At 60.1% G+C, this 227064-nt stretch carries 210 protein-coding genes, 1 other RNA gene and 1 other annotated feature (1 of these 212 cut by a window edge); of the genes, 116 read left to right on the top strand and 95 right to left on the bottom strand.

Annotation, left to right across the window (positions count from 1 at the left end; translation table 11 throughout):
* Positions 1 to 1386 precede the first annotated feature (1386 nt).
* Positions 1387 to 2166, top strand: coding sequence for an alpha/beta hydrolase (locus AC2CGQ_RS20645; RefSeq protein WP_072010129.1), 780 nt, complete (start codon positions 1387 to 1389; stop codon positions 2164 to 2166).
* 456 nt (positions 2167 to 2622) lie between these two features.
* On the top strand, positions 2623 to 2841 hold the full coding sequence (locus tag AC2CGQ_RS20640; RefSeq protein ID WP_004930265.1) for a TM2 domain-containing protein: 219 nt from the start codon (positions 2623 to 2625) through the stop codon (positions 2839 to 2841).
* Between the two features lie 93 nt (positions 2842 to 2934).
* Here the strand turns inward: AC2CGQ_RS20640 and AC2CGQ_RS20635 are convergent, their stop codons facing one another.
* Positions 2935 to 3132: a hypothetical protein gene (locus AC2CGQ_RS20635; RefSeq protein ID WP_243750852.1), complete on the bottom strand. Its 198-nt coding sequence runs from the start codon at positions 3130 to 3132 to the stop codon at positions 2935 to 2937.
* Positions 3133 to 3696: 564 nt separating this feature from the next.
* Between AC2CGQ_RS20635 and AC2CGQ_RS20630 the strand changes: the two genes are divergently transcribed.
* On the top strand, positions 3697 to 4794 hold the full coding sequence (locus AC2CGQ_RS20630; protein WP_166444885.1) for a hypothetical protein: 1098 nt from the start codon (positions 3697 to 3699) through the stop codon (positions 4792 to 4794).
* 60 nt (positions 4795 to 4854) lie between these two features.
* On the opposite strand, the gene AC2CGQ_RS20625 is transcribed toward AC2CGQ_RS20630, so the two are convergent.
* A complete protein-coding gene (locus tag AC2CGQ_RS20625) occupies positions 4855 to 5823 on the bottom strand; it encodes a helix-turn-helix domain-containing protein (protein ID WP_004930273.1) in 969 nt (322 codons plus the stop codon).
* Between the two features lie 445 nt (positions 5824 to 6268).
* Between AC2CGQ_RS20625 and AC2CGQ_RS20620 the strand changes: the two genes are divergently transcribed.
* The 8 genes from AC2CGQ_RS20620 (at position 6269) to pqqE (ending at position 12740) form a co-directional block, all read left to right on the top strand.
* Positions 6269 to 6727, top strand: coding sequence for a helix-turn-helix domain-containing protein (locus AC2CGQ_RS20620; RefSeq protein WP_088382037.1), 459 nt, complete (start codon positions 6269 to 6271; stop codon positions 6725 to 6727).
* Positions 6728 to 7202: 475 nt separating this feature from the next.
* Positions 7203 to 7826 carry an isochorismate family cysteine hydrolase YcaC gene (ycaC, locus tag AC2CGQ_RS20615; RefSeq protein WP_015376766.1) on the top strand — a complete coding sequence of 208 codons (624 nt, stop codon included), beginning with the start codon at positions 7203 to 7205 and terminating at the stop codon, positions 7824 to 7826.
* A 165-nt stretch (positions 7827 to 7991) separates the two neighbouring features.
* Positions 7992 to 9416: a glucose/sorbosone family PQQ-dependent dehydrogenase gene (locus AC2CGQ_RS20610; protein WP_004930281.1), complete on the top strand. Its 1425-nt coding sequence runs from the start codon at positions 7992 to 7994 to the stop codon at positions 9414 to 9416.
* 104 nt (positions 9417 to 9520) lie between these two features.
* Entirely contained in the window at positions 9521 to 9598 is a 78-nt protein-coding gene (gene pqqA / locus AC2CGQ_RS20605) for a pyrroloquinoline quinone precursor peptide PqqA (RefSeq protein ID WP_004930284.1), read from the top strand.
* 58 nt (positions 9599 to 9656) lie between these two features.
* Positions 9657 to 10568: a pyrroloquinoline quinone biosynthesis protein PqqB gene (gene pqqB, locus AC2CGQ_RS20600; RefSeq protein WP_484593843.1), complete on the top strand. Its 912-nt coding sequence runs from the start codon at positions 9657 to 9659 to the stop codon at positions 10566 to 10568.
* 9 nt (positions 10569 to 10577) lie between these two features.
* Positions 10578 to 11333: a pyrroloquinoline-quinone synthase PqqC gene (gene pqqC, locus AC2CGQ_RS20595; RefSeq protein ID WP_085058685.1), complete on the top strand. Its 756-nt coding sequence runs from the start codon at positions 10578 to 10580 to the stop codon at positions 11331 to 11333.
* Positions 11333 to 11611: a pyrroloquinoline quinone biosynthesis peptide chaperone PqqD gene (pqqD, locus tag AC2CGQ_RS20590; protein WP_484593842.1), complete on the top strand. Its 279-nt coding sequence runs from the start codon at positions 11333 to 11335 to the stop codon at positions 11609 to 11611. Before pqqC ends, pqqD begins: the two co-directional genes overlap by 1 nt.
* The gene (pqqE, locus tag AC2CGQ_RS20585) at positions 11604 to 12740 is read left to right on the top strand and encodes a pyrroloquinoline quinone biosynthesis protein PqqE (RefSeq protein WP_033634064.1); all 1137 of its coding nucleotides are present in this window, start codon (positions 11604 to 11606) and stop codon (positions 12738 to 12740) included. Before pqqD ends, pqqE begins: the two co-directional genes overlap by 8 nt.
* 66 nt (positions 12741 to 12806) lie before the next feature.
* Here the strand turns inward: pqqE and AC2CGQ_RS20580 are convergent, their stop codons facing one another.
* From AC2CGQ_RS20580 to AC2CGQ_RS20560, 5 genes are all read right to left on the bottom strand, one after another.
* Positions 12807 to 13511, bottom strand: coding sequence for a hypothetical protein (locus AC2CGQ_RS20580; RefSeq protein ID WP_004940661.1), 705 nt, complete (start codon positions 13509 to 13511; stop codon positions 12807 to 12809).
* A gap of 16 nt (positions 13512 to 13527) precedes the next feature.
* The gene (locus AC2CGQ_RS20575; protein ID WP_484593841.1) at positions 13528 to 14703 is read right to left on the bottom strand and encodes a hypothetical protein; all 1176 of its coding nucleotides are present in this window, start codon (positions 14701 to 14703) and stop codon (positions 13528 to 13530) included.
* The gene (locus AC2CGQ_RS20570; protein ID WP_015376773.1) at positions 14700 to 15986 is read right to left on the bottom strand and encodes a hypothetical protein; all 1287 of its coding nucleotides are present in this window, start codon (positions 15984 to 15986) and stop codon (positions 14700 to 14702) included. The genes AC2CGQ_RS20575 and AC2CGQ_RS20570 overlap by 4 nt, the downstream gene beginning before the upstream one ends.
* 53 nt (positions 15987 to 16039) lie before the next feature.
* Entirely contained in the window at positions 16040 to 16564 is a 525-nt protein-coding gene (cybB, locus tag AC2CGQ_RS20565; RefSeq protein ID WP_484593863.1) for a cytochrome b561, read from the bottom strand.
* A 278-nt stretch (positions 16565 to 16842) separates the two neighbouring features.
* The gene (locus AC2CGQ_RS20560) at positions 16843 to 18444 is read right to left on the bottom strand and encodes an ABC transporter substrate-binding protein (protein ID WP_015376775.1); all 1602 of its coding nucleotides are present in this window, start codon (positions 18442 to 18444) and stop codon (positions 16843 to 16845) included.
* Between the two features lie 174 nt (positions 18445 to 18618).
* On the opposite strand from AC2CGQ_RS20560, the gene AC2CGQ_RS20555 reads away from it, so the two are divergent.
* Positions 18619 to 19200: a flavin reductase family protein gene (locus AC2CGQ_RS20555; protein ID WP_118892413.1), complete on the top strand. Its 582-nt coding sequence runs from the start codon at positions 18619 to 18621 to the stop codon at positions 19198 to 19200.
* On the opposite strand, the gene AC2CGQ_RS20550 is transcribed toward AC2CGQ_RS20555, so the two are convergent.
* Positions 19197 to 19577, bottom strand: coding sequence for a winged helix-turn-helix transcriptional regulator (locus tag AC2CGQ_RS20550; RefSeq protein WP_004940645.1), 381 nt, complete (start codon positions 19575 to 19577; stop codon positions 19197 to 19199). The genes AC2CGQ_RS20555 and AC2CGQ_RS20550 overlap by 4 nt on opposite strands.
* Before the next feature lie 84 nt (positions 19578 to 19661).
* Between AC2CGQ_RS20550 and AC2CGQ_RS20545 the strand changes: the two genes are divergently transcribed.
* Positions 19662 to 20429: an NAD(P)H-dependent oxidoreductase gene (locus AC2CGQ_RS20545; RefSeq protein ID WP_076740528.1), complete on the top strand. Its 768-nt coding sequence runs from the start codon at positions 19662 to 19664 to the stop codon at positions 20427 to 20429.
* Here the strand turns inward: AC2CGQ_RS20545 and AC2CGQ_RS20540 are convergent.
* The gene (locus AC2CGQ_RS20540) at positions 20426 to 20674 is read right to left on the bottom strand and encodes a hypothetical protein (protein ID WP_004940639.1); all 249 of its coding nucleotides are present in this window, start codon (positions 20672 to 20674) and stop codon (positions 20426 to 20428) included. The two genes, AC2CGQ_RS20545 and AC2CGQ_RS20540, sit on opposite strands and share 4 nt — an antisense overlap.
* 193 nt (positions 20675 to 20867) lie before the next feature.
* Here AC2CGQ_RS20540 and AC2CGQ_RS20535 point away from each other — a divergent pair, with 193 nt between their 5' ends.
* The 3 genes from AC2CGQ_RS20535 (at position 20868) to feaR (ending at position 23059) form a co-directional block, all read left to right on the top strand.
* Positions 20868 to 21272, top strand: a complete 405-nt coding sequence (locus AC2CGQ_RS20535; RefSeq protein WP_484593840.1) for an Exc2 family lipoprotein — start codon at positions 20868 to 20870, stop codon at positions 21270 to 21272.
* A gap of 107 nt (positions 21273 to 21379) precedes the next feature.
* Positions 21380 to 22021: a DsbA family protein gene (locus AC2CGQ_RS20530; protein WP_484593839.1), complete on the top strand. Its 642-nt coding sequence runs from the start codon at positions 21380 to 21382 to the stop codon at positions 22019 to 22021.
* Positions 22022 to 22159: 138 nt separating this feature from the next.
* Positions 22160 to 23059 carry a transcriptional regulator FeaR gene (feaR, locus tag AC2CGQ_RS20525; RefSeq protein WP_021504724.1) on the top strand — a complete coding sequence of 300 codons (900 nt, stop codon included), beginning with the start codon at positions 22160 to 22162 and terminating at the stop codon, positions 23057 to 23059.
* A 33-nt stretch (positions 23060 to 23092) separates the two neighbouring features.
* On the opposite strand, the gene AC2CGQ_RS20520 is transcribed toward feaR, so the two are convergent.
* Positions 23093 to 24592 (bottom strand): aldehyde dehydrogenase family protein, encoded by a 1500-nt coding sequence (locus tag AC2CGQ_RS20520; protein ID WP_164095448.1) that lies wholly within the window; start codon positions 24590 to 24592, stop codon positions 23093 to 23095.
* A 159-nt stretch (positions 24593 to 24751) separates the two neighbouring features.
* Complete coding sequence (leuE, locus tag AC2CGQ_RS20515; RefSeq protein ID WP_004940625.1) at positions 24752 to 25390, bottom strand: leucine efflux protein LeuE; 639 nt, start codon at positions 25388 to 25390, stop codon at positions 24752 to 24754.
* A gap of 237 nt (positions 25391 to 25627) precedes the next feature.
* Here leuE and ada point away from each other — a divergent pair, with 237 nt between their 5' ends.
* The gene (gene ada, locus AC2CGQ_RS20510; RefSeq protein WP_160125132.1) at positions 25628 to 26683 is read left to right on the top strand and encodes a bifunctional DNA-binding transcriptional regulator/O6-methylguanine-DNA methyltransferase Ada; all 1056 of its coding nucleotides are present in this window, start codon (positions 25628 to 25630) and stop codon (positions 26681 to 26683) included.
* Positions 26680 to 27393 (top strand): 2OG-Fe(II) oxygenase, encoded by a 714-nt coding sequence (locus AC2CGQ_RS20505; RefSeq protein ID WP_015376783.1) that lies wholly within the window; start codon positions 26680 to 26682, stop codon positions 27391 to 27393. Before ada ends, AC2CGQ_RS20505 begins: the two co-directional genes overlap by 4 nt.
* On the opposite strand, the gene tehB is transcribed toward AC2CGQ_RS20505, so the two are convergent.
* Entirely contained in the window at positions 27388 to 28251 is an 864-nt protein-coding gene (gene tehB, locus AC2CGQ_RS20500; RefSeq protein WP_004940615.1) for an SAM-dependent methyltransferase TehB, read from the bottom strand. The genes AC2CGQ_RS20505 and tehB overlap by 6 nt on opposite strands.
* A gap of 179 nt (positions 28252 to 28430) precedes the next feature.
* Here tehB and AC2CGQ_RS20495 point away from each other — a divergent pair, with 179 nt between their 5' ends.
* Positions 28431 to 29534 (top strand): DUF1615 domain-containing protein, encoded by a 1104-nt coding sequence (locus AC2CGQ_RS20495; protein ID WP_015376785.1) that lies wholly within the window; start codon positions 28431 to 28433, stop codon positions 29532 to 29534.
* A 55-nt stretch (positions 29535 to 29589) separates the two neighbouring features.
* On the opposite strand, the gene AC2CGQ_RS20490 is transcribed toward AC2CGQ_RS20495, so the two are convergent.
* The gene (locus AC2CGQ_RS20490; RefSeq protein WP_015376786.1) at positions 29590 to 31269 is read right to left on the bottom strand and encodes an alpha-keto acid decarboxylase family protein; all 1680 of its coding nucleotides are present in this window, start codon (positions 31267 to 31269) and stop codon (positions 29590 to 29592) included.
* Between the two features lie 675 nt (positions 31270 to 31944).
* Between AC2CGQ_RS20490 and AC2CGQ_RS20485 the strand changes: the two genes are divergently transcribed.
* The 4 genes from AC2CGQ_RS20485 to AC2CGQ_RS20470 all read left to right on the top strand — a co-directional run bounded on the left by AC2CGQ_RS20485 (position 31945) and on the right by AC2CGQ_RS20470 (position 34100).
* Positions 31945 to 32424 (top strand): adenine nucleotide alpha hydrolase family protein, encoded by a 480-nt coding sequence (locus tag AC2CGQ_RS20485; RefSeq protein WP_044031865.1) that lies wholly within the window; start codon positions 31945 to 31947, stop codon positions 32422 to 32424.
* 156 nt (positions 32425 to 32580) lie between these two features.
* Positions 32581 to 33171 (top strand): lipid IV(A) palmitoyltransferase PagP, encoded by a 591-nt coding sequence (gene pagP / locus AC2CGQ_RS20480; protein WP_015376788.1) that lies wholly within the window; start codon positions 32581 to 32583, stop codon positions 33169 to 33171.
* Between the two features lie 126 nt (positions 33172 to 33297).
* On the top strand, positions 33298 to 33786 hold the full coding sequence (locus AC2CGQ_RS20475; protein WP_015376789.1) for a YjjA family protein: 489 nt from the start codon (positions 33298 to 33300) through the stop codon (positions 33784 to 33786).
* A gap of 50 nt (positions 33787 to 33836) precedes the next feature.
* Positions 33837 to 34100 carry a putative hemolysin gene (locus AC2CGQ_RS20470; RefSeq protein ID WP_004940597.1) on the top strand — a complete coding sequence of 88 codons (264 nt, stop codon included), beginning with the start codon at positions 33837 to 33839 and terminating at the stop codon, positions 34098 to 34100.
* 36 nt (positions 34101 to 34136) lie between these two features.
* On the opposite strand, the gene AC2CGQ_RS20465 is transcribed toward AC2CGQ_RS20470, so the two are convergent.
* On the bottom strand, positions 34137 to 34754 hold the full coding sequence (locus AC2CGQ_RS20465; protein WP_015376791.1) for a hypothetical protein: 618 nt from the start codon (positions 34752 to 34754) through the stop codon (positions 34137 to 34139).
* Between the two features lie 171 nt (positions 34755 to 34925).
* On the opposite strand from AC2CGQ_RS20465, the gene AC2CGQ_RS20460 reads away from it, so the two are divergent.
* Both AC2CGQ_RS20460 and AC2CGQ_RS20455 read left to right on the top strand, forming a co-directional pair.
* A complete protein-coding gene (locus AC2CGQ_RS20460) occupies positions 34926 to 35708 on the top strand; it encodes a DeoR/GlpR family DNA-binding transcription regulator (protein WP_041922312.1) in 783 nt (260 codons plus the stop codon).
* Between the two features lie 2 nt (positions 35709 to 35710).
* Entirely contained in the window at positions 35711 to 36094 is a 384-nt protein-coding gene (locus AC2CGQ_RS20455) for a VOC family protein (RefSeq protein WP_121976153.1), read from the top strand.
* Here AC2CGQ_RS20455 and AC2CGQ_RS20450 read toward each other — a convergent pair whose 3' ends face one another.
* Entirely contained in the window at positions 36095 to 37003 is a 909-nt protein-coding gene (locus tag AC2CGQ_RS20450; RefSeq protein ID WP_033634044.1) for a LysR family transcriptional regulator, read from the bottom strand.
* Positions 37004 to 37128: 125 nt separating this feature from the next.
* Between AC2CGQ_RS20450 and AC2CGQ_RS20445 the strand changes: the two genes are divergently transcribed.
* The 5 genes from AC2CGQ_RS20445 to AC2CGQ_RS20425 all read left to right on the top strand — a co-directional run bounded on the left by AC2CGQ_RS20445 (position 37129) and on the right by AC2CGQ_RS20425 (position 40105).
* Positions 37129 to 38010, top strand: coding sequence for a pirin family protein (locus tag AC2CGQ_RS20445; protein ID WP_015376795.1), 882 nt, complete (start codon positions 37129 to 37131; stop codon positions 38008 to 38010).
* A gap of 118 nt (positions 38011 to 38128) precedes the next feature.
* On the top strand, positions 38129 to 38755 hold the full coding sequence (ycaC, locus tag AC2CGQ_RS20440) for an isochorismate family cysteine hydrolase YcaC (RefSeq protein ID WP_033653308.1): 627 nt from the start codon (positions 38129 to 38131) through the stop codon (positions 38753 to 38755).
* A 154-nt stretch (positions 38756 to 38909) separates the two neighbouring features.
* Positions 38910 to 39239, top strand: coding sequence for a hypothetical protein (locus AC2CGQ_RS20435; RefSeq protein ID WP_015376796.1), 330 nt, complete (start codon positions 38910 to 38912; stop codon positions 39237 to 39239).
* 75 nt (positions 39240 to 39314) lie between these two features.
* Entirely contained in the window at positions 39315 to 39767 is a 453-nt protein-coding gene (locus tag AC2CGQ_RS20430; RefSeq protein WP_135637843.1) for a thiol-disulfide oxidoreductase DCC family protein, read from the top strand.
* Positions 39768 to 39853: 86 nt separating this feature from the next.
* Positions 39854 to 40105, top strand: a complete 252-nt coding sequence (locus tag AC2CGQ_RS20425) for a hypothetical protein (protein ID WP_004928468.1) — start codon at positions 39854 to 39856, stop codon at positions 40103 to 40105.
* Here AC2CGQ_RS20425 and AC2CGQ_RS20420 read toward each other — a convergent pair.
* From AC2CGQ_RS20420 to AC2CGQ_RS20410, 3 genes are all read right to left on the bottom strand, one after another.
* Positions 40096 to 40644 carry a GNAT family N-acetyltransferase gene (locus AC2CGQ_RS20420; RefSeq protein WP_015376798.1) on the bottom strand — a complete coding sequence of 183 codons (549 nt, stop codon included), beginning with the start codon at positions 40642 to 40644 and terminating at the stop codon, positions 40096 to 40098. The two genes, AC2CGQ_RS20425 and AC2CGQ_RS20420, sit on opposite strands and share 10 nt — an antisense overlap.
* A 95-nt stretch (positions 40645 to 40739) precedes the next feature.
* A complete protein-coding gene (locus tag AC2CGQ_RS20415) occupies positions 40740 to 41480 on the bottom strand; it encodes a DUF2076 domain-containing protein (RefSeq protein WP_004928461.1) in 741 nt (246 codons plus the stop codon).
* A gap of 107 nt (positions 41481 to 41587) precedes the next feature.
* Positions 41588 to 42391, bottom strand: a complete 804-nt coding sequence (locus AC2CGQ_RS20410; RefSeq protein WP_075684456.1) for a helix-turn-helix transcriptional regulator — start codon at positions 42389 to 42391, stop codon at positions 41588 to 41590.
* 117 nt (positions 42392 to 42508) lie between these two features.
* Between AC2CGQ_RS20410 and AC2CGQ_RS20405 the strand changes: the two genes are divergently transcribed.
* The gene (locus AC2CGQ_RS20405; protein ID WP_156865236.1) at positions 42509 to 43279 is read left to right on the top strand and encodes a class I SAM-dependent methyltransferase; all 771 of its coding nucleotides are present in this window, start codon (positions 42509 to 42511) and stop codon (positions 43277 to 43279) included.
* A 57-nt stretch (positions 43280 to 43336) separates the two neighbouring features.
* Here the strand turns inward: AC2CGQ_RS20405 and aqpZ are convergent, their stop codons facing one another.
* Positions 43337 to 44032, bottom strand: coding sequence for an aquaporin Z (aqpZ, locus tag AC2CGQ_RS20400; RefSeq protein ID WP_004940529.1), 696 nt, complete (start codon positions 44030 to 44032; stop codon positions 43337 to 43339).
* Between the two features lie 426 nt (positions 44033 to 44458).
* On the opposite strand from aqpZ, the gene AC2CGQ_RS20395 reads away from it, so the two are divergent.
* Entirely contained in the window at positions 44459 to 45820 is a 1362-nt protein-coding gene (locus tag AC2CGQ_RS20395; RefSeq protein WP_484593838.1) for an esterase-like activity of phytase family protein, read from the top strand.
* A 198-nt stretch (positions 45821 to 46018) separates the two neighbouring features.
* Here AC2CGQ_RS20395 and AC2CGQ_RS20390 read toward each other — a convergent pair whose 3' ends face one another.
* The gene (locus tag AC2CGQ_RS20390) at positions 46019 to 47194 is read right to left on the bottom strand and encodes a low temperature requirement protein A (protein WP_033634036.1); all 1176 of its coding nucleotides are present in this window, start codon (positions 47192 to 47194) and stop codon (positions 46019 to 46021) included.
* A gap of 309 nt (positions 47195 to 47503) precedes the next feature.
* Between AC2CGQ_RS20390 and AC2CGQ_RS20385 the strand changes: the two genes are divergently transcribed.
* Positions 47504 to 47788, top strand: a complete 285-nt coding sequence (locus tag AC2CGQ_RS20385) for a YdgH/BhsA/McbA-like domain containing protein (protein ID WP_004940519.1) — start codon at positions 47504 to 47506, stop codon at positions 47786 to 47788.
* Positions 47789 to 48029: 241 nt separating this feature from the next.
* Entirely contained in the window at positions 48030 to 48587 is a 558-nt protein-coding gene (locus AC2CGQ_RS20380) for a class I SAM-dependent methyltransferase (protein WP_033642027.1), read from the top strand.
* On the opposite strand, the gene AC2CGQ_RS20375 is transcribed toward AC2CGQ_RS20380, so the two are convergent.
* Entirely contained in the window at positions 48588 to 49049 is a 462-nt protein-coding gene (locus tag AC2CGQ_RS20375; RefSeq protein ID WP_033634034.1) for a GNAT family N-acetyltransferase, read from the bottom strand.
* 219 nt (positions 49050 to 49268) lie between these two features.
* On the opposite strand from AC2CGQ_RS20375, the gene AC2CGQ_RS20370 reads away from it, so the two are divergent.
* From AC2CGQ_RS20370 to aroL, 4 genes are all read left to right on the top strand, one after another.
* Positions 49269 to 50384, top strand: a complete 1116-nt coding sequence (locus AC2CGQ_RS20370) for an ABC transporter substrate-binding protein (protein ID WP_049278680.1) — start codon at positions 49269 to 49271, stop codon at positions 50382 to 50384.
* Positions 50377 to 52500: a TonB-dependent siderophore receptor gene (locus tag AC2CGQ_RS20365; protein ID WP_049242836.1), complete on the top strand. Its 2124-nt coding sequence runs from the start codon at positions 50377 to 50379 to the stop codon at positions 52498 to 52500. Before AC2CGQ_RS20370 ends, AC2CGQ_RS20365 begins: the two co-directional genes overlap by 8 nt.
* Positions 52501 to 52553: 53 nt before the next feature.
* Positions 52554 to 53072: a GNAT family N-acetyltransferase gene (locus AC2CGQ_RS20360; protein ID WP_004940503.1), complete on the top strand. Its 519-nt coding sequence runs from the start codon at positions 52554 to 52556 to the stop codon at positions 53070 to 53072.
* A 109-nt stretch (positions 53073 to 53181) separates the two neighbouring features.
* Positions 53182 to 53706, top strand: coding sequence for a shikimate kinase AroL (aroL, locus tag AC2CGQ_RS20355; RefSeq protein ID WP_033634031.1), 525 nt, complete (start codon positions 53182 to 53184; stop codon positions 53704 to 53706).
* A gap of 36 nt (positions 53707 to 53742) precedes the next feature.
* Here the strand turns inward: aroL and AC2CGQ_RS20350 are convergent, their stop codons facing one another.
* Positions 53743 to 54486 (bottom strand): helix-turn-helix domain-containing protein, encoded by a 744-nt coding sequence (locus AC2CGQ_RS20350; protein ID WP_306403476.1) that lies wholly within the window; start codon positions 54484 to 54486, stop codon positions 53743 to 53745.
* A gap of 96 nt (positions 54487 to 54582) precedes the next feature.
* Between AC2CGQ_RS20350 and AC2CGQ_RS20345 the strand changes: the two genes are divergently transcribed.
* From AC2CGQ_RS20345 to ppnP, 14 genes are all read left to right on the top strand, one after another.
* On the top strand, positions 54583 to 54987 hold the full coding sequence (locus AC2CGQ_RS20345) for a nuclear transport factor 2 family protein (RefSeq protein ID WP_484593837.1): 405 nt from the start codon (positions 54583 to 54585) through the stop codon (positions 54985 to 54987).
* A 47-nt stretch (positions 54988 to 55034) separates the two neighbouring features.
* Positions 55035 to 55235, top strand: coding sequence for a YaiA family protein (locus tag AC2CGQ_RS20340; RefSeq protein WP_015376810.1), 201 nt, complete (start codon positions 55035 to 55037; stop codon positions 55233 to 55235).
* Between the two features lie 146 nt (positions 55236 to 55381).
* Positions 55382 to 55882: an RNA polymerase sigma factor gene (locus AC2CGQ_RS20335; RefSeq protein WP_033637263.1), complete on the top strand. Its 501-nt coding sequence runs from the start codon at positions 55382 to 55384 to the stop codon at positions 55880 to 55882.
* A 76-nt stretch (positions 55883 to 55958) separates the two neighbouring features.
* Positions 55959 to 56912 carry a FecR family protein gene (locus AC2CGQ_RS20330; RefSeq protein WP_242141905.1) on the top strand — a complete coding sequence of 318 codons (954 nt, stop codon included), beginning with the start codon at positions 55959 to 55961 and terminating at the stop codon, positions 56910 to 56912.
* A 156-nt stretch (positions 56913 to 57068) separates the two neighbouring features.
* Positions 57069 to 59756 (top strand): TonB-dependent receptor, encoded by a 2688-nt coding sequence (locus tag AC2CGQ_RS20325; RefSeq protein ID WP_088381280.1) that lies wholly within the window; start codon positions 57069 to 57071, stop codon positions 59754 to 59756.
* Between the two features lie 78 nt (positions 59757 to 59834).
* The gene (locus AC2CGQ_RS20320; protein ID WP_004940479.1) at positions 59835 to 60401 is read left to right on the top strand and encodes a heme acquisition protein HasA; all 567 of its coding nucleotides are present in this window, start codon (positions 59835 to 59837) and stop codon (positions 60399 to 60401) included.
* Positions 60402 to 60473: 72 nt separating this feature from the next.
* Positions 60474 to 62258: a type I secretion system permease/ATPase gene (locus tag AC2CGQ_RS20315; protein ID WP_160125141.1), complete on the top strand. Its 1785-nt coding sequence runs from the start codon at positions 60474 to 60476 to the stop codon at positions 62256 to 62258.
* Positions 62255 to 63586 carry an HlyD family type I secretion periplasmic adaptor subunit gene (locus AC2CGQ_RS20310; RefSeq protein ID WP_004940475.1) on the top strand — a complete coding sequence of 444 codons (1332 nt, stop codon included), beginning with the start codon at positions 62255 to 62257 and terminating at the stop codon, positions 63584 to 63586. Before AC2CGQ_RS20315 ends, AC2CGQ_RS20310 begins: the two co-directional genes overlap by 4 nt.
* A gap of 2 nt (positions 63587 to 63588) precedes the next feature.
* Entirely contained in the window at positions 63589 to 64380 is a 792-nt protein-coding gene (locus tag AC2CGQ_RS20305) for an energy transducer TonB (protein WP_484593836.1), read from the top strand.
* Positions 64381 to 64633: 253 nt separating this feature from the next.
* Positions 64634 to 65407, top strand: coding sequence for an IclR family transcriptional regulator (locus tag AC2CGQ_RS20300; RefSeq protein ID WP_484593835.1), 774 nt, complete (start codon positions 64634 to 64636; stop codon positions 65405 to 65407).
* Between the two features lie 218 nt (positions 65408 to 65625).
* Positions 65626 to 67182 carry an OPT/YSL family transporter gene (locus AC2CGQ_RS20295; RefSeq protein WP_015376817.1) on the top strand — a complete coding sequence of 519 codons (1557 nt, stop codon included), beginning with the start codon at positions 65626 to 65628 and terminating at the stop codon, positions 67180 to 67182.
* Between the two features lie 34 nt (positions 67183 to 67216).
* A complete protein-coding gene (locus tag AC2CGQ_RS20290; RefSeq protein ID WP_004940468.1) occupies positions 67217 to 68146 on the top strand; it encodes a DUF1177 domain-containing protein in 930 nt (309 codons plus the stop codon).
* Positions 68147 to 68150: 4 nt separating this feature from the next.
* Positions 68151 to 68828, top strand: a complete 678-nt coding sequence (locus AC2CGQ_RS20285; protein ID WP_082997070.1) for an AroM family protein — start codon at positions 68151 to 68153, stop codon at positions 68826 to 68828.
* A gap of 211 nt (positions 68829 to 69039) precedes the next feature.
* Positions 69040 to 69330, top strand: coding sequence for a pyrimidine/purine nucleoside phosphorylase (ppnP, locus tag AC2CGQ_RS20280; RefSeq protein WP_004940463.1), 291 nt, complete (start codon positions 69040 to 69042; stop codon positions 69328 to 69330).
* A 65-nt stretch (positions 69331 to 69395) separates the two neighbouring features.
* On the opposite strand, the gene rdgC is transcribed toward ppnP, so the two are convergent.
* The gene (gene rdgC / locus AC2CGQ_RS20275; RefSeq protein WP_004940461.1) at positions 69396 to 70307 is read right to left on the bottom strand and encodes a recombination-associated protein RdgC; all 912 of its coding nucleotides are present in this window, start codon (positions 70305 to 70307) and stop codon (positions 69396 to 69398) included.
* 217 nt (positions 70308 to 70524) lie between these two features.
* Between rdgC and mak the strand changes: the two genes are divergently transcribed.
* The 3 genes from mak (at position 70525) to AC2CGQ_RS20260 (ending at position 72158) form a co-directional block, all read left to right on the top strand.
* Positions 70525 to 71439 (top strand): fructokinase, encoded by a 915-nt coding sequence (gene mak, locus AC2CGQ_RS20270; RefSeq protein ID WP_031300025.1) that lies wholly within the window; start codon positions 70525 to 70527, stop codon positions 71437 to 71439.
* A gap of 102 nt (positions 71440 to 71541) precedes the next feature.
* Positions 71542 to 71775: a type II toxin-antitoxin system Phd/YefM family antitoxin gene (locus AC2CGQ_RS20265; protein ID WP_004940455.1), complete on the top strand. Its 234-nt coding sequence runs from the start codon at positions 71542 to 71544 to the stop codon at positions 71773 to 71775.
* Entirely contained in the window at positions 71772 to 72158 is a 387-nt protein-coding gene (locus tag AC2CGQ_RS20260) for a type II toxin-antitoxin system VapC family toxin (protein ID WP_015376820.1), read from the top strand. Before AC2CGQ_RS20265 ends, AC2CGQ_RS20260 begins: the two co-directional genes overlap by 4 nt.
* On the opposite strand, the gene licT is transcribed toward AC2CGQ_RS20260, so the two are convergent.
* From licT to sbcD, 3 genes are all read right to left on the bottom strand, one after another.
* Positions 72155 to 73003 carry a BglG family transcription antiterminator LicT gene (licT, locus tag AC2CGQ_RS20255; protein WP_015376821.1) on the bottom strand — a complete coding sequence of 283 codons (849 nt, stop codon included), beginning with the start codon at positions 73001 to 73003 and terminating at the stop codon, positions 72155 to 72157. The genes AC2CGQ_RS20260 and licT overlap by 4 nt on opposite strands.
* Positions 73004 to 73234: 231 nt before the next feature.
* Positions 73235 to 76486: an exonuclease subunit SbcC gene (gene sbcC, locus AC2CGQ_RS20250; protein WP_172574513.1), complete on the bottom strand. Its 3252-nt coding sequence runs from the start codon at positions 76484 to 76486 to the stop codon at positions 73235 to 73237.
* On the bottom strand, positions 76483 to 77715 hold the full coding sequence (gene sbcD, locus AC2CGQ_RS20245; protein ID WP_172574514.1) for an exonuclease subunit SbcD: 1233 nt from the start codon (positions 77713 to 77715) through the stop codon (positions 76483 to 76485). The genes sbcC and sbcD overlap by 4 nt, the downstream gene beginning before the upstream one ends.
* A gap of 215 nt (positions 77716 to 77930) precedes the next feature.
* Between sbcD and phoB the strand changes: the two genes are divergently transcribed.
* The 5 genes from phoB (at position 77931) to proY (ending at position 84220) form a co-directional block, all read left to right on the top strand.
* Positions 77931 to 78620, top strand: coding sequence for a phosphate response regulator transcription factor PhoB (gene phoB / locus AC2CGQ_RS20240; protein WP_004940438.1), 690 nt, complete (start codon positions 77931 to 77933; stop codon positions 78618 to 78620).
* Positions 78621 to 78644: 24 nt separating this feature from the next.
* A complete protein-coding gene (gene phoR, locus AC2CGQ_RS20235) occupies positions 78645 to 79961 on the top strand; it encodes a phosphate regulon sensor histidine kinase PhoR (protein ID WP_004940434.1) in 1317 nt (438 codons plus the stop codon).
* Between the two features lie 14 nt (positions 79962 to 79975).
* Positions 79976 to 80938, top strand: coding sequence for a PstS family phosphate ABC transporter substrate-binding protein (locus AC2CGQ_RS20230; protein ID WP_172574515.1), 963 nt, complete (start codon positions 79976 to 79978; stop codon positions 80936 to 80938).
* Between the two features lie 485 nt (positions 80939 to 81423).
* Positions 81424 to 82740, top strand: coding sequence for a branched-chain amino acid transport system II carrier protein (brnQ, locus tag AC2CGQ_RS20225; protein WP_015376824.1), 1317 nt, complete (start codon positions 81424 to 81426; stop codon positions 82738 to 82740).
* A gap of 73 nt (positions 82741 to 82813) precedes the next feature.
* The gene (gene proY, locus AC2CGQ_RS20220; RefSeq protein WP_004940425.1) at positions 82814 to 84220 is read left to right on the top strand and encodes a proline-specific permease ProY; all 1407 of its coding nucleotides are present in this window, start codon (positions 82814 to 82816) and stop codon (positions 84218 to 84220) included.
* Between the two features lie 32 nt (positions 84221 to 84252).
* Here the strand turns inward: proY and AC2CGQ_RS20215 are convergent, their stop codons facing one another.
* Positions 84253 to 84516: a hypothetical protein gene (locus tag AC2CGQ_RS20215; protein WP_172574516.1), complete on the bottom strand. Its 264-nt coding sequence runs from the start codon at positions 84514 to 84516 to the stop codon at positions 84253 to 84255.
* Between the two features lie 132 nt (positions 84517 to 84648).
* Positions 84649 to 85905, bottom strand: a complete 1257-nt coding sequence (locus AC2CGQ_RS20210; protein WP_172574517.1) for a mechanosensitive ion channel family protein — start codon at positions 85903 to 85905, stop codon at positions 84649 to 84651.
* A 246-nt stretch (positions 85906 to 86151) separates the two neighbouring features.
* Here AC2CGQ_RS20210 and malZ point away from each other — a divergent pair, with 246 nt between their 5' ends.
* Entirely contained in the window at positions 86152 to 87975 is a 1824-nt protein-coding gene (gene malZ / locus AC2CGQ_RS20205) for a maltodextrin glucosidase (RefSeq protein WP_166444903.1), read from the top strand.
* Between the two features lie 53 nt (positions 87976 to 88028).
* Here malZ and ggt read toward each other — a convergent pair whose 3' ends face one another.
* The 3 genes from ggt to AC2CGQ_RS20190 form a co-directional block, all read right to left on the bottom strand.
* Positions 88029 to 89792, bottom strand: a complete 1764-nt coding sequence (gene ggt / locus AC2CGQ_RS20200) for a gamma-glutamyltransferase (protein WP_172574518.1) — start codon at positions 89790 to 89792, stop codon at positions 88029 to 88031.
* Between the two features lie 233 nt (positions 89793 to 90025).
* Positions 90026 to 90628, bottom strand: a complete 603-nt coding sequence (locus tag AC2CGQ_RS20195) for a peroxiredoxin C (protein ID WP_004940403.1) — start codon at positions 90626 to 90628, stop codon at positions 90026 to 90028.
* Between the two features lie 230 nt (positions 90629 to 90858).
* Positions 90859 to 91440, bottom strand: coding sequence for an ACP phosphodiesterase (locus AC2CGQ_RS20190; protein WP_015376830.1), 582 nt, complete (start codon positions 91438 to 91440; stop codon positions 90859 to 90861).
* 120 nt (positions 91441 to 91560) lie between these two features.
* On the opposite strand from AC2CGQ_RS20190, the gene queA reads away from it, so the two are divergent.
* The 5 genes from queA to secF all read left to right on the top strand — a co-directional run bounded on the left by queA (position 91561) and on the right by secF (position 97045).
* Positions 91561 to 92631, top strand: coding sequence for a tRNA preQ1(34) S-adenosylmethionine ribosyltransferase-isomerase QueA (gene queA / locus AC2CGQ_RS20185; RefSeq protein WP_004940394.1), 1071 nt, complete (start codon positions 91561 to 91563; stop codon positions 92629 to 92631).
* A 72-nt stretch (positions 92632 to 92703) separates the two neighbouring features.
* Complete coding sequence (tgt, locus tag AC2CGQ_RS20180) at positions 92704 to 93828, top strand: tRNA guanosine(34) transglycosylase Tgt (protein ID WP_021504684.1); 1125 nt, start codon at positions 92704 to 92706, stop codon at positions 93826 to 93828.
* Between the two features lie 33 nt (positions 93829 to 93861).
* On the top strand, positions 93862 to 94194 hold the full coding sequence (yajC, locus tag AC2CGQ_RS20175; protein WP_004940391.1) for a preprotein translocase subunit YajC: 333 nt from the start codon (positions 93862 to 93864) through the stop codon (positions 94192 to 94194).
* Positions 94195 to 94218: 24 nt separating this feature from the next.
* Positions 94219 to 96066, top strand: coding sequence for a protein translocase subunit SecD (gene secD, locus AC2CGQ_RS20170; protein WP_004940390.1), 1848 nt, complete (start codon positions 94219 to 94221; stop codon positions 96064 to 96066).
* Positions 96067 to 96076: 10 nt separating this feature from the next.
* A complete protein-coding gene (secF, locus tag AC2CGQ_RS20165) occupies positions 96077 to 97045 on the top strand; it encodes a protein translocase subunit SecF (RefSeq protein WP_172574519.1) in 969 nt (322 codons plus the stop codon).
* Positions 97046 to 97110: 65 nt separating this feature from the next.
* Here the strand turns inward: secF and AC2CGQ_RS20160 are convergent, their stop codons facing one another.
* A complete protein-coding gene (locus tag AC2CGQ_RS20160; RefSeq protein WP_015376832.1) occupies positions 97111 to 97671 on the bottom strand; it encodes a SadB/YajI family lipoprotein in 561 nt (186 codons plus the stop codon).
* Between the two features lie 174 nt (positions 97672 to 97845).
* Here AC2CGQ_RS20160 and nrdR point away from each other — a divergent pair, with 174 nt between their 5' ends.
* The 6 genes from nrdR (at position 97846) to pgpA (ending at position 101961) form a co-directional block, all read left to right on the top strand.
* Positions 97846 to 98295 carry a transcriptional regulator NrdR gene (nrdR, locus tag AC2CGQ_RS20155; RefSeq protein WP_004940387.1) on the top strand — a complete coding sequence of 150 codons (450 nt, stop codon included), beginning with the start codon at positions 97846 to 97848 and terminating at the stop codon, positions 98293 to 98295.
* A gap of 10 nt (positions 98296 to 98305) precedes the next feature.
* The gene (gene ribD, locus AC2CGQ_RS20150; protein WP_015376833.1) at positions 98306 to 99415 is read left to right on the top strand and encodes a bifunctional diaminohydroxyphosphoribosylaminopyrimidine deaminase/5-amino-6-(5-phosphoribosylamino)uracil reductase RibD; all 1110 of its coding nucleotides are present in this window, start codon (positions 98306 to 98308) and stop codon (positions 99413 to 99415) included.
* A 107-nt stretch (positions 99416 to 99522) separates the two neighbouring features.
* Positions 99523 to 99993 carry a 6,7-dimethyl-8-ribityllumazine synthase gene (gene ribH / locus AC2CGQ_RS20145; protein WP_004940385.1) on the top strand — a complete coding sequence of 157 codons (471 nt, stop codon included), beginning with the start codon at positions 99523 to 99525 and terminating at the stop codon, positions 99991 to 99993.
* Between the two features lie 20 nt (positions 99994 to 100013).
* Positions 100014 to 100430: a transcription antitermination factor NusB gene (nusB, locus tag AC2CGQ_RS20140; protein WP_004940384.1), complete on the top strand. Its 417-nt coding sequence runs from the start codon at positions 100014 to 100016 to the stop codon at positions 100428 to 100430.
* Positions 100431 to 100481: 51 nt separating this feature from the next.
* Complete coding sequence (gene thiL, locus AC2CGQ_RS20135; RefSeq protein WP_015376834.1) at positions 100482 to 101474, top strand: thiamine-phosphate kinase; 993 nt, start codon at positions 100482 to 100484, stop codon at positions 101472 to 101474.
* On the top strand, positions 101467 to 101961 hold the full coding sequence (gene pgpA / locus AC2CGQ_RS20130) for a phosphatidylglycerophosphatase A (RefSeq protein WP_075684441.1): 495 nt from the start codon (positions 101467 to 101469) through the stop codon (positions 101959 to 101961). The genes thiL and pgpA overlap by 8 nt, the downstream gene beginning before the upstream one ends.
* A 33-nt stretch (positions 101962 to 101994) precedes the next feature.
* On the opposite strand, the gene AC2CGQ_RS20125 is transcribed toward pgpA, so the two are convergent.
* From AC2CGQ_RS20125 to xseB, 4 genes are all read right to left on the bottom strand, one after another.
* Positions 101995 to 102969: an aldo/keto reductase gene (locus AC2CGQ_RS20125; RefSeq protein ID WP_049242813.1), complete on the bottom strand. Its 975-nt coding sequence runs from the start codon at positions 102967 to 102969 to the stop codon at positions 101995 to 101997.
* Positions 102970 to 103077: 108 nt separating this feature from the next.
* Positions 103078 to 104943: a 1-deoxy-D-xylulose-5-phosphate synthase gene (gene dxs / locus AC2CGQ_RS20120; protein ID WP_484593834.1), complete on the bottom strand. Its 1866-nt coding sequence runs from the start codon at positions 104941 to 104943 to the stop codon at positions 103078 to 103080.
* A gap of 34 nt (positions 104944 to 104977) precedes the next feature.
* Complete coding sequence (gene ispA, locus AC2CGQ_RS20115) at positions 104978 to 105898, bottom strand: (2E,6E)-farnesyl diphosphate synthase (RefSeq protein ID WP_033634008.1); 921 nt, start codon at positions 105896 to 105898, stop codon at positions 104978 to 104980.
* 5 nt (positions 105899 to 105903) lie between these two features.
* The gene (gene xseB, locus AC2CGQ_RS20110) at positions 105904 to 106167 is read right to left on the bottom strand and encodes an exodeoxyribonuclease VII small subunit (RefSeq protein WP_015376838.1); all 264 of its coding nucleotides are present in this window, start codon (positions 106165 to 106167) and stop codon (positions 105904 to 105906) included.
* 160 nt (positions 106168 to 106327) lie between these two features.
* Between xseB and thiI the strand changes: the two genes are divergently transcribed.
* A complete protein-coding gene (thiI, locus tag AC2CGQ_RS20105) occupies positions 106328 to 107776 on the top strand; it encodes a tRNA uracil 4-sulfurtransferase ThiI (protein WP_004940377.1) in 1449 nt (482 codons plus the stop codon).
* Positions 107777 to 107842: 66 nt separating this feature from the next.
* On the opposite strand, the gene yajL is transcribed toward thiI, so the two are convergent.
* Positions 107843 to 108433: a protein deglycase YajL gene (gene yajL, locus AC2CGQ_RS20100; RefSeq protein ID WP_019454200.1), complete on the bottom strand. Its 591-nt coding sequence runs from the start codon at positions 108431 to 108433 to the stop codon at positions 107843 to 107845.
* A complete protein-coding gene (gene panE / locus AC2CGQ_RS20095) occupies positions 108396 to 109307 on the bottom strand; it encodes a 2-dehydropantoate 2-reductase (protein WP_033634005.1) in 912 nt (303 codons plus the stop codon). Before panE ends, yajL begins: the two co-directional genes overlap by 38 nt.
* Before the next feature lie 182 nt (positions 109308 to 109489).
* Between panE and AC2CGQ_RS20090 the strand changes: the two genes are divergently transcribed.
* Positions 109490 to 109981, top strand: a complete 492-nt coding sequence (locus AC2CGQ_RS20090) for a YajQ family cyclic di-GMP-binding protein (protein WP_004940373.1) — start codon at positions 109490 to 109492, stop codon at positions 109979 to 109981.
* A 34-nt stretch (positions 109982 to 110015) separates the two neighbouring features.
* Here AC2CGQ_RS20090 and AC2CGQ_RS20085 read toward each other — a convergent pair whose 3' ends face one another.
* The 8 genes from AC2CGQ_RS20085 to AC2CGQ_RS20050 all read right to left on the bottom strand — a co-directional run bounded on the left by AC2CGQ_RS20085 (position 110016) and on the right by AC2CGQ_RS20050 (position 118923).
* Entirely contained in the window at positions 110016 to 111380 is a 1365-nt protein-coding gene (locus AC2CGQ_RS20085) for an MFS transporter (protein WP_015376841.1), read from the bottom strand.
* Between the two features lie 198 nt (positions 111381 to 111578).
* On the bottom strand, positions 111579 to 112469 hold the full coding sequence (cyoE, locus tag AC2CGQ_RS20080) for a heme o synthase (RefSeq protein ID WP_015376842.1): 891 nt from the start codon (positions 112467 to 112469) through the stop codon (positions 111579 to 111581).
* 17 nt (positions 112470 to 112486) lie between these two features.
* Positions 112487 to 112825: a cytochrome o ubiquinol oxidase subunit IV gene (locus AC2CGQ_RS20075; RefSeq protein WP_004940369.1), complete on the bottom strand. Its 339-nt coding sequence runs from the start codon at positions 112823 to 112825 to the stop codon at positions 112487 to 112489.
* Positions 112825 to 113439, bottom strand: coding sequence for a cytochrome o ubiquinol oxidase subunit III (locus AC2CGQ_RS20070; RefSeq protein WP_004940367.1), 615 nt, complete (start codon positions 113437 to 113439; stop codon positions 112825 to 112827). The genes AC2CGQ_RS20075 and AC2CGQ_RS20070 overlap by 1 nt, the downstream gene beginning before the upstream one ends.
* Complete coding sequence (gene cyoB / locus AC2CGQ_RS20065) at positions 113429 to 115420, bottom strand: cytochrome o ubiquinol oxidase subunit I (protein ID WP_004940366.1); 1992 nt, start codon at positions 115418 to 115420, stop codon at positions 113429 to 113431. The genes AC2CGQ_RS20070 and cyoB overlap by 11 nt, the downstream gene beginning before the upstream one ends.
* A 3-nt stretch (positions 115421 to 115423) precedes the next feature.
* Positions 115424 to 116374, bottom strand: coding sequence for a cytochrome o ubiquinol oxidase subunit II (gene cyoA, locus AC2CGQ_RS20060; protein ID WP_004940365.1), 951 nt, complete (start codon positions 116372 to 116374; stop codon positions 115424 to 115426).
* Between the two features lie 440 nt (positions 116375 to 116814).
* Positions 116815 to 118293, bottom strand: a complete 1479-nt coding sequence (gene ampG / locus AC2CGQ_RS20055; protein WP_004940364.1) for a muropeptide MFS transporter AmpG — start codon at positions 118291 to 118293, stop codon at positions 116815 to 116817.
* Between the two features lie 51 nt (positions 118294 to 118344).
* Entirely contained in the window at positions 118345 to 118923 is a 579-nt protein-coding gene (locus AC2CGQ_RS20050; protein WP_004940363.1) for a lipoprotein, read from the bottom strand.
* A gap of 314 nt (positions 118924 to 119237) precedes the next feature.
* Between AC2CGQ_RS20050 and bolA the strand changes: the two genes are divergently transcribed.
* The 9 genes from bolA to AC2CGQ_RS20005 all read left to right on the top strand — a co-directional run bounded on the left by bolA (position 119238) and on the right by AC2CGQ_RS20005 (position 129882).
* A complete protein-coding gene (gene bolA, locus AC2CGQ_RS20045) occupies positions 119238 to 119552 on the top strand; it encodes a transcriptional regulator BolA (protein ID WP_004940361.1) in 315 nt (104 codons plus the stop codon).
* Positions 119553 to 119919: 367 nt separating this feature from the next.
* Positions 119920 to 121224, top strand: a complete 1305-nt coding sequence (tig, locus tag AC2CGQ_RS20040; protein ID WP_031300019.1) for a trigger factor — start codon at positions 119920 to 119922, stop codon at positions 121222 to 121224.
* Between the two features lie 438 nt (positions 121225 to 121662).
* A complete protein-coding gene (gene clpP / locus AC2CGQ_RS20035; RefSeq protein WP_015376845.1) occupies positions 121663 to 122286 on the top strand; it encodes an ATP-dependent Clp endopeptidase proteolytic subunit ClpP in 624 nt (207 codons plus the stop codon).
* Between the two features lie 143 nt (positions 122287 to 122429).
* Positions 122430 to 123701 (top strand): ATP-dependent protease ATP-binding subunit ClpX, encoded by a 1272-nt coding sequence (clpX, locus tag AC2CGQ_RS20030; protein WP_004940354.1) that lies wholly within the window; start codon positions 122430 to 122432, stop codon positions 123699 to 123701.
* A gap of 194 nt (positions 123702 to 123895) precedes the next feature.
* A complete protein-coding gene (gene lon, locus AC2CGQ_RS20025) occupies positions 123896 to 126250 on the top strand; it encodes an endopeptidase La (protein ID WP_004940352.1) in 2355 nt (784 codons plus the stop codon).
* Positions 126251 to 126466: 216 nt separating this feature from the next.
* Positions 126467 to 126739: a nucleoid-associated protein HU-beta gene (hupB, locus tag AC2CGQ_RS20020; protein WP_004940351.1), complete on the top strand. Its 273-nt coding sequence runs from the start codon at positions 126467 to 126469 to the stop codon at positions 126737 to 126739.
* Positions 126740 to 126917: 178 nt separating this feature from the next.
* Complete coding sequence (gene ppiD / locus AC2CGQ_RS20015) at positions 126918 to 128801, top strand: peptidylprolyl isomerase (RefSeq protein WP_004940347.1); 1884 nt, start codon at positions 126918 to 126920, stop codon at positions 128799 to 128801.
* Positions 128802 to 128939: 138 nt separating this feature from the next.
* Positions 128940 to 129314 carry a ComEA family DNA-binding protein gene (locus tag AC2CGQ_RS20010; RefSeq protein ID WP_004940345.1) on the top strand — a complete coding sequence of 125 codons (375 nt, stop codon included), beginning with the start codon at positions 128940 to 128942 and terminating at the stop codon, positions 129312 to 129314.
* Between the two features lie 154 nt (positions 129315 to 129468).
* The gene (locus AC2CGQ_RS20005) at positions 129469 to 129882 is read left to right on the top strand and encodes an acyl-CoA thioesterase (protein WP_099982376.1); all 414 of its coding nucleotides are present in this window, start codon (positions 129469 to 129471) and stop codon (positions 129880 to 129882) included.
* Positions 129883 to 129918: 36 nt separating this feature from the next.
* Here AC2CGQ_RS20005 and queC read toward each other — a convergent pair whose 3' ends face one another.
* Together queC and AC2CGQ_RS19995 are read right to left on the bottom strand one after the other, a co-directional pair.
* A complete protein-coding gene (gene queC, locus AC2CGQ_RS20000) occupies positions 129919 to 130617 on the bottom strand; it encodes a 7-cyano-7-deazaguanine synthase QueC (RefSeq protein ID WP_015376848.1) in 699 nt (232 codons plus the stop codon).
* Positions 130618 to 130732: 115 nt separating this feature from the next.
* Positions 130733 to 132448 carry an SgrR family transcriptional regulator gene (locus AC2CGQ_RS19995; RefSeq protein ID WP_484593833.1) on the bottom strand — a complete coding sequence of 572 codons (1716 nt, stop codon included), beginning with the start codon at positions 132446 to 132448 and terminating at the stop codon, positions 130733 to 130735.
* A gap of 104 nt (positions 132449 to 132552) precedes the next feature.
* On the opposite strand from AC2CGQ_RS19995, the gene cof reads away from it, so the two are divergent.
* Complete coding sequence (gene cof / locus AC2CGQ_RS19990) at positions 132553 to 133377, top strand: HMP-PP phosphatase (RefSeq protein WP_021504670.1); 825 nt, start codon at positions 132553 to 132555, stop codon at positions 133375 to 133377.
* 61 nt (positions 133378 to 133438) lie between these two features.
* On the opposite strand, the gene AC2CGQ_RS19985 is transcribed toward cof, so the two are convergent.
* Positions 133439 to 134479 (bottom strand): PLP-dependent cysteine synthase family protein, encoded by a 1041-nt coding sequence (locus AC2CGQ_RS19985; RefSeq protein ID WP_015376851.1) that lies wholly within the window; start codon positions 134477 to 134479, stop codon positions 133439 to 133441.
* A 122-nt stretch (positions 134480 to 134601) separates the two neighbouring features.
* Between AC2CGQ_RS19985 and AC2CGQ_RS19980 the strand changes: the two genes are divergently transcribed.
* The 5 genes from AC2CGQ_RS19980 to amtB all read left to right on the top strand — a co-directional run bounded on the left by AC2CGQ_RS19980 (position 134602) and on the right by amtB (position 140643).
* Positions 134602 to 135063 (top strand): Lrp/AsnC family transcriptional regulator, encoded by a 462-nt coding sequence (locus AC2CGQ_RS19980; RefSeq protein ID WP_004940330.1) that lies wholly within the window; start codon positions 134602 to 134604, stop codon positions 135061 to 135063.
* A 92-nt stretch (positions 135064 to 135155) separates the two neighbouring features.
* Positions 135156 to 136931, top strand: coding sequence for a multidrug efflux ABC transporter permease/ATP-binding subunit SmdA (gene smdA / locus AC2CGQ_RS19975; protein WP_015376852.1), 1776 nt, complete (start codon positions 135156 to 135158; stop codon positions 136929 to 136931).
* Positions 136924 to 138702 carry a multidrug efflux ABC transporter permease/ATP-binding subunit SmdB gene (gene smdB, locus AC2CGQ_RS19970; RefSeq protein WP_015376853.1) on the top strand — a complete coding sequence of 593 codons (1779 nt, stop codon included), beginning with the start codon at positions 136924 to 136926 and terminating at the stop codon, positions 138700 to 138702. The genes smdA and smdB overlap by 8 nt, the downstream gene beginning before the upstream one ends.
* A gap of 279 nt (positions 138703 to 138981) precedes the next feature.
* Positions 138982 to 139320, top strand: coding sequence for a P-II family nitrogen regulator (gene glnK / locus AC2CGQ_RS19965; protein WP_004940327.1), 339 nt, complete (start codon positions 138982 to 138984; stop codon positions 139318 to 139320).
* Positions 139321 to 139356: 36 nt separating this feature from the next.
* Positions 139357 to 140643 carry an ammonium transporter AmtB gene (gene amtB, locus AC2CGQ_RS19960; protein ID WP_004940322.1) on the top strand — a complete coding sequence of 429 codons (1287 nt, stop codon included), beginning with the start codon at positions 139357 to 139359 and terminating at the stop codon, positions 140641 to 140643.
* 90 nt (positions 140644 to 140733) lie between these two features.
* On the opposite strand, the gene tesB is transcribed toward amtB, so the two are convergent.
* Positions 140734 to 141597, bottom strand: coding sequence for an acyl-CoA thioesterase II (gene tesB, locus AC2CGQ_RS19955; RefSeq protein WP_015376854.1), 864 nt, complete (start codon positions 141595 to 141597; stop codon positions 140734 to 140736).
* 231 nt (positions 141598 to 141828) lie between these two features.
* On the opposite strand from tesB, the gene AC2CGQ_RS19950 reads away from it, so the two are divergent.
* Positions 141829 to 142320 (top strand): YbaY family lipoprotein, encoded by a 492-nt coding sequence (locus AC2CGQ_RS19950; RefSeq protein WP_015376855.1) that lies wholly within the window; start codon positions 141829 to 141831, stop codon positions 142318 to 142320.
* Between the two features lie 64 nt (positions 142321 to 142384).
* Here AC2CGQ_RS19950 and AC2CGQ_RS19945 read toward each other — a convergent pair whose 3' ends face one another.
* Positions 142385 to 142699, bottom strand: coding sequence for an MGMT family protein (locus tag AC2CGQ_RS19945; RefSeq protein WP_015376856.1), 315 nt, complete (start codon positions 142697 to 142699; stop codon positions 142385 to 142387).
* A gap of 156 nt (positions 142700 to 142855) precedes the next feature.
* On the opposite strand from AC2CGQ_RS19945, the gene ffs reads away from it, so the two are divergent.
* An RNA gene (ffs, locus tag AC2CGQ_RS19940) (signal recognition particle sRNA small type) lies at positions 142856 to 142952 on the top strand.
* 330 nt (positions 142953 to 143282) lie between these two features.
* Here the strand turns inward: ffs and AC2CGQ_RS19935 are convergent.
* The 3 genes from AC2CGQ_RS19935 to AC2CGQ_RS19925 form a co-directional block, all read right to left on the bottom strand.
* Entirely contained in the window at positions 143283 to 143486 is a 204-nt protein-coding gene (locus tag AC2CGQ_RS19935) for an HHA domain-containing protein (RefSeq protein WP_004940313.1), read from the bottom strand.
* 49 nt (positions 143487 to 143535) lie between these two features.
* Positions 143536 to 143904, bottom strand: a complete 369-nt coding sequence (tomB, locus tag AC2CGQ_RS19930; RefSeq protein WP_004940312.1) for an Hha toxicity modulator TomB — start codon at positions 143902 to 143904, stop codon at positions 143536 to 143538.
* Positions 143905 to 144062: 158 nt separating this feature from the next.
* The gene (locus AC2CGQ_RS19925) at positions 144063 to 144416 is read right to left on the bottom strand and encodes a hypothetical protein (RefSeq protein WP_004940311.1); all 354 of its coding nucleotides are present in this window, start codon (positions 144414 to 144416) and stop codon (positions 144063 to 144065) included.
* A 402-nt stretch (positions 144417 to 144818) separates the two neighbouring features.
* Here AC2CGQ_RS19925 and AC2CGQ_RS19920 point away from each other — a divergent pair, with 402 nt between their 5' ends.
* From AC2CGQ_RS19920 to AC2CGQ_RS19910, 3 genes are read left to right on the top strand one after another with little or no spacing between them, the layout of a single operon-like run.
* Positions 144819 to 145532, top strand: coding sequence for a metal ABC transporter ATP-binding protein (locus tag AC2CGQ_RS19920; protein WP_044031828.1), 714 nt, complete (start codon positions 144819 to 144821; stop codon positions 145530 to 145532).
* Positions 145529 to 146386 (top strand): metal ABC transporter permease, encoded by an 858-nt coding sequence (locus AC2CGQ_RS19915; RefSeq protein WP_044031827.1) that lies wholly within the window; start codon positions 145529 to 145531, stop codon positions 146384 to 146386. The genes AC2CGQ_RS19920 and AC2CGQ_RS19915 overlap by 4 nt, the downstream gene beginning before the upstream one ends.
* A 25-nt stretch (positions 146387 to 146411) precedes the next feature.
* Complete coding sequence (locus AC2CGQ_RS19910; protein WP_049278666.1) at positions 146412 to 147290, top strand: metal ABC transporter substrate-binding protein; 879 nt, start codon at positions 146412 to 146414, stop codon at positions 147288 to 147290.
* 107 nt (positions 147291 to 147397) lie between these two features.
* Here AC2CGQ_RS19910 and ykgO read toward each other — a convergent pair whose 3' ends face one another.
* From ykgO to sdeX, 4 genes are all read right to left on the bottom strand, one after another.
* Positions 147398 to 147538 carry a type B 50S ribosomal protein L36 gene (ykgO, locus tag AC2CGQ_RS19905; RefSeq protein ID WP_110612354.1) on the bottom strand — a complete coding sequence of 47 codons (141 nt, stop codon included), beginning with the start codon at positions 147536 to 147538 and terminating at the stop codon, positions 147398 to 147400.
* 12 nt (positions 147539 to 147550) lie between these two features.
* Positions 147551 to 147805, bottom strand: coding sequence for a type B 50S ribosomal protein L31 (locus tag AC2CGQ_RS19900; RefSeq protein ID WP_004940303.1), 255 nt, complete (start codon positions 147803 to 147805; stop codon positions 147551 to 147553).
* 185 nt (positions 147806 to 147990) lie between these two features.
* On the bottom strand, positions 147991 to 151137 hold the full coding sequence (gene sdeY, locus AC2CGQ_RS19895; RefSeq protein WP_015376860.1) for a multidrug efflux RND transporter permease subunit SdeY: 3147 nt from the start codon (positions 151135 to 151137) through the stop codon (positions 147991 to 147993).
* Between the two features lie 17 nt (positions 151138 to 151154).
* Positions 151155 to 152342, bottom strand: a complete 1188-nt coding sequence (gene sdeX, locus AC2CGQ_RS19890; protein ID WP_015376861.1) for a multidrug efflux RND transporter periplasmic adaptor subunit SdeX — start codon at positions 152340 to 152342, stop codon at positions 151155 to 151157.
* A gap of 142 nt (positions 152343 to 152484) precedes the next feature.
* Here sdeX and acrR point away from each other — a divergent pair, with 142 nt between their 5' ends.
* The 3 genes from acrR (at position 152485) to mscK (ending at position 157026) form a co-directional block, all read left to right on the top strand.
* A complete protein-coding gene (gene acrR / locus AC2CGQ_RS19885) occupies positions 152485 to 153168 on the top strand; it encodes a multidrug efflux transporter transcriptional repressor AcrR (RefSeq protein ID WP_049810854.1) in 684 nt (227 codons plus the stop codon).
* 11 nt (positions 153169 to 153179) lie between these two features.
* On the top strand, positions 153180 to 153533 hold the full coding sequence (locus AC2CGQ_RS19880) for a DsrE/DsrF/TusD sulfur relay family protein (protein WP_004940282.1): 354 nt from the start codon (positions 153180 to 153182) through the stop codon (positions 153531 to 153533).
* Between the two features lie 100 nt (positions 153534 to 153633).
* Positions 153634 to 157026 (top strand): mechanosensitive channel MscK, encoded by a 3393-nt coding sequence (gene mscK, locus AC2CGQ_RS19875; RefSeq protein WP_103085998.1) that lies wholly within the window; start codon positions 153634 to 153636, stop codon positions 157024 to 157026.
* A 31-nt stretch (positions 157027 to 157057) separates the two neighbouring features.
* Here the strand turns inward: mscK and rsmS are convergent, their stop codons facing one another.
* Together rsmS and priC are read right to left on the bottom strand one after the other, a co-directional pair.
* Positions 157058 to 157237, bottom strand: coding sequence for a pleiotropic regulatory protein RsmS (rsmS, locus tag AC2CGQ_RS19870; protein WP_004940278.1), 180 nt, complete (start codon positions 157235 to 157237; stop codon positions 157058 to 157060).
* Positions 157238 to 157343: 106 nt separating this feature from the next.
* A complete protein-coding gene (gene priC, locus AC2CGQ_RS19865; RefSeq protein ID WP_004940276.1) occupies positions 157344 to 157880 on the bottom strand; it encodes a primosomal replication protein PriC in 537 nt (178 codons plus the stop codon).
* 134 nt (positions 157881 to 158014) lie between these two features.
* Here priC and AC2CGQ_RS19860 point away from each other — a divergent pair, with 134 nt between their 5' ends.
* The 12 genes from AC2CGQ_RS19860 to AC2CGQ_RS19805 all read left to right on the top strand — a co-directional run bounded on the left by AC2CGQ_RS19860 (position 158015) and on the right by AC2CGQ_RS19805 (position 171319).
* Positions 158015 to 158395, top strand: a complete 381-nt coding sequence (locus tag AC2CGQ_RS19860) for a DUF454 family protein (RefSeq protein WP_016928835.1) — start codon at positions 158015 to 158017, stop codon at positions 158393 to 158395.
* Positions 158396 to 158548: 153 nt separating this feature from the next.
* Positions 158549 to 159100 (top strand): adenine phosphoribosyltransferase, encoded by a 552-nt coding sequence (gene apt / locus AC2CGQ_RS19855; protein WP_015376864.1) that lies wholly within the window; start codon positions 158549 to 158551, stop codon positions 159098 to 159100.
* A gap of 92 nt (positions 159101 to 159192) precedes the next feature.
* Positions 159193 to 161151, top strand: a complete 1959-nt coding sequence (gene dnaX / locus AC2CGQ_RS19850; RefSeq protein WP_156865259.1) for a DNA polymerase III subunit gamma/tau — start codon at positions 159193 to 159195, stop codon at positions 161149 to 161151.
* Positions 160484 to 160548 (top strand) — a sequence feature (DnaX frameshifting element). Its footprint overlaps the gene before it by 65 nt.
* 41 nt (positions 161152 to 161192) lie before the next feature.
* Entirely contained in the window at positions 161193 to 161522 is a 330-nt protein-coding gene (locus AC2CGQ_RS19845) for a YbaB/EbfC family nucleoid-associated protein (RefSeq protein WP_004940264.1), read from the top strand.
* Complete coding sequence (recR, locus tag AC2CGQ_RS19840) at positions 161522 to 162127, top strand: recombination mediator RecR (RefSeq protein ID WP_004940263.1); 606 nt, start codon at positions 161522 to 161524, stop codon at positions 162125 to 162127. The genes AC2CGQ_RS19845 and recR overlap by 1 nt, the downstream gene beginning before the upstream one ends.
* 143 nt (positions 162128 to 162270) lie before the next feature.
* Complete coding sequence (gene htpG / locus AC2CGQ_RS19835; protein WP_166444915.1) at positions 162271 to 164136, top strand: molecular chaperone HtpG; 1866 nt, start codon at positions 162271 to 162273, stop codon at positions 164134 to 164136.
* 202 nt (positions 164137 to 164338) lie between these two features.
* Entirely contained in the window at positions 164339 to 164983 is a 645-nt protein-coding gene (gene adk / locus AC2CGQ_RS19830; protein WP_004940261.1) for an adenylate kinase, read from the top strand.
* Between the two features lie 166 nt (positions 164984 to 165149).
* Complete coding sequence (locus tag AC2CGQ_RS19825) at positions 165150 to 166283, top strand: sugar diacid recognition domain-containing protein (protein WP_021504663.1); 1134 nt, start codon at positions 165150 to 165152, stop codon at positions 166281 to 166283.
* A 119-nt stretch (positions 166284 to 166402) separates the two neighbouring features.
* Positions 166403 to 167668: a GntP family permease gene (locus AC2CGQ_RS19820; RefSeq protein WP_015376868.1), complete on the top strand. Its 1266-nt coding sequence runs from the start codon at positions 166403 to 166405 to the stop codon at positions 167666 to 167668.
* 9 nt (positions 167669 to 167677) lie between these two features.
* Complete coding sequence (locus AC2CGQ_RS19815; protein ID WP_166444916.1) at positions 167678 to 168841, top strand: glycerate kinase; 1164 nt, start codon at positions 167678 to 167680, stop codon at positions 168839 to 168841.
* A gap of 119 nt (positions 168842 to 168960) precedes the next feature.
* A complete protein-coding gene (gene hemH / locus AC2CGQ_RS19810) occupies positions 168961 to 169923 on the top strand; it encodes a ferrochelatase (RefSeq protein WP_060558732.1) in 963 nt (320 codons plus the stop codon).
* Between the two features lie 91 nt (positions 169924 to 170014).
* The gene (locus tag AC2CGQ_RS19805) at positions 170015 to 171319 is read left to right on the top strand and encodes an inosine/guanosine kinase (protein ID WP_004940249.1); all 1305 of its coding nucleotides are present in this window, start codon (positions 170015 to 170017) and stop codon (positions 171317 to 171319) included.
* A 54-nt stretch (positions 171320 to 171373) separates the two neighbouring features.
* Here AC2CGQ_RS19805 and ybaL read toward each other — a convergent pair whose 3' ends face one another.
* A complete protein-coding gene (gene ybaL, locus AC2CGQ_RS19800) occupies positions 171374 to 173065 on the bottom strand; it encodes a YbaL family putative K(+) efflux transporter (protein WP_033633981.1) in 1692 nt (563 codons plus the stop codon).
* 245 nt (positions 173066 to 173310) lie between these two features.
* Positions 173311 to 174531 (bottom strand): MFS transporter, encoded by a 1221-nt coding sequence (locus tag AC2CGQ_RS19795; protein ID WP_049278714.1) that lies wholly within the window; start codon positions 174529 to 174531, stop codon positions 173311 to 173313.
* 178 nt (positions 174532 to 174709) lie between these two features.
* Between AC2CGQ_RS19795 and ushA the strand changes: the two genes are divergently transcribed.
* The gene (gene ushA, locus AC2CGQ_RS19790; protein WP_103086002.1) at positions 174710 to 176362 is read left to right on the top strand and encodes a bifunctional UDP-sugar hydrolase/5'-nucleotidase UshA; all 1653 of its coding nucleotides are present in this window, start codon (positions 174710 to 174712) and stop codon (positions 176360 to 176362) included.
* A gap of 107 nt (positions 176363 to 176469) precedes the next feature.
* Here ushA and AC2CGQ_RS19785 read toward each other — a convergent pair whose 3' ends face one another.
* A complete protein-coding gene (locus tag AC2CGQ_RS19785) occupies positions 176470 to 177237 on the bottom strand; it encodes an AraC family transcriptional regulator (protein WP_047025742.1) in 768 nt (255 codons plus the stop codon).
* 99 nt (positions 177238 to 177336) lie between these two features.
* Between AC2CGQ_RS19785 and AC2CGQ_RS19780 the strand changes: the two genes are divergently transcribed.
* A complete protein-coding gene (locus AC2CGQ_RS19780; RefSeq protein WP_033633977.1) occupies positions 177337 to 178500 on the top strand; it encodes a multidrug effflux MFS transporter in 1164 nt (387 codons plus the stop codon).
* Between the two features lie 3 nt (positions 178501 to 178503).
* On the opposite strand, the gene AC2CGQ_RS19775 is transcribed toward AC2CGQ_RS19780, so the two are convergent.
* The 6 genes from AC2CGQ_RS19775 to AC2CGQ_RS19750 form a co-directional block, all read right to left on the bottom strand.
* The gene (locus AC2CGQ_RS19775; RefSeq protein WP_161800771.1) at positions 178504 to 179235 is read right to left on the bottom strand and encodes a thioesterase II family protein; all 732 of its coding nucleotides are present in this window, start codon (positions 179233 to 179235) and stop codon (positions 178504 to 178506) included.
* Between the two features lie 99 nt (positions 179236 to 179334).
* Positions 179335 to 180072 carry a tryptophan 2,3-dioxygenase family protein gene (locus AC2CGQ_RS19770; protein ID WP_033633975.1) on the bottom strand — a complete coding sequence of 246 codons (738 nt, stop codon included), beginning with the start codon at positions 180070 to 180072 and terminating at the stop codon, positions 179335 to 179337.
* Positions 180069 to 180881: a cyclase family protein gene (locus tag AC2CGQ_RS19765; RefSeq protein ID WP_048322355.1), complete on the bottom strand. Its 813-nt coding sequence runs from the start codon at positions 180879 to 180881 to the stop codon at positions 180069 to 180071. The genes AC2CGQ_RS19770 and AC2CGQ_RS19765 overlap by 4 nt, the downstream gene beginning before the upstream one ends.
* A complete protein-coding gene (locus tag AC2CGQ_RS19760) occupies positions 180868 to 186576 on the bottom strand; it encodes an amino acid adenylation domain-containing protein (protein WP_484593832.1) in 5709 nt (1902 codons plus the stop codon). The genes AC2CGQ_RS19765 and AC2CGQ_RS19760 overlap by 14 nt, the downstream gene beginning before the upstream one ends.
* Before the next feature lie 68 nt (positions 186577 to 186644).
* Entirely contained in the window at positions 186645 to 187580 is a 936-nt protein-coding gene (locus tag AC2CGQ_RS19755) for a diiron oxygenase (protein ID WP_085058553.1), read from the bottom strand.
* A 13-nt stretch (positions 187581 to 187593) separates the two neighbouring features.
* Complete coding sequence (locus AC2CGQ_RS19750) at positions 187594 to 187878, bottom strand: 2Fe-2S iron-sulfur cluster-binding protein (protein ID WP_072010128.1); 285 nt, start codon at positions 187876 to 187878, stop codon at positions 187594 to 187596.
* A 354-nt stretch (positions 187879 to 188232) separates the two neighbouring features.
* On the opposite strand from AC2CGQ_RS19750, the gene dacB reads away from it, so the two are divergent.
* Positions 188233 to 189699, top strand: a complete 1467-nt coding sequence (gene dacB / locus AC2CGQ_RS19745; RefSeq protein ID WP_484593831.1) for a D-alanyl-D-alanine carboxypeptidase/D-alanyl-D-alanine endopeptidase — start codon at positions 188233 to 188235, stop codon at positions 189697 to 189699.
* 10 nt (positions 189700 to 189709) lie between these two features.
* Here dacB and ybaK read toward each other — a convergent pair whose 3' ends face one another.
* From ybaK to pigA, 17 genes are all read right to left on the bottom strand, one after another.
* Positions 189710 to 190189: a Cys-tRNA(Pro)/Cys-tRNA(Cys) deacylase YbaK gene (ybaK, locus tag AC2CGQ_RS19740; RefSeq protein WP_004940240.1), complete on the bottom strand. Its 480-nt coding sequence runs from the start codon at positions 190187 to 190189 to the stop codon at positions 189710 to 189712.
* A 228-nt stretch (positions 190190 to 190417) separates the two neighbouring features.
* Positions 190418 to 191224: a TraB/GumN family protein gene (locus tag AC2CGQ_RS19735; RefSeq protein ID WP_015376874.1), complete on the bottom strand. Its 807-nt coding sequence runs from the start codon at positions 191222 to 191224 to the stop codon at positions 190418 to 190420.
* A gap of 133 nt (positions 191225 to 191357) precedes the next feature.
* Positions 191358 to 194069 (bottom strand): copper-exporting P-type ATPase CopA, encoded by a 2712-nt coding sequence (gene copA, locus AC2CGQ_RS19730; protein WP_414945741.1) that lies wholly within the window; start codon positions 194067 to 194069, stop codon positions 191358 to 191360.
* 205 nt (positions 194070 to 194274) lie between these two features.
* Positions 194275 to 195003: a DUF1295 domain-containing protein gene (locus AC2CGQ_RS19725; protein ID WP_021504656.1), complete on the bottom strand. Its 729-nt coding sequence runs from the start codon at positions 195001 to 195003 to the stop codon at positions 194275 to 194277.
* Between the two features lie 18 nt (positions 195004 to 195021).
* Positions 195022 to 196080, bottom strand: coding sequence for a nitroreductase family protein (locus AC2CGQ_RS19720; RefSeq protein WP_250602511.1), 1059 nt, complete (start codon positions 196078 to 196080; stop codon positions 195022 to 195024).
* Complete coding sequence (locus AC2CGQ_RS19715; RefSeq protein ID WP_044031813.1) at positions 196077 to 196724, bottom strand: 4'-phosphopantetheinyl transferase family protein; 648 nt, start codon at positions 196722 to 196724, stop codon at positions 196077 to 196079. The genes AC2CGQ_RS19720 and AC2CGQ_RS19715 overlap by 4 nt, the downstream gene beginning before the upstream one ends.
* Positions 196708 to 197022, bottom strand: coding sequence for a RedY-like protein (locus AC2CGQ_RS19710; protein WP_004940233.1), 315 nt, complete (start codon positions 197020 to 197022; stop codon positions 196708 to 196710). The genes AC2CGQ_RS19715 and AC2CGQ_RS19710 overlap by 17 nt, the downstream gene beginning before the upstream one ends.
* Before the next feature lie 13 nt (positions 197023 to 197035).
* Positions 197036 to 199324 carry a prodigiosin MBC biosynthesis protein PigJ gene (gene pigJ, locus AC2CGQ_RS19705; protein WP_484593830.1) on the bottom strand — a complete coding sequence of 763 codons (2289 nt, stop codon included), beginning with the start codon at positions 199322 to 199324 and terminating at the stop codon, positions 197036 to 197038.
* Entirely contained in the window at positions 199321 to 200796 is a 1476-nt protein-coding gene (gene pigI / locus AC2CGQ_RS19700) for an L-proline--[L-prolyl-carrier protein] ligase PigI (protein ID WP_484593829.1), read from the bottom strand. The genes pigJ and pigI overlap by 4 nt, the downstream gene beginning before the upstream one ends.
* A gap of 4 nt (positions 200797 to 200800) precedes the next feature.
* Positions 200801 to 202747, bottom strand: coding sequence for an aminotransferase class I/II-fold pyridoxal phosphate-dependent enzyme (locus AC2CGQ_RS19695; protein WP_075685313.1), 1947 nt, complete (start codon positions 202745 to 202747; stop codon positions 200801 to 200803).
* Positions 202744 to 203007 (bottom strand): acyl carrier protein, encoded by a 264-nt coding sequence (locus AC2CGQ_RS19690; protein WP_004940224.1) that lies wholly within the window; start codon positions 203005 to 203007, stop codon positions 202744 to 202746. Before AC2CGQ_RS19690 ends, AC2CGQ_RS19695 begins: the two co-directional genes overlap by 4 nt.
* Before the next feature lie 23 nt (positions 203008 to 203030).
* Complete coding sequence (locus AC2CGQ_RS19685) at positions 203031 to 204047, bottom strand: methyltransferase (RefSeq protein ID WP_004940222.1); 1017 nt, start codon at positions 204045 to 204047, stop codon at positions 203031 to 203033.
* A gap of 10 nt (positions 204048 to 204057) precedes the next feature.
* Positions 204058 to 206619, bottom strand: coding sequence for a prodigiosin MAP biosynthesis aminotransferase PigE (gene pigE, locus AC2CGQ_RS19680; protein ID WP_172574529.1), 2562 nt, complete (start codon positions 206617 to 206619; stop codon positions 204058 to 204060).
* Entirely contained in the window at positions 206616 to 209219 is a 2604-nt protein-coding gene (gene pigD / locus AC2CGQ_RS19675; RefSeq protein ID WP_021504653.1) for a prodigiosin MAP biosynthesis protein PigD, read from the bottom strand. The genes pigE and pigD overlap by 4 nt, the downstream gene beginning before the upstream one ends.
* 170 nt (positions 209220 to 209389) lie before the next feature.
* Entirely contained in the window at positions 209390 to 212056 is a 2667-nt protein-coding gene (gene pigC / locus AC2CGQ_RS19670) for a prodigiosin ligase PigC (RefSeq protein WP_484593828.1), read from the bottom strand.
* The gene (pigB, locus tag AC2CGQ_RS19665; protein ID WP_230857975.1) at positions 212053 to 214068 is read right to left on the bottom strand and encodes a prodigiosin MAP biosynthesis oxidoreductase PigB; all 2016 of its coding nucleotides are present in this window, start codon (positions 214066 to 214068) and stop codon (positions 212053 to 212055) included. The genes pigC and pigB overlap by 4 nt, the downstream gene beginning before the upstream one ends.
* Entirely contained in the window at positions 214065 to 215222 is a 1158-nt protein-coding gene (gene pigA / locus AC2CGQ_RS19660; protein ID WP_015376887.1) for a prodigiosin MBC biosynthesis dehydrogenase PigA, read from the bottom strand. Before pigA ends, pigB begins: the two co-directional genes overlap by 4 nt.
* A 406-nt stretch (positions 215223 to 215628) precedes the next feature.
* On the opposite strand from pigA, the gene cueR reads away from it, so the two are divergent.
* Positions 215629 to 216030: a Cu(I)-responsive transcriptional regulator gene (gene cueR / locus AC2CGQ_RS19655; RefSeq protein WP_015376888.1), complete on the top strand. Its 402-nt coding sequence runs from the start codon at positions 215629 to 215631 to the stop codon at positions 216028 to 216030.
* Here cueR and AC2CGQ_RS19650 read toward each other — a convergent pair.
* Together AC2CGQ_RS19650 and AC2CGQ_RS19645 are read right to left on the bottom strand one after the other, a co-directional pair.
* Positions 216027 to 216488, bottom strand: coding sequence for an NfeD family protein (locus tag AC2CGQ_RS19650; protein WP_015376889.1), 462 nt, complete (start codon positions 216486 to 216488; stop codon positions 216027 to 216029). The genes cueR and AC2CGQ_RS19650 overlap by 4 nt on opposite strands.
* 2 nt (positions 216489 to 216490) lie before the next feature.
* Positions 216491 to 217396 (bottom strand): SPFH domain-containing protein, encoded by a 906-nt coding sequence (locus AC2CGQ_RS19645; RefSeq protein ID WP_004940203.1) that lies wholly within the window; start codon positions 217394 to 217396, stop codon positions 216491 to 216493.
* A gap of 325 nt (positions 217397 to 217721) precedes the next feature.
* Here AC2CGQ_RS19645 and cfa point away from each other — a divergent pair, with 325 nt between their 5' ends.
* A complete protein-coding gene (cfa, locus tag AC2CGQ_RS19640; RefSeq protein ID WP_015376906.1) occupies positions 217722 to 218873 on the top strand; it encodes a cyclopropane fatty acyl phospholipid synthase in 1152 nt (383 codons plus the stop codon).
* Positions 218874 to 218998: 125 nt separating this feature from the next.
* Here cfa and AC2CGQ_RS19635 read toward each other — a convergent pair whose 3' ends face one another.
* The 3 genes from AC2CGQ_RS19635 to tesA form a co-directional block, all read right to left on the bottom strand.
* Positions 218999 to 219853 (bottom strand): co-chaperone YbbN, encoded by an 855-nt coding sequence (locus AC2CGQ_RS19635; protein WP_076740492.1) that lies wholly within the window; start codon positions 219851 to 219853, stop codon positions 218999 to 219001.
* Positions 219854 to 219930: 77 nt separating this feature from the next.
* On the bottom strand, positions 219931 to 220707 hold the full coding sequence (locus tag AC2CGQ_RS19630) for an SDR family oxidoreductase (RefSeq protein ID WP_004940195.1): 777 nt from the start codon (positions 220705 to 220707) through the stop codon (positions 219931 to 219933).
* 26 nt (positions 220708 to 220733) lie between these two features.
* On the bottom strand, positions 220734 to 221372 hold the full coding sequence (gene tesA / locus AC2CGQ_RS19625) for a multifunctional acyl-CoA thioesterase I/protease I/lysophospholipase L1 (RefSeq protein ID WP_172575143.1): 639 nt from the start codon (positions 221370 to 221372) through the stop codon (positions 220734 to 220736).
* Between tesA and ybbA the strand changes: the two genes are divergently transcribed.
* Entirely contained in the window at positions 221343 to 222029 is a 687-nt protein-coding gene (gene ybbA, locus AC2CGQ_RS19620) for a putative ABC transporter ATP-binding protein YbbA (RefSeq protein ID WP_004940192.1), read from the top strand. The two genes, tesA and ybbA, sit on opposite strands and share 30 nt — an antisense overlap.
* Entirely contained in the window at positions 222026 to 224458 is a 2433-nt protein-coding gene (gene ybbP / locus AC2CGQ_RS19615; RefSeq protein WP_172574531.1) for a putative ABC transporter permease subunit YbbP, read from the top strand. The genes ybbA and ybbP overlap by 4 nt, the downstream gene beginning before the upstream one ends.
* 70 nt (positions 224459 to 224528) lie before the next feature.
* On the opposite strand, the gene purK is transcribed toward ybbP, so the two are convergent.
* The 4 genes from purK to ppiB form a co-directional block, all read right to left on the bottom strand.
* On the bottom strand, positions 224529 to 225596 hold the full coding sequence (gene purK / locus AC2CGQ_RS19610) for a 5-(carboxyamino)imidazole ribonucleotide synthase (RefSeq protein WP_060440542.1): 1068 nt from the start codon (positions 225594 to 225596) through the stop codon (positions 224529 to 224531).
* Positions 225593 to 226117 carry a 5-(carboxyamino)imidazole ribonucleotide mutase gene (gene purE / locus AC2CGQ_RS19605; RefSeq protein WP_004940188.1) on the bottom strand — a complete coding sequence of 175 codons (525 nt, stop codon included), beginning with the start codon at positions 226115 to 226117 and terminating at the stop codon, positions 225593 to 225595. The genes purK and purE overlap by 4 nt, the downstream gene beginning before the upstream one ends.
* A 149-nt stretch (positions 226118 to 226266) precedes the next feature.
* Complete coding sequence (locus AC2CGQ_RS19600; RefSeq protein ID WP_172574532.1) at positions 226267 to 226989, bottom strand: UDP-2,3-diacylglucosamine diphosphatase; 723 nt, start codon at positions 226987 to 226989, stop codon at positions 226267 to 226269.
* Between the two features lie 10 nt (positions 226990 to 226999).
* Positions 227000 to 227064, bottom strand: partial view of a peptidylprolyl isomerase B gene (gene ppiB, locus AC2CGQ_RS19595; protein ID WP_004940183.1) — the 3' end only. The gene runs 430 nt beyond the window's last position; 65 of the gene's 495 nt are visible here — the last part of the coding sequence; its start codon lies off the right edge, out of view — the gene reads right to left on this strand; its stop codon occupies positions 227000 to 227002.

Genomic DNA, 227064 nt, shown 5'->3' with positions numbered 1-227064 from the left:
ACGCCGGATCCTTCGTTTTGGTTGCTGAATGGGACTGACAATCCGGGATAGAACAAGGATGTGCTAACGGCCTCATACATGAAACGAGGTGGGTACCCCCTTATTTGTCTGAAATCGCAAGTACGAGCTCGGATCACGTCTCCTAGATAGCCATGGATTTGGACTATCCGGAGTAAGCAGAATGGCGTGGAGGTGGATTGAGAAATGGTGGCGTACGGGCCGAAGGGTTAACTGGTGTTCTACCCATAATCTCTTCGCAATGCTCCACTCGGCTGATAGGAGATGTAGTATAGGAAATGTTCGGTATCCGATGAGATACCCATACATTCAAAAGAGAATGTATGGGTCAATTGTCATGGTGATAATACTAGAGTCTTGCCCTATAACCTATAAAGGACTGCTGTTAGTTCTATGGATTCTGAACAATCACATAACATGCACAGTGATGCATGGTCGAGTGATGAGTGCTTTTTGATTAAACGTTTGTTTTAAAAATATATTTTTCATGAGTGAACAGTGCGCATGGTTTCCCTGTAAATCTTTCTTGCAGAAGTAAATTCGAGAGTGTGGTGTAAATTTGTTAAAAGAAGTGTTCGGAAGGGGTATACATTTAAATTTCAGTTCTGCTCCGGATAGGACTGAGATTGTAAATAAGTTCCAAATTGCGGGTTGGAACTTTGCCTGTGCTTGGAGCAAAACTTTCAATGGGGGCATAAAAAGGGGCATATGTATTATTTTTTATAAATTAATCTTTATTTTTCAATTTGTTGGTGTTTTGTGTGAGTCCGGCTGCGGGCCATGTGACATGCCGGTACGTCCGGCTTCACAGACTCGGAATGGCGATGAGCTGGTACTTGGTGAATATAATTTTACGAGAGATCAGCTCAGGAATATATGCTGGAAGCTCTCTATATAGTATGAACTAACCATTTTCTATATAACAATATAATTTAAAATTACATTATTTAATGGTGACAACTGTGACATGTTTTCGATAAATCTTTTTCATGTCAGTGCCGATTTGTAGAGGCTGAGTAAGAATTGTTCGTGGAGTTGTTTGTGTATAGCATGGTGTATAGTATCAAAATTTTTAATTAAAAATATCTTATATATCAATTGAATGTCGTATCTTCACCACTCCTATTATCGGCACCACCTCATTTTTTAACTTTTCCTTTCGTACGCTCCGTCACCGACTCTGCCGCAACGCTAAAGCCCATTAATCCGGTGCATGATGCAATGCCTGGGCTTGTGTGCCATAAACCGCACAACACACAAACGTCGTAAACGGGAATATGCGTTGCTACGTTGGGACCTCACCGCCTTTTTCTTATCTGAGAAGAAAGGCATTGACGCGATTAATTCATTTAAACAAGTGAGGTTGTTATGTGTGAAGATTTAATTTCAAGAACGAAGTGCTTTGTCTTTAATGGTCAAAGATACAGAGTCTTTATCTCTCACCGCAGGGGGACTGGCGGTAATTTGAACCCGCTGTATCTTTTGGATGCTAACTCCCAGTTTTCGGTCGTGACGGAACGTAACAACAGAAAACGCGATGGGGATATTCTTTATATCGGCATTGGCTATCAAGACGGGGTGGATATCTTGAAGGCAAGAACCCGTGATTATACGGTTCCCTCAGGAGAGAAAGAGTTTGCGGAGGGGGGCGGAGCGGCAGCGTTTTATCAATTTATTGCCGCATGCGTTAAACCATGGATCGAAGCGCATTATCCTGTCAACGTAGACCAGCAAACGCTGGCAGGCCACTCGCATGGTGGTCATTTTGTGTTGTATACCCTGTTTAATCATCCTGATGCATTTCAAAATTATTTAGCGGCCAGCCCATCCATTTGGTGGGGCAATGGGGCGTTGATTCCTGACGGCAAGTTAACCATTGATGAGCATGTCAATCAGGTCACGCTGATGGTGGGAGAGTATGAAGAAAAACTTCATCCCCAAAGTAATGAAACAGAGAAAATGCAGATCCTTAGAATGAACGCCACGCCTAATCTGCGAGCCAGAAATCTGGCGGAGAAGTTGATCGGTAATGAACAGCGCTGTAGCTTTGTTTTTTGCACCGGGCGGCGCCATCCCGGCGTTATTAAGGATTATGCACAGGTGGCAAACCTGATCGCTGGGCATCGTCCCCAGAATGACGGGCTTTAGAATAGACATCGCGTTATTCAAGATCGATTTTATTGCTGTTAGTCCGGGCTGACGCTGCGAATCCTATCAATGCGAGTCACCTAGATTGCCAGTGGGAAGTCACCAGGGAAAATAAAATAGTCGACAGGGATCTGGCCCCCGAAGAGGCAACACGCTTAGCGCGGCGTCAACGGCTGGCGTGATAGTCATGAATGTATGCGAATTATTTAATTTAAAAACAAAAAGATATTAAAGCATTGAGCCTTCGCCGCAGGAATATTCCTCCTCTTGCCGTACGTCATTTGCCTGCCTTTCCCCGGTTAAACAACCGTTTAATTAATCACTGTTATAATTACTCCTGTTGAGCCTTGATGGGTGAATGTTTTCCTCCTCAAGCATTGCGATGCGGCGCTCTGTGGCGCGGCATCCGTTTTTGGACATGCCGGTGGTTCGGTGAGAAGTAAGGAGAAGTGCACTATGAGCAGAAAAGACAAGCTCGCGGCGGCCCTGCTGGCCATCTTCCTGGGTGGGCTGGGCATTCACAAGTTTTACCTGGGCATGAAGTGGTGGGGGTTGTTCTACCTGCTGTTCTGCTGGACGGGGATCCCGGCGATTGTCGGCTTTATCGAAGGCATTATTTATCTGTTCCAATCGGAAGATAAATTCAACCAGAAATACAATTCTGGCCTGATTTAATGCTTTTATGACGGTGCTTCCTGTTAAGGGACGCGCCGTCTTTCATTCCATTACTGTTTTTTATCATTATCTTACCGTGGGTCTCTTTGCTCATCATTTTATTCGAACTGGAGAGCACGCGGGTTGACCATCATAATCCGCCAGGCCCAGCGCGGTGAGATCGGTCGCCAGTTCCATCGGCTGTTTGTTGTTTGGCGCTGGGAACATCGATTTGGCCGACATCATCATGGTGCAGCTGTTGATGGTGTAATCGGTTTTGACCTTCATGCCGATATATTTCGACTCCGGCATTTGCCGGCGACGTCGTGCTGCGGCGCCGGGCTGCCATTTTCCATCACGGCGTGCGCGTGTTCCGGCATTACTTCCGCGCTGCCGGTAGTGGGTTCTGCATCGGCCACGTAGGACGCGCCGCTAAAGGCGGCCACAGAGATAAGGATAATGCCTGTAACGATTTTAATCGTCGCTCCCCAGAATATTGTTGATGAAATATTTTATCGCCCGATAAAAACGGAATTTTTAAATTTCTGCAAGTGTGCTTGCGTGTGTTTGGATACATGTAAATAGTATATCTAAACATAGTCAATGATTGGAGTGTGTACAAATTATTGCGGTTTTTTTTCGCTTTCATTTTCCAGTTTTTTACAAGGAGTAAATGTTATATTGAAATGCGGGGAGTTATCTTTTTACGTTAAAAGCACTCTGTGAAGCGTTATTTATGTGATCTTCATAGTCACAGAAATAATGCTGAAATTACTACCTTTCTATCTAACGGCTAATTATTCATGGCATAGGCTTCAACCCCTTGCGTTTCCTGCGCTAGAATCAGGCGGTTTTCTCTTGGAAAAGGATATCGCCATGGCCGCCTGGGCCCTTTTGATCGTCGGTTGGGTGTTGATTTGGCAGGATCACCCGATTGTCGGCGTGCTGTGCATCGCGCTGTTTGCCGTGCTGCAATGGGCGAAGTACGCCGCTAAAGGCGCGCAAGACCCCGAAGAGGTGGCAGAGTGGCGCAAGACCGACTGGCGTTCGCAGCCGATTGAAATGGCGCACGCCGGTGACTGTGACCGGCAGATAGGCGGCGTGGGGGAGTTGGGCATGGGCGGCCCCAGTTTTTGGACGCTGCTGCTGCGCGACGGGGCGATGGTGCATGGCGCCTGTGCCGAGCCGCAGGACGTGGACGGCGGCAGGTTGCGCCTGATCCCGACCCGCAGCCGCGAGGGAGAGGGGCTGACGGTGTACGAGCCTGCCGCCCGGGTGATGTACGCGCTGCCCGCGCTGACCGATCGTGAGCAGGGAGCCTTAGCCGCCGGTTCCGCCGAGGCGCTGGCGCGGCTGCGGGCGAAGTGTCGGCAGGTGGAGGCCACGCCGTTGCGGCAGGTGCGCGGTCTGTGGGTGCCGCAGTGGATAGAGGAACCGGCGGATCGTCTGGAGATCACCTTGCCCAGCGGCCGCGCGCTGGCGGCGCGTTTGATGTTGCCGCCCGATCTGCGCTATGCAGACGATCCCGCCGCGCTGCTGCACGCACCGCCTTATGCGTTGTGGCTGGATAACCGGCCGACCGATCGCTTCGTGTGCGATCTCGAACGCGTGGCGGAATCCCCGGCGGGTGATGCCTTCAGCGTCGGCGGTTGCCAGTTCCGCGGCGAGCATATCGTGGATGGCCTGTACCACCTCTATTTCGCCGGCGAGTGGTTCTGCCTGCTCTCTTATGCGCACAAACCTGCAGGTGGGCGTGGTTCAGACACCACCTTTTTCGTTGAACGAGTTGAACCGCAAGACGGCGGCGTGTTCGTGATTGAATGGGATGCCTACAGCGTGGGGCCCGACGGGCGTGAGCCGCGCGTGCCGGCCCCGCCGGTCTTGGTTATCGCGGTGAGCTGGCAGGAAGCGCCGCTGCAGCTGCCCACGGCCAATAACCGCGTGACCGTGCGCCTGCCCAACGCTACGGCGTAATGCAAGATGGTGAGCTCGCCGGCCTGCAAGGCGCGCGTTAATGCTCACATTTTGATTCGCTTAAGGGCGTTTCTTCCTGATCTTGCCGGGAGACTCGCCAAAATAGGTTTTACACACGCGATTGAAGTGTGAAACATCGACAAAGCCTGCCCGTTTGGCGATATCTGCGATGGAGAGTTCGTCAAATTCTTCGGTATTGAGCATACGTAATGCGGAGTTGGCGCGGTAGTTGATTAACGCCTGGCCGAAACTGGTGCCTTGATTGGCCATCACGCGGTGTAATGTTCTGGTTGAAATGCCGACCTCTCGCGCGATATCCGTTGCGGTCAGAACTAAATTCATGTGTCTTTGATGCAGACTTTCCACGATTTTCTGATAATTTCTATCGCGGCTAAATTTGCGGGACAAGGCATCTTCGCTAACCAAATCGTGATAGAGCAGCGAGAGCAGCATGCCGATTTGATCCAATATCATTGGCGGTTGAAAGTCGATTGTGCTCAGATAAGGCGGAGAAATCTGTTCCAGATAGGCGGCTAATACTTTCCCCCAGCCTGAAAGCTCGCTCAGGTTTTGTTCGATCATTTTTTCGGGATTGGCGACCCAGGTGTTGAGCCACTCAGCAGGCAACGCCAGCGTGCGGTTAAGGAAACCCTCCGGCAAAAGTGAAATATATTCCTTGCGCGTATCGAGCAAGATTGCGCTGCCCGCAGGCACGGTGATCTCTTGGCCGTATCGATTGATAAATCGCCATGTGGCGCCGGCATACACGAGGTGGTATTCGTCGCTGGCGCTACGTAGAATATTCTTTCTATCGCGCTGTGAGCGTTTGGCTGAACCATTAATGTCAGTAATGGAGAATTGCCCGGCCTTGAGCGTTGACAGATGGCACCAGAAGCGGGAGTGATCGTCGATGGTGGTTGTAACGCTGATCAGGCTTTGTTTCAGCAGGCGATCAAATTCACTCAGCCGCTCTTCTGCAAGCATGCCGGCAGTTGACCAGTTAAATAAGGAGGACTTGTCCTTTCGCATTGCACCGCTCTCCATTTTACGTTGTCCGTTAACGTTTATTTTTCTCACATTGCCTAAAAAATGACTGTCTGACTGGGAATGTTCCTATTGTCTTTTATTAAAGTTACAGCCCTTTTCCTCTGTGCCGTAAGTCATCATCCTATAATGATAAGAGATAGGTTCCTTCTTAAGATGTAAATATCATAAATTATAGTTGATTGCATCGCTTGAACGGGGATTTATCAGATGATGTTTCTGATGTCATTAAATTCTCTTATGTAATACAAAGGGGATTGTTTTAAGGGGCTTAAGTAAACCGCCGTGATGATAATTATTTCAACCGGAATTTGCTTTGGATGCCACTCAATTGGCTGTGAGTGACAGGTTGCGGGGTAATTTGACAGCACATTCTTTTTCTGCCATTGGTTATTTGTGCAATGAAGTTAATTAAATGAGGAGGGAGAAAATGTCTGACGAATTTAACGGAAAGATCAGCGAGCGCGTCGTTCGAGAAATTATTATTTGGATTGATAATAACTTAGGTGGGGATTTGAGTATTGATGCCATATCCAGAAAGTCAGGTTATTCTAAATGGCATCTGCAGCGAGTGTTTAAAATGCGAGCCGGTATCAATCTGGGCGGTTATGTCAGGGAGAGAAGGGCGCTCTTTGCGTACTATGCTTTGACGGAAACAGATATACCAATAATTGATATTGCTTTTATGTTAGGCTTCAATAGTCAACAGGCATTTAGCCGAGTGATTGATAAAACATTCACGCTTTCACCCGGTGTTATTCGTCGGCTAAGCAGAAACGGCACGGTTTCTTTTCCGGCATTGATTAATAACAGCTACTGTTCAACGATCGCCATGAATCCCGCCATGCGGGTCTCTGTCATGGAGGGAATGCGTAAATTATTAATATAGTTAAATTCTAATTTTAATTGGCGTCTGGTGATTGCCCCTTTTGCTTTTGATGCCTTGTCACTTTGAGCAAAAAAAATGGCACGTTTAACCCTATTAAAAAGGACGCTCTCCATTAGACTGAAAACAGTGGAATGCACATGGCGATCATGGAAAGGTAAAAATTTGATTTTTTTAAATATTTTTCCAATTTTTACCGGGTTTTAAGAGCTGTGAGTCCCCCCTGGTTATATAAGAAAACGTTGATTTATTTTAAGATTTTTTTCACAAGACAAGCCAGCTTTGTTTCAGGTGGGAGGTAAATGATTGATGGAGTGGCTTATTTAATCAGCTTTTTGTTAATATTCCGATTTTGTGCCTTCAATTTGCTTCTCTGCTGAAAGAGACTAAAATTTATTCTATGCTTTGTCATCTTTAAGCTGGTCTTGGCGCTGTAGTTCTATACCCGGTCCGTTCGGTCCATTTAAAGGAGTGAGATATGTCAAAGAAATATGTTCGCCTTGATAAAAATGATGCCGCTGTGCTATTGGTCGACCATCAAACGGGGTTGCTTTCTCTCGTTCGTGATATCGATCCCGATAAATTTAAAAATAATGTCCTGGCTGTGGCTAATTTAGCAAAGTATTTCAAGCTGCCTACGGTGTTAACAACCAGTTTTGAAGTTGGCCCGAACGGCCCGTTAGTGCCGGAGCTAAAAGAGATCCATCCTGATGCTCCGTTTATTCCTCGCCCTGGGAATATCAACGCTTGGGATAATGAAGATTTTGTTAAAGCCGTCAAAGCTACCGGTAAAAAGCAATTGATTATCGCCGGGGTCGTTACGGAGGTTTGCGTCGCATTCCCTGCGCTGTCGGCGCTGGAAGAAGGCTTTGATGTATTCGTCGTGACTGATGCATCAGGCACCTTCAATGAACTTACGCGTGACTCCGCATGGGACAGAATGTCTCAGGCTGGCGCGCAGTTAATGACCTGGTTTGGCGTTGCCTGTGAATTGCACCGTGATTGGCGTAATGATATTGAAGGATTGGGCGCGCTGTTCTCAGCACATATCCCAGATTACAGAAATCTGATTACCAGCTTTAATAAAATGAGCGAGAAGTAATCTTCTAACGCTCTTTTTTGCATATATTTGGCATGATGCATGTGTTGCGTTGCATCATGCTAGTGTTTTTTCCCTTATCGCAGAGCTCTGTGATTGAGCTTAAATCGACAGGCCTTTTTTCTTTATATTCATCCATAAAAGTTTCTGGGCATAGGATGGGAAATTATGAATAACAAATTCAGTGTGATGTTCAACGCGATTGCCATATCTCTGATGACCTGCGGTATGGCCTATGCGGCGGATGCTTCTCACTCGCCGAAAGGGGAACAAGCGGTTGTTCAAACGGCAGAACCTTTCAAGGCCCATGTTTTGATTAATGGGCTTGATGCGCCCTGGGACATGATTTGGGGGCCAGATGGCGACCTCTGGGTAACGGAGCGCAAGGCTGCGTCAATCGTTCGTATCAACCCGCAAACGGGTGAAAAGCAGGTGGCGATCAAGATTGACGGCGTGCATGTCGGGCCGCAGCATGAAGGGGTATTGGGGCTGGCGCTGTCCCCGAACTTCATGAAGCCGGGAGGGGATAACTATGTCTACGCCTCCTATACCTATATGAATGGCAATGACGAGCACGCAAAAATCGTCCGTTTCGAGTACGACGAGAAAACCAAAAAACTGGGGAATGAGAAAGAAATTCTGGCGGGTTTCCCGGCAGGCAACGATCATAACGGCGGGCGCCTGCGTTTTGGGCCTGATGGCAAGTTGTATTACACGATCGGCGAGCAGGGCCACAACCAGGGTGCCAATTTCTGCAAGAAAATTGACGCTCAGCGAATCCCGACCGAAGCCGAGCTGGCTAAAAAAGATTATTCCTCTTACGCCGGTAAAGTCATTCGCTTAAATGTCGACGGCACTGTTCCAAGTGATAATCCGGTGATTCACGGGATAAAAAGCCATCTTTTCACCTACGGTCACCGTAATCCGCAAGGTCTCGTTTTCGTCGGCAATACGCTGTACGCCACAGAACAAGGGCCTTCATCCGACGATGAGTTGAATATCCTCGAAGCCGGCGGCAACTATGGCTGGCCTCATGTCGCAGGCTATCGCGACGATCAAGCATATGTTTACGCGAACTACTCCGAGGCTAAAAATTGCCCGTCTCTGCAATGGGATCCGAACCATATCCCGGCGGGCGTACCGATCCAGAAAGAGACCGAATGGAGCGCACCTGATTTCAAAGCGCCGTTGAAAACCTTCTTTACCGTAAGAGAAGGGTTTACTTATAACAACGCCAGTTGTCAGGGCGATTCATCCTATATGTGTTGGCCGACAATCGCGCCTTCCAGCATTGCGTATTATCCTGAGAATGGCGTGATAAAAGCTTGGCGCAACTCGGTTATTATCACTTCCATGAAAATGGGGGCATTGTACCGAGTGCCGTTAAATGCGGATAAGAAGGATGTGCAGGGGGATGTGATTAAATATTTCCACACCGCGAATCGTTACCGTACGGTGTTGGTGAGCCCTGATACGCGGAAAATCTATGTAGCGACAGATAATTTTGGCAACGTTATGGATGAAACCAACCATCCTACGCACGATCACAGCAACCCCGGTTCGATTCTGGTCTTTGAATATACCGGGCAGTAGTCGTGAATAAGGGAGATATCTGATGATATCTCCCTGAATTGAGCCGGAATAGAACGGATTTTTTGGCTTAGCTGCCGTTACTTTACATAAAGAGGGTAAACATCATGCTGTTATGGCAAAAACCTGAGTTTGTTGACCTGCGTCTGGGGCTGGAAGTGACGCTGTACATTTCCAACCGTTAATCGCCCGTCTGCCCGCCTTTCGCGCGGGCATTTCTTTCCCTCTTTTTCTGGTTCAGACATGCAGATAAAAGTTCTCGGCTCGGCAGCGGGCGGCGGCTTTCCCCAGTGGAATTGCAACTGCGACAACTGCCGCGGCGTTCGCGACCACAGCATCACCGCCACGCGCCGCACGCAGTCCTCCATCGCCGTCAGCGATGACGGTAAAAACTGGGTGCTGTGCAACGTTTCCCCGGACATTTGCCATCAGCTGCTGGCCTCGCCCGAATTGAACAATCCCGACGTGCTGCGCGGCACCGGCATCGGCGCGATCGTGCTGACCGACAGCCAGATCGATCACTGCGCGGGCTTGCTCAATTTGCGTGAGGGCTGCCCGCACCACGTCTGGTGCACCCCTGAAGTGCATGACGATCTCAGCACCGGTTTCCCGGTGTTTCCCATGCTCTCTCACTGGAACGGCGGGTTGATTCATCACCCGGTAACGCCCGGCGAACCGTTCCGCACGGCGGTCTGTCCAAGCGTGCGCTTCACCGCCATTCCGCTGCTCAGCAACGCGCCGCCCTATTCGCCGTACCGCGATCGCCCGCTGCCGGGCCACAACGTGGCGCTGTTTATCGAAGATACCGCGCGCGGGGCCGGTCTGCTGTACGCACCGGGCCTGGGTGAGCCGGACGAGGCCTTGATGCCCTGGCTGCGCCGGGCGGATTGCCTGCTGATCGACGGCACGTTGTGGCGCGACAACGAGCTGGCCAACGCCGGCGTGGGGCGCAATACCGGCAAGGACATGGGGCACCTGGCGCTGGCGGAAGAGCACGGGCTGGCGGCCCTGCTCAGCGCCTTGCCCGCCAAACGCAAGATCCTGATCCACATTAACAATACCAACCCGATCCTCAATGAAGACTCCGTGGAACGGCAGAGCCTGACCGCCGCCGGCATCGAAGTGAGCTGGGACGGCATGAACATCGAACTGTAGGGAATCGCCATGACGCAACCACGCCCCCTGACGCCGCAGGCATTTGAAGCGGCGCTGCGCGCCAAAGGCGCTTATTACCACATCCACCACCCGTATCACATCGCGATGCACAACGGCGAAGCGACGCGTGAGCAGATCCAGGGCTGGGTGGCCAACCGTTTCTACTATCAGACCAGCATTCCGATCAAGGATGCGGCGATCATGGCCAACTGCCCGCAGCCGGAAACCCGTCGCAAATGGGTGCAGCGCATCCTGGATCACGACGGCTACGGCGGCAGCGAAGGCGGCATCGAGGCCTGGCTGCGCCTCGGCGAGGCGGTTGGGCTGCAGCGCGACGCCCTGCTATCCGAGCAGCGGGTGCTGCCCGGCGTGCGTTTCGCGGTGGATGCCTACGTCAACTTCGCGCGCCGCGCCTGCTGGCAGGAAGCCGCCTGCAGCTCGCTGACCGAACTGTTCGCGCCGCAGATCCATCAGTCGCGCCTCGACAGCTGGCCGCAGCACTACCCGTGGATCGACGCCGCCGGTTACGACTATTTTCGCAGCCGCCTCGGCCAGGCCAACCGCGACGTGGAACACGGCCTGGCGCTGGCGCTGGACTATTGCGATACCGTTGAAAAACAGCAGCGCATGCTGGAGATCCTGCAGTTCAAGCTGGACATTCTGTGGAGCATGCTGGACGCCATGAGCATGGCCTATACCCTGAACCGCCCGCCTTACCACAGCGTGACCGCCGCGCGGGTCTGGCACAACCAGAGGCTGGTGTAATGACGCTGAATCCTGAACACACCCCCGCCTTCCGCCGCGGCTACCGCCTGCAATGGGAGCCGGTGCAAAACAGCCACGTGATCCTCTACCCGGAAGGCATGGCCAAGCTGAACGACAGCGCCGCCGCCATCTTGCAGCTGGTCGACGGCCACACCACGCTGAACGGCATCATCGCGCAGCTGAACGCCCGCTTCCCCGGCGCCGAAGGCTTGGCGGACGACGTGCTGGAGTTTTTCCAGCGCGCCTACGAACAAAAATGGGTGACCTTCCGTGACTGAACCACGTGCGCCGGCGGTGAATCCGCCGCTCTGGCTGCTGGCGGAGCTGACCTACCGCTGCCCGCTGCAGTGTCCGTACTGCTCCAACCCGCTCGATTTTGCCGCGCAGGAAAAAGAGCTGACCACCGCGCAGTGGATCGAGGTGTTTCGCCAGGCGCGGGCGATGGGCAGCGTGCAGCTCGGCTTCTCCGGCGGCGAGCCGCTGGTGCGTAAAGACCTGCCCGAACTGATCGCCGCCGCGCGCGATCTCGGGTTTTACACCAACCTGATCACCTCCGGCATCGGCCTGACCGAGAAGAAACTGCAAACCTTCGCCGACGCCGGGCTGGATCATATTCAGATCAGTTTTCAGGCCAGCGACGAAACGCTGAACGCCGCGCTGGCGGGCTCCGCCAGGGCGTTTCAGCAGAAGCTGGCGATGGCCAGGGCGGTCAAGGCGCTCGGCTACCCGATGGTGCTCAACTTCGTGTTGCATCGCCATAATATCGGCCAGATCGACCGCATCATCGAACTGGCGATCCAGCTGGATGCCGACGACGTCGAGCTGGCGACCTGCCAGTTTTACGGCTGGGCGCACCTGAACCGCGAAGGGCTGCTGCCGACCCGCGAACAGATCGCCGAGGCAGAAGCGGTGGTGAAACGCTATCGCGAGCGCATGGCCGCCGACGGCAAACTGGCCAACCTGCTGTTCGTCACGCCGGATTACTACGAGGAGCGGCCTAAAGGCTGCATGGGCGGTTGGGGTGCCATCTTCATGAGCGTGACGCCGGAAGGCATGGCGTTACCCTGCCACAGCGCCCGTCAGTTGCCGATTACGTTTCCGTCGGTGCTGGAGCACGATCTGCAGCATATCTGGTACCACTCCTTCGGCTTTAACCGCTATCGCGGCTATGACTGGATGCCGGAGCCCTGCCGGTCCTGTTCGGAGAAAGAGCAAGACTACGGCGGCTGCCGCTGCCAGGCGTTCATGCTGACCGGCAACGCCGACAACGCCGACCCGGTGTGCGGCAAATCGCCGCACCACGGCACCATTCTGGCGGCGCGTGAAGCGGCGAATCGCTCGCAGATCGGTATCGATCAGCTGCGCTTTCGCAATCAGACCAACTCCCGACTGATCTTCAAGGGATAGCGTTGGTGCTGTCTTCACTGAGATCTGCCGGAACGGCCTTTTGAAAATTACGCCACGGTCTAACGCTTAAGGCAGCACCCTGACTTCGCCGTGCTGCAAGGTCAGTACTGCGATAGGGCTGCCGGAGAAGCACTCCTTAAAGAGCCAGCCGCTGGGCCGAAACGCCGCTGCGGGCAGCCCGGCCTGCCACTCCTCCCACTGCGGGGTCGGCTGATCCGACGGCAAAGAGAAAGAGACCAGCCAACCGGCTTCGCAGTGCGCCCTTTGGCCGGTTGGACGGGTGAAGGTATGCGCATCTGCCAGCTCCATCACCGGCGGTAAAACCTCAAAAGCGATGATCGGCACGCCGGCCACGCTTTGCGGCTGAGGGAAGCGCACGGCGGTTACACCGTCCATCGTGATGGGGCTGTCTTCGGTGCCGGGCTGGCGCGGCTCCTGCCGGTTTACCCAGCTTCCCTTTGGCAGGGTGATTTCGCCGAACGGCCTGGCCGCCTCGAGCGTCAGGTAGCTGCGCCGATTCCAGCGTTCTTCCGCCCGCTGGCTCTTGAGATCCTGGATGGCAATGTCGATCAGCATCAGCGCGAACGCTACCGGGTAGATCGCCAGCGCCGAGGCCAACAGATAGCCGCCCCAGGAAAGCGGCGGGCGCGGGCGGCCGCAGCGGGCGGCGGCATATCTCCAGCCCCACCAGGCGAGCAGGATGCCGGCGAGCAGCAGGGCCAATAACAGCGCCAGCAGGCCGGCGACGCCGGCGCCATAACCTAACAGCATGGCAAGTTCCTTATGTTCACGGCGTGGTGGAGCGATAGCGAATGAAGTAGGGCAGCGCCGGGGTCTCCCCGTCATCGCCATAGTGGCTTTCCGGTTCGATCACGGTTTGGCGTGCGTCGTCGCGCCCGTTGTAGCGGTACTCCAACGGCTGTCGGTAGCGCACTTCGGATGAGCGCAGATCGAAAATCAGCGAAAGACGGGCATCGCCGTTATCCGTTTGGGCGACCAGCTTATCGTTGCCCGCCCAGAGCTGATACAGCGATTTATCGCCGGTCTCCAGCAGCACCTTCAACTGCCCGTCGGATTGATAACGCAGAAGCTGATACACTCCTCTGTCCAGCGTTTGGGCGATCAGGTAGATGCCGCCATCCGGAGCCTGCGCGCTTTCCTCCACGCGCACCAGCAGCCAATGCGGTTCAATCACCTCGCCGGTTTTACCGTTAACGGCGATGTGTAACGCGCCGGATCCGAGCACCGGGTTCATCCAGAAATGCACGCGATCGCCATCAACGGCGGTGAAGATCTCGGGTACGGATTTGCGCTTACCGGAGGCGTAAGCCGTCGGTGAGTCCTCCTCGCCGCGCTCAAAGCCCAGCAGTTGCCGCGCGTCCAGCAGCGCCGGCAGATCCAGCGTCTGCCGCCAATGGGCGCCGAAGTCCGGGCTGTAGAATACGCCTTCGGTGCTGATGAGATACAGCGCGCGTTTTCCCGGTTGCGCCACCAGTTTGCCGCCGACAAAGGAAGGCCGGTTGTCGTCGCCCTCCGGCCAGGGGATCAGCGCCCCGATGGTGCCCCGTTGCACATCAACCAGTCTGCGGCCCTTAGAGAGAAAAAGCACGCACTCCTGCTCGCCGCAAACCGCATCATGGATCAAGTCGTCGAGTTCCCCCAGCATCTGTAACCCTTTTGGGCCGGCAAACAGCACCTGGCTGAGGTAGTTGGCCGCCCAGCCGTAAAAGCTATTGTACGCGCGGTCTTCACTTCTTTTGCTGGTGAGCAGCAGGGCGCCGTCCTGCACCGGGTAGCTGTGGATGAGATCGTAACGGGCTATCGTCGGCAACGCCTGGTCGCCCTGAGTCCATTGCCACTGCGCATAGCGTTGCTCAGGGGCGAGCAAATAGACGCCCAGCGCGCTGGCCAAAAACAGCGTCAGGATAATAAGGGGTCTTTTATAAAGCGCTAACGTCATCATTTCAGCTCCGTCACCTGAGCCTGCCGCCATAAACTGCGGCGCAGATTTCTCAGGTATTTAAACGTTTTAAACGTGCGGTGCTGGTCAAAAGAGTACAGGCGGCAGATCTGGGCGAACCCCTCGATCAACAGCGCCAGGCCGCTGACCATCAGCATCAGCAGCAGAATAATCGGCGGCAATTCGCTGCCGAGACGCTTCAGGGTCCAGGCATCCAGGTGAAAGCCGGCCGGGGTATCGGCGTTATCCACCACCATCATGCCGAGTACAAAACACGCCACGATTGCCCCAAAAATGAAGACAACGCGCGCGCACAGGTTAAGACCGGCTTCGGTGAAGTAGCGGCTGCCGCCGATGAGATAGGTTTGGCGATCGCGATGATTGATGATCCCACGCACTTTGGGCAACTCGGGAATGACGTCGTTCTCGCAATACAGCACCTGCAGCGGATCGCCTTTGGCGATGAAAAGCGGATGTTGCCGACGAAATACCGGATGCAGTTTGGTATTGGGGACATTGAGCGCGCGGGTCGTCAACGCGAAGTGCGTCTCCTTCTGACGCCACGCATACGTATCCAAATACTGCACCTGCCGCGGGATCTCATAGTGGCAGAGTTCGTAGTTCAGGGCGTTGACCGTCTCGATGCCGGAGGTCTCGACGCCGTCCGGGAGAGGGGGCGCGGTCTGCAGCGGTGCGGTCGCCGGCACAGCGTCTGCGCGGACGGCCCGGTATTTGATGCCGGGGATTTTCAGGCTGAGCGAGCCGGGCGGCGTGACGTCTTGCCCCAGCAGCACGCGATCCAGCGCCCGGAGCAGGCGCCTGCGGCCGCGGTGTCCGATCAGCAGGAGCTCCGAACCGACGAACAGCGCCATGCCGATGCCGATAAGGCCGGCGATGATGGCGATAAAGAACAGGACGATGGTCAGCCAGGAATCTTCCCCGTCCATGATGAAAAAGGCCGCCGGGAAACCGCCGGCCAGCACCGCGCCCAGCAGCAGCAGGGCGAAGTATTTCAGCTTGTATTTCAGCGTTCTGTCAGGCTCCAGCCGGCCTTTCGTGCCGTGCAGCAGCCAGTGCAGCCAGTAGCTGCCGTCTTGCAGGCGGTGGGCACCGATCTTCACCCGATCGCCGGCGGCGAGCCTGGCCAGCAGATTTTCGCTGTCGCTGAAGTCGTCGCGGTAAAAAAAGAACGTCTGGCCGGAGGCGATGATCCTCACCAGATTGTCGGGCGCCGTCTGCTGGCAGGCGCATTGTTCGACGGTCACATTAAAAAATTGGGTTTGCATGTCATTCCCTGTCAGTGGGCGTGGCCCGAAAATTCATCCCTGGCGCCGGGTATTCAGCGTTTTTTCATCAGCGGCAGCATGCGTACCAGCGCATTGTCCTTGACGATATAGTGGTGGAACAGCGCGGCGGCGGTATGCAGGCCGATCAGCCAGTAGCCGAATGACGCCAGCGTTTTGTGCCAGCCGATAATCATTCGTGCCTGCGGCCGATCGGCCACGTCGGCGAACGGCATCGACAGGCCGAACAGATACCACTCCTTGCCGCCCAGATAGCGCGAATACACCCCCAGCACTGGCAGCGTCAGCAGCAGCAGGTAAATCAGGGCGTGCGTCAGGTGCGCCAGGCCGGTTTGCCACTTCGGCGGTTTGGGCGCGATGGCGGGCGAGGGGTAGCGCCAGCGCAGGAACAGACGGGCGATCATCAGCGCAAACACCGTTACGCCGCAGCTGAAGTGGGTGACGACCAGCGTGTACCACGGTGCGCTGCCCGGTTCGGCAAAGCCCCGCAGCTCGATGGTGACGCAGGTGATGACCAGCAGGATCGCCACCAGCCAGTGCAGGCGAATTTGCCACGGCATATAGGTGTTCTGCACCGGGTTACCTTTTGATGTTAAAGGGTCTGTGCGCCGATGGTAACTAAATGTTACAGGCGAGGAAAGCGCCTGCATGCAGTTTAAGCAAAATGCCAGGGATTACGCCGTTTATTAAGCTATGAATTTAGTGGGTTAAGTGCCTGGAGACAGGGGAGGCAGTTAGCATCGTAAGTTGTGAAGTTAATGCGCGGTAGGTTCAGAGGCTGGCAGCTTATTAAGCGATGAGGCGGGTAGCGCCGCAGCTCTCGCCGCGGCGCCTGGGATCAGTTCAATTTGGCCTTGGCGAAATCGCTGCCGTTCACGTCCACCACATAGCCGCTCAGGTTGCTGCGGGTGGCGTAGAACACTTTGCCGGTGGCCAGCGGCAGCCACGGCGCCTGTTTGGCGAAGATCACCTGCGCCTGTTGATACAGCCTGGCGCGCGCCTGCGGCTGGTTCTCCTGGATCGCCTGCTGGATCAGGCTGTCATAATCCTTATCGCACCAGCGCGCCACGTTGGCGCCGCTCTGCACGCCGGCGCAGCCGAGCAGGGTGGCGAAGTTATCCGGATCGCCATTGTCGGACACCCAGCCGTACAGCGCGCTCTGTTGCTCGCCTTTGCGCAGCCCGGCCAGATACTGGCCCCACTCCCAGGTGACGATCTTGGCCTTCACGCCCACCTTCGCCCAGTCGCTCTGAATCATCTCGGCGATGCGCTTCGAGTTCGGGTTGTAAGGGCGCTGTACCGGCATCGACCAGATGTCGGTCTCAAAGCCCTGCTCCAGCCCGGCTTGCTTCAGCAGTTCGCGCGCCTTCTGCGGATCGTAGGCGTACTCCGGCAGTTTATCGTTGTAGCCCAGCATGCCCGGCGGCAGCAGCGAGTTGGCCGGGGTGCCGCTGTCTTTGAACACGGCGGCGACGATCGCTTTCTTGTCTACCGCGTAGCTCAGCGCCTGGCGCACCAGCAGGTTGTCGAACGGTTTTTTCTGGGTGTTGAACGCCAGATAGCCGACGTTCAGCCCGGTAATGTCGTGCAGTTGCAGATTGCCGTCGGCCTTGATGGCGGCGAATTGCTCCGGCAGCGGTGCCGGGATGATCTGGCATTCGTTGGTTTTCAGCTTGGCCAGCCGGGTTTGCGGATCCGGCGTAATCGAGAAGATCAGGTGCTTGCTGGCCACGTCGCCCTGCCAGTAGTGCGGGTTGGCGATGTAGCGGATCAGCGAATCCTGCTTGTACTGCTGCAGCGCGAACGGCCCGGTGCCGATCGGCCAGTTGTCGACGTATTCCGGTGTGCCCTTTTTCAGCATCGCGTCGGCGTACTCGGCGGACAGGATCGAGGCGAAATCCATCGCCCAGTCGGCGACGAAGGCGGCGTTGGGCTGACTCAGCGTGAAGCGCACGTGGTGCTCGTCTACCGCTTCCACCTTGGTGATCAGCTTATCCAGACCCATGTCGGTGAAGTATTCATAGTTGCCGCCGGAGACCTTGTGATACGGGTTGGCGGGATCCTTCTGCCGCATCACGGTGAACACCACGTCTTCGGCGTTGAAGTCGCGCGTTGGGGTGAAGTATTTGTTGCTGTTGAATTTCACGCCCTGGCGCAGGGTGAAGGTGTAGGTCTTGCCGTCCGGGCTAACGCTCCACTCGGTGGCCAGCGAAGGGGCGGGCGTTTTATCGCTTTCGCGCAGCGTCACCAGGCGGTTGTACAGCACCTGCGAGGTGGCGATAAAGGTCGGCCCGGAGCTGGAGAGCTGCGGGTTGAACGATTCCGGCGAGGCGACGGTGCAGTACACCAGCGCATCGGAAGCGGCCAGCGCGCCGCCCGCCGACAACAGGCCGCAGCCGGCCAGCACCAATCCGGCGATAGGGTGTTTTAAAAACGTCAAGGCAAGATCCTCAGGTGGAATGAGCCGTTACCGGCGAATTGATCTAACTATAGATAACGGATGGCGAGATGGGGAACAAGCGCCTCATCGGTGCATTCTGTGCGCCCCGCGTTGCCTGCCATTGCGGCGCAGATCTACACTGCTGGGCAAACAGTCACTCGCAAGGATTTCCCGATGAGCCACTTTCGCCCTGTCGCCCTTGAACACGCCAGCCGCCTGCTGAACCATGGCCCGACGGTATTGATCACCAGCCGCAGCCGCGACGGCGCCAAACGCAACGTGATGGCCGCCGCCTGGTCGATGCCGGTGGAGTTCAGCCCGCCGCGCATCGCCATCGTGGTCGATAAAGGCGCACACAGCCGGCAAATGATCGAGGAGAGCGGCGCATTCGGCATTTGCGTGCCGGCGGCCATGTTCATTGACGCCACCTACGCGGTCGGCAGCGTGTCCGGGCTGGATGAAGACAAATTTTCCCGTTTCCATATCGCCGCGACGCCGAGCGCCACGCTGCAGGTGCCGCTGATCGAAGAGGGTTGCGTGGCGTGGCTGGAGTGTCGGCTGCTGCCGGAAAGCGGCGCGCAGGAAAAATACGACACCTGCTTCGGCGAGGTGCTGAGCGCGGCGGCGGACGAGCGGGTGTTCCAACAGGGGCACTGGCACTTCACCGCCGCCAATGCGGATCTGCACACCATTCATCATCTGGGGGCGGGCAACTTCGTGCGCAGCGGCGAGACGCTGCGGGCCAAACCGCTTTAATCGGCCTCGCGTTTGCGGTCTGCATCATAGCGCTCGCGGGCGGCGTCCAGCTCGGGGAAGTGGTATTCCGCCCACTTATCCAGCGCCGTCAGTGTCTCGACCAGCGAGCAGGCGACGGCGCTGAGGCGGTATTCCACATGGGCCTGATTCTTTTCACTTAAATCCAGCCGCTCGAGCAGCCCGTTGCGTTCCAGCTGGCGCAGCGTTTGCGTCAGCACCTTCTGCGAAATGCCGTCGATGCGGCGCAGCAGCTCGCCGTTGCGCATCGGCCGCTGCGCCAGCGCGGGCAGGATCAGCATCACCCACTTGCCGGAAATCAGCGCCAGCGCATCGCGCGCGGAGCACTTGCTCGAATAGACGTCGCCGGGATAAGCCATTGGGGGTTACCTTCAGGTGCGTAATTGCCAAGGGGGCGATAAAGCCACAGCATAACAGCACCACCTTACAACGGGAGAAACAGGATGAACGTGCTGATTGTGCTGGCTCACCCCGAGCCGCATTCTTTCAATGCCCATTTGGCCGAACAGGCGCGGCAGGCCTGGCTGGCGCAGGGGCATCAGGTGAAAACGGTCGATCTGTATCAGGAGGGGTTTGATCCGCGCGAGGGCGCCGGCCACTACCCCAGCAGAAAGCAGGCGGACCGGTTCGATGCGATGCAGGAGCAGCGCCATCACTGGACGATCCAGGCGCTGCCGGCGGAGATCCGGCGGCATATCGAGCTGCTGCGCTGGGCGGATACGCTGGTGCTGCAGTTTCCTTTCTGGTGGTTCGGCGCGCCGGCCATCATCAAGGGCTGGATGGATCGGGTGTTCGTTTACGGCGGGCTCTACGACAGCCGCCACCGCCATGAGAACGGCGTGATGCGCGGCAAGCGGGCGCTGCTGACCGTCACCGCCGGCGCTTCCGCACAGGCCTGCGCGTCGGACGGGCGCGACGGCGACATGCGGCTGATGCTGTGGCCGATCATGCATGCGCTGCACTATATCGGCTTTAGCGTGCTGGAGCCGTTCCTGGTCTATGGCGTGCGCGGCGGGCTGGCGGGCGAGGAGCGGCAGGCGCAAAACGCCGCGTTGGCGCAGGTGACGCAGGCGTATCGGGCTGGCATAAGCGACCTTGCCGCCTGGCCGGCGGTGCCGTTCAACCGTAATGAAGATTTTGACGCCGATCTGGCGCTGAAGCCCGGCGCGCCGGTCTACAGTCCGTTCGTGCGGCACCGAGATCCGGCTTAGAACCCGGCCTTCAGCAGTTCCTCGCGCAAATCGTCGATAATCGCCGGTTCGATGTCGGGGAACTGCTGCTGAATATCGGCGATGGCTTCGGCCACGCTCGGGCCGGCGAAGGTGCCGGAGAAGGGCAGCAGCGGCAGATTGGCGTCGCTGTCCGGCAGTTCACCGCGGATGGTGCCGGTGATCATGCCCGCTTTTTTTTCCGCCGTGAGGTCGTACTCCCCCACGCTTTTGTCGATCGGTTTCATTGGCCGCCTCGCTGTCGGTGAGTGTTTACCCTGTTCTGTTAAAGCATAGTGTTTCAGGCAATGAATACCAATCAATGTATATAATATTAATATAAAACAAAGTGATGCGTATTTTGTCGTTTGACGTTCACCGGGGGCCGGCGCTATGCTCTTGGCGCTAAAGGAACCTTCCTCACTGACAGGGACAGACGACATGAAAAGACTGAAAAGCGCGGCGCTGCTGTTGCCGCTGTTGGCGCTCAGCGCCTGCACCCCCCCCCTCAGCAGCGCCGAGCAACATGCCAAACACTACGTTTATCAAACCCGCGACGACTTCGATCCACAATTCCGCACCGATGTGAACGGCAGCATTAAAAAAGCCGTGCCGATGTTCGAACAGTTCTATCAGCAGGGGAAAAAGGATCGCGCGGCGGGCGTGGTGCGCAGCGAAGCGCAGAAAAAGGCCGACTACCTGGCCAGCCCGGAATTCCAGCAGAATATGGAACACAAAACCATTTTCATCAATCGCGCCTACAGCAGCACCGACAATCCTAAACGCCGCCAGGTGCTGTCGCAGGAAGCGGTAGGCGCCTATTGGGACGGCTACGAAGGGCGCTGACTTAATCCCACATAAACAGAAGGTAATAAAAACTGGCCTTCTGGCGGTTATTTGATTATAAAAACCGCCGCTAAGGACGATGTTCATAGAAGAAACCAGGAGTGTTTATGTTGGCAAAAGTTAAGCGTTCGTTCGCCGCCGCCGTCGTATTGATGTTGGCGCTGCCCGCGGTGCAGGCCGCGGATTACCGTGCGGGCGAGCAATATACCCGGCTGGATAAGCCGGTGGCCGCCGCACCGGCGGTGGTGGAGTTTTTCTCCTTCTACTGCGGGCCTTGCTATCAGTTCGCCGAAACCTACCGCGTAGGCAGCACCGTGGCGCAGGCGCTGCCCGCCGGTGAGAAAGTCACCAAATATCACGTCAGCCTGATGGGCAAACTGGGCAATGAGCTGACCGAAGCCTGGGCGGTGGCGACGGTGCTGGGCGTGGAAGACAAGATTGAAGGCGCGATGTTTGACGCGGTGCAGAAACAGCGCGCCGTCAACGGCGCCGACGATATTCAGCGGGTGTTCACGGCGGCCGGCATCGATGCCGCCACCTATGAAAACGCGCGCCACAGCCTGCTGGTCAAAGGGTTGATCGCCAAGCAGAATGAAGCGGTGAAAGCGTTCGAGGTTCGCGGCACCCCGTCGTTCTACGTGGCAGGCAAATACAAGATAGATAATGCCGGCATGGCCAGCACCAGCGTCGAAGGTTACGTCAAAGAGTACGCGGCGGTGGTGCGCCATCTGTTGGACACGCAGCCTTAAGGCGATGCTTCCCCGGCGCCCGGTGATCTGTGATCGCGGCGCCAAATCCCCCGTTCGCCATTGATTGTGTGTTAACGGATTGTTATGGTGTTTTTCTGTTCAACGGCGCAGCACCGCTGTTGTTTGAAGGGAGAGATCATGACGGCATTGGCAACGCTCCGGGACGTCGGCTTCGAAGAGTGGCTGGGGAAAATCAACACCGCCTGCGGCCGATTCTGCGCGAAAACGTTGGGGCCCGGCTTTCGCGGGGCGATGCAGGAGTTTCGCGCCCATGCCCTGCGCCTGAGCGTGGTCGACGTGTCTCAGGCCCGGTTGTACCGCACGCCGCGTGAGATCGCCCGCAGCGACGGCGCGCACTTTTTCACCGTCATCCAGTTGCGCGGCAGTGCGTTGATGGAGCAGGGCGATCGCCAAACGCTGCTCTCCCCCGGCGACATGACGCTGATCGATGCCTCACGGCCCAGCAGCTTCACCTTCCAGCGCGATTCGCGCCAAATATCCCTGTTGTTGCCGCGCGGCTGCCTGCCGCTGCCGCCGCCTGGTGCGCAACGTCTCGGGGCCGAGCTCAGCGCGGTGCGCCTCAGCCGCCAGCTGGTGCTGAGCAGCATGCAGGATCCTCAGCTCGCCGCGGCGGAAAGCGAGGCGGTGCTGAATGCGCTGGCGGCGCTGCTGCGCCCGGCGTTGGCGCTCGAACAGGCGCGTCCGGAGGGGCAGCAACCGGTCTTCGACAAGGCGCTGGCGTTGATCGACAGGCATATTCAGTCGGCGCAGCTGCGCCCTGAGTGGGTGGCGGCCGAGTTGGGGGTGTCGCTGCGCAGTCTGTATCGGTTGTTCGCCCGCCAGGGGCTGGTGGTGGCCCAGTACATCAGGAACCGCAGGCTGGATCTGTGCGCGCAGGCGCTGCGCAGCGCCGCCGGGCAAGAAAAGCTGGCCGGAGTCAGCCTCGACTGGGGCTTCGCCGATCACAGCCATTTCTCGACCGCTTTCAAGCAGCGTTTCGGCATGTCGCCGAGCGAGTACCGTCGGCAGTATCAGTAAGTCAGGGCGCGGGCCAGGCCCGCGCCGCTTCACTCAATATCGGATGCAGACCGATTTGGTTTCGGTGTAGGCATCCAGCCAATCCGGGCCGAAATCACGGCCGCTGCCCGACTGTTTGAACCCGCCGAACGGCATGTTCGGGTCGATCAGCGTATGGGTGTTGACCCACACGGTGCCGGCCTGAATGCGCGGCGTCAGCGCCATCGCCTGCTGCAGGCTGGTGGTCCACAGGCTGGCGGTCAGCCCGAAGTCGGTGTCGTTGGCCTTGCTCAGCGCTTCTTCGGCGCTCGCCACCCGGATCAGGTTGACCACCGGGCCGAACACTTCTTCGCGCGTCAGGTTCAGCCGATCGTCCGGGTTGATCACCAGGGTCGGCGGAATGTAGAAGCCGTTGGCGTCCGGCCCGGCCGCGCCGCCGATAAGCTCGGCGTTTTTCGCCCGGGCGTCGTCCAGGTAGGCCGCCACCTTGTTGCGGTGCGCGAGCGATACCAACGGGTTGATTTGCGCGCCGGTATCCATCCCCGGCCCGACCGACAGCGATTTCACCGCCTGTTCGAATCCGGCCACCAACCGATCATAAATCGGCGCTTCGATATAGATTCGCGAGCTGGCGGCACACACCTGCCCCTGGTTGAGGAAGCTGCCGAGCATCAGGCCTTCGATCACCTGCTGCGGATCGGCATCTTTCAGCACGATGGCCGGGTTTTTGCCGCCCAGCTCCAGCGTCACGCGGGTCAGGCGATCCGCCGCCGCGCGCGCGATGCTTTTGCCCACCGGCGTGGAGCCGGTAAAGCTGACTTTGGCGATCAGCGGATGTTCGGTCAGCACCTTGCCGCACACGGTGCCGCGGCCGGTGACCACGTTGAACGCGCCCGGCGGCACGCCGGCTTCGCTCGCCAGTTCGGCCATGCGCAGCAGGGTGAGCGGGGTGGTTTCCGACGGCTTGATGACGATGGAGCAACCCGCGGCCAGCGCCGGCATCACTTTCCACATGCCGATCATCAGCGGGAAGTTCCAGGGCACGATGCCGGCGACCACGCCGATCGGCTCTTTGCGGGTATAAACCTGATATTTGGCGCCCGGTGGCATCGGAATGGAGACATCCAGCGTCTGGCCGGTGATTTTGGTCGCCAGCCCGGCGGTGTAGCGCATCCAGTTCAGGGTGCTGCCGACTTCGAAGGCGCGGGCGATGTTGATGGATTTGCCCTGTTCAAGGGTTTCGAGCTGCGCCAATTCTTCGGCGTGCTGCTCCACCAGATCGGCGAAGCGCAGCAGGATGCGTTCACGCTCTACCGGCAGACGCTGCGCCCAGACGCCTTCGCTGAAGGCTTTGTGGGCGGACTGCACCGCCAGCGCGACGTCGTGTTCATTGGCGTCGGCGGTGGTGGCGATCTGCTGCCCATTGGCGGGGTTGTACACCGCCAGGCGGCCTTCCGCGGCGGACGCGCGCCACTGGCCGTCGATATACAGCCCATGCTGACGATCGAGAAAACGCGACACGCTATCCAGCACGGCTACGGTATTGTCAGACATATATCCTCCGATCAGGCTCATCAGGTTATCGTTAACCCTGCAAGTCTAGATCAGTGGGAAAGCGGCGGCTTTGCTCTGCCTGACATTCGGTTTGTCCTGCGTGTCATTTTGCCGTGACGGGAGAGTAAACCGCGGCCGGCGGGCGCCGGCCGGGAGGGATCACGAGCTCAGGGTCGCCAGACGGGTGGCGAAACCGAGGAACAGCAGGCCGATCAGGCCGTTGCCGAGCTTCGCCAGGCCTTTCTTGTGGTTGAAGAAATGCGCCAGCATCGCGCCGGAGAAGATCAGCGTGCTCATGTAGATAAAGCTGACGGCTTCGAGGATCAGCGCCAGAATGGTGAACGACAGCCCGGTGTGCGCGTAGTTGAAGTCGATGAACTGCACGAAGAACGACACGTAAAACAGAATGGCTTTCGGGTTGGTCAGGCTCAGCGTCAGCGACTTGCGCAGAATGCTGTGGCCGCCTTCAATTTGCTGCTGTTGCGCCTGTGCCTTCTGCACGAAGGTGGCGTAGAGGATTTTTGCGCCGAGGAACAGCAGGTAAATCGCGCCGAGAAAACGCACCAGGGTAAACAGGAACGGCGTGGTGCGGATCAGCGACGCCACGCCGATATAGGCGCAGAAGATCAGGATCGCATCGCCGATAAACACGCCCAGCGCCGCGGTGTAGCCGGCGCGCACGCCGCGCGATATGCCGGTTTTCAGCACGTACAGCGTATTCGGCCCCGGCAGAATGATGATGAAGACCACCCCGGCCAAATAGGTCCATAAATTCAGGACGCCAAAACTCTCTAACACAATAACCTCTCCATGCGCGCAACTAACAGGCAAAAACACTGGCCACGCCCGTGGCCGGCCGCGATCCTAACGCCGTGCAAGCGGGTTGGCAACGTAATAAACTTCATGTTGTTGGTTAAAAATTGTCGAAACATTGTTGAAAACGTCGGCGTCGAATTAAAAAGCAAGAGTCGGCGTGTTTCGCCAACGGCCCGTCACTATGCTGGTTAACATCGAAACCGCAGTGAGGAACGGATGATGAAAAACGTAATCGACAGCGCCGATCCGCGCTGGCTGGCGATCGTCAGCCGCGACAAGCACGCCGACGGCCGCTTTATCTACGCGGTGAAAACCACCGGCGTGTATTGCTCGCCTTCCTGCCCGTCACGCCAGCCGAATCGGCAAAACGTGGAGCTGTTCGACGATGCGGAACAGGCGGAGGCGGCGGGTTATCGGCCCTGCAAACGCTGCCGCCAGGGGCTGACGCCGTTGACAGAGCAGCATGCGCGGCAGATAGCCGAGGCCTGCCGCTATATCGAACGGGCGGAGAAAGCGCCGTCGCTGCAGATGCTGGCGCGCCACGTCGGGTTGAGCCAATACCATTTCCACCGGCTGTTCAAAGCGATCACCGGCCTGACGCCGAAAGGCTACGCCGACGCGCAGCGTAGCCAGCGCTTGCGCACCGGTCTTTCGCAGCAGGAGACGGTGACCGACGCGATCTTCGACGCCGGCTATGGCGCCAACGGCCGCTTCTACCAGCAAGCCAACGCCGCGCTGGGCATGACGCCGAAGGCCTACCGGGCGGGTGGCAAAGGCATGCGCATCCATTTCGCCGTCGGGCGCTGTTCGCTGGGCGATATCCTGGCGGCGCAGAGCGAGGTGGGCATTTGCGCCATTCTGCTGGGGGACGATGCGCAGCAGCTGGTGCAGGATCTGCAGGATAAATTCCCCAACGCCGAGCTGATCGGCGGTGATGCGCAGTATGAAGCGCTGATGGCGCAGGTGGTGGGCCTGATCGAAGCGCCGGAGAGCGGGCTGGCGCTGCCGCTGGATATTCGCGGCACTGCGTTTCAACAGCGGGTCTGGCGGGCGCTGCAGGCGATACCGGTCGGCGAAACCGTCAGCTATGCCGATATCGCCCGGCGCATCGGCGCGCCGAAAGCGGTGCGCGCGGTGGCCGGCGCCTGCGCCGCCAACGTGCTGGCGGTGGCAATCCCCTGTCACCGGGTGGTGCGCAACGACGGCGCCTTGTCCGGTTATCGCTGGGGCGTCGAGCGCAAGAAAGCCTTGCTGGAAAAGGAGGCGCAGCGATGAGCGGCGCGCTGGCGGCGCGGTTGGCCGAATTGGACTGGGCGGCGATCGAACGCGAACTTGATGCGCAGGGGGGCGCGCGCCTGCCGGGCGTGCTCAGCGCCGAGCTGTGCCGGCAATTGGCGGCGCTTTATCCGCATGGCGAGCACTTCCGCAGCCGCATTGTCATGGCGCGGCACGGTTTTGGTCGCGGCGAGTACCAGTATTTTGCGTATCCGTTACCGCCCCCGGTGGCCGAAGTGCGCGGCCTGCTGTACGCGCGGTTGGCGCCGTTGGCCAATCGCTGGAACGCCATGCTGGGTCTGGCGGCGCGTTATCCCGCCGAACACGAGGCCTACCTGACTGAATGCCATCAGGCCGGCCAGCGGCGGCCAACGCCGCTGCTGTTGCGTTACACGGAGGGGGATTACAACTGCCTGCATCAGGATCTGTACGGCGAACGGGTGTTTCCGCTGCAGGTAGCGTTTTTGCTCTCCGCCCCTGAACGGGATTTCACCGGCGGCGAGTTTGTGCTGACCGAGCAGCGGCCGCGGATGCAGAGCCGGCCGGAGGTGGTGCCCTTGCAGCAGGGCGACGCGGTGGTGTTCGCGGTGCATCATCGGCCGGTGGCGGGGGCGAGAGGCTACTATCGGGTCAATCTGCGCCACGGCGTCAGCCGGATACGCACCGGCCAACGCCACACGCTAGGGGTGATCTTTCACGACGCGTTATAGCTTGCGCGCCAGCAGGGTGGCGAAGCGCAGCGAGATGCGGTTGCCGGCGGCGTCGGTCTTGTGCAGTTGCCCGACGTCCTCGTTGTATTTGAGGATCTGCCAGTCGCGGTAATAGTGCTTCAGCTCGCCCGGCTTGAAGGTGAACGGGAACGGCAGCGGGCAGGGATAATCTTCGGTATCCATCGCCGCCACGATCAGATTATGGCCGCCGGGCACGGTGCTGTCCTGCATGTTTTGCACGATATGCGGGATCTGCTGGCGCTCGAGGAACATCAACACCACGGTGGACAGGATGAAGTCGTACTCGCCGCTGAAGCGGTGAGTATTGAGATCCTGCACCCCGGCGCTCAGGCGGGTCAGCTGCTCGGCGTCGATGATCTGATTGAGGCGAGCTATCGACGGCGCGTGCTTGTCCCAGGCGGTGACGTCGAAACCTTTCAGATTGAGATAGAGCGAATTGCGGCCGCCGCCGCAGCCCAGATCCAGCGCCTTGCCCGGTGCGATGCGCGCCGCCGCCTCGATCACTTCGGAGTGGGTGCGCGTCAGTTCGTATTTCTTGTGGTAGTAATCTTCCGGCGTGCAGTAGAACGCCAGCCGGCAGGTCATGTCGTCCGAGAAGGAAACGATGCGATGCCACTGCTGCGGTTCGATAAACGGCGGCTGGCTTTCGGGGCTAAACTGCCAGGTCTCGGTGGTAGCGCCGTCTTCGGTCATCATGGCGAACGTCAGGTTGCCGCTCAGCACGGTGAGCTTCGCCCAGGTGCCGCTCTGGGTGTTGTGGCGCTGGCGAAAGGCTTCCGGCAGTGTGTCGCTGTTCCATTCCGGCAGGGTTTTATAGCAAAGCAGCTGCTGCTCCATAGGGGGGCTCCTCTGGCTGGGCAAACAAAGTGATTTATATGATGCATATAAAATACATCTTTATCGATCGTTTGAACATAGCGGCCTGACGGAAAGGCGCGGCGATATCTTTATACTGGATTGTGCGCGGCGGCTGGGCTAATTTCAGTGCTGTTCATGTCATCACGTTCAGGGAAAAGATGCCGATATCTCGTTTATTCCACCCGATGCCCTTCCGTTTGCTGAGCCTGGCCGCGCTGCTGGCGCTGGCGGGCTGTACCAGCAAAACCACCACCACGGTGCCGGCGGCGCGCCCCGCCGACGTCAAAGCCCGACTGATGACGCTGATCCCGGCCAACGCCGGCGATCGTCAGGGCTGGGCCACCGATATTACCGCCGCCTTCGCCGCGCAGGGCATTGAACCGAGCGATGAGAACCTGTGTTCGGTGCTGGCGGTGACCGAACAAGAGTCGACGTTCCAGGCTAACCCGCAGGTGCCGGGGCTGCCGAAGATCGCCTGGAAAGAGATCGACCGCCGTGCCGATCAGATGCACATCCCGAACTTTTTGGTGCATACCGCGTTGAAGATCTCGTCGTCGAACGGCCAGAGCTACAGCGAGCGTCTGGATAAGGTGCGCACGGAGAAGGATCTGAGCGATATCTTCGATGACATGATCGACCGCGTGCCGATGGGACAGAAGCTGTTCGGCCATTTGAACCCGGTACATACCGGCGGCCCGATGCAGGTGAGCATCGCCTTCGCCGAGGCGCACGCCAAAGGGTATCCTTATCCGGTCGACGGCTCGATTCGCCGCGAAGTTTTCAGCCGGCGCGGCGGCATGTACTTCGGCATTATGCATTTGCTGGGGTACCCGGCCGATTACAGCCGGCCGATTTACCGCTTTGCCGACTTCAACGCCGGCTGGTACGCCAGCCGCAACGCGGCGTTCCAAAACGCGGTCAGCCGGGCGAGCGCCATTCCGCTGGCGCTGGACGGCGATCTGATCGATTTCAGCAGCGACAAGCCCGGCTCGACCGAGCTGGCGGTGCGTACGCTCGGCAAGCGCCTGAACATGAGCGACAGCGCCATTCGCCGGGCGCTTGAGAAAGGCGATACGGCTGACTTTGCCGATACCGATCTGTATAAGAAGGTCTTTGCGTTGGCGGGCGGCAAGCTGCCGCGTGAGATGCTGCCAGGTATTCAGCTGGAAAGCCCGAAAATCACCCGCAAGCTGACCACCGCCTGGTTCGCCAAGCGGGTGGATGAACGCCGCCAGCGCTGCATGGCGCGCGCCGGCGGGTAACGGCATGAAAAACGCCGCCGGTGGCCTGAACCACCGGCGGCGCGATCATCGCGCCTCAGGCGCTGCGGCGCGGGTTGGTCAGGCCGAAGTTAAAGCTGTTGCAGCGGTTACAGAACTCTTTCATCACCGGCGGCGTGTCCATCATCGGCACTTTCACCTCGATAAACGCCAGCCGATCCTGCCGCGAGGCATGTTCCAGGGCCATTTCCAGCTGTTGTGTGGTTTCCACCGCCACGCTGAACGGCTGCGCCTGGGTATTCAATACCGCCGGCAGTTTGGCGTAGTCCCACGGGCTGATGTCGTTGTAGGACGAGTTTTCGCCGAGGATATAGCGTTCGATAGTGTAACCGTCGTTGTTGATCAGGAAGATGATCGGCTTTTGTTCGCAGCGCAGCAGGGTGGACACTTCCTGCGCGGTAAGCTGGAAGGAGCCGTCGCCGATGAACAGCAGGTGACGGCGCTCAGGGGCCGCCATCAGGGTGCCGAGCAGCGCCGGCAGGGTATAACCGATCGAGCCCCAAATCGGTTGGTTGACCACCTTGACGCCGTCCGGCATGCGCATGCCGCCGATGGCCGCGCCGGAGGTGCCGTTTTCCACCACCACCACGTCATCCGCCCGGATGAAGCGTTGGATCCGCCGCCACAGATAGGCCTGGTCGATAGGCGCGTCGCTCGGCGTCGCCAGCTTGTCACGCGGATCGGCCAGCGGTGATAAAAACTGCGCCGGCGCGTCTTCGCTCAGATCCAGCAGCGCCTGCAGCAGATCCGCCGTCGCTACCGCCGGGTAGGAGGTGTTGTCCAACGTCATCGAGAACGGCTGAATATCCACCTGAGCGGCGGCGGGAATTTGCTGCGAGAAATAGCCGGTGGTGGAGTCCACCAGACGCACGCCGAAACTCAGCACGCAGTCTGAGTGGGCCATGCGTTCATACAATTCGGGGCGCGACAGGTTGCCGCTGTAGCCGCCCATCCAGCCGGCGGTGTTTTCCGGGATAATGCATTTGGCGGTTGGCATGTTGGTCAGCGGTATGGCGAAGCGGTGAGCGACATCGATAACCTGCTGCTGCAACTGGTAGCGATCCACCATTTGGTCGACCAATATGATCGGGCGCTGCGCGCGCTTTATTTTGGTTAACAGCGCCATTGCCGCCAATTGCACATTGTATTTATCGCTCGCCGGCAATTGCGGCGCTGCTGCGGCTGCGGTGATTTCAATTTCGACGTCGCAAATATCAGACGGCAGCTGTAAATACACCGGTTTCTTCTCTATCCAGGCGCGAGAAATAACGCGTGGAATTTCCTGCGCGGCATTTTCCGGCGTGATAAGAGCCTGAGCGACGGTGAATTGTTTAAAGCAGTTCATGACGTTGTCGAAATTGCCGTCGCCCAGGGTATGGTGCAATAGCTGATGATTCTTCATCGCGTGCAGCGGCGGCGTGCCGGCGATGCAGACCACCGGCGAAGATTCGGCATAGGCGCCGGCGATGCCGGACAGCGCGGCCAGATCGCCAACGCCGTAGGTGACGATCAGCGCGCCGGCGCCTTTCATCCGTGCGTAGCCGTCGGCGGCGTAGGAGGCGTTCAATTCATTGCAGTTGCCGACAAACGCCAGCCGCTCGTCGTTTTCCAGCAGCTCCAGCAGGCTGAGGTTATAGTCGCCGGGCACGCCATAAATACGATCGACGTTCAGGGCGTGAAGCTGTTGCAGAATGAATGACCCGATAGTTATTTTCATTGATTGCTCCGGATTATTTATCTTTATTTTGTCAGGCGAAAATCAGCAAAAATAAATTGCTGGCGATGTTGTGTCGTTAGCATTAACAGTTATTTAAAGTGTCGGCTTGTTCAAGATAGGGTTGGCAGCCGGAAAATGGGCGGTTTGTATTCGGCGCTTTACGCGATTGAGTAATACATAAAAAGTAGGGGTATTGCGTATTGGCGTGCGGCGGTATTTTTCCTTGATGGAATATCAGCAGAGAAACGGCGCCGCGTTGGCATTTATCATGACGCAGGGGGAGTTACCCGGTACTTTTGATGCCGCGTTAAATCCTGCCTGGCGGCACCCGGCTGTGAGTCTGAGAAAGAAAAACCGACGCTGACGTAAAGGGGGATTTTGGTGATCCGCCGCACGCTTATTTCAAGAAACTATCCTGCAACCAATTAAAAACAAAAAATTAACAATGAGGTTTTTTTATTCGGTCATGGTTGTCAGTTTTGCTTTACAGATGCCGCAATGCGCGCCACGTCGGGCCGGCGTTAAAATACGCCGTCACGGGCGCTAATATAACGTGGCGGTCGTCACATTCTGTGGGAAGTGATACGTAAACTTTTCTCTACGTGCGCACGGATGGCGTATACCTACCAGAGGGGCTCATGTCCCAGCGGTGCTGGCCTGAGAGGGGGGCGTGTGATGAAAAGCTATCGACACATTCTGGTACTGATTCACGATGAGCGCGATGGGCTGCCGTTGCTGCGTAAAACGGTGGCGATGGTGGGTGGGCTGCCGATCGCCATCACCGTCGGCCACCTTAACGCCGACTATGCGGAGCTGGAGTACGGCAGCGATGCGCTGGTCAAAGATCGCCAGGCGCAGGAGGTGATCGCCGCCAAGGCGATGCTGAGCCGGCTGGTGAGCGCCGTCGAGGCGCCGGTTGCAGTCAAGGAAATCGTCACTATCCGGCGCTTTAAGGACGTCAGCGATTTCATTCATCAGGCCGGTATCGATCTGGTGGTGGTCGGGCACCAAAATCGCCTGTTCGGTCTCTATTCCTCTTATTCCCTGGAGTTTGTGAATCGTCTCGATGTCGATGTGTTGGTCAAGCACCTTGCCCGCGAGTCGTGTGCGACAAAGCGGACTTTTCCCACGGCTTTGCCGCCCGAAAGGCGATAGCATACGCAGGCCGGTGCAGCCTGTTAAAAGTTATCGGGAATTTTCCGGTGCTAAACTTAACCAAAGCACAATGGGCGTTGGATAAATTAGATACAGCTTGATCTTGCCTGGGCTATCGGTAAAAATCTGCGGCCGTATTTTTACAGGAGCTTTACGATGTTTCTCAAACGGACTCTTTTGGCATGTTCTCTGGCGTTGATATTTCCTGCACTGCCTTCTTACGCTGAGGTTGGTACAGAAAGTGGCAATACCGCGCAGGCTGAAAAACCGGGTCTATGGCAGCGTTTTACCCATAACGTGGCGGAGACCTGGAACAACTCGCCTAACCACGATCTCTATATCCCGGCCATCACCTGGCACAACCGTTGGACTTATGATGATGAGCATATCGATAAGTACAACGAACGCCCGTGGGGCGCCGGTTACGGCATCTCCCGCTACGACAGCGACGGTGACTGGCACGGCATCTACATCATGGCGTTCAAGGATTCCTTCAACAAATGGGAGCCGATCGGCGGCTACGCCTACGAGAAGATCTGGCGCCCGCTGGATGACAAGGATTTCCGCCTGGGGCTGGGCTTCACCGCCAGCGTCACCGCGCGCGATAACTGGAATTACATCCCTATCCCGGCGCCGCTGCCGCTGGCCTCTATCGGCTATCAGCGGCTGACGTTCCAGGCGACCTACATTCCCGGCACCTATAACAACGGCAACGTGTTCTTCGCCTGGCTGCGCTGGCAGTTCTAAACTTCCTGAATTCCGAAAAACGGCGCGGCGGCGAGATAAAAGGAACTTGTCGCCGCAGGCGGCGTCGGAGAGGTATCCCGGCGCGCTGCGCCGATTGCATGCCGTTATGACAGGAGTTTCACCACTATGATCACCAAACATCGTTTATTGCTGGCTTTGGCGTTGTCCGCGACCCTGGCCAGCGGCGCCACCCAGGCCGCCGGGCTGATGGATTCCCTCAGCAGCGCGGCGGGCGAACTGAGCAAGTCGGGCGGCGACAGCAGCGGCGGCATGTCGCTCTCCTCGTTGACCGGCCTGCTGAACGGCGGCGACAAGGCGTTGAGCTCCAGCAGCATGACCAATGCCGCCGGTATCCTGCAGTACTGCGTGAAAAACAACGTGCTGTCGGCTAACGGTGCCGAAGGGGTGAAAGATCAGCTGCTCAGCAAGCTGGGCATCACCAGCACCGAAAACGCCAAGAGCCAGGATTATCAGCAGGGCCTGGGCGGCTTGCTGCAGACCGGCGAAGGCAAGAGCCTGGATCTGAACAGCCTGGGCACCTCGCAGATCACCGAGAAGGTGAAGCAAAAAGCCTGCGATCTGGTGCTGAAACAGGGCAAATCCTTTATTTCATGATCAAAGAACGGCGGAGCGCTCCGCCGTTCGTTTTTGTATAAGCTGGAAAAATGAAAAAAACGTTGATGCTTTCCCTGCTGGCAGGGATGACGATGTTGCAGGGGTGTTCCGTGAAATCCAACGATGCGCCGCCACCGCCGCAGGTGAAACCGATCGGCATGGCGAACCCGGCCGACGTGTACTGCACCCAAATCGGCGGCAAGCTGAACGCCAAAGAGAATGCGGCAGGCCAGTATTCTACCTGTACCTTGCCGAGTGGGCAGGAAATTGAAAGCTGGGAACTGTTCCGCCGCGATCATCCGGTGAAAAAGTAACCCTATGCGGCGCCGGCTCTGCTGCCCGGCGCCCGATCAGAATTGGCGATCGCCTATCGGCTGCAGCTGCAGGCTGCCGTCCTTCTGCAGCGTCAGCGGCATGCGCCAATCACGCTGTTTATCCAGGTTGAACGGCCGGGAGCGGAACATGCAGCCGGTCTTGATATTCTTGATTTTCATCACGTGTTCCGCGTTCGCATTGATTTTCACCTCGAAGCTGCCGGCGGGCGGAATAAAGACTTCCGCCAGCTGTTGCGGCGCCGCTGGCGTTTCCAGCTTGACCAGCACCGCGAAATCGTTGCCCTGATTATCCAACGTCAGCCGATGCAGGCCGGATGCGGGCAGCCGCGTTGGCTGATGCAGATAACCCGCTGAAGCGGGCCACGGCTGCCCGGCATTGTCATGCAGCGGCCCGCCGCACTGTTCGCGCGCTTCCCGCAGCGGCATTTCGCGCTTGATGGCGCGATTGTAATCGGCGGGGGCGGCGAGACTGAACTCGTCGTCATATTGGTGGGCGCGCAGATAGCGCTTGGCGCCGAGCACCCCAACGGCGACCAGCATGAAGAACAAAAATATCCTCAGGCGATTTTTGAAAATCAGCCCGAACAGCTTCCCGGGGAGTTGAAACAGCCACCTTGCGATCGTCAATAACATCGTTTCCCTTAGCGTCCAAGCCGTTACGTCTGCGGTAACTTCGCTTGCCTCAGTATAGCCAACATCCCGCAGGCGAAAATCCTGCCCGGCGATTTTTCTTCCGCTCTGCATTGTACGTTTGTGTTTGTTTGTGTACATTTGTGATCACTTTAGCGTCACCGGATTGAAATGATGTCCAAACTGTTACCGAATGAGCGTCACCAGGCCATTCTTGACACGCTCCGCCAACAGGGGCGGGTGCTGGCCCTGGAGATGGCGCAGCGGCTGAACACCACCGAAGCGACCATTCGCCGCGATCTGCGCCAGCTGGCGGCGCAGAACCTGTGTAAACGCATCTATGGCGGCGCGTTAGCGCCGACGCCGGCCGAGGGGCCCGTTGCGGCGCGCATTGCGCTCAGCGGTGACGAGAAGCTGACGCTGGCGCAGACCGCGCTGGGGGTGATCGGTGAAGAACAGCTGATCTTCCTCGACGCCGGCAGCACCCACCTGTATCTGGCGGATCTGTTGCCGCGCGACCGGCGTTTGACGGTGGTGACCAATGCATTGAGCATCGCCGGCAAAATGCTGGAGCGGCCGGGGATCCGCACCATCCTGATCGGCGGCGAGTTGGATGCGCAGGTCGGCGGCTGCGTGGACGCCAAGGCCGCGGAAGAGATCGACGGTTTCCATTTCGATTTGGTGTTTACCGGCATCTGCGCCTACGACCCGGCCGGCGGCTTTTCCGCGCTGAGCTACCAGGACGCCACCTTCAAAAAGCGGCTGTTGACGCGCGCCGGCAGCGTGGCGGTGCTGTGCACCCGCGACAAGCTCAATACCTACGCCCCTTACCCCTTCCTGCCCGCCGGGCGGGTGGATCATCTGGTGACGGCGCGCGGCGCGCACCCGCAGCTTGAGCTGCAGGTGGCGCAGGGCGGCGGCCAGGTTTGGCACAGCGATTTACCGACCGGAGAATGATGATGAAAATAGCCCATGTTGCTCTGTGGACCCGTGACATCGACGCGCAGCTGGCATTTTGGCAGCGTTATTTCAATGGTGCCGCGGGGGAGGAGTATGTCAGCCGCAACCGGCCGGGGTTCGTTTCCCGCTTCGTCAGCCTGGCGGCCGGGCCGTCGCTGGAGATCATGCACGTGCCGACGTTGCTGCCGGCGCAGGAGCAGGAGGAGCGGGTCGGTTGGGCGCACATCGCGCTGTCGCTGGGGGATGAGCGGCAGGTCGAGCGGTTGGCGCAGCGCGCGCAGCAGGAGGGCATTTTGCTGTCCGCGCCGCGCTGGACCGGCGACGGCTTCTACGAGGCCGTCATTCGCGATCCAGACGGCAACGCGATCGAAATCACCGCCTGATCACTCTTCTTCAATGCTGGCGAATTGCTCGCCCAGATAGTCGAGCAGCAGCCGCACCGCCGGCAGCAGGCCGCGGCGCGACGGGTAAACCGCATGCACCACGCCGCCCTGCGGCTGCCAGCCCGGCAACAGTTGCACCAGCTCGCCGCGCAGCATGTCGTCGCGCATCATCATCGCCGGCAGTTGTACGATGCCGGCGCCGGCGATGGCGGCGGTGCGCAGCATCAGCATGTCGTCGGTGACCAGCCGCGGCGTGTGTTCCCACTCCACCCGTTCACCCTGTGGGCCGGTCAGCCGCCATTGGTGCTGACCGCGCGCCGGGCCGAGATCGAGCGTCGGGTATTTACGCAGGTCTTCCGGCGTGTGCGCCGGCCCGAGGGTGCGCACCAGCGCCGGGCTGGCGGCGACGCACCAGGTGCGCTGCGCCAGGATTTTCAGCACCAGATCGCTGTCCTCCAGCGGCGGCGGCCGCACGCGGATCGCCAGATCCAACCCTTCCCCCACCACGTCCACCCGGCGGTTGGTGGCCTCCAGATGCACCGTCACCTTGGGATAATCGGCCATAAAGGCCGCCACCATGCTGCCGACGCGGGTGTGCAGGATCGCCACCGGGCAGGACATGCGCACCGTGCCGCAGGGCTCGGCGCGCGTCTGCTCGATCGCCTGCTGCGCCGCTTCCGCTTCCACCAGCATTGCCTTGCAGTGCGCGTAATAAGTTTGGCCGACCTCGGTCACCGAGAAGCGCCGCGTCGAGCGCTGGATCAGGCGCACGCCCAGCCGCTCCTCCAGCAGCGCCACGCGGCGGCTGAGCTTGGATTTGGGAATGCCCAGCGCCCGGCCGGCGGGGGCGAATCCCTGGTGATCGACCACGCTGGCGAAGAAAAACAGATCGTTCAGATCGGTCAGCATCGCATTCCTTATCGTTCTATCAGTAGAACGCTGAGTGTACATCTTGCCCACTACTGCAGCAAACCCCGGCGGATTAAACTTCTGGCATCAACTTAAGGCCGTGAGGTCTGAAACGGGAGTTCAAGATGAAAAAAATCCTCGGTATTCACAACAGCCCGGAAGCACACTGGGTCGGTAACGGTTTCCTGGTGAATTCGCTGTTCTCTTATAACGATTTGGGGGCGGAAATGAGCCCGTTCCTGCTGCTGGATCACGCGGCGCCGACCAAATTCCGTTCCGCCTCCGGCACCCGTGGCGTGGGGCAGCACCCGCATCGCGGGTTTGAAACGGTGACCATCGTCTATCAGGGCGAAGTGGAACACCGCGACTCGACCGGCAGCGGCGGGGTGATTGGCCCCGGCGACGTCCAGTGGATGACCGCCGCCTCCGGCATCCTGCACGAAGAGTTCCATTCGCGGGACTTCTCGCGCAACGGCGGCACCATGGAAATGGTGCAGCTGTGGGTCAACCTGCCGGCCAAGGACAAAATGGCCGAGCCGGGTTACCAGACGCTGCTGAACGCCGATATTCCGGTGGTTCCGCTGGCGGACGGCGCAGGGCAGGTGCGGGTGATCGCCGGTGACTTCGGCGGCCATGCCGGCCCGGCGCGCACCTTCAGCCCGCTCAACGTGTGGGACATGAAGTTGAATGCCGGCCATACCACCACGCTGACGGTGAAAGAAGGCCATACGCTGGCGCTGGTGATGCTGCACGGCGCGATCCTGGTTAACGGCGAAGATGTGGTGCGTGAAACCCAAATGGTGCGTTTCGACCGGGCGGGGGATTCGATCACTATCGAAGCCAACAACGACGTCGCTCTGTTGGTGCTGAGCGGCGAACCGATCGATGAGCCTATCGTCGGCTACGGCCCGTTCGTCATGAACAGCGAAGCGGAAATCCAGCAGGCGTTCCGCGATTTCAACAGCGGCAAGTTCGGCAGCATGAACGCCGAAGCGAGCGCCGGTTGAACCTTGGCATCTGGGGCGGGAAGTGTTCTCGGTTCCAGACGCCACACTTAAACCTCAACGCCCCGCCACACCGGCGGGGCATTTCATCCGCAACATCAAACCCCACAGGAGTAAAACCATGACTGCAAATTACAAACGCCTCGACAAAGATCAGGCCGCCGTATTGCTGGTGGATCATCAGGCAGGGCTGCTTTCGCTGGTGCGCGACATCGATCCCGATCGGTTTAAAAACAACGTGCTGGCGCTGGGTGATTTAGCGAAGTATTTCAACCTGCCGACCATTCTGACCACCAGTTTTGAAAACGGCCCCAACGGCCCGCTGGTGCCGGAACTGAAAGCCCAATTCCCCGATGCTCCCTTCATTCCGCGCCCTGGCCAGATCAACGCCTGGGACAACGACGACTTCGTCAACGCGGTAAAAGCCACCGGCCGCAAGCAGCTGATCATCGCCGGCGTGGTGACCGAAGTGTGCGTGGCATTCCCGGCACTGTCTGCGCTCAATGAAGGTTTCGAAGTGTTTGTGGTGACCGACGCCTCCGGCACCTTCAATGAACTGACCCGTCAGTCGGCCTGGAGCCGCATGGAAGCCGCCGGCGCGCAGTTGATGACCTGGTTCGGCGTCGCCTGCGAGCTGCACCGCGACTGGCGCAACGATATCGAAGGCCTGGGCACGCTGTTCTCCAACCATATCCCGGACTACCGCAATCTGATGACCAGCTACAACACGCTGACCAACGGTAAGTAACGCGACGGCCCTTTACCCAACCTTTCGCCTTTCATCACGTTAGACGCGGGATGTAAGCAAAGCGCAGCGGGGCGAAAAGGTAGCGAAAAGCGGCTTTCTCATTGGCCGGGGGCGGGGTAGCGTAATCCCGAACCCGGCAAATGAGGCTAATTCAATGAAACAAGCAATCAAGATCCTGGCGCTGCCCTGCATGGGCATGGCGCTATTGTTCAGCGCGAGCGCGATGTCGGCGCCTGAGAAGCCTGCGGCCAACGCGTTGCCGCCTTTGATGGATGCGCCGATGCGCATGCCACCTTTCCCGGGCGGGCACCCGCCCAAGCCGGGGTTCTGCCACGGCGGCGAGCTGTTCTGCGCCACCTCGGCCAGCGACAATCCGGTGGAAACCATCAACAAACTGACGGCGGTGATCCCGGCGGGCAGCGCCAAACATTACGAAGTGCGCGTCGCGGTGGTGGCCGTGCCTGACGCACCGCCTGCGCCTTAACGGACTCTGTCATCCCGCTCTGGCCTGAGCGCGCCAGGCGCGTTAGGCTAAGGAGAGCGTTTTACGGGAGGCGGGATGACCCCTTTATCACAGCTGCCTTATCTCCAGCCCGGCGAGCGCGCGCTGTTGTTCGACGGCGAATGCAATCTGTGTCACGGGCTGGTGAGATACCTTATTCGCGCCGATCGGCAGCGGCGTATTCTGTTGGCAACGGTGCAATCCGTCGAAGGGCAGGCGATCCTGCTGGCGTTGGGGTTGCCGACCGATCGTTTCGATTCCGTGGTCTATGTTGAGCAGGGGCGCTATTGGCTGCGTTCGGCGGCGCTGTTTCGGTCGCTGCGTCAATTAGGTTGGCCGCACCGCGCGCTGGCGCTGGCGCGTTTTCTGCCACCGCGGCTGGCGGACAAGGTCTATGATGCGGTTGCCGGCAATCGCTACCGACTGTTTGGCCGTAATGACGGCGCCGGTCTGCCGGGTGCCGATCAGCCCGGGCGCTATCTGCCGCGGCGACGGGAACCGCCGGCCTGAGCTTTACGCTTCTTTACCATCCAACCGCTTGAAATATCAGCACTCCAGCTCCATATAATGGAACATTCAACCAACAAGGAGCGCGTATGGGAATCAGTGAAGAAGAGCGCATTCGCCGTTTGACCCAGGAGAAAAACGACATGGGCAATACGGCGAAATGGGTGGCGATCGTTTCCGCCGTGTACTTTGCCTTGATGGTGTTTTACGGCCACCCGACCGGCGTGTTGGCGATGTCGGGCGCGGTGTTCATCGTGTCGACCACCACCTGGCTGAAAAAGCGTAAGAAGGTCAAATCTTATCGCATGGCATTGGCCAGAATCAGCGACGATCAGCCCTGATAGTCGCCGCGCTTTAGTGTATACACCAGGCTCGGCGCCGCGCCGGGCACGTCATCCAGCGTATCCACCCGCCGCATGCCGATCTTTTCCAGCACTCGCCACGACGCCTGATTCTCCGCGCGCACAATGGCGGAAATTTCCTCCATCGCCAATCCGACAAAACCATATTGCAGCGAAGCCCGCGCCATCTCGGTGGCCAACCCCATGCCCCAGACGCGAGTATCGAATCGATAGCCGAGGTTCACGGTGCGCTGCGCGCCGAGCGGTTTCCAGGACAATCCGCCAAAGCCGATGATCCAATCCGGCCGTTCGCGCAGGGCGATCGCCCAGGAACCGTAACCGTGTTGTTGCCACCCGGAAATTCTCTCTTGCAGCGCCGAGATAGCCTGCGCTTCGCTGGTGAGCGGGCCGGCGGGATTGAAACGCTGGGTTTGCGGATCGCCGAAGATGGCGTAGAAGCGTTCGAGATCCGCCATCACCGGCGGGCGCATCTGCAGGCGTTCGCTGAAAAAAGGGTCTGAAGGAGTAAGGCTCATCATCGTTTCTCCCGGCTGGATAAATGAACAGTGTTCACTGTAGACCAGATTGGTGAAACGGGAAATCCCCCTCTGCGGGTGAGAGGGGGCGAAGTGAATTACAGGAAGGAGTCGTCGTCGTCGCTGTAATCGTCGTCGGCGTAATCCGTGTCGTCCTGATAGCTGGCGTTCTGGAAGCCGTTGTCCTGGTTCAGGAAGCTGCCACCATCGCCGTTGTTGAAGGTATCAAGGTTGTTGGAGGCGTCGAAATTGCGCATTGCGCTGTCGTCCAGCGGCGCCGGGGTTTCCTCGATAATATTTACGATTTCCTGTGGTTGCGAATGGCGGAACATGCCGGTCAGCATGTCGGCCAACACCACGCCGCCGGCGACGCCCGCCGCCGTTTGCAAGGCGCCTCCCAGGAAGCCGCCGGCGCGTGAGGGCGCCGCCTGCTGCGGTTGGGCATAGGCAGGCTGCTGCTGCGCGTAGCCCCCCTGCTGCGCGTTGTTCCAGGCCGCCGTATTTTGCTGCTGCGCCTGATACTGTTCACGCGGGCTTGGCGTGCGGCTGCCGCCGCCGAACAGACCGGCCAGGAAGCCGCCGCTGCTCTGCTGGCCGTTGGCGGTTTGCTGCAGCTGCGCCACCTGGGCCTCCAGCTCTTTGACCCGCTGATCCATCTGCTTGAGCGCCGCTTCCTGAATGATCATCGCCTGCGCCATGTAATAAGGGGCGGAAGGCTGCTCGCGAATATGCTGGTTGATTTGCTGCTCTGCCTGGAGATCCCGTGGGCCCGTCTTGGTCTCGGCTTCTTTCAGGCGGCCAAACAGACCATCGATAAGGCGTTGTTCTTCGGATTGCATAGGAGTACCTCAGGAGATAAATAACGGTGCTGGATGATCATTATCATCGATATTAATCACCCTAGCGCGTTTACATGAACCAATAAATAAATGGCGGGTAAACTTGCCTATGAATTTGTTACCAATTGCGGCAGCGGGATCAGCATCACCAGCTTCAGACCGGCGTGCTCTGCCGGGTGGAAGGTCAGTTGGCGATAGCGCAGTGTGCCTAGCTGAGGATGCTCGAACGCGCGTTCGCCGCCTTCGCGCGCCATGACGTCATGTTGCTTCCACCAGTGATTAAAGTCTGCGCTGTTGTGCGTCATGTTGCGCACGAAGGCGCGCATCTCTTCGGTATTTTGATGATGGCTGGTCTCGGCGCGAAACTCGGCCACCACGCGGCGCGCGCGCTCTTCCCAATCGCTGACCAGCGTTTTCGCCAATGGGTGGAAGAACATGAAGTGCAGCAGGTTGGGGCTGTTGGCCACATCCAGCCAGCCGCTGAACAGCGCCGCCGCCTGCGGGTTCCAGGCGACGACGTTCCAGGTCACGTCCAGCAGGTAGCAGGGCACCGTCATCTGGTGCACGCTTTGCAGCACCGCGTCGTTGGCGGTTTCGCGGTGTGTTTCCTGCTCGGGGTCGGCGATGCGCGCCAGGGTAAACAGGTAATGGCGTTCGGCCGGGCCGAGCCGCAGCGCCTTGGCGATGCGTGCCAGCGTATAGGGGGAAATGGATACCTCGCGGCCCTGTTCGATCCAGGTATACCAGGTGGCGCTGATGCCGCTGATTTGCGCCAGCTCTTCGCGCCGCAGGCCGCTGGTGCGACGGCGCGAGGAGCTGGGCAGGCCGAGCATTTCCGGCGTGATGCGTTCGCGGTGCGCCCGCAGGAACGCGCCGAGGGCCTTTGGCCCGGATAAGGCTTCTGATGACATAGCGTGGTACCTATTTATACCAGGATAACTGCTTATATTGTACCCGTATAGTAGCCTGATTATAGTAGCCGAAAGCCTTCAGGCACAGGCGCAAGCCGGATAATAACGGGAGCAAACATGAGCATCAGCAACAGCCATAAAAACGCGGTAGACCGGCAGTTCGGCGAGCAGGCCAACGCCTACTTAACCAGCGCGGTACACGCGCAGGGCAAGGATTTGCAACGCCTTGCACAGTTACTGGAGCCGCACGCCGGCGCGCGCCTGCTCGATCTGGGCTGCGGCGCCGGGCATGCCAGCTTCACGGCGGCGGCCAGGGTGGCGCAGGTGGTGGCCTACGATCTGTCGGCGCAAATGTTGGCGGTGGTGAAGCAGGCGGCGGCGGAAAAAGGCCTGAATAACATTCAGCTGCAGCAGGGCGTGGCGGAGTCTTTACCGTTTGAAGACGCCAGCTTCGATCTGGTCATCAGCCGCTATTCGGCGCACCACTGGCACGACGTCGGCCAGGCGCTGCGCGAGGTCAGGCGGGTACTCAAACCGGGCGGCAGAGCGATCTTTATGGACGTGGTCTCGCCGGGGCATCCGCTGCTGGATATCTACCTGCAAACCGTGGAAGTGCTGCGCGACACCTCGCACGTGCGCAACTATGCGCCGGGCGAGTGGCTGACGTTACTGACCGAGGCCGGGCTGATGGTACGCGAAGTGACGGCGGATCGATTGATGCTGGAGTTCGGCAGTTGGGTGGCGCGTATGCGCACGCCGGCGCATTTCGTCACCGCGATCCGCGCGCTGCAGCAAAGCGTGTCGGAAGAGGTGGCGGCGCATTTCGCCATTCAGCCGGACGGCTCCTTTACCAGCGATATCATGATGTTTGAAGTGACGAAGGGCTGAAAGCAACGGGGCAGCCGATGAAGGCTGCCCCGTGAAACGCAATCGACTGCGATACGCTTATTTTTTGTCTTCCAGCAGGCAGCGGTAGATCAGGCCGCCGATAATGCCGCCGACCAGCGGCACCAGCCAGAAGACCCACAGCTGCTGCAGCGCCCAGGTGCCCTGGAAGATCGCTACGCCGGTGCTGCGCGCCGGGTTGACGGAGGTGTTGGTCACCGGGATGCTGATCAGGTGGATCAGCGTCAGCGTCAGGCCGATCGCCAGCGGGGCAAAGCCTGCCGGCGCGCGCTTGTCGGTCACGCCGTGAATAACGATCAGGAAGAAGGCGGTCAGTACCAGCTCAATCACGATCGCGGCTTGCAGAGAATAACCGCCCGGTGAGTGTTCGCCGTAACCGTTGGAGGCGAAGCCGCCTGCGGTGGCGTCGAAACCGGCTTTGCCGCTGGCGATCAAATACAGCACCGCCGCTGCGGCGATACCGCCGATGACCTGAGCGATAACGTAAGGAATAACGTCTTTCGCCGCGAAACGGCCGCCGGCGAATAAGCCGACGGTGACGGCCGGGTTAAAATGCCCGCCGGAAATATGGCCGACGGCATAGGCCATCGTCACCACGGTCAGACCGAAAGCGAGCGCGACGCCGAGGAAACCAATACCCAGCTGTGGGAATGCCGCTGCCAATACTGCGCTACCACAACCACCAAACACCAACCAAAATGTGCCAAAAAATTCAGCAAAAAGTCGCTTTGACATAGATTCCATCCTGCGGAATAGACTAACGGGCGTTAGCACTAAAAACTATAGAACAGCTTTTTGAGTTCATGCAGATATTCTATAGAATTTTCTTAATGCACCTTGAATAACGGCGGTATTAAATCCCCGGTATTTTATTTTGTCTATGAGAAAAACACCGTTTTTCCACGTGCCGACGCGCGTTTGCCGATTTTTTTATCTTTGCTATAAGAATTTACCCTAAGCAAAATGGCGGGCTATTTTCGGGTGGTTTTTTCCAGCGGTTTTATCCATTCAATACGCTCAGGTTAATTGCTAATTTCTATTTGCCAGCCAACCTTATTGCTTGTTTTACATTTGACGAAGCGCCTGTTGTCATCTAAGTGTCATGCTAAATTAATATCTTCTTCTGCCTGATAACGCTTCATTCAACCTCGGGTAAAAAACATGAGAATAAAATCGCTCTCCCTGCTGTTGGCTTCGCTGTTTCCGGTATTCACCTACGCTGCAGATATTGAGGTGGCGCGTTATGTGGTCGGCTTCCCCGGCGGGGAACGCGTCGCCTATCAGGGGGCGTTTGCCAAGCATTTCCCGCAGGGGTTGCCGGTGGGGATCGGCTCAGGGCTGTCGTTCAATCGCAAGCAGGGCGACGATCTGGTGCTGACGACGCTGACCGATCGCGGCCCGAATGCTGATGCCCCTGCGGTGGGCAAGCAAGAAGCCAAGATTTTCGCCAATCCGCAATTCACGCCTCTGTTGATGGACATTCGTATCGGCGGCGGCAAGGCCGTGGCCGAGAATGCGCGGCCCTTGCATGACGAAAAAGGGCCGATTAGCGGGCTGCCGCTGCCGAGCGAGCTGATTGGTTCCACGAACGAAGTGGCGTTGAACGACGCGCTGCAACCGCTGTCCGGCGATCGCCGTGGGTTGGATACCGAAGGTATCATCGGTGACGGCAACGGCGGCTATTGGCTGTGTGACGAGTATGGCCCGTTTCTGATCCATGTCGACGACAAAGGCAAAATTCTCGCCAAATATGGCCCAACGCCGCAGGCCGGCGAGCAGGCGGTGGCGAGCGGTTTGCCGAACATCCTGAAGTGGCGCCAGCCTAACCGCGGTTTTGAGGGGCTGACCCGGATGCCGGATGGGCGCATTCTGGCGGCGGTGCAGAGCACGCTGGATGTCGATGGTAAAAGCAAAAACAAGGCGCAGTTTACCCGGCTGGTGAGCTTCGATCCGCGCAGTGGCAAAACTGCGATGTATGGCTATCCCATCGATATCGACCGCTATAAAAAAGCCAAAGACGCCAAGATTGGCGATGTGGTGGCGTTGGACAATCAGCGCATCCTGTTGATTGAACAGGGAACCGATAAAGATAAGGCGATGATCAACAAGATCTATCTGGTGGATCTCGCGCAGGCCAGCGATCTGAGTACGTTTGACGGCCAGGGTAAAGCGCTGGAGTTCGACGACGCGCAAGAGCTGGCTAAACGCGGCGTGAAGCTGGCGCAGAAACGGGAAGTGGCGGATCTGCGCCAGTTGGGCTGGCGCCAGGAGAAAGCGGAAGGGTTGGCGCTGATCGACGATCGCACGCTGGCGGTGATCAATGACAACGATTTCGGCTTGCAGGCGAAGCTGGTGGATGCGTCGCCAAAGAGCAAAAAAATCGGTGACTATCAGCTGGAGAAAGAAGGGCGGTTGAGCCTCGACGGCGACAAGACCGATGCCCGTATCGAATTGCGCCCTCTGGAGCAGCCGGAGTCGCTGAGTGAGCTCTGGGTGCTCACCTTGCCGCAACCTTTGAAGTGATCGAGAGGGGGCGACAGCGCCCCCGTCAGACCGTTGAAAAAGGAGGAAAAAACGTGGTTTTTCCTCCTTTGTGGCCATCAGCCGAAAATCAATAAATTGATTTTCCTTGTTTTTTTATCCGCTGCTCTCTGCAAACCCGGCAATGGCATGAGGTTTGTCATCAATCTCACAGCGGGGGCGGTGACGCCCCCGTTGGCTTCAGGTCTCCGCGTGCCGCTGCGGCGCTCTGCCGCGCGAGATGCTCTCCCACACCGCCACCACCACCATGATCAGCGTCGTCAGGCCATTGACCATCAGCAGATCGGTTAAATAGGCGGCGGGGGCCAATACCGCCAGCGCCAGCAGCCCAACCAGGTGCGACAGCGGGAAGCGGCGATACACCAACCGTTTATACAGCGCGTTGGCGAACAGGTAAATCGCCGGGCCGAGCAGCAGCACCGCCGCTGTGGCGTGTTGGATGCGGCCGTCAGGATGGGCGATCACCAGTTCGTTGGCCACGGCGCAGACGATGATGGCCCCCACCAGCGCGACGTGCACGTAGTGGAAATAAGCGCCCAGCTGGCCGGGGTTTTCCGCCTGGCTGATGGCGTGGCTGCCGGCTTTGCTGCTGGTGTCGAAGTAAACCCACCACATCGCCAGGCTGCCGAGAAAGGCCACCAGCGAAGCGATGAGCACCGGCAGGCTCCAGCTTTCCATTTCGCTCAGGGTGGCGCCGGTGATCAGAATGGTTTCCCCCAGCGCCACGATCACGAACAGCTGGCAGCGCTCCGCCAGATGGTGGCCTTCGATGGTCCATTCGCTGCTGCTGTCCGAGCGCCCCAGCACCGGCAGACGGAAGCCGAACATCGGCGAGACGTATTCGCACAAGACGGCGATCGCCCACAGCGCCAGGCGAGTATGGCCTTCCGCCAGCCCGCCGGCGATCCAGAAAACGGCGGAGATGCACAGCCAGCCGAGGATGCGGCGAAAGTTTTGTTTCAACGGGTGGCCAGGCGCCAGCAGGCGCAATACCGTGGCGGAGCGGCCGACCTGAATAGCGACATAAAACAGCGCGAAGATCAGGCCGCGCTCGCCAAACGCCTGCGGCAGCGCGGCGGCGGCGAACAGCCCCAGCAGCATGATCGCGAACAGCAGCAGGCGGATCTGGCGGGTATCCGGATTGAACCAGTTGGTGACCCAGGCGGTGTATTGCCAGGCCAGCCAGACGGCAAACCACAGCAGCAGGGTTTCCAGCGCGCCGGTCAGCGTCAGGTGATGCAACAGATAGTGGGAAAGTTGGGTCACGGCGAAAACGTAGATCAGATCGAACAGCAGCTCGGAAAATGAGACCGAAGCGCCCTGACCGTCACGCACGCGCAGCAGGTTTTGCGACATAAGCGTTCTTCCTTAAAAGGGTAAGCCACAAAATCAGCGTAGCTCAGCGCGCTCCGGCGGGTAAAAAATCTTAAATAGACGCGGCGCGCATGCTTTATCTCGCACCGTCTTTAATTGTTCATCAAATAGGGGTAAGGTGAGGTCTATAAAGTCATTCCCGCCTGAAAATACACACCCGCTCTTACTTCCTCCTTATTCTCCTCACAATGATTGATGTTCTTTACGTTGCATGACGTCCGTTTTCATTGGCTAGCGGATAATTAACATCACTGACCACGAGCTAATAAACAAGAACACCTGGAGTCAATCATGAAACTCATCCCAAGCATCGCAGCCGTATTGATCGCCGCCGCTTCTTTCTCCACTTTCGCCGCGCCGCTGTCGTCGGTGAAACAGGTCAACAGCGAGCAGGCCGCCAATCTGCAAAGCATCGGCGTCGTGTCGGTTTCCGGCATTAGCGGCTCACCGCATGATGCCATCACCGCCCTTAAAGAAAAAGCCGCGGCGGACGGCGCCAGCCATTATCGCATTATCGGTCTGGACACCCCCGGGGATTCCAGCAACTGGCGCGGCAATGCGGAAATTTATCGCTAAGCATTGGTTTTTTTACGCTCTGGCCGCGGCAACGCGGCCAATAAAATAAACGGTCGCAATAATTATCTGAATAGTCGGTGTATAAACGACTTATTCTCAGGTCATTATTACGGTCGTTTTTCTTTGCGTGCCGTTGATGAGGTTGCATTTTATTACAACTGTGTCTGCCGCTTTCGGAATCATGTTAATGATTACTTAAGAAATTCGGCTCACATTGAGGGCTTAACCCAAGGAGGCCTCAATGTTAAATGCGACCCGGCTGCAACTGATGAATCACTTCGCTTACCTGCAGCAATTTATGGCTTCACCGCGCACCGTCGGTACGCTGGCGCCTTCTTCCCCGTGGCTGTGTCAGGCGATGCTGAATCAGGTTGAATGGACCCGGGCGCTGTCGATCGCGGAACTGGGCGCGGCCGACGGGGTGTTGACCAAACGCATTCTGGGGCGGATGCGCGCCGATGCGGCGCTGGAGGCCTTCGAAATCCAACCCCATTTCGTGCATCGGCTGCGCGGGATTGACGATCGGCGGCTGCAGGTGATGGGCCATTCGGCGACCCGGATGGCCACCGATTACGACGTGGTGTTTTCCTGCCTGCCGCTGTTGTCGATCCCGGTCAGGATCAGCGTGCGCATTCTTCAGCAGGCCCGGCAGCGGCTGCTGGCGCGCAACGGCACGCTGGTGTTGTTCCAATACAGCCACCTGTCGGAAAAATTGCTGTCGCGCTATTTTCACTGGAAGCGCCTGCGGGTAGTGCGCAACTTCCCGCCGGCGCTGGTGTATGTCTGTACGCCGCGTTAGCTACAGCGTTTTCGCCATCACCACCACCTCTTCGTCATGCTGCCGCCGGCGTTCCACGGGATGCCAACCCCAGCCGGCGTACAGCGCTTCCGACTTGTCGGTGATGAGATGCAGAACCGAGTGATGGCGTTGCCGCGCCGCCTCGACGATGGCCATTTCAAGACGGTGGGCGATGCCCTTGCGGCGGTGATCGGGATGCACGAAGACGCCGGCCAGCCACGGAGTGAGATCCTGACGCTGGCGATCGTCGCTGGGCCACAGGCTGGCCATGCCGACCGGACGATCGCCGTCGATCATCATCAGCGTCAGGTGATCGTCGCTTGGCCGGCTGCATTGGGCGAAACGCAGCTGGGTGCGCGCCAGCGAACCGCCGCGCTGTGAACCCCATTGTCCGAAAGCCCAGGCGGCGCACACATCGGCAAACTGCGGGCACTCCGACAGCGGAATGATGCGTTGAGTCATGGAGGTCTCCCGGTTTTTTTGCTGTTTCCCCCTCCTATTTAACCGATTTTTCCGCCATTTTTTTAACTTTTTAAAGCCGCTATTTTAGCGGTTTTACGGTGTTTTACCGCGTGCCCGGCACCGTTTCCCGGATTTCTTTTGGCAATCGCGGCGTGGGATTGCAAGTGCTAATGAGAGTGATTATCATGCGCACACTATTTCCCCCGTTTCGGCTCAATCATGCGCAATTCCCTCATTTTACTGCTGCTTTCCCTGTGGTTCGGCATGTTCTCCGCCCAGGCGAAGACGGTGACCGATATCACCGGCCGCCAGGTCGCGGTGCCGGACAACCCGCAGCGCATCGTGGTGGGGGAGAGCCGCATGTTGTATACGCTGGCGCTGCTGGAGCCGGGCAACCCGGCGCAGCGCATCGTCGGCTGGCCGGCGGATCTGGCGCGCTTTGATGCGCAAAGCTGGCAGCTGTATACGCAGAAGTTTCCACAGATAGCCCAGATCCCCGTCATCAGCGGTAATAACTTTCGCCAGGTCAACATCGAAAGCCTGCTGCAGCTGAAGCCGGATCTGGTGATTCTGGCGCGCTACGCGCGTGAAGACGGCGACAACGATCTGCTGGTTTCCGCACTGAGCAAGGCCGGCGTGGCGGTGATCTACGTCGATCTGCGCATCGATCTGCTGAACAACACCGTGCCGAGCGTGCGGCTGCTGGGCGAAGTGCTCAATCGCCAGCAACGCGCCGAGCAGTTCATCGCGTTTTATCAGCAGCATATGACGGTGATCCGGCAACGGCTGGCGGGCTATCAGGGGCCGAAGCCCAAGGTGATGCTGCACCTGCATCTGGGGCGGCGCGACACCTGTTGCACCACCGCCGCGCACGGCAACCTCGGCGATCTGCTGACCTTCGCCGGCGGCGACAACATCGCCAACGCCAGCGTCAAAGGGGTGTATGGCGAGCTGAACCCGGAAACCATTCTGAGCGCCAATCCCGACGTGTACCTCGCCACCGGCATGGCTGGGCCGCAGGGCAAACGGCTGTCCGATCTGCGTCTCGGGCCGCAGGTCAGCCCACAGGAGGCCGCCGACAGCTTCCGCCAACTGATCGCCAAACAGCCGATGCTGGCCAGCCTGCAGGCGGTGAAAAACCACCGCGCCTGGAGCGTCTGGCACAACTTTTACCTCAGCCCGTACCATGTCGTGCTGGTCGAGATGTTCGCCAAAGCGTTTTACCCGGATCTGTTCGCCGACATCAACCCGCAGCAGACCTTCCAACAGCTGTATCAGCAGTTTTTGCCGTTACCTTTTTCAGGGACCTATTGGAGTCAGTTAGATAATGAATAACAACAAGCGCGGCTGGTGGTGCGCATTGCCTTTGGCAGCCTGCGCGACATCGCCGGCGTGGGCGGCGGAAAAAGCCGCGCCGCAGGAAGAGAGCCTGGTGGTGGTCGGCCGCAAAGACGCCGACGGCGTGCAGAGCTATCAGCCGTTGACCAGCGTCACCGGCACCCGCAGCGAAACCAACCTGCTGAACGTGCCGCAGGCGATCGACGTGGTGCCGCAACAGGTGATTACCGATCAGGCGGTCAGCAGCCTGGACGAAGCGCTGTACAACGTCAGCGGCATAACCCAGGCCAACACGCTGGGGGGCACCCAGGACGCGGTAATGAAACGCGGCTTCGGCGACAACCGCGACGGCTCCATTCTGCGCGACGGCGTGCGCTCGGTGCAGGCGCGCAACTTTACGCCGACCACCGAGCGGGTGGAGGTGCTCAAGGGGCCGGCCTCGATGCTGTACGGCATGGGCGAGCCGGGCGGGATGATCAACATGATCACCAAAAAACCCCAGCTGCAGCAGCATACCCACGTGGAAGGCTGGGGCAGCAGCTTCAACGGCGGCGGCGGCCAGCTCGACGTCACCGGGCCGCTCGGCACGTCGGGATTCGCCTATCGGATGATCGTCGATCACGATGAAACCGACTACTGGCGCAACTTTGGCCGCAATCGTCAGACGGTGATCGCGCCCTCGCTGATGTGGTACGGCGAGAACACCACCGTGCGGCTGGCCTACGAGCATATGGAATATCTGGTGCCGTTCGATCGCGGCACCATTATCGATTCGCGCACCGGCAAACCGGTGAATACGCCGCGCGATCGCCGTTTCGACGAGGCTTATAACGCCACCCGCGGCGATCAGGACAGCGTCACTCTGCAGATCGATCAAACGCTCAATGAGCGCTGGAAAAGCTCGCTGACCTACGCCTACAGCCGCAACAGCTACAGCGACAACCAGGCGCGCGCCACGGCGCTGGACCCGGAGAGCGGCGCATTGAGCCGCCAGGCCGACTCGACCGCCCATGCCGTCAGCCACGCCAACGCGGTGCAGCTGACGTTCAATGGTGACGTGGACTGGGGCAGCATCAACCACCAGATGCTGTTCGGCTTTGATTTTGAAGATAACCGTACCTACCGCGGCGACATGATCCGCGGTAAAAAGAACAGCGATTTCAATATTTATCATCCGGTATACGGCCTGATGCCACCGTCGACCGCGGTCAGCGCCAAAGACAGCGACCAGCGGGAAAATCTCACCAGCTACGGCTGGTTTATGCAGGATTCCATCCAACTGACCGATAAATGGCTGGTGATGGGCGGGCTGCGCTACGACGCTTTCGACGTCTATGCCGGCAAGGGGCGGCCGTTCCAGACCAATACCGACAGCTCGGACGGCAAGCTGGTGCCGCGCGCCGGGGTGGTCTACAAGCTGACGCCTTACGTGTCGCTGTACAGCAGCTATACCGAGTCGTTCAAGCCGAACTCTTCCATCGCCACCCAGATTGATTCGCTGCCGCCGGAGCAGGGCAAGTCGTGGGAAGTCGGCGGCAAGCTGGCGCTGCCGAACGGTGTTACCGGCACGTTGGCGCTGTTCGACATCACCAAGCGCAACGTGATGGTCAGTGAGCTGGTGGCGGGCGAAACCGTGACGCGCACCGCCGGACGCGTGCGTTCGCAGGGCGTGGAGCTGGACGTGGCCGGTAATCTCACCGACTCGCTGAGCCTGATCGGTTCCTATGCGTATACCGACGCACGGGTGGTGGACGATCCGGACAACAAGGGCAAAGAGATGACCAACGTGGCGCGCCACACCGCCTCGCTGTTCCTGACCCAGAACCTGGGCAGCCCGGGTCTCTACAGCGGCGATGAGGTGCGCATTGGCGCCGGTGCGCGCTACGTAGGGCGCCGCCCGGGTGACGCTGCCAACAGTTTCTACCTGGATAACTACACCGTTGCCGATGCGTTCGCCGCTTACACCATGCCGATCAACGGCTATCGGGTGAAATGGCAACTGAACGTGAAGAACCTGTTCGATAAAACCTACTACCCGTCCAGCGGCGGCAATTTGCGCGTGGCGGTGGGGGAACCGCGTGAGGTGGTGCTGCGCGGTAGTGTCGATTTCTAAGCCACGGGCGGTGAAATTTGCTTAAATAACCGCCCCAACGTTAAGGAGAACCCATGAGCCTGCAGATTCGTTTGGCGCAGCAGCGGGATATCGCGCATCTGATGGCGGTTGAACGCTCGGCGGCGCAGTTGTTTCGCCAACAGCCGGAATGGCGCTTTATTGCCGAAGGCGAGGTGATGGCCCCGCAGCAGCATGCCGCGTTTATCGCCGAGCGCCGTGAATGGCTGGCGGAAAGCGACAACGGCGAGTGCGCCGGTTTCATCGCCGTGCTGGCTCAGGGGGAAGATTGGCACATCGCCGAATTGTCGGTCGCCGGCACCTGGCAGCGGCAGGGCGTCGGCCGCCGCTTGATCGGCGCGGTGGCGGAAGAGGCCAAACGGCAGGGTGCCGGCCGCCTGACGCTCACCACCTTCATTGAGGTGCCGTGGAATGCGCCTTACTACCGGCGGCTGGGATTCCGGCCGCTTGAGGGCGCGCAGCTCACGGCCGCCTTGCGGCGGCATCTGGATGAGGATCTGGCGCACGGCTTTGCCGTCGGCAGTCGCTGTGCCATGGAATTTACACTATCGTAAATATTGAAATACAGAGCGGGCAGGGTATGATGCTGCCACCACGCCATCGCACCCGCTCGGCATTTTGGTATGCAATGCACTCAAGTCACCGCATAAGGGACAACCCGTAATGACACAAACCCTGTTCATGATAGGCGCTCGCGGAGCCGGCAAGACCACGGTAGGCCACGCATTGGCGCTGGCGTTGGGCTATCAATTCGTCGATACCGATCTGTTTATGCAGCAGGCGGCGCAGATGAGCGTGGCGGAAATGGTCGAGCGCGAGGGTTGGCTGGGGTTCCGCCGCCGTGAGACCGTCGCGCTGCAAACCGTGACTAAGCCGTCAACTATAGTTGCCACTGGCGGCGGGGCGATCCTGGCGGAAGAGAATCGTCAGTTTATGCGCCAGCATGGCACCGTTATCTACCTGCGCGCGCCGGCCAGCGTGTTGGCGCAGCGGTTGGAAGAGTACCCGGAAGATGCGCAGCGCCCGACGCTCACCGGCAGGCCGATCGCCGAAGAGATGCGCGAGGTGCTGGCCGCGCGGGAAGCGCTGTATCAGGATGCCGCACATTACGTGATGGACGGCGCCGCCGATCCGCAGCGGGTGGTGGAACAAATCCTCGCGGTGCTGCCGCGTGAGACGGTGAAATAACCTTTTCTTCTCTTCGGGCGCTGTGCGCCCGTTTTTCTATTCCGTTTGCCGAGCGGCCGCAAAGTAGGCCCCGGGCGTGACACCGAAGCGGCGGCGAAAGGCGGCGATATAGGCGCTGACGTTGTCATAGCCACAGGCGTCGGCCACCTCGCCAACCGCTTTGCCGCGTGATAACCCCTCCAGTGAACGCAATACCCGCGCCTGCTGGCGCCACAGCGCGAAGCTGATGCCGGTTTCCTGCAGAAAACGGCGGCTCAGGGTGCGCGGGCTGAGCCCGGCCCAGATGGCCCAGTCGCGCTGGCTGCGCGGGCTGGCGGGATCGTTCAGCAGCGCCCGGGCGATGTTCAGCAACCGGGCGTCCTGCGGCAGCGGCAATTGCAACGGCGCGCGGCTTGCCGCGTGCATTTCGTCCAGCAGCACCTGCAGCAGCCGCCGTTGCGGCGCACTCAGCGGGCCGGCGGGGAACTGCGCGATGCGCTCCACCAGGGCTTGCAATAACGCAGAGGCCGTGAACAGCTGCGGCAGCGGCGGCATCTCCGGCACGCTTTCCACCGGCAGATACAGGCTCCAGCCCGCCACGTCGCCACAGGCCAGCGCCTGATGGGCGCATCCCGGCGGCAGCCAGCCCAGCGTGCCGCCGGTGATCGCCCATTGCCGGCCCGGGAGTTCCATTGCCAGCATGCCGCGCGTCAAGAGATAGATCTGGCCGCCTTCGTGCCGGTGCCAGGGCGTCAGGTGCTTTTTTTCATGCTGAAGGCGTTGGCTGCGGATCTGCGTCATGTTGGCCGTTTAACGTTATTGAAAGTCTTTATGTGGTTATTATGCCATCGCCTGGCCGGGATAGGATCGCCGTTCACCCTATTTCGGAGAAATGTGATGACTCAACTTACCCCATTGAACCTGGTGCTCGATACGCTGCAGCAGGTGGTCGCCAGCCCGGAGCATCGGCCGACGCAGCTCGCCGCCCGTTTCAGCGCAGGCTACCGCCAGCAGGTGGATGGCAAGGTGCTGAACTTCGAGCAGTTTGAGCAGCATATGGCGCTGCTGAAGCGGCAAACTCGCCGCATGACGCTGAGCGTGATCGCGGCGGCGGAGCAGGGCGAGGCGGTACTGACTCACCATCTGGTCGAGGTGGAAAAGCGTGACGGTTCCCGCTGCCGCGTGCGGGTGCTGGCGCACTTCACCGTGCGCGAAGGCCGCATTTGCGCCTGCGACGAATTGATCGAGCTATTGGCGGGCCCCCCTGGCGATCGCGATCTCGGCTCGCGCGTGTCGGAATGAGGACGGCTGCTATACTTGCTACTGTGTGAAACACACGGGAGAACGGCATGCGCGAAAATGATCAACCTGCTTATCCACGGAGCGCCCGCGTCGTAGAGGTGTTTCGGGGGGACCCGAACCTGCATCTGCGCCGTTTTGAGGTGCGCACCGACGACATTGAGCCAAATACGCTGCTCAGTGAACATGAAACCGAGCAGGAAGCGCTCGACGCCAAGCACCGCTATGAAGACGAGGCGCTAGAGCACTGACCTGCAGCCCAGCGGAAACCGGCGCCAGGCCGGTTTCCTGTTTATCCCCCCGCGTTAGCACATATTTCCCAGAACAATATTGATAATGATAATCATTTATGTGATTTTTATCGCCCCTATTGGGTGTTTCACTTCTGGGAAAAGAGATGTCCAATTCCGAGTTGCAGGCGCTGTTTCTGCGCCATATGCGACCGCTGCAAGCCTATTTGAACGCCAAACTGCGCGACCCTCAGCTGGCCGCGGACTTGGCGCAGGAAAGTTTTACCCGCCTTACCGAGCAATATCCGCAGGGTAACATTCTCGATATCGAAGCCTACCTGTATAAAACCGCCAAAAACCTGATGCTCGACCATCTGCGCCAGCAGCAGCGGCGGCAGACCGAAGCGGTCGAAGACGACATTCTGGCGCAGTATCCCTCCGGTGAACCGGCGCTTGAACAACTGGCGATCGATAGCCAATTGCTGCAGCTGTTGCAGCAGGCGCTGGCGGGCATGCCGCCGCGCACGCAGCAGATTTTCCGCCTTAACCGGCTCGATGGCCTGACCCAGGCGCAGGTGGCGGCGCAGCTGGGCGTGTCGCTCAGCACAGTGGAAAAACACCTGGCCAGCGCGCTCGAGCGGCTGATGGCGCGGATGGAAGAACAATAATGGCAATTTTTTTACGGGTTTATCCGCGCTCAGACGTCTTAACCTATAACCAGAAAAAACAGAGGTCTATGCCATTATGAAACCGCTAACCGCACAGGTGCGACAGCAGGCGGCCGCCTGGGCCGTGAGCCTGGCCGAAGGGGCGCTGCCGGCCGATCGGCGGCGAGCGTTGGACGCCTGGCTGGCCGCCGATCCGCAGCATCCGGCGGCGCTGCGTCAGGCTCGCCTGCTGTGGACGACGCTGGGACAGCTGCCGCCTGAGCAGCGGCAGGCGTTACAACCGCAGGTGGCGACGCTGAAAACGTCATCCCATCGCAGGTGGCCCCGCTGGGCGGTGGCGGCGGCGGTGGCGATCGCCGTTTCCTTCGGCGTTTATCACGGGCCGGATCTATGGATTGGCATGCAGGCGGATTATCAAACCGTTCGCGGCGAGGTGCGCGAAGTTGCGTTGCCGGACGGCAGCCGGGTGGCGCTGGACAGCGGCAGCGCGATCGCACTGGCGTATTCCGCAGGCGAACGCAAGGTGCGGCTGCTTAGCGGCGCCGCCTATTTTGTCGTCGCGCCGTTGGGCGGGCCGGAAAGTCGCCCGTTCAGGGTGGAGGCGGAAAACGGCGTCACCCAGGCACTGGGCACCGAGTTCAGCGTGGCGCGCACCGAGCAGGGCGTCGACGTCAGCGTGCATCAGCACAGCGTGCGGGTAACGCTTGAGCGCGGTGAGCGTTCGCTGGTGGTCGCGCAACGCCAGGCGGCGCATTACCGCAACGGGCAGCTGCAGCTGACGCGGCAAACGGCCGGTGATGACGCCTGGCGGCGCGGCTGGCTGGTGATCGACCGCCAACCGCTGACGCAGGCGCTCGCGCAGCTCAACCGCTATCGCGAGACCCGCATCGTAGCGATCAATCCCGAACTCAGATCGCGTACGGTCAGCGGCGTGTTCGCGCTCAATAAACTCGACGACGGCGTCGGCGCCATTCGTCAGGAACTCTCCGCCCGCCAGCTGAATCTCCCCGGCATCACGCTGCTTTACTGAGCGGTGCAGGCGGGCCGGGATGCCTGTTTCGCCGCTATTTTCACTTTCTGTAAAAAATCTTTACGGGTTTTTGCCTCCCGGAACGTCCTTATGTTTAAACGAGATTGATTTCCATTATCACTTGGTTTGACATTCTTTCGGGTGGAACACACACGCATGCTTATTCACAAGGGAACCACGCCGGCCGGCCGCTTGGCCACGGCGGTACGCGCCGCGCTGGCGGCGATGATGTTGACTCAGCCGGCTGTGGCGCTCGCCGTCCAGGCTGAGGCGAACGGTGCGCAGGCCGCACAGCAAAAGCATTTCAACATTGCGGCGCAGCCGCTGCAGAGCGCCATGTTGCGCTTCGCCGAGCAGGCCGGCATGCAGGTGTTTTTCGACGAGGTGAAGCTCGACGGCATGCAGGCGGCGGTGCTGAACGGCAGCATGAGCGTTGAACAGGGCCTGAGGCGCTTGATCGGCGGCAATCCGGTGGCTTTCCGCCTGCAGCCGCAGGGGCAGATCGTATTGAGCCGGCTGCCGACGGCTAACGTAGAGGGCGGCGCGCTGGCGCTGGACAGCCTGACGGTGCTGGGCGCCGGCGGCATCAACGCCAACGATTGGGTTTACGACGAACCGCGCTCGGTCAGCGTCATTAGCCGCGAACAGATGGACAACCGCCCGGCGCGGCACGCGGCCGATATTCTGGAACAGACCACGGGGGCCTATTCCAGCGTCAGCCAGCAAGATCCGGCGCTGTCGGTCAACATCCGCGGCATACAAGACTATGGCCGGGTGAACATGAATATCGACGGCATGCGGCAGAATTTTCAAAAGAGCGGCCATGGCCAGCGTAACGGCACCATGTATATCGATTCCGAGCTGCTGTCCGGCGTAACCATCGACAAGGGTACCAGCGGCGGTATGGGCAGCGCCGGCACGCTCGGCGGCATCGCCACCTTCAATACCGTCAGCGCGAGCGATTTCCTGGCGCCGGGCAAAGAGCTGGGCGGCAAGCTGCACGCCAGCACCGGCGATAACGGCACCCACTTCATCGGCAGCGGCATACTGGCATTGGGCAACGAAACCGGCGATATCCTGCTGGCCGCCAGCGAACGCCACCTCGGCGACTATTGGCCCGGCAATAAGGGCGACATCGGCAACATTCGCATCAATAACGACACCGGCAATTACGATCGCTACGCCGAGAGCATCAAGAACAACAAAATCCCCGACACCCATTACCGCATGCACTCGCGGCTGGCCAAGGTGGGCTGGAACCTGCCCGCCAACCAGCGCCTGCAGCTGAGTTATCTGCAGACCCAGACCGCATCGCCGATCGCCGGCACCTTGACTAACCTGGGCACTCGCCCGCCCTACGAACTGGGCTGGAAGCGCACCGGCTACACCGACGTGATGGCGCGCAACGCGGCGTTCGACTACAGCCTGGCGCCGGAAGACGTCGACTGGCTCGATTTTCAGGCCAAGCTGTATTACGTCGATACTCAGGATGACAGCGACACCTACAGCACCAGTTCGCTGCTGGACAACGGCTACGCGACGCGCACCCGTCTGCGTACCTATGGCGCACAGGCGCAAAACACCTCGCGCTTCAGCCTGGCGCCGGGGCATGACTTCCGCGCCAATTACGGGCTGGAGTTCTATTACGACAAAGCCACCAGCGACTCTTCCCGCCAAGGCATGGATGGGGTGACGCCGGCCGGCAACCGTTCGGTAGCCAGCCTGTTCGCCAATCTGACCTATGACTACGACGGCTGGCTGACGTTGGAAGGCGGGCTGCGTTACGACCGCTATCGCCTGCGCGGCCAGACCGGTCTGAGCTACGCCGACTTCCCGTATACGGCGGAGAATCCCTGCAAACAGCTGCGGCTGCGCAACTGCCTGGCGACGACCACGCAGCAGGAGTGGAACGTCGATCGCGATCAGGGCAAGCTGTCGCCGACGCTGGCGCTGGCGGTGCGCCCCGGCGTGGAGTGGCTGGAGCTGTATACCACCTACGGCAAATCCTGGCGGCCGCCGGCGATCACTGAAACGCTGACCAACGGCAGCGCGCACAGCACCTCTACGCAATATCCCAACCCGTTCCTGCAGGCCGAGCGCTCGCGCGCCTGGGAAGTGGGGTTCAACGTACAGCAGCCTGACCTGTGGTTTGAGGGCGATCGGTTGGTGGCCAAGGTGGCCTATTTCGACACCAAAGTGGATAACTACATCAACCTGGCGATTAACCGGGACAAGCCGGGGCTGGTGCAGCCGAGCATCGGCAACGCCGCCTACGTCAACAATCTGTCGAAAACCCGTTTCCGCGGGCTGGAGTACCAGCTCAACTATGACGCCGGGGTGTTCTACGCCGACCTGACCTACACCCACATGATCGGTAAAAACGAGTTTTGCTCCAGGAACGCCTGGCTGGGCAATCGCCTGCGTTACGGCGCCAACTCCCGGCCGGGCAATTTCTACGCGGAGCAGGATCCGACGGCGAATGACGCCGTGTCCTGCGACGGCGGCTCGCAGTTCGGCACCGCCGCTTACCTGCCGGGCGATCGCGGTTCGGTGACGCTGGGCGGCCGCGCTTTCGATCGCAAGCTGGACGCCGGGGTGACCGTGCGCTTCGCGCCGGGCTATCAGGACAGCTCGGTGCCGTCCAACTACCCGTATCTGGCCGACTGGCCGAAATACACCCTGTTCGATCTGTACGCCAGCTACAAACTGACCGACAGCCTGACGCTGCGCGGCTCGGTGGAGAACCTGACCAACCGCGCCTACGTCGTCAGCTACGGCGAGACGCTGGCCAATACCCTGGGGCGCGGCCGCAGCGTGCAGGGCGGGGTGGAGTACCGTTTTTAAGCAGTAAAAGGGCGTTGCTCATCGTTGAGCACAGAGGTCGCCTCGCAAGGGGCGCCGTTCATCAATGGAGATAGAGAAATGGCATTTTCAGTCAATTATGACAGCAGTTTCGGCAGCTACAGCATCCATAACTATCTGAACGAGTGGGCGTCGTCGTTTGGCGATATCAACCACACCAACGGTAATGTCACCGACTCCAACAGCGGCGGTTTCTACGGCGGCAGCCTGTCCGGCAGCCAATATGCCGTGACCAGCACCGCCAACAACATCACCTCGTTCGTGGCGGGCGGCAACCTGACCTACACCCTGTTCAACGCACCGGCGCACACCCTGTACGGTCAACTGGACTCCCTGTCGTTCGGCGACGGCCTGAACGGCGGCGGCTCTACACCGTACAACATCCAGGTTCCTGACGTCAGCTTCGGCGGCCTGAATCTCAGCAGCCTGCAGGCGCAGGGCCACGATGGCGTGGTACACCAGGTGGTGTACGGCCTGATGTCCGGCGATACCGGCGCGCTGGAAACCGCGCTGAACGGCATCCTCGACGACTACGGTCTGAGCGTCAACTCCACCTTCGATCAGGTGGCGGCGGCGACGGCGGTGGGCGTGCAGCACGCCGACAGCCCGGAATTGCTGGCGGCCTGATCGCGGCCGTTTGCCCGCCGGCGCCGCGTGCCCCGGCGGGCGTTTTCTCGTTTTTAGCCGATGGAAAACGCCATGAAAAACGCCGTCAGGCGCGGAGAAGTGATGAGCGTGCTGGCCGCATACCGGCGCGGATTTTGGGGCATTGCGCTGTTTACCGCAGTGATCAACCTGCTGATGCTGGCCCCGGCGCTGTATATGCTGCAGGTCTACGATCGCGTGTTGCCGTCGGGCAACCGCATGACGCTGGCGATGCTGACCCTGATGGTGGTCGGCCTTTACCTGTTTATGGGCCTGCTGGAGTGGGTGCGCAGCCAGGTGGTGATCCGCCTTGGCGCCCAGATGGATATGCGCCTCAATCAGCGAGTCTATGACGCCGCCTTCGAAACCAATTTGAAAACCGGCAACCCGCTGGCGGGGCAGGCATTGAACGATCTGACCAACCTGCGCCAGTTCGCCACCGGCAATGCGCTGTTCGCCTTTTTCGATGCCCCCTGGTTCCCGGTTTATCTGCTGGTGGTTTTTCTGCTCCACCCCTGGCTTGGCGCGTTGGCCAGCGCCGGGGTGATCCTGCTGGTGCTGCTGGCCTGGCTCAACCAGCGGGTGTCGCAGGCGCCGCTGGCGGAGGCCGGCCGCGTCGCGCTGAGCGCCACGCAGCAGGCCAACGGCAACCTGCGCAATGCCGAAGCCATCGCCGCCATGGGCATGTTGACCGACTTGCGCCTGCGCTGGCTGCGGCAGCATCAGCAGTTCCTGCTGCTGCAGAACCGCGCCAGCGAGAAAATCGCCGCGGTCACCGCTTGGTCGAAAACCGTGCGGCTGGCGCTGCAGTCGCTGATGTTGGGCTGCGGCGCGCTGCTGGCGGTCAACGGCGACATTACGCCGGGCATGATGATCGCCGGATCGATCCTGATCGGCAGGGTGCTGGGGCCGATCGATCAGCTGATCGGCGCCTGGAAGCAGTGGTCATCGGCGCGCCAGTCCTTGCAGCGGCTGGAGGTGATGCTGGCCGCTAACCCGCCACGAATACCGAGTCTGCCGCTGCCGGCACCCGGCGGTACATTGGTCGTGAATCAGTTGACCGCTAGTGCGCCAGGCGGCACGGCACCGGTGTTGCACGGCGTCAGTTTTCGCCTGGAGGCCGGCGAGGTGCTGGGCGTGATTGGCGCGTCCGGCTCCGGCAAAACCCTGCTGATGCGCCAACTGGTTGGCGCGCTGACGCCGCTCAGCGGCGACGTGCGGCTGGACGGTGCAGACATTCAGCAGTGGGACAAGCAACAACTCGGGCCGCATATCGGCTACTTGCCGCAGGATATCCAGCTGTTCGCCGGTACCCTGACGGATAACATCGCCCGCTTTGGGCAGGTCGACGCCGAGAAGGTGGTGGCGGCGGCGGCGCTGGCCGGCGTGCATCAGCTGATCCTGCATTTACCGAAAGGCTATGAGACCGAGCTGGGTGAAGGCGGCAGCGGCCTGTCCGGCGGCCAACGTCAGCGGGTGGCGCTGGCGCGCGCGCTGTATGGATCTCCGGCGCTGGTGGTGCTGGACGAACCGAACGCCAACCTCGATCGCGAAGGGGAAGGGGCGCTGCAGCGGGCGATCGAAGCGCTGAAGGCGCGCGGCACCACCATCGTGTTGGTGACCCACAAACCGGCGATCCTGGCGACCACCGACAAATTGCTGGTGCTGAGCGCCGGCCAGATACAGCACTTCGGCCCCAGCGACGCCATCCTGAAAAAACTGCCTGGTTTTGCGCCCGCCGCTGCCGCCGCACCGGCCAATGCCGGGCGCAGCAACGGCGGCTTCAACGTCAATTACGCCAACTTCGCCAAAACGGCCAGCGGTGAACGAAAAGTATGAGCAATCAGAGTGTGATCCCCGGCGATATCGACGCCCTTTCCCGGCAGTTCGACGAAGGCCGTTATCTGCGGCTGGGAGGCTGGCTGGTGCTGTTGGGGTTTGGCGGTTTCCTGCTGTGGGGGCTGTTGGCGCCGCTGGACAAAGGCGTGCCGGTTTCCGGCAGCGTGGTGGTGGCCGGCAACCGCAAGGCGGTGCAGCACCCGAGCGGCGGGGTGGTGTCGCAGATTCAGGTGCATGAGGGCGACCGGGTCCGCGCCGGGCAGGTGCTGTTGTTGATGGATACCGTCGACAGCCGCACCCAGCGCGATGCGCTGCGCAGCCAGCAGTTGAGCAACGCCGCGCAGCAGGCGCGGCTGCAAGCCGAGCGCGACGGTCTGCAAGCGATCGCTTTCCCGCCATCGCTGCAAACGCGGCGAGAAGAGCCGGAGGTGATGTCGCTGATGCTGCTGCAGCAACAGCTGTTCACCAGCCGCCGTGCGGCGCTGCAGAGCGAGCTGGCGGCGATCGCGGAAAGCATCGCCGGATCGCAGGCGATGTTGGAAGGGGTTCGGCAGTCTTACGCCAGCAAGCAACGGCAAAAGGCCATGCTGCAGGAGCAACTGGGCGGCATGCGCAAGCTGGCGGCGCAAGGGTATGTGGCGCGCAATCGGCTGCTGGATCTGGAGGGGCAGCATGCGCAGATCGACGGCCAGGCATCCGAGGACAGCGGCAATATCGGCCGTCTGGGGCGCCAGATCCTGGAGCTGAAACTGCGGGCGATCCAGCGGCGGGAGGAGTATCAAAAAGAGGTCAGCAGCCAATTGGCCGAGGTACGGATGAAGCTGGACGAGCTGGATAACCGCCTGGCCAAGGCGGAGGCCGATCTGGGGCATACGCAGGTGAAAGCGCCGGTGGCGGGCACCGTGGTGGGGTTGAGCGTGTTCACCGAAGGCGGCGTGATTGGCGCCGGTCAGCAACTGATGGAGATCGTGCCCAGCGATCGCGGGCTGCAGGTAGAAGCGCGCATCCCGGTCGAGTTGATCGATAAAGTGCAGGTGGGGTTGCCGGTCGAATTGTTGTTCTCGGCGTTCAACCAAAGCACCACGCCGCGCGTCGAGGGCGAAGTGACGCTGGTCGGGGCCGATCGCCTGACCGACGAGAAAAGCGGCGCGCCTTATTACAGCGTGCGCGCCAAGGTCAGCGAAGAAGGATTGCAACGCTTGAGCGGGTTGGAGATCCGCCCAGGGATGCCGGTCGAAGGCTTCATCCGCACCGGTGAGCGTTCGATGATGAACTATCTGTTCAAACCGCTGACCGATCGCCTCCATTTGGCGCTGACGGAAGAGTGAGCATGTCGGTTTCGCCGCTGCCTTTCGCCGCACCCGGCACCGCCATGCCCTGGCGCCGTTGTCTGGTGTTGGTGCTGGCGCTGCATCTGCTGGTTGCCGCGCTGTTTTGGTCCTGGAGATACAAGGCCGAGCCGCCGTGGGTGCCGCCGCCGGCGGTGATGGTGCTGATGGCCGCCGCGCCGCAGGCCCCGGCCGAGGCGAAACACCCGCCGGGACAAAGGACGCCGCCGCCTCAGGTTGAACCGCCGGCGCCGCCGAAGCCGTTGCCGCTAGTGAAAGCGCCTGACGCCGCGCAGCCGAACATCGCCGTGCCGCTGAAACAGAAAAAACCACCTAAGCCGGTGAAGAAAAACAACCTGCCCCGCACGCCGCCGCACGAGAGAATCATCGCGCCGCCGAAGGTTCAGGAACAAAGCGTCGGCGCGCCGCCGCCGGGCCGCGCGGATAAAACGGCCGCGCCGCAAACCCGCCTGACGCCCTATGCTCAGGCGGGGGAGGACAACTGGCGCAGCCGCATCAGCGGCCGCCTGAATCGCTTTAAGCGTTACCCCAAAGACGCACTGCGGCTGAAGCGCCAGGGCGTCGGGCAGGTGCGTTTCACGTTGGACAGACAGGGCCACGTGCTGGCGGTGACGCTGGTCAGCAGCGCCGGGCTGCCGTCGCTGGATCGTGAAATCCAGGCGCTGGTCAAACGCGCTTCGCCGCTGCCCACGCCGCCGTCGGACGCCTACGTCAACGGCACGGTGGAATTGACGCTGCCGATCGATTTCAGTTTGCGCGGCGCGGGTTTTTGAGTCGCGACGAGATATCCCCCGAACAAAACCATTTTTCAGCAGCTTGTCCTGCTATTCATTATTTTCAAAGCGTATCGTTATTTTAATCAACGTGACGAAGTTGGCGTTCTGCGCGATATTTTAATTTAAAAAGCACGAATGCCTTTTATTTTTCTGCTGATAAAAAATAAACAGCTTGACGCTGTGGAGTTCGGGTTTTAGTTTTTAATTATAAAACAGGAACTGAGTTCCATATAGTGGAACAAGGCGGATCATGACAACGCTGGAAAATGCCGCTGCGGTATTAAAACTCTTTTCTCAACAACGCGTGATGCATGGCCAGCCGGGTATAGCATTCAGCGACGTGGTGGATCAATTGGCGCTGCCAAAAAGCACGGTGTCGCGCCTGCTGCAGACCATGGAAAATCAGGGCATGCTGGAGCGCGATCCCGATAGCCGGCGTTACCGCATCGGTGCGCTGTTGCTGGCGGTATCCAGCCACTATCTGTCGATGCCGCTGGTGGACAGCCTGGCGACCAGTATGGCGCAGCTGTGTCGCCAGACGGCGTGTACCGGCTACCTTTCGGTATTGGAGGGGCAGGAGATCATGGTGATGCGCATGTTTCCCGGCCGCCACTTTTTGCAGGTGGTCACTCCGGCGGGTTACCGTTCACCGGCGGCGGAAACCTCGGTCGGCCGGGCGATACTGGCGCGTGAAAGCGACGAGCAGGTTCGAGCGCGTTATGCCGGCGGTTATCGGGCGGCTTCGCCCAATGCGCCGCAAACGCTGGATGCGCTGTTGCAGAAGTTGCAGCAGGTGAGGCACCAGGGATGGTCGTTGGCACGCAATGAAACCCTGAACAGCATCAGTTCGCTGGCGACCGCGCTGGTGAACAAGCACGGCAGCGAGACGGTGGGGCTGTGTCTGTCCTTCCCTTCGCAGGGTGAGGAACAGCCGTTCGTACCGGAAGTTCTGGCCGAATTAACCGCAGTCACCTGCCAACTGGCGGAAAAATATGGCGATGATTATTGGCAGCAGATCAAATAACGCGTCAGAGCTGTAGCATTCCATCATAATTAACGAGTGCCGACACCAGGGAACTCATTAGTTATATTCCACCGTATTTTATTGGTGGGAGTAGATAGGCTGAGTAAGAGAATAATAATGTTATGACGCCAGCAGTTCCAAATAATGGAACTGCTGCGGCGAGCTATCGCCTGGCGTTATTTCCGTCATGCGGCAGGGAATATTCAGGGAAACCAAGCATGAAATCAAATAATCCGCTAAAAGCGGCCGGCACGCTGTTGGTCATGGCGCTACTTTCGGTGATGGGGGCGATCATCGGCGTTCAACTGATCACCACGCTGGGCGTGACGCCCAACACTTCGATCATCGGCGCGCTGATCGCCATGCTGTTGGCGCGCATCCCGCTACAGATGTTCCAACGCTATCGTTCGGTGCATACCCAGAACCTGGCGCAAACGGTGATCTCCTCCGCCACTTTCGGTGCAGCCAACTGTCTGCTGATGCCGATTGCGGTGCCTTACGTGATGGGGCAACCGCAGCTTATTTTACCGATGTTCTGCGGCGTGGCGGCGGCGATGCTGCTCGACGCCTATCTGCTTTATCGTCTGTTCGATACCAAAGTGTTCCCCGCCGCCAATGCCTGGCCGCCGGGCGTCGCCGCCGCAGAGGCGATTAAAGCCGGCGATCGCGGCGGCAAGCAGGCCTGGCTCCTGGTGGTGGGCGTAGTGGTGGGCATCGCTGGATCAATGCTCAAGATCCCCATGGCGGCTTTCGGCACCGCCTTTATCGGCAATATCTGGGCGCTGAGCATGTTCGGCGTCGGGCTATTGCTGCGGGCCTACGCCGAGCCGGTGGCCGGATTCGATATTAACGCCCATTTTATTCCGCACGGCGTGATGGTTGGCGCTGGCCTGGTGGCGCTGATCCAGGTCGCGCAGGTGATCCGCAGCCGCCGCGCTGATAGCGCCGGTTATACCCAACCCGACAGCGCCGTAAGCAAAGCGCTCGGTCTGGGCGCGGTCGGCTATATCGTCATCGCCGCTTTTTTGGCCCTGATCGGCGGGCTGTTTAGCGAGATGTCGCTGCCGATGTTGGCGCTGTTCGTGATTTACGCGGCGTTTGCCGCTTTCGTTCATGAGTTGATCGTCGGTATCGCTGCCATGCACTCCGGCTGGTTTCCCGCGTTCGCGGTGGCGTTGATCACCCTGATAGTCGGTATCCTGATCGGTTTCCCACCGCTGGCGCTATGCATCCTGACCGGTTTTACCGCCGCCACCGGGCCGGCCTTCGCCGACATGGGCTTCGATTTGAAAGCCGGCTTCATCCTGCGCGGCTACGGTGAGGATCTGCAGCAAGAGCTGCTGGGGCGTCGCATTCAGCTGTTTGCGGCGTTGATCGCTTTCATCATCGCCATTCCGGTGGTTTACCTCTCTTACCACAGCTATTTCCTGCAGGATCTGATCCCGCCGGTCGCGCGCGTTTACGCCAAAACCATCGAGGCCGGCGCGCAGCCGGGCATCGCCTGGAGTCTGTTGATCTGGGCGATCCCCGGCGCCGTGGTGCAGCTGGTCGGCGGCCCTAAACGCCAGCTCGGCGTGCTTCTGGCAACCGGCCTACTGATCAACAACGCCTTGGCCGGGTGGGCGGTGCTGGTCGGCATCGCGCTGCGCGTGGCGATCCTGCGACGTTGGGGGGATCGTGGCCGCACGCCGATGGAGATTATGGCGGCCGGATTTATCGCCGGCGATGCGCTCTACAACTTCTTCAGCTCGATTTTTTCCAGCAAGGGCAAATAGCTCCTGCCGATGACATTGGTGAGGTAAAACGACCATGAGTTTGCAACAAACGCTGCAGGTTTTTGAATTGATTGATAGCGCATTCGTCAGCGGCCAAGACGTCGTCGACCTGTTTGCGTCTTACCCGGCGATCCGGGCCAGCACCTTGCGCGCCGAGGGGCCGAAGGGCGGCACCGATTTCGTGCGTATCGAGATCCCCGGCAGTGCAGGAAAATTCGGCGGTGGTGCGGCGCCGACGCTGGGCATTATCGGCCGCCTGGGCGGCATTGGCGCGCGGCCGACGCGAATCGGGCTGGTGTCCGACGGCGACGGCGCGATCGCCGCCATTGCCGCCGCGCTGAAGTTGGCGGAGATGCAGCGCAAGGGCGACATGCTGCCGGGCGATGTGATCGTCACCACCCATATTTGCCCGAACGCGCCGACCCGGCCGCACGATCCGGTTGATTTTATGGATTCACCGATCGATGACGTGACGATGAACGATAACGAAGTGGTGCCGGAGGCTGACGCCATCCTGTCGATCGACACCACCAAAGGCAACCGCATCATCAATCATAAAGGCTATGCGCTGTCGCCGACGGTGAAAGAGGGGTACATCCTGCGGGTGGCGGAAGATCTGCTGCGCATCATGGAGATGACCAGCGGCCGGCCGGCGGTGACTTTCCCGATCACCACGCAGGACATCACCCCTTACGGCAACGGTGTACATCACCTCAACAGCATCTTGCAGCCCTCGACCGCTACCGCAGCGCCGGTGGTCGGCGTGGCGATCTGCAGCGAATCAGTGGTGCCGGGCTGCGGTACCGGCGCCAGCCACGAAACGGACATCGCGTTGGCGGTCAAATTCGCGGTGGAAGTCGCCAAAGAATTCGGCCGCGGTACCTGCCGGTTCTATGATGCCGCCGAATACGACCGGCTGCTGGCGCTGTACGGCAGTCTGAGCCACCTGCAAAAAAGGAGATAGACCCATGACGGCTTCATTCGCCACGCTGACCATCGGTCAGGCGCCGCGCAGCGATATCATGCCGCTGCTGTCTGCTTATCTGCCGGCGGAGCGAGTGAGGCACGTCGGTTTGCTGGACGGCCTGGATATCGGGCAGATCGCCGAGCGTTATGCGCCGCAACAGGGCGACAAGCTGCTGGTGTCGCGTCTTTTGGACGGTACGCAGGTGACGCTCGGCGCCGCTCGCGTCGAAAGCGGGTTGCAGGAGAAGATCCGCGAACTGGAAGCGACGGGATGCGAGGTGATTCTGTTGCTATGCACCGGCGAATTCGGTCGATTGCAGGCGGAACGGGTGCTGTTGCTGGAACCGGATCGCATTATCCCGCCGTTGATCTCTGCGATCGTCGGCACACACCGTGTCGGCATCGTGGTGCCGGTGGCTGAACAGGTTGGGCAGCAGGCGCGCAAATGGCGGCAGCTGGCGGCGCCGCCGATCTATGCCGTCGCCAGCCCCTATCTGGCGGATGACGCTGCGCTGGAGCAGGCGGCTTGCACCCTGCTGCGGCAGGGGGCGGAGGTGGTGGTGCTCGATTGTATCGGTTATCACCAGCGTCACCGCGCTTTTCTGCAGGCGCGTCTGTCGGTACCGGTGCTGCTGTCGAACGTACTGGTCGCCAAGCTGGCCGCAGAGTTAATCGACTGATTCAAATAGCCATAAATCTGCGCTCGACGCGACTACGGGCGTTTTGCGCCCGTGAGGCGCCCCGGGCTTCAGCAGCCCTGACTGTCGGCGAGAGGGCCTGTAGCGTTTTACTCTGCGCCGCGATCGCATTTCGCGCGAAAAACCAGTGACAGATCAACCGCAATCCCCCAATATGGATTTTCCATCAAGATGATTACGCGGGTGCCAGTCTATGCTGAAAGTGAATGAGTATTTTGCCGGAAAAGTGAAGTCTATCGGTTTTGACAGTAGCAGCATCGGTCTTACCAGCGTGGGTGTGATGGAAGAGGGCGAATACACCTTCTCCACCGCGCAGCCGGAAGAAATGACGGTGATCACCGGGGCGCTGAAAGTGCTGCTGCCGGGGGCGCCGGACTGGCAGGTGTTTACGCCGGGCGAGAAGTTCTTCGTGCCGGGGCACAGCGAGTTCAACCTGCAGGTGGCCGACGCCACCGCCTATCTGTGCCGCTACCTGAGCAAATAAACGTTGCTCGTTAGGGGAACGCAGGGCTCAGCGAAGGCTGGGCCCTGGTCGTTTCTGCGGCGGGATTAACGCTGGGCTTCGCCGCCGAGCGCTTCGATGGTGTTTTTGATCAACGCCGCCAGCTCGCTGGTCATCAGGATAAAGTCGGCGTCAAAGCGCTGGGCGAAGTCATCGCGATCGATATCGTCGTTCTGCTCGCGCAGCGTGTCGGCGAACTTCAGGCGCTTGAGCGAACCGTCGTCCGACAGCATCAGCTGGATGCGCTCCTGCCAGTCCACCGCCAGCTTGGTCACCAGCTTGCCGGCTTCGATGTGCACCGCGATTTCGTCGCTGATCAGATTCTGTTTCTTGCAGCGGATCACGCCGCCTTCTTCCAGAATCGCTTTCAGTTCCGCTTCATCCTGAATGGCGAAGCCGGCCGGCATCTCACCGGAACGCACCCATTCGGTCAGCGTCAGTTCGATCGGGCTTTCCATGGTCAGCGGCACCACCGGCAGCGAGCCGAGGCTTTTACGCAGCAGCGCCAGCGTGTCTTCGGCGCGTTTAGCGCTGGCGGCGTCGACCATGATCAGGTCGTTGACGGTGTCGATCCACATGAAGGTCTGGTTGAAGCGGCTGAACGCGCGCGGCAGCAGGCTGTGCAGCACTTCATCCTTCAGCGCGTCTTTCTCGGTTTTCTTCAGTTTGCGGTGTTGCTCCGCCTCCAGGCGCTCAATCTTGGCCTGCAGCTCTTGCTTGATCACCGGCGACGGCAGGATTTTCTCTTCCTTGCGCGCGCAGATGACGATCTGGCCGTTGACCGCGTGCGTCAGCGCATCGCTGTGCGAGCCCATCGGGGAAACCCAGCCGGTCTTCGCCATGTCCTGGCTGCCGCACGGCGTGAAGGCGAACGCGCTGAGTTGTTTTTCCATTTCATCCGCGTTTAACGCCACTTCGCGGCTCAAACGGTAAACCATCAAATTCTTAAACCACAGCATAATGTTATCCCTGGCTGGGCGTGCGTTCGGCACGCTGATTCGTCAAAAGCAGGGCGGCATGATAACGAATTGACGCTGAAAAATCGCCCCATTCTCTCCGAATTGCGTCGCTTTGCGCATCGGGAAAGGACGGGACGGAGAATGGGAAACAGGTGATTCATTCGCGCGCTTACATTAGGCTGTGACAACGCTGCGCGGCATCGAGGAGAAAAAATACGTGCGCATTGGCATCGACTTGGGTGGAACGAAAATTGAAGTGATCGCGTTGGCGAATGACGGGCGGGAGCTGTTTCGCCATCGCATCGCCACGCCGCGCCATGACTACCGGCAAACCCTGGCGGCGATCGCCGGGCTGGTGAAACTGGCGGAGGATCATACCGGCGAACGAGGATCGGTCGGGATCGGCATTCCCGGCACGCTGTCGCCGTTTACCGGGCGAGTAAAGAACGCCAACTCGGTGTGGCTCAACGGCCAGCCTCTGGATAAGGATCTGTCGGCGCTGCTGGCGCGCGAGGTGCGCATCGCCAACGACGCCAACTGCCTGGCGGTGTCGGAAGCCACCGATGGCGCCGGCGCCGGCGCGAAAACCGTGTTTGCGGTCATCATCGGCACCGGCTGCGGCGCCGGCGTGGCGCTGAACGGCCAGGCGCATGCCGGCGGCAACGGCATCGCCGGCGAATGGGGGCACAATCCGCTGCCGTGGCAGGATGACGATGAGCTGCGCTACGCCCGCGAAGTGCCGTGCTACTGCGGCAAGCCGGGCTGCATCGAAACCTTTATTTCTGGCACCGGTTTCGCCACCGACTATGCGCGCCTGAGCGGCAATGCGCTGCAAGGGCATGAGATCATGGCGCTGAGCGAGCGGGGCGATGCGTTGGCGGAGCAGGCGATTGGCCGCTACGAAATGCGATTGGCGAAATCGCTGGCGCACGTGATCAACATGCTGGATCCGGACGTGGTAGTGCTCGGCGGCGGCATGAGCAACGTGGATCGTCTGTATCGCACGGTGCCGCAACTGGTGAAAGGCTGGGTGTTCGGCGGCGAGTGTGAAACGCCGATCCGCAAGGCGGTTCACGGCGATTCCAGCGGCGTGCGCGGTGCGGCCTGGCTGTGGCCGCAACAGCAGCGCTAAGCGTTGCAACAAAGCGCGAGGCTGCTCGCGCTTTAAACCCTTCACTGTACAAAAACTGGACGGCGCTTTATGCTTTAGCTAACTTAGCTAAGGAGGACGCGTATGCCGATTCAGGCCAATATGCACGAAGCCAAATCCAATCTGAGCCAACTGGCGGACAGAGCCGCAGAGGGAGAAACCGTGATTATTGCAAAAGCAGGGAAGCCGTACGTACAGCTGGTCGCCATCAAGGGGGAAGCGCGCCGCCCTGGCGCCGCCAAGGGCAGGTTCACCGTGCCGGCGGATTTCAACGCCGGGGATGCGGCCATTGCGGCGCTGTTTGAGGGCGATGAATGAAGCGCCTGCTGCTGGATACCCACGCGTTGCTGTGGTGGCTGATCGATGACGCCTGCCTGGGCGCGAACGCCAAAAGGCAGATCGCCGATCCGGGCAATGCGGTGTACGTCAGCGCGGCCAGCATTTGGGAGATCTCGATTAAGCAGGCGCTGGGCAAGCTGGCGCTGCCGGAAGACATCTTTGCGATCATCGAGGCCGAAGATTTTCTGTCGCTGCCGATGGACGCCTTTCATTGCCAACAGGCCGGGCAGCTGCCGCCACACCATCAGGATCCTTTCGATCGCATGCTGATCGCGCAGGCGCAGGCCGAGGGGCTGACGCTGATTTCCGCCGACGCGGTGTTTCCGCAGTACGGCGTGCGGGTGGCGGACGCCCGCCGTTAAACCGGCTTTTCCTCGCTTTCGCTGCGCACCCGTTCGATATGAATGGTCAGGAACATCATCTCTTCCGTGGTGAGCTGGTGCTGATAGTGCTTTTCGATGTGGCGGTTGATCTTACCTGCGCAGGCGAATGACTCGCGGTACTTCTCTTTCACCACCTGATACAGCGAGTCGTCGTCGCTGTCGACGTAGTTTTTCCCCAGCAGCCGTTGGGCGAAAAATTTCAAGTGGGTGACGAACCGGTGGTAGCTCAGGGATTCCTCGTTGTAATCAAAGCGGAAATGGTATTTGACCAGGTTGAGGATCTCTTGCATCACGCGGGTAATGTGCAGCGTGTTGTGCATCTCGTCGTTAAGCTGGGCGTTGACCAGGTGCAGGGCAATAAATCCGGCTTCGTCTTCCGGCAGCGCGGTATCCAGCCGCTGGGCGATCAGAGCCAGCGCCTCCAGCCCGACGGCGAATTCGGCCGGGTAGAGTTTTTTAATCTCCCACAGCAGCGCATTTTTGATATCCAGCCCTTGCGCATGGCGCTGCAGGGCGAAGTGGATGTGATCGGTCAGCGTGATGTAGACGATGTTATGCAGCTTGCCCGGCAGGCGTTCGCGGGCGAGAGTAATAATCCTGTCGGCAGTGGTGACGCAGGCCAATGGGATCTCGGCGAGCAGCTCTTTATAGCGCTCGGCGATTTCTCCGCCGTTATGGGTGAAGACCTTTTCGATCAGGCTTTCGTCCAGCGTATCGCCGGGCTTCTTTTTAAAGCCGATTCCTTTTCCCATCACCACCGTCTCTGCCTGACGGTCGTCCAGCGTAATCACCACGTTATTATTGAGTATCTTAGCGATTTTCATGGTTTTTCCCGGTGTTTCAGCATCCTGAAAACGAAAAAACCTGACGCCCGGAAGCGATCCCGGGCGTCAGGTTTTGCCTGTATTTTATGTTTCTGTCCTGCGGCCTGAGCGGCGGAGGGGATACAGTAACAATCCTGTTATGCTGGCATAATAACCCGTGCCCGCCGCGGCTCAACGCTTTTCACCGCGGAGTGCCGCCGCGGTCACACTTCTGCGCCGCAAGCCGCGGGATCATTCCAGCCTGAAGTGCGCCTCCAGCCGGCTGACGCCGAGCCCGTTGACCTTTTTCACTTTGATCTGCACCGGAATGCGCTCTTTCATCGCCTCGACGTGGCTGATCACGCCGATGGTTTTGCCGGAGGCGTTCAGGCTGTCCAGCGCATCCAGCGCGGTATCGAGGGTTTCGGCGTCCAGCGTGCCGAAGCCTTCGTCGAGGAACAGCGAGTCGATGCTGGTTTTATGGCTGACCAGATCGGACAACGCCAGCGCCAACGCCAGGCTGACCAGGAAGCTCTCGCCGCCGGACAGGGTGCGGGTATCGCGCAGCGCGTCCGCCTGCCAGGTGTCCACCACCTGCAGCTCCAGCGCGTCGCTGGTCTTGCGCTGCAGCAGGTAGCGCCCGTGCAGCCGGCCGAGCTGAAGGTTGGCCAGATACACCAGATGATCGAGCGTCAGCCCCTGAGCGAAGCGGCGGAACTTGTCGCCTTCTTTCGAGCCGATCAGTTGGTTGAGGTAGCTCCAGTCATCGTAGTCTTGCTGGCTGCGGGCGATCTGCTCGAACAGCGCCTGCTGATTGAGACGGCGTTCGGCGTCGCTTGCCAGCTGATTGCGCAGTTCGCCCTGACGCAGCTGCAACGTTTTCAACTGCTGCGCCAGCTCGGCCAGCGATTGGGTGAGCGCATCGAGATCCGCGTTGGCTTCATCCAGCCCTTCAGGGCGGTTCTGCCGGTGCTGCTCCAGCGTTTGCGTCGCCTGTGTCAGCAGGGCGGTGGCCTCTACCTGCCGCTGTTGCAACTGCTCTTTGCGCTGCTGCAATTCGCGGCGCAGGACATCGTCCAGCAGCGCGGCGGCGAAGGCGGTTTCATCGGCGAATTCGCTGTCGGCCAGCGCCTGCTGCCACTGCTGCTGCGCCTGCTGCAGCCGCTCCTGCATCTGGGTGTGTTGTTGTTGCAGCCCGGACTGCTGGCCGGCCAGGCGCTCGCGCAGTTCCTGCGCCTTTTGCCACTGCTCGGCGGCCTGCAAACTGGCCTGTTCACAGGCGGTTTGTTTGGCGCGCAGCTGTTCGCGCACCTCGGCGACCTGCTGTTCGCCGAACAGCGCCAGCCGCAGCGCGCGTCGTTCGGCAAGGGTTTTCTCGCCTTCTTGCCAGCGTTGTTGCAGCTCTTGCTGCTGTTGCAGGCTGTCGGCGTGGGCTTTCTGCAGCAGCGTAAAGCGTTCTTCGAGCAACGCCAGCTGTTGCTGCGTCTGCTGCTGCTGCGTTTGCAGAGCGATGAGCGCATCCTTCGCCTGCTGTACCGCCTGCGCCGCCTGTTCATGCTGCTGCAGCGCCTGTTGCCCGCGCCGTTCTTCGTCGTCGCAGCCGTTCAGCCAGGCGCTGAGTTGCTCGCCATCCGCCAGCGTAAAGTCGAACGCCAGCGGCGCGCTGAGCTGCCGCCACTGCTGCTGTTGGCCCGCCAGCTGTTGTTCATCCTGCGCGATGGTTTGCTGCTGACGCTGCAATTGCTGTTGCAGGTTGTCGTAACGGGCTCGCAGCTCGACGCCTTGTTTTTGCAATGCTTCGGTCTGGACTTTCATTTGCTCCAGACGTTGCGCGGTTTCTGACAGTTTTATCTCTTGGTATTGTTCTACCGCCGGGTGCTCGCATGAGCCGCACAGCGGGCAGGGGGCGCCGGGTTGCAAACGGGCGCGCTCGGCCTCCAGACCCACGATCCGTTGTTCCAGCGCATAGGTTTTTTCAACATCGGCCTGGTGGGCTTTCTGCTGCTTAAATCGCTGACGGATGAGTTCTAGCTGTGGTTCCAACTGGGTAAGTTCATGTTGACCGCTGTTTAGCTCTTGCCGCTGTTGTTCCAGCCGTTTAACGATTTGCTGCGATAAAGAGGATAGAGTAAACAGCTGCTGGCGCGTCGGGCGCAGATCCGCCAGGACGCTCAGGCGCTGGCGCAGCGGGGCCAGCGGCGTTTGCGCCTTCAGCGCCTGCTGCTGTTGCTGTTGAACGGCCAGCGCTTCGGTCAGCGTGTTCAACTGCTGCTGATGCTGTGCGGCCTGCCTCGTCAGTTGGCTGCGCTGAGCGGTGAGCTGCTCCAGCGCGGTCTGCTGCTGGGCGCACTGCTGTGCGGCGGCATCGCCGGCCTGTCTACGTTCGGCCTGTGTCGACTGCAGTTGGGCTATTTGATGGTCGAGCGGGGCGACCTGCTCGTCGATCAACTGTTGCTGTTGCCGCATGTGTTCGGCATGCGCTTGCTGCGCCTGGCGGGTTTTCTCCACCGCCTGCTGCAGCGGGGTCAACTGCGCCGACTGCTGTTCCTGCTGTTGCGTCAGCTGGGCTGCCTGCTGTTGTATCGTCTGCAGCTCGGCGCGGCAGCGATCGCGTTCACCGCGCAGCGGCCGCAATTTCTCGGCCGGTTCGCTGAGCGCCAGCCGCTGCAGCTGCGGGGCGGCCTCCTCCTGCTCGCGCTGGGCGGTGTCCAGCCGCAATTGCCCCTCGCTTTGCTGTTGCCGGAGGCGTTGCCATTGCTGCAGCCAGCTCAGCGCCTGTTGCTGGCGCTGGGTTTGTTCGCCGAGAGCGATTTCCTGCGCGCTCAGCGCCGCCAGCTGTTCGGTCAGAGACTGGCGCTGCTCGTCGTTCAGCAGTTCGATGCCGCTGGCGCGTTGGTGCAACGCATCCAGGTCGGTTTTGGCCTGCTTGTGCGACTCGAACACCTGTTCGGACAACCTCCCGTAGATTTCGGTGCCGGTCAGCTCTTCCAGCAGCTCGGCGCGATCGTTGGCGTCGGCGTTGAGGAACGCGGCGAACTGCCCTTGAGACAGCATCATCGATTTGGTGAAGCGGCCAAAGTCCAGCCCGGTGATGGCGGCGGTAAGCTCCAGCTTGTCGCGCACTTTGTCCGCCAGGATCTTGCCGTCCTCGCGGCGCGCCAGTTCGACCTTCGGCGCCTGCAGATTGCCGTCCGGCGCGTTTTTGGCGCGGCGCTGGCTCCAGAAGGCGCGATAGCCGACGCCCTTGACCTCGAATTCGACCTCCGCCAGCGATTCGGCGGTGTGGCGGGTCATCAGTTCATTCTGGCTTGGCGTGACGTTGAGACGCGGCGTCTGGTGGTACAGCGCCAGGCAGATGGCGTCCAGCAGGGTGGTTTTGCCCGCGCCGGTCGGGCCGGTAATGGCGAACAGACCGTTGCTGGCGAACGGCTCGGCGGTGAAGTCAATTTTCCATTCGCCCTGCAGCGAGTTGAGGTTTTTTAACCGCAGGCTGAGGATCTTCATGAATTCGTCTCCTCGGCGTTGTGTTGCACCGCCTCGACCACCTGGCGGAACAGTTGGTGCATCCGCCGTTGGCGTGCTTCGGGCATGTCGGCCTCCTGCGCCAGGCGCCGTTCGAACACCTCGTTGACGCTCAGCTCGTTGAGCGTTTCCTTATCCTGCTGCGCAATCGCCTGGCGGCGCTGCTCTTTGCTGCGCCGCAGCAGCACCACTTCCACCGGCAGCGCATCCGCCATCAGCTGGATGCGGCGTTGGATATCGCTGAGGTAGTCCTGCGTCGCCACTTCGATATCCAGCCACACCGGCAGCTCGCCGGCATAGTCGGCAAATTGCCGCAGCTGCCGTTCGATCTCGGCCAGATCGCCTTTGATCAGCTGCATGGGCTGAAACTGCGGGATCGTTAACGTTTCTACCCGCTGCAAAGCGCCGTCGGCGAAATCCACCAGGAAGACGCTTTTGGCTTTGCCCAGCTCATCGAAGCTCAGCGGGATCGGCGAGCCGCTATAGCGAATATGCTCCGATTTGGCGACGTTCTGCGCGCGGTGAATGTGGCCCAGCGCGATATAGTCGGCGGGGGGGAAGGCCTGCGCCGGGAAGGCGTCGAGGGTGCCGATATAGATGTCGCGCACCGAGTCGGAGGTGGTAACGCCGACGGTGGTCAGGTGGCCGGTGGCGACGATCGGCAGCGGCTGGCCCAACTGGTCGCGGCGCTCGCAGGCCGCCTGATACAGCGTCTGATAATGTTCGGCGATGGCTTCCTGCAGCGCCTGCTGTTTCTGCGCGCCGGATTCGCCGGCGCGGCTGGTGAGCAGATCGCGCGGCCGCAGGAACGGGATGGCGCACAGCACCGCGCCCGGCTGGCCGTCGCGTTGGTTAAGCACCACGATCTGCTGTTCCGGGGCGCCCTGCGCGCTGGCGATCACCGTGGTGTTCAGGCAGGAAAGCAGTTCACGCGATTCGTTCAGCGTCGCGACCGAATCGTGGTTGCCGCCCAGCACCACCAGCTGGCAGCCGGTACGCTGCAGTTCCACCACGAAGCGGTTGTACAGCTCGCGGGCATAGCTGGGCGGCGAGCCGGTATCGAACAGATCTCCGGCGACGATCAGCGCATCCACCTGCTGCTGATCTACCTGTTCGATCAGCCAGTTCAGAAAAGCCTGGTGCTCGGCGGCGCGGCTTTTGGTGAAAAAGTACTGGCCAAGGTGCCAGTCAGAGGTGTGGATCAGGCGCATGACACTCCCGGATGCAAAGATAATGGCGATGATTATAAAGGCCGCGGCGGCGGCTGTCCCGGCGCAATGATGATGACAACCGGATGATTTTTCTTTACTGCGGGAAATAATCGCTATGCTTACTGCCTATAACAGCCGGTTTTTTTCATAAAAGTGTCACAAAACTGACGCATAATGGCGCCCGAAAAGTCGCTAACACATTGGCAGGATTGACGATGGCAAGACGCATACTGGTGGTGGAAGACGAAGCGCCGATCCGTGAGATGGTGTGCTTTGTGTTGGAACAGAATGGTTACCAACCGTTGGAAGCCGAAGATTATGACAGCGCCGTGACGCGTCTGTCTGAGCCGTTCCCTGATTTGGTGTTGCTTGACTGGATGTTGCCCGGTGGTTCCGGCATTCAGTTTATCAAACATATGAAGCGCGAAGCGCTGACCCGCGATATCCCGGTGATGATGCTGACCGCGCGCGGCGAAGAAGAAGACCGGGTGCGCGGCCTGGAAGTGGGGGCGGATGATTACATCACCAAGCCGTTCTCGCCCAAGGAGCTGGTGGCGCGCATCAAAGCGGTCATGCGCCGCATTTCGCCGATGGCGGTGGAAGAAGTGATTGAAATGCAAGGGTTGAGCCTGGATCCGTCCTCCCACCGCGTAATGGCGAACGATCAGGCGCTGGATATGGGGCCGACCGAGTTCAAGCTGCTGCACTTCTTTATGACCCACCCGGAGCGGGTTTATAGCCGCGAGCAGTTGCTTAATCACGTCTGGGGCACTAACGTTTATGTGGAAGACCGTACCGTTGACGTGCATATCCGTCGGCTCCGCAAGGCGTTAGAAACCAGTGGGCATGATAAAATGGTTCAAACCGTTCGGGGCACCGGCTACCGGTTCTCAACGCGCTACTGATCGCGCCGCGCTGGAGAATATGCCGTGTTAGAACGTCTGTCGTGGAAGAGGCTGGCTTTGGAGCTGGCTCTTTTCTGTCTGCCCGCCTTACTGCTGGGGCTGATTTTCGGTTATCTGCCCTGGTTCCTGCTGGCCTCTGCGCTGGCTGCGCTGGTGTGGAATTTCTACAACCAGCTCAAACTCTCCCATTGGCTGTGGATCGACCGCAGCATGACGCCGCCGCCCGGCCGCTGGAGCTGGGAGCCGCTGTTCTATGGCCTGTATCAGATGCAGCAGCGCAACCGCCGCCGCCGGCGCGAGCTGGCGCTGCTGATCAAGCGCTTTCGCAGCGGGGCCGAATCGCTGCCTGACGCGGTGGTGATGACCACCGTCGAAGGCAATATCTTCTGGTGCAACGGGCTGGCGCAGCATCTGCTCGGCTTTCGCTGGCCGGAAGACAACGGCCAGCACATCCTTAACCTGCTGCGTTATCCGGAATTCAGCCACTATCTGCAACAGCAGGAGTTTTCGCGCCCGCTGACGCTGCAGCTGAACAACGAACACTACGTCGAATTCCGCGTGATGCCGTATTCCGAAGGGCAATTGCTGATGGTGGCGCGCGACGTCACCCAGATGCGTCAGTTGGAGGGCGCGCGGCGCAACTTCTTCGCCAACGTCAGCCATGAGCTGCGTACGCCGCTGACGGTGCTGCAGGGCTATCTGGAGATGATGGGCGACGAAGAGCAGGATGGCTCGCTGCGCAGCAAGGCGCTGAGCACCATGCAAGAGCAGACTCGCCGGATGGACGGGCTGGTCAAGCAACTGCTGACGCTGTCGCGCATCGAGGCGGCGCCCAATGTCGACATGAACGAGCGGGTGGATATTCCGCTGATGCTGCGGGTGTTGCAGCGTGAGGCGCAATCGCTGAGCGGCGGCAATCACGAGATCACCTTCCGGGTGAACGAACAGCTCAACGTGTTCGGCAATGAAGACCAGTTGCGCAGCGCGGTGTCTAACCTGGTGTACAATGCGGTCAACCACACGCCGAAGGGCACCCATATCGAAGTCAGCTGGCAGCAGACGGCGCATGGCGCGCAGTTCCAGGTCAGCGACAACGGGCCTGGCATCGCCGCCGAGCACCTGCCGCGCCTGACCGAGCGTTTCTACCGCGTCGACAAGGCCCGCTCGCGCCAGACCGGCGGCAGCGGGCTGGGGCTGGCGATCGTCAAGCACGCGCTCAGCCATCACGACGCGCGGCTGGAGATCCTCAGCGAACCGGGGATCGGCACCCGCTTTATCTTTACCTTGCCCAATCGGTTGATTGTTCCCGCCGCTTTATCAGAGAATGCGGTGAAAAATTAACGCGAGACACCGGTATGACCCGAATCACCCGAGGGCTGTTGCTTTGCCTGGCGCTGCTGGCCGGACGCGGCGCGCTGGCGCAGCCTGACGGCATGTTGGCGGGCAACCTGTCCAGCGTCGGCTCCGACACGCTGGCGAATCTGATGGCGCTGTGGGCGCAGGATTTCAGCGAGCATTATCCCAACGTCAACCTGCAGATCCAGGCCGCCGGTTCGTCGACCGCGCCGACCGCGTTGGCGGCGGGCGCCGCGCAGCTGGGCCCGATGAGCCGGCCGATGAAGGCGGCCGAGGTTTCGGCGTTCGAACACCGTTACGGCTATGCGCCGCTGGCGGTGCCGGTAGCGGTGGATGCGCTGGTGGTGTTGGTGCATCAGGACAATCCGCTGCGCGGCCTCAACCTGCAGCAGCTCGACCGCATTTTCTCCGCCACCCGGCGCTGCGGCGAAAGCCAGCCGCTGACGCGCTGGGGCGAGCTGGGGCTGCGCGGCGACTGGGCGACGCGCTCGCTGCAACGCTTCGGCCGCAACTCGGCGTCCGGCACCTACGGCTATTTCAAACTGCGCGCGCTGTGCGGCGGCGATTTCATGCCGCGCGTCAATGAGCTGCCCGGTTCGGCCTCGGTAGTGCAGGCGGTGGCCGGTTCGCTCAACGGCATCGGCTACGCCAGCATCGGTTTTCGCGCCAGCGGCGTGCGGCTGCTGCCGCTGGCGGAGTCGGGAGAAGACTATGTCGCACCTACCGCCGCCAACGTGCGCAACGATCGCTACCCGCTGTCGCGCTATCTGTATATCTATATCAATAAAGCCCCCCATCAACCGCTGGAGCCGCTGACCGCCGCGTTTCTCGATCGCGTGCTGTCGACACCAGGGCAAAGCCTGGTCAATCACGACGGCTATCTGCCACTGCCGCCGGCCGCGCTGCAGAAGACCCGCCAGGCGCTCGGGTTGCCACCGCTCGCGCCGGCCACGATGCAATAAGCGACAAAAAGCGGCGTAATTTTCGCCTTTTTTCACGGCAAAACGGAGCTTATGCCACGCGAAAATCGGGCATTTATTGGCGTTTTCGCGCGGTAAAGTGATATATGCTTCACGTTTCGTGAATTCATTGTTCAAAAATGATACAAATCATGTAGTGTATATTTATTGATAGCCAATATGATCGACTGGTGGCTAAAGTTTATATGGTCGATAGCTCTGCTTTTCGCCGTGCGTCTTGCCTTGAAGCGCTATAAACGTTTACCTTAGCCTTCGTTGTCGGATTAAACCTCCATTTTTATAACTCCTAAAATTTTGCCCATCTTCATGAGCGGCCACTTTCGAATAGGGACATAAACGCCGGATCGACTGCGTTTAGGGTGCTTATTTGGCGCGGCGACGATCGGGCATGCCGGCAACCGGGTGGGGCGTTTCGCCACCACGCTATCGGACAATTTTTTTCATTTGAACAGGCAACACGACATCGTATGAGTCATCGTTTAACGTCAAAAGATATCCTGGCACTGGGCTTTATGACCTTTGCCTTATTCGTTGGGGCCGGGAACATCATCTTCCCGCCGATGGTCGGCTTGCAGTCCGGTGAACATGTCTGGACTGCGGCGCTGGGCTTCCTGATCACCGCCGTGGGCCTGCCGGTCATCACCGTCATCGCGCTGGCGCGCGTCGGCGGCGGCATCGACGCCCTCAGTTCGCCGATCGGCCGCGGCGCCGGCCTGCTGCTGGCGACCGTCTGCTACCTGGCCGTCGGCCCGCTGTTCGCCACGCCGCGCACCGCCACCGTGTCCTTCGAAGTGGGCATCGCCCCGCTGACCGGCGACGGCGCCATGCCGCTGTTCATCTACAGCCTGGTGTACTTCGCGCTGGTGATCGGCATCTCTCTGTATCCGGGCCGCCTGCTCGATACCGTCGGCCACGTGCTGGCGCCGCTGAAGATCGTCGCGCTGGCCGTACTGGGCATCGCCGCGCTGCTGTGGCCTGCCGGCGCGCCGATTCCGGCGACGACGGCTTATCAGAGCGTGCCTTTCTCCTCCGGCTTCGTTAACGGCTATCTGACCATGGATACGCTGGGCGCGCTGGTGTTCGGCATCGTTATCGTCAACGCGGCGCGCTCGCGCGGCGTGAAAGACGCCGGCCTGTTGACCCGTTACACCATTCTGGCCGGTTTGATCGCCGGCGTGGGCCTGACGCTGGTGTACCTGAGCCTGTTCAAGCTGGGTTCCGGCAGCGGCGCGCTGGTGCCTGACGCCACCAACGGCGCGGTGATCCTGCACGCTTACGTTCAGAACACCTTCGGCGGCCTGGGCAGCTTCTTCCTGGCGGCGCTGATCTTCATCGCCTGCATGGTGACCGCGGTAGGCCTGACCTGCGCCTGCGCCGAGTTCTTCGCGCAATACCTGCCGTTCTCGTACAAGACGCTGGTGTTTATTCTGGGCCTGTTCTCGATGGTGGTGTCCAACCTCGGCCTGAGCCACCTGATCCAGATCTCCATTCCGGTGCTGACCGCGATTTACCCGCCGTGCATCGTGCTGGTGGTGCTGAGCTTCACCCTGCGTTGGTGGCACAGCGCGCCGCGTATCATCGCGCCGGTGATGCTTGTCAGCCTGTTGTTTGGTATTCTTGACGCGGTGAAAGCGTCCAGTTTCCAGCAGCTGCTGCCGGCCTGGACCACTCACCTGCCGCTGGCGGAGCAGGGGTTGGCATGGTTGCCGCCTTCGCTGCTGATGCTGGTGCTGGTCGCGATTTATGATCGGGTGTGCACGCGTTCCCAAGTGACCGCGCACTGATAATCCCCCGGCTTAATCCAGGGCCACGGACATGTCCGTGGCTTTTTTACGTTTAAAACTATGGGTCATCTTCATGCAACAACAGTCACCCACCACCGCCTCCGACAATAAGCTGAAACGCGGCCTCAGTACGCGCCATATTCGCTTTATGGCGCTGGGATCGGCCATCGGCACCGGGTTGTTCTACGGCTCGGCGGACGCCATCAAAATGGCCGGCCCGAGCGTGCTGCTGGCTTACCTGATCGGCGGCATCGTGGCCTTCATCATCATGCGCGCACTGGGGGAGATGTCGGTCAATAACCCGCAGGCCAGCTCATTTTCCCGCTACGCGCAGGACTACCTCGGCCCGATGGCGGGTTACATCACCGGCTGGACTTACTGCTTTGAAATCCTGATTGTCGCCATCGCCGACGTGACCGCCTTCGGCATCTATATGGGCGTCTGGTTCCCGGAAGTGCCGCATTGGATCTGGGTGCTGAGCGTGGTGTTGATCATCGGCGCCATCAACCTGATGAGCGTCAAGGTGTTCGGCGAGCTGGAGTTCTGGTTCTCGTTCTTCAAGGTCGCCACCATCATCATCATGATCGCGGCCGGCATCGGCATCATCATCTGGGGTATCGGCAACGGCGGGCAACCGACCGGCATTCATAACCTGTGGTCGAACGGCGGCTTCTTCAGCAACGGCGTTATCGGCATGATCCTGTCGCTGCAGCTGGTGATGTTCGCTTACGGCGGCATTGAAATCATCGGCATCACCGCCGGCGAAGCCAAGGATCCGAAAAAATCGATTCCTAAAGCCATCAACTCGGTGCCGTGGCGCATTCTGGTGTTCTACGTCGGTACGCTGTTTGTCATCATGTCGATCTACCCGTGGAACCAGGTGGGCACCAACGGCAGCCCGTTCGTGCTGACCTTCCAGCATATGGGCATCACCGTGGCGGCAGGCATCCTCAACTTCGTGGTGATCACCGCTTCGCTGTCGGCGATCAACAGCGACGTGTTCGGCGTCGGTCGCATGCTGCACGGCATGGCCGAACAGGGGCACGCGCCGAAGATGTTCAGCAAGGTGTCGAAACGCGGCATTCCCTGGGTGACGGTAGTGGTGATGATGCTGGCGCTGTTGCTGGCGGTGTACCTCAACTACATCATGCCAGAGAGCGTGTTCCTGGTGATCGCCTCCCTGGCGACCTTCGCCACCGTGTGGGTGTGGATCATGATCCTGTTCTCCCAAATCGCCTTCCGCCGCAGCCTGAGCAAAGAGCAGGTGAAGCAGCTGGCGTTCCCGCTGCGCGGCGGGGTGTTCACCTCGGTGGTGGCGATCGTGTTCCTGGTATTCATCATCGGCCTGATCGGCTATTTCCCGACCACGCGCGTCTCGCTGTACGCCGGCCTGGTCTGGGTGGTGTTGCTGCTGGCGGGGTACTGGTTCAAGGTCAACCGCCAGAAAAAACGCGCGCTGCTGGCGACGCAGCAAGACTAAATGAAAAAACACCGGCTGAGGCCGGTGTTTTTTTAGGGTTTATCTTCCTCTTCCTCATCCCCGGCGGCGCGCGCTTCGATGCGCATACCGCTGTCGTTCAGGCGTTCCTCCTCTTCCTCGCCGGCGCAGCGTGCCAGCACTTCGCGAATGTCCTGCAGGTTGCTGCTAAGGGCGCTCAGCGAAGGTTGCAGATTGCGGGGCATGCGGCTTTCATCCAGCGATGCGCTGTGCAGGCAGCCGATAAACAGCAGCGTGGCCATCAGGGTAAACAGCCGATGACGTATCCGTTTCAGCAAGGGCTTTCCCTCTCGGTGGTGAAGGTGATGGCGCATTAACGCCGTTTTCGCCGGGGAAAAGAAGGGGATGGAGATATCTGCTGGCAATTGAAAGCGAATAATTACCAGCAGACACAGTTACGTCAGCCGACGTCAGGAAGCGTTCGCGCTTTGTTGCAGCATGCCGCGCAGGTCGTTGCCGGTCGGCGTCTGATGCACGCGCAGGCCGAACTCGTCGATCACCGCCAGGATATGGTCGAAAATATCCGCCTGAATGCTTTCATACTCCGCCCAGACCGTGGTGTTGGTGAAGGCGTAGATTTCCAGCGGCAGGCCCTCCGGCGTCGGCGCCAGCTGGCGCACCATCAGCGTCATGTTCAGGTGAATACGCGGATGAGCGCGCAGGTAGGCTTCCAGATAGGCGCGCAGCGTGCCGAGGTTGGTGAGACGGCGGCCGTTGAGCGGCGAGGCCAGATCGACGGCGCTCTCCTGGTTGTGCTGGCTCAGCTCCTGGGTTTTGTTATTCAGATAGCTGTGCAGCAGCGGGTTGCGCTGCAGGCGGCGCTGTTCCTCTTCCGACAGGAAGTGCACGCTGCTGGTGTCGATATTCAAGCTGCGCTTGATGCGGCGCCCGCCGGATTCCGACATCGAACGCCAGTTCTTGAATGAGTCGGAGATCAGCGCGTAGGTGGGGATGGTGGTGACGGTGTTGTCCCAGTTGCGCACTTTGACCGTGGTCAGGCCGATGTCGGTGACCGCGCCGTCGGCGCCGTATTTCGGCATTTCCAGCCAGTCGCCGATCTTGAGCATATCGTTGGCGGAGAGCTGAATACCGGCCACCAGCCCGAGGATCGGATCCTTGAACACCAACATCAAGACCGCGGTCATGGCGCCCAGGCCGCTGAGCAGCAGCAGCGGCGATTTGCCCATCAGCAATGAGACGATCATGATGCCGATCAGGATCGCCGCCACCAGTTTCAGGCCCTGGAAAATGCCGCGTAGCGGCAGCTGATTGGAAATCGGGCTTTGGCGCAGCAGCGCTAGCAGTGTATCCAGCAGCGAGAACAGCGACAGCAGGGTGAAGGCGAGGATCCACACCTGCGCGGCGGTGACGATCACCGCCTGGGTCTGGCTGCCGCTCTGCAGCCACAGCGTCGCCTGGATACTGATGATCACCCCTTGCAGCAGCAGTGCCACGCGCTGGAACAGTTTGTATTGGGTGATGGCCTGTTGCCAGACGCGCTGCGATTGCTGGCCACGGCGCTGAAGAGCAGCCAACACCACCCGGTGCAGCACCAGGTGGATCGCTACCGAGATCAGAACAATCAACCCCAATACCATCAACAGCGACATCACTCCGCCGAATTCCAAACCAAACTGTTCCAGCCAGCGCGTTATCTGTTGTTGCATTACCGCTCCTTAAAAAATGCGCAAAAAATATCCTGTAAACTTAAAACGCGTTAGCCTAAGGGGTAACGTGCAGGATTTGTACCTGTTTACCTTTTTTTACATCAAGTTAGCGTTATTTTTCGGTCTCCGCCCCCCGGCTCATCCCCGGGTTTTGCGGCCAGAGAGGAGGGGGAGTTGCACTTAACGTGGCATTGTTCGTTTCTTGAAGAACGCCGTCGATTTCGTTTGGTACAGCAGGAGAACAGTATGCTTAACGCCTGGCATCAACCGGTCCCGCCTTTTGTTGTAAAGCAAGGGCAACGTTTGGATATCACGCTGTGGTTACAAGGGGATGAACTGCCTGAACGGGTATTTTTGCGCGCCGAACCGGACAATGAAGAGTGGCTGCTGGTGATGAAAGCGCAGCGCCACGAGGGGATGCGGCGCTACCAGGCCAGCCTGACGCTGAATGAGGGCGAGCCGACGCGGCGATACTGCTTCAAGCTGCTGTGGGCCGATCGCCAACAGTGGTTCGGTCCGCAGGGCTGGTCGTCAACGCCGCCGGGCCAGCTGGCGCAGTTCGCCGTCGACGATCCTGACAATGGCCCCGAGTGGGTGGCGGATCAGCTGTTCTACCAGATTTTCCCCGATCGCTTCGCCAGCAGCGGCGGCGAGCACGGCATCCAGAGCGGCAGCTATCGCCATCATGCGGCCGGCGCTGAGGTAATTCGGCGCGACTGGCAGCACCCGTTGGAGGATCGCCACGCCGCTTCGACCTTTTACGGCGGCGATCTGGACGGCATCAGCGGCAAACTGCCGTACCTGCAGCAACTGGGCGTGACGGCGTTGTACCTGAACCCGATTTTTACCGCGCCGAGCGTGCATAAGTACGATACCGAGGACTATTACCAGGTCGATCCGCACTTCGGCGGCAACGCGGCGCTGCAGCGTTTGCGAGTAAGCACTCACAAGGTGGGCATGAAACTGGTGCTGGACGGGGTATTCAACCACACCGGCGATTCGCACCCGTGGTTTGACCGCCATCGTCAGGGCGAAAACGGCGCCTGTCACCACCCCGATTCGCCGTATCGCGGCTGGTTCAACTTCTACCCGGACGGCCGCGCGCTCGACTGGAAGGGCAACGCCAGCCTGCCGAAGCTCAACTTCGCCGAGCCGCAGGTGGCGGAAGCGATCTATCGCGGGGAAGGCAGCGTGGTGCGTCACTGGCTGCGCCCGCCGTACAGCATCGACGGCTGGCGGCTGGACGTGGTGCATATGCTGGGGGAGAACGGCGGCGCCACCGGCAATCTGCGCCACCTGGCGGGCATCTATCAGGCGGTGAAGCAGGAGAATCCGCAGGCCTATGTCTTGGGCGAGCACTTCGGCGACGCGCGCCGCTGGCTGCACGCCGGCGTGGAGGATGCGGCGATGAACTACATGGGATTCGCGCTGCCGGTGCGGGCGTTTTTAGCGGGGCTGGACGTGGCCTACCACCCGGTGCGGCTGGACGCCGCCGGTTGCGCGCAGTGGATGGACGGTTACCGCGCCGGGCTGCCGCACAGCCGCCAGCTGATCCAGTTCAATCAGCTGGACAGCCACGATACCGCGCGTTTCCTCACGCTGTTGCAGGGGAACGCGGCGCGCATGCAGATGGCGGCGGTGTGGCTGCTGAGCTGGATCGGTGTGCCTTGCCTCTATTATGGCGATGAGATTGGGTTGGACGGCGGCAACGATCCGTTCTGCCGCAAGCCGTTCCCGTGGGACGTCGGCGACTGGGACCGGCCGCTGCTGGCGCTGTTCCAGCGCATGGCGGCGCTGCGTAAACAGAGCCTGGCCTTGCGCCGCGGCGGCTGTCAGGTGCTGTACGCCAGCGGCGAAACGCTGGTGTTCGTGCGTCTGTATCAGCAGGAGCAGGTGTTGGTGGCGCTGCAGCGCGACGGCAGCGGCCAGGCGCAGCTGCCGCATAACCCGCTGTTGGCGCGTGGCCCGTGGCGGCGTGTGGAAGGGCGGGGAGAGTTGAGCGAAACGGCGGGCGGGTTGCGCCTGCAGTTGGCGGAAGAGTCGGCCACCGTATGGCGCTGCGAAGGTTAAAGAAACTGCGGGGGCCAAAGGGCCCCCGCGATTAAGGTAAGTGGGTATTTACATCAGTAACCGACCGCGGAACCTGCCGGACGGCGCACGTCGTTAGCGCCGTACAGGTAGCCTTCACGCACTTTACCGGAAACCGCCGAATCGTTGCCGGAGTTGGCCGGGCTGACGCCCGCCGCGCCCGGCAAACCGACCAGAATCAGTTCGGCGGCGCCCCACGGCGTTTGCTCGACCATCTTGTAGCCCATACCGTTCAGCAGCTTCAGCGTATCGGCGGAAACGCCGCGCTGTTCGTAGTACACCTCATCCGGCAACCATTGGTGATGGATGCGCGGCGCGTCCACCGCTTCCTGCGGCACCATGCCGTGGTCGATCACGTTCAACGCGGTCTGCAGGGTGATGGTGATGATGCGCGAACCGCCCGGCGAACCCAGCACCATAAAGATCTTGTTGTCCTTGGTCACCAGCGTCGGGCTCATCGACGATAGTGGGCGCTTACCGGGGGCAATGCTGTTGGCGGTGCCTTGCACCAGCCCGTACAGGTTTTTCTCGCCCACTTTGACCGTAAAGTCGTCCATCTCGTCGTTGAGGAAGAAGCCGGTGCCCGGTGCGATCACCACGGCGCCGAAGCGGCCGTTGACGGTATAGGTGGTGGAGACCGCGTTGCCGTCATGGTCGACAATCGAATAATGGGTGGTTTCCGGTTTCTCATGCGGCTCCATGCCGGGCTGCACGTTTTCCGACGGCGTGGCTTTGTCTGCAACGATTTTCTTGCGGATCTGCTCGGCGTAGCTCTTGCTCACCAGCCGGTCGATCGGGTTCTTGATGAATTCCGGGTCGCCCAGGTAGGTGTTGCGGTCCATGTAGGCATGGCGCATCGCCTCGGTCATGGTGTGAATGGCCGCCGCCGAGTTGAAGCCCATGCTTTTCAGATCATAGCCTTCCACCACGTTGAGGATTTCGCACAGCGTCACGCCGCCGGAGCTGGGAGGCGGCGCCGACACGAACTTGTAGCCGCGATAGCTGCAGGTGATCGGCGGCGTTTCGGTGACCTTGTAGTTGGCGAAGTCGGCCGCCGTCAAAATGCCGCCGCCCTGTTTGGCCGCTGCCTCCACGGCCTGCGGGATCTTGCCTTTATAGAAGGCGTCGGTTCCGCCTTTGGCGATGGCCTCCAGCGTGTTGGCCAGATCGGTTTGCACCAGTTTATCCCCCGGCTGCAGCGGGCTGCCGTCCGGGCGCAGGAAGATTTTGGCCGATTCGGGATCCTGCTTGAAGCGTGCGATGGTGGTGTCGAGGATATCGGTGTCGGCGCGGGTCAGCACAAAGCCTTCGCGCGCCAGCTTGATCGCTGGTGCCAGCACCTGTTCGCGGCTCAGTTTGCCGTACTTCTCGCGCGCGGTTTCCATCCCCAGCACGGTACCCGGCACGCCCGCCGCCAGATAGCCGTACAGGCTGGCATCTTTCTTCACCTTGCCGTCGGCATCCAGATACATGTTGGCGCTGGCCGCCGCCGGCGCGGTTTCGCGGAAGTTGATGAAGGTGTCGGTGCCGTCCGCCAGGTGGACGGTCATAAAGCCGCCGCCGCCGATGTTGCCGCAGCAGGGGTTAACCACCGCCTGCGCATAGCCGACCGCCACGGCGGCGTCGATGGCGTTGCCGCCCATTTTCAGGATATCCACCCCGACCTGCGAGGCCAGATGCTGCGAGGTGACCACCATGCCGTTTTGGGCTTCCACCGCCGGGTTGGATGCCGCATACAGGCTGCCGCTGACCAGCAGCGCCGCCATGGTCAGGGGTTTGCTCCATTTCTGTAAAAACATAGTTATTCCTACCCTGTCAGTTTTTTATTGTGTTGTGTTTGCTTGCCGTTGTTCGCTTGCAAAGCGCGAGCCAGCGTTATTGATAGTAGCCGCAGATGGGCGTACGCGCGGTGAACAGGGTAGGAAATGTGAGCGGAAACAGGGAAATAAAGCACTGAAGGCGGGCATATTGCCCTAAAAAGGGGCACAAAAAAACCGGCCCGTGGGCCGGTTGATTCACTATCAGGCTGAAATTACAGCTTGGCAGCGTTTTCAGACAGGTATTTTGCTACGCCGTCTGGGGAAGCGCCCATACCTGCTTTGCCTTTTTCCCACTGAGCCGGGCACACTTCACCGTGCTCTTCGTGGAATTGCAGCGCGTCAACGGTACGGATCATTTCGTCGATGTTACGGCCGATTGGCAGGTCGTTAACCACCTGAGCACGCACGATGCCGTCTTTGTCGATCAGGAAGGAGCCGCGCAGCGCAACGCCGGCTTCCGGGTGTTCGATGCCGTAAGCTTTCTGGATTTCACGCTTAACGTCAGCAACCATTGCGTATTTCACTTCACCGATGCCGCCTTTGTCGACAGGGGTTTTACGCCATGCGTTGTGAACGAATTCTGAGTCGAAGGAAACGCCAACCACTTCAACGCCACGCTTCTGGAACTCTTCATAGCGGTGATCGAAAGCGATCAGCTCGGAAGGGCATACGAAGGTGAAGTCCATTGGCCAGAAGAACAGGACGGCTGGTTTGCCGTTCAGGTGCTTCTTCAGGTTGAAGTTTTCAACGATTTCGCCGCTACCCAGTACGGCAGCTGCAGTGAAGTCAGGGGCTTGACGAGTTACCAGGACCATAATTACTCCTGTAATAGGTGTTAAAGGGTGGATGTAAAAAACAAGGGCCAGTATAGGGGCCGTGACTTGGTGAATAAAGGGTAAAAGACCAATCGATGAGATAGCTTTCACCTATCAAAGTCGTTGATATAATTTATCGAGCTTTAAAAATAACCTTTTCCCACAAAAGGGCAAGCGGCAAAACGTAAATTCTTGCAAGGCGCTGCAATTTCAAACGCTTGGGCTTGACCTCAGAGCGTTTTTTCCTTCGCCTGCCGCATCATTTGCGGATAAAACTGCCAGAATTGTGTTTCAAGCTGATGATAATGTTGTTCGACGTCGGCGAACGAGCCGGCCAGCGCTTCGAGGCGCGGGCGGCGGCTGGCCATGCCCTGCAGCACCCGGGCGATGAACGGCAATTCGGCGTAGCGTTCCAGCCAGCGCTCCGGCCACAGATAGCCGTTCAGGTTCTGAAAACGCGGCGGCGTGAGCGGCAGGTAAGGTTCGATCTGGCTGCGGGCTTCCTGGGTGAACTGGTGCAGATCGCGCGAGGGCTCCAGCTGCTGCCAGTGGCGCGCCAGAAAATGGTCCCACACCACGTCGAGGGTAATCGGCGCCACGCGGCGGTAGGGGGCGCTGAAATAGTCGCGGCAGGCTTTGACCTGCGGCAGGCTATCGGTCAACACGTCGACGCGGCGGTGCATCATGATGCCGGCCACCACATCGGGCTGGTAGTCGGCGGCGGGGTTGCCGCGCACGAAGTCGGCCAGCAGGTTGCCCAGCAGCGAGCTGTCCGCCAGCATGGCCAGGTGAAGATGAGCGAGAAAATTCATCCCTCAACTATACCTGAAGTCAGGCAAATCCTCCTTATTTCTTGCCGCTGACCGCCCCCGGCTTTAGACTAGGCCGCCTGTTTTTTACCAACCAGCCCTAAATTGAAGAAGTGAATACCCATGCGCGTCGCTGATTTTTCGTTTGAACTTCCCGAATCCCTGATTGCCCATTATCCCCAGGCCGAGCGCAGCGCATGCCGCCTGCTGCAGCTGGACGGGCCGAGCGGGGCGCTGACGCATGGCGTATTCACCGATCTGCTGGACAAGCTGGAGGCCGGCGATCTGCTGGTGTTCAACAATACCCGCGTGATCCCGGCGCGGATGTTCGGCCGCAAGGTCAGCGGCGGCAAGATTGAAGTGCTGGTGGAGCGTGTGTTGGACGACCATCGCGTGCTGGCGCACGTGCGCGCGTCGAAAGCGCCCAAGCCGGGCGCCGAGCTGCTGCTGGGGGATGACGAGAGCATCGCCGCCACCATGGTGGCGCGCCATGAGACGCTGTTCGAGCTGCGTTTCAACGACGAGCGCGACGTATTCACCATTCTCAACGCGGCCGGCCATATGCCGCTGCCGCCGTATATCGCTCGCCCGGATGAAGACGCCGACCGCGAGCTGTATCAGACGGTTTATAGCGAGAAGCCGGGCGCGGTCGCCGCGCCGACCGCCGGCCTGCACTTCGACGAACCGCTGCTGGCGGCGCTGCGCGCCAAGGGCGTGGAAATGGCGTTCGTGACGCTGCACGTCGGTGCCGGCACCTTCCAGCCGGTGCGCGTGGAAACTATCGAAGATCACGTGATGCACGCCGAATACGCCGAAGTGCCGCAGGAGGTCGTGGATGCGGTGCTGGCCTGCAAAGCGCGCGGCAAGCGCGTGGTGGCGGTGGGCACCACCTCGGTGCGTTCGCTGGAAAGCGCCGCGGCGGCCAGCAAAGAGGCGCTGATTGCGCCGTTCTTCGGCGACACCAGCATCTTTATCTATCCGGGCTATCACTACCAGGTGATCGACGCGCTGGTGACCAACTTCCACCTGCCGGAATCTACCCTGATCATGCTGGTGTCGGCCTTCGCCGGCTATAAAAATACCATGAACGCCTATCAGCAGGCGGTAGCCGAGCAGTATCGCTTTTTCAGCTACGGCGATGCGATGTTCATCAGCCGTAATCCGCAGGCGGAAAACGAATCCGTCGGCGGCTAAATTCCCGGGCTGCGCGCACGGCGCGGCCCCGTTTCAACGACATCAGACTGTTTCTCTGATGCTGGAGGCTTTGTGAAGTACGAACTACAAACTACCGATGGCCGCGCTCGCCGCGGCCGCCTGATTTTCGACCGCGGCGTGGTGGAAACCCCGGCCTTTATGCCGGTCGGTACCTACGGTACGGTCAAGGGCATGACGCCGGAAGAAGTGAAAGAAACCGGCGCGCAGATCCTGCTGGGCAACACCTTCCACCTGTGGCTGCGCCCGGGCCAGGAGATCATGAAACTGCACGGCGATCTGCACGACTTCATGCAGTGGCCAGGTCCGATCCTCACCGACTCCGGCGGTTTCCAGGTGTTCAGCCTGGGGGCGATGCGCAAGATCAAAGAGGAAGGCGTGTACTTCCGCAACCCGATCAACGGCGACAAGGTGTTCCTGAGCCCGGAAAAATCGATGGAGATCCAGTATGACCTGGGCTCCGACATCGTGATGATCTTCGACGAATGCACGCCATACCCGGCCGACTGGGACTACGCCAAGCGTTCGATGGAAATGTCGCTGCGCTGGGCGGAGCGCAGCCGCCAGCGTTTCGACGAGCTGGAAAATAAAAATGCGCTGTTCGGCATCATTCAGGGCGGCGTTTACGAAGATTTACGTGATGTTTCCGTCAAAGGGCTGGTGGATATCGGCTTTGACGGGTACGCTGTGGGCGGCTTGGCTGTAGGCGAGCCGAAAGAGGATATGCATCGCATTCTTGAACACGTTTGCCCGCAAATTCCGGAAGATAAGCCACGCTATTTGATGGGCGTCGGCAAGCCGGAAGATTTGGTGGAAGGCGTGCGCCGCGGCATCGACATGTTCGATTGCGTCATGCCGACCCGCAACGCCCGCAACGGCCATTTGTTCGTGACTGACGGTGTGGTAAAAATCCGTAATGCCAAGCACAAGGATGATACTTCTCCGCTGGATAAGGACTGTGATTGCTACACTTGTCGCCATTACAGCCGCGCCTACTTGCACCATCTCGACCGTTGCAACGAAATATTGGGTGCTCGACTGAACACGATTCATAACCTGCGTCACTACCAGCGCCTGATGGCGGGTTTACGCCAGGCTATCGAAGAGGGTAAATTAGAGCAGTTTGTTGCGGATTTCTATGGTCGGATCGGCAAGCCGATTCCGCCTTTAAACGCTTGATCTAATAATTGATAACTTAATGAGGGAATTTCAATGAGCTTTTTCATTTCTGACGCCGTCGCATCCGCAGGGGCTCCGGCTCAGGGAAGCCCGTACTCTCTGATCATTATGCTGGTGGTGTTCGGCCTGATCTTCTACTTCATGATCCTGCGCCCACAGCAGAAACGCGCGAAAGATCACAAGAAGCTGATGGACTCCATCGGTAAAGGCGACGAAGTGCTGACCACCGGCGGCCTGATCGGTCGCGTGACCAAAGTGGCCGACACCGGCATCATCGCCATCGCGCTGAACGACACCACGGAAGTGATGATCAAGCGTGACTTCGTGGCGGCCGTTCTGCCGAAAGGTACCATGAAGGCCCTGTAATCTTTTTTCCCGAAGGGAATTGCCGTGCTAAACCGTTATCCTTTGTGGAAGTATCTGATGTTGATCGTCGTGATCCTCGTCGGTCTGCTTTATGCGCTTCCCAACATCTACGGTGAGGATCCGGCCGTACAAATCACTGGCGCGCGCGGCGTCGCCGCCAGTGAAACTACGCTGGACCAGGTCCGTACCGTATTAGAAAAAGACAACATCGCGAGCAAGTCGATTGCGCTGGAAAATGGCGCCATCCTGGCTCGCTTTAAAGATCCTGACGTTCAGCTGCGCGCCCGCGAAGCGCTGGTGACCGAGCTGGGTGACAAATTCGTCGTGGCGCTGAACCTGGCGCCGGCCACGCCGACCTGGCTGGCCATGCTGGGCGCAGAGCCGATGAAACTCGGCCTGGACCTGCGCGGCGGCGTGCACTTCCTGATGGAAGTGGACATGGACACCGCGTTGAGCAAGCTGCAGGAACAGACCATGGATACCCTGCGCAGCGAGTTGCGTGAGAAGGGCATTCCTTACGCGTCTATCCGCAAGCTGGACAACAACGGCGTGGAAGTTCGCTTCCGCGACGATGCGGCCCGTGACCAGGCCATCAGCTACATCGGCCCGCGTCAGCGCGATCTGGTGCTGTCCGCCAACGGCGCCAACACCATGAAAGCCAACCTGACGGACGCCCGTCTGAGCGAAGCGCGCGAATACGCCGTACAGCAGAACATCACTATCCTGCGTAACCGCGTCAACCAGCTCGGCGTCGCCGAACCGCTGGTGCAGCGCCAGGGCGCCGACCGCATCGTGGTTGAGCTGCCGGGCATTCAGGACACCGCGCGCGCCAAAGAAATTCTGGGCGCCACCGCGACCCTGGAGTTCCGTCTGGTGAACACCAATGCGGACGCCACTGCGGCGGCCAACGGCCGCGTGCCGGGCGACTCCGAGGTGAAATACACCCGTGACGGCCAGCCGATCGTGCTGTACAAGCGCGTGATCCTGACCGGTGACCACATCACCGACTCCACTTCGAGCACCGACGAATACAACCAGCCGCAGGTTAACATCTCGCTGGACAGCGCCGGCGGCACGTCGATGTCCAACTTCACCAAGGACAACATCGGCAAGCCGATGGCGACCCTGTTCGTGGAGTATAAGGACAGCGGCAAGAAAGACGCCAACGGCCGTGCGGTGCTGGTGAAACAGGAAGAAGTGATCAACGTGGCGAACATTCAGTCGCGTCTGGGCAACAGCTTCCGCATCACCGGCATCGGCAACCCGAACGAAGCGCGTCAGCTTTCGCTGCTGCTGCGTGCGGGTGCGCTGATCGCGCCGATTCAGATCGTCGAAGAGCGCACCATCGGTCCAACCCTGGGTCAGCAGAACATCACCCAAGGTCTGGAAGCCTGTCTGTGGGGCCTGGTGGCGTCCATCGTCTTCATGGTGGTCTGGTACCGTAAGTTCGGCGTGATCGCCACCACGGCGCTGGTCGCCAACCTGGTGCTGATCGTCGGCGTGATGTCCCTGTTGCCGGGGGCGACGCTGACCATGCCGGGCATTGCCGGGATCGTGTTGACGCTGGCGGTGGCGGTCGACGCCAACGTACTGATTAACGAACGTATCAAGGAGGAGCTGAAGAACGGCCGGTCCGTTCAGCAGGCGATCCATGAGGGCTATAAAGGCGCGTTCTCCAGTATCGTCGACGCCAACATCACCACCCTGATCACCGCGGTCATCCTGTACGCAGTGGGCACCGGTTCGATCAAAGGCTTTGCGATCACCACCGCTATCGGTGTGGCGACGTCCATGTTCACCGCGATTGTCGGTACCCGTGCCATCGTCAACCTGCTTTACGGCGGCAAACGCATTAACAAGCTGTCTATCTGAGGAGTGCGTTGTGGCACAGGATTATACTGTTGAGCAACTCAACTACGGCCGTAAAGTCTACGACTTTATGCGCTGGGACTATTTGGCCTTCGGCATCTCGTTGCTGCTGTTGGTCGCGTCGATCGTCACCATGTCGGTGCGCGGCTTTAACTGGGGTCTGGATTTCACCGGCGGTACGGTGATTGAAATCAACCTGGAGAAGCCGGCTAACCTCGACCTGATGCGCGATACGCTGGAGAAGGCCGGGTTCCAGGAACCGATCATCCAGAACTTCGGCAGCAGCCGCGACGTGATGGTGCGCATGCCACCGGCGACCGGCACCGCAGGCCAGGAACTGGGCAACAAGGTGATCGGCGTGATCAACGACTCGGTGGATAAAAACGCCACCGTGAAGCGTATCGAGTTCGTCGGCCCGAGCGTGGGCAGCGAACTGGCGCAAACCGGCGGCATGGCGCTGCTGGTGGCGTTGATCTGTATCCTGATCTACGTTGGTTTCCGCTTCGAATGGCGCCTGGCGCTGGGGGCGGTTATCGCGCTGGCGCACGACGTGATCATCACGCTGGGCGTGCTGTCGCTGTTCCACATCGAGATTGACCTGACCATCGTCGCGTCCCTGATGTCGGTTATCGGTTACTCGCTGAACGACAGCATCGTGGTCTCCGACCGTATTCGTGAGAACTTCCGCAAGATCCGCCGCGGCACGCCTTACGAGATCATGAACGTGTCGTTGACCCAGACGCTGAGCCGTACGCTGATGACCTCCGGGACCACCCTGATGGTGGTGCTGATGCTGTACATCTTCGGTGGCGCGATGCTGCAAGGCTTCTCGCTGGCGATGCTGATCGGCGTGTCGATCGGTACCGTCTCCTCCATCTACGTCGCGTCCGCGCTGGCGTTGAAACTGGGGATGAAACGCGAGCACATGCTGCAGCAAAAAGTGGAAAAAGAGGGCGCGGATCAGCCTTCGATTCTGCCTTAACCGCCGCAGTATTCAGCGAAATGAGAAGGAGCGCCGCCGGCGCTCCTTTTTTTTGCCTCGAGTTTTCAGTGTTGCTGCACCACCGCCGGTTGGGCGGTCGAAACCAGACTGTGCAGACGGATATAGCCCAGCTGTTCCGGCGTCAGGCCGCTGAAGCGCAGCTCAAAGTCCTGGCCGGGTTTCGGCAGCAGCGAGTCGGCGCTGGCGATCGGTTGCGACAGCGCCTCGGCGGTCAACGGCCGCCCGGTGGCGTCGTCCAGTTGGCCCCATTCCACCACCGCGTTGAACGGCGGCAGCGTGGCCTGTGAGAGTGTGCGCACATGCAGCTGCGCCTGCGTGCCGTTGGCTTCGCTCTTGATGTGGCTCAGCGAAACGCTCAGCTCGCCGATGCCGCTTTGCAAACGGGCGGCGCTTCGGGCCGCCGGCAGCAGGTAGACGCCGTTGTCGGAGTGCTGATTGAGCATATTCTGCCGCTCCAGCGCGGTGGTTTGATCGGTCAGCACGCTCACTTTCTGGTTCAGCGCGGCGACCTGATGGCGCAGTTGAGGGACGGCGGCGTTGTGCGCGCAGCCTGCCAGCAACACGGCGGCGGCGAGCAGGGCGATTTTGGGGTAACAGGTTGTCATGACGGCGATTTCCTATGCTGAATCTCCTGTTATCAGCTTAGTCCGCCCGGAGGGGAAAGTCATATCGGCGCCGCTTCCCGGCTGCGTGTCGCAACAAATGGCCGCCGCCCTTTGTTGTGGCTGCACTTCGGGGTAAACTGCATTTATCTATAAAAACGTTTATCAGGACGTGTTATGCATTGCCCTTTCTGCGCCGCCGTTGATACCAAAGTCATTGATTCCCGCCTGGTGGGGGACGGTTCGCAAGTGCGCCGCCGCCGCCAGTGTCTGGTGTGCAATGAACGCTTCACCACCTTCGAGGTGGCCGAGTTGGTGATGCCGCGAGTGATTAAAAGCGATGAGGTGCGCGAGCCGTTCAACGAAGACAAATTGCGCCGCGGCATGCTGAAAGCGCTGGAAAAGCGCCCGGTAAGCTCGGACGACGTGGAAAACGCCCTTAACCATATCAAATCCCAACTGCGCGCCACCGGCGAACGCGAAGTGCCGACCAAACTGGTGGGCAACCTGGTGATGGACGCGTTGAAAAAGCTGGATAAGGTGGCCTACATTCGCTTTGCGTCGGTATACCGCAGCTTCGAAGACGTGCGCGAGTTCGGCGAAGAGATCGCCCGCCTGCAAGACTAAAGGATCTTTCATGCATCACGACGAATTTTACATGGCGCGCGCCTTCGAACTGGCGCGCCTGGGGCGTTTCACCACCGCGCCCAATCCGAACGTCGGCTGCGTTATCGTGCGCGATGGCGAAATTGTCGGTGAAGGCTATCACTTGCGCGCCGGCGAGCCGCACGCGGAAGTGCACGCGCTGCGTATGGCGGGCGACAAGGCGCGCGGCGCCACCGCCTATGTCACGCTCGAGCCGTGCAGCCATCACGGCCGCACGCCGCCCTGCGCCGATGCGCTGGTGGCCGCCGGCGTAACGCGAGTGGTCGCGGCGATGCAAGATCCCAATCCGCAGGTGGCGGGGCGCGGGCTGTACAAGCTGCAGCAGGCCGGCGTCGAGGTGCGTCATGGCCTGATGCTGGCCGAAGCCGAAGCGGTCAACCTGGGCTTCCTCAAACGCATGCGCACCGGTTTCCCCTATGTGCAACTGAAGCTGGGCGCGTCGCTGGACGGGCGCACGGCGATGGCCTCCGGCGAGAGCCAGTGGATCACCTCACCCGAAGCGCGTCAGGACGTGCAGCGCCTGCGCGCGCAGAGCGCCGCGATCCTCAGCACCAGCGCCACCGTGCTGGCGGACGATCCGTCGCTGACGGTGCGTTGGGATGAGTTGGATGCCGAGACCCAGCGCCTCTATCCGCGCGAAAATCTGCGTCAGCCGCTGCGCATCCTGCTCGACAGCCAAAATCGCATTACCCCACAGCACCGCGTGGTGCAGCAGCCGGGCGCCACCTGGCTGGCGCGGCTGCAGGCGGATGAACAGACCTGGCCGCAAGACGTTGAGCAGTTTATCTGCCCGGCGCACGGCGGCGGCGTCGATCTGGTGGTGATGATGATGCTGTTGGCCAAGCGCCAGGTGAATTCAATCTGGGTGGAGGCGGGCGCATCGCTGGCCGGCGCGCTGCTGCAGGCCGGCCTGGTGGATGAGCTCATTTTGTACATCGCGCCAAAACTGTTGGGCGATAATGGCCGCGGCCTGTGTCATTTGCCGGGCCTTGAGCGTCTGGCCGACGCACCGGAATTCGTCTTTAGCGACGTGCGCCAGGTCGGCCCCGATCTGCGTTTGCGCCTGCGGGCGAAACACTGAATCTCGCGCCCGCGCGCCGGTTTTACAAAAGCGCCGCGCAGGCGATGAAAGAATATGATAGAATCCGCCCCCCTGCGGGGTATTGAACCCATTTTTAAGGAAAGCCCATGAAAGTTATCGAAGGTGTTGTTGCTACTCCAAATGCCCGTGTGGCGATCGCAATTGCACGTTTTAACAATTTCATCAACGACAGCCTGCTGGAAGGCGCCATCGACGCGCTGAAACGCATTGGTCAGGTTGCTGACGACAACATCACCGTTGTCTGGGTCCCGGGCGCTTACGAGCTGCCGTTGACGGCGAGCGTATTGGCCAAAACCGGCAAATACGACGCGGTTATCGCGCTGGGCACCGTTATCCGTGGGGGCACCGCGCACTTCGAATATGTAGCGGGCGAAGCCAGCTCCGGCATCGGCAACGTTGCGATGAATGCCGAAATCCCGGTTGCCTTTGGCGTGCTGACCACCGAAAGCATCGAACAGGCGATCGAACGCGCCGGCACCAAAGCGGGCAACAAGGGCGCTGAAGCCGCGTTGACCGCACTTGAAATGATTAATGTTATCAAAGCTATTAAAGCCTGAATTTAGTTAAGGGGAATTCCGTGAAACCTGCTGCTCGTCGCCGCGCTCGTGAGTGCGCTGTTCAAGCGCTTTACTCTTGGCAGTTGTCTAAAAACGACCTTGCCGATGTTGAACACCAGTTCCTGACGGAGCAGGATGTCAAAGATGTTGACGTCGCCTATTTTCGCGAGTTGCTGTCCGGCGCGGCAGTGAATGCAGGTATGCTGGACGAACTGATGGCGCCATACCTGTCGCGTCAGCTCGAAGAGCTGGGCCAGGTGGAGCGCGCAGTGCTGCGCGTCGCGCTGTTTGAACTGAAAATGCGCGAGGATGTCCCTTACAAGGTGGCGATCAACGAAGCGATCGAGCTGGCGAAAACCTTCGGCGCGGAAGACAGCCACAAGTTTGTGAACGGGGTGCTGGATAAAGTGGCGCCAACCCTTCGCAAGAAAAAGTAAAACATTAAGGCCGGTATCCCCGGCCTTAATTTCTTCTCGTGGAATATCGATATGGCATGCGGCGAATTTGACCTCATTGCCCGCTATTTTGACCGGTTTAAGCGCGTGCGCCGGGATGTACAGTTGGGCATTGGAGATGACTGCGCACTGCTGGCAGTGCCGGAAAAACAGCTGGTGGCCGTCAGTACCGATACGTTGGTGGCGGGCGTGCACTTCTTGCCGGACATCGATCCGGCCGATCTCGGTTATAAAGCGCTGGCGGTCAATCTGAGCGATCTGGCGGCGATGGGCGCCGATCCGGCGTGGCTTTCGCTGGCCCTGACCCTGCCGGAGGTGAACGAGCCCTGGCTGAAGGCCTTCAGCGACAGCCTGTTTGATCAGCTCAACTATTACGGCATGCAGCTGATCGGCGGTGATACCACGCGCGGCCCGCTGAGCATGACCTTGACCATTCAGGGGCTGATCCCGGCCGGCCGGGCGTTAACCCGCAGCGGCGCGCGCATCGGCGACTGGATCTACGTGACCGGCACGCTGGGCGACAGCGCCGCCGGTCTGGCGATTCTGCAGGATCGTCTGGCGGTGCCGGAGGCGGCGGCGCGCGATTACCTGATCGCTCGCCATCTGCGCCCGCAGCCGCGGGTGTTGCAGGGGCAGGCGCTGCGCGATCTGGCCAGTTCGGCGATCGACATCTCCGACGGCCTGATTTCCGATCTGAAACACATCCTGAAGGCCAGCGACTGTGGCGCACGCATCGTGCTGGACGAGCTGCCGATGTCGCAGGCGCTGAGCAGCCACGCGGATGCCGAGCAGGCGCTGCGTTGGGCGCTGGCGGGCGGCGAAGATTACGAGCTGTGCTTCACCGTACCGGAAATCAACCGCGGCGCGTTGGAAGTGGCGCTGAGCCACCTCGGCGCCGACTACACCTGCATCGGCCAAATTGGTCCGCTGTCTGAAGGCATCCGCTATTATCGCAACGACGAAGCGGTAGAGCTGGACTGGGCCGGGTTCGATCATTTCAATGCGGAGCCGGGCACTCATGGATGAAGCCAAGCGTCGGCTGCGGATGAGCAATCCGTGGCACCTGCTGGCCACCGGTTTTGGCAGCGGTTTGTCGCCGGTGATGCCGGGCACCATGGGATCGCTGGCGGCGATCCCGTTCTGGCTGCTGCTGATCCAGCTGCCGTGGCAGCTCTACTCGCTGGCGGTGATGTTCAGCATCTGTATCGGCGTCTATATTTGCCACCGCACGGCAAAAGACATGAAGGTGCACGATCACGGCAGCATCGTCTGGGATGAGTTCGTCGGCATGTGGATCACGCTGATGGCGCTGCCGGTCAACGACTGGCGCTGGGGCGCCGCCGGTTTCGTCATCTTCCGCATTCTGGATATGTGGAAGCCGTGGCCGATCCGCTGGTTCGACCGCAACGTGCATGGCGGCATGGGCATCATGGTCGACGATATCATCGCCGGCGTGCTGTCCGCCGGTATCATCTACCTGATTGGCCACCACTGGCCGATCGGGCTGTTCTGACAGACGGGCGCGGCGTTTCGCGCCCGCTACTCTTTATTCAAACCCCGTCACCCGATGCGGCACGTAAGCCGTCTCCAGTTCCGCCACCTCTTGCGGCGACAGACTCAAATCGACCGCGGCGATGGCGTCATCTAACTGCTCGCTGCGCGAGGCGCCAACGATCGGTGCGCTGACCGCCGGTTTGTTCAGCAGCCAGGCCAGCGCGATCTGCGCGCGTGAAACGCCGCGTTCTTCGGCGAGGCTGGCGACGCGTTCGGCGATGATGGCGTCGATGCCTTCAGTTTCCTCGTACAGGCTTTTGCCGAACTGGTCGGAGACCAGCCGCGCGGTGGTTTCGCCCCAGGGGCGGGTCAGGCGGCCGCGCGCCAGCGGGCTCCACGGCAGCACGGCGATGCCTTCGGCGGCGCACAGCGGGTGCATCTCGCGCTCTTCTTCGCGCTGGATCAGGTTGTATTGATCCTGCATGCTGACGAAGCGCGTCCAGCCGTGCAGATCGGCGGTATACAGCGCCTTGGCGAACTGCCAGGCGTACATGGAAGAGGCGCCGATATAACGCGCCTTACCGGCTTTCACCACGTCGTGCAGCGCTTCCAGCGTCTCTTCCAGCGGCGTTTCGTAATCCCAGCGATGGATTTGCAGCAAATCGACATAGTCGGTGCCGAGACGGCGCAGGCTGTCGTCGATGGACTGCATGATCTTGGCGCGCGACAAACCGCGCTCCAGGTTGCTCAGCGGGAAATAGACCTTGGTGGCGATAACGACGTCCTCGCGGCGTGCATAGTCGCGCAGCGCCCGGCCGAGGATCTCCTCGCTGCTGCCGTCGGAATAGCTGTTGGCGGTGTCGAAAAAGTTGATGCCGGCTTCCAGCGCCTGTTTCAGCAGCGGGCGGCTGCTCTCTTCCGGCAGCGTCCAGGCGTGATTGCCGCGGTTCGGTTCGCCATAGGTCATGCAACCCAGGCAGATGCGTGAGACGTTCAGATCGGTGTTGCCCAGTTTCAGGTACTTCATGTTTGCCTCCCCATTCACAGCTCAGACAGTAACTGTAGCGCGGATCCCGGAGGGCGGAAACGAAAACGCCCCCGAAGGCGGAGGCGTTTTATCATGCGCGGGCGGCGATTACTGCGCCAGCCAGGTTTCGATTTGGCGCTGAATGCCGGCGGCGTCCAGCCCCAGATCGGCGCGCAGTTCTTCCTGGCTGCCCTGTGAGACGAAGCTGTCCGGCAGGCCGAGGTTCAGCACCGGCACCGGACGGCGTTTGGCCATCAGCAGTTCGTTGACGCCGCTACCGGCGCCGCCCATGATGGCGTTCTCTTCCAGCGTGACCAGCGTTTCATGGCTGGCGGCCAGTTCGAGCACCAGCTGCTCGTCCAGCGGCTTGACGAAGCGCATGTCGACCAGCGTGGCGTTGAGCGCTTCCGCCGCTTGCGCAGCCTCCGGCAGCAGGGTGCCGAAGTTGAGAATGGCGATCTTTTCCCCCTGGCGGCGCACCACGCCTTTGCCGATCGGCAGTATGTTGAGCGGCTCCAGCGCCGCGCCGGTGCCGGTGCCGCGCGGATAACGCACGGCGCTCGGGCCGTCGTTATAGTGATAGCCGGTATACAGCATCTGGCGGCATTCGTTTTCGTCGCTCGGCGTCATGATCACCATGGTCGGGATGCAGCGCATGAACGACAGATCGAACGCCCCCTGGTGGGTCTGGCCGTCGGCGCCGACGATGCCGCCGCGATCGATGGCGAACATCACCGGCAGGTTTTGGATCGCCACGTCATGGATCAGTTGGTCGTAGGCGCGTTGCAGGAAGGTGGAGTAGATCGCCACCACCGGCTTGTAGCCGCCGATCGCCAGCCCGGCGGCGAAGGTGACCGCGTGCTGTTCGGCGATCGCCACATCGAAATATTGCTGCGGATAGTCGCGAGAGAACTGCACCATGCCGGAGCCTTCGCGCATCGCCGGCGTGATCGCCATCAGCGAGCTGTCTTTGGCGGCGGTTTCACACAGCCAGTCGCCGAAGATTTTCGAATAGGTCGGCAGACCGCCGGCGCTTTTCGGCAGCGTGCCGCTGGCGGGATCGAACTTCGGCACCGCGTGGAAGCTGATCGGATCCTTCTCCGCCGGCGCGTAACCGCGGCCTTTCTTAGTCATGATGTGCAACAGCTGCGGGCCTTTCAGATCGCGCATGTTTTTCAACGTGGCGACCAGCCCCTGCACGTCGTGGCCGTCTACCGGGCCGATGTAGTTGAAGCCCAGCTCTTCGAACAGCGTACCCGGCACCACCATGCCTTTCAGGTGCTCTTCGGTGCGTTTCACCAGCTCCTTGATCGGCGGCACGCCGGCCAGCACTTTCTTGCCGCCTTCGCGCAGGGTGGAGTAAAGCTTGCCGGACAGCAGCTGCGCCAGATGGTTGTTCAGCGCGCCGACGTTTTCCGAGATCGACATCTCGTTGTCGTTCAGCACCACCAGCATGTCCGGATTGATGTCGCCGGCGTGGTTCATCGCTTCGAACGCCATGCCGGCGGTGATGGCGCCATCGCCGATCACGCACACCGTGCGGCGGCCTTTGCCTTCACGCTCTGCCGCCACCGCCATGCCGAGGCCGGCGCTGATCGAGGTTGACGAATGGCCGACCGACAGCACGTCATATTCGCTTTCGGCGCGCCACGGGAAGGGGTGCAGGCCGTTCTTTTGCCGGATAGTGGCGATCCGATCGCGGCGGCCGGTCAGGATTTTGTGCGGGTAGGCCTGGTGGCCGACGTCCCACACCAGATGATCGAACGGCGTGTTGTAGACGAAATGCAACGCCACCGTCAGTTCGACGGTACCCAGCCCGGAGGCAAAGTGGCCGCTGGAGCGACTGACGCTGTTCAGCAGGTATTGCCGCAGCTCATCGCACAGCTTCGGCAAGCTCTCTTTGGGCAGTGAGCGGAGTTCCTCGGGGTTTTCCGCTAGCGCCAGGGTTGGGTATTTGGCTATATCAAGACTCATTCGATACTCATATCAGAGGAGTTAACGTCACACGTTAATTGTCGCGTTCAATAATGAAGCTGGCTAACGCTCGCAATGGCGCTGTGTTATAAGATTGCGCTGCCAAAGTGTCTAATGCAGCTAATGCTTCCTGATAGAGATCCCACGCTTTTGCTTTCGCGCTGTCAAGCCCGAGTAACGCCGGGTAGGTACTCTTTCCGTGTTGTTGGTCCGCGCCCTGGCGCTTGCCGATTTTCTCAGTTTCGCCGACAACGTCCAAAATGTCATCCTGCACCTGGAACGCCAGGCCGACCGCGGCGGCGTAACGATCCAGCTGCGGCAGCGCCGCTCGTCCTGCTTCGCCGGCGCTCAGCGCGCCCAGACGCACTGCGGCGCGGATCAGCGCGCCGGTTTTGTGGCGGTGGATCTGTTCCAGCGCCTGCAGATCGACGCGCTTGCCTTCAGCTTCCAGATCCAGCGATTGGCCGCCGCACATGCCGGCGACGCCGCTGGCGGTCGCCAGTTCGGAGACCATCGCCAGCCGATCGCGCAGCGCCACGTCGGGCATCTCGGCATCGGCCAGGATCGAAAACGCCAGCGTTTGCAGCGCATCGCCGGCCAGGATCGCGTTGGCTTCGCCGAATTTAATGTGACAGGTCGGCTGGCCACGGCGCAGATCGTCGTCGTCCATCGCCGGCAGATCGTCATGGATCAGCGAGTAGGCGTGGATGCATTCCACCGCCGCCGCCGGCGCGTCCAGGTTGCTCAGCGACACGCCGAACATCTGGCCGGTGGTGTACACCAGGAACGGACGCAGGCGCTTGCCGCCCAGCAAGGCGCCGTGACGCATCGCCGCCACCATGTTGCCGTCGTTGAACGGCAGCGGGGCGATGAAGTCCAGCAGCGCGCGATCGGCCCGCTGGCGGAAAATCTGCAGTTGATCGGCAAAAGCGGCCGATGGGGCGATCTCAGACATGTCGGTTACTCGGCATCCGGTGTGAAAGGCGCCAGCGCCGCATCGTCGGCGCTGTCGTTAAGAAGTATCTGCACACGCTGTTCCGCCTGTTGCAGTTTCTGCTGGCCTTGGCGCGCCAGCTGCACGCCGCGTTCGAATTCGTTCAGCGCGTCTTCCAGCGGCAGTTCGCCCGACTCCAGACGCGTCACGATGCTTTCCAGCTCGCCGAGGGCGCTTTCAAAGCTGGCTGTTTGCTCTGTACTGGCTGATTGTGCTGGTTTTTTCGGCATAATTTTCTTTTTACGTCATCATGTGAACCGTGGCGCCAGAGCCTATCCTAGCGGATCTTGATTAGCAAATCATGGCGCTCATGTGTGGTTTTGTGCGCAGAGCGCGGCGATATGGTGATATACTCCGCGCCGTAATTCTTATCTGACAACAAAGACCGCCATGAAGTTTATCATTAAATTGTTCCCGGAAATCACCATCAAGAGCCAATCTGTGCGCTTGCGCTTTATCAAGATTCTCTCGACCAATATTCGCAACGTCCTGAAGCAGTATGATGAAACGCTGGCGGTCGTCCGTCACTGGGATCATATCGAAGTTCGCGCCAAAGATGAAAACCAGCGGCCGATCATCGCCGACGCGCTGACGCGGATTCCCGGCATCCACCATATTCTGGAAGTGGAAGATCGCGCTTATACCGACATCCACCACATCTTCGAGCAGACGCTGGAAGCCTACCGCGCCCAGCTGGAAGGCAAAACCTTCTGCGTGCGCGTCAAGCGTCGCGGCAAGCAGGCGTTCAATTCGCAGGACGTGGAGCGTTACGTCGGCGGCGGCCTGAACCAGCATATCGAGAGCGCGCGCGTTAACCTGACCCGCCCGCAGGTCACAGTAAACCTCGAGATTGAAGACGACAAGCTGATGCTGGTCAAACGCCGCCTCGAAGGCATCGGCGGTTACCCGGTCGGCACCCAGGAAGACGTGATGTCGCTGATTTCCGGCGGTTTCGACTCGGGCGTGTCCAGCTATATGCTGATGCGCCGCGGCTGCCGCGTGCACTTCTGCTTCTTCAACCTGGGCGGCGCCGCGCATGAGATTGGCGTGAAGCAGGTGGCGCACTACCTGTGGAACCGTTTCGCCAGCTCGCACAAGGTGCGCTTCGTCGCCATCGACTTCGAGCCGGTGGTGGGCGAGATCCTGGAGAAGGTCGACGACGGCCAGATGGGCGTGGTGCTCAAGCGCATGATGGTGCGTGCCGCTTCGCAAGTGGCCGAACGCTACGGCGTGCAGGCGCTGGTAACCGGTGAGGCGCTGGGGCAGGTGTCCAGCCAGACGCTGACCAACCTGCGCTTGATCGACAATGCGTCCGATACGCTGATCCTGCGTCCGCTGATTTCGCACGATAAAGAGCACATCATCAAGCTGGCGCGCGAAATCGGCACCGAAGACTTCGCCAAAACCATGCCGGAATATTGCGGCGTGATTTCGAAGAGCCCGACGGTGAAAGCCGTCAAGGCCAAGATCGAAGAGGAAGAGAGCCACTTCGATTTCAGCATTCTCGATCGGGTGGTGAGCGAAGCGAAGAACGTCGATATTCGCTCCATCGCCGAGCAGGCGCAGGAGCAGGTGACCGAAGTGGAAACCGTTGCGGCCTTCGGCGCCGACGAGGTGATCCTGGATATCCGCTCCAACGACGAGCAGGAAGAGAAGCCGCTGCAGCTGGAACAGGTTGAAGTGAAAGCGCTGCCGTTCTACAAGCTGAGCACCCAGTTCGGCGATCTGGATCAGAGCAAAACCTATCTGCTGTACTGCGAGCGCGGCGTGATGAGCCGCCTGCAGGCGCTGTACCTGCTGGAGCAGGGCTTCAGCAACGTGAAGGTTTATCGCCCGTAACGCGGGCAGCGGCGTAAACGAGAGGGGCTGAACTGGTGTTCAGCCCTTTTTTTATCGGCAAGCCGCTCAGTCGCGGAAATCGTACATCCCAGGGATCAGCACCAGCTGCGCGGCGATCTCCGCCGCTTTGGCCTTGCCGAGCAGCAGATCGATCAGCTTCAGCGCAAACTCCATCGCGGTGCCCGGCCCCTGGCTGGTGAGCAGGTTGACGCGCGCGTCATACACCACGCGGCGTTCCATCCATTTATCCGCCGGTATCTGGTCTTTCAGGCCCGGGAAACCGGTCATGTTGCCGACCGGGAACAGATCGTGGTGCTGCAGCACCAACGCCGGCGCCGCACAGATGGCGGCGACGATATTCCCCTGCAGGTGCATCTGCCGCACTTTTTCCACCAGCAACGGGCTGTCGCGGAAGCATTCTGCGCCTTTCAGGCCGCCGGGCAGCACGATGGCGTCGAAAGGCTCATCGACGATCGCCACCAGCGGCGCGTCGGCCAGCAGCTTGACGCCGCGCGAACAAACGATAGTCAGCTCGCCGTCACCGGCGACGCTGGCGGTAGTGACTTTAACGCCCGCCCGCACCAGCAGATCGATGGTGGTGACGGCTTCGGTTTCTTCGCTACCAGGTGCCAGGCAAACCAGCGCCGATACGCTCATATTCATTTTCCTTTCGTTTAATCAATTCAAACAGCCGCGCATTCTCCGGCAGCGTGAGGCCGTGACTGCGCGCACGGCGCAGCAGGTAGCCGGTGATGTAGTCGATCTCGGTATGCCGCTGGCTGCGGATATCCTGCAGCATCGACGAAACGTTGTCGGCGGTGCTGTGGATCACGTCCATCACATATTGCATCAGGCCTTCGCAGGAGGTGTGGTAGCCCTCCATCGCCATCACGCTGGCGACTTCACGACACAGCGTTTCGATCTGCTCCGGGTAGCGCTGCAGATCGCCGTTGCGGCAGCCGTACAGCGCCGTCAGCGGGTTGATCACGCAGTTGACCGCCAGCTTGCGCCAGTTGGCCGAGGCGATGTTGTTGTGCCAGGCGACGTCGGGCAGCGCCTGATGCAGCACTTCCGCCAGGTGGCTGAAGTGCTGGGCGGCCGGTGAGGTGGGGCCGATGTGGGTGATGCCGGTGGCGACGTGGATAATGGTGCTGCCTTCGTGGCGCGCGGCGTGGGTGGTGGTGCCCTGCAAGATGGGCTGGCCGTTCGGCGGCAGCTCCTCCTGAGTGCCCATGCCGTTGTGCAGCAGCAAGATGGCGCAGCGGGGGTTCAGCTTCGGCAACAGCGCGCCGACCGCGCTGGATACCTGCCAGGCTTTCAGCGTCACCAGCAGCAGCTCGCTCTGCGCGAGGTGCTCCGGATCGTTGGTGGGCAAATTGCGATTAAACGAGACGCCTTCCGGCTCTATCACGTTCACGGCGCAAAAAGGCTGCGGCACTCTTAGCCATCCCTGTACATCGTGGCCCTGCTGATACAGCCGGGAGAGCCACAGTTGTCCGAGCGCGCCGCAACCAAGAATGGTTATTTTCATTCAGTCTCCTTGGAAACACGGGAATACCGCTCAATTACCGTGATCTAACTATAGGCTTTATGGCAGCCTGAAGCGCTATCCCTGCGTGCGTTCAGCAGATTTTGTCTGAGGCGGCAAAGCGGTTATCATGCTCGGCATCAAAATCGCCTAAGCTATTAGGCACTCATTCAGGAGGAAGAAGTATGCCATCTTTCGACATCGTTTCCGAAATTGATATGCAGGAAGTGCGTAACGCCGTTGAGAACGCCACCCGCGATCTCGGCACCCGCTGGGATTTTCGCAACGTGCCGGCCAGCTTTGAGCTAAACGAGAAAAACCAAAGCATCAAGGTTGCCACCGAGTCTGATTTCCAGGTGCAGCAGTTGCTCGACATTCTGCGCGAAAAGCTGAGCAAGCGCAGCATCGACGGCGCCGCGCTGGAGATCCCGGAAGAGTTTACCCACAGCGGTAAAACCTACAGCGTGGAAGCCAAGCTGAAGCAGGGGATTGAAACCTCTGTAGCGAAGAAAATCGTCAAGCTGATCAAAGACAGCAAGCTGAAGGTGCAGGCGCAGATCCAGGGCGAAGAAGTGCGGGTGACCGGCAAGTCACGCGACGATTTGCAGAGCGTGATGGCGTTGGTGCGCGGCGGCGATCTGGGGCAGCCGTTCCAGTTCAAGAACTTCCGCGATTAATCTCGACGGGGCCGGCATTGCCGGCCCCGTTTCTTTACAGCGAATTGACCAGCGCTTCCAACTGACCGCGATTGGTCTGCTTGGTGTCCACCTTGACGTAGGCGCTGCGCTCTTCCGGCACCACGATCGCCTCGGCCACGCCGGGCTGCGCCTTCAGGCGGCTTTCCAGCGCCGAATCCTTCACCGCCAGTTCAGACAGCGTGATGCGCAGGCTGCTGACATACGGCGGTTCTTTCATGGTGCTGCTGACCAAGAACCAGACGGCGGCCAATACCGCGCCGGCGATAAACACCAGGCCTGCCCCCTGCAAACCGTACAGCCAGCCGCCGAGGCTGCCGCCGATCGCCACGCCGATAAACTGGCTGGTGGAGTAGACCCCCATCGCGGTGCCCTTATAGCCGGCCGGTGATTCTTTGCTGATCAGCGAAGGCAGAATGGCTTCCATCACGTTGAAGGCCATGAAGAACAGCTGCACGCCGGCGATGATGCCCCACAGGTGCGCGCCGGAGAGCCACAGCAGCACTTCGGCGCAAAACAGCACCGCCACGCAGCCCATAAACACCTGCTTCATGCGGCGATATTTTTCGGCATAGATGATGAAAGGCACCACGGCGGCGAACGACACCAGCATGGTCACCAGGTAGACGATCCAGTGTTCGCTGGCCGCCAGCCCGGCTTTCTCCATCGCCAGCGGCAGCGCCACGAAGCTCGACATCAGCAGGATATGCAGACACATGATGCCGAAGTTGAGCTTCAGCAGGCGCGAGTTGCTCAGCACTTTGCGGAAACTGCCGCGCACGATGCTGGACTCGCGGTTCAACAGGTGAGTATCGGCGGAAGGCACCACCGCCAATGTGATGGCGATGCCGGCCAGCGCCAGCACGGCGATCATCCAGAACAGCGCATGCAGGCCGAAGGCGTGGGTAATTATAGGGCCCAGAACCATGGCGATGGCGAAGGTGATGCCGAAGCTGACGCCGATGAACGCCATCGCTTTGGTGCGGTTCTGCTCGCGGGTCAGATCGGAGAGCAGCGCCATTACCGCGGCGGCGATCGCGCCGGAGCCTTGCAACGCGCGGCCGAGGATCACACCCCAGATAGAGTCGGTCGCGGCGGCGATCACGCTGCCGAGGGCAAAGATCAGCAGGCCGCCGACGATCAGCGGCTTACGGCCGATGCGATCGGACACCAGACCGAACGGGATCTGAAACACCGCCTGCGCCAGGCCGTAGATGCCGATGGCGATGCCGATCAGCGCTTCGCTGGCGCCGTTGAGCGCCATGCCGTAGGTGGTCAGCACCGGCAATACCATAAACATGCCGAGCATGCGCAGGGAGAATACGGTGCCCAATCCCCAGGTAGCGCGGCGCTCCTGCGGGGTCATTGAATTATCGTTCACATCAAACCTCGGTAAAAACCATGCCATCAGACGTTGAGACAGCGCCTGATGGCATGATTTCTGTAAAGCTGCGTCATTTTAGTGTGCGGGGCAGGGGGGGTAAATCGAATGTTGTTTAACAGATATTACAGTTTGGCCGCTTTTCGGCGTGACAAATAAAATGGGCCGCAAAAGCGGCCCATTCACAGATGATTTGGCTTACCAAACGTAGGTCACCAGCGCTTCAGGCGCCGCCGTGGCGCTGAAGTCGATCGACATCATCACGCTCAGCGAGGTGATGGCGACGATGGAGAACACGAACAGTTTGCGCGCCCAGACGCTGTCGTTTTCGGTTTTATAACCGCGCAGCGCCATGCCCAGCCACCATACGCTCACCGCCGCAGCGACGATCAGGTATTTGTAGCCGGCGTAGCCCACCAGGGTCAGCATCAGCGTGGCGATCATAAATGCCAGGATGTAGACCGTGATGTGGTTCTTGGCGACGGAAATGCCTTTCACCACCGGCAGCACCGGAATGTTGGCCGCCTGGTAATCTTTAAAGCGGAAGATAGCGATCGCATAAGAATGCGGCATCTGCCACAGGCTAAAGATAGCCAGCAGGATCAACGCGCCGGCGTCGAACTCGTTGGTGACCGCGCAGTAGCCGATAACCGGCGGCGCGGCGCCCGACAAGCTGCCGATCAGCGTGCCGTAGACCGAATGGCGTTTCATGTACAGGCTGTAAACGCCGACATAAACCACGAAGCCCATCACCGCCAGCCACATGGCCAGCGGGTTGGCCGCGATATACAGCAACGCGAAGCCCGCAATACCCAACACGGTCGCATAAACCAGGGTGACACTCGGCGCGATCAGGCCTTTTACCAGCACCCGATTCTTCGTTCTCTCCATTTTCTTGTCGATATCGCGGTCGATGTAGTTGTTAAACACACAGCCCGACGCGACCACCAACGAGACACCCACCAGGGTGGCGAGAAACAGGGGATAGTCGATGCTCCCTTTGGAAGCGAGCAGGAATCCCCCAACGACAGAAATTAAATTGCCGAAAATAATTCCTGGTTTAGTGACTTGCAGGTATTGCTTAATCATCACGTGCAGCTCAGCTCTTAATCGACCATCATATTGATGTTGAGGTTGTACATAATCCAGAGTGAACCTACAACAACGATACCGATGATCATAGCGGTGAACAGCAATGCCACCAGGTTCCAGCGCTCTTCCGATGAGGTGTTCATGTGCAGGAAGTAAACCAGGTGAACAATCACCTGGATAACCGCCATACCGACAACAACCGCCAGGATGGTTGAATGAGAGGCAGTGCCGTTCATTACCATCGCAAATGGAATTACCGTCAGGATGATCGACAGGATAAAGCCGATCAGGTATGACTTCACGCTGCCGTGGCTTGCGCCGCCGTGAGAGGTTTCATGGGATGAATGGCTCATTACATAACCCCCAGCAGGTAGACAACGGTAAATACGCAGATCCAGACCACGTCCAGGAAGTGCCAGAACAGGCTCAGGCACATCAGACGGGTTTTGTTGGTCGCGGTCAGGCCGAACTTGCTCACCTGAATCATCAGCACGATGATCCAAATCAGGCCGGAAGTCACGTGCAGACCGTGGGTGCCGACCAGCGCGAAGAAGCTGGACAGGAACGCGCTGCGATCCGGCCCGAAGCCTTCGGCGATCAGGTGATGGAATTCATAGATTTCCATCGCCACGAAGCCCAGACCAAACAGGAAGGTCAGGAACAACCAGGTGTTTACACCGCCAACTTTACCCTTGTTCATGGCGATCATCGCCATGCCGTAGGTGATGGAGCTGAACAACAGCAGGAAAGTTTCGACCAGGACAAACTTCAGGTCGAAGATGTCTTTGCCTGAGGGACCGCCAGCGGTCCCGTTCACCAGGACTGCATAAGTCGCGAACAAGCTCGCAAACAAAATACAGTCGCTCATCAGGTAGATCCAGAATCCGAAGACTTTGGTCTCTCCCGCGTCGTGGTGCCCATGCTCTGCATGGGCTGCGTTATGATTGGTCAGAGTTTCAGTTGACATGGTTCACGCCTGCTTTACGGATTTGTTCGTAGTGTTGGTTCTCAATGCGCTCGATTTCATCAACCTGCACATAGTAGTCAACATCGTGATCGAAGCTCTTGCCGATCCAGACAACGATCATACCGATGAAGCCGGCCAGAGCCATCCACCAGATTTCCCAAATCATTGCGAAACCGAATACCAGGCTGAAGAAGGCGATGATAACGCCGGCGCCGGTGTTCTTAGGCATATGAATCGGTTCGTATTTAGCCGGTTTCTTATAAGCTTCGCCTTTTTCTTTCATGTCCCAGAATTCATCGCGGTCATGAATCTGCGGCACTACGGCAAAGTTATAGAACGGCGGTGGAGACGAGGTTGACCACTCCAGAGTACGAGCACCCCATGGGTCACCGGTCAGATCGCGGTTTTGTTCGCGGTCACGGATACTGACGAAGATCTGGGTCAGCTGGCACAGGATGCCGCAGGCGATCAACGCCGCACCGCCGGCTGCAACCAGCAGCAGAGGGTGGAACTCAGGGTTGATGTTCTGGCTGATACGACGGGTCATGCCCATAAAGCCCAATGCGTACAGCGGCATGAAGGCGGTGAAGAAGCCGATGATCCAGAACCAGAACGCGCGGATGCCCCATTTTTCGTTCAGCGTGAAGCCGAAGGATTTCGGGAACCAGTAGGTCAGGCCCGCGAAGCAACCGAACACCACGCCGCCGATGATGACGTTGTGGAAGTGCGCGATCAGGAACAGGCTGTTGTGCAGCACGAAGTTCGCGCCCGGCACCGCCAGCAGAACGCCGGTCATACCACCCACGGAGAAGGTGATGATGAAGCCAACGGTCCACAGCATTGCGGAGTTGAGCTTGATGCGGCCCTGATACATGGTGAACAGCCAGTTGAAGATTTTCACCCCGGTCGGGATGGAAATGATCATGGTGGCGATACCGAAGAAGGCGTTAACGTTCGCGCCGGACCCCATGGTGAAGAAGTGGTGCAGCCAGACGATGAACGACAGAACGGTGATCGCGATGGTTGCCCATACCAGTGAGGTATAGCCGAACAGGCGTTTTCTGGAGAAGGTCGCGGTGACTTCGGAGAATACGCCGAACACCGGCAGAACCAGAATGTACACCTCTGGGTGACCCCAGGCCCAAATCAGGTTGATGTACATCATCATGTTGCCGCCCATATCATTGGTGAAGAAATGGGTGCCCAGATAGCGATCCAGGGTCAGCAGCGCGATGGTGACGGTCAGAATTGGGAAAGAAACGATGATCAGGACGTTGGTGCACAGCGCCGCCCAGGTGAACACCGGCATCTTCATCATAGGCATGCCAGGGGCACGCATCTTCAGAATGGTGGCGAAGAAGTTCACGCCGGTCAGCAGGGTACCCAGACCGGAAATCTGCAGACTCCAGATCCAGTAATCGACCCCGACGCCAGGACTGTACTCTTTACCCGACAGCGGCGGATACGCCAGCCAACCGGTCTGAGCGAACTCACCGACCCCCAGGGAGATGTTGATCAGCACCACACCCACCACGAAGAACCAGAAGCTCAGGGAGTTCAGGAACGGGAAGGCGACGTCGCGCGCACCGATTTGCAGCGGCACCACAACGTTCATCAGGCCAACCACGAAAGGCATCGCCATGAAGAAGATCATGATGACGCCGTGCGCGGTGAAGATCTGGTCGTAGTGGTGCGGCGGCAGGAACCCGGCTTCGCCGGCGGACGCCAACGCCTGCTGGCTACGCATCATGATGGCGTCGGCAAAGCCGCGCAGCAGCATGACCATCGCCACGATGATGTACATGATACCAATTTTTTTATGGTCGACCGAAGTCAGCCATTCGCTCCACAGCCACTTCCATTTACCGAAATACGTCAGCAGCGCCAGCACTGCCAGGCCCCCGACAATAATTGCGGCTACGGTGACCATGATGATCGGTTCGTGGTACGGAACCGCATCAAGTGTTAATTTTCCCAACATCAGTTATTCCTCGGCTCCGGCGTGAGCAGCATGTTCACCCATGTCCATACCTTGGCTCATGTCCATGCCTTCGTGCGCGCCAGCGCCCTTGTGCATATCCATGTCGCCCATGAATTTGGCAATTGTTTCTTTGAACAAATTCGGTTTGACAGCGGCAAAGTACTCAACCGGGTTGTTTTCACTCGGCTCTGCCAGTTTGTTAAAGTCGTCGGTGGTGTTCAGGTTTTTAGACGATGCCTTCACCTTGGCCACCCACTGATCGAAGTCGCCTTCGGTCGGGGTAACGATCGCGGTGAATTTCATACCGGAGAAGCCTGCGCCGCTGTAGCTGCTGGAGATGCCTTTGTAGGCACCGGCTTCGTTGCCGATCAGGTGCAGTTTGGTCTGCATGCCGGCCATCGCATAAATCTGTCCACCCAACTGCGGGATAAAGAACGAGTTCATTACCGAGTTAGAGGTGATCTTGAATTCGACTGGAACATCTTTCGGGAAAGCCAGCTCATTAACGGTCGCAATGCCTTGTTCCGGGTAGATGAACAGCCATTTCCAGTCGAGCGACACCACTTCGATCGTCATCGGCTTCTTGTCAGTGACAATCGGCTTGAACGGATCGAGTTCGTGGGTGGTCTTCCAGGTAATGGTGCCAAGGATGGCGATGATAATGATAGGAATGGTCCAGACGACCGCTTCGATCTTGTTGGAGTGGGCCCAGTTCGGACTGTACTTGGCGTCTTTGTTGGAAGCGCGATACTTCCAGGCAAAGGCGAACGCCATGAAGATAACTGGCACCACTACGATCAACATCAACGCGATTGCAGTGATAATCAGTGTCCGTTGCTCAACACCAATTGCTCCTTTGGGATTCATCAAAACCATATCGCAGCCACTGAGCAATACAGTGCCTGCGATTAATGACAGCATCCCAATACTTTTATTGTATTTCTTAAGTCTCATCTAACGACCTCAATAACAAAGGCTCAATTGTCGTTTCATGTGTGCGGGCATTTTACGGGAAGGTTGCAGTACTGTAAACATGCTTAAGGGAGTGTCAGCGGCTTGTTGACACTTTCTGTTAAGGGGGTCACAGATGTAACCCTGCGTGATAATTTACCAATGACAACAACGCGTTGGCACGCTGAATCGTGACGAGCAGCCCGTATGTTAAGGAAAACTAAAGGTATGATGAATTTGGCGAAGAAATGCGCGGCGGGGAAATACGCAGAAAAGGTTTGTTTAATGTAAAATAATTGTGTCTTAAAGGTGAATTTAATTTTATTTCCGAGTGCGGCAGTCGGATAAAAAAATAATTTCCGCGCCGATTATCTTTTTTTACCGAAATAAATATTCCCCCGGATCGCTTTTTTTTCGGCCGGCGAAATCACCGGCCGTTCAGATTATGCCAAACGGGTGCGGCGCAGGGCGAGGTAATCCAAAGTACTGCCCATGGCGACGCCGAGCAGGCTCAGCGCGGCGCCGACCTGCAGCAGCCGATCGGCCAACTGTGGGGCCTGCGTCCAATCCAGCGCATTGGCGATAAGCAACAGCAACCACAGGCCCAACAGCGAACAGCCTAGCGTCAGCAAGCGCAGCGCCCAACGGTAAGATTCTGAAAACTCGGTGCGCGGCATAAAATTGCCATGCTGCTGGGTGTGCTCCAACGTCTGACGACAGATACCGAGCAGCAGCAAGCCGGGCAGGGCAGCGGCGATAGAGAACAGGTAGAACAACGGCCAACCGTGGGCTTCAACGAACCAGCCGGCGATCGGGCCGACATAGACGCGCCCTACGGCGGACAACGCCGACAGCAGCGCGAACTGGGTGGCGGAGAACGACCGGTTGCACAGCGTCATCAGCAGCGCCACGAAGGCCGCGGTGCCCATGCCGCCACACAGATTTTCGAGGAAGATGGCGCTGCCCATGGTGAGCAGGCTCTTGTCGGTCACCGCCAGGATCCAATACCCGAGATTGGAGACCGCCTGCAGGACGCCGAACAGCATCAGCGCGCGGAACAGGCTGAGACGCTGCATCAGCACGCCGCCGAACAGGGCGCCGACGATGGTCGCGAACAGGCCGAGGGTTTTGTTCACCAGCCCGACTTCACCGGCGTCGAACCCCACGCCGCGGATCAGGAAGGTGGTACTCAGGCTTCCGGCGAAGGCGTCGCCCATTTTGTACATCACGATCAGCAGCAGGATCAGCCAGGCGTTGTTGCGGCCGAAGAAATCGCGCAGCGGCGCGACGACCGCCTGTTCCATGGTGCGCGGCGCCGGGATGCTTTCGTCCGGCTCCGGCGCCAACAGCGTGGCGGCCACGCCGATCAGCATCAATCCGGCCATCAGCCAGTAGGTGGCTTGCCAGCCGAAATAGCGATCCGCCAGCCACAGCGCCAGGCCGCCGGAAACCAGCATCGCCAGCCGATAACCCAGCACCGAGATCGCCGCGCCCGTGCCGCGTTCTTCGGCTTTCAGCAGATCGGTTTTATAGGCGTCGAACACGATATCTTGCGAGGCGGAGCAGAACGCCACCAGCACCGCCAACGCCGCCAGCCACCACAGGTGCTGCGCGGGCTGCATAAAGCCCATCGCCACAATCGCCGCCACCAGCAACAGCTGGCTGATCAGCAGCCAACCGCGCCGCCGCCCGAGAAACGGCGGGGTATAGCGGTCCATGAACGGCGACCAGAGGAATTTGAAGACGTAGGCCTGGCCTACCAGCGAGAAGATGCCGATGGTTTTCAGATCGATATTTTCGACGGTCATCCAGGCTTGCAGCGTGCCGGAGGTCAATGCCAGCGGCAGACCCGACGCGAAGCCCAGCAGCAGCAGAATGGCGGAGTTACGCTGGGTGAAGATGTTCAGATAGTGTTTCGACATGAGTTCCCTGTCTGCGCCGCCCGATCCGCCGGGCGGCGCCAGGCGCGCCGATTAGCGCGCGTTTTGCTTGATGAAATCGTTGACGCTGGTGTCCTGAGCCATGTCGGCGATCACGTCGCCCAGCACGGAGTTGACGGCGTCGGTGATCTTCTCGTTGGTCGCCGTAAAGGCGCCCTGCACGTTATAGGTCGAGCGGTAATTCTTCACCTGCTTGTTGCCGTTCTTCGCCTGGGCGATGATCGAGATGTCGGCTTTGGTGGTGATGTTGTAGCGCAGGTTACCTTCGGCGACGTCCGCGTACAGGTTATTGACGACGATTTGCAGCGCCACCGGGCCGTCGGCACCGATCATGTAGCCGCGTGCGCCCATCTGTTTCTCCAGCACTTCCTGCAGCAGGAAACGCAGATCGCGCGATGGCGTCAGCGTGACCAACTGGCCGTCGCGGTTCACCTTGGCCAGCGCCTGGTCGGTGCGCTGATCCGCGCCGTTGATGCTGACAGTGATGCCCTGCAGGGTAGGATCCTGCTGCGGCAGAACGATTTTCGGCGTGACGTTCAGGGTGTTGCTGCTGGTCGCGCAGCCGGCCAGCAGCAGGGCGGCCAGCAAAGGAAGACAAAGTTTCTTTAACATGTTTTCTGTCTCATTCTCGATGGATTTAGCAATAATCAGAGCGGGATAGCCGACAACAAATTGCCGACATCATAGCATCGCCGCCGTGCGGTGGAAGCGCGGAAGGCGCCTGAGTGACAAATTTTTACCTGCCGTTGATAAAAACACGCTTTTTTGGCCCGCTCAATCGGATAATCCCCCAAGCGGCGGGGATGGCGCTCATCATTTGACCGCAGAAAAGAGAAATTTGTCCCGGCGATGGTCTAAACGGGGGAAAACCGGCTAATATTGAACTAGATGGGCACGGTCCTCTGCCGGTGTTGTAAGGAGATCCTATGATTCGCGAGCAAATAGAAGCAAAGTTAAGGGCGGCGTTTGAGCCCGCGTATCTGGAAGTCGTTGATGAAAGCTATCGTCATAACGTTCCGGCGGGTTCAGAAAGCCATTTCAAAGTGGTATTGGTCAGCGATCGCTTCGTCGGCGAACGTTTTTTGACGCGCCACCGCTCCATCTACGGCGTATTGTCGGAGGAGCTGGCGGACGGCGTACACGCGCTGGCGCTGCACACCTATACGCTCAAAGAGTGGGAAGGTCTGCAGGATACCGTGCCGGCCTCGCCGCCGTGCCGCGGCGCCGGCACGCTGGCCTGAGGGGGAAATTTTCAGGTATCAGTGGAACTTTGCCCTTGAATTAGGGTATTACTACTGACGAATTTTGAAACGGCCTGCGGGCCGTTTCTGTTTTTGACGACGACACGGCCGACGCGCAATGTGGCCAACGTTCGGTCTGTTTTGGCGGCCTTTGGGCGATCGAATCGGCAAAAGTGTGAGTTTTAGCGCGCCTGCGCCGCCTAGCTTTCCTCGACTCGCCACGCATGCGTCGCTATAATGTCGCGTCTTATTTTTCCGGAATGGTTTCGGGACGCTTCTGTCATCAGGGAACTCGGTTCTTATCTGTAGCCGTCCTGGTTCTTGGAACGGAGTTGACCGAGCACTGTGATTTTTTTGAGGTAACAAGATGCAAGTTTCAGTAGAAACCACTCAAGGCCTTGGGCGCCGTCTCTCTATTACTGTACCGGCTGATACTATCAAGCAGGCGGTGAAGAAAGAGCTGATCAACGCAGCGAAAAGCGTGCGTATCGACGGCTTCCGCAAAGGCAAAGTGCCGATGAACATCGTGGAACAGCGTTACGGCGCCTCTGTTCGTCAGGACGTGCTGGGCGAAGCAATGCAGCGCAGCTTCGTTGACGCGATCATCAAAGAAAAGATTAATCCGGCCGGCGCACCAAACTACGTGCCGGGCGAGTACAAAGAAGGTGAAGACTTCACTTTCGCCGTTGAATTCGAAGTGTATCCAGAAGTTGAGCTGAAAGGCCTGGAAAACATCGAAGTCGAAAAACCTGTAGTTGAAGTGAACGACGAAGACGTCGACGCGATGCTGGATACCCTGCGCAAGCAGCAGGCCACCTGGAAAGAAACCGATCGCGCGGCGGAAGCTGAAGATCGCGTGACCGTTGACTTCACCGGTTCTATCGACGGTGAAGAGTTCGAAGGCGGCAAAGCGTCCGACTTCGTGCTGGCAATGGGCCAGGGCCGCATGATCCCAGGCTTCGAAGAAGGCCTGGTCGGTCACAAAGCGGGCGAAGAGTTCTCCATCGACGTGAACTTCCCGGAAGACTACCACGCGGAAAACCTGAAGGGCAAAGCGGCCAAATTCGCTATCGTGCTGAAGAAAGTTGAAGAGCGCGAGCTGCCGGAACTGACCGAAGAGTTCATCAAGCGTTTCGGCGTGGCGGACGGTTCCGTTGCCGGCCTGCGCACCGAGGTTCGCAAGAACATGGAGCGCGAGCTGAAAGGCGCCGTGCGTAACCGCATCAAGTCTCAGGCGATCGAAGGCCTGGTGAGCGCGAACGAAATCGACGTGCCTGCTGCCCTGATCGACGGCGAAATCGACGTGCTGCGTCGTCAGGCTGCACAGCGTTTCGGCGGCAACGAGAAGCAAGCGCTGGAACTGCCACGTGAACTGTTCGAAGAGCAGGCGAAACGCCGCGTAGTGGTTGGCCTGCTGCTGGGCGAAGTGATCAGCACCAACGATCTGAAAGCTGACGAAGACCGCGTGAAGACGCTGATCGAAGAAATGGCCTCCGCCTACGAAGATCCGAGCGAAGTCATCGAGTTCTACAGCAAAAACAAAGAGCTGATGAACAACATGCGCAACGTGGCTCTGGAAGAGCAAGCGGTTGAAGCCCTGCTGGCAAAAGCGAAAGTGACTGAAAAAGCCACTACCTTCAGCGAGCTGATGAACCAAACTCAACAGGCGTAATGCCTGCGTGCCGGGCGCGATGAACGGCGCCCCCGGTTTCGCCTGGCGAACCGGCGCACGATGAAAAAGCCCGCAACCTCAGGTTGCGGGCTTTTCTTTTTGCCACGTTGCTGATTAATCTCAGGTTAAGCGGGATAATATGCACTATATTTACCCTGTTGCCTGGGGAACTGGCTGGCATGATAAAGGTCAGAATAACGGCATCGTTTCCGGCGCGCGGAGAAAATCGGCCTCTGGGCTTGAAATCGCGCCGGGCTCCCCCCATCTGTAAAGAATGATTCTGGGGCTGTTTGCCAAAGTGCGCGGGATAAAACAACCGTCGGGTACGTGCGGCGCGGGTCGAATGCTTGAGCATAGTCATCATGGCCGTTCTCAAGTAGAATCGGCGTATTAGGGTGACACCCTGGCCGCCAAGGCAATTTCTATTAGGAGACGGTAATGTCATACAGTGGCGAACGAGATCAATTTGCACCGAACATGGCGCTGGTGCCGATGGTGGTAGAGCAGACTTCACGCGGGGAGCGTTCTTACGACATTTATTCCCGCCTGCTGAAAGAGCGCATCATTTTCCTGACCGGCCAGGTGGAAGATCACATGGCCAACCTGATCGTGGCGCAAATGTTGTTCCTCGAAGCGGAAAGCCCGGAAAAAGACATTTACCTCTACATCAACTCGCCGGGTGGGGTAATTACCGCGGGCATGTCAATTTACGACACCATGAAGTTCATCAAGCCGGACGTCAGCACCATCTGTATGGGCCAGGCGTGCTCGATGGGCTCCTTCCTGCTGACCGCGGGCGCCAAAGGCAAACGTTTCTGCCTGCCGAACTCGCGCGTGATGATTCACCAGCCGCTGGGCGGCTACCAGGGCCAGGCGACGGACATCGAAATCCACGCGCGTGAAATCCTCAAGGTGAAAGCGCGCATGAACGAACTGATGGCCGAGCATACCGGCCAGCCGCTGGAGCAGATCGAGCGCGATACCGAGCGCGATCGCTTTATGACCGCGGACGAAGCCGTGGAATACGGCCTGGTTGACGGCATTCTGACACACCGCAGCTAGAACCACGCGGCGCCGATGGACTATAGTAATCAGAGTGGGCAGGGGCTCGCTCTGTTGTAGCCCCTCGGCGTTCCCGATATGAGTTTGGGCGCACTGCCGCCGTGATTTTCCTGCGGGACAAGACTAAAGAAGAGGTTTGACTGATGACAGATAAGCGCAAAGACGGTTCAGGAAAGCTGCTGTACTGCTCTTTTTGCGGCAAAAGCCAGCATGAAGTGCGTAAGCTGATTGCCGGGCCGTCAGTGTATATCTGCGATGAATGTGTCGATCTGTGTAACGACATTATTCGCGAAGAGATTAAAGAAGTTGCCCCGCATCGTGAGCGCAGTGCGCTGCCGACGCCACACGAAATTCGCCACCACCTGGATGACTACGTCATCGGCCAGGAGCAGGCGAAGAAAGTGCTGGCGGTTGCGGTGTACAACCACTACAAACGCCTGCGCAACGGCGATACCAGCAACGGTATCGAGTTGGGCAAGAGCAACATCTTGCTGATCGGCCCGACCGGCAGCGGCAAGACTCTGCTGGCGGAAACGCTGGCGCGCTTCCTGGACGTGCCGTTCACCATGGCCGACGCCACCACGCTGACCGAAGCCGGTTACGTGGGCGAGGACGTGGAAAATATTATCCAGAAGCTGTTGCAAAAATGTGACTATGACGTGCAGAAAGCGCAGCGCGGCATCGTTTATATCGATGAAATCGATAAGATTTCCCGTAAGTCTGACAACCCGTCGATCACGCGTGACGTCTCGGGTGAAGGCGTGCAGCAGGCGCTGCTGAAGCTGATTGAAGGCACCATCGCCGCGGTTCCACCGCAGGGCGGGCGCAAGCATCCGCAACAGGAATTCCTGCAGGTCGATACTTCCAAGATCCTGTTTATCTGCGGCGGCGCATTTGCCGGCTTGGATAAGGTGATCGGTCAACGCGTCAACACCGGCTCCGGCATCGGCTTCGGCGCGACCGTCAAGGGCGAGTCCGAGAAGGCCACCGAAGGCGAACTGCTGCTGCAGGCCGAACCGGAAGATTTGATCAAGTTTGGTCTGATCCCTGAGTTTATCGGCCGTCTGCCGGTGGTGGCGACCCTGAGCGAGCTGAGCGAGGACGCGCTGATTCAGATCCTGAAAGAGCCGAAGAACGCCCTGACCAAGCAGTATCAGGCGCTGTTCAATCTGGAAGGCGTGGAGCTGGAGTTCCGCGACGAAGCGCTGAACGCCATCGCCAAGAAAGCCATGGCGCGCAAAACCGGCGCCCGCGGCCTGCGTTCCATCGTGGAAGGCGCGCTGCTCGACACCATGTACGATCTGCCGTCGATGGACAGCGTAGACAAAGTGGTGATCGACGAGTCGGTGATCGCCGGCCAATCCAAACCGCTGCTGATTTACGGCAAGCCTGAAGCCCAGGCGTCTGGCGAATAATTAGCCAGTTAAACCAGCGCGTTATCAGCAAAATGGGGGATTTCATCCCCCATTTCTTTTTCCTGCATTCTTGCCGTTGAATGTAAGAGATTCATCCCCATATACTCATTAACCAGATTTTATGAAACGTTAGATGCTTGCGTCTCATGAGATTCCCCCTCAACCTGGCGGAAATTAAACTAAGAGAGAGCTCTATGAACCCTGAGCGTTCCGAACGCATTGAAATCCCCGTTTTGCCATTGCGCGACGTGGTGGTTTATCCGCACATGGTGATCCCGTTATTTGTTGGCCGGGAAAAATCGATTCGGTGCCTCGAAGCCGCAATGGATCACGATAAGAAGATCATGCTGGTGGCACAGAAAGAGGCCTCAACGGATGAACCTGGCATTAACGACTTGTTCTCGGTCGGCACCGTAGCGTCGATCCTGCAGATGCTGAAGCTGCCGGACGGCACGGTAAAAGTGCTGGTCGAGGGGCTGCAGCGCGCACGCATCACTACGCTGTCCGACAGCGGTGAGCATTTCGCCGCGCAGGCGGAATACCTTGAGTCGCCGGCTATCGACGAGCGCGAGCAGGAAGTGCTGGTGCGCACCGCGATCAATCAGTTTGAAGGCTATATCAAACTGAACAAAAAAATCCCGCCGGAGGTGCTGACGTCACTCAACAGCATCGACGACGCCGCGCGCCTGGCGGACACCATCGCCGCCCACATGCCGCTGAAACTCAGCGATAAGCAGTCGGTGCTCGAGATGTCCGACATCACCGAGCGTCTGGAATACCTGATGGCGATGATGGAATCGGAGATCGACCTGCTGCAGGTTGAGAAACGCATCCGTAACCGCGTCAAGAAGCAGATGGAGAAGAGCCAGCGCGAGTACTATCTGAATGAGCAGATGAAGGCGATTCAGAAAGAACTGGGCGAGATGGACGACGCGCCGGACGAGCACGAAGCGCTGAAGCGCAAGATCGATGCGGCGAAAATGCCGAAAGAGGCGCGCGAAAAAACCGAAGCGGAACTGCAAAAGCTGAAGATGATGTCGCCGATGTCGGCGGAAGCGACCGTGGTGCGCGGCTACATCGACTGGATGCTGCAGGTGCCGTGGAATGCGCGCAGCAAGGTGAAAAAAGACCTGAACAAGGCGCAGGAAGTGCTCGATACCGATCACTACGGCCTGGAGCGCGTCAAAGATCGCATCCTCGAGTACCTCGCGGTGCAGAGCCGCGTCAGCAAAATCAAGGGGCCGATCCTGTGTCTGGTGGGGCCGCCGGGCGTGGGTAAAACCTCGCTGGGGCAGTCGATCGCCAAAGCGACCGGTCGCCAGTACGTACGCATGGCGCTGGGCGGCGTGCGTGACGAAGCGGAAATTCGCGGTCACCGTCGTACCTACATCGGTTCGATGCCGGGCAAGCTGATCCAGAAGATGGCCAAGGTTGGGGTGAAGAACCCGCTGTTCCTGCTGGATGAGATCGACAAGATGTCTTCCGACATGCGCGGCGATCCGGCCTCCGCTCTGCTGGAGGTGCTGGATCCGGAACAGAACGTGGCGTTCAACGACCACTACCTGGAAGTGGATTACGATCTGTCCGACGTGATGTTTGTCGCCACCTCGAACTCGATGAACATTCCTGCGCCGCTGCTGGACCGTATGGAAGTGATCCGCCTGTCGGGTTATACCGAGGACGAGAAGCTCAACATCGCCAAACAGCACCTGCTGCCGAAGCAGCTCGAGCGCAATGCGCTGAAAAAAGGCGAGTTGACGGTCGACGACAGCGCCATCATCGGCATTATTCGCTTCTATACCCGCGAAGCCGGGGTGCGCAGCCTGGAGCGTGAAATCTCCAAACTGTGCCGTAAAGCGGTGAAAACGCTGCTGATGGACAAGAAGCGCAAGCATATCGAGATCAACGGCGACAACCTGAAGGATTACCTGGGCGTGCAGCGCGTCGATTACGGCCGTGCGGATACCGAAAACCGCGTGGGGGAAGTCACCGGGCTGGCGTGGACGGAAGTGGGCGGCGATTTGCTGACCATCGAAACCGCCTGCGTGCCGGGCAAAGGCAAGCTGACCTACACCGGTTCTCTGGGTGAAGTGATGCAGGAATCGATTCAGGCGGCGCTGACCGTGGTGCGCGCGCGCGCGGAGAAATTGGGCATCAACGCCGATTTCTACGAGAAACGCGACATCCACGTGCACGTGCCGGAAGGGGCGACGCCGAAAGATGGCCCGAGCGCCGGTATCGCGATGTGCACCGCGCTGGTCTCCTGCCTGACCGGCAACCCGGTACGCGCCGATGTGGCGATGACCGGCGAGATCACGCTGCGCGGTCAGGTGTTGCCGATCGGCGGCCTGAAAGAGAAGCTGCTGGCGGCGCATCGCGGCGGCATCAAAACCGTGCTGATCCCTTACGAGAACAAGCGCGATCTGGAAGAGATTCCGGACAATGTTATCGCCGATCTGGAGATTCATCCGGTGCAGCGAATCGATGAAGTTTTGAACATTGCGTTGCAAAACCCGGCCTTCGGCGCACTGCCGGTAGCGGCAAAATAGTGACGAATCGCAAAAACCATTGATAAAACTTATACTGGCAAGCCATTTCGGACTTGCCAGTATTTTTTTGTACCGCTAAGTTAGATCTCTGTCGGCCCGCGTTTTGTCACCCAGTCGGTGGCTTGCCAAGGTTCGATGGGATTGATATAACAGCTGCGCTGTCGCAACCGTAGGGATTTTTCGGTGCGACGATAGAATTCTAGAGGGGATGATAGAGTGAATAAGTCACAACTGATCGACAAGATTGCCGCAGGTGCTGATATTTCCAAAGCGGCAGCGGGACGTGCTTTAGACGCAGTAATCGCTTCCGTTACCGACTCCCTGAAAGCAGGGGATGACGTGGCTCTGGTAGGTTTCGGTTCCTTTACCGTGCGTGAACGTTCGGCCCGTACCGGCCGCAACCCGCAAACCGGTAAAGAGATCAAGATCGCGGCAGCCAAAGTACCTGCCTTCCGTGCAGGGAAAGCGCTGAAAGACGCTGTAAACTGATTTAGCGTCTAACCGTTTAGCGTAACAGGGTTTTGTAATAAACAATCACCTGACGCAGCGGTGCTGGTAAGGTAAGATACAAGGCGCATCGGACTGATGCGCTTTTTTTATTTTTGTCGCAGGGAACGCGCCTGCGCAAGGGTTGTTAATCCACATCACAGCGGAGTGTTGTCACACTATGATGGACAATTTACGCGCGGCTGCCAATCACGTCGTGCTCAAAATCATCCTGGCCCTGATCATCCTGTCATTCGTTCTGACCGGGGTGGGTAACTACCTGATCGGCGGCTCCGGCGATTATGCTGCGAAAGTAAATGGTCAGACGATCGAACGCGCTCAGCTGGAACAGGCTTTCCAAAGTGAGCGCAGCCGCATGCAGCAGCAGCTGGGTGACCAGTTCTCTGCGCTGGCCGGCAACGAAGGCTACATGCAGCAGATGCGCCGTCAGGTGTTGTCCCAGTTGATCGACAACATGCTGCTCGACCAGTATGCCAAGAAGCTGGGCCTGGCGGTCAGCGACGATCAGATCAAGGACGCCATCCGCAAGGCGCCTTACTTCCAGACCAACGGCCAGTTCGATAACGCCAAATATCTCGATCTGATTGGCCGCATGGGCTACACCGCCGACAACTTCGCGCAGTCGATGCGTCAGCAGTTGGTCAATCAACAGGTGATCCAGGCCTTCGGCGAGTCCGGTTTCGTGCTGCCGTCTGAATCGCAAGCCATGGCGGCGCTGGTGCTGCAGGAGCGCGACGTGCGCCTGGCGACCATCGATTTGAAAGCGCTGCAGGCGAAACAGAGCGCCGGCGACGACGAACTGAAGGCGTATTACGATCAGAACAAGAACAGCTTCATCGCCCCGGAGCAGGTGAAGGTGAGCTATATCCCGCTGGACGCCGCGTCCATGCAGGACAAGGTGAAAGTGAGCGAAGAGGACATCAACGCTTACTACGACCAGCACAAGAGCAGCTACGGCCAGCCGGAGCGTAAAAACTACAGCGTGATCCAGCTGAAAACCGAGGCGGAAGCCAACGCGGCGCTGGATGAGCTGAAGAAGGGCGCCGATTTCGCCACCCTGGCGAAAGAAAAATCCACCGACATCATCTCACGCCGCACCGGCGGCGAGCTGGGTTGGCTGGAGCCGGAAACCACCGCCGACGAACTGAAGCAGGCTAACCTGACCGAGAAAGGGCAGCTGTCTGGCGTAGTGAAATCCTCCGTCGGCTACCTGATCGTGCGTTTGAACGACATCGAACCTGAGAAACTGAAACCGCTGAGCGAAGTGCATGACGCCATCGCCAAGCAGGTGCAGCAGGAGAAAGCGGTAGACGCCTATTACGCGCTGCAGCAGAAGGTGAGCGAAGCGGCGACCAGCGACAACGAATCTTTGGCCTCGGCTGAGGAAGCGGCCGGCGTGAAAGCGGCGCAAAGCGACTGGTTCACCCGCGACAACATCCCTGCCGCGCTGAACTTCAAACCGGTGGTGCAGGCGATCTTCGACGGCTCGCTGATCGGCGAGAACGGCGCGCCGGGCAGCAACTCCGACGTGATCACCGTAGACGGCGACCGCGCTTTCGTGGTGCGCGTGAGCGGCCACAAGCCGGAAGGCATCGAACCGTTCGACCAGGTAAAAGACCGCGTGGCGGAACTGGTGAAACGCAACAAGGCGCTGCAGGCAGCGAAGCTGCAGGGCGAGAAGCTGCTGGTTGAGCTGAAGCAGGGCAAGGGCGACGAAGCGATGAAAGCCGCCGGCCTGAGCTTTGGCGCCGTGCAGAAGATGGCGCGCGCGCCGGAAGACAGCCAGCTGGTGGAGAGCGTGTTCGCGCTGCCACACCCGCAGGACGGTAAGCCGGTTTACGGCATGTCGCAGGATCGTCAGGACAACGTGGTGCTGATTGCGCTTGATGCGGTGAAGCCAGGCACGCTGCCGGAAGATGAAATGAAAACCTTCGTCGGCAAGATGGAAGAGGGCGCGACCGGCGTTTCCTTCGATTCACTGCTGGCGAGCCTGCGTAAAGAAGCCAAGATCAAAATGGGCGCCGCTGAGCAACAGCCTCAGTAATCGCCGCATTTTTCTGCAACGCAGTGCAACAAACAAAGGCCGCTTTCGCGGCCTTTTCCATATCTGACATCCGTCGATTGCTGAATATTCGCCGCCGCGGCAAGGTAGCCGTGCTGTCACACACAAGGAGGATACAGCATGCAATATTCAGAGAAAAAAGCGTTTTTCGGTTACCGTCGTCACGTTAACGCCGCGCTGACCGCGCTGTTGTTATGCCTGGCCGGCCCGGCCGCCGCGGTGGAAAAAAACGAGGCGCCGATGCTCTCAACACCGGCGAGCCATGGCGGACAATCGGTGATGACCAAGGCAACCGAAGAGGCGGCGGTCAGCATCAATCAGGCCACTGCCGAACAACTGGCCGCCGCCTTGAGCGGCGTCGGCCTGAAGAAGGCGGAAGGCATCGTGCGCTATCGCGAACAGAACGGGCCGTTCACCCAGGTTGAGCAGTTACAGGAGGTACCGGGCATCGGGCCGGCGCTGTTTGAGAAGAACCGCACCCGGCTGAAAATGTGATCCCGGTCGCGGCTGCGTGGCAAAATGGCGCTGAGGCCGTGACTCCTCTGCTACATTTTACAGGTCTTACCAGTTTGGCGCGTTGACCAAACGGGCGAGGGAGCCAGCGCGGCTCCCTCTTTCTGTAATCACCAGGCAGGAGCGATCGTTCCCTATGCAAACCTTTATCAAAGTTCGCGGTTATCACCTTGATGTTTACCAGCACGTTAACAACGCCCGCTATCTGGAGTTTCTGGAAGAGGCGCGTTGGGACTGGTTGGAGAACGAAGCCGGGTTCCGCTGGATGACGGAAAACAACATCGCTTTCATCGTGGTGAACATCAATATCAATTACCGCAGCCCGGCGGTATTGGGGGATAAGCTGCGTATCGACAGCCAGATGGTGCAGCTCAACGGCAAGAGCGGGGTGCTGAGCCAAAAGGTGACGCAGGATCCGGCGGGGACGCCGGTGGCAGACGCGCTGCTGACTTTCGTGTGCGTCGATCTGAAAACGCAGCGTGCGCTGCCGATCGAAGGAGAATTGCGCGAGCACCTGGAGGCGCTCACGCTGAAGGATAATCCGCAGTAAGCTCACGGGCGGCATAGGCTGCCGCCGTCACTGCCCTCAGGCCAGGCCGGCTTTCTGCTTCAACGCCGCCATCACTTCTGCCTGGTTGGCCCGGTACTGCGTCAGGCCATTGGCGCGCAGGTTGCAGGCGGCGCACTCGCCGCAGCCGTCACCCTTGATGCCGTTGTAGCAGGTCAGCGTATCCTGGCGTACGCGATCCAGCTGGTGGTAATAATCCGCCAGCGCCCAGGTCTCGGCCTTGTTCAGCCACATCAGCGGCGTTTCGAAGCGGATATCGCGGGCGATGCCCAGCGTCACCGCCTTGTTCAGCGCTTTAACGAACTCGTCGCGGCAATCCGGGTAGCCGGAGAAATCGGTTTCACACACGCCGGTGATCACCGCTTCCGCTTCGACCTGGTAGGCGTAGATCGCCGCCAGCGTCAGGAACAGGATGTTGCGGCCCGGTACGAAGGTGCTCGGCAGCGCATTTTTCTGGTTGGGATCGTAGGTGGGAACCGGAATATTGTCGCGCGTCAGGCTGCTGACGGCCAGCTCATTGAGCAGCGTTACGTCCAGCACCTTGTGCGCCTTGGCACCGAGGGCTACCGACAGCTCTTGAGCCACTTCAATCTCGGCGCGATGGCGCTGGCCGTAATCGAACGTGACGCAGTGAACTTCGTCATACTGTTGCAATGCCTGGATTAAGCAGGTCGTGGAGTCTTGTCCACCGCTGAAAACGACAACCGCGCGCTTCATAAAATCACCTTTTTGGGCTTTGGCCTCTCCCGATACACATTCGGGCGGCAGGATAAAAATTGCGTTGCGGCGACAATAGTAGCAGAAAGGGCCGCCAGGCGCAGGGCGGTTCGGCTCAGGCCGGTGCGTTGTCCACCGGCGGCGGCAGCCACGCCTGGCAAAAATCGAACCAGCCGTGGGCGGTCAGCGTGACGCCATGCATGCGCGGCGGCGCGCTGATCTGATACTGGTAGTGGAACAGCGGCGTGATGATGGCGGCGGCCATCAGCCGTTGATAATAGGCCTGCAGCCGTGCGAAACGCGGTTGCTGCGCCTGCAGCTGCTGGATCTGCCGCAGCGTATCCTGTTGCTGCTGCCAGCGGCTTTCCGTCAGGATGCCGCGCCACAGCGTATCCTGCCGCAGCCAGCTCTCCAGCGTCGCCTCCGGCGCTTCGCCGATCAGGTTGTCCGCCAGCAGCAGATCGGCCTGGGCGATCTGTTCCTCGCTTTGCCAGCGCTTGCCGGCATAGTAACGCACTTCCAGCTCGCAGCCGTGCTGCGCGAGCAACCGCTGTAGCGCGGCCGTCACCGTTTCCAGCTCGACCGGCGGCCGATACAGCAGCGTCAGCCGGGCGGGCAGGGCGACATCCTCTTCGACCTGTTGGTGGGGGATGCGCCAGCCGGGCAGCATTTCATGGCTGGGGGTGATCACGCTGTTGGGGATCGGCAGATGGCTCAGCAGGCCGGACTGCTGGATCAGCATCAGCAGCTTTTGCCCCTGGGCTTCGTTCAGCACGCCGTGGCGCAGGTTCAGCGCCAGATAACACCAGCCCAGGCTCATGCTGCGCTGCACCGGCCGGGCCTGCGCCAAATCGTCTTGCTGGCCTATGGTGATGCGCACCGGATGCTGGCAACTGGTGTAGGTGCCGGCGGTAGGCAAATCGGGGGTGATCCAGTATTCGATGGTATCCAGATACGGATGCTGCAGATGATAACCGGCGTGCTGTTCCAGCCGCACCAGCTGCGGCTCATTCAGTGTCAGCTTGAACGGGCCGGCGCCGATGGCCGGCAGCTCCGGGTGAGTCATCAGGCAAGGCAGCTCCGCCAGCCGGTGGGCCATCCAGTAGTCCGGCAGGTGCAGATCGAACTGAATACACAACGGATGCGGCAGGCTGATGCGCGTGACGTTGGCCAGGCTCGGTTGGCTGCGCGGATGGCGCTGCAGTTTTTCCAGCGTTTGCAGCAGTTGGTGGCCGGTCAACGGTTCGCCGTTGTGCCAGCGCAGCTGGCTGCGCAGAAAGAAGCGCCAGCGCAGGCCGCGATCGCTAATCTGCCAATGGTGCGCCAGATCGGGCTGCGGTTCCGGGTTACCGGTCATCAGGCGCGTCAGTCCGGCGTGCAGGGTCGACACCAGATGTTGTTCGGCGCGGCCGGTCAACGTGAGCGGGTCGAGCGCTTCCAGCGTGCGGTAATAGGGAATGCGCAGCGTCGGGCTGCCGGCCTGCCATTGCCCGCCGAGGTGCGGGCTGAGCAGATCCTGCAGGTGCTGCGGATCGAGCTGCGCCATCTCCAGCGCCCCCTGATGATTGCCCTGTTGCAGCAGCTGTTGAAGCAGCTGCGCGCGCAGTTCATCCGGGGTTTTCAGGCAGTGCAGGCGAGCGCGCTTACTGCGGCCGGGCTGCGAATGCCAGCTCAGCCAGCCCTGATCCTGCAGCTGCTGCACCAGCGTGCGGGCATGGCGTTCGCTGCAGTAGAACATCGCCGCCAGCTCGCCGATGGTCACGGCGACCGGCGCGCTGCCGAGCTGTTGATACAGGCGTTGATATTGGCTGAGGCGGTGAACCAGGCGCATGGGCAGAAATCCGGAACAGTTTTCTCAAATTGTTCACTATTACTTCCGCAAATACCATCCCATACTGCAGTGATTGTAATCGCGTTCACATTCATGAGGTCTTTATGTATCGCCTGGCAGCTTTCGATATGGACGGCACGCTGTTGATGCCGGATCACCGGGTTGGCCCGGAAACGCTGGCGGTGCTGAACCAGCTGGTGGAGCGGGAGATGGTGGTGACGTTCGCCACCGGGCGCCACTACCTCGATGCGCAACCGATCATGGCGCAACTGGGGCTGCAGGGGTACCTGATCACCGGCAACGGCACGCGGGTATATGACAACCGTGGCCAACAGCTGCACGCCACCGACCTGCCGGCGGCGGTGGCCGAAGAGGTGCTGCATCATCATTGGCGCACCCGCGCCAGCATGCATGTATTCCGCGACGAAGGTTGGCTGACCGAGTTTCCCGTGCCGGAAGAGATGCTGCGGGCGCATCACCTGAGCGGTTTTCGTTTTCAACTGGCCGATGTGCGCCGTCTGCCGGCGTTCGGCAACAGCAAGGTGTGCTTTGTCGCGCCACATGAGGAGTTGCTGGCGTTGCAGGTGCAGCTGCGGGCGCAATTGGGCGATGAGGCAGACCTGTGCTTTTCCGCCTACGACTGTTTGGAGGTGCTGCCGCTCGGTTGCAACAAAGGCACGGCGCTGGAGCGGCTGAGCCGTTATCTGGGGCTGACGATGGCCGACTGCATGGCGTTCGGCGACGCGATGAACGACAAAGAGATGCTGGGAGCGGTGGGGCACGGCGTGGTGATGGGAAACGCCCTGCCGCAGCTGAAATCCCTGCTGCCGCAGCTACCGGTTATCGGCCATTGCCAACAACAGGCGGTGGCTCACTATTTACAACATTGGCTGCGTTCACCTTGCCTCACCTATTCCCCCGAAGAATGAGGTTCTCCTTACAGCCGGCCGGGTATGACTACCCGGCTTTTTTTTTACCCGAAGCCTGGCGTTACAAATCCGCCAGCTGCGCGAGATACGGCTGCAGATCGCCGATGTTGTTGCTGACCCATTCCGGGTTGTAATAAGTATCCAGATAACGCTCGCCGCTGTCGCACAGCAGGGTAACGATCGACCCTTGCTCGCCGTTTTCCCGCATCTGCTTCGCCAACTGCAGCGCACCCCAAACGTTGGTGCCGGTAGAGGCGCCAACCTTGCGGCCCAGCACGCCTTCCAGCCAGTGAATGGTGGCGACGCTGGCGGCATCCGGCACGCGCAGCATGTTGTCGACCACCGACGGGATGAACGACGGCTCGGCGCGCGGGCGGCCGATGCCTTCGATACGGCTGCCGCAGCTGCCGATCAGGGTGCGATCGCCGTGGTGGAAGCAGTCATAGAACACCGAGTTTTCCGGATCGACCACCGTCAATTGGGTGTCGTGCCCCTGATAGCGGATGTAGCGCCCCAGCGTGGCAGAGGTGCCGCCGGTGCCGGCGCTCATCACGATGTGTTTCGGCACCGGGAAAGGTTCGCGCGCCATCTGGCGGAAGATGCTGTCGGCGATGTTGTTGTTGCCGCGCCAGTCGGTGGCGCGCTCGGCGTAGGTGAACTGATCCATATAGTGGCCGTTCAGCTCTTTCGCCAGCTGTTCGGAGGCAGCGTAGATTTGGGCGGCATGATCGACGAAGTGACAGCGGCCGCCGTAAAAGGCGATCTGTTCCACCTTGCGGCGCGCGGTGCAGGACGGCATTACCGCGATGAACGGCAGGCCGATCAGACGGGCGAAGTAGGCTTCGGACACCGCGGTGCTGCCGGACGAGGCCTCGATGATGGTGGTGTTCTCGGTGATCCAGCCGTTGCACAGGCCATAAAGGAACAGCGAGCGCGCCAGGCGGTGTTTCAGGCTGCCGGTCGGGTGGGTGCTCTCGTCTTTCAGGTACAGGCAGATGCCGGGAAACGCCGGCAGGTTCAGGCGAATCAGGTGCGTATCGGCGGAGCGCTGAAAATCCGCTTCTATTTCACCGATAGCATATTTTACCCAAGAGTTTGTCATGATATGGCCTCAGAATAGGGGGCTGGTTTATGGCGTAGCATAGCCTGTCGGCGGGAAAAAAGGATTGCCATTTTCCCTGTTTAATCGCCTAATGGGAGAAAATTTTTCTCCGGGTGGCCGCTATGTTAGATAAAACAGACCGTAAGCTGCTGTGCATGCTGCAGCAAGATTGCACCCAGTCGCTGCAGGCGCTGGCCGATGCGGTTAATTTGACCTCTACGCCATGCTGGAAGCGCCTGAAGCGTCTGGAAGACGAAGGCTATATCCGCGGCCGGGTGGCCTTGCTGGATAATGAAAAGCTCGGCCTGGGGCTGACGGCGTTCGTGCTGATCAAGACCCAGCAGCACAGCAGCGAGTGGTATCAGGCGTTTGTGCAGCTGACCAGCCAGATGCCCGAGGTGCTGGCGTTCTACCGGATGGCGGGAGAGTACGACTACCTTATGCAGGTCGAAGTGGCGGACATGAAAAGCTACGACGGCTTTTATAAGCGCCTGGTGAACGGCGTACCGGGCCTTATTGACGTCACCTCGAGCTTTGCCATGGAAAAAATCAAATACACCACTGCGCTGCCGGTGCCGGAGTGAAAAGTTAACCGGACGGGCGGCTCAACGGTGGTATCCTGCTCTGCTGAAGCAGAAAAAGAGACAAATCCCATAAAATCCTGGAATCAAACTGCGTGAGATTATTTGCACAAATCGGCTGGTACTTCCGCCGGGAGTGGCGCCGCTACCTCGGGGCGGTGGTGCTGCTGATCGTCATCGCCATCCTGCAACTGTTGCCGCCTAAGCTGGTCGGCATCATCGTGGATGGCGTCACCGAAAAACAGATGTCCACCGGCGTGCTGTTGGCCTGGCTCGGGCTGATGATCGGCACCGCGATAGTCGTTTACCTGCTGCGCTATGTGTGGCGGGTGCTGCTGTTCGGCGCTTCCTACCAGCTGGCGGTCGAACTGCGCGAAAACTTTTACCGCCAGCTCAGCCGACAAAACCCGGCGTTCTACCTGCGCCATCGCACCGGCGACCTGATGGCGCGCGCCACCAACGATGTGGATCGCGTGGTGTTCGCCGCCGGTGAAGGCGTGCTGACGTTGGTGGATTCGCTGGTGATGGGGGTGGTGGTGCTGGTGGTGATGAGCACCCAAATCAGCTGGCAGCTGACGGTGTTGGCGTTAATCCCGATGCCGCTGATGGCGATCGCCATCAAATATTACGGCGACCAGCTGCACCAGCGCTTTAAATCGGCGCAGGCGGCGTTTTCCAGCCTGAACGATCAGGCGCAGGAAAGCATGACCAGCATCCGCATGATCAAGGCCTTCGGGCTGGAAGATCACCAATCCAACCGTTTCGCCGACGTCGCGGCGCAGACCGGGGCCAAGAACATGCACGTGGCGCGGGTGGATGCGCGCTTCGATCCGACCATTTATATCGCCATCGGCGCCTCTAACCTGTTGGCTATCGGCGGCGGCAGCTGGATGGTAGTGAACGGTTCGCTGACGCTCGGGCAACTGACCAGCTTTGTGATGTACCTCGGCCTGATGATCTGGCCAATGCTGGCGCTGGCCTGGATGTTCAATATCGTCGAGCGCGGCAGCGCGGCCTACAGCCGCATCCGCAGCCTGCTCGACGAGGCGCCGGCGGTGCAGGATGGCCCGCAGGCGTTGCCGGCCGGGCGCGGCGTGCTGGAGGTGGATATCCGCGCGTTCCACTACCCGGAAAACCCGCATCCGGCGCTGCACGATGTGGCGCTGACGCTGAAACCAGGGCAAATGCTGGGGCTGTGCGGGCCGACCGGGGCCGGCAAATCGACGCTGCTGTCGCTGATCCAGCGCCAGTTCGACGTCGATCAAGGGCAGATCCGCTATCACGGCCTGCCGTTGCCGCAGGTCAAACTCGACGACTGGCGTTCGCGGCTGTCGGTGGTGAGCCAAACGCCGTTCCTGTTCTCCGATACCGTGGCGAACAACATCGCGCTGGGCCAGCCGGGGGCGACGCAGGCGCAGATTGAACAGGCGGCGCGGCTGGCCAGCGTCCATGAGGACATTCTGCGGCTGCCGCAGGGCTATGACACCGAAGTGGGCGAACGCGGCGTGATGCTGTCGGGCGGGCAGAAACAGCGCATCTCCATCGCGCGCGCGCTGCTGCTGGATGCGGAGATCCTGATCCTCGACGATGCGCTATCGGCGGTGGATGGCCGTACCGAACACCAGATCCTGCATAACCTGCGCAGCTGGGGGCAAGATCGCACGGTGATCATCAGCGCACACCGGCTGTCGGCATTAACCGAGGCCAGCGAAATCCTGGTGATGCAGCACGGCGGCGTGGCGCAGCGCGGCGATCCGGCGGCGCTGGCGGCACAGCCGGGCTGGTATCGCGATATGTACCGCTATCAGCAGCTGGAAGCGGCGCTGGACGAAGCGCCGGAAAACGGCGAGGAGGCGTTGGCCGATGAATAAAGTGCAAAAGCTGTGGCCGACGCTGAAGCGCCTGCTGGCCTACGGTTCGCCGTACCGCAAACCGTTGGGGGTGGCGGTGCTGATGCTGTGGGTGGCGGCGGCGGCGGAAGTCGCCGGGCCGATCCTGGTGAGCTATTTTATCGATAATTACGTCGCCAAAGGGCAACTGCCGCTGATGATCGTCGGCGGGCTGGCGGCGGCCTACATTCTGCTGGAGCTGCTGGCGGCGGCGCTGCACTACTTCCAGGCGCTGCTGTTCAACCAGGCGGCGGTAGGCGTGGTGCAGCGGCTGCGCACCGACGTGATGGACGCCGCGCTGCGCCAGCCGCTCAGCGCCTTCGACACGCAACCGGTCGGGCAATTGATCTCGCGCGTCACCAACGACACCGAAGTGATCAAGGACCTGTACGTGATGGTGGTCTCCACGGTGCTGAAAAGCGCCGCGCTGATCGGCGCCATGCTGGTGGCGATGTTCAGCCTCGACTGGCGCATGGCGCTGGTGGCTATCTGCATCTTCCCTGCGGTGTTTGTGGTGATGGGCATCTATCAATACTACAGCACGCCGATTGTGCGCCGGGTGCGCAGTTATCTGGCGGACATCAACGACGGCTTCAACGAAGTGATCAACGGCATGGGCGTGATCCAGCAGTTCCGCCAGCAGGTGCGCTTCGGCGAGCGCATGAGCGCCGCCAGCCAGTCGCACTATCTCGCGCGCATGCAGACCCTGCGGCTCGACGGTTTTCTGCTGCGGCCGCTGCTCAGCCTGTTTTCGGCGCTGGTGCTGTGCGGTTTGCTGATGTTGTTCGGCTTCAGCGGTGAAGGCGTGATTGGCGTCGGCGTACTCTATGCCTTCATCAACTACCTGGGGCGTTTGAACGAACCGTTGATCGAGCTGACGTCACAACAGTCGATCCTGCAGCAGGCGGTGGTGGCCGGCGAACGCATTTTCGAACTGATGGATCGCAGCCAGCAGAGTTACGGTACCGACGATAGTCCGTTGGCCGGCGGCCGCATCGACATCACCGATCTGAGCTTCGCTTACCGCGCGGACAAAAAGGTGCTGCAGCATATTTCTCTGTCGGTGCCGTCGCGCGGCTTCGTGGCGCTGGTCGGGCACACCGGCAGCGGCAAGAGCACCTTGGCCAACCTGCTGATGGGTTATTACCCGGTCAGCGAGGGAGAAGTGCGTCTCGATGGCCGCCCGATCTCCAGCTTGTCGCACCGCACGCTGCGCCAGGGCGTGGCGATGGTGCAGCAGGATCCGGTGGTGATCGCCGATTCGGTGCTGGCCAACGTCACGTTGGGGCGCAATATCGAGGAAGACGCCGTTTGGCGAGCGCTGGAAACGGTGCAGCTGGCGGATCTGGTGCGTGGCTTCCCGCAGGGTATTCACACCCGACTGGGGGAGCAGGGCAATAACCTGTCGGTTGGGCAGAAACAGCTGCTGGCGATGGCGCGGGTCTTGGTGCAGGCGCCGCAGATCCTGATCCTCGACGAGGCGACCGCCAATATCGACTCGGGCACCGAGCAGGCTATCCAGCGCGCGCTGCGCGTGATCCGCGAGCACACCACGCTGGTGGTGATCGCTCACCGCCTCTCGACGATCGTCGATGCCGATTCCATTCTGGTGCTGCATCGCGGCCAGGCGGTGGAGCAGGGCAACCATCAACAGCTGCTGGCGCAGCAGGGGCGCTACTACCAGATGTATCAGCTGCAGCTGGCGGGCGAGCAGTTGGCGGAAGCGGTGCGCGAGGAGAGCCAACCCGCCTGATCCCACGGGCCGCGATCGCGGCCCTTATTTTTCCCAACGCACCACAAGCAGGCAACTCCGCCAGGCTACGCCCCCTTTCTGCACTTTTTCGACGCGACACGCACCAAATCAGTGCGCATTATTTAACCCATTCAAGGTATCGGTACTGCGCCGCGCCGCGGCGGCGCCCGCGTGCCCGCTAATCCGCTGAATCGCCATGCAAAATAAAATTTGGCACAGCCCTTGCTACATATGACGCGTACCAGGGGTGAGTTTGGGCTTAATTCGTGGAGGGGCAATATGAAGCTGGTGACCGTGGTAATCAAACCGTTCAAGCTGGAGGACGTGCGCGAGGCCTTGTCCTCCGTGGGTATTCAGGGGTTGACCGTAACCGAAGTGAAGGGCTTTGGCCGCCAGAAGGGGCACGCCGAGCTGTATCGCGGCGCCGAATATAACGTCAATTTCCTGCCCAAGGTCAAAATCGATATCGCCATCGCCGACGATCAGTTGGATGAAGTGGTTGATGTGATTAGCAAAGCCGCCTACACAGGCAAAATCGGCGACGGCAAAATTTTCGTTGCCGAGTTGCAACGTGTGATCCGCATTCGCACCGGCGAAACCGACGAATCGGCACTGTAACCGCGAACTCAGTTAAGTGATGGGGATGGATTGATAATGAAAAGACTGTTATCCATGTTGGGCCTGAGTTCGGTAACCCTGGTTCCTTCTTTGGCCCTGGCCGCCCCGGCGGTCGCTGATAAGGCCGACAACGCCTTTATGATGATCTGCACCGCGTTGGTGCTGTTCATGACGCTGCCGGGCATCGCGCTGTTTTACGGTGGCTTGCTGCGCGGCAAAAACGTGCTGTCGATGCTGACGCAGGTCACCGTCACCTTCGCGCTGGTCTGCGTGCTGTGGGTGTTGTATGGCTATAGCCTGGCGTTCAGCGAGGGCAATGCGGTGTTCGGCGGGTTCGAAACGGCGATGCTGAAAGGCATCGGCATCGACAGCGTCACCGGCAGCATCAGCCAAATGATCCACGTCGCCTTCCAGGCCTCCTTCGCCTGTATCACCGTGGCGCTGGTGGTGGGTGGCTTCGCCGAACGCATTCGCTTCTCGGCGGTGCTGATCTTCGCGATCCTCTGGTTCACGCTGTCTTATCTGCCGATCGCGCACATGGTGTGGGGCGGCGGTTACCTGGCCGCCGACGGCGCCTTGGACTTCGCCGGCGGCACCGTGGTGCACATCAACGCCGCCAGCGCCGGGTTGATCGGCGCCTACCTGATTGGCAAGCGCGCCGGCTTCGGTAAAGAGGCCTTCAAACCGCACAACCTGCCGATGGTGTTTACCGGGGCGTCCATCCTGTATATCGGCTGGTTCGGCTTCAATGCCGGTTCCGCCAGCGCGGCCAACGGCATTGCGGCTCTGGCATTCCTCAACACCGTGGTTGCCACTGCGGGCGCCATTCTCTCCTGGACCTTCGCCGAGTGGGTGCTGCGCGGCAAGCCTTCATTGCTGGGCGCCTGCTCCGGCATGATCGCCGGGCTGGTAGCAGTGACGCCGGCGGCGGGCACCGTGGGCGTGGGCGGGGCGTTGATCATCGGTCTGGTGGGCGGCGTCGCCGGCCTGTGGGGCGTCGTGACGCTGAAAAAATGGCTGAAAGTGGACGACACCTGCGACGTGTTCGGTGTGCACGGGGTGTGCGGCATCGTCGGCTGCCTGTTGACCGGGGTGTTCACCGCCTCTTCACTGGGCGGCACCGGTTACGCCGAAGGGGTGACGATGGGCCATCAGGTCTGGATCCAACTGGTGAGCGTGCTGATCACGCTGGTGTGGTCGAGCGTCGCCGCCTTTATCGCCTTCAAGATCGCGGGCGCCATGGTTGGATTGAGAGTGCCGGAGGAGCAGGAACGCGAGGGGCTGGACGTCAACAGCCACGGCGAGAGCGCCTACAACCAGTAAGGCTCAAAGCAGGGCAGTGCGCTAAAGACTAAAATAATGATGAAGCCAAAAGGGGCGATGGAAACATCGCCCCTTTCTTTATGCTGCGGATCAGGCGTCGCGTTGGCGAATCACCCCTTCCTGCACGGTGGTGGCGACCAGTACGCCGTCGCGGGTATAAATCTGGCCGCGTACAAAGCCCCGTGCGCCGGAGGCAGAGGAGCTCTCCACCGCGTACAGCAGCCAGTCATCCATGCGGAACGGACGGTGGAACCACATTGAGTGGTCAATGGTAGCCACCTGCATGCCCGGCTCGAGGAAGCCGACGCCGTGCGGCTGCAGCGCCGTCGGCAGGAAGTTAAAGTCCGACGCGTAGCCCAGCAGATATTGGTGGATGCGCTGATCGTCCGGCATGCTGCCGTTGGCGCGGAACCACACGTAGCGATGCGGTTCTTCCACGCTGCCTTTCAGCGGGTTATGGAATTTCACCGGGCGCATTTCGATCGGCTTCTGGCCGATAAATTTTTCGCGCACTTTTTCCGGCAGCATATGCGCCAGCTTCTGGGCGATCTCTGACTCAGACAGCAGCCCTTCCGGCGGCGGCACGTCCGGCATCTGGTTCTGGTGCTCGAAACCTTCTTCCGGGCTCTGGAAGGAGGCGGTCATATAGAAGATAGGTTTGCCGTGCTGGATGGCGCTGACGCGACGGGCGCTGAAGCTGTTGCCGTCGCGCAGGGTTTCCACGTCGTAAACGATAGGCTTGCTGCTGTCGCCCGGGCGCAGGAAGTAACTGTGGAACGAATGCACGCTGCGTTCGTCCGGCACCGTCTGTTTGGCGGCGTACAACGCCTGGCCGACCACCTGCCCGCCGAACACCTGGCGCAGCCCCAGATCTTCACTCTGACCGCGGAACAACCCTTCTTCGATTTTCTCCAGATCCAGCAGATCGAGGAGGTTTTGCAATGCCTGGCTCATAAAGTTGTTACCTTTCTAATAATCATTTTGCGCAGTGTGCGGAATATCACGGCGCGGCGTCAACATTTTGCGTTAAGGGGCCGATGAGAATGCTCTTAATCATGGACGCCTTGGGCTGTTTAAGTGATTAATAGGCGGGGTAAAGTGGATTTATCAGTGTTTTGTGCTAGGTTTAATAGGTGAGGTGGTGAAAGCCACCAACATGTTGATAATAAAAAAGGAGACCGATCCATGAAACTCTGGCAAATCGTAGGCGGTGCCGCGGCACTGACGATCACGCTGGCAGGATGCGCGCAAAAGAGTGCCGATGTGCCTACACAGACGGCCGGTAACCCGGCGGCTGCGCAAACGCAGATTCAGGGCCCGGCGGTGACAGGTTCGGTTAATATACGTCAGCGCATTGCGCTGCCGCCGGACGCCGTACTGACGGTCACCCTCTCTGACGCTTCGCTGGCAGATGCGCCGTCCAAAGTGATTGCACAGCGCGCGGTGCGTACTGAAGGACAGCAGGCGCCATTCAGCTTTACGCTGCCGTACAACCCGTCCGACATCCAACCGAATGCGCGCATCATTCTGAGCGCAGCGGTGACGGTCAACGGGCGCCTGATGTTCATTACCGACACCATCCAGGAAGTGGTTAACCGCAACGGCACCCGCGCCGATCTGCTGCTGGTTCCGGTGCAGGGCGTGCCGATGCAGGCTGCGCCAACCGCCATGCAGTAAACTTACTGCGGTACAGCAAGATGAAATCAACAGCCTTTGCGCTTCGGCCAAAGGCTGTTTTGTTTTACCAGCGCCAGCCGTAGCGTTCGAAATCGACCGTGCTGTGCGGGCCGAAAATTATCCCCTCCGCTAGCAGTGCCTGCCGTTGCCGTTGAAAATCCTCCCCCTGCTGCGAGATCTGTCCGTGGCGGTTGATCACCCGGTGCCAGGGCAGCGTGCTGCCTTCCGGCAAACGCCGCAGCACGCCGCCAACCTGACGCGCGGCGCGCGGCGAGCCGGCCAGCCGGGCGACTTCACCGTAAGTGGTGACTTTGCCGTAAGGAATGGCGGCCACGATATGGAAAACCCGCTGGCTGAAAGAGGCGTCTTCTGGTTGCATATTGCTGTTCCTGCGCGAATCAAAATCCAGGCGAAGAGTGTGCCACAATGCAGGTGGGCAAGAAAACAGCGGTTGGCCCCGGTTGGCTTGCTATTTGGTGGGGCATCGCCGATAATGCCCACCGCTTCGGAGTACAGAAGCCGTCAATGGGGGCCCTGTTGGTTCTCCCGCAACACTAACTTGTGAACTCGGTCAGGTCCGGAAGGAAGCAGCCGCAGCAGGTGACGTGTGTGCCGGGATGTAGCTGGCAGGGTCCCCACCCATTTGGGCTTCGCCAATCCGCGCTTTTGCCACCTCTCCTCCACGTATCTATTATCCATTTCTGTCATCAGGCAGAGCGACACGCATTTCTTTTCTTCCCGCCTTCAATTCTTTTGGATAATGAATTAGCGGTTCTGGGGAGCGGGCACAGTGAGGCGGGCGATGAGATAACCTGTCTCGATTAAAAAAGAAAATTGTTTCCGCGCAATATTATTATCGGAAGAGGGAACGCAAGTGAAGTTTTACTGTCAATAGGAAAAGTACGTATTCAACTTGAACATTGAAGCCGATAAAAGCATCGGCTCAACGCGTTGGGGGCTGATTATCTGACATATTTCCAAACGGAGGTGGGGATTTTGTCATACAGTTTGTTCATGGTGAGCTCTGCCAGACGATGATCTGCCGCTGAGTAAAACAGCTCCAGTTCATCATCGGAAAGCTCGTACTTATTTTTCTCAATAACACGTTCGAGAGTATCAATCGTGGTGCATTTACGTAAACGCATCAGATAGTCGGTTTTAGTCATGGTGGCCTTTAGTTTAATAACCGTAAAATAGCTTGGGAATAATTATCCCCTAAGTTTTCATTGTCGTACAGATGTCCTCTCCTGAGAACATTCTGAATAATCTCGCCTTGGTTTTTTGCCAGCGGCGCAGGTCGGAATCATTGATACCATAGCTGCTGAACAGCGTATAGGTATCGTCGAGATATTCTTCGACTAACTCCGACAGGTCAGATTCGTCCATGTATTTAATTTTATAACTCATCACAAACGAAGCGATATGTTCGATCAACTCATTAAGCTGCAGGTTGACGGAGGACGTCGGATCGTTGACCCACCCATGATGACTGTCTCCCAGGGTAGCGATACCTTCATCATACAAATTTTCGCACAAGAATTTGAGCTGAGCAATGTCGTGTCGCTTAGGCGAATACTCATCCATATCATCCCCTCCGTAAGTCTTAATTGCGGTGTGATAACACTATGTGAGTAAGCTGATTTACATCATGAACGGAGGCAGCTTAACGGTGGTTAAATAAACTTCCCGTAAAATGAATATAAATCATTTTTTCGCGTTTGGCCTGTAGTTATTACTTAAACTTACAATTCATCCGCAGTTGATGGGCGTGAGTTATCAATGATGTCGAAGATTAAACCCCGCGCCGTCACTCGAAACCGGACGCTGTCGTTGATGATATCTTCGCTGTTGATATCCAGGCAGGCATTAAAAATGCCCCACTTATAACGATAACTCATTGAATAATCGCTGTCGCCTTGCTGCACTATATCAAGTATTTCTAATGAATCTTCGGCATAGCGTGCGCTTTCAGAATAAAAGCTGAGTCCGCTGGTCAGCGCCGGCACTAACTCCGCAATATTGTCATGAACCACTTTCTTTAATTTTTTAACAGAAAGTGCGTTGACGTCCAGGTTACAGGCAAGGGTAACAAGCATTAATCTCGGCCAACAACAATGTTATCTGCTTATCTTACTCCTTTTCCGCCCTCGTCGGTAAATTTTTCGATTTACCGCTGTTCTTTACCTTACGCCAACATTCCAACCGAATGGAAATATCCCTGGGTTTTGTAAGGGGGCGGGGGGAGATCCGCTGTGCGAGGGATTGTTACGTTCCGTTGCATTATTGTCGCGCCATAGCTTGAGCTACGGTAGTTGTTGTGATGTTATATTATAACTCTTATCCATCATTTTGGTCATCACATTGATTCCCACTTCACGACATGGCGCCGCGTCGTCACTGAATTCGTTGTTCACCACCTCCGCCGCCGCGCGTTGTGCGGGGGCCGTTGTGCTGCTGGCTCTGCTGTGGCTCGGCATCTTTTGGGCGGTATCGCTGCCATGATCATCCTGCGTCAGCTGATGCTAGGCTATGGCGCCACGCCGCTTTTCCCGCCGCTGAGCGGGCAGTTTACCGCCGGCTCGTTAACCGCGGTGGTGGGCGTCAATGGGGCCGGAAAATCGACATTGCTGAAAACGCTCGCCGGTTTGTTGCCGCCGATGGGCGGCAGCCTGAATTTCAGTGGCGGAAAGCCGCCGCGCAGAGCTTACTTACCGCAGCAGGCGGAGCTGGATCGGCAGTTCCCGATCGCGGTAAGCGATCTGGTGGCGATGGGATGTTGGCCGCAAAGCGGCATGTTCGGCGGTATGAACCAGCATGCGGCGAGCCAGGTTAATGAGGCGCTGGCGAGCGTCGGCATGAGTGTGCTGGCGCACAGCCCGGTGGGCGAGCTCTCCGGCGGCCAGCTGCAGCGGGTATTGTTTGCGCGCCTGCTGGTCCAACAGGCGCCGCTGATCCTGCTGGATGAACCTTTTACCGGCATCGACAGCGCCACCACGCAAATTTTGCTGCAGGTGATTGCGCAGCTGCACCGGCAGGGGAGAACGGTGATCGCCGTGCTGCACGATATGTCGATGGTTGCCGAGCATTTTCCGCAGGCGCTGTTGCTGACGCCGCAGGCTTGCCACTGGGGCGCGGCCGAGCGGGTGCTGGAGCAGGTGCCGAGGTATCACGCCGCCGAACGGCAGCCGGATCTGCGGGCGGTGGCGCCATGATGCTGTGGCATGCGCTTATCGATCCTTTCCTCTCTTTCGGTTTTATGCGCCGCGCGCTCATGGCGTGCCTGGCGTTGTCGCTCAGCGCCGCCCCGCTGGGTGTGTTTCTGTTGCTGCGCCGCATGAGCCTGGTAGGGGATGCGTTGTCCCACGCGGTGTTGCCCGGCGCGGCGATCGGCTATCTGATTTCCGGCATGTCGCTGGTGGCGATGGGCGTGGGTGGCTTTATCGCCGGGCTGGCGGTAGCGATGCTGTCCGGCCTGGTGAGCCGCCGCACGCCGCTGAAAGAGGACGCCAGCTTCGCCGGATTCTATCTGGGCTCACTGGCGCTGGGGGTCACGCTGGTCTCGTTGCGTGGTTCCAGCGTGGATCTGCTGCACGTGTTGTTCGGTTCGATCCTGGCGGTGGATGCGCAGGCGATGCTGATGGTCGGTGCTATCGCCTCGGTTTCGCTGCTGGCGCTGGCGGCGCTGTACCGCGCGCTGGTTATCGAATCCTTCGACGTCACTTTCCTGCGGGTTAACGCGCCGCGCCGGTTGGCGCTGATCCACGGCCTGTTTTTGGCGCTGGTGGTGGTCAATCTGGTGGCGGGATTCCAGATCCTCGGCACCCTGATGTCGGTTGGGTTAATGATGTTGCCCGCCGCCAGCGCGCGCTTCTGGGCGCGCAATCTGCCGCAGACGCTGGCGACGGCGATGGGCATCGGCGCGCTTTCCAGTCTGATTGGGCTGGTGTGGTCCTATCACGCTTCGCTTCCCGCCGGCCCGGCGATCGTGCTCAGCGCCAGCATCCTCTTTTTTGTCTCGATCCTGTTTGGAACGCGCGGAGGCATTTACGCCTTTGCGCGCCGTTGAGAAGTGCCATTTGCAAGGAGAAAATATGAAACGTTTACCTATATCGCTGGCGGTAGCTGCTCTGCTGGCCAGCCCATTGGCGATGGCGAAGACCGTCGACGCCGTCGCCAGCTTTTCCATTCTCGGAGATATCGTCAAGCAGGTGGGCGGCGATCACGTCAAGGTCAGCACGCTGGTGGGGCCGGATGGCGATCCGCACAGTTTCGAGCCTTCACCGCAGGACGGCAAGAAGCTGGCTCAGGCCGATGTGGTGTTCGTCAGCGGCCTGGGGCTGGAAGGGTGGATCGATCGCCTGGTCAAGGCTTCGGGTTATAAAGGGCAGGTGATCACCGCTTCACAGGGCATCAACACCCGCCAGATGGAAGAGGATGGCAAACCGATTACCGATCCTCACGCCTGGAACAGCATGAAAAACGGCGTGCAGTACGCCACCAACGTGATGAACGCCCTGATCGCCGCCGATCCTGAGGATGCCAACTATTTTCGCCAGCGCGGCGCCGACTACATTCAGCAGCTGCAAAAGCTGGATCTGTGGGCCAAAACCCAGTTCGCCGCAGTGCCGCCGCAGAAACGTAAGGTGCTGACCAGCCATGATGCTTTTGGCTACTTTGGACAAGAGTATGGCGTCACCTTCCTTGCCCCGGTCGGATTTTCCACCGAAGCGGAAGCCAGCGCCAGCGACGTGGCGAGCCTGATTAAGCAGATTAAACAGGAGAAGGTTAACGCTTACTTTATCGAAAACCAGACCGATCCGCGGCTGGTGAAGCAGATTGCCGCCGCCACCGGCGCCAAGGCGGGCGGCGAGCTGTACCCTGAAGCGCTCTCCCGCGCTGGCGGCCCGGCGGCCACCTATGAGCAGGCGTTCAAACACAATGTCGACACGTTGCTGAGCAGCATGAAGTAATCTCTGCCCCCCGCCCGCGGGTGGGGGGCAGCTTGCAGGCACTTTCTCGCCATAAAAAAAGCCCCGTTGAGCAGCAACGGGGCTTTGCGACAGATGACACTTGGGAGTTAACGCTTTTTCTTACGTCCCTGTACCGCTTTGAATCGCGGATTGCTTTTACAGATCAAATAGATGCGGCCACGACGACGCACGACTTTGCAATCCGGATGGCGATTTTTCGCCGAACGCAATGAACTCAATACCTGCATGGGGTTTCCTTGTTACTTATTGCCGATAAAGCGGCCAAAGCGCTGCTGGAAGCGCGCCGTGCTGCCTTCTTTGGAATAGTCTTTCTGCTTACCGGTGTAATACGGATGCGAAGCGGAAGAGACGTCGAGGGTGACATACGGCCAGCTTTCGCCGTCCAGTTCGATAGTGCGATCGGTTTTGATGGTCGATCCCACTTTGAAGTAGGCATTGGCGCTGACGTCGTGGAACACCACGGTGCGATAATCGGGATGGATGCCGGGTTTCATAATGGCCTTCTCATGTAATGTTATACTATAACAATAATTATGCGCCGACCTGGCATCATGATCAAGCGTAAATTGCACTCACGAGCGAATTAATGAGAACGGTTTGCATTAACCTGCTGAAGCAAAAGAAAAAGGCCGCATGCGCGGCCTTTCGATTATCGGGTGGAGCTCACATCACTGAGCGATCAGTGGTGCTCTACCGGATGGCTGTGTTCCAGGTCTTCGTTCTTCTTGCTGAAGCGGCGGCGAACCACCACGAAGAACACCGGTACGAAGAAGATCGCCAAGACGGTAGCGGTGATCATCCCGCCCATAACGCCGGTACCAACCGCGTTCTGTGCGCCGGAGCCCGCACCGCTGCTGATAACCAGCGGCAGAACCCCGAGGATGAAGGCCAGGGACGTCATCAGGATTGGACGCAGACGCATACGCACTGCTTCCAATGTCGCCTCGATCAGGCCTTTGCCTTCTTTTTCCATCAGGTCTTTGGCGAATTCCACGATCAGGATGGCGTTCTTCGCCGATAGACCAATGGTGGTCAGCAGCCCTACCTGGAAGTACACGTCGTTGTTCATGCCGCGCATTGTCGCGGCCAACAACGCACCGATAACCCCCAGCGGCAATACCAGCATGACCGAGAACGGCACGGACCAGCTTTCATACAGCGCCGCCAGACACAGGAACACCACCAGAATCGAGATGGCGTACAGCGCCGGCGCCTGGTTGCCCGACAGACGTTCCTGATAGGACATGCCGGTCCAGTCGTAACCGATGCCGCTTGGCAGTTTGGACGCCAGTTGCTCCATCAGGTTCATCGCTTCACCGGTACTCTTGCCCGGTGCGGCCTGGCCCAGAATTTCCATCGACGGCAAGCCGTTATAGCGTTCCAGACGCGGTGAGCCGTATTCCCATTTCGCCGAAGAGAAGGCGGAGAATGGCACCATCTGGCCGCTGGTACCGCGCACGTACCACTTGTTGATGTCTTCCGGCAGCATGCGGAACGGCGCTTCGGCCTGTACGTACACCTTCTTCACACGACCGCGGTCGATGAAGTCGTTGACGTACGAGCCACCCAGCGCGGTGCTCAGCGTGCTGTTAATGGTGGTGATGCTGACGCCCAACGCCTTGGCTTTCTCCTGATCGACGATCAGTTTGAACTGCGGCGTATCTTCCAGGCCGTTCGGGCGCACGCCCACCAGCACATCCGGATGCTGAGCAACCATGCCCAACAGCTGGTTACGCGCTTCGGTCAGTTTTTCGTGCCCCAGGCCGCCCTGGTCAATCAGCTCGAAGTCGAAGCCGGTTGCGGTACCGAGTTCGATAATCGCCGGCAGGTTGAACGGGAACACCAGGCCTTCTTTAATCTGCGAGAAGGCGCCCATGGCGCGACCGGCGATCGCTTCTACCTTGTTCCCGGCCCCCGGCCGCTCGCCCCAGTCTTTCAGGCTGACGAATGCCAGGCCGTTGTTCTGGCCGTTACCGTTGAAGCCGAAGCCCGCGACGGTAAACACCGAAACCACGTTGTCCTTTTCCTTGTTCAGGAAGTAGTCAGAGACTTCTTCCAGCACTTTGTTGGTGCGGGACTCGGTGGCGCCGGCAGGCAACTGCACCATGGTCAACAGGATGCCCTGATCTTCGTCCGGCAGGAACGAGGAAGGCAGGCGCAGGAACAGCAGGCCCATGCCAACCACGATCAGCAGGTAGATGATCAGATAGCGGCCGGTGCTGCGCAGGATGTTGCCCACGCTGTCGGTATAGTGATGCGTGCTTTTCTCGAACATGCGGTTAAACCAGCCGAAGAAGCCTGTTTTAACCCCGTGATCGCCTTTCGGGATCGGTTTGAGCATGGTGGCGCACAGCGCCGGCGTCAGGATCAAGGCCACCAGCACCGACAGCGCCATCGCGGACACGATGGTGATCGAGAACTGGCGATAGATGGCGCCGGTTGAGCCGCCAAAGAACGCCATCGGCACGAATACCGCTGACAGCACCATGGCGATGCCCACCAGCGCGCCCTGGATCTGGCCCATCGATTTACGGGTGGCTTCTTTCGGCGGCAGCCCCTCTTCGGACATGACGCGCTCGACGTTTTCCACCACCACGATGGCGTCATCTACCAGCAGGCCGATCGCCAACACCATGCCGAACATCGTCAGGGTGTTTATCGAGAAGCCGAACGCCGCGAGTATCGCAAAGGTCCCCAACAGTACTACCGGCACCGCGATGGTTGGGATCAGCGTCGCGCGGAAGTTCTGCAGGAACAGATACATCACCAGGAACACCAGGATGATGGCTTCGATCAGCGTTTTCACCACTTCGTTGATGGAGATTTTAACGAACGGGGTGGTGTCGTACGGATAAACCACTTTCATCCCTTGCGGGAAGAATGGCGCCATCTTGGCCAGCTCGTCTTTCACACCTTTGGCGGTGTTCAAGGCGTTGGCGCCGGTTGCCAGTTTGATACCCAGGCCGGCGGCAGGCTTGCCGTTATAACGTGCGGTAACGGCATAGCTTTCCGCGCCGCGCTCGATGTGAGCGACGTCGCGCAGGCGCACCTGGGAACCGTCGGTATTCACCTTCAGCAGGATCTTGCCGAACTCTTCCGGCGAAGTCAGACGGGTCTGCGCGATGATCGAGGCGTTCAACTGCTGCCCCGGCACCGGCGGCAGGCCGCCCAGCTGGCCAGCGGCGATCTGGTTGTTCTGCTCGGTGATGGCGGAGGTCACGTCCGTGGTCGTCAGCTGGTAGTTGTTCAGCTTGTTCGGATCCAGCCAGATACGCATCGCGTACTGGGCACCGAACAGCTGCACTTCACCCACGCCGGACGAACGGCTGATCGGATCCTTGATGTTGGACGCCACGTAGTCCGCAATATCGTCCTGCGTCATGTTCGGATCGTCGGAAACGAAGCCGGCCACCATCAGGAAGCTGCTGCTGGATTTTTCTACTTTCAGGCCCTGTTGCTGAACTTCTTGCGGCAGCAGCGGGGTGGCCAACGACAGTTTGTTCTGAACCTGAACCTGCGCGATGTCAGGATCGGTGCCGGATTCAAACGTCAGGGTAATGGTGACGCTACCAGAGGAATCACTGGTGGAGGACATGTACATCAGGTTATCGATACCGTTCATGTTCTGTTCGATAATCTGTGTGACGGTATCCTGCACCGTTTTGGCATCTGCGCCCGGGTAGTTGGCGGAAATACTCACCGCCGGCGGTGCAATAGTGGGATACTGCGCGATCGGCAGTTTCATTATTGCAAGCACCCCCGCCAACATGACGATGATGGCGATTACCCAGGCGAAAATTGGGCGGTCTATAAAGAACTTAGCCATGTATTACAGGCTCCTTTTTATGACTTCTGCGCTTCAGACTGCGGCTGTTTTTGCGCCTGAGTGTCAACTTCCTGCACTTTTACCTGCGCGCCCGGATGCACTTTCATCAGGCCGGAGACGATCACGCGATCGCCGGCTTTCAGGCCATCGGTAACCAGCCATTTGTCGCCAATCGCCTGGTCCGCCTTCAGCGTGCGCAGCTCAACTTTGTTGTCTGCCCCTACCACCAACGCCGTCGCGTCGCCGCGCGGGTTGCGGGTGACGCCCTGTTGAGGCACCAGCAACGCATCGCTGCGTACGCCTTCGTCCAGACGGGCGCGCACGAACATGCCAGGCAACAGCGTATCGTTCGGGTTAGGGAACAGGGCGCGAATGGTAATGGAGCCGGTGGTCTCATCGACGGTGACGTCAGAGAATTCCAGCGTGCCTTCCTGCGCATATTCGGTGCCGTTTTCCAGCATCAGTTTCACCTTGGCCTTGCCGTTTTCCTGCTTCAGCGCGCCGCTGGCCAGTTCTTGCTTCAGGCGCAGGAAGTCGGTGCTCGACTGGGTGACGTCGACATACATCGGATCCAGCTGCTGCACGGTGGACAGGGCGGTCGCCTGGCCGTTGCTGACCAGCGCGCCTTCGGTCACGGCAGATTTGCCGATGCGGCCGGAGATCGGGGAGGTCACTTTGGTGTACGCCAGATTAATGCGCGCGGTTTCCACGGCGGCCTTGGCGGCCACCACGGCGGCATCCGCTTGCTGCAGTGTGGAGACGGCGTTGTCATAGTCCTGCTTACTGATATAGCTGGTACCCAGCAATGGCTTGTAGCGGTTTACCGTCACGCGTGCGATGGAAGCGCTGGCCTGTGCTTTGGCCAAATCGCCTTTCGCGCTGTCGTAGCTGGCTTGATAGGTTGCGGGATCGATTTGGTACAGAGACGTCCCGGCCTTGATATCGCTGCCTTCGACGAAGTTGCGCTTCAGGATGATGCCACTGACCTGAGGGCGAACTTCGGCGATACGATACGCAGCGGTGCGGCCAGGAAGATCGGTAGTGATGTTGAGAGGCTCGGCCTTCAAGGTGACTACGCCCACTTCAGGTGCCTGTTGTTGGGCACCTTGCTGTTGGGTTTCTTTATCGTTACATCCTGTTAGCACTAAGCTGCCTGAAAGCATCAGAACGGCCGCCAGAGGCGTTAACCCTCTGTTTTTGTTCATAGAAAAACCTCAAGTGTCCGATTTCAAAATGATCAATGGATCACAAGCTTTAAAACCCATTGCTGCGTTAATTATATGTGCGTGCTATGGTACATACATTCGCGAATGTATGTAAATCACACTCCCCCTAAATAACAATGCCATGGCACGAAAAACCAAACAGCAGGCGCAAGAAACCCGACAGCAAATCCTCGATGCTGCGGTGAGAGAGTTCTCTGAACGTGGCGTTGCTGCAACGTCACTGACAGATATTGCCACCGCTGCTGGGGTTACGCGTGGAGCCATTTACTGGCACTTCAAGAATAAGGTAGACCTGTTTAATGAAGTTTGGGAATCTACCGAGCCGAAAATTGACCAGCTCGAAACAGAGTATCAGGCAAAGTTTCCCGATAATCCACTGCGGGTTATCCGGGAAATTCTGATTTACGTTCTGACGTCTACGGTTGAAGACGGCCGCAGGCGGGCGTTGATGGAAATTATATTCCACAAATGCGAGTTTGTCGGTGAAATGATGCCGCTGCTGGATTCGCGCAAGGTGCTGTACCTCGCCGGTTACGAACGCATCGAAGCGGTGCTGTACAACTGCATTCACCACGGGCAATTGCCGGCCGATCTGCACACTCGTCGCGCGGCGATCATCCTGCGCGGTTATATCACCGGCCTGCTGGAAAACTGGCTGTTTATGCCGGAAAGTTTCGATTTGCGGGCCGAAGCCGAAGCGCTGGTGGATGCGTTTTTGGAGATGCTGCAGTTTTGCCCCACCTTGCGCCTCAGATCCGATATGCCGACGGCAGCACCGCCCAACGCCGGCTCCCTGCCTTTATAAGGAGAGATTTCATGTCATCAGTCGTTCTCATCGCCAATGGCGCCGCCTATGGCCACGAATCCTTGTTCAATGCGCTGCGGTTGGCCATCGCCATGAAAGAGCAGCAGAGCAGTCTCGATCTGCGGCTGTTTCTGATGTCCGATGCGGTGGTGGCCGGGTTGGCCGGGCAGCAGCCGCACGAGGGGTACCACCTGCAGCAGATGCTGGAAATCCTCACCGCGCAGCAGGTGCCGGTCAAGCTGTGCAAGACCTGCGCCGACGCGCGCGGCGTCAGCCGCTTGCCGCTGGCGGACGGCGTGGCGATCGGCACGCTGGTCGAGCTGGCGCAGTGGACGCTGGCGGCGGAGAAAGTGCTGACTTTCTGATTTCGCGACAATGGGACATCACCGGCAACGCTTTTGTTGTTCGTTGCCTGCCGGCTGTCGTGATAATCTTCAGGCTTCTTAACCGATCCGAAGCTAAATCATGCATCGCTGGTTGACTCTGCCCTCTCTGGCGCCGCGCTCGTTTGTCGGCGCATGCCGGCGGCGCATCGCCGCCGCGACACTTCTTTTCCTGATTTGCGCGCTGAGCTTGCCGACACAGGCGGCGCTGAACGGCGATCTGCCGCAGCGCAGCGAAGTGCAAAGCCAGCTGGAAACGCTGAGCAAGCAAAAAGCCCTGACGCCGGTCGAAAAGCTGTCCCAACAGGATTTAACCCGCACGCTGGAGCTGCTGGACGCCCTCGAGCGCAACCGGCAAGACGCCGCGCAGCTTAAACAGCAGGTGCAGCAGGCGCCGGCGAAGCTCAATCAGGTCACTGCCGAACTGGATGCGCTGAAGCAGCCGGCGGACAATGCGGCGGCGCGCGCTGCGCTGTTGCCGTTGTCGCTGCGCCAGTTGGAAAGCCGGCTGTATCAAACGCTCGACGAGCTGCAAAGCGCGCAGGAGAGCCTCTCCACCTACAACAGCCAACTGGTGTCGCTGCAAACCCAGCCCGAGCGGGTACAAAGCACCATGTACGCCGCCTCGCAGCGCCTGCAGGAGATCCGCAGCCAGCTCAGCGGCCAGACGCCGGGGCAAGATTCGCTGCGCAACAGTCAACAGGTGATGCTGAGCACCGAGCAGGCGCTGCTCAATGCGCAGCTGGAGCTGCAGCGCAAGAGCCTGGAAGCCAATACCACGCTGCAGGATCTGCTGCAAAAGCAGCGCGACTACACCACGGCGCATATCGACGCGCTGGATAAGTCAGTGCAGTTGCTGCAGGAGATCGTCAACAGCAAGCGGTTGACGCTGTCTGAAAAGACCGCCAAAGAGGCGCAGAACCCGGAAGACGCCACCGATATCCAGCACGATCAGCTGGTCAGCAAGCAGCTGGACGTCAACCGCCAGCTGAGCCAGCGGCTGATTGCCGCCACCGAAGAGAGCAACACCCTGTTCCAGCAGAATATTCGGGTCAAAAACTGGCTCGATCGCGGGCTGCAGGCGGAGCGTAACCTGAAAGAGCAGATCCAGGTGCTGAAGGGCAGCCTGGTGCTGTCGCGCATCCTGTATCAGCAGCAGCAGAGCCTGCCGCAGGGCACGCTGTTGGCGGATATGGACACGCGCATCGCCGATTTGCGGCTGGAGCAGTTCGATATCAATCAGCAACGCGACGATCTGTTCAAGGGGGAGGATTACATCAACCAGCTGGTGACCGAAAGCAAGGAAAAGGCCGGCCCGGAAGTGATCGACGCGTTGAACGAGATCGTCGACATGCGCCGCGAGCTGTTGGATCAGCTGAACAAACAGCTCAGCAACCAGCTGTCGTTGTCGATCAACCTGCAGATCAATCAGCAGCAGCTCACCAGCGTCTACGGTTCGTTGCAGGATACGCTGACCCAGCAGATCTTCTGGGTCAACAGCAACAAGCCGGTCGATCTGGCGTGGCTGAAGGCGATGCCAGAGGCGGTGCGCGATCAGCTTGCCGGATTAGATATCAAATTCGACGGCGGCAAGCTGGTACAGGGCGGGTTGAATGCGCTGGTGTTCCTGATCCCGATGCTGTTGGCGATCGGGGTATTGCGCTGGCGCTACCGGCTGATCGACGGCCATTTACAAAAGCTGGCCAGCGATGTGGGGCAACTGAAGCGCGACGGCCAACTGCATACGCCGAAGGCTATCGCGCTGACCTTACTGAAGGTATTGCCCGGCGCCGCGCTGCTGCTCGGCGTCGGTTTCTGGATGTATCGCGCCGATTTCGGCATCAGCGACTTTATCTGGGCATTGTCGCAGCAGCTGGCGCTGTCGTGGCTGGTCTTCGGCTTCAGCTATCGGATGCTGAAACCGGGCGGCATTGCCGAGCGGCATTTCAACTTCGGCGCCAATCTGTGCGCGCATTACCGCCGGCAGACGCTGCGGCTGGGATTGGCGCTGCAGCCGCTGATCTTCTGGTCGGTATTGGGCGAAAAAGCGCCGCTGCGCCTGGTGGAAGACGTTATCGGCCAGATCGTGGTGATGCTGACGCTGGCGCTGCTCGCGGTGCTGGTGTTCCCGCTGTGTCGCGACAGCTGGCGCGAAAAGGGCTCGCACGCCGTGCGGCTGATGGTAGTTACAGCCATCGCCGCCACGCCGCTGATCCTGCTGGGGCTGATGTTCGCCGGTTACTTCTATACCACGCTGCGACTGGCCAGCCGCTGGATAGACAGCCTGTATCTGTTTTTCCTGTGGAATATCGTGTACCTGACCGCGCTGCGTGGTCTGAGTGTGGCGGCGCGGCGTCTGGCCTACCGGCGCGCGTTGGCGCGGCGGCAAAACGTGGCGAAAGAGGGGGCCGAAGGCGGTGAACCGGTGGTGGAAGAGCCGCCGCTGGCGCTCGATCAGATCAACCAGCAGTCGCTGCGCCTGACCACCCTGGTGCTGTTCGCCATCTTCGCCAGCGCCTTCTATGCCATTTGGTCGGATCTGGTGACGGTCATCGCCTATCTGGACAGCATCACGCTGTGGCATTACACCAGCACCGTGGCGGGCAGCAGCGTGGCGCAGGCGGTGACGCTGGGCAACATGATGGTGGCGATCGCCGCAGTGATCGTCGCCTACGTGCTCACCCGCAACTTGCCTGGTCTGCTGGAGGTGGTGGTGCTGTCGCGGCTGCAGCTGCGGCAGGGGGCGTCCTATGCCATCACCACCGTGCTCACTTACCTGATCACCGCCGTGGGCGCCGTGGTTGCGCTGGGATCGCTCGGCGTCTCCTGGGACAAACTGCAATGGCTGGCCGCCGGTCTGACGGTCGGGCTGGGCTTCGGGTTGCAGGAGATCTTCGCCAACTTCGTCTCCGGCCTGATCATTCTGTTCGAACGCCCGATCCGCATCGGCGATACCATCACCATCGGCACCTTCTCCGGTTCGGTCAGCAAGATCCGCATTCGCGCCACCACCATTACCGACTTCGATCGCAAAGAGGTGATCATTCCGAACAAGGCGTTCGTCACCGAGCGGCTGATCAACTGGTCGCTGTCCGACACCATCACTCGCGTGCTGATCAAGGTCGGCGTGGCCTACGGCTCCGATCTCGACAAGGTGAAAAAGGTGTTGCTGCAGGCGGCGCACGACAACCCGCGGGTGATGACCGATCCCGAACCGCAGGTGTTCTTCCTCAACTTCGGCGCCAGCACGCTGGATCACGAACTGCGGCTCTATGTGCGCGAACTGCGCGATCGCAGCTACACGGTGGATGAACTGAACCGCTCAATCGACCGCCTGTGTCGGGAAAACGACATCGACATCGCCTTCAATCAGCTGGAGGTGTATCTGCATAACCAGCAGGGCAACGAAGTGCAGGAAGTGAAAAGAACGCTGTCGCCGGATGACGGCGGCCAGACGGCGGTGGATAAGCAATGAGAGGCGAAAGGGACAGCGGCGCTGTCCCTGGTTACTGTCCGGCGGGCAGATAGGGAGAGGTGACGCCGGCGCGCTGCAGCTTTTCCTGATAATCCCGTTTGACGATATCCAGCGCCGCCAGTGCGGTGACCGGATCGATCTCGTTGCATTCCAGCAGGTAAATCAAGTCTACCGCCAGCTGCAGTTCGGGTGAGGCGTTTTCCAGAGACATAGCACCTGCGCTTATTAATTAATGGGATGAATAACTCGCATACCGGCAGAGTATAGTGAACCTGGCGCGCAACCGGGAATAATCATTAAAATATTGTGATAAATCTTCAAAAACCGTTTTCTTTGCGCTCGATATTGCGCTCGATGCGCGCCAACGCCTGACGACAGCGCATCAGCCGCCCCTCCAGCGCCGCCAGCTCGTGCTGCAGTTTTTGCTGCGCCGCCAACGTGGTTTGGCGGCCGAGCAGGCTTTCCCGATCCTGAATCATGGCGATCAGCCGGCGTTCGTAGTCCTGATGCTCGGCCAGCTTGTGGTAAAGATCGGCCTCGGGGGCTTCTTTCGGCTGGTTCTTGCGCCGCAGCGCCTGGGTCGCCAGCTCGCGCTGCAGGGCGGCGATCTGAGCCACCAGTTTTTCGGCCAGAAAGGCCACCTGGCTGGTGCGGTTGTCGTTGGCGGCGCTTTGCAGCTGGGCGAAATTCTTCTCCACCTCGGCCAGGTAGTCGCGCAGCCGCGTGCCGCGATTGGCGAACAGGGCGGCGTCGAAGCGCGCCTGCGGGATCGGAACGTCGCCGCGCGGGGTCACTTCGGCCGCCAGCGCCGCGATCTGCTGTGCCAACACCTGTAATAGACGCTGAGTGCTCACATAAGCTCCCTCTTGATTTCAACAGGCGTAAGCTTGCCCGCGATGCTGTTGTGAAACAAGCGCCGCATGCATATTCCGCCGGCGCGGCGCCGATGCTACAGTAGGCCGCAACCGATTGAGGAGCGAAGAGCCGCATGACGCGTGGGTTATTGATCATTTTGGGCTGGTTGGCGGTGGTGCTGGCGACGTTGGGCGTGGTGCTCCCGCTGCTGCCGACCACGCCGTTCCTGCTATTGGCCGCCTGGTGCTTCGCCCGCTCTTCGCCGCGCTTTCATCACTGGCTGCTGTACCGTTCCTGGTTTGGCCCTTATCTGCGCCATTGGCAGCAGCATCGCGCGCTGCCGCCGGGGGCGAAGTGGAAGGCTGTGCTGGTGATCGTGCTGACCTTCGCCTGTTCGCTGTGGCTGGTGAAAATCTGGTGGGTGCGCGGGCTGTTGCTGCTGATGCTGGCCATTTTGCTGACCTTTATGCTGCGTCTGCCGGTTATTGACCTGCCGCAACAAAAACAGCGCTGATTGTGCGCCGCTGGTTGCATTTGTCCGCCAGTTTGCATAGATTTGGGCGTTTTCGTGCGCGGATCGCCTGCCATTTCTTCTCCGGTGTGTTTCTCCCGGGGGCGGCGGGTGAGCGGCGCGCCGGTTTTCAGGCAGTTTTATCAGGCAACAATTATGACCGCTACTGCGCAGCAGCTTCAGTTTATTAAAGACAGTATCAAAACCATCCCGGATTATCCGAAGCCGGGCATCCTGTTCCGCGACGTGACCAGCCTGCTGGAAAACCCGTTGGCCTATGCCGCCAGCATCGAGCTGCTGGTTGAGCGCTATCGCGAAGCGGGCGTGACCAAGGTGGTGGGTACCGAAGCGCGTGGTTTCCTGTTCGGCGCGCCCGTCGCGCTGGCGCTGGGCGTCGGTTTCGTGCCGGTGCGCAAACCGGGCAAACTGCCGCGCGCCACGCTCAGCGAAAGCTATGAGCTGGAGTACGGCACCGACAAGCTGGAGATCCACACCGATGCCATCACCGCGGGTGACAAAGTGCTGGTGGTGGACGATCTGCTGGCGACCGGCGGCACCATCGAAGCGACCACCAAACTGATCCGCCGTCTGGGCGGTGAAGTGAACGACGCCGCGTTCATCATCAACCTGCCGGATCTGGGCGGGGAAGCGCGTCTGAACAAGCTGGGCATCGATTGCTACTGCCTGGTGGACTTCGCCGGCCATTGATGCGGCATTGCCCCTTGGGCACAACGGCCTCGCGGATCGCCGCGGGGCTGTGTTAGCATGACCCTCCAGATTCCTCGACTTCTCCGGTATTAATGAGCTATCAGGTTCTCGCCCGTAAGTGGCGCCCTCAAACGTTCGCAGACGTGGTCGGCCAGGAACATGTCCTGACCGCGCTGGCCAACGGCCTCTCACTGGGGCGGATCCATCACGCCTATCTGTTCTCGGGCACGCGCGGCGTGGGAAAAACCACCATCGCCCGCTTGCTGGCCAAAGGCCTGAACTGTGAAACCGGCATCACCGCCACGCCATGTGGCCAATGCGACAACTGCCGCGAGATCGAGCAGGGGCGCTTTGTCGATCTGATCGAGATCGACGCCGCTTCCCGAACCAAGGTGGAAGATACCCGCGATCTGCTGGACAACGTCCAGTACGCGCCGGCGCGCGGCCGCTTCAAGGTCTACCTGATCGACGAAGTGCACATGCTCTCGCGCCACAGCTTCAACGCGTTGCTGAAGACGCTGGAAGAGCCGCCGCCGCACGTCAAATTCCTGTTGGCCACCACCGATCCGCAAAAGCTGCCGGTGACCATTCTCTCGCGCTGTCTGCAGTTCCACCTCAAAGCGCTGGACGTCGATCAGATCCGTCAGCAGCTGGAAACGGTGCTGACGGCGGAGCAGATCACCAGCGACGCCCGTGCGCTGCAGCTGCTGGCGCGCGCCGCCGACGGCAGCATGCGCGACGCGCTGAGCCTGACCGATCAGGCGATCGCCATGGGGCAGGGGCAGGTGACCGCCGCCACCGTCAGCCAGATGCTCGGCACGCTCGATGACGAGCAGCCGCTGGCGATCCTCGAAGCGCTGGTCAGCGCCGACGGCGAAAAGGTGATGGCGCAGGTCGCGCAGGCCGCTTCGCGCGGCGTGGACTGGGAAAACTTGCTGGTGGAGACGCTGGCGCTGCTGCATCGCATTGCGATGGTGCAGCTGTTGCCTTCGATGCTCGACAACCACTACGCCGCCGTGGAGCAACGGCTGCGCGAGCTGGCGCGCACCCTGCCGCCGGCCGATGTGCAACTTTACTACCAGACGCTGTTGGTGGGCCGCAAAGAGCTGGCCTATGCGCCGGATCGCCGCATGGGGGTTGAGATGACCCTGCTGCGCGCGCTGGCGTTTCACCCGAAAGCGGTGATCCCGGAGCCGGTGGCGTTGGTGCAGACCGCGCCGGCGCCGATGGCGCAGCCGCAGCAGGCCGCATCGCCACAGCCGCCGCAGTTTCAGGACGCGCCGCCGCCGCTAGGGCAGCCGGCCGTGCCGCAGCGACAATCATCGGCCCCTTTACCGGATGCCACCGCCCAGCTGTTGAAAGCGCGGTCCCAGCTGCAACGACAGCAGGGAGCATCCACACCAAAAAAGAATGAGCCGGCGGCGCCAGGAATAGCGCGGCCGGCAAACTCGGCGCTGGGGCGTTTGGCTTCGGTGACCGAGCGCAGCCAGCAGCGCCTGGCGGAGAAGAAGGTGCCGGAAAAACCGGCGAAACCGGAAGCTTATCGCTGGCGCGCGCAAACCGAGCCGGAAGCGGCGCCGGAACCGCTGGCGACGCCGAAAGCGCTGCGCACGGCGTTGGAACATGAGAAAACGCCGGAGCTGGCCGCCAAGCTGGTGGTGGAGTCGCTGGAGCGCGACGCCTGGGCGGCAGAAATCGATAAGCTGAAGATCCCGAAATTGGTGCAGCAGCTGGCGTTGAACGCCTTCAAGCAGCAGCCGGAGCCGGGCAAAATTAACCTCCATCTGCGGTCTTCGCAGCGCCATCTGAATTCGCCTTCGGCGCAGAAGACGCTGGCCGACGCGCTCGGTGAGCTGTACGGCGGCCCGATTGAGCTGACCGTGGTGGAGGACGATAATCCGGCGGGGCGCACCCCGCTGGAGTGGCGACAAGCCATCTATGAAGAAAAACTGGCGCAGGCGCGCCAGTCCATCGAAGCGGATACCAACATTCAGACGCTGCGCCGATTCTTCGACGCGGATCTGGATGAAGAGAGTATTCGCCCCCTTTAAACGCCGCGCGAGGTGCGCGGCCCTAGCGACGAGAGACGACTATGTTTGGTAAAGGCGGTCTGGGCAACCTGATGAAGCAAGCCCAGCAAATGCAAGAAAAAATGCAGCAGATGCAGGAAGAAGTCGCCAAATTGGAAGTGACCGGCGAATCCGGCGCGGGCCTGGTGAAAGTCACCATCAACGGCGCGCACAACTGCCGCCGCGTGGAGATCGATCCTAGCCTGATGGAAGACGACAAAGAGATGCTGGAAGATCTGATCGCCGCGGCGTTTAACGACGCCGCGCGCCGCATCGAAGAGACTCAGAAAGAGAAAATGGCCTCCGTCTCCAGCGGCATGCAGTTGCCGCCTGGCTTCAAGATGCCGTTCTGATGCAAACCAGCCCGCTCCTTGAATCCCTGATGGAGGCGCTGCGCTGTTTGCCGGGCGTCGGCCCGAAATCGGCGCAGCGCATGGCGTTTCAACTGCTGCAGCGCGATCGCAGCGGCGGCATGCGCCTGGCGCAGGCGTTGACGCGCGCGATGTCGGAGATTGGCCACTGCGCCGACTGCCGCACCTTCACCGAACAGGACGTCTGCACCATCTGCGCCAATCCGCGCCGCCAGCAAAACGGCCAGATTTGCGTGGTGGAAAGCCCGGCGGATATCCACGCCATCGAGCAGACCGGCCAGTTCGCCGGGCGCTACTTTGTGCTGATGGGGCATCTGTCGCCGCTGGACGGCATCGGGCCGGGCGATATCGGTCTGGATCGCCTGGAGCAACGGCTGGAAAAGGAAAGCATCACCGAAGTGATCCTCGCCACCAACCCGACTGTGGAAGGGGAGGCGACCGCCAACTACATCGCCGAGATGTGCGGCCAGTATGGCGTGCTCGCCAGCCGCATCGCCCACGGCGTGCCGGTGGGCGGCGAGCTGGAGATGGTCGATGGCACCACGCTGTCGCATTCGCTGGCCGGGCGCCACGCCATCAAGTTCTGATGTTTTCCCGGATGGGGCCGCCCGGCCCCATTGTTTTTTGCCAAAAAAATCCCGCCGTCCGCTTGAAAAACAACACCCTGACCCTCATCTGATCCTCATTGTTCGATTTTGGTAGCCATTGTCTTTTGAGGTAATCAATGAGTATGAAAGGTCAAGAAACCCGCGGGTTCCAGTCTGAAGTAAAACAGCTGCTTCATTTGATGATCCATTCGCTGTACTCCAACAAAGAAATTTTCCTGCGTGAGCTGATTTCCAACGCCTCTGACGCCGCCGACAAGCTGCGCTTCCGCGCTCTGTCCGCGCCGGAGCTGTATGCCGGCGACGGCGAGCTGCGCGTACGTTTGTCCTTCGATAAAGAGCAGCGCACCCTGACCATCGCCGACAACGGCATCGGCATGCGCCGCGAAGAAGTGATTGAAAACCTCGGCACCATCGCCAAGTCAGGCACTAAAGCGTTCCTGGAATCCATCGGTTCCGATCAGGCGAAAGACAGCCAACTGATCGGTCAGTTCGGCGTCGGTTTCTACTCGGCGTTCATCGTGGCGGACAAAGTGACCGTGCGCACCCGCGCCGCCGGCGCCGCCGATGACGAGGGCGTGTTCTGGGAGTCCGCCGGCGAAGGCGACTACACCATCGCCGACATCACCAAAGAGACCCGCGGCACCGAAATCACCCTGCATCTGCGCGAAGGCGAAGATGACTACCTCGACGCCTGGCGCCTGCGCTCGGTGATCGGCAAATATTCCGATCACATCGCTTTGCCGGTGGAGATCGAAAGCAAGAACGAAGAAGACGATACCGTCACCTGGGAGAAGATCAACAAGGCGCAGGCCCTGTGGACTCGCAGCAAGGCTGACGTGACCGACGAAGAGTACAAAGAGTTCTACAAACACATCGCCCACGACTTCACCGATCCGCTGAGCTGGAGCCACAACCGGGTAGAGGGCAAGCAGGAATACACCAGCCTGCTGTACATCCCGGCGCAGGCGCCGTGGGACATGTGGAACCGCGATCACAAGCACGGTCTGAAGCTGTACGTGCAGCGCGTGTTCATCATGGACGACGCCGAGCAGTTCATGCCGAACTACCTGCGCTTCGTGCGCGGCCTGATCGATTCCAACGATCTGCCGCTGAACGTATCGCGCGAGATCCTGCAAGACAGCCGCGTGACGCAAAACCTGCGCGGCGCGCTGACCAAGCGCGTGTTGCAGATGCTGGATAAGCTGGCCAAAGACGACGCCGAAGGCTACCAGAAATTCTGGCAGCAGTTCGGTCTGGTGCTGAAAGAGGGCCCGGCGGAAGACAACGGTAACCAGGAAGCGATCGCCAAACTGCTGCGCTTCGCCTCTACCCACGGTGACAGCTCGGCGCAGACCGTATCGCTGGAAGAATACGTCGGCCGCATGGCGGAAGGGCAGGAGAAGATTTACTACATCACCGCCGACAGCTACGCCGCGGCCAAGAGCAGCCCGCACCTGGAGCTGTTCCGCAAGAAAGGCATCGAAGTGCTGCTGCTGTCCGATCGCATCGACGAGTGGATGATGAGCTACCTGACCGAGTTCGACGGCAAGCCGTTCCAGTCGGTCAGCAAGGCGGATGAAGCGCTGGATAAACTGGCGGATGAAACCGAAGAGCAGAAGGCCGCCGAGAAGCAACTGGAACCGTTCATCGAACGCGTGAAAACCCTGCTGGGCGATCGCGTGAAGGATGTGCGCCTGACGCACCGCCTGACCGATACGCCGGCGATCGTGGTAACCGACGCCGACGAAATGAGCACCCAGATGGCCAAGCTGTTCGCCGCCGCCGGTCAGCAGGCGCCGGAGGTGAAGTACATTTTCGAGCTTAATCCGGAACATGCTCTGGTCAAACGCGCATCCGACGTGGGCGATAACGAACATTTCGCCGAATGGATCGACCTGTTATTGGATCAGGCGCTGCTGGCTGAACGCGGCACGCTGGAGGATCCGAACCTGTTCATCCGCCGCATGAACAAGTTGCTGTCCGCCTAAAGTTGAAGATATGCGCCCTTAACGGCACCGTTAGGGGCGCATTTTCGGTTTTTCCCCGCCTTTTCTCGCCTTTTGTTCGTCGGTTTTTTTGCACATTCCGCAATCGATTTCCTTCGCGCGCCTTGAGCCTGCCCCCCCTGAAATGGTATCGTTGAGCGTTTTCGCAATTTTATAAAAACTACATAGCAAGGGGATTTACGCAATGCGTATCATTCTGCTGGGCGCTCCGGGCGCTGGTAAAGGTACTCAGGCTCAATTCATCATGGAGAAATACGGCATTCCGCAAATCTCCACCGGTGATATGTTGCGCGCAGCCGTGAAGGCCGGCAGTGAACTGGGCAAGCAGGCGAAAGAGATCATGGACGCCGGCAAGCTGGTGACCGATGAGCTGGTGATCGCGCTGGTCAAAGAGCGCATCGCTCAGGAAGATTGCCGCAAGGGCTTCCTGCTGGACGGTTTCCCACGCACCATTCCGCAGGCTGACGCGATGAAAGAAGCCGGCATCAACGTGGACTTCGTGCTGGAGTTCGACGTGCCGGATGAGCTGATCGTTGACCGCATCGTTGGCCGCCGCGTGCACGCGCCATCCGGCCGCGTATACCACGTGAAATTCAATCCGCCGCAGGTGGAAGGCAAAGACGACGTGACCGGCGAAGAGCTGACCACGCGCAAGGACGATCAGGAAGAGACCGTGCGCAAGCGTCTGGTGGAATACCATCAGATGACCGCGCCGCTGATCTCTTACTACAGCAAAGAAGCGGCAGCGGGCAACACCCAATACCGCAAAATCGACGGCACCCGCAAGGTGGCCGAAGTGAGCGCAGAGCTGGCGACCATCCTCGGTTGATCGCAAGCGCATCGTGCATGACGCCGGGCCCGTGGCCCGGCGTTTTTTTTTGCCGTTTTCCCTTTAAATTGTGATCGCGGCGGCTTGTTGCAACCGTGCCCGTTAATCGCCCGCGCCAAATGGCGTATAACAAGCCTGCGTTTTCACCCTCAGCAGGGAGCCGGGCATGCTCAGACAAACCACTCTTCTGGCGGAAGCCACCGCGCGCCAGATCGTCCAGCGGGCGATGGGCATCATCAGCCATTCCGTCAACGTGATGGACAGCAACGGCGTGATCATCGCTTCCGGCAATCCGCAGCGTCTGTTTCAGCGCCATGAGGGCGCGGTGCTGGCGTTGGCGGAGAATCGGGTGGTGGAGATCGATCGCGCCACCGCCGAGCATCTGAAAGGGGTGCGGCCTGGCATCAACCTGCCGTTCAGCTTTCGTAATCAGCGAGTGGGGGTGATCGGCATTTCCGGCGAGCCGGCCGAGGTGCGCGCCTACGCCGAGCTGGTCAAGATGGCGGCGGAGATGATGGTGGAGCAGGCGGCGCTGCTGGATCAGCACCAGTGGGAAAAACGCTACCGGGAAGAGCTGGCGAATCAGCTGCTGCAGCCGCAGCCGAACACCGCGTCGCTGGAGGCGATGGCGGCGTATCTGGGGTTGGATCTGCGCCAGGCGCGCATCGTCTGGATCGTCGAACTGCAAGAGGCGCAGCCGCACCTGCTGCGCGAGCTGTTGGCGGAGCTGGAGGCCACCCAGCGCGACGCGTTGATCGCCATTACCGGCTTCAATGAAATGACTCTGTTGCGCCCGGCCTGCATGGCTCAGGGCGAATGGAGTTTGAAGCTGGAGCGCCAACAGGCGCAGCGTCTGCAAAACCAGCTCAAGCACCGCTTTCGGGTACGGCTGATCGTCGGCGGTTTCTACGACGATCCGCAAAGCGCCTACCGCTCCAGCCTGACGGCGCGCGCCACCCAGGCGATGGCGCAGCGCCTGAAATTGCGTCACGCCACGCTGTTCTACCACGACTATCCGCTGCCGTCGCTGCTGTGCGATCTCGGGGAGGACTGGCGCGCGCAAGAGCTGGGGCGTCCCTGGCGAACGCTGGGCGAACAGGACGAAAAAGGCGTGCTGCGCAGCACGCTGCGCCACTATTTTTCGCAGAATTGTGATCAGACGCAGACCGCCGCGCAGCTGCATATTCACGTCAATACCCTGCGTTATCGCCTGCAGCGCATCGAAGCGATAACCGGCATGAAAATCAATCAATTAACCGATGCTCTGCGGTTGTATATCGGCATGCTGATGCACGACTGAATTGTGCCAACCCACAAATTCCGCGCCGTTCCCCCGGCGATTTTTTGTTGTTTTCCCTCAGGTCTGCGCCGGGCGCGCGCGATATGTTGGCCTGCACATCAACCACGGAGAAAACAACAATGACAACCGTATCCACTCTGGGGGCGCTGGTGGCGTTAGCCGTCGCCATCGTCCTGATTCTACGCAAGGTGCCGCCGGCTTACGGCATGATTGCCGGCGCGCTGGCGGGCGGGCTGTGCGGCGGCGCCGATCTGGTGCAGACCGTGACGCTGATGATCGGTGGGGCGCAGGGTATCACCAACGCCGTGATGCGCATTCTGGCGGCGGGGGTGCTGGCCGGGGTGCTGATCGAATCCGGCGCGGCGCACACCATCGCCGAAACCATCGTGCGCAAGGTGGGCGAAACCCGCGCGCTGCTGGCGCTGGCGGTGGCTACACTGATCCTGACGGCGGTGGGGGTGTTTATCGACGTGGCGGTGATCACCGTCGCGCCGATCGCCCTGTCGATCGCCCAGAAGGCCGGCATTTCACGCGCGGCGATCCTGCTGGCGATGATCGGTGGCGGCAAGGCCGGCAACGTGATGTCGCCCAACCCGAACACCATCGCGGCGGCGGACAATTTCCACGTGCCGCTCACCTCGGTGATGATGGCCGGCATCGTGCCGGGGCTGTGCGGCCTGGTAGTGGCCTATCTGCTGGCGCGCCGCCTGAGCGATAAAGGCAGCAAGGTGATGGCCGAAGAGCTGACTCAGCATGCCGAAGGGGCGCGGCCGGGCTTCGCGGCGGCGATCAGCGCGCCGCTGGTGGCGATCCTGCTGCTGTCGCTGCGGCCGATCGCCGGGATCGCCGTCGATCCGCTGATCGCGTTGCCGGCCGGCGGTTTGGCGGGCGCGCTGTTGATGGGGCGCATTCGCCAGTGCAATCAGTTTATGGTCTCCGGCCTGTCGCGCATGGCGCCGGTGGCGATCATGCTGCTCGGCACCGGCACGCTGGCGGGCATCATCGCCAACTCGGCGCTGAAGGATGTCCTGATTAACGGCTTAACGCACACCGGGCTGCCGGCCTGGCTGCTGGCGCCGCTGTCCGGCGCGCTGATGTCGATGGCGACCGCGTCGACCACCGCCGGCACCGCCGTCGCCTCCGGGGTGTTCAGCTCCACGCTGCTGGAACTGGGGGTGAGCGGGCTAGCCGGCGCGGCGATGATCCACGCGGGCGCCACGGTGCTGGATCACCTGCCGCACGGCAGCTTCTTCCACGCCACCGGCGGCAGCGTCAATATGGCGGTGCACGAGCGGCTGAAGCTGCTGCCGTATGAGACGCTGGTGGGGTTCACCATCGCGGCAATCTCGGCGCTGATGTTTGGCGTATTTAACCTGGCGGGATAAGGAACAGTGATGAAAACGCTGAAAAAAGTGGTTATTGCCCCGGATTCTTTCAAAGAGAGCCTGAGCGCGCTCGGCGTCGCCGACGCCATCGAGCGGGGATTCCGTCAGATTTATCCGCAGGCGCACTACGTGAAGCTGCCGATGGCGGACGGCGGTGAAGGCACGGTGGAGTCGATGGTGGAGGCCACCGGCGGCGAGATCGTCCAGGTGACGGTCACCGGGCCGCTGGGGGAGCCGGTGCAGGGATTCTATGGCCTGCTGGGCGATGGCGAAACCGCGGTGATTGAAATGGCCGCCGCCTCCGGGCTGCATCTGGCGCCGCCCGGCCGGCGCGATCCGCGCATCACCACCAGTTACGGCACCGGCGAACTGATGTTGGCGGCGCTGGAACGCGGCGTGAAGGCGATCATTCTCGGCATTGGCGGCAGCGCCACCAACGACGGCGGCGCCGGGATGATGCAGGCGCTGGGCGTTAAATTGCTGGATAAGGATCGTCGCCCGCTGCCGGTGGGCGGGGCAGCGCTGGCGCAGCTGGCGCACCTCGATCTCGCCGGGCTGGACGCGCGCTGGCAACGGGTGAGCGTGACCGCCGCCTGCGACGTCGATAACCCGCTGTGCGGCGAAAAGGGCGCCTCGGCGGTGTTCGGGCCGCAGAAGGGGGCGACGCCGGAGATGGTGGCGCAGCTCGATGCGGCGCTGCACCACTACGGCGAGCTGCTGGAACGGGAAACTGGCCGCGCCGTGCTCACCCAGCCGGGCGCGGGGGCGGCGGGCGGCATGGGGGCGGCGCTGCTCGGCATGCTCAGCGCGCGCTTGCGGCCGGGCATCGAGATTGTCACTGAAACCCTGCGCCTGGATGAGGCGGTGCGCGATGCCGATCTGGTGATCACCGGCGAAGGGCGGCTGGACAGCCAGTCGATTCACGGCAAAACGCCGATTGGCGTGGCGCGGGTGGCCAAGCGCCACGGCGTGCCGGTGATCGCCATCGCCGGCAGCCTGACGCCGGATTATTCGGTGGTGCATCAGCACGGCATCGATGCGGCGTTTTCGGTGCTCGATCGCATTGTGACGCTGGAAGAAGCGCTGGCGGGCGCCGATCGCAATCTGCAGGTGACGGCGCGCAACGTGGCGGCGGTATGGCAGCTGGCGCAGGGAAGAAGCCCACAGGCATAGCCTGTTGCTGTTATCGGTTTCGATGCAGGACTTTTCCGTTACAATAGCCGGCATTAATGGCTGCTGACATCCCGACCCAGAACGGAATGCCGGCCGGAAAGGAAATGAGGGGAACTGAGATGAAGCAAGAGAAACACGGCGTATTGCTGGTGAACCTGGGCACGCCAGATGCGCCGACCTCGTCGGCGGTCAAACGCTATCTGAAGGAATTCCTCAGTGACGATCGCGTGGTCGACACGGCGCCGCTGATCTGGTGGCCGATCCTCAACGGTGCGATCCTGCCGATCCGCTCGCCGCGCGTGGCGAAACTCTATCAGTCGGTGTGGATGGAAGAGGGCTCGCCACTGTTGGTGTACAGCCGCCGCCAACAGCGGGCGCTGGCGGCGCGCATGCCGAATACGCCGGTGGAGCTGGGTATGAGCTACGGTTCGCCAAGCCTGGCGGAAGCCATCGACAAGCTGCTGGCGCAGGGCGTGACCAACCTGGTGGTGCTGCCGCTCTATCCGCAATATTCCTGTTCCACCAGCGCGGCGGTATGGGATGGCGTGGCGCGGGTGCTGAAAGGCTATCGCCGCTTGCCTGCTGTGGCCTTCATTCGCGATTACGCCGAACACCCGGCCTATATCGCCGCGCTGCAGCAAAGCGTGGAGCGCTCGTTCGCCGAGCACGGCCAGCCGGACCGGCTGGTATTGTCGTTCCACGGCATCCCCAAGCGCTATGCGCGTCTGGGCGACGATTACCCGCAGCGCTGCGAGGATACGCTGCGTGCGCTGAGCGCCACGCTGCCGCTGGCGCCGGAGCGGGTGATGATGACGTACCAATCGCGCTTCGGCCGCGAGCCGTGGCTGACGCCGTACACCGATGAAACCCTGAAGGGATTGCCGGCGCAGGGCGTGAAGCACATTCAACTGATTTGCCCCGGCTTCTCGGCAGACTGCCTGGAAACGCTGGAAGAGATCAAAGAGCAGAACCGCGAGATCTTCCTCAAGGCCGGCGGCGAGAAGTTTGAATATATCTCGGCGCTGAACGACGAGCCGGCGCATATCGACATGATGCAGCAGCTGGTGGCGCAGCGTCTGTAATCATCCATAATCTGTCTATTTAGGTGCATCGTGATCGGGCGGGGATGTGTTAACATTCTCCGCTTGTTAAACCGTCACCACCGCCAATCACATGAAATTTCCTGGTAAACGCAAGTCCAAACACTATTTTCCGGTGAGCGCCCGCGATCCGCTTCTGCAGCAGGCCCAGCCCGAAAGTGAAATCAGCACCTCGTATATTGTCGGCATCGACCAGACGCTGGTGGATATCGAGGCAAAAGTGGACGATGCTTTTGTCCAGCGTTACGGCCTGAGCCTGGGCCACTCTTTGGTGATCGAAGACGACGTCGCCGAGGCGCTGTATCAGGAACTGAATGAAAACAACCTGGTCACCCATCAGTTCGCCGGCGGCACCATCGGCAATACCATGCACAACTATTCGGTGCTGGCGGACGATCGTTCGGTACTGCTCGGCGTGATGTGCAGCAACGTGAAAATCGGCAGCTACGCCTACCGTTATCTGTGCAATACCTCCAGCCGCACCGATCTTAACTATTTGCAGGGCGTTGATGGCGCCATCGGCCGCTGTTTCACGCTGATCGGCGAAAGCGGCGAGCGCACCTTCGCCATCAACCCCGGCCAGATGAACCAACTGCGCCCGGAAAGCATTCCTGAAGAGGTGATCGCCGGCGCGTCGGCGCTGGTGCTGAGTTCTTACCTGGTGCGCTGCAAGGAAGGGGAGCCGATAAAGGACGCGACCCTGCAGGCGATCGAGTACGCCAAAAAACACGATGTGCCGGTGGTGCTGACCCTGGGTACCAAGTACGTCATTGCCGACAACCCGCAGTGGTGGCGCGACTTCCTGAAGGAAAATGTGACGATTCTGGCGATGAACGAAGACGAAGCGCTGGAGCTGACCGGGCTGAGCGATCCGCTGACCGCCTCGGACATGGCGCTGGAGTGGGTGGATCTGGTGCTGTGCACCGCCGGGCCGAATGGCCTGTATATGGCGGGCTACACCGAAGAAGCCAATAAGCGCCAGACCCAGCACCCGCTGCTGCCGGGGCATATCGCCGAGTTCAACCGCTACGAGTTCAGTCGCGCCATGCGCCGCGAGCACTGTGAAAATCCGCTGCGCGTTTATTCGCATATCGCGCCGTATATGGGCGGGCCGGAGAAGATCATGAACACCAACGGCGCCGGCGACGGCGCGCTGTCGGCGTTGCTGCACGATATCGCCGCCAACGGCTATCACCGCCACAACGTGCCGAACTCCAGCAAGCATGTGCGCAGTTACCTGACCTACTCCTCCCTGGCGCAGGTGTGCAAATACGCCAACCGCGTCAGCTACCAGGTGTTGAACCAGCATTCGCCACGCCTCACGCGCGGCCTGCCGGAGCGGGAAGACAGCCTGGAAGAGTCCTACTGGGAGCGTTAACCCGCTGAAAAAGAAAAGGTCCGGCATGCCGGACCTTTTTTTATGCGCGGTGCCTCAGATCGGGCAGCCGCCCATTTTTTCTTCTTCGCTCAGGGTGTCCAGCTGCAGGATGTTCAGCATGCTGTTGGCGATCTCGCGTTCGCCCATGACCACCTGATTGGCGCCGCGATCGGTGATGTAGGCCACTTCATCGTCGTAGTGGGCGCGGGCGATGATCTCGATGTTCGGCCGCTTGGTGCGCGCCGAGGCGACGATCTCACCGGCCTCGTAGCCATTCGGGATGGTCAGCAGCAGCCAGCGCGCGCAGTCGAGCCTAGCCAGATCCATCACTTCCGGATTGGCGGCGTTGCCCAGCACCGTCTTGATACCCTGTTCGCGCAACGCTTCCACCCGCGGGCGGGAATTCTCGATCACCACCAGCGGAATGCCCGCCTCGGCCAGTTTGCCGCCCAGCAGGCTGCCGACGCGGCCGTAGCCGACCACCAGCGCGTGATTGCACATATCCACCGGGATCTGTTTCTCTTCTTCCACCGCCTCTTCGAGGATTTGCTCTTCGATGGTTTCGGTTTTGGCCAGATAGCGTTCCAGCAGAGTGAACAACAGCGGGTTGAGCATGATGGACAGAATGGCGCCGGCCAGCACCAGATTGCGGCCGTGCTCCGACATCATGCCGAGCGCGATGCCGAGGCCCGCCAAAATAAAGGCGAACTCGCCGATCTGCGCCAGGCTGGCGGAAATGGTCAGCGCGGTGCGCTTGGAGTGACCGAACATTTTCACCAGCAGGAACGCGGCGGCGGATTTGCCGAACACGATGATCGCCAGCGTCGCCAGCACCGCCAGCGGTTCGTTAATCACGATCATCGGATCGAACAGCATGCCAACCGAGACGAAGAACAGCACCGCGAACGCGTCGCGCAGCGGCAGAGTGTCGTGCGCCGCGCGGTGGCTCAGCTCGGACTCGTTCAGCACCATGCCGGCGAAGAAGGCGCCCAGCGCAAAGGAGACGTCGAACAGCTTCACCGCGCCGTAGGCGATGCCGAGCGCCAGCGCCAATACCGCCAGGGTGAACAGCTCGCGCGAGCCGGTGCTGGCGGTTTTCGACAGGATCCACGGCACCAGGCGGCGGCCGACCACGATCATCAGCGCGATGAAGGCGATGACTTTACCGATGGTCAGCGCCAGCTCCATCAGCAACTGGCTGCTGCTGGCATTGTCATTGCCCAGCATATTGCCGAAGGCCGGCAGCAATACCAGCGTCAGCACCATCGCCAAATCTTCGACGATCAGCCAGCCGATGGCGATTTGCCCGCGCTGGCTGTCGATCAGTTGCCGTTCCTCCAGGGCGCGCAGCAGCACCACGGTGCTGGCGGTGGAGAGGCAGAGGCCGAACACCAGACCGGAGATCAGATCCCAGCCGAGCAGCTTGGACAGCCCCATGCCGAGCAGGGTAGCGACGGCTATCTGCGCCACGGCGCCGGGAATGGCGATAGATTTTACTGCGAGGAGGTCTTTCAAAGAGAAGTGCAGGCCAACACCGAACATCAACAGGATAACGCCGATTTCCGCCAGTTCCGGCGCCAGTGAGGTGTCGGCGACGAAACCGGGGGTGAACGGGCCGGCGAGCACCCCTGCGGCCAGATACCCCACCAGAGGGGAGATGCGCAGGCGGTTCGCCAGCATGCCGAGGAGGAAGGCGAGTACTAACCCTCCGACGATGGTGGTGATGAGCGGTGTTGAATTATGCATCCATACTCCTTCTGGCTATGCATCGCGGCACGGGAGAAACGCAACAAAGTTACGAAAAGATACATTTAGTTTATTGCATTTGTTCGCGGCTTGCTTGGCTAATTTGGCCTTTTTTGTAAAAAAGCAGAGGATTTCACTTAAGGCATGGCAATGAGGGGGTTTTGGGGAAGATAAACCAAATAACATTGATTTATCCGTAGGATAACCCGGATGAATAAATAATTTCATCCGGGCAGACAGCGGGGTTATTGCGCTTTATGCTCCATATTGGGCAGTAGCGCGGTAATAATGCCGATCAGTGGCAGGAAAGCACAGATTTGGTAGACCAGTTCGATACTGGTCAAATCGGCGACATAACCAAGAACTGCCGCACCTAACCCGCCCATACCGAAAGCAAAACCGAAGAATAAGCCGGAAACCATGCCGACTTTACCGGGGATCAGCTCCTGAGCGTAGACCAGAATGGCGGAGAACGCCGAGGCGAGAATAACCCCGATGATCACCGTTAAAATGCCGGTCCAATAGAGGGATGCATAGGGTAAAACAAGGGTAAACGGCGCAGCGCCGAGAATAGAGCCCCAAATTACGTATTTACGCCCTATCTTGTCGCCAAGAGGCCCGCCGATAATGGTGCCTGCTGCTACCGCAAACAGAAAGGCGAACAGGTGAATTTGGGCATTCTGCACCGAAACGCCGAACTTATGTATCAGATAAAAGGTGTAATAGCTGCTGATGCTGGCCAGATAGAAGTATTTGGAGAAAATCAGCACCAGCAGGATGCCCAGCGAGTAGGCAACGGTACGTTTTGGCAGCGGTTTCAGCAGCGACGGGCTTTTCGGCTGCCCTTTAGTTGCCCGATGCTGATGTTGATACCACTTGCTGACCTGCAGCAACACCACGATCGCCAGCAGCGCCGCCAGCGAGAACCAGGCGACGTTGCCCTTGCCGTAAGGCGCGATGATCAGCGCCGCCAGCAGCGGGCCGAGCGAGCTGCCGAAGTTGCCGCCGACCTGGAACAGCGACTGCGCCAGGCCGTGCCGCCCGCCGGAGGCCATGCGCGCCACGCGCGAGGATTCCGGGTGGAAGACCGATGAGCCGGTGCCCACCAGCGCCGCCGCCAGCAGCACCAGCGGGAAGGTGCTCGCCACCGACAGCAGCAGCAGGCCGGACAGGGTAAAGCCCATGCCGATCGGCAGCGAGTAAGGCTGCGGGTGTTTATCGGTGTAATAGCCGATCAGCGGTTGCAGCAGCGAAGCCGTTAGCTGATAGGTCAGGGTAATCATGCCGATCTGCACGAAGCTGAGATGGAAATCGGCTTGCAGGATCGGGTAAATCGCCAGGATCAGCGACTGGATCATATCGTTGAGCAGGTGAGACACGCTGATGGCGCCGAGGATGGAGAAAGCGGTCCTCTTTACCGTACTGCCCTTGGCGGGCGGCATCGCGCTTTGGCTACTGTCGGTCATATTATTATTAGCCTGATAAGTTGTTGAGCACAGAGATGACATCTTAGGCAGGGCGTTCAATTTTTACCATATCTGAAATAATCAGACTCACATCGCAAAAAATTGAAATCAGCTGTCATTAATTCGCGCTACAATTTCGCCCTCATCATAAAAGCCATTTAATACACGGAGATCCGCCATGCGTTTTTCGCTGAAAACCACCGCATGCGCGTTGGCCGTATCCCTGACGCTGCTGTCGGGGGCCGCCAGCGCCTGGGAAAAGGATAAGACCTACGCCATCACCATTCTGCATACCAACGATCATCATGGTCACTTCTGGCAGAACGATCACGGCGAATATGGCCTGGGCGCGCAGAAAACGCTGGTGGACGGCATTCGTCAGGAAGTGGCGGCGCAGGGCGGCAGCCTGCTGTTGTTGTCCGGCGGCGATATCAATACCGGCGTGCCGGAATCGGATCTGCAGGACGCCGAGCCGGACTTCCGCGGCATGAACCTGGTGGGTTACGACGCGATGGCGATCGGTAACCACGAATTCGACAACCCGCTGAGCGTGCTGCGCCAGCAGGAGAAGTGGGCGACCTTCCCGCTGCTGTCCGCCAACATTTATCAGAAAAGCACCGGCCAGCGCCTGTTCAAGCCTTACGCCCTGTTCGACAAGCAGGGCATCAAGATCGCGGTGATCGGCTTGACGACCGACGACACCGCCAAAATAGGCAACCCGGAGTACTTCACCGACATGGAGTTCCGCGTGCCGGCGCAGGAGGCGAAGCAGGTGGTGGAGCAACTGCGTAAGGACGAGAAGCCGGACGTGATTATCGCCGCCACCCACATGGGGCACTATGACAACGGCGAACACGGCTCTAACGCGCCGGGCGACGTAGAGATGGCGCGCAGCCTGCCGGCCGGATATCTCGACATGATCGTCGGCGGCCACTCGCAGGATCCGGTGTGCATGGCCGGCGACAACCGCAAACAGGCGGATTATGTGCCGGGCACGCCGTGCTCGCCGGATCGCCAGAACGGCACCTGGATCGTGCAGGCGCACGAGTGGGGCAAATACGTGGGGCGCGCCGATTTCGAATTCCGCAACGGCGAGCTGAAGCTGGTGCATTATCAGCTGATCCCGGTGAACCTGAAGAAGAAAGTGGAGAAAGCGGACGGCACCAGCGAGCGGGTGTACTACACCCGGCAGATTGCGGAAGATCCGGCCATGATGAAGCTGCTTACGCCGTTCCAGGATAAGGGCAAGGCGCAGCTGGAAGTGAAGATCGGCAGCGTCAACGGCAAGCTTGAAGGCGACCGCAGCAAGGTGCGCTTCGTGCAGACCAACCTGGCGCGGGTGATGCTGGCCGCGCAGAGGGAGCGCGCCGACGCCGACTTCGCCGTGATGAGCGGCGGTGGGGTGCGCGATTCGATTGAAAGCGGCGATATCACCTACAAGAATGTGCTCAAGGTGCAGCCGTTCGGCAACACCCTGGTGCATGTCGATATGAAAGGCAGCGAGGTTGAGCAGTACCTGGCGGTGGTGGCCAACATGAAGCCGGATTCCGGCGCCTACGCCCAGTTCGCCAACGTCAGCCTGGTGGCGGACGGCAAGGGCGTCAGCGAGGTGAAGATCAACGGCCAGCCGCTGCAGGCGGATAAAACTTACCGCATGGCGACGCTGAACTTCAACGCGCTGGGCGGCGACGGCTATCCGAAGCTGGACGGGCTGCCGAGCTACGTCAACACCGGCTTTATCGACGCCGAGGTGCTGAAGCAATACATCGAGAAACACTCGCCGCTGGATGCGGCGGCTTACGAACCGAAGGGCGAAATCGTGTATCGCTAGAAGCGTCGCGGAACGGCGCTCTCGCTTGTCGCGGGGCGCCGTTCCCGCCGTCGTTTTTCTCCTCTGAATCAACGCCTTTTGTCAGCGTTGCCGTTTTAAACGGCGTCTTACTTTCTTCTCTCCATATACGCCCTCGGCGGGCAGCCCGCCATATTCTTGAAAAAAGTGGCGAAGGCGCTGTCGCTGGAAAACGCCAGCCGACCGGCGACGTCGGATTGGCTCAGCCCTGCGGCCAGCATCTCTATCGCTTTGATCAGGCGCCATTGCTGACGCCATTGTTGATAACCGAGCCCGGTTTCACGGCGGAAAATCCGGCTGATGGTTTTCTCGGAAGCGCCGCTATAGCGCGATAGCTCGTGCAGCGGCGGAAGCATGTCCAGATTGGCCAGATGGCGCAGGCGGCGGTCGCTGGGCAGCGGCAGCAGCGTCAGTTCGCGCGGCGCGGCGGCGATCTCGTCCAGGCAGACCGCCAGAATATTGGCATAAGGCCCATGCTGCCAGTCGGTGTCGAAGGCGGCGAACGCGATGCGTTCCAACACCTCGCGCAGCAGCGGCGAGGCTGTCAGTACGGCAAGCTGCGCAGGCAGACAGGCATAGCGATCGGCGTCGAGATAAAGCGAACGGTAGCCGACGACGCCGTTGACCTGAACGCGGTGAGCCACCTGCGGCGGGATCCAGGCGACTCTGCCCGGCGGCAGCATACAGATGCTTTGGTTGAGCGTGATGCGCATGCTGCCTTGCTGACAGAACAGCAACTGCCCCCTGTCATGCCAATGCGTGCCCGAGTCGTGCTGCGCCAGTTCGGCGGCGATCCCGAGCACCCCGTTGTCGAGCGTATCCGGATTAAAACTGTCCTGCGCCTGAAGCCACGCCATAGTCTGTCCGATTTTGTAAATTTATTGTCTTTTATATTGTAATCGGCGATGGGACCAGATGCTACCTTGTGCAGCCTATTCTTGGCTACAGGATCTGTTATGCAACGTAAACTGACGCTGACGTTGGCGACGTCGATGATGATGTTTCCCCAGGTGGTGGAGACCATCTACAGCCCGGCATTGACGCATATTGCGCACGGTTTCCGGGTCAGTGCGGAGATGGCGGCGCAAACGCTCTCTTGCTACTTTTTCGCCTTTGCGCTGGGCGTGGTGGTATGGGGGCGGATGTGCGACGTCATCGGACGCCGTCCCACCATTTTGGCCGGGCTGACGCTCTATCTGCTGGCTTCTCTCGTTGCGCTGTTCAGCGGCAGCTTCAGCGTGCTGCTGGCCGCGCGGGTGCTGGCCGCCTTTGGCGCGGCGGTCGGTTCGGTCGGGACGCAAACGGCGATTCGCGATCGCTTCGACGGTTATGAATTGGCGCGGGTGTTCTCGGTGATGGGGATCGCCATGGCGATCAGCCCGGCGGTTGGCGTGTTGAGCGGCGCAGTGCTGACTCACTATTGGGGCTATCAGGGGGTGTTCGGCGGTTTGGCGCTGTTGGCGGCGCTGTTGCTGGGCTATGCCGGTTGGCAACTGCCGGAGACGCGTCCGCAACAGGTGGTGAAGAATTCATTTTTCGGCACGCTGGGACGGATGGTCAAGGACGGGGATATTTGGCTCAGCGCGCTGTTGGTGGCGTTGTTCAATATTTGCATGTTCAGCTATTACCAGCTGGCGCCATTCCACTTCTCGGCGTTGGCGCTGCCGGCGCAGTGGTTCGGTTATACCGGTTTGGTGTTGGCGGCCGGGGTGGGCATCGGCGCGGCGATCAACAAGTTTTTGATCGGTAAGCACTGGTTGTTCCCCGCACTGTTGATGCTGGCCTGCGGATTATCGCTGATCGGCGGCCTGCTGGTACTGCTGCTGGAAGGGAGCTTGTGGTTCGTTCTGCCGATGATGCTGGTGGTGATGGCGTACGGCATCGCCATTCCCAATATTCTGGCGCGCGCGCTGCGCCATTATAAAGACTGCATGGGTACCGCCGGCGCCATCCTTGGCCTGATGTATTACCTGATGCTCGGCGGTGGCTTGGTGTTGGCGGGGCTTTCGCAGCACCTGGGCGCCGTGCTGTCGCTCTGCAGCCTCTGCGTGCTGCTGTTGGCGTGGCGGGTGGTGCACAACGAGCGTCGTCTGGCGATGCCTGAGAGTGAAAACGCCTGACGGCTATATGCTGGCTGGTTCACTCAGGTGGCCTGCCAGCAACTGGTGAATGCCGGCTATCACGGCGTCGCGCTGCGTGGTGATATACATATGTCCGCCGGCAAAAGTGCGCTGCTGAAAATCGCCTTGCGCGATCCGGCGCCAGTCGAGCAAATCCTGCCGATCGATCAGCTCGTCGTTTTCACCATAAAACATCGCCAGCGGGGCGGGGTAACCCGGCTGCTCAGGAAAAAGCAATTGGCTGGACAGCATCAGATCGGCACGGATCAGCGGCAGATAGTAATCGAGCAGCGCGCTGTCGCCGATGAGCGACGCATCCAGACCCTCGCCGGCACATAGCGCGTTCAACAAAGCGGCACGCGGCATTCTCAGCAACGCACTGTGGCGCGCCAGGAAGGGCGATGAACTGGCGGAAATGATCAACTGCAGCGGCGGCTGAGGCAGCGCCGTCGCTAACGCCAGCGCAACCCGTCCGCCAAGACTGTGGCCGAAAAAGATCAGCGGTTTGTCCTGCAGTGGCTGCAGTGCCGGCATCAGTTGATTGATGAGTGATTGGGGGTGACAGAGCGGCGCTTCGTTTGCCCGCTCCTCTCGACCGGGGTATTGCACGGCATAGAGTTCGATGTCCTGATGCAACGAGGGGCTCCACCCCTGAAAGGCAGTGGCGCCGGCGCCGGCATGAGGAAAAGCGATCAGCCGCAGGCTGCCCTGGCGCCCTGGCGTCAGCGGTTTCAAGCTGCGTGGGGCGTTGGGGAAGTGGGTGCAATGCATGGCGAAATCCGTATTTTCAGGAGGCCAAGGAAGCCTGAGCTTCCTTGGCGTTAAGGAACGCATTCAGTTGATGGCGTTCCACAATTCATCGAAGATCGGCGTGAACAGCGTAGATTTCAGATAGTCCGAACCCGATGAACCTCCGGTACCTTTCCGCTGCCCGATAGTACGTTCCACCAGTTTCACATGGCGGTAACGCCACTCCTGCAGCAGTGAATCCAAATCCAGCAGTTGATTGAGCAGCAGCGACTCGCAGCTCGAACGCGTCAGCGATTGCCTGATGATGTCGTCGAAGCCCCGCGCCGCCTGATTGGGCTGGTCATTGAGACGCATCAGATGGCCGCGTATTGCCTGCCATAGTGAAACCGGTTGGATGATAGCCGCCAATCGGCGCTGTGCCTCTTCATCACCCTGATACTGCTGTAGTTTTTTCGGATTTTCCTTGCCGAGCAGCGCTTCTATGCCGGCGAACTGGTAGGATTGAAAACCGCTGGCGGTGCCGAGATAGCTGCGAAAACGCTGGAATTCGTGAAACTTCAGCGTGCAAATCACGGCGATCTGATTCACCACGGTTTGGGTAATGGCATTGACGCGCGTCATCGTTTCGATCGCCGCCGGTATATCTCCTTCTTCGATCTGCGCGATCGCCAGATGAAGCTCATCGATCAGCTGCTTGAACCAGAGCTCGTAGGTTTGATGAGTGATGATAAACAAGTTTTCATTGCGGTGTTCCGCAGACGGCGAGGCTGGCTGTTGCAGCGACAGCAGCTGGTTTAGCTGCAGATAGCTGGCGTAATTCATGATGTCACTTTCCCTGTAGAAAACGAAAATAAGATGGGCCGGCTGGGAAGGGCATCCCCGCTCAGATCCGGCAGTTGAATGGTCAGAAAATAGTGTCCCGCCGTGGCCTGCGCGGGAACCTGAATCAGCTCGGTCACGGAGGCGTATTTGCGCCCTTCTTGCGGCCTGTCGGGGGCCTCAAGCCCCCAAAAACGGCGATGGTTGTCCATGCGTCCGCCGTCGTATAGTCGGTCGATCGACGGAATGTCCACCAACAGATGCTGGACGCCGAGTTCGACGATGCGCGCCAAGGCTTGATGGCTGAAGTAGGGCGCGCAGGACGCGGCGCGGAATTCGCTCGGCGCCTCGATCGCAATCACCAAAGCCTGCAGGTAGTCGCCCGACAACGGCGCCAATGCGTCATCGAGCGCCGCCCGGGTAATCAGCCAGTCTTCGCAGACAGCGCTGGCGTTATAGCTTTCCGCGGTCGCGTCCGCTCGCTGCGGCCTGACGCGAATCAGGGTGGCGGCGATGAACGGTTCAAGCGGCAAATCAGCCACGTTGTGCGTTTCAGGAAGAATATGGCCGATGCATTCGGTGTGCGTACCATGGCAGTGCGGCACCAGGCTGATGCGCTCGGCGTTGCAGACCCCGCCATGACGCACGCTGGCGACGGTATCACCGTAACTCAGCGGCGCCGAGTCGGCGGGGGCCACACCATAAAGGTTGGTTGAGTTATCGGCGAAGTCCAGCCTGGCCGAGAGCCGCAGCGGCTCTCGGTGGTCAAGGTGATGACAACGCCCTTGGTGGTACACCTCAATGCGTTTCATCGGCGACCTCGGCAGTTTTGCTCAAGGCCAGAGCGGTAAGTTCGCGGATCTGGCTGTGCATGATGAATTCGCGGATAGTCAGCGAGACGCCCATCTGTTGACGAATGGCGTGCAGCAGCTGCGGGATCTGCAGTGAATTTCCACCCAGGCTGAAGAAGCTGTCGCAGACGCTGATCTGCGTCTGCGACAATACTTGTTGCCAGATATGCTGCATGGCGCTTTCCGCCTCGTTGGCCGCAGGCGTGTAGTCCGCTTCGGAAGCCGAGTAGCGGGTTTCCGGCGCTGGCAGCCGACGAATGTCGATTTTGTTGTTGTTGGTGAGCGGGAAGGCCGACAGCACCACAAAACCGGACGGGATCATGATATTCGGCAAACGGGCTTTCAGCGCCGTGCGTACCGCTTTTTCATTCAGCTCTTCGCCCGGCGTTAACTGCAGGTAGCTGACGATGCGGGCCTGCTGGCCTTCACCGACAATTAAACTGAGTGACCGCTCGATATTGTCGAGGGACGATAGACTGAGATCGATTTCGCTCAACTCAATACGGTGGCCGCGAATTTTGACCTGGTGATCGTTCCGGCCGAGATACTCCAGCTGCCCCTGTCGATTAAAACGCACAATGTCGCCGGTGCGGTACATATAGCGCTCGGCGCCGAACGCCTGACGCCGTAGAAAGACCTTATCGCTCAGCGTCGGGTTGCGCCAATACCCCGGCGATACCCCTGCGCAGCCCAGCCACAGCTCACCAAATGCGCCGCTTGGCAGCGGGTTGCCGGCCTGATCCATGACCAGAACCTCAGTCTTCTGGATCGGCGTGCCGATACAGTCGCTTGCGCCTTCGTGAGTCAGATCGGCGCAGGTCGACCAGATGGTGGTTTCCGTCGGGCCATACACCTGCAGCACCCGTGTCGCGATGCGTCGCAATTGCGTCAATAGGGCCTCCGGCATCTTCTCGCCGCCGCATAGCACGGTCAGGGGGCGTTGGCTCGCCGCCGGCAGATGGTGGGCGATGGTACTCCAGACGGTAGGTGTCGCTTGAATCACGCTGGGCTGCTGTCGCTCGATAAAGTGATACAGCTTGACCGGATCCATGGCGGTTTCTCGTGGACACAGCGTGACGTGCGCGCCGCCGGCGAGCGAGCAGAAAAGTTCCAACCCAAAAATATCGAAACTGATGCTGGTCAGGCTGAGCACCTTATCGCGCGCGCTCAGCGCCAGCCGTCCGACGAAGTCGTTGGTGAAATTGTTCAGGTTGCCGTGCGTGATCATCACCCCTTTGGGGTTACCGGTTGAGCCTGAGGTGTACATGATGTAGGCCAGCGTATCGTCGGCTGGGATCGGCAACGCGTCGGCCGCTGCAGGATGAGAAACCAGCGAGTCGAAACCGACGGCGGGACTGGCCCAACCTTGCTCTGGCTCACCATCGGTCACCAGCAACCGGGCTTGCGCGTTCTCGATCATGTAGCTCACGCGGTCGGCCGGGTAGTGTACGTCAATCGGCACGTAGTGTTTGCCGGCTCTCAGCACGCCGAGCAGGAGCACGGCGACGTGGCAACTTTTCTCCATCATGACGCCGACCGAGAAAGGCCGGCTGTCGATGCGCAGCAATGCATGTGCGACGCGCTCAGACTGCGCCCACAGCTGACGGTAGCTGTACTGTTGCCGTTCGCAGCTGACGGCGAGGCTGTCAGGCTGAGTATGTGCCAACCGGCCAATGTGCATCAGCAACGAGTCACGTGAACCTGCGTCGGCGTTGACGGCCAACTGTTGCAGCCAATGTTGTTCCCGTTCGCATAGCGGGTTGAGGGCAAGCTGCGCCGTATTGGCCGGCAGGGTGAGCAGTTGCCGCAGCGTTTGCTGATAGTTGTCCAACAGCATTTGCATGCTGGCGGGATAAAACAGTTCGCTGGCGTAATCGAGCTCGATGGCGACGGCGTCCTGTTCCACACTGAAGTTCCAGGTCATATCGAACATCGAGAAGCCGGACGAAAGCGGCAAGCGATGCAGCGTGCAATCGCGCAGGTTTTGTTGGCATACGTCACCGGCGTTCTGCAGGATAGCCATGATCTGGAATAACGGATTTTTGTTCGACATCCGTTCGTATTCGATCTGGTGCAAGATCCGGTCGAAGGAGAGCTGCTGATGCTGGTAGGCGCCGATGCAGGTTTCCATCATGTTACCGATCAGTCCGGCCAGAGTGTCCTGTTCGCTCAGTCGGATACGCAGCGGTACGGTATTGACGTGGAAGCCGCTGACCTGCGCCTGATCCAGGTTATCCCGCGCTGCGATGGCGGTGCCGATGACAATATCCTGCTGCTGGGTATAACGGCTGAGCAGCAAACTTAATGCCGCGCAGAGCAAGGCGAAAGGCGTGGCGCCCAGCGCTTTGCCTCGTGACGCCAGCAGACCGGCCACGTCAGGCTGCAGCTGATAATGGATGCGCTCTCCGGCGTGCGTCGGCATCAGCGGGCGCGGTTTATCCAGCGGGAAGTCCAGTTCGCGGCAGTCTTGCAGTTGCTGTTGCCAATAAGCGACATCCGCCGGCGCAGGTGACGCGATGCCGCTATTGACGATGTCGATAGTTTGAATCTGCGGTTGCGGTGCGTCCAAGCCGTGGTGATCGTCAAGCTCGTTATAGCGCTGCCACAGATCGTTAAGGATCAGTTGTTCGCTCCAGGCGTCGGTAATAATGTTGTGTTTTACCCAAATCAAAACATGGTGCTGCTGATGATACTGGACCAGCCGAAGCACCAGCGGCGGGCGAGCGGTGATGTCGAAAGGCGTGGCACACAGTTGGCGCACCCACTTTTCTGCCGACAGCGTTTGGCCGTCCACCCAGTGATCGGCAAGGCGAATCGGGGTATGCGGTTCTGCCAACTGATAGGCGACACCGTCGGTTTCGCTGAAACGAGTGCGCAGGCTTTCATGTTTTTCATAAATAAAATTGATCGCCTGCTCAAAGCGCCCCAGATCAAGCGGGCCCTGGATGTCTATCGCCAGCGGCAGGTTGTAACTGCAATCGTCAGGATTCAATGCGCTCAGGTACCAAAGCAGGTTCTGCTGTGGGCTGAGCGGCGCGCGGCGTTCGTCGCAGATCGCGATGGCGCGCTCTGCGGCAACGGCCTTATTCTCGATATATTCGGCCAGTTTGCGCACCGTATTGTGGCGGAACAGATCGGCGATGCTCAGGTGGCAGCAAAGATCGCGTGCGACGAGCGCGACGATTTTGCTCATTGTCAGCGAGTGCGCGCCCAGGTTGATGAACTCCTGGGTGACGTCGGCTTGCGGACAGCCGATCGCGTTGGCCACGATGCGCTCGAGAATGGCCTCCGTTTCGGTTTCCGGCGGCGTCAGGCGCTCATTCCGCTCATCCAGTGGCCAGTTTTCCAACTGTTGGCGGGCGATCTTGCCATTGATGGTCAGCGGCAGCGCCGGCAAGAAAATAAAGACGCTGGGGATCGCGGCGGGGTGGAGCAGTGTGACCAACGCGTGACGCAGCGCGTCGATCGTCAGCTCAGGCGAAGCGGGTTGCACGAAGGCGGCGAGAATTTTGCCCGAGGGCTGGCTGCGAGCGACCACGCAGGCGCTTTCAACCAGTGGATGACTGCGGACGGCGCTTTCCACTTCTCCCATCTCGATGCGCACTCCGCGTATCTTCACCTGGTGATCACGGCGGCCGACGAAAATAATGTTGCCCTGTTCGTCCCATTTGGCGATGTCGCCGGTTCGATAAAGACGCTCTTCGGCCGCCATATACGGCAGCCGACAGATAATGAACTTCTCTGCGCTCAGCGCCTCTTGATGCAGGTAACCGTGCGCCAGGCCGCTGCCGGCGATGCACAGTTCGCCCTCAAAACCGACCGGCAGTGGATTATGGTGGAGATCAAGGATGTGGCAACGGTAGTTTTTCAGCGGTTTGCCAATGCAGTTCCAGGGAACGCCGGGACGATACTCGCACAGCGAAGTGGCAATGGAAGCCTCGGTCGGCCCGTAACCGTTGCACAATCGGGTGCGCTCGGCCCACCAGGCGACGACGTCCGCAGGCGGGGCGTCTCCCATGACGATCATCGTCCGCAGTCCCGGCCACATTTCGCGGGGCAACAATTCCAGAATTGCCGGCGTAATAGTGATATGGCCGATATCGTGTTGAGTCAGATAGTCGTGAAGCGCGCCGACATCGGTATGCAGCTCCGAGGGCGCAAGATAAAGCGTCGCGCCGCTGACTAACGCGCCATAGACGTCCCAGCCGAAGGCGTCGAAACCCAGCGAGGCGATGGCCAGCACGCGGCTGCCTTGCGCCAGTCCAATGAAATCGCGGTGGTTTTGCGCCACGTTGCTCAGGCCTTCACGCCCGATCATGACGCCTTTGGGCTTGCCTGTCGTCCCGGAGGTATAGCAGACGTAAGCCAGAGCGTCTCGCGATTGAGGGAGTTGCTCCGCATGGATGTTCAGCGAACGGTAATCAATGCTTGATGGCGCAATGCACGGCGCGTCGCCGGAGTGCAATGGCGAGTCGGCCAAAATCAGCGCGGGCTGTACGTCGTCAAGAATGCTTTGATTGCGTGCCGCTGGCGCCTGCGGGTCGAGCAGTACATAGGTTTTATTGCTTTTCAGTATCCCCAACAGCACGATCAGCAGCGTCGCTGACTTGTCCATCGAGACGGCGACGACCGAACTGGCGGCGCCGCTGTGTTCAAGCAGCCAACAGGCAAACTGATCCGAGGCGCGATCGATTTCTCCATAGCTGTATGTCTGGCCATCGGCATGCAGCGCGGCCTGTTGCGGATGAGCGGCGGCGGCGTGGCGGAACAAAGCGATGACGTCGTGCGCCAGGAGCTCGGCATCGTCGGTTGCGTTGAATTGGCTCAGGCGATGTAACGTTTGAGGTTGAGTAACAATGGGCGCGGCGACGGGATCGGCCGGATCTGCCAATAGCGCGTCAAGATAGTCGGTGAACGCGTTGAAACGCATGTCGTCGCCATACAGGGTAAGCTGAGTGCCGTCACCGCAAGCCGCTACGTCGACCATCACTCGTGGCTGGGCGTAGCGTCCCTGTTTGAGCGCGCCGGTTTCATTAAAGAAGAAATGTTGCAGCTGTGCGGGGGACGTGATGTCCGCTACCGGCACCGTATGGAAGTCGGCGCCGGGTTGCCAGGTGAGATGGCAGAGATCGCTGCCGCAACGTCCCTGCATCTGATCGCCAAGACGTTCCATCAGCAATGCGGTCAATTCGCGCATGCGCGTCGGTGATTCGGCATAGTATTTACGCGCCAAGCGGTAGGGAAGTTCTTGTACCGGCGGTATACCGCCACGCGACAGCTCGACCACAATGTCGACAAGCCTTTCCTGCAGCAGGGGAAGTTGGGCGTCAGCGGCCATATCCGACAGCGCATCGCACAGATAAGCGGCCTGGCCGGCGGAGCTAAAGTACAGAGAAAAGTGTTCTTGGTTTTGCAGGGTGTCAATGTCGTTAATATTTTTTTTATTGGTTGCGAGCGTCAGCAGATTTTTTCCCTGCTGTTGCAGTCGTCGTATTGTTTCAGCGTTATTTTCAGTGGTGATAATAAGGTCGAGCTTTTCGGTTGGACGGTGTTCGAGACTGATAAAGCTAACCTGATGGCCGTATTCCCGGATTTCGTCGGTTAATAATTTACCGCAGGCACTGTCGCCGAAATAGCCAATATGAAGTAATTCCATTTTTGCTTCCTGAGAATAATGGTTTCCCTTGCGGAATATCAAAGGTGCTGGATTTTTATACCGGTTAATTAGATTGTTGCATGCAGCGCATCGGCGATAGGCAAATCAGCCAGAATGCCCGATTTATTCAGCGCCACCAACATTTGCTCCGTGACGATATTATTGGTTTCCCACGGTTTAACATGCGTTGCTGGATAAGTGTCTGCGATGATGTCGATAATTTCCGCTTCTGTCAGTCCTAGTTGGCGCAACATGCAGGCGCTGAAATCTTTGGCGATAGCGTCGGTTGCGTAGCCTTCCAGGAAAGCCAAAATCGGTTGTTGCAACGCTTGCTTGGTCGCCGCGTCGCTGTGGCACCAGATATGGCTCAGCACCTGCTGTGAGAAGCGGGCATGGCGGCCTTCATCCGCAACGTGATCTTTCATCACCAGATAGAAGGTCGGGAAAATATCTTCGTTGTTGATCACATCGATCAGATCGGTCGTCAGCGCCTGCTCCGACAGGGACACGCAAACCAGTCGCAGCAGTTCGCGCAGACGTTCGTCCCCCATTGCCAACGATTGAGCCAGGGCATAGGAGGCCTCGGTATCTTTTGGCATCGGCAGCGGCGCAATGGACGTCATCTGCTCTACCTGATTGATCAGATCCAGCGCCACCAGGGCGTGATAGGACTCATCCACGACCACAGTCAGCGCGTCTAAGCGCATTTCAAGCGGAAAGTCTACGCCGACCGCGTTTTTATAGAGCTTGTAACTGGAATCATTGATGATATCCAACTCGATGTTGGCGATGCCATTCAGGTAATGGTAGAGGGTTTGTACCTGAATATAGCGCAAGGCTTGTTCACCGAGCGCGGCAACGCGCGGATGGAGGCACAGCGGCAGACGTTCGAGGGGGAAGAAAAGGGTTGATTGGCTGTCCTGTTCGTTGAGAAGGCGACGCGGGCGGGAGCGAACAATCGCGGCGCGATCCCATTTTTTCAACGTGGTTTCAATGAGGCTCATCGGTTAATCCTTATTAATAGAGTTCTATTTCAATATCCGATTGTGAATAGGCGCAGCAGGCCAGAATAATATTCTCTTCTAACTCCTCTTCGCATAAGGCACTCTGTTTTTCATGGCGTATATTTCCGCTGATTAGAAGTAATTTGCAACAGCCGCACCTCCCCTTTCGGCATAGGTTGGGAATGTCGATATTTAATCTTTCAAAGTTTTCAAGCAGCGACGTTTCAGGACAAAAGTCACCGATGCCCGCGCCATCAAAAATAACTTGATGACCATCGGGCCCTGTATTTTCAGACATGGCGTGTTATTCCCTATGGAAGTCAGTGAGTGAGATCACATTTTAAAATTCATATAAGTAAATTGTTATTAATAATAGGTTGTGAGTTTTAATGGGGAGTAACGATAGCTTTGGCTTTGTTTATTGTCAACAAGACACATTAAAAACATTAACATTATATTAAAGGTTATTTCACATAATATAGTTCATATTCAAACTTTATTGCCTTGATTGTTTAGCAATTCTTATTATTGCTTGTTTTATAATATCAATAAGCAAAAATCGTTGTTTAGTGAATGGAAAACAGGACGCCGCCGCCTTCCAATGATAGCCTGAGCGACAATTTGGTTTTGATAACGCAAACAGGAAGATGACATGTTGAAAACCGCAGGCTGGCTGCTGCCCGCCATCGTGGCGCTGGCGGGGTGTTCGTCATCCGGCCAACGTCACGAACAAACCCTCAGCCAGGCGCTGGCGGCCCTCGGCCAGGACAAGGCGCTGGTTGGGGCGTCGAGCGGCGTGATGGTGCGCGATGCCGAGAGCGGCGCCGTGCTGTATCAGGCGCACGCGGATCAGCGTTTGGCGCCGGCTTCCAACATGAAGATGTTCACCTCTCTGGCGGCGTTCGGCGTGCTGGGGGCCGATTACCGCTTTGAAACCCGGCTGTTGACCGCCGGTAAACAGCGCGGCGACACCCTGCAAGGGGATCTCTATCTGCAGGGCAGCGGTGACCCGACGCTGCATCCGGACGATCTCGACACCTTCGCCGCAGCGCTGGCGCAGCGCGGCATCCGTCATATACAGGGGCGGTTGTTGCTGGATGCCGGCGCCTTCGATCAGACGCCATTCGGCGCCGGTTGGAGCTGGGACGATGAACCTTTCGCCTTCGCTGCGCCGATCTCGGCGCTGAACTACGCCTTTACTCCCGGCGGCGATATCAACGTGGTGCAGGTGGCGGTGCGGCCGGGCGCCCGCGCCGGCGCGCCGGGACGGGTGAGCTTCTATCCCGCCAATGACGCGGTGACGCTGGTCAACCGCACCACCACCGGTAGTGACACCGCGCTGACGTACGAGCGCCGGCCGGGCAGCAACCGGATCGTGGTCAGCGGCACCATCGCCGCGCAGGCGGAGGCCAACTCGCGATTGATTACCGTCGATCAACCGTCCCTCGTCGTCGGCGCCTTATTGCAACATGCTCTGCGCGCGCACGGCATCACTCTGCGCGGCAAGGTTGAAGAGGGCGTGACGCCGGCCGGCGCACAGCTGCTGGCGGAAAAAACCTCTCCGCCGCTCTCCCGCCTGGCCGTCACCTTCCTGAAAGTCTCCAATAACGGCTACGGCGAGATATTGACCAAGGCGATGGGCCGCAAGACGCAGGGTAAAGGGGATTGGGACGCCGGCCTTCGGGCGATAAACGGATTTGTGCAAAGCCAGGGCGTCGCGGCCGACGCGTATCGCCAGGTGGACGGCTCAGGGCTGTCGCGCATGAACCAGATCACGCCGCAACAGCTGACGACGCTGCTGCTGGCGGCCAGAAAACAGCCGTGGTTCGCCGACTGGTATCACGCCTTGCCCGTCGCGGGCGAGCCGGGGTTGCTGGTGGGCGGCACGCTGCAAAGCCGCATGGTGAACAGCGCGGCGGCGGGGCGCGCCCACGCCAAGAGCGGTTCCATGACCGGCGTATCGTCGCTCAGCGGCTATGTCGATTCGGCGACCGGGCGGCCGCTGGCATTCGCCATCATCAGCAATAACTATCTGGTGCCGGGCGCGCAGGTGAAGGCGCTGGAGGACCGCCTGGTGGAGACGCTGGCGGCCTGTGACGCCACGGTGGTGTGCCGCTGAGCGCGCGGCGTCAGTCGCGTTTGGCGATGTCGGCGAAGCTGCCGGCCAGCAGGCGGCACAGATCGGCGGCGGCCAGTTCGATGTCCAGCCCGCGTTTGCCGCCGGAAACGTAGATGGTGGCGAACGCTTGCGCCGGGCTGTCGATCACCGTCGGCAGCCGTTTTTTCTGCCCCAGCGGGCTGATGCCGCCCACCAGATAACCGGTGACGCGCTGCGCCAACTGCGGATCGGCCATCTCGGCCTTTTTGGCGCCGAGCGCGCGGGCGACCTTCTTCAGATCCAACTGGGTCGCGACCGGGGTGACCGCCACCGCCAGGTGTTTGGCGTCGCCGTTCAGCGCCACCAGCAAGGTTTTGTAAACCCGATCGGCATCCAGCCCCAGCTTTCTCACCGCCTCGTCGCCGAAGTTGGTTTCGTCGCTGTCGTGGTGATAAGGATGGAGGGTGAAGGCGACCTTTTGTTTCTCAAGCAGAACGACTGCGGGCGTCATGATGTGTTGTCCAAAATGTCCCCGGCGGGGAAAGGGTGATAACCAGCCTTAAAAATACAAAAATCCAACCTGCCCGGCAACCTGAGCGGCTGTTACATAAAGCGGGTTGCCAAGATATTCACCGGGTTGCTACCCTGTTTACTGTAACCGTTAACACGGTTGCTATGCGTATAACTAGAATACAAGAAATTCCTCTTTGACTGGCCAATAGCGATATTGGCCTCTTTTTTACCCCTGCGGCTGCAGCATCGCCGGCAGGTTATCCTCGCCGTACAGGTGCAATGCGCCAACCGCCACCACATAGTCACCGGCAGGCAGCGCCTCCAGCTGATGCCGCCAGTCGCGATTGCGCTGATGCATCAGCACGTCATACAGCCCGGCGCTGAAGGTGGCGGGCAGCGTGTCCAGCGTACCGCGCGGTTTGGCGTCCAGCCACCAGCTCACCATGGTTTGCAGCAGCCGCGCGTTGGTATGCCAGTGTTCCAGCGTATCGCGCAGCAGCGCAATGCCGCCCTCCGGCAATTGTTCCAGCATCGCCAGCTGCTGCTGCGCGCCTTCCAGCTCGATCACCGGTTTGTCCTGCGCCCGGGCGGCCTGCAGCAGCTGATAGTCCACGCCATATTCCGCGCGCAGCCCCAAACGCTGAGCCTGGCGCGCCTGCATCATCAGCGCCACCTGCCAGCCGGGCAGGGTAGCGAAGGCGTGCGGGTCGGCGCCCAGCTCATGGCACAGCGCCAGCAACCGTTGATATTCTTCGGCGGACAGGCGCTGTTCCAGCTCCGGCTGCAGCTCGGCGTGGTCGAAAGGGGAGGCGGAGTCGGTGATATCGGCTTCGACGATCAGCGCGTCGGCCTGCTGCAGCCGGGCGGCCAGCCGGGGCGGCAACGGCGACATATCGACGGTGCCCATATGGATGCTGCCCACCAGATGCAGCCGACGATCGCCAGGCAGGGTGATGTCCAACGCCGGATAAGCGTAACGCTTGGGCGAGATCAGGCCGAGAAAGGCGGCGAGGCGGCGTAACAGTTGACCCATACGGCGTGGCTCCTGAATAACGGGTGCGCGTTTCAGCATGAAAGGCGAGGGGAAATCGTTATTCATGCTAAACGCTATCCGCCGCGCAGGAAAGCCCGGAAAACAGCGGGGCGCCATGACGGCGCCCCGGCGATCACTTCTGCGGTTTAAAACGCAGCAACCGGTTGGCGTTGCTGACCACGGTAATGGACGACAGCGCCATCGCCGCGCCCGCCACCACCGGGCTGAGCAGCGTGCCGGTCAGCGGGTAGAGCACGCCGGCGGCGATCGGAATGCCCAGCGTATTGTAGATAAAGGCGCCGAACAGGTTCTGCTTCATGTTGCGCAGCGTGGCCTTCGACAGCTCCACCGCATCCGCTACGCCGTGCAGGCTGTGGCGCATCAGGGTGATGGCGGCGGTCTCGATGGCGATGTCGCTGCCGCCGCCCATCGCGATGCCCACGTCGGCCTGCGCCAGCGCCGGGGCGTCGTTGATGCCGTCGCCGACCATCGCCACGCGCTGGCCCTGCGCCTGCAACTGTTTGATCGCCGCCGCTTTGCCGTCCGGCAGCACGCCGGCAATCACCCGATCGATACCGGCCTCTTTGGCGATGGCGTTGGCGGTTACCGGGTTGTCGCCGGTCAGCATCACCAGCTGATACCCCTGCTGGTGCAGGCGCTGCAGCGCCGCGACGCTGTCCTCGCGCAGCGGATCGCGAATGGCGAACAGCGCGGCCGGTTTACCGTCCACGGCCAGCAGCACCGGCGTTACGCCGCGTTCGGCCTGGGCGCGCATCGGCGCATCCAGTTCGGCGGTCGCGACCTGATGCTGTTCCAGCAGCGCGGCGTTGCCCAGCAGCACCTGCACGCCGTCGATCTCCCCGCTGACGCCGGCGCCGCGCAGGGTGCGGAACTGCGCGACCTGCGGCAGCGTTTGCCCGGCGGCGCGTTCCATGATGGCGCGCGCCAGCGGGTGGTTGGAGCCTTGTTCCAGCGCGGCGGCCCAGCCGATCGCCTGCTGTTCGCTGACCTGATTGAAGGTCAGGATCTCCACCACCTGCGGTTTCCCTTCGGTCAGGGTGCCGGTTTTGTCGAACACCAGGGTGTCCAGCTGGCTGGCCTGCTGCAGGGCGTCGGCGTCGCGCACCAGCACGCCGAACTCCGCCGCGCGGCCGACGCCGGAGATGATCGACATCGGCGTCGCCAGACCCAATGCGCACGGGCAGGCGATGATCAGCACCGTGGTGGCGATCACCAGCGTATAGACCAGCTGCGGCTGCGGGCCAAAGAAGTACCATATCGCCGCGCTGAACAGGGCGATCGCCACTACCGCCGGCACGAACACTGCCGAGACGCGGTCAGCCAGTTGGCCAATCGCCGGTTTGCTGCTCTGCGCCTGACGCACCAGTTTGATGATGCGCGCCAGCGTGGTTTGGCTGCCGATGGCGGCGGCGCGGAACAGCACGCTGCCGTCGTCGACCACCGTCCCGGCATGCACCGTGTCGCCGGCGCCTTTCTGCTGCGGCACCGCTTCGCCGGTCAGCATAGCTTCATCGAGCCAGACCTCGCCCTGTACGATTTCACCGTCGACCGGCACGCGATCGCCGGTAGTCAGCCGCAGCGTCATGCCGAGCTGCACCTCCGCCAGCGGGATATCGCGCTCGCCGTCGTGGGTCACCAGGCGCGCGGTGGGCGGCGTCAGATCCAGCAGCCGCTCCAGCGCCTGCGAAGAACGCTGGCGGGCGCGCTGCTCCAGCGCATGGCCGAGGTTGATCAAACCGATGATCATCGCGCTGGCCTCGTAATAGAGGTGGCGCGCCGCCATCGGGAAGAAATCGGGCCAAATGTTGACGGCGATCGAGTAGAGCCAGGCGGCGCCGGTGCCGAGCGCCACCAGGGTGTCCATGGTGGCGCTGCCGTTCATCAGCGCGCGCCAGGCGTTGCGGTAGAAGTGCCCGCCGGCGAACACCATCACCGCCAGGGTGATGACGCCGACCAGCAGCCAGGGGCGCTGGGTTTCCGGCGTCAGCGTCATGCTGCCGCCGAACAGCCCCCAGGCCATCAGCGGGATCCCCAGCGCCAGACCGAGCGCCGCCTGCCAGCTAAAGCGCTTCATGTTGGCGCGAGCGGTCTGCTGCTGGCGTTCGCGACGTTCGGTTTCGTCCTGGATCATCTCGGCGCCGTAGCCGGCTTTTTCCACCGCCGCCACCAGCGCTTGCGCATCGGCGGCGCCGGTCACCAGCGCGCTGCGCTCCGCCAGGTTGACGCGGGCGTGCTCCACGCCGGGGACGCTTTGCAGCGCCTGCTGCACTTTATTGACGCAGCTGGCGCAGGTCATGCCGCTGAGCAGCAGCTGTACGCTGTCGTCCGCGCTGTCGGTTGCCGGAAGGGAAGGTTGCGCCGCTGGCTGAACGTCCGGCAACGAAGGTGTTGCGTCAGTCAACGGCTCAGTTTTTGGGACGACGGCACCCGCCACGCTGGCGTGATAACCGGCGTGTTCTACTGCGGCGATCAGCGCCTGCGGATCGGCATCGCCGTACACTTTCGCGCTGTCGATCTCGACCTCGGCGGCGAACACGCCCGGCACCGCTTCCAGCGCCTTGCGGGTGGTGCCGACGCAGTGCATGCAGCTCAGGCCGGTCAGCTGCAGTTCGGTATCGGCGTGCGGCGCGACTTCGGCCTGATAACCGGCGGCGATCACGCTGTCGATCAATGCGCTGTCCGGCGCTTCGCCGGTCACTTTGGCGTATTGGACGTTAACCTCGGCCTGTTCGACATCGCTGCGACTTTCCAGGGCTTTTTTCACCCGCTGCGCGCAGTTCATGCAGGACAGCCCCTGCAATGCCAGCATAGTGGTGTGTGACATGATTGGACTCCTTGCTTAAGGGCGGTGTTTAAAGGTTAACCGCCTGACCTGTTTTCACTAAGAAGGGAGCTTAAACCTTCCAGCAAGGGTAAGGTCAAGGCGGTTTTTACTTGCGCGGGCGTGACGGTCGTTTTGTGTTGTATAACAAGGTGTTTTATCGGCGGCAGCGCGGTCGGCTTGCCCGAACCGCGCTGCCGCGTTGGGGTTACAGCACGAAAGGAATGAAACATTTAACCTGACGTTTATAGTTGCGCCAAACCTCACCGTAGCGCTTCTCTGCCATTTTCTCGCTTTTGGGAATGGCGTCGGCGAAATACTGCACCAGGTTAGTCAGCGGTGCGATCAGGCCAAACAGGTTGCCGGCAAGCAGCCCGAAGCTGACGAAAATAAGAAAGTCGCCGAAATAATTCGGATGGCGCGCCAACCCCCAAAAGCCACTGTTCAGCAGCCGGCCTTTATTGTTCGGATCCTGTTTGAAGCGCCGTTTTTGATAATCGCTGCCGAAGTGGAACAGCGTGCCTATCAGGTAGACCCCAATGGCCAGCCATTGCAGCGCGCCCCACGGCCCCTGCAGCTGGCTGGCCCAGTAGAAGGGCAGGCAGTACAGGCCGCCGAAGATCATGACCATCATCACCGCCAGCCATGGCACCTGCTGCGTGGGCATCACGTCCTTGAGTTTGGCCGCGGCGGTGTTGCCGTACCAACGTGTCAGCACGATGTTCATGCGCAGCAGGTACAGGCCGACCATGACAAGGATCAGGGCTTTGTGGCTCAGATCGCCCTCGCCGAAATAGCAATAGACCAGGGTAACCGGCCCCATGGCGTTGAACCCCCACAGAAACATCGGGCGAGTGTCCTGAGCGCCGCGGCTGGTAATAAACGCCAGCAGGGCAAGGATCAACAAAACAGCGGCCAAAGCAATCCATACGTTCATTGTGTTCTCCTCAGCGGATTAGGGGAAATCGTTCCCCGGGGGCGCGCATTCGCCGGATGGCGGCGCGGTCAAAATGCTTTGCCAGCTGCGTCTGGGCGCTGCGCTGCCCCATTGTTGCAGGTGGCCGAAGCGGGCAAAAAACACCGGGGGAGCGCTGAGCGCCAGGGTTGCTGCGAGCTCGCGACGCGCCTCGGCGTGTTGCACCAGAACGCTGATCGGATGCAATCCCCAACCCCAGTGTTGCAGCGTGAGCCACAGACGTCCAAGCCGCATGCCGGTGGCGAACAGGTGCTCGGCACTTTCGTCGTCCAGACACAGCGCCAGGTATTGCGGGCCTTCCGCGACGCGTTGCGCCAGCCCTTGCGCCATATAAGCCGGCAAGCGCAGCCCGGTCGCCAGCCGGCTTAAGCGAGGATGAAACGCCACTTGGAAGAAGCGCTTGAATGCTGGGGATACCGGGCCAAACAGGTGGTGCAGGTGAAAACCGTCGTCGGTAGGCTGCCGTTCGTTGAAGCGGATGTATTGATAGGTTTCGCGCCAGGCTTGGCGATCCGAGAAATCGAGCGCGGCGTGACGAGCGGTGAGCTGCGCGACCCGACGGCGAGCGCGTTCGTCACCTGCGATACTGAGCGAACTCGCCGTTCCGTCGAACAGGGTCTGCAGCTGCATCCGCTGCGCTTCATTGATTGGCGTAGGCTGATAGGCCGCTCGTGCGGTATGCCGCTCGCCGATCAGCTGCGCCAATTGGCGATGGGCGGCGCGATCGGGCGCGGCAGGCGCGGCGGGGGCAAAGCTCAGTAAATGCGTGGGGCCATGCTCCCAACGCCAGGCGAGAGGCGAGCCTGCACAGTTGAGCAGCGCGCTGAGGTACTCGAAGAAAATCCCGCAGCTCATCAGCATCTCGCGTTCCAGCGAAGGCAGGCTCTGCAAGGCGCGACGGCGGTCGATAGCCAACCGGCCACATCGGGCGGCGGCGTTATAGTGGAGAGACCAGGGTTGGCAGTTGTGTGAAGAGGGCGCCTGCCGCGCGATGTCCACGGCCTGTTGCAGCGCCGCGGCGAAAAGGTCTTGGGTCATGATAAGGCTCCGAAAGCGGAAGGGGCGGGCAGGGAAAATACGGTAACGTTCGCTCTGAACGACATGCTCTCCTCCGCCGGAAAGCAGAGTGCGCATGCCCAGTCCAGGCTGCGCCACAGCCAGAAGCGTCTGCTCGCCAAACTGCCGTCGGCGCTTGAGACCAACCCGGTGTGCCAGTCGATGCCGATCGTCCGCAATTCGTAGGGCAGGCCGCGGCCGTGGCTTTTTAAAAATGCTTCGCGAATGGCCCAGACGGCGCAGGCCTGTATGCGTCCCAATCGCTGTTCCGCCTCGCCAAAGGCCCAGCGCAGCGCCGCGCCGGAGAAGGGGCGATAATGCTGCAGATCGATGCCGAGCGGGATATCGCCGGTGGCGCTGGCGTACCAGGCATGCGAATGGCTGAGAGAAACGTGGCGGCGTCCCAGCAGGAGGTGTTCGCCGAACGGTTGTCCACTCGCCTCATGGCGCAGCGTAAAGCCGGTCGCGTCCCCCCGGCACCATGTCCGGTTCAGCAGCGCGATGGCCTGTGCCCGCGCGTGGTTTTTCACCGCCGACAGATGCCGCAATCCCCGAACGGCGGCGCAGCGGTGGGGGCCGCCCAGCGCGATGACGATACGCGGCGCCACGCTAAGCTCGATAACCATCGGCGATGCGTTCTCCGCTGATTTCGTCAACGACTTCCGCCAACTGATTAAAGCGTTCAACCAGGCTTTGAAACAGCGGGGTTTGCATCTCGCGCTCGAACATTTTCAGCGAGTTCAGCTGAATGATTTCGATAAAGTGAAACGGCGCCTCCGCCGAAGGGCTGACTTCGATGACATCGAAGGCGCGTACCGCATCGAGGTGGCGGCAAGCCTGGTAATCGGTCGTCTCCACCCAGTCGCGAAACGCGGCGCGGTGGGCGATGTCTTTTAGCCGAATCTTATGGACGATAATGTGCATCTGGGCGGCCTTTTTAAATGGGTTGATGGATAAGCAAATGGTAATTGATGCCACCGGTGCCAAAGCCGTTGATCGCCGCCCGACGCCCGTCTTCACCCTGTGGCCAGTCGAGCGCGATTTGTGGGATTTCGGCCGGGATCGCCGCCAGCGGCAGTTCGGCATTCAATGTCGCCACCGGCGTGGGCGGGATTTGACCGTGTTCGAAAGCGCTCAGCACTTTACACAGGCTGAGCGCACCGGCGCCGGCGAAACAGTGGCCGAAGTTGTACTTTACCGAACCGATGTACAAAGGGGCGCGCGCGGCGCGGTGATACCCCTGATGCAATGACGCGACTTCTGCCCGATCGCCCAGTTCGGTGCCGGTGCCGTGCGCTTCGAGATACTGTATCTGGCGCGCTTCGACGGCGCTCAGGCTCTGGGTTTTTTCGATTGCCAACGCCTGGCCCTCGGGATCGGGCGCGGTCATGGAATAGCTGTCGCAAGATCCCGATATCGCTTCGATGGTGGCGATGGCCCGCGATGTCGCCTGGCCGGTCAGAATGAAGAAGCCGCCACCGTCGCCGGGAGTAAAACCGTCGGCTTGTCGGGCGAAAGGTCGCATACGCGAAGCGGAAAGCATCATTTGCGCGCTGCACAGCACCATATCGCGTTCGAGCGTCGCCGTTTCTATGCCGCCGACGAGCACCGCATCGTAGCGGCCGGCCTGTAACGCCCTGACCGCATTGTGCAAGGCGGCCAGCGAACTGGCGCAGGCCGCCTCGACCGCGTAGCAGTCCGCCTCGACGCCGAGCTGTTGCGCCAACAGCTGCGCGGTGCCGAGGCCGCAGGCGCCATGCCAGCTCCAGCGGTTGATCGCGGGTTGGGGCGGTGGCGAAAGGGGGACGTCGGCGGAAGGCAATGCCGGCCACAGCGCGCTCATGGCCTGTTGTCGATCGGCGCTCAAAGACAGGTTGCTGGCGACGATAATGGCGATGCGTTCAAAGCGTCGCAGGCTGTCGGGCCACGCCGCGCAGCCGTTGAGGGCGTGCAGTTGTGTGACGTCGAGGCGCTGCTTTTTGGCCGGCATCATAGGCCGCGTCAGCTCAAGCCGCACCGGATCGTGCGTCGGGAAGCACATGGCATGAGCGGTGTAGGCGCTGAGCTTTTGCGGCGTGGGTCGCACGAAGGCGCCGGGGTGCAACTGCTCGGGGCTGTGATCGCGCAGGGCGTCCTCACCGTTGCGCAAGGCCTGCCAGAAACGCGCTTTATCCAGCCCCTGCGCGGTGATGGGCTGATAGTCGATGATGCTGATGCGTGGCGAAGCCGTCGGTTTTAATGAGGGGGGAGACGCCGCGTCAATCCGCCAGCGGTAGCCGGTGAACGAGTGGCCGGCGCACGTCTGTTGCCGTTGCAACAGCATGTCGAGGAGATGGCAGAAAACCTGATTGGCGCCGGCAAAATAGCCGGCGCTCGGCGCGGCATCCTGTCGTTCGGCGATCAGGGTCGACAATTGCGCGATCGCTGGCCATCCCTGTTCCTGAGCGACGTCCAGCGGGCAAACGACCAGGCTGATCGCCCCCTCCAGCCAACAGGCCGAAGAGGAAACGCCCTGCGCCAACAGCATGTCCGCCTGGGGTTGATGGTGGAAGCATTGTACGGCGGTCAGCACCGCCATGCGGCTGTCGGCATGGCGAAAACAGTCTTGCGCCAACTGCAGCAAGCGCAGGCCGCCCAGATCGGCGCCGTCGAGGGTTTGGCATTTACCGCGCGTGCGGGCGAAATGGGCGATGCGCGCGGGAATGCTGGAGGCCATTTCCCCTACGCGATCGTGGGATGAACTGCCGAACGCCTGGGCCAGCGGCTGTTTGTAATCGTCAATCCGGCGCATGACCGCTGCCGGTGAGAGCCCCTGAGCGTCAAGCCGTTCGGCCAGCCTGCGCAGCGCGCCGATTTTGGTGGCGTTGCGATAGGCCGCATCACTGCCCAAATGGGTGGCGCAAAATTGATCGCAGCGGTCGCGCAACGCGTCGGATAACGTCAGATGCTGCATGGCGGCGGAGGCGGCCTGCAGCGCCAGGCGGGTCTCGCGGCTGACCGCCAGTCGAAACAGCGGCGGGATGGCGAATTTTTTGAAATCAAACGCGGCGTCGTCGATCTGGCGACCGCGGATCGGCGCGGCCGCATCGCTCCACGGCATCGGCGGCGGGGCGTCGAACAGCGCCGACCAGGCGGCGCCGTTGGACAGATCGATACGATCGATGCCGGGCAGTGCGCAGCCGATGCCGACCAGCACCAGCGGCGCGGCATGAATTTCCTGGTTCATCGCGCGTTCACCTCGGACAAACGTCCTCTGTCCACCTTGCCGTTGGCATTGGTGGGCAGACTGTCGGCGACCACCAGTTGGCTGGGGAGCATATAGGCGGGCAGCCTGGGCTGCAGGAACTGCTTGAGCTCCAGCAGGTTGGGGCGGAGCGCGCCGGGATGGAGGGTGATCACGGCGATCAGTCTTTGCTTCAGCTCGCCGAGCTCGACATACAGTGCGGCCTGGCTGACCGAGGGATGGTGATGAAGGATCGATTCAATCTCACCCAATTCCACCCGGTAGCCGTTGATTTTCACCATGTCGTCCAGCCGGCCGCGGTAGACCAGCCCATTCGCCGTCGTCTCCACCCAGTCGCCGGTCGCGTGACATTGGCGCGGATGCCATTGCGCTTGCCGCGATGAGGCGACGTTGCTGTAGCCGGGGGTAACGCACGGCCCGCCGATCAGCAATTCTCCGCGTCGGCCCGGCGTACCGTCAATCGGCTGCAGGCGCCCCTGTTCATCGACCAACTGCGCCGTCAAGCCGGGCAACGGATGGCCGATGGGGATCTGCTCCAGCGTCGCCAACTGCGTTCGATCCAGCGCGTAGGCGGTGCAGACATTGGTTTCCGTCGGGCCATACCAGTTGCTGACGCGGCACCGGGCCGGCAGATGCGCAACCAGACGCCTCAGCGCGGCGGCCGGATAAGGCTCACCGGCGAACGTGACCTGGCGCAGCGTTTTCACCGTCGATGGCGCCAGCAACGCGCTCTTTTCCAGCATGGCTAAAATCGAAGGCACGCTGTACCACAGAGTGACGCCGTGCGTTTGCAATCCGCGAACGAGAGCCTGGCAATCTTTCTGTTCATCTTCGCGCACGATCCAGGTCGCGGCGCCGGCGCAAACGCCGGCGAACAGATCGAAGGTGCTCAGATCAAAGGCGAAACTGGCATGATTGGCCAGCACGTCGCGCGCCGTCAGTTGTGTATCGCTGACGGCCCAGCCGATGAAAAACGTCAGCATGTCATGGGTGATTTGCACCCCTTTCGGGGTGCCTGTGGAGCCTGAAGTATAGAGAATGGCGGCGAGGGGGGAGCCGAGCGCGGCGATCGCTTCCGGCCAGGCGCCATCGAGATCGATGCGGCCATCGAGCGCGCTCAACCAGCCCTCATCGACGATCAGCGCGGGTGAGGCGGCAGCGATAATGCGTTCGATGCGCGCCGTCGGTTGGCTGAAATCGATAGGGACATAGTGGTTGCCGCTCAGCCAACATGCGTACATGGCGGCGACGGCGTCGGGCCCTTTCTGCAGGTTGAGCAGCACGGCCTGCTGCTTTAACCCGGCATGTCGCAGCGCCGCCGCCATCATGCAGGCGCGATCGGCCAGGCGACGATAGCTCCAGCGCCGATCGCCGCACAGCAGAGCGGTGCTTTCCGGCGCTTGGCGGGCGTGCCGGAACAGGGCCTCCAGTATCGGTGAAATGAAGGTTGCCATGATGTCAGACCTCGGCGGCGCGTGCGCGCTCTTCCCGTCGGACATCGCCGTTGACCGGCACGCCGGTCTCCAGCGCCGCCGCCACCAAAATGGCGTAGGCTTCATCCAGATCTTCACGCGTGTGTTCACTGGTCACGCTGATGCGTAAGCGGGCGTCACCCACGCTGACGCCCGGGAAGACCACGGTCTGGCAGAATAGCCCGCGCGCCCGGACGGCGCGGCCGAACAGCAGCGTTTTGGCGTCGTCACCCACCACCACCGGAATGATGGCCGAGTCGGAATGCTCAAGGTCAAAACCGGCGTTAAGCAGCAGCGTGCGGAAGTAGTAGATGTTGTCCCACAGCTTGGCCAGTCGCTCGGGTTCACGCAGCATCACGTCGATGGAGGCGATCACGCCGGCGGCGACTGCGGCGGGGATGGTGGCGGCGAACACATAGGAGTTGGAGTAGAAACGCAGGTATTCGACCACTTCGCCATCGGCGCAAACGAAGCCGCCTAACCCCGACAGCGCCTTGCTCATGGTGCCCAGCTCGAGATCCACCCGGCCTTTCATATTGAAGTGTTCCGCCGTGCCCGAGCCGGTTTTGCCCAAGACGCCGGTCGCGTGCGCGTCGTCGACCAATACGCGTGCGCCGTAGCGTTCGGCCAGCTTCATCAGGCGCGGCAGATCGACGATATCGCCGTGCATACTGAAAACGCCATCGGTGACGATCAGCTTGCCGCCGGGGTGATCGGCGTATTTGGCCAGCGATTTCTCAAGGCTGGTCAAAGAGTGGTCATAAATTTTCCGCTGCGCGCCCGCCAACTTGCAGCCGTCCTGGATGCTCATGTGGTTGATGGCGTCGGTGAACACCAGGTCGTGTCGGCTGGTCAGAGCCGAGATGCATCCCAGGTTGGCCGAGTAGCCGGACGGATAGACGATGCAGTCTTCGCGCCCTTTGAGCTTGGCCAGTTTGCGCTCCAATTCCAGATGCAGCACGTTGCTGCCGGCGATGATGCGGCACCCGGTATTGGTGGCGCCGTACAGGCCGGCGGCGTCCTGGATGGCGTGGATCACTTCCGGATGGTTCGACAATCCCAGATAGCTGTTGGAGCCGAACATCAGAAATTCGCGGCTTTTGCCGGTGATCTCGTCGAACATGACCGCGCGGTTTTTGCACGGCGTTTCAAGCGGCATGCCGTACCAGTAAAGCTGACGCTGTTTTTTATCGCGATAAAAAGCGCCAAACTCACGCGTTTTATGGAACAAATCCGGGTGCTCGATGCCGACGAAGTCCCGCATGGTGCGCGGATCGCCGAGCTCATCGCGCGCGTCCGGCGACGCGGGCGCTTTGGTGGGCTGCGGCGCAGCGGACGCGGGGGTGTGCTGGCCAAAGCGGCTGAACCACGCTTCGCCCTGTTCCTGAACCAGCCGCGCCGCCAGGTTGTGCTCCAGCTCAGCCAACGTGCGGCACTCCGCCAGCGCTGCGTTATCGTCCAGGCCCAGCGTTTTGAGCAGCTCGTTGCGCGCCATCACCACCGCGACGGAGTCGATGCCCAGGTCGCCTTCGATGGCGGCGTCGGGGGACAGATCACGCACTTCATATCCGCTGTGGGTGGCGAACACCTGGCGCACGAGAGCACTCAACCAGGCCTGAGGCGTCTCGGGGGCAGGTTGCGCGGCGGCGTTCGGCGTCGGCAGCGTGAAACCGCGCTGCAAAATACCGTCGAGCGCATCCTGAATGGTTTTGATCTCCTGGATCTCCAGCGGCGTATTTAATTGAAACTGACGGTTCAGCACCATGGCAATTTCCGCCAGCGCGATGGAGTCGACGCCCAAATCGTTTTCCAGATGGCTGGTCAGGGCCAGTGCCGACGGTTCATACTCGGTCAGCCGGGCGAAGGTGTGCAGCACCGACTGCCGGACGGCTTCATGCGCGTTTGCGGCGCTATCGACGGCGTGAACGCTCATGCGACACCCCCTGCGGCGACTTGCGCTTGCAACCGTTGCACCAGCGCGACCATCGCCTGCACCGAGGCGAAGTTCGCCGGATGGATCTCATGCATGCCGATGGCGACATGAGACTCCTGACGCAGAAAATCCACCAGATCGAAAATGGAGGCGGAATCGACGACGTTCAGTTCAAACAGCGGGGTTTGAGCGTTCAGGCCGTCGTGATCGCCATCCAGATACTGGGTGGCGATATGCTGGATCAATTTGCTTTCTAACATTGCGAGCTCCCGTTGCTAACTGGTTATTTTTCGCCGACGATCAGGGTGCGTGGGCCGGCAATTTTCATGATGCGCGCGTTGCTGAACCCCGCCAGACGGAATCTGTCCAGGTATTCCTGCGCGCTGCTCTCTATGCCACCGTCGGTGGAGACCAGCATGTTCAGCGACAGCAGGGCGGTAAATTCCGGCCCTGATTTGTCTTCGTTCAGCGGCGTTTCGGAAGCGATGAAGCGGCCGCCGGCCGGCATCGCCCGATAGATGTTGCGCAGGATGGTCAGTTGGGTTTCCGGGGCGTAGTCGTGCAGCATCCATCCCAGGTGGATCAGGTCATAGCCGCCGATCGGCAGATCGCCGCTGATGACATCGCCCTCCACGACGTCAATGCGTTCGCCATAGCCTTGCAGCGTCAGCTTGTCGCGCAAAAACGCCGAGGCCTGCGGCAGTTCGCAGATCGCCAGTGCGATCCCCGGATAAGCGTCGGCGATCGCCATCGGCAGGCTGCCGATCCCGCTGCCGATATCCAAAAACGCACGGTGTTGCGAGAAGTCGTAATCGCGAACAAAGCCGGCGATAAAGGGCGCGGCGAATTTACCGAGAAACTCCTGGAAGTCCGCCACGTCGTCCGGATTTTGGTACAGGATGTCGAACCAACTGCGGTCATCGCCGAATACCGTGCGGCGCTGGTGGGCATCGTTTCGCACCGCCGTTTTCAGCTCGCCCCACAGCGGATACAGGAAGGTATCGATGTGGCGGCCCAGCCATCCCAGCCACTGCGGTTCGTCGCTCAACAGAAAAGCCCGGTGGGCGGCGGGCAGATGATAAAGGCCGTCTCGTTGGTCGAGATACCCCATGGCCCGCAGCGCGATGAGCAACTGCTCGGTCGAACGCGCCGGGCAGTCAAGCCGCGCGGCGATGTGCGCCGCGTCGGCGTCCCGATCGCGCAGCTGATCGAACAGCTTCAGCGCCAGCGCGGCGGTCAGCGCCTTGGCCTGGAAAAAGCCCATCATCTGATTGACGGCATCTTGCTTGGTTAAAGGCATTGCTGGCTCCCTAGTCTAAAAAGGTGGAGAGTTCCTCGCACACCGTGGCAAAGGCGCCGACGAAACGGTCGATCTCGGCTTTGCTGATGATGAGCGGGGGTTGAATACGGATCACCGTCGAGCTGTTGGCGGTAATGAAGGTCAGGATCTTGTGGTCCTGGCACAGCTTGGTGACGAATTTCATGCAGAACATTTCGCCGAGCGCCTGTTCCATGCGATCCATCGCCGCCCGCAGATGGGCTTGCACCGGATCGGGCAAGAATTTCCAGGTGGTGTGCCAATCGCCCGGCAGCCGGGTGGCGAATTCGCGGGCGGAGGCGTTGACCGCGCCGGTGAACGCCTGGTCGAACTGGATCCCCAGCATCAGGCCGCGGCCGCGCACCTCGCTGACGAACGGATAGCGGGCGGCGATCTCGCTCAGTGCCTGCTTAAAGTAGGCGCCCATCCGTTCGGCATGGCCGACCAAATCCTGCGCCAGGATCTCGCGCAGCGCGCTGAGGGCGACGACCGAGGCGAGGTTGCCGCCGCCGTAGGTGGAGCTGTGCACCAGGAAGCGATCCGCCGTGCCATAGGCTTTTTGCCAAAGATCGGCTCGGCACAGCGTGGCGCCGATGGGGATCAGGCCGCCGGACAGGGATTTCGACAGCATCAGCACGTCCGGCTCGATACCGTCCCATTCGCAGGCGAAAAGTTTGCCGGTGCGCCCAAGCCCGGTTTGCACTTCGTCCACCATCAGCAGCACGCCGGTCTCGCGGCAGAGCTGCTGCACCGCCTGCAGGTAACCGGCGGGCGGGATATGCACGCCGCCTTCGCCCTGGATCGGTTCGATCATCAGCGCGCCGACGTCTTCACGGTTCAGCGCTTCCCGCAGCGCGGCGAGATCGCCGAACGGCACCTCCACCATCGCGTCCAGCAGCGGTGTGAAATAGCGGCGGTGTTTGTCTCGTCCGGTGATGGACAACGCACCCAGCGTTTTACCGTGGTAACTGTTGCGCAGATAGGCGATGCCCGGCTTGCCCGTCGAGGCCTTGGCGATCTTCATCGCGGCCTCGACGGCTTCGGTGCCGGAGTTGCTGAAGAACACCCGGCCCATGTTGCCCGGCGCCAGACGACAGAGCACTTCGGCCAGCTTGGCGGTCTGTTCGGGAATGGAAATGTATTGAATGAAGTTGGGGCCTTGAGCGTCGAGGTAGTTTTTCAGCGCGTTGACCACTGGCTGCGGGTTGTGGCCCAGGTTTAGGCACCCGTAGCCCGCCACCATGTCCAGGAAAGCCTCGCCCGCATCGTCATACAACTGGGTGCCGGCGGCGCTGCGGAAAACGTTGTCGCAGCGCTGCAACTTGAGGAAGTCCACCATCATGGGGTTGATGTATTGATGATAGCGGTCGAGGGTGTCTTCCCGGGCCGGCGTTTGGGCGATGACCGCGTCGATAAACGCCAGGCGCGATGCGGGCAACGCCGCATCAGCCGATTCCACGGCATAGATGTCATGGTGGTAGTAGCGCTTGAGATTGGTCACGCTCTGCCGATCGATGCGCTCGCCGTACGAGGCCAGCGGATAGGCGAAGAACCCGTGGCGCTCGGCGATTTCACCGATCTCCAGCACTTTTTCCGGCGCCAGATAGCGGCCCAGCGAAAAGTTTTCCCGCCGGTTTTCCAGCGCCAGCACAATGGTTTCCGCCATGCAGCCGTTCAATTGTTGCTTGATGGTGACGTTGAGCGATTCTCCTCCCAACTTGACCGCATCGGTGGCGGTGACGCAGCCGCCGTCGATGATCAGAATGTCATCCCGCGCCGGGCGCGTTTCCGAAGCGATATCGCGCGGCAGCGCCACGTCGATGAAGATCGAGCCGGGTTGCAGTCTGGCGGGGTCGATCACGCCGCCGGCGGAGGTCGCGGCGGCAAACAGTTTGCAGCGCGGGTAGAGATCTTCGGGATCGCTGGTCAGGGTAACGCGCGAGTGATACTCCTCGGGCAAATGGCTGAGCAGTTCGCTGCGATCATGGTTGCCGGCGCGGTGCAGCAAATGGAGAGAGAAACCGTGCGCCAGCAGCAGACGGCTTAGCGCCAGGCAGATCGACCCCGGATAGCCGACGATGGCGACGGGTTCCTCCTCCGGGCGGATTTCCAGCCAGGACTGGATCTGCATCAAGGCCTTGTAGCCGGCGTAGGTGGTCAGCGAGTTGCCGGAGGTGACCGGCACCGGCGACTTTTCCGCAGTGGCTTCGCCGCGTCGCCCAACGATAGAGGTAAAACCGCCGAGACCGACCAGTTCGGCGCCATCGCCGGCCAGCTCTTCGATGCCTTGGACCACCCTGGCGGCGATACCGCGTGCGTCGGCCAGCATCTCATCCGCCACCAGCGGCATGTATTTGATCACCCCTTCGCAAGTGGCGCCGGTCGCCGAGGTGATCCTGGCGAAGTTCATAAAGGGAACCAGGTTTTGTCGTTCCCACAGTTCACGCGTATAGCCGCTGTGCTGCTCGGTCGAGTTGCGTTGCAGCAGATCGAGCATTTTGACGTAACGTTTCAACCCCAGCGAGGTGGGATGAGCGATGAATCCGAATTTCATGAGGTGGCTTCCTGTGTAGGATCTTGGTCGAAGGCGGTGCTGGTCGATTCGGGCTGTTGGGCCGCCCAGGCTTTGCGCTCCTGCAGGGCGTCGTGGTCGCTCGGATCGCGTTGCCAGCCTTTGGCGGTGGCCAGCGAGATACCGTCGCCTTCATTGTTGTGCCCCAGCACCACGGAGAACAGATTGAGTCGGTGCGGCGTGGTCAGCGCCTGGCGAATGACGTCTTCGTCGAAATGCGTAAGCGTTTTGCTCTGGATATGGAAGTTATTGACCGTTTGTTCGACGTCCGGCTGTTCGACGTTCACCAACCGCATTTGCCGTGAGGTGCGGTTGAACAGAATGCGTTCCTGATAGGTATTGATGACGGACAGCCCGCCGTTGCATAAATAGAAGACGGTGATGCTTTTATTCAGCAACTGTGGATGGGTAAGAATGTTGTCGATAAAAGCCGGCAGGATGTCCGGTACGATCCCTTTAGCGCCGTCGCCGATAAACGCCATCACGTGGCTTGGGCTGGTGTAAGCCAGGTAGCCGGTGGCCAGCAGAGCGTCGCCCATCAGGGCGCGGCCATACCAGCCGGAAAAGCCGCGGCGCGTTTTGGCGACGTTGCGCGCGGCGGAGATGCCGCACCGGCCGACGTCATATACGCCGGTAAAATCGAACCCCTCCGTTTCGATCAGCTCTTCAATCACTCGGTTCAACTGGCAGAAGAAGTAGTTGGCCGACATGGGCAGACTGGGAAGCTGGCTGACCACGTCGGAAGGCGAATCGAGATAGGCGGCGATCAGCGCGCGGCGTCTTTCCCGCAATGCCGGATCGACGTCGAGATGCGCTTTCACCGTGCGCAGGAACGCCAGACAGTTCATGTGCAGGTGCAGATCGGCATAGGGCGACAGATGGCGCTCATCGTGCGTAAGCTGCACCAGGTGAACCTTGCGCTCCAGCCTGCCGTCGGAGAAGGGGGTGGTGATCTGAGCGACGCGGCTTTTGATCATAAACAGGCTCTGCTCGCTCATGGCGTTGAGCTTGTCGTTGGTGTGCAGGAAGTTGTAGACGCGCGGGCTGTAGCCGTAAATCGCCAGGGTGCCCAGGTAGTGGGGATTGCGCCGACCCTGATAATATTTCGGCGCCGAGCCTGGATGGGCCAACGAGTCCACCAGGGCGATGCCGGCGGCGTCGGCGATGTCATGGATCAGGGCGTATTCGTCGTCGCTGACCGGGCCCAACTGCCACACCAGCCGTTCCGGCCCGCGGTTGATCAGCGCTATCGCCTGGGCCAGGCTTTCGCTCATCGGCAGCGGATCGTCCGCCGACAGAACCGGGATCGGCGAGGGATCGCAGACGGCGCCCTCCAGCGACAGGGTCGACTCCAGCACGTTTTGCGTCGCCAGAATCACCACCGGCCCCTGGCCTTGATGATAAAGGCGGAAGGCTTCCGTCAAACCGGTGCCGATCGTTTCGACGTCATCGATATAAACGAACGGGATGCGGCGGGCGACGAGCACTTCACGCATGTCTTCCGTCGGCGTCAGCGTTCCCTGGAAGCTGTACCATTGATTGCCGCGGTTTTCCGCCGCGACGATGATGCCCTGGGCGGCGGTTTCCTTGAGGTTGGCCAGCGTCCCCTTGAATTCATCCATCATTCCGGAGGTCACTACGCCGAGGAACGGCATGCGATACAGCTGCCAGTTGGCCATGGCGCCGCAGGCGATGGCGTGTTCGTTAGGGCCGCGCAGGATCAGCGCGCCGCGCGCCTCCGCATGCCGATCCAGATAGCCGATCAGATTGGAGATGATCGACCCGGTGTAATAGGACACCAGCCAGCGTTCGGCGGCGGTACGCTCGAAAAATTGAATCAACTGCTCACCCAGCGTGTTGTGCAGCGCCAGCGCGCCGATCGGCTTGACCCGGCGGTTGGTGTAGTTCATCTCGAAGAAGTCCATCCACAGGCACAACAGCTCGGTTTGGAAGATCGCCGGATCTTCGCTGCGCACGATTTCGCGGTATTGCTGCGGCAGGTAGCGGAAGGGCGATCGCAGCTGGCGAATGAACGCAACGGTGGAGAAGGTGGTGTAAAACGCGGGAATGCCGCTGCGCTGCAAGGCGCTGTAAAAGGCGTCCAGATCGCGATCGATCTGTTCGATGCTGTCATCGACGCCGGCCGGCGTGGTCTGATCGTAGAACAGCATGCCCAAATGAAATTCGGGACGCTGTTCCAGCGCATGGGTATAGATGATCTTGCCGGTGGCTTCGGCCAGGCTGGCGCATTGGATGATGCGAACGTTGATAGCCTTGTTTTGGCCTTTGAGAAAGTGCAGCGCCTTTTCGCGCGCGGCCTGATAAAGCGAGTCCGCCGCCAGATCCAACAGTTTCAGCGGCATCTCGGACTGGATATGCACGCGGTTGAAAACATAATCGCGGATATCGTTCAGTACGCTGAGCCCGGTTTGGAAAAACGCCGGGTTGCGCGTCACCACCACCACGCCGACCGTCAGAGTGTCGGGATCTGCGTCGGTGCGGCAGGCCTGGCGCTCCGCTTGCCACACTTGCTCGTAGGCGGCGGAGTTGGTGAGTCTTGCTTGTCCTGTCAGGGTCGTCATGATGAGTTCCTTGTGCAGCCAAAATGGAGTGACGGCTTCAGCCAGGCGGGCAAATTCGGCACGACAAAGCCCGCGACGGTCTCTGCAGGCGGCGGTTGCCGCGCGCATCACCTTCGTTGAATTGTGCTGTTTTCAGGCGGATGGTTTACCTTCGCCGGATGTGGTGCTGACTAGCCATCGGCACGTTCTCCGCGTTGAATAATGACCGTCCCGCTGTCGCCGTCGAGAATCAAGGTGTCGCCGCTGTTGATCAGCTGGGTGGCGTTCTTGAGATTGACCGCCGCGGGGATGCCGAATTCGCGTGCGACGATGCAGCTGTGGGACAGCGCGGAGCCGATATCGGTGACGATGCCCGCCGCCAGCGCGAAGAGCGGGGTCCAGCTGGCGTCGGTAAAGCGCGCCACCAGGATTTCGTTGGGCTGCAGCTCGCCGGCCTGCGCCAGCAGATCGGTGATGACGCGCGCCTTCGCCACCACTTTGCCGGGGCTGGCCGCCAGGCCGGACAGCATGCCGGCGGCGTTTTCCGCCGTGGGGGCTTTCATCCTGGGCTGATACCCCCCGACGATCGCCATCGGCGGCTCTTCCGCATGCAGGTTCAGCAGATGCTGGTGGCGATTGCGCTCGATCAGATCGGCGGCGAACGCCTCCTGCGCCGACTGTTCCCCCGCCATAAACGCGCGGAAGCGCTCGAAGTCCACATAGGGCAGATCGGCCTGTTTGACCAGGCCTTGCGCCTCCAGGCGCCGCAGCACTTCCAACATGATGCGGCGGTAGAACCAGGTTTCGGTGACGAAGGTTGGCCGGGTCGCTTCGCGGCGTTCGGCCATCACGCCATACAGCTTGGTGATGAACTTCAGCTTCATCCGGCCAAACCAGGGCATCGCTTTAAGCAGCGTCGCGCTGTCTTCATGGCGCAGCCGCTCTGTTTCCCGCAGTTTCGTGTGCAGATCCACCGGATGTTGCAGATACATTTTCATCACTTGCAGCAGGTAGCTGGGATCGTCGTTCCAGCGCGGAAGACTCAATTCGAACTCCTGGCGGCCACGGGCGCCGAACTCGAACAGGAAGGCGCTGAAGTCGCTTTGCCAGAAGGCGCGCGATTCGGGATCGGTGGGCAGGACGGTGACCAGTTCCTGTGCGCTGTGTCGCTCGAACACGGCCTTCAACGCCGGTTGACGATTGACCGTCTCCACCAGGCTGAGAATGCCCAGCGTGACTTCGATGGTGCGCAGGTTGTTCATCGACGCCTTGATGCGATTTTGCAATCCGTTGCCGTGGCCTTTGAGGTAACGTTCGCAGGTCAGCGCCAGCGCATCGTAGAGCGCGAACGACTGAAGGAAGAAGGGCATATAGGCGGCGCAGCTGTCGAGGAAGTGACCGTCGATGCGGCTGAGTTCCCGCTCCAGCTCCTGATGCGTCATGGTGGTCAGATCCAGCGCCAGAAAGCGGCGCGTCTCGCGCTGGCGCAGGGCGATCATGGCATCGACGGTCGCGCCGGCGCTGCGCAGGTTATGCCTCTGCTGTTTCAGCCAATGCCAGGCGCTCTTGAGATAGGCCCATCCCTGTACGCCGGGGCCATAGGGGTTTTTGTACCCGCTGAAATCGATATCGGCGGTGGCGTAGCGGGTCGTGAACTTCATTTCGTCGCGGGTGGGCGGGCATTGGCGGAGCATGTAGGCCGATCCGGAGATATTCAGATAGACGTAGCCTTGCAAATACCCCATATAAATCTGCCAATCGCCGATATCCGCCAGCCCCATGGTTTTGATCGCCGGGCCATGAATATGCTTTTGGTAGAACTGGCAAAACGACAGCCCCAGCGGCGTCATCAAGCCGGTGACGATCTCGCCGGTGTCCATTCGGGAGAAAAAGGCCCGTTCCTTGATCGCCGGATCGCTTTCCCACGGGTTGGCGTAAAGCATCTGAACCGGTTTGGCCTGCGTGGTGATCGGCCGCGCCTGCAGGAGCCACACGCGATCGTCTTTCACCGCCCATTCGATATCCAGTTCCGCGCCGTAAATCATCCGCGTTTGCCTGGCCAGCCTGGCAAGCTGTTGCAGCTGTTCCGGGGTTAGGCTGGGGGCGTCTCGCCTGACTTCAGGCGTTTGCAGCAGCGTGACCCGTCCCTGCGGATCGCGTTGGCAATAGTGCGGTTTGTGACGAATTTGCCGCTCGCGGATCTCGCCGCTCGCCTTATCCAAAATGAAGCTGTCGGTGGTGACCTGTCCGGAGACCACGCCTTCCCCCAGCCCCCAGCAGCTGTCGATGACGATGTGGTTGGCATCGCCTGTCAGCGGATCTTGGGTAAACATGACGCCGGCGGCGTCTGCATCCACCATGATTTGCAAGACGACGGCGATATCGCTCTGCGCCGCCGATGTCCGGCTATACTGGGCGGCGCGTTCCGCCCAGAGCGACGCCCAGCAGGATTGCACCTTGCGCACCACCTCGTCATCCCCGCGCACGTGCAGGTAAGTGTCGTATTGCCCGGCGAAAGAGTGGGTCAGGCCGTCTTCTTCCAGCGCCGAAGAGCGCACGGCGAGCGAGGCGCCGTCGCCCAACTGTTTGCAGGCGTGACGGATCGCCAGATCGAGCGGGGCGGGGATGGCGGTGCTCAAAATCATATCGCGCACGTTGCCCGGCGCGCCCGTGTCGAGCAGCGCTCCCGGCACGGCGAATTCGATAAACTGCCGGTAAGCCTGCGCGGTGATGCAAAACGCCGGCGGCACCGGCAAGCCCGCCTGAATCAAATGATTCAACGAATGGGCTTTGCCGCCCAGGCGATGGGGTTCCAGTGTTTTATCGCCGGAAAGTTCAACCACCAGGGTAGGATTCATGACATCACCTCCGCAGGCGTAACGGGCATTGCGAGGCGTTCTCTCACCGCTTTGGCGGCGTTCAGCCCGGCTAACACCGCGCTTTCGATATTACCGATGCCCACGCTGTCCTGATTGGCGAAGTGAATATTCTCAAACGGCATGCTGGCCTGGTGAAACACGCCCTGAGCCTGTTGTCCGGCGACCGAGGTCACCAGACCCGCGGGCCAGAACCAGATTTGAATGTCTTCAATGATGTCGGCGTCAATGCCCATGTTGCCCAGCACTTTGGCGATTTCGACATAGGTCTGTTGCTGCAGCGCCGGGAACTCGTTCTGCGCGGTGCGACCTTGCCGCTCTGGGCGAGTGGTCGGTTTGAGCAGGGTTAATACCCCGGTTTCCGCGCTGAGGTGATTGTCCATCCAATTGGCGATCAGGCAGGTGCCGGCTTTGCTCCAATAGTAAGGTGTGCGGGTGTTTTCCGGCTCGATCAGATAGCCGCCGAACGAGTGTTCGAGGATCGGCTTTTTCAACAGCACGTTCGCCAGGTAGTAATCTTCATGGCGGATCTGACGGATCGCCGCCAATTGCTCTTTGGGCAGGGTGGGTAACCAGGTGGGCACATGCGTTTTGGGGGCTGCCCAGATCACTTGTTTGGCTCTGATTTCGCTGGCCGCGCCATTGACGCTGAACCGGATCACCGTTTCGTCGCCGCCGGGCGTGATGCTTTGAAGCTGTACGCGGCTTTGCAGCCTGACGTTGTTTTGCTCCTCAAGATAGTCGAGCAGACCGGCGCTGATGCTGCCGTTACCGCCCGGCAGCGTGACCAGATTGCCGCGTAAATACCCCACCAGGAAGTGCAATCCGACATAGGCGGAGACTTCGCGAATATCGAGACATTCCACGCGCAGCGTGGTGCTGACGGCATTCTCTACCAGCTTGCCGAATTTTCTCGGTGGCCGCAGATCCGCCGGGATCTGATCCAGTTTGTGCGGTTCGAACAGATAAGTGTACAGCGGGATAGTGTCGAGCAGCGCCATATTCGCCTTGCTCCAGGCGCTCTGCGGCGTCCAGGGCAGGCTGGGGTACCGCTCGCCGCGCGGCGAGAAGGTATCGAGGAAGGCGTACAGATCGGCAAAGATCGGATCGCCCAGCTGTTTTGCCGCGATAACATAAGGTTTACCGATCAAGGCATGCAGGAATAGTTGTCCCGTCAGGCGCCAGACGGCGGGTTTCAGCAGGTAGACCGGCTGTTTGAGAAAACCAACGACGACTTCACCCAGGCATCGGAGCAGCAAGAAGGTATCGAAAAACACCAGCGTGTCCTTTTCATTGGACTTGTAGGCGCCGCTCAGACCGATTTTCTTCAGCAGTTGCAACATGAACGAACCCGGCAATGGCTCCTGGAAGCAGACGCCGGCGATGGGAAACTTCAGGCGATTCACCGCGCGGTAGCGCGCGTTGCCGCCAAAGGAAGCGCTTTTTTCCAGCACCAGAACCCGGCGTTCGGTCAGTTCGCTGGCCGCGGCCAAACCGGAGACGCCGCCGCCGATGATCACCACGTCATACTCGCCGTCCAGCGTGGGGGTTACCGAGCCGGCTGACGCCGGCGTGGGCGTGGAAAAGTCGCGCGTGGGGAACGTGCGTGGCTTGGGTTTGCGGTGGTGTTGCTGCCGCAGCATGTACAGCGCCGCCAGCGCGAAAATCGCATCGAGCAATATGACCTGCGGCTGGGCGCGGTGCAGGATCGTGACAAATCCCGCCATCATCAGCAGCTGGCAGTAGATGATCAATGTCGTCCAACGCGGGTTGAACATCAAGACCGCACCGGAGGCAAACAGCGCCACGCCGATCAGCGCGTTAACCGCTGTACCCTGCGCCGCCAGCCAAGCCGTCGCCCCGGCGTACCAGGTGCCCTGGTTCGCCACGGCCGCCTGCTGCAGAATATCGGCGACGTTTTCCAACTGAGGGAAGGCTTTCGCCAGGCCGGCCAACATATAGAGCACGGCAAAAACGCGTTGAACGATCATCATGCGCCTCCCCGCAGACCCAGCTTGCGGGCGACAATTTCTTTTTGTATCTCGTTGGTGCCGGAGAAGATCCGGCTGGGGATCACGTTCAGCAAGTGGCGCACCAGACCGAGTTCTTGATCCATGCCGGCTCCGCCGAAGATTTGAATCGCGTCCAGCGCGGACTGCACGGCATATTCGGAAATCAACAGTTTGCTCATGGCGATGTCGATCTCGGCATCCTGGCCCCGATCGTGTTTCCAACAGGCGCGGTAGAGCATTAGCCGACACTGTTCCAGACGCAGTTTCATCTCGATGATGCGGTTGGAGACGGACTGAAATTGGCCAATCGCTTTGCCGAATTGTCGGCGTTGTTTGGCATAGTCCAGCGCGCTGTCGAACACGCGCTCCATTGCGCCGATAAACAGAGCCGACAGGCAGCCTTTTTCCCAGATCATTGAATCGTGGAAGATGGCGCCGCCGGCGCCCGGCATGCCGAGCCGTTGGGCCTCTGGAATGAAGACGTCGTTGAAGGTCAGTTCGCTCCACGGGCAGTTGGAGAGGCAATCTTTCGGGCTGACGGCGCCTACGTTTAAGCCTGGCATCCCTTTCTCGAGCACAAATGCGGACACGCCCATAAAGCCATGTTCGGGATGGGTTTTCGCATAGACGATGAAGATGTCGGCAATCGGCGCGTTGGTGATGAAAATTTTGTTTCCGTTGAGCCGGTAGCCGCCTTCACAGGGTTGAGCGGTTGATTTCATGGCATAAATATCGGAACCGGCGTCCGGCTCCGTCGCCGCATTCGCCGCGATCAGTTTTCCGGCCGCCAACGCTTCGAGATACTGCGCTTTTAATGCTTCGGAACCGAAGCGGGAAAGCGGGATCACGCAGGCGCACAGATGGGCGCAGAGCGAAAAGGACATGCCGATATCGCGGCTGCCTTTACCCAGCGCTTCAATCATCAGCGCAGTATCGAGCGCGCTCATGCCCAATCCGCCGAACGCGGTCGTCACGGGGGCTCGGGTAAAACCATAGGCGGCGGCTTGTCGCCACAAATCCAGGCTTAATACCTGCCGTGAAAGCCGATCATGCGCATCCTGATCCAGCACCTCGCGGGCAAAACGCTGAGCGGATTCGCTTAGAGCCTGCTGCTCGCTTGATAAGTTAAAATCCATGACGAACTCCGCCATCGGGTTGAGAGATTAAATTAGCTAATATTTCTAGTTTGGAGGTGGCCAAAACTCAAACAGGCGCAGTAATGGCAAATGTAAATAAATGTTTATTTGTGTGGTCTATTATTACAATTTTGTTAATTTGTGTTTTTATTTTGTTGTTTTAATTGTGTTTTATTTTGTGTTATTTATACACAAAAATTTACATATAATAAAAATCTTAATTTGATCAAATTTTAATAGGTTAGATTGTCTATTGTTTTTTGATGAATACTTTGCAGGTGAAGTATCTATCTTTTGGCTGTGGCTATCGGTTTCTCATCGCTATCGACGGTAGGGCGTTGAGGCTTGGTGAGTGGCGGAAAGCGTCTTAAGATAGAAGGTGAGCAGGAGCATTCCGGAGGAAAAAATGAATATTAGCGACGTCGCGAAAAAGACCGGGTTAACCAGCAAGACGATTCGTTTTTACGAAGAGAAAGCGCTGATTACCGCCCCGATCCGCAGCGATAACGGTTATCGCCATTATTCCGCCAGGCACGTTGAAGAGCTGACGCTGCTGCGCCAGGCGCGGCAGGTGGGCTTCAACCTGGACGAGTGCCGTGAGCTGGTGGCGTTGTTCAACGATCCGGCCCGCCACAGCGCCGACGTGAAGGCGCGCACGCTGCAGAAGGTGGCGGAGATCGAAAGGCACATCAGCGAACTGGGAGAAATGCGCCAACGCCTGTTGACGCTGGCGGAACAATGTCCGGGCGACGAGGGGGCCGAGTGCCCCATCATCAATAATCTGGCGGGATGCTGTCGTTCGAATTAACGGCTGATGGCGCGGATCACCAGTGTGACCCCTTCCACCGCCACCACTTCCACTTCGGTGCCGGCGGGCAGATCTTCCGCCGCCTGCGCGCGCCAGCTGCTGTCGCCGATATTGATGCGCCCCATGCCGTTGTGCATCGGCTCCGTCAGCGTGGCGCGGGTGCCGATCAGCTGACGGTTGCGCTGGTTGAGCACCGGTGAACCGCCGGACGCGGCCGCCGGGCGCCGGCGCAGCCAGTACCACCACAGGTAGGCGACGACGACGGTCAGGACGGCGAAGATCACGCCTTGCCATTCCCAGGTGAGCGTCGGCAGCAGCCAGATCAAGGCGCCGACCAACAGCGCCGCCACGCCGCTCCACAGCAGGTAGCCGCCGGCGCCGAGCATTTCCGCCGCCAGCAACACGCCCCCGAGGGAGAGCCAGAACCACAGCGGATTCGCCGCGATCAGTTCGAGCATGATTATTTGCCTTTGCTTTCTTTCAGCAGTTCGGTAATGCCGCCGATCGAGCCGAGCAGGCTGCTGGCGTCCAGCGGCATCATCACCACTTTGCTGTTGTTGGAGGAACCGATCTTCTGCAGCGCGTCGGTGTATTTCTGCGCCACGAAGTAGTTCACCGCCTGAATGTTGCCGCTGGCGATGGCGTCGGACACCAGCTGGGTGGCGCGCGCCTCGGCCTCGGCGGCGCGCTCACGCGCTTCCGCCTGCAGGAACGCCGACTGGCGTTCGCCCTCGGCCTTCAGGATCTGCGATTGTTTCTCACCCTCGGCGCGCAGAATGGCCGCCTGGCGCACCCCTTCCGCCTCCAGGATGTCGGCGCGCTTGGTTCGCTCGGCCTTCATCTGGGCGTTCATCGAGGCGATCAGTTCCGCCGGTGGGCGCACGTCGCGGATCTCGATACGGGTGATCTTCACCCCCCAAGGATTGGTCGCTTCATCGACGATGTGCAGCAGGCGGCTGTTGATGCTGTCGCGCTGCGACAGCATTTCGTCCAGCTCCATCGAGCCGAGCACGGTGCGGAAGTTGGTCATGGTGAGGTTGACGATCGCCTGTTCGAGGTTGCTGACCTCGTAAGCGGCGCGCGCCGGATCGACCACCTGGATAAAGCACACCGCATCGATGGCCACGTTGGCGTTATCGCGGGAAATCACTTCCTGCGAAGGGATGTCCAGAACCTGCTCCATCATATTGATTTTACGGCCGATGCGGTCCATGAACGGCACCACCAGGTTCAGGCCCGGCATCAGCGTTTTGGTGTAGCGGCCGAAGCGTTCTACCGTCCATTGGAACCCCTGCGGCACAATTTTGACGCCGGCGAACACCACAATCAGCGCGACGACGATCACGATGGGAATAAAAGTAAGCATGCAAACCTCCTGTCAGACATATGTAAACAGATATTACGCCAGCGCAGGAAAAATGCCTACCGATACCGCGACTTAATCCAGGGCGTTGGTGATTCCGCCATAAGCGGAACCGCTGTTCCGAACAGGGAGAAAAACGTTATTGAAATAAGTCTGGCACAGTTGGCAGATAAGTATGCCTAAATGGCATGATTTCAATAATTTTTATTCATTTCATGATGTTGCTCGCCTTGGCTAGAGTAAAAACACCCCCGTGTTTACCGTCAAAAATTTGTCATTTTTATTTGCGACTATGCTTTTTGAAATGACATTTCGGCCAAGGATTGTTATGGATTCGCTCAGTGTTGATGAACTCGCCCAGAAGAAAGACCGCTGGTATCGCATTGTAGAGGAGATGCTGGCCGAAGCCGGCGTCGCCATCAACGGCCCGCGCGCCTGGGATATCCGGGTGCATAACCCGGCGCTGTTCAAACGCATTTTGCAGGAAGGCTCGCTCGGCTTCGGCGAGAGCTATATGGACGGCTGGTGGGAATGCGAACGGCTGGACATGCTGTTTACCCGCATTCTGCAGGCCGGCGTCGATGAGCGGCTGCCGAAAAGCCTGAGCGACATCGCGCGCATCGCCTATGCCCGGCTGTTCAACCGCCAATCGCGCAAGCGCGCCTGGCAGGTGGGCAAAGAGCATTACGACATCGGCAACGACCTGTTCCGGGCGATGCTCGATCCTTACATGCAATACTCCTGCGGCTACTGGAAAGAAGCGCAAACGTTGGAGCAGGCGCAGCAGGCCAAGCTCAGGATGATCTGCGAGAAGCTGCAGCTGAAACCGGGCATGACGCTGCTGGATATCGGCTGTGGCTGGGGTGGGTTGGCGCAGTTTGCGGCGCAAAACTACGGCGTCTCGGTGCACGGCGTGACCATTTCAGCCGAGCAGCAGAAGCTGGCGCAGGCACGCTGCGCCGGGCTGGACGTCGAGATCTTGCTGCAGGATTACCGCGATCTGGATCGTCAGTTCGATCGCATCGTGTCGGTCGGCATGTTCGAGCACGTCGGGCCGAAAAACTACGAGACCTATTTCAGCGTCGCGGCACGCAATCTGAAGCCCGACGGCCTGTTTTTGCTGCACACCATCGGTTCCAATCAAACCGACCTTAACGTCGACGCCTGGATAGACAAATACATCTTCCCCAACGGCTGCCTGCCTTCGGTGCGGCATATCGCCGAGGCCAGCGAAGGGCGTTTCGTGATGGAGGATTGGCACAACTTCGGCGCCGATTACGATCGCACGCTGATGGCCTGGCTGGAGAATTTCAAACGGGCGTGGCCGGAATTGGCGGGCGGTTATTCCGAGCGCTTCGAGCGCATGTTCACTTATTACCTGAACGCCTGCGCCGGCGCGTTCCGTTCGCGCAACATTCAGCTGTGGCAGGTGTTGTTCAGCCCGGCGGGCGTGGAGGGCGGGGTGCGGGTCTATCGTTGATATCCCTTCGTCTTTTCCGCCGCATCGTTGTTGGCTGCACGTTCGATCCCCTGGTCACTTAGTTATCTAAGCTCCCAGGGCTTCTCACGTTTGCCGCCTGGATGCAGCTTCAGGTATGACGGATATCAGTACAGCAGGGAGTATAGCTGGCGGCGATATTTAGCGGCCAGCGCGTCGCCGGTGCCGAGTGCGGCCAGAATGTCCATCAGGGTCTTGCGCGCGTTGCCGTTGGCGGCGGCCAGATCTTTCTTCAGATGCCCCATCAGCAGTTCCAGCGCTTCTTCGTTACGCCCGACCTGATGCAGTTGCAGCGCCAGCTGCACCGCCAGCTCGACGTTGTCCGGCTCTTGCTGCACCTGCTGTTGCAGCTGTTGGATTTCCGGCGTGTCCGCTGCCTGCTTCAACAGTTCAATCTGCGCCACCAGGCCCTGATAGCGCGTATCGCGATCCTGCAGCGGGATGGTCGCCAGCACCGCTTCGGCGTCTTCGCTGCGGCTGAGGGCGATCTGCGTTTCGGCCAGCGTCAGGCCAATGTCGCTGCGCTGCTGGCTGCTCTGCCAGGCGTCTTTCAGCAGCGGCAGCGCTTCGGCGGCGTTGCCGGCGGCCAGCAGTTCCTGCGCCTGCGCCAGTTTCAGATCTTCTTCCTTCGGCAGGAAACGCTGCAGCAGGTCGCGGATCGCTTCTTCCGGCTGCGGGCCCTGGAAGCCGTCGACCGGCTGGCCATCTTTAAACAGGTAGACCGTCGGAATGGAACGCAGCCCGAACTGGGAGGCGATCATCTGCTCGGCGTCACAGTCCACCTTGGCCAGAATGAACTGACCGGCGTATTCCGCCGCCAGCTTGTCCAGCACCGGCGTGAGCTGCAGGCAGTGTTGGCTGCGCTCGGACCAGAAGTAGAACAGCACCGGTGTGGACATCGATTGTTCCAGCGTCTGGTGCAGGTTAGTTTCGTTAATATCAACAACAGCTTGAGCTAGCATCTTTTTTCTCTCTGATCGTGCGGAGCCATGGGGTGTAAATGGGGGCGCGCCGCCATTCTTCAACCCCGTCGGGCGAATTAAGCGTTGCTGCGCAGCAGCCAATCCAGACAGCGGCCCGGCAAAATGCGGCGCAGCACGCTCATCGCGTGCGCCAGCAGGGTGACCGGATAGCGCAGTTTGGCGCGTGGGCTTTCCAGCGCGTGGCGCAGTTTGGGCAGGATGGCCTCCGGCGGCAGCGTCAGGCGCTTGGCGATGCCGGGGTTGTGCACCGGCTTGTCGCTCTGCGCCTGGTTGACGTTCTGGCTAAAGTGGGTGGAGATCGGCCCCGGTTCGATCAGGCTGACCTGAATGCCGCTGCCGTGCAGCTCCATGCGCAGCGCGTCCGACCAGGCTTCCAGCGCGAACTTGCTGGCGGCGTAAGCGCCGCGCCCGGCGCTGGAGACCAGGCCCATCACCGAGCTGGTCTGAATAATACGCCCTTCGCCGTGCGGCAACATCGCCGGCAACAGCAGCTGGGTTAGCTGATGGGTGCCGAACAGGTTGGTGGCGAACTGCCGCTCCAGCTGGCTGCGCGAAATGCGGCTGAGCGGGCCGTAAACGCCGAACCCCCCATTATTGAACAGGCCGTACAGGCGGCCGTCGGTCAGCGCGATCACCTCGGCGGCGGCGCGCTCGACGCTGGCGCTGTCGTCCAGATCCAGCTCGATGCCTTCCAGCCCGAGCTGGCGCATGTTTTCCACGTCCTGCGGCTTACGGCAGGCGGCCAGTACCCGGTAGCCGCGGTTGCGCAGATCCTGCGCCGCAATCAATCCAATCCCGCTCGAACAGCCGGTTATTAATACCGCTTTTTGCATAACTTTACCTAGTGTACGACCCTAATTTAGTGAGACTCATGCTTTACTAGCGGTTCCAGGCGCTCCGCCATCCAGGTGGCGATAAACGGCTGAGCGTCCCCATTGGGGTGCAATCCGTCATCCTGCATCCATTCCGGCTTCACCACCACCTGTTCCATATAGAACGGCAGCAGCGGAATGTTGAACTGCTTGGCCAGCGCCGGGTAGACGGCGCTGAACGCCTCGGTGTAGCGGCGGCCGTAGTTAGGCGGGATGCGGATCTGCATCAGCAGCGGCTGCGCGCCGGCCTGCTGCACCAACGTGATGATTTGGCCGAGATCGCGCTGTACGTCCTGCGCCGGGAAGCCGCGCAGGCCGTCGTTGGCGCCCAGCTCGATCAGCACCCAGCGCGGCTGATGCTGTTTCAGCAGCGCGGGCAGACGCGCCAGCCCCTGCGCGACGGTGTCGCCGCTGATGCTGGCGTTGACCAGCTGCGGCGCGCCCGGTTTTTTCTGCCACTGTTCGGCCAACAGCGTCGGCCACGCCCGCTCGATCGGCAGGCGGTAACCGGCGCTTAAACTGTCGCCTAAAATCAATAAGGTATCGGCGGCGGCAGCGCGTAAACTGAAAAATCCCAACAGCAAAAGGAAGGGAAGATGCCAGCGGAAAACGTTCTTGAAGTTCATCATCTTAGTAAACACGTTGGTCAGGGTGAGCATCAGCTCACCATCCTTACCGGAGTCGAGCTGCTTGTCAAACCCGCGCAGACGATCGCCCTGATCGGGGAATCCGGCTCGGGCAAGTCGACCTTACTGGGCATATTGGCCGGGCTGGATGACGGCAGCGAAGGCGAAGTGCGTTTGCTGGGCGAGTCGCTGACCGCGCTGGACGAAGAGGGGCGTGCCGCGTTGCGCGCCAGAAATGTCGGCTTCGTGTTTCAGTCGTTCATGCTGGTGCCGACGCTGAACGCGCTGGAGAACGTGCAGCTGCCGGCGCTGCTGCGCGGCGAGAGCGACAGGCAGAGCCGCGAGCAGGCGGTGCAGCTGCTCGAGCAGTTGGGGCTGGGCAAGCGGCTCGATCACCTGCCGGCGCAGCTGTCCGGTGGCGAGCAGCAGCGCGTGGCGCTGGCGCGCGCCTTCAGCGGCCGGCCGCGGGTGCTGTTCGCCGATGAGCCGACCGGTAACCTCGATCGTCAAACCGGCGATCGCATCGCCGATTTGCTGTTCTCTCTCAACCGCGATTTCGACACCACCCTGATCCTGGTGACCCACGACGAAACCCTGGCGGCGCGCTGCCAGCGGCGGCTGCGGCTGCGCGAAGGCAAGCTGTGGGAGGAAGCATGATCTGGCGCTGGTTCTGGCGCGAATGGCGCTCGCCGTCGCTGCTGATCGTGTGGCTGGCGTTGACGCTCTCCGTGGCCTGCGTGCTGGCGCTGGGCAGCATCAGCGATCGCATGGACAAAGGACTCAGCCAGCAGAGCCGCGACTTTATCGCCGGCGATCGGGTGCTGCGCAGCGCGCATCCGGTGCCGGAAGGCTGGTTGCTGGACGCGCAGCAGCAGGGGCTGAAGGTGAGCCGCCAGCTGTCGTTCACCACCATGACCTATGCCGGCGATCGGCCGCAGCTGGCGGACGTGAAAGCCACCGATCTGGTCTATCCGCTGTACGGCAAGCTGGAAACGCGCCCGGCCAACATCAAGCCTGAACCGGGCAGCGTGCTGGTGGCGCCGCGCTTGCTGGCGCTGCTGAACGTGAAAGTCGGGGATTCGCTCGAGGTGGGCGACACCACGCTGCGCATCGCCGGTGAAATCATTCAGGAGCCGGACGCCGGCTTCAATCCGTTCCAGACCGCGCCGCGCATCATGATCAACCTGGCCGACGTCGATAAGACCGGCGCGGTGCAGCCGGGCAGTCGCCTGACCTACCGTTATATGTTCGCCGGCGCCGAGCCGGATATTCAGCGTTACGAGGAACGGCTGGCGCCGCAGTTGACGCCGGATCAGCGCTGGTTCGGGCTGCAGGAATCCGGCAGCGCGCTCGGCAAGTCGCTGCAGCGCTCCCAACAGTTCCTGCTGCTGTCGGCGCTGCTGACGCTGCTGTTGTCGATCGCCGCCGTGGCGGTGGCGATGAGCCACTATTGCCGCAGCCGTTACGATCTGATCGCGGTGCTGAAAACCCTTGGCGCCGGGCGTGGCGCGCTGCGTAAATTGATCGTCGGCCAGTGGCTGGCGGTGATGGCGCTGGCGGCGGCGTGCGGCGGAGCGATCGGGCTGGCGTTTGAAGCGTTGCTGATCCGCCTGCTGAAGCCGGTATTACCGGCTGCGTTGCCTGCCGCCGGCGCCTGGCCGTGGCTGTGGGCGCTCGGCGCGCTGGTGCTGATTTCGCTGCTGGTCGGGCTGCGGCCGTATCGCCAGCTGCTGGCCACCCAGCCGCTGCGGGTGCTGCGCCGCGACGTGACGGCCAACGTCTGGCCGCTGCGCTACTTCTTGCCGGTGACGGCGGCGATCGTGGTGGCGCTGTTGGTGGCGCTGATGGGGGCCAGCACGCTGCTGTGGGCGATCCTGGCTGGCATAGCGGTGCTGGCGCTGCTGCTGGGCGGCATCGGCTGGGGCAGCCTGCTGTTGCTGCGCCGCATCACGCTCAAGAGCCTGGCGCTGCGGCTGGCGGTCAACCGCCTGCTGCACCAGCCGTGGGTGACCATCAGCCAGCTGGCGGCGTTCTCGCTGTCGTTCATGCTGTTGGCGCTGTTGCTGGTGCTGCGCGGCGATCTGCTCGAACGCTGGCAGCAACAGCTGCCGCCGGACAGCCCGAACTATTTCCTGCTCAACATGACCGAGGCGCAGGTGCCGCAGGTGAAAACCTTCCTGCAGCAGCACCAGATCAAGCCGGAAACCTATTACCCGATCGTCCGGGTGCGCCTGACCGAGATAAACCAGCAGGTGGCGACCGAGCGGGTGCATGAAGACGATCCGGGCGGCGAGGCGGTGAACCGTGAGCTGAACCTGACCTGGCTGGCTGAACTGCCGGATCACAATCCGCTGGTGGCGGGCAATTGGCCGCCGAAAACCGGTGAGGTTTCAATGGATGAAGGCATCGCCGGGCGGCTGAAGATCAAGCTGGGCGACACGCTGACCTTCAGCGGCGATACCCAGGCGTTCAGCGCCAAAGTCACCAGCCTGCGCCAGGTGGATTGGGAAAGCCTGAAGCCGAACTTTTACTTTATCTTCCCGCCGGGCGCATTGGACGGCCAGCCGCAGACCTGGCTCACCAGCTTCCGCTACGACGGCGACGGCCAGATGCTGACCCAGCTCAACCGTCAGTTCCCGACGCTCAGTCTGCTGGACATCGGCGCGATCCTGAAACAGGTGGGCGGCGTGCTGCAGCAGGTCAGCCGCGCGCTGGAGGTGATGGTGGTGCTGGTGGTGCTGTGTGGCGGCCTATTGCTGCTGGCGCAGGTGCAGGTCGGCATGCGTCAGCGCCGTCAGGAGCTGGTGGTGTACCGTACGCTGGGGGCCGGCAAACGGCTGCTGCGCCGCACGCTGTGGTGCGAGTTCGCCCTGCTGGGGCTGGTGGCGGGCATCGCGGCTGCGGTGGGCGCCGAGGCGGCGCTGTGGCTGCTGCAGAGCCGGGTGTTTGACTTCCCGTGGACGCCGACGCCGGTGCTGTGGTGGGCGCTGCCGCTGGCCAGCGCGCTGCTGCTGTCGCTGTGCGGCGGCTGGCTGGGCGTGCGCCTGCTGCGCGGCAAGGCGCTGTTCCGCAGTTATGAGGGGTGATGTTGGCTTAGCTCGATGAAAAAAGGGGTTAGCTTAAGGCTAACCCCTTTTGCTTTCGGCGGCGTGCGCTTTAGGCCAGCTTCTGCTGTGCCCAGGCCAGCCCGCTTTGGTACTCGCCCGGCAGCAGCGGCGCGAGCGCCTGCAGCGCCTGGCGCAGATCGGCGGCGCTCGGATCGTTCAGATTGAGGTGGCCGACCTTGCGGCCCGGGCGCACCTCTTTCTCATACCAGTGCAGATGCACCAGCGGCAGCGACAGCCACTGTTCGTTGACGGCGGTGCCGATCAGGTTGACCATCACCGATGGCGTGCTCACCACCGGCTGCGGCAGCGGCAGGCCGAGGATGGCGCGCAGGTGCAGCTCGAACTGACTGATGGACGCGCCGTTTTGCGTCCAGTGGCCGCTGTTGTGCACGCGCGGCGCCAGTTCGTTGATCAGCAGCCGATCGCCGACGATAAAGCACTCCATCGCCATCACGCCGACGTAGTTCAGCTCGTTCAGGATCGCCGCCAGCATCTGCTCGGCCTGTTGCTGCAGCGCCGGATTGGGCTGCGGCAGCGCCACGCTGGTGCGCAGGATGCCGTCTTCATGCAGGTTATGGGTCAGCGGGTAGAATACCGAACGGCCGTCGTGGCCGCGCGCGCCCACCAGCGACACTTCGCCGGAGAAATTGATGCCTTGCTCGACGATGCACTCGCCATAGGCGTCGGCCGGCAGTTCGGCTTCCTGGCCCGGGCGCAAGCGCCACTGGCCGCGGCCGTCATAGCCACCGACCCGGCGTTTGACGATCGCCAGTTCGCCCAGCGAAGCGAATACCTGCGGCCATTCGGCGGCGCTCGCCAGCAGCTGCCACGGCGCGGTCGCCAGGCCGAGCTGGTCGAGCAGCTGTTTTTGCGTCAGGCGATCGGCCAGACGCGGGAAGATGTCGCGGTTGACGAAGGCGCTGTGGGTCGCCAGTTCGCGCGTCAGCGCGGTTTCCGGCCAGCGTTCGATCTCGGCGGTAATGACGCTGTTCTGATACGGCACCGCCTCGGGTTCGGCATCGATGCCGATGGGGTAGACGGCGATGCCCAGCGGTTCGCCGGCCTGGCGCAGCATGCGCCCCAGCTGGCCGTTGCCCAGTACGCAAACCGGCTTCATGCGTCCTCCCGCGGATCGGGGTGGTTCAAAACGTCTTCAGTCTGCGCCTGACGCCAGTCCGCCAAACGCTGCGCCAGCGCGGCGTCGTGCAGCGCCAGGATCTGCATCGCCAGCAGCCCGGCGTTGGCGGCGCCGGCTTTGCCGATCGCCAGCGTCCCCACCGGAATGCCGCGCGGCATCTGCACGATGGAGTAGAGGCTGTCTACGCCGCTCAGCGCGGCGCTTTGCACCGGCACGCCCAGCACCGGCACCAGGGTTTTCGCCGCCAGCATGCCCGGCAGATGCGCCGCACCGCCGGCGCCGGCGATGATCACGTCAAAGCCGTTGGCGGCAGCCTGCTCGGCGAAGCTGAACAGCTTGTCCGGCGTGCGGTGAGCGGAAACGACTTCGACATGGAAGGGGACATCGAGCTGGGTCAGGACTTCGGCGGCGAACTGCATGGTGGCCCAGTCACTTTTCGATCCCATTACAATTGCGATTTTAGCCCCGGCATTGGCGGCTGAAGCGGCGTTGGCTCCCATGGGTGTAAGGCTCCTGTGATTTGTCTGGCGTCGGCTGAAGGCCGAATGAGGGCGTAGAGCATACCATGAGCGCACGGCGAGGAAAACGGTTGCGTCGCCGGTTTTCACCGGCGAAAGCGCGAATTTTCACTCGCGCGCCTGCGCGGAACTCAGAATGGGAATTGGATCAGCTCGACGGCGTCGGCGCTGACTTTGATCATCGATCCTTCGACGTGCCAGGCACCCAGCACCGCGCGATGGGCTTCGCCGTTGTTCAGCGCCAGCCGGTGCACCGCCGGGCGATGAGTATGGCCGTGGATCATCCAGTGCACGTCGTGGCGCAGCATCGTTTGCTCGACCGCCTGCGGGTTGACGTCCATGATGGCTTCCGACTTGTACTGGTTGGATTGCTGGCTGCGGGCGCGCATGTTGGCGGCGATCTTCAGTCGCCAGCGCAGCGGCAGCGCGAGGAACAATTTTTGAATCAGCGGGTTGTGCACTTTACGGCGGAATTGCTGATAGGCTTGATCGTCGGTGCACAGGGTGTCGCCGTGCAGGATCAGGATCCTGCGGCCATACAGCTCCAGCACTTTTTCTTCCGGCAGCAGCTGCATGCCGCTGGCGCGGGCGAAGCGCTTGCCGAGCAGAAAATCGCGGTTGCCGTGGATGAAATAGCAGGGCACGCCGGCCTGTTCCAGCGCTTTGAGCGCCGCGGCGATCTCCGCGTGCAGCGGCTCGGGATCGTCGTCGCCGATCCAGGCTTCAAACAGGTCGCCGAGGATGTACAGCGCGTCGGCGTGCACCGCTTCGCGCCGTAAAAAACGCAGAAAACCGGCAGTGATTGCCGGTTCCTGTGCGCACAAGTGCAGATCTGCGATGAACAGCGTACTCATGCAGCCGCGATTACTCGCTGACGGTCACGCTGTTGATGACGACGTCTTCTACCGGTACGTCCTGGTGCATGCCGC

It is taken from the genome of Serratia sp. DFXYC6 (assembly GCF_057196085.1).
This window is presented reverse-complemented; position numbering and strand designations above follow the sequence as displayed.

Excerpts from the sequence above, each read along its gene's own strand:
- cyoE (WP_015376842.1), bottom strand. The coding sequence starts at position 112,469 with ATGATTAAGCAATACCTGCAAGTCACTAAACCAGGAATTATTTTCGGC.
- purE (WP_004940188.1), bottom strand. The coding sequence starts at position 226,117 with ATGGGAGCCAACGCCGCTTCAGCCGCCAATGCCGGGGCTAAAATCGCA.
- AC2CGQ_RS20405 (WP_156865236.1), top strand. The coding sequence starts at position 42,509 with ATGAGCATCAGCAACAGCCATAAAAACGCGGTAGACCGGCAGTTCGGC.
- AC2CGQ_RS20635 (WP_243750852.1), bottom strand. The coding sequence starts at position 3,132 with ATGCCGGAGTCGAAATATATCGGCATGAAGGTCAAAACCGATTACACC.
- AC2CGQ_RS20325 (WP_088381280.1), top strand. The coding sequence starts at position 57,069 with ATGCTTATTCACAAGGGAACCACGCCGGCCGGCCGCTTGGCCACGGCG.
- AC2CGQ_RS19695 (WP_075685313.1), bottom strand. The coding sequence starts at position 202,747 with ATGAGCGTTCACGCCGTCGATAGCGCCGCAAACGCGCATGAAGCCGTC.
- sbcC (WP_172574513.1), bottom strand. The coding sequence starts at position 76,486 with ATGAAGATCCTCAGCCTGCGGTTAAAAAACCTCAACTCGCTGCAGGGC.
- clpP (WP_015376845.1), top strand. The coding sequence starts at position 121,663 with ATGTCATACAGTGGCGAACGAGATCAATTTGCACCGAACATGGCGCTG.
- AC2CGQ_RS20425 (WP_004928468.1), top strand. The coding sequence starts at position 39,854 with ATGGGAATCAGTGAAGAAGAGCGCATTCGCCGTTTGACCCAGGAGAAA.
- bolA (WP_004940361.1), top strand. The coding sequence starts at position 119,238 with ATGATTCGCGAGCAAATAGAAGCAAAGTTAAGGGCGGCGTTTGAGCCC.
- ybaK (WP_004940240.1), bottom strand. The coding sequence starts at position 190,189 with ATGACGCCCGCAGTCGTTCTGCTTGAGAAACAAAAGGTCGCCTTCACC.
- AC2CGQ_RS19630 (WP_004940195.1), bottom strand. The coding sequence starts at position 220,707 with ATGCAAAAAGCGGTATTAATAACCGGCTGTTCGAGCGGGATTGGATTG.
- copA (WP_414945741.1), bottom strand. The coding sequence starts at position 194,069 with ATGTCACACACCACTATGCTGGCATTGCAGGGGCTGTCCTGCATGAAC.
- xseB (WP_015376838.1), bottom strand. The coding sequence starts at position 106,167 with ATGCCGAAAAAACCAGCACAATCAGCCAGTACAGAGCAAACAGCCAGC.
- AC2CGQ_RS20365 (WP_049242836.1), top strand. The coding sequence starts at position 50,377 with ATGAATAACAACAAGCGCGGCTGGTGGTGCGCATTGCCTTTGGCAGCC.
- AC2CGQ_RS20290 (WP_004940468.1), top strand. The coding sequence starts at position 67,217 with ATGAGTTTGCAACAAACGCTGCAGGTTTTTGAATTGATTGATAGCGCA.
- AC2CGQ_RS19760 (WP_484593832.1), bottom strand. The coding sequence starts at position 186,576 with ATGGAATTACTTCATATTGGCTATTTCGGCGACAGTGCCTGCGGTAAA.
- ampG (WP_004940364.1), bottom strand. The coding sequence starts at position 118,293 with ATGTCGAAACACTATCTGAACATCTTCACCCAGCGTAACTCCGCCATT.
- AC2CGQ_RS19820 (WP_015376868.1), top strand. The coding sequence starts at position 166,403 with ATGACAACCGTATCCACTCTGGGGGCGCTGGTGGCGTTAGCCGTCGCC.
- tesB (WP_015376854.1), bottom strand. The coding sequence starts at position 141,597 with ATGAGCCAGGCATTGCAAAACCTCCTCGATCTGCTGGATCTGGAGAAA.
- AC2CGQ_RS19910 (WP_049278666.1), top strand. The coding sequence starts at position 146,412 with ATGAAACGTTTACCTATATCGCTGGCGGTAGCTGCTCTGCTGGCCAGC.
- AC2CGQ_RS20005 (WP_099982376.1), top strand. The coding sequence starts at position 129,469 with ATGCAAACCTTTATCAAAGTTCGCGGTTATCACCTTGATGTTTACCAG.
- AC2CGQ_RS19635 (WP_076740492.1), bottom strand. The coding sequence starts at position 219,853 with ATGCTAGCTCAAGCTGTTGTTGATATTAACGAAACTAACCTGCACCAG.
- queC (WP_015376848.1), bottom strand. The coding sequence starts at position 130,617 with ATGAAGCGCGCGGTTGTCGTTTTCAGCGGTGGACAAGACTCCACGACC.
- ribD (WP_015376833.1), top strand. The coding sequence starts at position 98,306 with ATGCATCACGACGAATTTTACATGGCGCGCGCCTTCGAACTGGCGCGC.
- tesA (WP_172575143.1), bottom strand. The coding sequence starts at position 221,372 with ATGAACTTCAAGAACGTTTTCCGCTGGCATCTTCCCTTCCTTTTGCTG.
- AC2CGQ_RS20260 (WP_015376820.1), top strand. The coding sequence starts at position 71,772 with ATGAAGCGCCTGCTGCTGGATACCCACGCGTTGCTGTGGTGGCTGATC.
- AC2CGQ_RS20450 (WP_033634044.1), bottom strand. The coding sequence starts at position 37,003 with ATGCTGACCGATCTGAACGATCTGTTTTTCTTCGCCAGCGTGGTCGAT.
- AC2CGQ_RS20320 (WP_004940479.1), top strand. The coding sequence starts at position 59,835 with ATGGCATTTTCAGTCAATTATGACAGCAGTTTCGGCAGCTACAGCATC.
- pigD (WP_021504653.1), bottom strand. The coding sequence starts at position 209,219 with ATGACGACCCTGACAGGACAAGCAAGACTCACCAACTCCGCCGCCTAC.
- ycaC (WP_015376766.1), top strand. The coding sequence starts at position 7,203 with ATGTCAAAGAAATATGTTCGCCTTGATAAAAATGATGCCGCTGTGCTA.
- AC2CGQ_RS20395 (WP_484593838.1), top strand. The coding sequence starts at position 44,459 with ATGAGAATAAAATCGCTCTCCCTGCTGTTGGCTTCGCTGTTTCCGGTA.
- AC2CGQ_RS20545 (WP_076740528.1), top strand. The coding sequence starts at position 19,662 with ATGAACGTGCTGATTGTGCTGGCTCACCCCGAGCCGCATTCTTTCAAT.
- AC2CGQ_RS20390 (WP_033634036.1), bottom strand. The coding sequence starts at position 47,194 with ATGTCGCAAAACCTGCTGCGCGTGCGTGACGGTCAGGGCGCTTCGGTC.
- proY (WP_004940425.1), top strand. The coding sequence starts at position 82,814 with ATGCAACAACAGTCACCCACCACCGCCTCCGACAATAAGCTGAAACGC.
- AC2CGQ_RS20625 (WP_004930273.1), bottom strand. The coding sequence starts at position 5,823 with ATGCGAAAGGACAAGTCCTCCTTATTTAACTGGTCAACTGCCGGCATG.
- AC2CGQ_RS20610 (WP_004930281.1), top strand. The coding sequence starts at position 7,992 with ATGAATAACAAATTCAGTGTGATGTTCAACGCGATTGCCATATCTCTG.
- thiI (WP_004940377.1), top strand. The coding sequence starts at position 106,328 with ATGAAGTTTATCATTAAATTGTTCCCGGAAATCACCATCAAGAGCCAA.
- AC2CGQ_RS20315 (WP_160125141.1), top strand. The coding sequence starts at position 60,474 with ATGAAAAACGCCGTCAGGCGCGGAGAAGTGATGAGCGTGCTGGCCGCA.
- AC2CGQ_RS20350 (WP_306403476.1), bottom strand. The coding sequence starts at position 54,486 with ATGACGCAGATCCGCAGCCAACGCCTTCAGCATGAAAAAAAGCACCTG.
- AC2CGQ_RS19685 (WP_004940222.1), bottom strand. The coding sequence starts at position 204,047 with ATGCCTTTAACCAAGCAAGATGCCGTCAATCAGATGATGGGCTTTTTC.
- AC2CGQ_RS20385 (WP_004940519.1), top strand. The coding sequence starts at position 47,504 with ATGAAACTCATCCCAAGCATCGCAGCCGTATTGATCGCCGCCGCTTCT.
- AC2CGQ_RS20410 (WP_075684456.1), bottom strand. The coding sequence starts at position 42,391 with ATGTCATCAGAAGCCTTATCCGGGCCAAAGGCCCTCGGCGCGTTCCTG.
- ushA (WP_103086002.1), top strand. The coding sequence starts at position 174,710 with ATGCGTTTTTCGCTGAAAACCACCGCATGCGCGTTGGCCGTATCCCTG.
- AC2CGQ_RS20465 (WP_015376791.1), bottom strand. The coding sequence starts at position 34,754 with ATGTTATTGACGATCGCAAGGTGGCTGTTTCAACTCCCCGGGAAGCTG.
- AC2CGQ_RS19860 (WP_016928835.1), top strand. The coding sequence starts at position 158,015 with ATGACGCGTGGGTTATTGATCATTTTGGGCTGGTTGGCGGTGGTGCTG.
- brnQ (WP_015376824.1), top strand. The coding sequence starts at position 81,424 with ATGAGTCATCGTTTAACGTCAAAAGATATCCTGGCACTGGGCTTTATG.
- AC2CGQ_RS20340 (WP_015376810.1), top strand. The coding sequence starts at position 55,035 with ATGCGCGAAAATGATCAACCTGCTTATCCACGGAGCGCCCGCGTCGTA.
- AC2CGQ_RS20070 (WP_004940367.1), bottom strand. The coding sequence starts at position 113,439 with ATGTCAACTGAAACTCTGACCAATCATAACGCAGCCCATGCAGAGCAT.
- sdeY (WP_015376860.1), bottom strand. The coding sequence starts at position 151,137 with ATGGCTAAGTTCTTTATAGACCGCCCAATTTTCGCCTGGGTAATCGCC.
- AC2CGQ_RS20125 (WP_049242813.1), bottom strand. The coding sequence starts at position 102,969 with ATGAAGTACCTGAAACTGGGCAACACCGATCTGAACGTCTCACGCATC.
- dxs (WP_484593834.1), bottom strand. The coding sequence starts at position 104,943 with ATGAGTCTTGATATAGCCAAATACCCAACCCTGGCGCTAGCGGAAAAC.
- ycaC (WP_033653308.1), top strand. The coding sequence starts at position 38,129 with ATGACTGCAAATTACAAACGCCTCGACAAAGATCAGGCCGCCGTATTG.
- AC2CGQ_RS19780 (WP_033633977.1), top strand. The coding sequence starts at position 177,337 with ATGCAACGTAAACTGACGCTGACGTTGGCGACGTCGATGATGATGTTT.
- AC2CGQ_RS20505 (WP_015376783.1), top strand. The coding sequence starts at position 26,680 with ATGAGCGGCGCGCTGGCGGCGCGGTTGGCCGAATTGGACTGGGCGGCG.
- sdeX (WP_015376861.1), bottom strand. The coding sequence starts at position 152,342 with ATGAACAAAAACAGAGGGTTAACGCCTCTGGCGGCCGTTCTGATGCTT.
- tig (WP_031300019.1), top strand. The coding sequence starts at position 119,920 with ATGCAAGTTTCAGTAGAAACCACTCAAGGCCTTGGGCGCCGTCTCTCT.
- sbcD (WP_172574514.1), bottom strand. The coding sequence starts at position 77,715 with ATGCGCCTGATCCACACCTCTGACTGGCACCTTGGCCAGTACTTTTTC.
- AC2CGQ_RS20490 (WP_015376786.1), bottom strand. The coding sequence starts at position 31,269 with ATGAAAATAACTATCGGGTCATTCATTCTGCAACAGCTTCACGCCCTG.
- AC2CGQ_RS20555 (WP_118892413.1), top strand. The coding sequence starts at position 18,619 with ATGAGCCACTTTCGCCCTGTCGCCCTTGAACACGCCAGCCGCCTGCTG.
- yajC (WP_004940391.1), top strand. The coding sequence starts at position 93,862 with ATGAGCTTTTTCATTTCTGACGCCGTCGCATCCGCAGGGGCTCCGGCT.
- AC2CGQ_RS20435 (WP_015376796.1), top strand. The coding sequence starts at position 38,910 with ATGAAACAAGCAATCAAGATCCTGGCGCTGCCCTGCATGGGCATGGCG.
- AC2CGQ_RS19950 (WP_015376855.1), top strand. The coding sequence starts at position 141,829 with ATGAAACTCTGGCAAATCGTAGGCGGTGCCGCGGCACTGACGATCACG.
- AC2CGQ_RS19785 (WP_047025742.1), bottom strand. The coding sequence starts at position 177,237 with ATGGCGTGGCTTCAGGCGCAGGACAGTTTTAATCCGGATACGCTCGAC.
- AC2CGQ_RS19770 (WP_033633975.1), bottom strand. The coding sequence starts at position 180,072 with ATGAATTACGCCAGCTATCTGCAGCTAAACCAGCTGCTGTCGCTGCAA.
- AC2CGQ_RS20445 (WP_015376795.1), top strand. The coding sequence starts at position 37,129 with ATGAAAAAAATCCTCGGTATTCACAACAGCCCGGAAGCACACTGGGTC.
- AC2CGQ_RS20530 (WP_484593839.1), top strand. The coding sequence starts at position 21,380 with ATGTTGGCAAAAGTTAAGCGTTCGTTCGCCGCCGCCGTCGTATTGATG.
- AC2CGQ_RS20310 (WP_004940475.1), top strand. The coding sequence starts at position 62,255 with ATGAGCAATCAGAGTGTGATCCCCGGCGATATCGACGCCCTTTCCCGG.
- AC2CGQ_RS20210 (WP_172574517.1), bottom strand. The coding sequence starts at position 85,905 with ATGCAACAACAGATAACGCGCTGGCTGGAACAGTTTGGTTTGGAATTC.
- AC2CGQ_RS19915 (WP_044031827.1), top strand. The coding sequence starts at position 145,529 with ATGATGCTGTGGCATGCGCTTATCGATCCTTTCCTCTCTTTCGGTTTT.
- AC2CGQ_RS19645 (WP_004940203.1), bottom strand. The coding sequence starts at position 217,396 with ATGCTTACTTTTATTCCCATCGTGATCGTCGTCGCGCTGATTGTGGTG.
- AC2CGQ_RS19710 (WP_004940233.1), bottom strand. The coding sequence starts at position 197,022 with ATGCACATTATCGTCCATAAGATTCGGCTAAAAGACATCGCCCACCGC.
- ppiD (WP_004940347.1), top strand. The coding sequence starts at position 126,918 with ATGATGGACAATTTACGCGCGGCTGCCAATCACGTCGTGCTCAAAATC.
- AC2CGQ_RS19715 (WP_044031813.1), bottom strand. The coding sequence starts at position 196,724 with ATGGTTATCGAGCTTAGCGTGGCGCCGCGTATCGTCATCGCGCTGGGC.
- AC2CGQ_RS20160 (WP_015376832.1), bottom strand. The coding sequence starts at position 97,671 with ATGACAACCTGTTACCCCAAAATCGCCCTGCTCGCCGCCGCCGTGTTG.
- AC2CGQ_RS20370 (WP_049278680.1), top strand. The coding sequence starts at position 49,269 with ATGCGCAATTCCCTCATTTTACTGCTGCTTTCCCTGTGGTTCGGCATG.
- thiL (WP_015376834.1), top strand. The coding sequence starts at position 100,482 with ATGGCATGCGGCGAATTTGACCTCATTGCCCGCTATTTTGACCGGTTT.
- AC2CGQ_RS19690 (WP_004940224.1), bottom strand. The coding sequence starts at position 203,007 with ATGTTAGAAAGCAAATTGATCCAGCATATCGCCACCCAGTATCTGGAT.
- AC2CGQ_RS20645 (WP_072010129.1), top strand. The coding sequence starts at position 1,387 with ATGTGTGAAGATTTAATTTCAAGAACGAAGTGCTTTGTCTTTAATGGT.
- dacB (WP_484593831.1), top strand. The coding sequence starts at position 188,233 with ATGTTGAAAACCGCAGGCTGGCTGCTGCCCGCCATCGTGGCGCTGGCG.
- AC2CGQ_RS19735 (WP_015376874.1), bottom strand. The coding sequence starts at position 191,224 with ATGGGTCAACTGTTACGCCGCCTCGCCGCCTTTCTCGGCCTGATCTCG.
- smdB (WP_015376853.1), top strand. The coding sequence starts at position 136,924 with ATGAATAAAGTGCAAAAGCTGTGGCCGACGCTGAAGCGCCTGCTGGCC.
- AC2CGQ_RS19900 (WP_004940303.1), bottom strand. The coding sequence starts at position 147,805 with ATGAAACCCGGCATCCATCCCGATTATCGCACCGTGGTGTTCCACGAC.
- pqqA (WP_004930284.1), top strand. The coding sequence starts at position 9,521 with ATGCTGTTATGGCAAAAACCTGAGTTTGTTGACCTGCGTCTGGGGCTG.
- AC2CGQ_RS20575 (WP_484593841.1), bottom strand. The coding sequence starts at position 14,703 with ATGATGACGTTAGCGCTTTATAAAAGACCCCTTATTATCCTGACGCTG.
- AC2CGQ_RS19880 (WP_004940282.1), top strand. The coding sequence starts at position 153,180 with ATGTCATCAGTCGTTCTCATCGCCAATGGCGCCGCCTATGGCCACGAA.
- aroL (WP_033634031.1), top strand. The coding sequence starts at position 53,182 with ATGACACAAACCCTGTTCATGATAGGCGCTCGCGGAGCCGGCAAGACC.
- AC2CGQ_RS20010 (WP_004940345.1), top strand. The coding sequence starts at position 128,940 with ATGCAATATTCAGAGAAAAAAGCGTTTTTCGGTTACCGTCGTCACGTT.
- purK (WP_060440542.1), bottom strand. The coding sequence starts at position 225,596 with ATGAAGCCGGTTTGCGTACTGGGCAACGGCCAGCTGGGGCGCATGCTG.
- AC2CGQ_RS20380 (WP_033642027.1), top strand. The coding sequence starts at position 48,030 with ATGTTAAATGCGACCCGGCTGCAACTGATGAATCACTTCGCTTACCTG.
- AC2CGQ_RS19945 (WP_015376856.1), bottom strand. The coding sequence starts at position 142,699 with ATGCAACCAGAAGACGCCTCTTTCAGCCAGCGGGTTTTCCATATCGTG.
- AC2CGQ_RS20230 (WP_172574515.1), top strand. The coding sequence starts at position 79,976 with ATGACCCGAATCACCCGAGGGCTGTTGCTTTGCCTGGCGCTGCTGGCC.
- apt (WP_015376864.1), top strand. The coding sequence starts at position 158,549 with ATGACCGCTACTGCGCAGCAGCTTCAGTTTATTAAAGACAGTATCAAA.
- lon (WP_004940352.1), top strand. The coding sequence starts at position 123,896 with ATGAACCCTGAGCGTTCCGAACGCATTGAAATCCCCGTTTTGCCATTG.
- AC2CGQ_RS19935 (WP_004940313.1), bottom strand. The coding sequence starts at position 143,486 with ATGACTAAAACCGACTATCTGATGCGTTTACGTAAATGCACCACGATT.
- ribH (WP_004940385.1), top strand. The coding sequence starts at position 99,523 with ATGAAAGTTATCGAAGGTGTTGTTGCTACTCCAAATGCCCGTGTGGCG.
- AC2CGQ_RS20420 (WP_015376798.1), bottom strand. The coding sequence starts at position 40,644 with ATGATGAGCCTTACTCCTTCAGACCCTTTTTTCAGCGAACGCCTGCAG.
- recR (WP_004940263.1), top strand. The coding sequence starts at position 161,522 with ATGCAAACCAGCCCGCTCCTTGAATCCCTGATGGAGGCGCTGCGCTGT.
- AC2CGQ_RS20630 (WP_166444885.1), top strand. The coding sequence starts at position 3,697 with ATGGCCGCCTGGGCCCTTTTGATCGTCGGTTGGGTGTTGATTTGGCAG.
- malZ (WP_166444903.1), top strand. The coding sequence starts at position 86,152 with ATGCTTAACGCCTGGCATCAACCGGTCCCGCCTTTTGTTGTAAAGCAA.
- AC2CGQ_RS20570 (WP_015376773.1), bottom strand. The coding sequence starts at position 15,986 with ATGCAAACCCAATTTTTTAATGTGACCGTCGAACAATGCGCCTGCCAG.
- licT (WP_015376821.1), bottom strand. The coding sequence starts at position 73,003 with ATGAAAATCGCTAAGATACTCAATAATAACGTGGTGATTACGCTGGAC.
- AC2CGQ_RS19720 (WP_250602511.1), bottom strand. The coding sequence starts at position 196,080 with ATGACCCAAGACCTTTTCGCCGCGGCGCTGCAACAGGCCGTGGACATC.
- AC2CGQ_RS20345 (WP_484593837.1), top strand. The coding sequence starts at position 54,583 with ATGACTCAACTTACCCCATTGAACCTGGTGCTCGATACGCTGCAGCAG.
- cof (WP_021504670.1), top strand. The coding sequence starts at position 132,553 with ATGTATCGCCTGGCAGCTTTCGATATGGACGGCACGCTGTTGATGCCG.
- phoB (WP_004940438.1), top strand. The coding sequence starts at position 77,931 with ATGGCAAGACGCATACTGGTGGTGGAAGACGAAGCGCCGATCCGTGAG.
- AC2CGQ_RS20580 (WP_004940661.1), bottom strand. The coding sequence starts at position 13,511 with ATGCTGTTAGGTTATGGCGCCGGCGTCGCCGGCCTGCTGGCGCTGTTA.
- ybbP (WP_172574531.1), top strand. The coding sequence starts at position 222,026 with ATGATCTGGCGCTGGTTCTGGCGCGAATGGCGCTCGCCGTCGCTGCTG.
- nrdR (WP_004940387.1), top strand. The coding sequence starts at position 97,846 with ATGCATTGCCCTTTCTGCGCCGCCGTTGATACCAAAGTCATTGATTCC.
- AC2CGQ_RS20430 (WP_135637843.1), top strand. The coding sequence starts at position 39,315 with ATGACCCCTTTATCACAGCTGCCTTATCTCCAGCCCGGCGAGCGCGCG.
- AC2CGQ_RS20455 (WP_121976153.1), top strand. The coding sequence starts at position 35,711 with ATGAAAATAGCCCATGTTGCTCTGTGGACCCGTGACATCGACGCGCAG.
- AC2CGQ_RS19795 (WP_049278714.1), bottom strand. The coding sequence starts at position 174,531 with ATGACCGACAGTAGCCAAAGCGCGATGCCGCCCGCCAAGGGCAGTACG.
- AC2CGQ_RS20330 (WP_242141905.1), top strand. The coding sequence starts at position 55,959 with ATGAAACCGCTAACCGCACAGGTGCGACAGCAGGCGGCCGCCTGGGCC.
- AC2CGQ_RS20475 (WP_015376789.1), top strand. The coding sequence starts at position 33,298 with ATGATCACCAAACATCGTTTATTGCTGGCTTTGGCGTTGTCCGCGACC.
- cybB (WP_484593863.1), bottom strand. The coding sequence starts at position 16,564 with ATGCCGTGGCAAATTCGCCTGCACTGGCTGGTGGCGATCCTGCTGGTC.
- AC2CGQ_RS19925 (WP_004940311.1), bottom strand. The coding sequence starts at position 144,416 with ATGCTTGTTACCCTTGCCTGTAACCTGGACGTCAACGCACTTTCTGTT.
- AC2CGQ_RS19995 (WP_484593833.1), bottom strand. The coding sequence starts at position 132,448 with ATGCGCCTGGTTCACCGCCTCAGCCAATATCAACGCCTGTATCAACAG.
- AC2CGQ_RS19755 (WP_085058553.1), bottom strand. The coding sequence starts at position 187,580 with ATGAGCCTCATTGAAACCACGTTGAAAAAATGGGATCGCGCCGCGATT.
- AC2CGQ_RS19980 (WP_004940330.1), top strand. The coding sequence starts at position 134,602 with ATGTTAGATAAAACAGACCGTAAGCTGCTGTGCATGCTGCAGCAAGAT.
- yajL (WP_019454200.1), bottom strand. The coding sequence starts at position 108,433 with ATGAGCGTATCGGCGCTGGTTTGCCTGGCACCTGGTAGCGAAGAAACC.
- acrR (WP_049810854.1), top strand. The coding sequence starts at position 152,485 with ATGGCACGAAAAACCAAACAGCAGGCGCAAGAAACCCGACAGCAAATC.
- tehB (WP_004940615.1), bottom strand. The coding sequence starts at position 28,251 with ATGGAGCAGCAGCTGCTTTGCTATAAAACCCTGCCGGAATGGAACAGC.
- ppnP (WP_004940463.1), top strand. The coding sequence starts at position 69,040 with ATGCTGAAAGTGAATGAGTATTTTGCCGGAAAAGTGAAGTCTATCGGT.
- AC2CGQ_RS20620 (WP_088382037.1), top strand. The coding sequence starts at position 6,269 with ATGTCTGACGAATTTAACGGAAAGATCAGCGAGCGCGTCGTTCGAGAA.
- AC2CGQ_RS19750 (WP_072010128.1), bottom strand. The coding sequence starts at position 187,878 with ATGTCTGAAAATACAGGGCCCGATGGTCATCAAGTTATTTTTGATGGC.
- pigA (WP_015376887.1), bottom strand. The coding sequence starts at position 215,222 with ATGGATTTTAACTTATCAAGCGAGCAGCAGGCTCTAAGCGAATCCGCT.
- AC2CGQ_RS19845 (WP_004940264.1), top strand. The coding sequence starts at position 161,193 with ATGTTTGGTAAAGGCGGTCTGGGCAACCTGATGAAGCAAGCCCAGCAA.
- pqqD (WP_484593842.1), top strand. The coding sequence starts at position 11,333 with ATGACGCTGAATCCTGAACACACCCCCGCCTTCCGCCGCGGCTACCGC.
- AC2CGQ_RS20190 (WP_015376830.1), bottom strand. The coding sequence starts at position 91,440 with ATGAATTTTCTCGCTCATCTTCACCTGGCCATGCTGGCGGACAGCTCG.
- AC2CGQ_RS20470 (WP_004940597.1), top strand. The coding sequence starts at position 33,837 with ATGAAAAAAACGTTGATGCTTTCCCTGCTGGCAGGGATGACGATGTTG.
- cueR (WP_015376888.1), top strand. The coding sequence starts at position 215,629 with ATGAATATTAGCGACGTCGCGAAAAAGACCGGGTTAACCAGCAAGACG.
- pqqB (WP_484593843.1), top strand. The coding sequence starts at position 9,657 with ATGCAGATAAAAGTTCTCGGCTCGGCAGCGGGCGGCGGCTTTCCCCAG.
- AC2CGQ_RS19805 (WP_004940249.1), top strand. The coding sequence starts at position 170,015 with ATGAAATTTCCTGGTAAACGCAAGTCCAAACACTATTTTCCGGTGAGC.
- AC2CGQ_RS20285 (WP_082997070.1), top strand. The coding sequence starts at position 68,151 with ATGACGGCTTCATTCGCCACGCTGACCATCGGTCAGGCGCCGCGCAGC.
- panE (WP_033634005.1), bottom strand. The coding sequence starts at position 109,307 with ATGAAAATAACCATTCTTGGTTGCGGCGCGCTCGGACAACTGTGGCTC.
- AC2CGQ_RS20090 (WP_004940373.1), top strand. The coding sequence starts at position 109,490 with ATGCCATCTTTCGACATCGTTTCCGAAATTGATATGCAGGAAGTGCGT.
- pigI (WP_484593829.1), bottom strand. The coding sequence starts at position 200,796 with ATGGCAACCTTCATTTCACCGATACTGGAGGCCCTGTTCCGGCACGCC.
- pigJ (WP_484593830.1), bottom strand. The coding sequence starts at position 199,324 with ATGAACCAGGAAATTCATGCCGCGCCGCTGGTGCTGGTCGGCATCGGC.
- rdgC (WP_004940461.1), bottom strand. The coding sequence starts at position 70,307 with ATGCTGTGGTTTAAGAATTTGATGGTTTACCGTTTGAGCCGCGAAGTG.
- AC2CGQ_RS20300 (WP_484593835.1), top strand. The coding sequence starts at position 64,634 with ATGACAACGCTGGAAAATGCCGCTGCGGTATTAAAACTCTTTTCTCAA.
- glnK (WP_004940327.1), top strand. The coding sequence starts at position 138,982 with ATGAAGCTGGTGACCGTGGTAATCAAACCGTTCAAGCTGGAGGACGTG.
- amtB (WP_004940322.1), top strand. The coding sequence starts at position 139,357 with ATGAAAAGACTGTTATCCATGTTGGGCCTGAGTTCGGTAACCCTGGTT.
- AC2CGQ_RS20640 (WP_004930265.1), top strand. The coding sequence starts at position 2,623 with ATGAGCAGAAAAGACAAGCTCGCGGCGGCCCTGCTGGCCATCTTCCTG.
- pagP (WP_015376788.1), top strand. The coding sequence starts at position 32,581 with ATGTTTCTCAAACGGACTCTTTTGGCATGTTCTCTGGCGTTGATATTT.
- AC2CGQ_RS20075 (WP_004940369.1), bottom strand. The coding sequence starts at position 112,825 with ATGAGCCATTCATCCCATGAAACCTCTCACGGCGGCGCAAGCCACGGC.
- AC2CGQ_RS20495 (WP_015376785.1), top strand. The coding sequence starts at position 28,431 with ATGCCGATATCTCGTTTATTCCACCCGATGCCCTTCCGTTTGCTGAGC.
- AC2CGQ_RS19825 (WP_021504663.1), top strand. The coding sequence starts at position 165,150 with ATGCTCAGACAAACCACTCTTCTGGCGGAAGCCACCGCGCGCCAGATC.
- AC2CGQ_RS20305 (WP_484593836.1), top strand. The coding sequence starts at position 63,589 with ATGTCGGTTTCGCCGCTGCCTTTCGCCGCACCCGGCACCGCCATGCCC.
- cyoB (WP_004940366.1), bottom strand. The coding sequence starts at position 115,420 with ATGTTGGGAAAATTAACACTTGATGCGGTTCCGTACCACGAACCGATC.
- AC2CGQ_RS19725 (WP_021504656.1), bottom strand. The coding sequence starts at position 195,003 with ATGAACGTATGGATTGCTTTGGCCGCTGTTTTGTTGATCCTTGCCCTG.
- AC2CGQ_RS20265 (WP_004940455.1), top strand. The coding sequence starts at position 71,542 with ATGCCGATTCAGGCCAATATGCACGAAGCCAAATCCAATCTGAGCCAA.
- clpX (WP_004940354.1), top strand. The coding sequence starts at position 122,430 with ATGACAGATAAGCGCAAAGACGGTTCAGGAAAGCTGCTGTACTGCTCT.
- hemH (WP_060558732.1), top strand. The coding sequence starts at position 168,961 with ATGAAGCAAGAGAAACACGGCGTATTGCTGGTGAACCTGGGCACGCCA.
- ada (WP_160125132.1), top strand. The coding sequence starts at position 25,628 with ATGAAAAACGTAATCGACAGCGCCGATCCGCGCTGGCTGGCGATCGTC.
- pqqC (WP_085058685.1), top strand. The coding sequence starts at position 10,578 with ATGACGCAACCACGCCCCCTGACGCCGCAGGCATTTGAAGCGGCGCTG.
- AC2CGQ_RS19600 (WP_172574532.1), bottom strand. The coding sequence starts at position 226,989 with ATGAGTACGCTGTTCATCGCAGATCTGCACTTGTGCGCACAGGAACCG.
- AC2CGQ_RS19650 (WP_015376889.1), bottom strand. The coding sequence starts at position 216,488 with ATGCTCGAACTGATCGCGGCGAATCCGCTGTGGTTCTGGCTCTCCCTC.
- ispA (WP_033634008.1), bottom strand. The coding sequence starts at position 105,898 with ATGTCTGAGATCGCCCCATCGGCCGCTTTTGCCGATCAACTGCAGATT.
- tomB (WP_004940312.1), bottom strand. The coding sequence starts at position 143,904 with ATGGATGAGTATTCGCCTAAGCGACACGACATTGCTCAGCTCAAATTC.
- rsmS (WP_004940278.1), bottom strand. The coding sequence starts at position 157,237 with ATGTCTCTGGAAAACGCCTCACCCGAACTGCAGCTGGCGGTAGACTTG.
- AC2CGQ_RS20535 (WP_484593840.1), top strand. The coding sequence starts at position 20,868 with ATGAAAAGACTGAAAAGCGCGGCGCTGCTGTTGCCGCTGTTGGCGCTC.
- AC2CGQ_RS20295 (WP_015376817.1), top strand. The coding sequence starts at position 65,626 with ATGAAATCAAATAATCCGCTAAAAGCGGCCGGCACGCTGTTGGTCATG.
- AC2CGQ_RS20050 (WP_004940363.1), bottom strand. The coding sequence starts at position 118,923 with ATGTTAAAGAAACTTTGTCTTCCTTTGCTGGCCGCCCTGCTGCTGGCC.
- ykgO (WP_110612354.1), bottom strand. The coding sequence starts at position 147,538 with ATGCAGGTATTGAGTTCATTGCGTTCGGCGAAAAATCGCCATCCGGAT.
- AC2CGQ_RS20195 (WP_004940403.1), bottom strand. The coding sequence starts at position 90,628 with ATGGTCCTGGTAACTCGTCAAGCCCCTGACTTCACTGCAGCTGCCGTA.
- pgpA (WP_075684441.1), top strand. The coding sequence starts at position 101,467 with ATGGATGAAGCCAAGCGTCGGCTGCGGATGAGCAATCCGTGGCACCTG.
- AC2CGQ_RS20375 (WP_033634034.1), bottom strand. The coding sequence starts at position 49,049 with ATGACTCAACGCATCATTCCGCTGTCGGAGTGCCCGCAGTTTGCCGAT.
- cyoA (WP_004940365.1), bottom strand. The coding sequence starts at position 116,374 with ATGAGACTTAAGAAATACAATAAAAGTATTGGGATGCTGTCATTAATC.
- pigB (WP_230857975.1), bottom strand. The coding sequence starts at position 214,068 with ATGATGATCGTTCAACGCGTTTTTGCCGTGCTCTATATGTTGGCCGGC.
- dnaX (WP_156865259.1), top strand. The coding sequence starts at position 159,193 with ATGAGCTATCAGGTTCTCGCCCGTAAGTGGCGCCCTCAAACGTTCGCA.
- AC2CGQ_RS19815 (WP_166444916.1), top strand. The coding sequence starts at position 167,678 with ATGAAAACGCTGAAAAAAGTGGTTATTGCCCCGGATTCTTTCAAAGAG.
- adk (WP_004940261.1), top strand. The coding sequence starts at position 164,339 with ATGCGTATCATTCTGCTGGGCGCTCCGGGCGCTGGTAAAGGTACTCAG.
- AC2CGQ_RS20520 (WP_164095448.1), bottom strand. The coding sequence starts at position 24,592 with ATGTCTGACAATACCGTAGCCGTGCTGGATAGCGTGTCGCGTTTTCTC.
- pigC (WP_484593828.1), bottom strand. The coding sequence starts at position 212,056 with ATGAATCCTACCCTGGTGGTTGAACTTTCCGGCGATAAAACACTGGAA.
- htpG (WP_166444915.1), top strand. The coding sequence starts at position 162,271 with ATGAAAGGTCAAGAAACCCGCGGGTTCCAGTCTGAAGTAAAACAGCTG.
- AC2CGQ_RS20485 (WP_044031865.1), top strand. The coding sequence starts at position 31,945 with ATGAAAAGCTATCGACACATTCTGGTACTGATTCACGATGAGCGCGAT.
- ybaL (WP_033633981.1), bottom strand. The coding sequence starts at position 173,065 with ATGCATAATTCAACACCGCTCATCACCACCATCGTCGGAGGGTTAGTA.
- cfa (WP_015376906.1), top strand. The coding sequence starts at position 217,722 with ATGGATTCGCTCAGTGTTGATGAACTCGCCCAGAAGAAAGACCGCTGG.
- feaR (WP_021504724.1), top strand. The coding sequence starts at position 22,160 with ATGACGGCATTGGCAACGCTCCGGGACGTCGGCTTCGAAGAGTGGCTG.
- ggt (WP_172574518.1), bottom strand. The coding sequence starts at position 89,792 with ATGTTTTTACAGAAATGGAGCAAACCCCTGACCATGGCGGCGCTGCTG.
- ybbA (WP_004940192.1), top strand. The coding sequence starts at position 221,343 with ATGCCAGCGGAAAACGTTCTTGAAGTTCATCATCTTAGTAAACACGTT.
- AC2CGQ_RS20415 (WP_004928461.1), bottom strand. The coding sequence starts at position 41,480 with ATGCAATCCGAAGAACAACGCCTTATCGATGGTCTGTTTGGCCGCCTG.
- queA (WP_004940394.1), top strand. The coding sequence starts at position 91,561 with ATGCGCGTCGCTGATTTTTCGTTTGAACTTCCCGAATCCCTGATTGCC.
- AC2CGQ_RS19985 (WP_015376851.1), bottom strand. The coding sequence starts at position 134,479 with ATGACAAACTCTTGGGTAAAATATGCTATCGGTGAAATAGAAGCGGAT.
- pigE (WP_172574529.1), bottom strand. The coding sequence starts at position 206,619 with ATGAAATTCGGATTCATCGCTCATCCCACCTCGCTGGGGTTGAAACGT.
- AC2CGQ_RS20360 (WP_004940503.1), top strand. The coding sequence starts at position 52,554 with ATGAGCCTGCAGATTCGTTTGGCGCAGCAGCGGGATATCGCGCATCTG.
- AC2CGQ_RS19920 (WP_044031828.1), top strand. The coding sequence starts at position 144,819 with ATGATCATCCTGCGTCAGCTGATGCTAGGCTATGGCGCCACGCCGCTT.
- AC2CGQ_RS19765 (WP_048322355.1), bottom strand. The coding sequence starts at position 180,881 with ATGAAACGCATTGAGGTGTACCACCAAGGGCGTTGTCATCACCTTGAC.
- AC2CGQ_RS20460 (WP_041922312.1), top strand. The coding sequence starts at position 34,926 with ATGTCCAAACTGTTACCGAATGAGCGTCACCAGGCCATTCTTGACACG.
- AC2CGQ_RS20335 (WP_033637263.1), top strand. The coding sequence starts at position 55,382 with ATGTCCAATTCCGAGTTGCAGGCGCTGTTTCTGCGCCATATGCGACCG.
- AC2CGQ_RS20550 (WP_004940645.1), bottom strand. The coding sequence starts at position 19,577 with ATGGCTTATCCCGGCGACGTCTATTCGAGCAAGTGCTCCGCGCGCGAT.
- aqpZ (WP_004940529.1), bottom strand. The coding sequence starts at position 44,032 with ATGTCAAAGCGACTTTTTGCTGAATTTTTTGGCACATTTTGGTTGGTG.
- AC2CGQ_RS20540 (WP_004940639.1), bottom strand. The coding sequence starts at position 20,674 with ATGAAACCGATCGACAAAAGCGTGGGGGAGTACGACCTCACGGCGGAA.
- mscK (WP_103085998.1), top strand. The coding sequence starts at position 153,634 with ATGCATCGCTGGTTGACTCTGCCCTCTCTGGCGCCGCGCTCGTTTGTC.